Source organism: Streptomyces sp. NPDC059499 (assembly GCF_042749285.1).
Classification (GTDB): domain Bacteria; phylum Actinomycetota; class Actinomycetes; order Streptomycetales; family Streptomycetaceae; genus Streptomyces.
The window spans coordinates 54886-284179 of sequence record NZ_JBHYTT010000007.1 but is presented as its reverse complement, the minus strand read 5'-3'; the positions used below and the strand labels follow the sequence as shown (position 1 = coordinate 284179).

Annotated in this window: 199 protein-coding genes, 6 pseudogenes and 1 riboswitch (2 of these 206 running past the window's edge); of the genes and pseudogenes, 91 read left to right on the top strand and 114 right to left on the bottom strand. The window is 69.8% G+C overall.

All coding sequences use genetic code 11. The features are described 5' to 3' along the window. On the top strand, positions 1-1011 hold the end of the coding sequence (locus ACFW9O_RS19270; protein ID WP_384610756.1) for an AAA family ATPase. 2064 nt of this gene lie to the left of the window's left edge; the window shows 1011 of its 3075 coding nt (coding positions 2065-3075); its start codon lies beyond the left edge, outside the window; its stop codon occupies positions 1009-1011. On the opposite strand, the gene ACFW9O_RS19265 is transcribed toward ACFW9O_RS19270, so the two are convergent. Further along, entirely contained in the window at positions 1001-1447 is a 447-nt protein-coding gene (locus tag ACFW9O_RS19265) for an Lrp/AsnC family transcriptional regulator (RefSeq protein WP_351168390.1), read from the bottom strand. The genes ACFW9O_RS19270 and ACFW9O_RS19265 overlap by 11 nt on opposite strands. A 93-nt stretch (positions 1448-1540) precedes the next feature. On the opposite strand from ACFW9O_RS19265, the gene ACFW9O_RS19260 reads away from it, so the two are divergent. After that, positions 1541-2026, top strand: a complete 486-nt coding sequence (locus ACFW9O_RS19260; protein ID WP_384610754.1) for a rhodanese-like domain-containing protein — start codon at positions 1541-1543, stop codon at positions 2024-2026. A gap of 30 nt (positions 2027-2056) precedes the next feature. Here the strand turns inward: ACFW9O_RS19260 and ACFW9O_RS19255 are convergent, their stop codons facing one another. The 3 genes from ACFW9O_RS19255 to ACFW9O_RS19245 form a co-directional block, all read right to left on the bottom strand. Continuing rightward, positions 2057-2950, bottom strand: a complete 894-nt coding sequence (locus tag ACFW9O_RS19255) for an ATP-grasp domain-containing protein (protein ID WP_384610753.1) — start codon at positions 2948-2950, stop codon at positions 2057-2059. A 214-nt stretch (positions 2951-3164) separates the two neighbouring features. Next, a complete protein-coding gene (locus ACFW9O_RS19250) occupies positions 3165-4850 on the bottom strand; it encodes a DUF885 domain-containing protein (RefSeq protein WP_384610752.1) in 1686 nt (561 codons plus the stop codon). 68 nt (positions 4851-4918) lie between these two features. Next, positions 4919-5431, bottom strand: coding sequence for an Lrp/AsnC family transcriptional regulator (locus ACFW9O_RS19245; protein WP_351168382.1), 513 nt, complete (start codon positions 5429-5431; stop codon positions 4919-4921). Between the two features lie 59 nt (positions 5432-5490). Here ACFW9O_RS19245 and ACFW9O_RS19240 point away from each other — a divergent pair, with 59 nt between their 5' ends. Continuing rightward, complete coding sequence (locus ACFW9O_RS19240) at positions 5491-6723, top strand: PLP-dependent transferase (RefSeq protein ID WP_351168380.1); 1233 nt, start codon at positions 5491-5493, stop codon at positions 6721-6723. On the opposite strand, the gene ACFW9O_RS19235 is transcribed toward ACFW9O_RS19240, so the two are convergent. From ACFW9O_RS19235 to ACFW9O_RS19215, 5 genes are all read right to left on the bottom strand, one after another. After that, complete coding sequence (locus ACFW9O_RS19235) at positions 6641-8041, bottom strand: GNAT family N-acetyltransferase (protein WP_384610837.1); 1401 nt, start codon at positions 8039-8041, stop codon at positions 6641-6643. The genes ACFW9O_RS19240 and ACFW9O_RS19235 overlap by 83 nt on opposite strands. A 135-nt stretch (positions 8042-8176) precedes the next feature. Further along, positions 8177-10837, bottom strand: a complete 2661-nt coding sequence (locus tag ACFW9O_RS19230) for a DUF6493 family protein (protein WP_384610750.1) — start codon at positions 10835-10837, stop codon at positions 8177-8179. Continuing rightward, complete coding sequence (locus ACFW9O_RS19225; RefSeq protein ID WP_384610748.1) at positions 10834-12261, bottom strand: SWIM zinc finger family protein; 1428 nt, start codon at positions 12259-12261, stop codon at positions 10834-10836. Before ACFW9O_RS19225 ends, ACFW9O_RS19230 begins: the two co-directional genes overlap by 4 nt. 73 nt (positions 12262-12334) lie before the next feature. Then, positions 12335-13930, bottom strand: a complete 1596-nt coding sequence (locus ACFW9O_RS19220) for an alkaline phosphatase D family protein (RefSeq protein ID WP_384610747.1) — start codon at positions 13928-13930, stop codon at positions 12335-12337. A 136-nt stretch (positions 13931-14066) separates the two neighbouring features. After that, complete coding sequence (locus ACFW9O_RS19215; protein ID WP_384610746.1) at positions 14067-15524, bottom strand: PLP-dependent aminotransferase family protein; 1458 nt, start codon at positions 15522-15524, stop codon at positions 14067-14069. A 47-nt stretch (positions 15525-15571) separates the two neighbouring features. Between ACFW9O_RS19215 and ACFW9O_RS19210 the strand changes: the two are divergent. After that, positions 15572-16369: pseudogene (locus ACFW9O_RS19210) on the top strand (EamA family transporter); the annotation flags it as partial. Positions 16370-16537: 168 nt separating this feature from the next. On the opposite strand, the gene ACFW9O_RS19205 reads toward ACFW9O_RS19210, so the two are convergent. Continuing rightward, positions 16538-17368, bottom strand: coding sequence for an alpha/beta fold hydrolase (locus tag ACFW9O_RS19205; RefSeq protein ID WP_384610744.1), 831 nt, complete (start codon positions 17366-17368; stop codon positions 16538-16540). Positions 17369-17526: 158 nt separating this feature from the next. Between ACFW9O_RS19205 and ACFW9O_RS19200 the strand changes: the two genes are divergently transcribed. Then, positions 17527-18411, top strand: a complete 885-nt coding sequence (locus ACFW9O_RS19200) for an RNA polymerase sigma-70 factor (protein ID WP_384610742.1) — start codon at positions 17527-17529, stop codon at positions 18409-18411. 298 nt (positions 18412-18709) lie between these two features. After that, a complete protein-coding gene (locus ACFW9O_RS19195) occupies positions 18710-19477 on the top strand; it encodes a GntR family transcriptional regulator (protein ID WP_384610741.1) in 768 nt (255 codons plus the stop codon). Between the two features lie 78 nt (positions 19478-19555). Here ACFW9O_RS19195 and ACFW9O_RS19190 read toward each other — a convergent pair whose 3' ends face one another. The 3 genes from ACFW9O_RS19190 to ACFW9O_RS19180 all read right to left on the bottom strand — a co-directional run bounded on the left by ACFW9O_RS19190 (position 19556) and on the right by ACFW9O_RS19180 (position 22641). Next, positions 19556-20713 (bottom strand): ROK family protein, encoded by a 1158-nt coding sequence (locus tag ACFW9O_RS19190; protein WP_384610740.1) that lies wholly within the window; start codon positions 20711-20713, stop codon positions 19556-19558. Positions 20714-20813: 100 nt separating this feature from the next. Beyond that, positions 20814-21464: a response regulator gene (locus ACFW9O_RS19185; RefSeq protein ID WP_384610739.1), complete on the bottom strand. Its 651-nt coding sequence runs from the start codon at positions 21462-21464 to the stop codon at positions 20814-20816. A gap of 4 nt (positions 21465-21468) precedes the next feature. Then, a complete protein-coding gene (locus ACFW9O_RS19180) occupies positions 21469-22641 on the bottom strand; it encodes a sensor histidine kinase (RefSeq protein WP_384610737.1) in 1173 nt (390 codons plus the stop codon). Positions 22642-22748: 107 nt separating this feature from the next. On the opposite strand from ACFW9O_RS19180, the gene ACFW9O_RS19175 reads away from it, so the two are divergent. Beyond that, positions 22749-23684, top strand: a complete 936-nt coding sequence (locus tag ACFW9O_RS19175) for an ATP-binding cassette domain-containing protein (RefSeq protein ID WP_384610735.1) — start codon at positions 22749-22751, stop codon at positions 23682-23684. A gap of 5 nt (positions 23685-23689) precedes the next feature. Beyond that, positions 23690-24433, top strand: coding sequence for an ABC transporter permease (locus ACFW9O_RS19170; RefSeq protein ID WP_384610734.1), 744 nt, complete (start codon positions 23690-23692; stop codon positions 24431-24433). Between the two features lie 105 nt (positions 24434-24538). Here the strand turns inward: ACFW9O_RS19170 and mug are convergent, their stop codons facing one another. Then, positions 24539-25096: a G/U mismatch-specific DNA glycosylase gene (gene mug, locus ACFW9O_RS19165; protein ID WP_384610732.1), complete on the bottom strand. Its 558-nt coding sequence runs from the start codon at positions 25094-25096 to the stop codon at positions 24539-24541. A 19-nt stretch (positions 25097-25115) separates the two neighbouring features. Then, positions 25116-26558 carry an adenylosuccinate lyase gene (gene purB / locus ACFW9O_RS19160; RefSeq protein ID WP_384610730.1) on the bottom strand — a complete coding sequence of 481 codons (1443 nt, stop codon included), beginning with the start codon at positions 26556-26558 and terminating at the stop codon, positions 25116-25118. Between the two features lie 195 nt (positions 26559-26753). On the opposite strand from purB, the gene ACFW9O_RS19155 reads away from it, so the two are divergent. Genes ACFW9O_RS19155 through ACFW9O_RS19135 form a run of 5 tightly spaced genes read left to right on the top strand, consistent with a single transcriptional unit; the run spans position 26754 to position 28847 of the window. Continuing rightward, on the top strand, positions 26754-27023 hold the full coding sequence (locus ACFW9O_RS19155; RefSeq protein ID WP_384610729.1) for a hypothetical protein: 270 nt from the start codon (positions 26754-26756) through the stop codon (positions 27021-27023). Continuing rightward, positions 27020-27388: a DUF6907 domain-containing protein gene (locus ACFW9O_RS19150; protein WP_384610727.1), complete on the top strand. Its 369-nt coding sequence runs from the start codon at positions 27020-27022 to the stop codon at positions 27386-27388. The genes ACFW9O_RS19155 and ACFW9O_RS19150 overlap by 4 nt, the downstream gene beginning before the upstream one ends. Further along, positions 27385-28161, top strand: a complete 777-nt coding sequence (locus tag ACFW9O_RS19145; RefSeq protein ID WP_384610725.1) for a hypothetical protein — start codon at positions 27385-27387, stop codon at positions 28159-28161. The genes ACFW9O_RS19150 and ACFW9O_RS19145 overlap by 4 nt, the downstream gene beginning before the upstream one ends. Continuing rightward, positions 28161-28319 carry a hypothetical protein gene (locus ACFW9O_RS19140; RefSeq protein WP_384610723.1) on the top strand — a complete coding sequence of 53 codons (159 nt, stop codon included), beginning with the start codon at positions 28161-28163 and terminating at the stop codon, positions 28317-28319. The genes ACFW9O_RS19145 and ACFW9O_RS19140 overlap by 1 nt, the downstream gene beginning before the upstream one ends. Before the next feature lie 9 nt (positions 28320-28328). Further along, positions 28329-28847, top strand: a complete 519-nt coding sequence (locus tag ACFW9O_RS19135) for a hypothetical protein (protein WP_384610722.1) — start codon at positions 28329-28331, stop codon at positions 28845-28847. Positions 28848-29364: 517 nt separating this feature from the next. On the opposite strand, the gene ACFW9O_RS19130 is transcribed toward ACFW9O_RS19135, so the two are convergent. The 15 genes from ACFW9O_RS19130 to ACFW9O_RS19060 all read right to left on the bottom strand — a co-directional run bounded on the left by ACFW9O_RS19130 (position 29365) and on the right by ACFW9O_RS19060 (position 39559). Beyond that, positions 29365-29679, bottom strand: a complete 315-nt coding sequence (locus tag ACFW9O_RS19130; protein WP_384610720.1) for a hypothetical protein — start codon at positions 29677-29679, stop codon at positions 29365-29367. Between the two features lie 86 nt (positions 29680-29765). Continuing rightward, entirely contained in the window at positions 29766-30608 is an 843-nt protein-coding gene (locus ACFW9O_RS19125; protein WP_384610718.1) for a helix-turn-helix domain-containing protein, read from the bottom strand. Next, complete coding sequence (locus tag ACFW9O_RS19120) at positions 30605-31141, bottom strand: DUF6879 family protein (RefSeq protein WP_384610717.1); 537 nt, start codon at positions 31139-31141, stop codon at positions 30605-30607. Before ACFW9O_RS19120 ends, ACFW9O_RS19125 begins: the two co-directional genes overlap by 4 nt. A gap of 2 nt (positions 31142-31143) precedes the next feature. Beyond that, the gene (locus ACFW9O_RS19115; protein ID WP_384610716.1) at positions 31144-31347 is read right to left on the bottom strand and encodes a hypothetical protein; all 204 of its coding nucleotides are present in this window, start codon (positions 31345-31347) and stop codon (positions 31144-31146) included. Between the two features lie 161 nt (positions 31348-31508). Then, entirely contained in the window at positions 31509-31856 is a 348-nt protein-coding gene (locus tag ACFW9O_RS19110) for a hypothetical protein (protein WP_384610714.1), read from the bottom strand. Further along, positions 31853-34339: a hypothetical protein gene (locus tag ACFW9O_RS19105; protein ID WP_384610712.1), complete on the bottom strand. Its 2487-nt coding sequence runs from the start codon at positions 34337-34339 to the stop codon at positions 31853-31855. Before ACFW9O_RS19105 ends, ACFW9O_RS19110 begins: the two co-directional genes overlap by 4 nt. 91 nt (positions 34340-34430) lie before the next feature. Next, entirely contained in the window at positions 34431-35144 is a 714-nt protein-coding gene (locus tag ACFW9O_RS19100; protein WP_384610710.1) for a hypothetical protein, read from the bottom strand. Beyond that, positions 35144-35659 (bottom strand): hypothetical protein, encoded by a 516-nt coding sequence (locus ACFW9O_RS19095; RefSeq protein WP_384610709.1) that lies wholly within the window; start codon positions 35657-35659, stop codon positions 35144-35146. The genes ACFW9O_RS19100 and ACFW9O_RS19095 overlap by 1 nt, the downstream gene beginning before the upstream one ends. Continuing rightward, on the bottom strand, positions 35643-36035 hold the full coding sequence (locus ACFW9O_RS19090; RefSeq protein WP_384610708.1) for a hypothetical protein: 393 nt from the start codon (positions 36033-36035) through the stop codon (positions 35643-35645). The genes ACFW9O_RS19095 and ACFW9O_RS19090 overlap by 17 nt, the downstream gene beginning before the upstream one ends. A gap of 66 nt (positions 36036-36101) precedes the next feature. Next, positions 36102-36284 carry a hypothetical protein gene (locus ACFW9O_RS19085; RefSeq protein ID WP_384610706.1) on the bottom strand — a complete coding sequence of 61 codons (183 nt, stop codon included), beginning with the start codon at positions 36282-36284 and terminating at the stop codon, positions 36102-36104. Continuing rightward, on the bottom strand, positions 36281-36514 hold the full coding sequence (locus ACFW9O_RS19080) for a hypothetical protein (RefSeq protein ID WP_384610705.1): 234 nt from the start codon (positions 36512-36514) through the stop codon (positions 36281-36283). The genes ACFW9O_RS19085 and ACFW9O_RS19080 overlap by 4 nt, the downstream gene beginning before the upstream one ends. 180 nt (positions 36515-36694) lie before the next feature. Next, entirely contained in the window at positions 36695-37981 is a 1287-nt protein-coding gene (locus ACFW9O_RS19075; protein ID WP_384610703.1) for an AAA family ATPase, read from the bottom strand. Then, a complete protein-coding gene (locus tag ACFW9O_RS19070; RefSeq protein ID WP_384610701.1) occupies positions 37978-38487 on the bottom strand; it encodes a hypothetical protein in 510 nt (169 codons plus the stop codon). The genes ACFW9O_RS19075 and ACFW9O_RS19070 overlap by 4 nt, the downstream gene beginning before the upstream one ends. Next, positions 38484-39227 carry a hypothetical protein gene (locus ACFW9O_RS19065; protein WP_384610700.1) on the bottom strand — a complete coding sequence of 248 codons (744 nt, stop codon included), beginning with the start codon at positions 39225-39227 and terminating at the stop codon, positions 38484-38486. Before ACFW9O_RS19065 ends, ACFW9O_RS19070 begins: the two co-directional genes overlap by 4 nt. Before the next feature lie 134 nt (positions 39228-39361). Further along, entirely contained in the window at positions 39362-39559 is a 198-nt protein-coding gene (locus tag ACFW9O_RS19060; RefSeq protein ID WP_384610698.1) for a DNA-binding protein, read from the bottom strand. A gap of 165 nt (positions 39560-39724) precedes the next feature. Here ACFW9O_RS19060 and ACFW9O_RS19055 point away from each other — a divergent pair, with 165 nt between their 5' ends. Both ACFW9O_RS19055 and xerC read left to right on the top strand, forming a co-directional pair. Then, the gene (locus ACFW9O_RS19055) at positions 39725-40381 is read left to right on the top strand and encodes a helix-turn-helix domain-containing protein (RefSeq protein WP_384610697.1); all 657 of its coding nucleotides are present in this window, start codon (positions 39725-39727) and stop codon (positions 40379-40381) included. Between the two features lie 14 nt (positions 40382-40395). Then, complete coding sequence (xerC, locus tag ACFW9O_RS19050) at positions 40396-41580, top strand: tyrosine recombinase XerC (RefSeq protein ID WP_384610695.1); 1185 nt, start codon at positions 40396-40398, stop codon at positions 41578-41580. A 184-nt stretch (positions 41581-41764) separates the two neighbouring features. Here the strand turns inward: xerC and ACFW9O_RS19045 are convergent, their stop codons facing one another. The 9 genes from ACFW9O_RS19045 to ACFW9O_RS19005 all read right to left on the bottom strand — a co-directional run bounded on the left by ACFW9O_RS19045 (position 41765) and on the right by ACFW9O_RS19005 (position 53596). Beyond that, entirely contained in the window at positions 41765-42559 is a 795-nt protein-coding gene (locus ACFW9O_RS19045) for an SAM-dependent methyltransferase (protein WP_384610694.1), read from the bottom strand. Between the two features lie 220 nt (positions 42560-42779). After that, complete coding sequence (locus ACFW9O_RS19040; protein ID WP_351174976.1) at positions 42780-43616, bottom strand: SGNH/GDSL hydrolase family protein; 837 nt, start codon at positions 43614-43616, stop codon at positions 42780-42782. A 101-nt stretch (positions 43617-43717) separates the two neighbouring features. Then, positions 43718-44740, bottom strand: coding sequence for a hemolysin family protein (locus tag ACFW9O_RS19035; protein WP_351174978.1), 1023 nt, complete (start codon positions 44738-44740; stop codon positions 43718-43720). Further along, complete coding sequence (locus tag ACFW9O_RS19030; protein ID WP_384610692.1) at positions 44737-46074, bottom strand: hemolysin family protein; 1338 nt, start codon at positions 46072-46074, stop codon at positions 44737-44739. The genes ACFW9O_RS19035 and ACFW9O_RS19030 overlap by 4 nt, the downstream gene beginning before the upstream one ends. 338 nt (positions 46075-46412) lie before the next feature. Then, positions 46413-46853, bottom strand: coding sequence for a GNAT family N-acetyltransferase (locus ACFW9O_RS19025; RefSeq protein WP_384610690.1), 441 nt, complete (start codon positions 46851-46853; stop codon positions 46413-46415). A 65-nt stretch (positions 46854-46918) separates the two neighbouring features. Next, positions 46919-48598: an allophanate hydrolase gene (gene atzF / locus ACFW9O_RS19020; RefSeq protein ID WP_384610689.1), complete on the bottom strand. Its 1680-nt coding sequence runs from the start codon at positions 48596-48598 to the stop codon at positions 46919-46921. Then, complete coding sequence (locus ACFW9O_RS19015) at positions 48595-52155, bottom strand: 5-oxoprolinase/urea amidolyase family protein (RefSeq protein WP_384610687.1); 3561 nt, start codon at positions 52153-52155, stop codon at positions 48595-48597. Before ACFW9O_RS19015 ends, atzF begins: the two co-directional genes overlap by 4 nt. Then, on the bottom strand, positions 52152-52781 hold the full coding sequence (locus ACFW9O_RS19010; RefSeq protein WP_384610685.1) for an urea amidolyase associated protein UAAP2: 630 nt from the start codon (positions 52779-52781) through the stop codon (positions 52152-52154). The genes ACFW9O_RS19015 and ACFW9O_RS19010 overlap by 4 nt, the downstream gene beginning before the upstream one ends. Next, positions 52778-53596: an urea amidolyase associated protein UAAP1 gene (locus tag ACFW9O_RS19005; protein ID WP_384610684.1), complete on the bottom strand. Its 819-nt coding sequence runs from the start codon at positions 53594-53596 to the stop codon at positions 52778-52780. Before ACFW9O_RS19005 ends, ACFW9O_RS19010 begins: the two co-directional genes overlap by 4 nt. A 180-nt stretch (positions 53597-53776) precedes the next feature. Between ACFW9O_RS19005 and ACFW9O_RS19000 the strand changes: the two genes are divergently transcribed. After that, entirely contained in the window at positions 53777-54412 is a 636-nt protein-coding gene (locus tag ACFW9O_RS19000; RefSeq protein ID WP_384610682.1) for a TetR/AcrR family transcriptional regulator, read from the top strand. 53 nt (positions 54413-54465) lie between these two features. Here ACFW9O_RS19000 and ACFW9O_RS18995 read toward each other — a convergent pair whose 3' ends face one another. Then, the gene (locus tag ACFW9O_RS18995) at positions 54466-56001 is read right to left on the bottom strand and encodes an amino acid permease (protein ID WP_384610680.1); all 1536 of its coding nucleotides are present in this window, start codon (positions 55999-56001) and stop codon (positions 54466-54468) included. A gap of 354 nt (positions 56002-56355) precedes the next feature. Here ACFW9O_RS18995 and ACFW9O_RS18990 point away from each other — a divergent pair, with 354 nt between their 5' ends. Together ACFW9O_RS18990 and ACFW9O_RS18985 are read left to right on the top strand one after the other, a co-directional pair. Continuing rightward, on the top strand, positions 56356-56583 hold the full coding sequence (locus tag ACFW9O_RS18990) for an antitoxin (protein ID WP_356425776.1): 228 nt from the start codon (positions 56356-56358) through the stop codon (positions 56581-56583). Next, on the top strand, positions 56580-56951 hold the full coding sequence (locus ACFW9O_RS18985; protein ID WP_329213409.1) for a fic family toxin-antitoxin system, toxin component: 372 nt from the start codon (positions 56580-56582) through the stop codon (positions 56949-56951). The genes ACFW9O_RS18990 and ACFW9O_RS18985 overlap by 4 nt, the downstream gene beginning before the upstream one ends. Positions 56952-57090: 139 nt before the next feature. Here the strand turns inward: ACFW9O_RS18985 and ACFW9O_RS18980 are convergent, their stop codons facing one another. The 4 genes from ACFW9O_RS18980 to bioB all read right to left on the bottom strand — a co-directional run bounded on the left by ACFW9O_RS18980 (position 57091) and on the right by bioB (position 61001). Continuing rightward, positions 57091-57783, bottom strand: coding sequence for a class I SAM-dependent methyltransferase (locus ACFW9O_RS18980; protein ID WP_351174994.1), 693 nt, complete (start codon positions 57781-57783; stop codon positions 57091-57093). A gap of 66 nt (positions 57784-57849) precedes the next feature. Next, entirely contained in the window at positions 57850-58539 is a 690-nt protein-coding gene (gene bioD / locus ACFW9O_RS18975) for a dethiobiotin synthase (RefSeq protein ID WP_351174996.1), read from the bottom strand. Position 58540: 1 nt separating this feature from the next. Beyond that, a complete protein-coding gene (locus ACFW9O_RS18970; protein ID WP_384610679.1) occupies positions 58541-59845 on the bottom strand; it encodes an adenosylmethionine--8-amino-7-oxononanoate transaminase in 1305 nt (434 codons plus the stop codon). Next, positions 59838-61001 carry a biotin synthase BioB gene (gene bioB, locus ACFW9O_RS18965; protein WP_384610677.1) on the bottom strand — a complete coding sequence of 388 codons (1164 nt, stop codon included), beginning with the start codon at positions 60999-61001 and terminating at the stop codon, positions 59838-59840. The genes ACFW9O_RS18970 and bioB overlap by 8 nt, the downstream gene beginning before the upstream one ends. A gap of 143 nt (positions 61002-61144) precedes the next feature. Between bioB and ACFW9O_RS18960 the strand changes: the two genes are divergently transcribed. After that, on the top strand, positions 61145-62293 hold the full coding sequence (locus tag ACFW9O_RS18960; protein WP_351175002.1) for an 8-amino-7-oxononanoate synthase: 1149 nt from the start codon (positions 61145-61147) through the stop codon (positions 62291-62293). Here the strand turns inward: ACFW9O_RS18960 and ACFW9O_RS18955 are convergent. Both ACFW9O_RS18955 and ACFW9O_RS18950 read right to left on the bottom strand, forming a co-directional pair. Further along, positions 62286-62507 (bottom strand): DUF397 domain-containing protein, encoded by a 222-nt coding sequence (locus ACFW9O_RS18955; RefSeq protein ID WP_384610675.1) that lies wholly within the window; start codon positions 62505-62507, stop codon positions 62286-62288. The genes ACFW9O_RS18960 and ACFW9O_RS18955 overlap by 8 nt on opposite strands. Before the next feature lie 31 nt (positions 62508-62538). Beyond that, on the bottom strand, positions 62539-63396 hold the full coding sequence (locus ACFW9O_RS18950) for a helix-turn-helix domain-containing protein (protein WP_384610674.1): 858 nt from the start codon (positions 63394-63396) through the stop codon (positions 62539-62541). Between the two features lie 232 nt (positions 63397-63628). Between ACFW9O_RS18950 and ACFW9O_RS18945 the strand changes: the two genes are divergently transcribed. Next, positions 63629-64060 (top strand): ATP-binding protein, encoded by a 432-nt coding sequence (locus ACFW9O_RS18945; protein WP_384610673.1) that lies wholly within the window; start codon positions 63629-63631, stop codon positions 64058-64060. 2 nt (positions 64061-64062) lie between these two features. Here ACFW9O_RS18945 and ACFW9O_RS18940 read toward each other — a convergent pair whose 3' ends face one another. Next, complete coding sequence (locus ACFW9O_RS18940) at positions 64063-64980, bottom strand: LysR substrate-binding domain-containing protein (protein WP_384610671.1); 918 nt, start codon at positions 64978-64980, stop codon at positions 64063-64065. Between the two features lie 72 nt (positions 64981-65052). Between ACFW9O_RS18940 and ACFW9O_RS18935 the strand changes: the two genes are divergently transcribed. After that, a complete protein-coding gene (locus ACFW9O_RS18935; protein ID WP_384610670.1) occupies positions 65053-65691 on the top strand; it encodes a LysE family translocator in 639 nt (212 codons plus the stop codon). A gap of 98 nt (positions 65692-65789) precedes the next feature. On the opposite strand, the gene ACFW9O_RS18930 is transcribed toward ACFW9O_RS18935, so the two are convergent. From ACFW9O_RS18930 to ACFW9O_RS18915, 4 genes are all read right to left on the bottom strand, one after another. After that, positions 65790-66260 (bottom strand): C40 family peptidase, encoded by a 471-nt coding sequence (locus ACFW9O_RS18930; protein ID WP_351175012.1) that lies wholly within the window; start codon positions 66258-66260, stop codon positions 65790-65792. 2 nt (positions 66261-66262) lie between these two features. Continuing rightward, a riboswitch (cyclic di-AMP (ydaO/yuaA leader) is annotated at positions 66263-66436 on the bottom strand. A gap of 456 nt (positions 66437-66892) precedes the next feature. Then, complete coding sequence (locus ACFW9O_RS18925; RefSeq protein ID WP_384610835.1) at positions 66893-67801, bottom strand: haloalkane dehalogenase; 909 nt, start codon at positions 67799-67801, stop codon at positions 66893-66895. Continuing rightward, positions 67798-68202 (bottom strand): pyridoxamine 5'-phosphate oxidase family protein, encoded by a 405-nt coding sequence (locus ACFW9O_RS18920; RefSeq protein ID WP_384610668.1) that lies wholly within the window; start codon positions 68200-68202, stop codon positions 67798-67800. The genes ACFW9O_RS18925 and ACFW9O_RS18920 overlap by 4 nt, the downstream gene beginning before the upstream one ends. After that, entirely contained in the window at positions 68199-68891 is a 693-nt protein-coding gene (locus ACFW9O_RS18915) for an NAD(P)-dependent oxidoreductase (RefSeq protein ID WP_384610666.1), read from the bottom strand. Before ACFW9O_RS18915 ends, ACFW9O_RS18920 begins: the two co-directional genes overlap by 4 nt. A gap of 75 nt (positions 68892-68966) precedes the next feature. On the opposite strand from ACFW9O_RS18915, the gene ACFW9O_RS18910 reads away from it, so the two are divergent. Then, positions 68967-69653, top strand: coding sequence for a TetR/AcrR family transcriptional regulator (locus ACFW9O_RS18910; RefSeq protein ID WP_384610665.1), 687 nt, complete (start codon positions 68967-68969; stop codon positions 69651-69653). A 7-nt stretch (positions 69654-69660) separates the two neighbouring features. Here the strand turns inward: ACFW9O_RS18910 and ACFW9O_RS18905 are convergent, their stop codons facing one another. Beyond that, complete coding sequence (locus tag ACFW9O_RS18905; RefSeq protein WP_384610663.1) at positions 69661-69969, bottom strand: hypothetical protein; 309 nt, start codon at positions 69967-69969, stop codon at positions 69661-69663. 6 nt (positions 69970-69975) lie between these two features. Continuing rightward, entirely contained in the window at positions 69976-70611 is a 636-nt protein-coding gene (locus tag ACFW9O_RS18900; protein ID WP_384610662.1) for an ATP-dependent Clp protease proteolytic subunit, read from the bottom strand. 366 nt (positions 70612-70977) lie between these two features. Between ACFW9O_RS18900 and ACFW9O_RS18895 the strand changes: the two genes are divergently transcribed. The 3 genes from ACFW9O_RS18895 to ACFW9O_RS18885 all read left to right on the top strand — a co-directional run bounded on the left by ACFW9O_RS18895 (position 70978) and on the right by ACFW9O_RS18885 (position 72325). After that, positions 70978-71112 (top strand): hypothetical protein, encoded by a 135-nt coding sequence (locus ACFW9O_RS18895; protein WP_384610660.1) that lies wholly within the window; start codon positions 70978-70980, stop codon positions 71110-71112. Positions 71113-71409: 297 nt separating this feature from the next. Next, the gene (locus tag ACFW9O_RS18890) at positions 71410-71805 is read left to right on the top strand and encodes a PPOX class F420-dependent oxidoreductase (RefSeq protein WP_384610658.1); all 396 of its coding nucleotides are present in this window, start codon (positions 71410-71412) and stop codon (positions 71803-71805) included. A gap of 235 nt (positions 71806-72040) precedes the next feature. Then, on the top strand, positions 72041-72325 hold the full coding sequence (locus ACFW9O_RS18885) for a type II toxin-antitoxin system Phd/YefM family antitoxin (RefSeq protein ID WP_384610656.1): 285 nt from the start codon (positions 72041-72043) through the stop codon (positions 72323-72325). 77 nt (positions 72326-72402) lie between these two features. Here the strand turns inward: ACFW9O_RS18885 and ACFW9O_RS18880 are convergent, their stop codons facing one another. Continuing rightward, positions 72403-73395, bottom strand: a complete 993-nt coding sequence (locus ACFW9O_RS18880; protein WP_384610654.1) for an ABC transporter permease — start codon at positions 73393-73395, stop codon at positions 72403-72405. A 106-nt stretch (positions 73396-73501) separates the two neighbouring features. Between ACFW9O_RS18880 and ACFW9O_RS18875 the strand changes: the two genes are divergently transcribed. The 8 genes from ACFW9O_RS18875 (at position 73502) to ACFW9O_RS18840 (ending at position 80514) form a co-directional block, all read left to right on the top strand. Further along, a complete protein-coding gene (locus tag ACFW9O_RS18875) occupies positions 73502-74131 on the top strand; it encodes a TetR/AcrR family transcriptional regulator (protein ID WP_384610652.1) in 630 nt (209 codons plus the stop codon). A gap of 136 nt (positions 74132-74267) precedes the next feature. Further along, the gene (locus tag ACFW9O_RS18870) at positions 74268-74570 is read left to right on the top strand and encodes an urease subunit gamma (RefSeq protein ID WP_351178846.1); all 303 of its coding nucleotides are present in this window, start codon (positions 74268-74270) and stop codon (positions 74568-74570) included. A 15-nt stretch (positions 74571-74585) separates the two neighbouring features. Further along, positions 74586-74897, top strand: coding sequence for an urease subunit beta (locus ACFW9O_RS18865; RefSeq protein ID WP_384610650.1), 312 nt, complete (start codon positions 74586-74588; stop codon positions 74895-74897). Next, positions 74890-76611 carry an urease subunit alpha gene (locus ACFW9O_RS18860; RefSeq protein WP_384610648.1) on the top strand — a complete coding sequence of 574 codons (1722 nt, stop codon included), beginning with the start codon at positions 74890-74892 and terminating at the stop codon, positions 76609-76611. The genes ACFW9O_RS18865 and ACFW9O_RS18860 overlap by 8 nt, the downstream gene beginning before the upstream one ends. Positions 76612-76628: 17 nt before the next feature. Next, entirely contained in the window at positions 76629-77294 is a 666-nt protein-coding gene (locus ACFW9O_RS18855) for an urease accessory protein UreF (protein ID WP_384610646.1), read from the top strand. 32 nt (positions 77295-77326) lie between these two features. Continuing rightward, positions 77327-78004, top strand: a complete 678-nt coding sequence (ureG, locus tag ACFW9O_RS18850) for an urease accessory protein UreG (protein ID WP_351178858.1) — start codon at positions 77327-77329, stop codon at positions 78002-78004. Then, the gene (locus ACFW9O_RS18845; protein WP_384610644.1) at positions 78001-78786 is read left to right on the top strand and encodes an urease accessory protein UreD; all 786 of its coding nucleotides are present in this window, start codon (positions 78001-78003) and stop codon (positions 78784-78786) included. Before ureG ends, ACFW9O_RS18845 begins: the two co-directional genes overlap by 4 nt. A gap of 150 nt (positions 78787-78936) precedes the next feature. Then, the gene (locus ACFW9O_RS18840; RefSeq protein WP_384610642.1) at positions 78937-80514 is read left to right on the top strand and encodes an alpha/beta hydrolase; all 1578 of its coding nucleotides are present in this window, start codon (positions 78937-78939) and stop codon (positions 80512-80514) included. Positions 80515-80581: 67 nt separating this feature from the next. Here ACFW9O_RS18840 and ACFW9O_RS18835 read toward each other — a convergent pair whose 3' ends face one another. The 7 genes from ACFW9O_RS18835 to ACFW9O_RS18805 all read right to left on the bottom strand — a co-directional run bounded on the left by ACFW9O_RS18835 (position 80582) and on the right by ACFW9O_RS18805 (position 87080). Next, positions 80582-81631: an NAD-dependent epimerase/dehydratase family protein gene (locus tag ACFW9O_RS18835; RefSeq protein ID WP_384610641.1), complete on the bottom strand. Its 1050-nt coding sequence runs from the start codon at positions 81629-81631 to the stop codon at positions 80582-80584. Positions 81632-81696: 65 nt separating this feature from the next. Continuing rightward, the gene (locus tag ACFW9O_RS18830; RefSeq protein WP_329213463.1) at positions 81697-82407 is read right to left on the bottom strand and encodes a lysophospholipid acyltransferase family protein; all 711 of its coding nucleotides are present in this window, start codon (positions 82405-82407) and stop codon (positions 81697-81699) included. 155 nt (positions 82408-82562) lie between these two features. Beyond that, complete coding sequence (locus ACFW9O_RS18825; protein WP_351178871.1) at positions 82563-82721, bottom strand: hypothetical protein; 159 nt, start codon at positions 82719-82721, stop codon at positions 82563-82565. A 66-nt stretch (positions 82722-82787) separates the two neighbouring features. Beyond that, entirely contained in the window at positions 82788-83738 is a 951-nt protein-coding gene (locus ACFW9O_RS18820; RefSeq protein ID WP_384610639.1) for a cytochrome c oxidase assembly protein, read from the bottom strand. Positions 83739-83849: 111 nt separating this feature from the next. Next, positions 83850-84875: a 6-phosphofructokinase gene (locus ACFW9O_RS18815; RefSeq protein ID WP_351178877.1), complete on the bottom strand. Its 1026-nt coding sequence runs from the start codon at positions 84873-84875 to the stop codon at positions 83850-83852. Positions 84876-85078: 203 nt separating this feature from the next. Next, on the bottom strand, positions 85079-85807 hold the full coding sequence (locus ACFW9O_RS18810; RefSeq protein WP_351178879.1) for a glutamine amidotransferase: 729 nt from the start codon (positions 85805-85807) through the stop codon (positions 85079-85081). 34 nt (positions 85808-85841) lie between these two features. Further along, positions 85842-87080, bottom strand: coding sequence for a MurT ligase domain-containing protein (locus ACFW9O_RS18805; protein ID WP_329213472.1), 1239 nt, complete (start codon positions 87078-87080; stop codon positions 85842-85844). A gap of 114 nt (positions 87081-87194) precedes the next feature. Here ACFW9O_RS18805 and def point away from each other — a divergent pair, with 114 nt between their 5' ends. Next, on the top strand, positions 87195-87740 hold the full coding sequence (gene def / locus ACFW9O_RS18800) for a peptide deformylase (RefSeq protein ID WP_351178882.1): 546 nt from the start codon (positions 87195-87197) through the stop codon (positions 87738-87740). Between the two features lie 20 nt (positions 87741-87760). On the opposite strand, the gene ACFW9O_RS18795 is transcribed toward def, so the two are convergent. Then, the gene (locus tag ACFW9O_RS18795) at positions 87761-88411 is read right to left on the bottom strand and encodes a TetR family transcriptional regulator (protein WP_384610636.1); all 651 of its coding nucleotides are present in this window, start codon (positions 88409-88411) and stop codon (positions 87761-87763) included. A 182-nt stretch (positions 88412-88593) separates the two neighbouring features. Here ACFW9O_RS18795 and ACFW9O_RS18790 point away from each other — a divergent pair, with 182 nt between their 5' ends. Continuing rightward, positions 88594-89820, top strand: coding sequence for an acyl-CoA dehydrogenase family protein (locus ACFW9O_RS18790; protein ID WP_384610634.1), 1227 nt, complete (start codon positions 88594-88596; stop codon positions 89818-89820). Between the two features lie 58 nt (positions 89821-89878). On the opposite strand, the gene ACFW9O_RS18785 is transcribed toward ACFW9O_RS18790, so the two are convergent. From ACFW9O_RS18785 to ACFW9O_RS18775, 3 genes are read right to left on the bottom strand one after another with little or no spacing between them, the layout of a single operon-like run. After that, a complete protein-coding gene (locus tag ACFW9O_RS18785) occupies positions 89879-90370 on the bottom strand; it encodes a glutathione peroxidase (RefSeq protein WP_384610633.1) in 492 nt (163 codons plus the stop codon). A 32-nt stretch (positions 90371-90402) separates the two neighbouring features. Then, positions 90403-90945, bottom strand: a complete 543-nt coding sequence (locus tag ACFW9O_RS18780) for a GNAT family N-acetyltransferase (protein WP_384610631.1) — start codon at positions 90943-90945, stop codon at positions 90403-90405. Between the two features lie 19 nt (positions 90946-90964). Further along, a complete protein-coding gene (locus ACFW9O_RS18775) occupies positions 90965-91540 on the bottom strand; it encodes a helix-turn-helix domain-containing protein (protein ID WP_384610629.1) in 576 nt (191 codons plus the stop codon). A gap of 148 nt (positions 91541-91688) precedes the next feature. Between ACFW9O_RS18775 and ACFW9O_RS18770 the strand changes: the two genes are divergently transcribed. After that, entirely contained in the window at positions 91689-92117 is a 429-nt protein-coding gene (locus tag ACFW9O_RS18770; RefSeq protein ID WP_384610627.1) for a hypothetical protein, read from the top strand. Here ACFW9O_RS18770 and ACFW9O_RS18765 read toward each other — a convergent pair. The 3 genes from ACFW9O_RS18765 to ACFW9O_RS18755 all read right to left on the bottom strand — a co-directional run bounded on the left by ACFW9O_RS18765 (position 92071) and on the right by ACFW9O_RS18755 (position 96037). Then, positions 92071-93405, bottom strand: a complete 1335-nt coding sequence (locus ACFW9O_RS18765; protein ID WP_384610625.1) for a chloride channel protein — start codon at positions 93403-93405, stop codon at positions 92071-92073. The two genes, ACFW9O_RS18770 and ACFW9O_RS18765, sit on opposite strands and share 47 nt — an antisense overlap. 129 nt (positions 93406-93534) lie before the next feature. Then, entirely contained in the window at positions 93535-94968 is a 1434-nt protein-coding gene (locus ACFW9O_RS18760; protein WP_384610623.1) for a DUF2252 domain-containing protein, read from the bottom strand. A 115-nt stretch (positions 94969-95083) separates the two neighbouring features. Beyond that, entirely contained in the window at positions 95084-96037 is a 954-nt protein-coding gene (locus ACFW9O_RS18755) for a DUF389 domain-containing protein (RefSeq protein WP_384610621.1), read from the bottom strand. Between the two features lie 87 nt (positions 96038-96124). Between ACFW9O_RS18755 and ACFW9O_RS18750 the strand changes: the two genes are divergently transcribed. Both ACFW9O_RS18750 and ACFW9O_RS18745 read left to right on the top strand, forming a co-directional pair. Beyond that, a complete protein-coding gene (locus tag ACFW9O_RS18750; RefSeq protein ID WP_384610619.1) occupies positions 96125-97939 on the top strand; it encodes a glycoside hydrolase family 15 protein in 1815 nt (604 codons plus the stop codon). 54 nt (positions 97940-97993) lie between these two features. Further along, complete coding sequence (locus tag ACFW9O_RS18745) at positions 97994-98224, top strand: DUF6011 domain-containing protein (RefSeq protein ID WP_384610617.1); 231 nt, start codon at positions 97994-97996, stop codon at positions 98222-98224. Positions 98225-98237: 13 nt separating this feature from the next. On the opposite strand, the gene ACFW9O_RS18740 is transcribed toward ACFW9O_RS18745, so the two are convergent. Beyond that, positions 98238-99116 (bottom strand): acyl-CoA thioesterase II, encoded by an 879-nt coding sequence (locus ACFW9O_RS18740; protein ID WP_329213498.1) that lies wholly within the window; start codon positions 99114-99116, stop codon positions 98238-98240. Between the two features lie 34 nt (positions 99117-99150). Beyond that, positions 99151-101664 carry a DUF3516 domain-containing protein gene (locus tag ACFW9O_RS18735; RefSeq protein WP_351178020.1) on the bottom strand — a complete coding sequence of 838 codons (2514 nt, stop codon included), beginning with the start codon at positions 101662-101664 and terminating at the stop codon, positions 99151-99153. Positions 101665-101820: 156 nt separating this feature from the next. On the opposite strand from ACFW9O_RS18735, the gene ACFW9O_RS18730 reads away from it, so the two are divergent. Together ACFW9O_RS18730 and ACFW9O_RS18725 are read left to right on the top strand one after the other, a co-directional pair. Beyond that, positions 101821-102612: a metal-dependent hydrolase gene (locus tag ACFW9O_RS18730; protein WP_351178023.1), complete on the top strand. Its 792-nt coding sequence runs from the start codon at positions 101821-101823 to the stop codon at positions 102610-102612. A gap of 55 nt (positions 102613-102667) precedes the next feature. Next, the gene (locus ACFW9O_RS18725; protein WP_384610614.1) at positions 102668-104203 is read left to right on the top strand and encodes an ATP-dependent DNA ligase; all 1536 of its coding nucleotides are present in this window, start codon (positions 102668-102670) and stop codon (positions 104201-104203) included. Positions 104204-104266: 63 nt separating this feature from the next. Here ACFW9O_RS18725 and ACFW9O_RS18720 read toward each other — a convergent pair whose 3' ends face one another. From ACFW9O_RS18720 to ACFW9O_RS18695, 6 genes are all read right to left on the bottom strand, one after another. Further along, positions 104267-105628 carry an NAD(P)/FAD-dependent oxidoreductase gene (locus ACFW9O_RS18720; protein ID WP_384610612.1) on the bottom strand — a complete coding sequence of 454 codons (1362 nt, stop codon included), beginning with the start codon at positions 105626-105628 and terminating at the stop codon, positions 104267-104269. 145 nt (positions 105629-105773) lie between these two features. Continuing rightward, positions 105774-107555, bottom strand: coding sequence for an ABC transporter ATP-binding protein (locus tag ACFW9O_RS18715; RefSeq protein WP_384610610.1), 1782 nt, complete (start codon positions 107553-107555; stop codon positions 105774-105776). After that, positions 107552-109390 carry an ABC transporter transmembrane domain-containing protein gene (locus ACFW9O_RS18710; RefSeq protein ID WP_384610608.1) on the bottom strand — a complete coding sequence of 613 codons (1839 nt, stop codon included), beginning with the start codon at positions 109388-109390 and terminating at the stop codon, positions 107552-107554. Before ACFW9O_RS18710 ends, ACFW9O_RS18715 begins: the two co-directional genes overlap by 4 nt. Before the next feature lie 237 nt (positions 109391-109627). After that, on the bottom strand, positions 109628-111064 hold the full coding sequence (locus ACFW9O_RS18705; protein ID WP_384610607.1) for a Gfo/Idh/MocA family protein: 1437 nt from the start codon (positions 111062-111064) through the stop codon (positions 109628-109630). Between the two features lie 414 nt (positions 111065-111478). Next, positions 111479-114421 (bottom strand): FAD-binding and (Fe-S)-binding domain-containing protein, encoded by a 2943-nt coding sequence (locus ACFW9O_RS18700; protein WP_384610605.1) that lies wholly within the window; start codon positions 114419-114421, stop codon positions 111479-111481. A gap of 45 nt (positions 114422-114466) precedes the next feature. Further along, a complete protein-coding gene (locus ACFW9O_RS18695; RefSeq protein ID WP_383175683.1) occupies positions 114467-114913 on the bottom strand; it encodes a MarR family winged helix-turn-helix transcriptional regulator in 447 nt (148 codons plus the stop codon). Positions 114914-115050: 137 nt separating this feature from the next. On the opposite strand from ACFW9O_RS18695, the gene ACFW9O_RS18690 reads away from it, so the two are divergent. Beyond that, entirely contained in the window at positions 115051-116856 is a 1806-nt protein-coding gene (locus ACFW9O_RS18690) for an ABC transporter ATP-binding protein (protein ID WP_384610603.1), read from the top strand. Between the two features lie 51 nt (positions 116857-116907). After that, the gene (locus tag ACFW9O_RS18685; RefSeq protein WP_384610601.1) at positions 116908-117525 is read left to right on the top strand and encodes a hypothetical protein; all 618 of its coding nucleotides are present in this window, start codon (positions 116908-116910) and stop codon (positions 117523-117525) included. A 313-nt stretch (positions 117526-117838) separates the two neighbouring features. On the opposite strand, the gene ACFW9O_RS18680 is transcribed toward ACFW9O_RS18685, so the two are convergent. Continuing rightward, positions 117839-118948 carry an FAD-dependent oxidoreductase gene (locus ACFW9O_RS18680; RefSeq protein ID WP_384610833.1) on the bottom strand — a complete coding sequence of 370 codons (1110 nt, stop codon included), beginning with the start codon at positions 118946-118948 and terminating at the stop codon, positions 117839-117841. A gap of 99 nt (positions 118949-119047) precedes the next feature. Between ACFW9O_RS18680 and ACFW9O_RS18675 the strand changes: the two genes are divergently transcribed. After that, positions 119048-119470, top strand: a complete 423-nt coding sequence (locus ACFW9O_RS18675) for a YjbQ family protein (RefSeq protein WP_384610599.1) — start codon at positions 119048-119050, stop codon at positions 119468-119470. 730 nt (positions 119471-120200) lie between these two features. On the opposite strand, the gene ACFW9O_RS18670 is transcribed toward ACFW9O_RS18675, so the two are convergent. The 3 genes from ACFW9O_RS18670 to ACFW9O_RS18660 form a co-directional block, all read right to left on the bottom strand. After that, a complete protein-coding gene (locus tag ACFW9O_RS18670) occupies positions 120201-123203 on the bottom strand; it encodes a tetratricopeptide repeat protein (RefSeq protein ID WP_384610597.1) in 3003 nt (1000 codons plus the stop codon). Continuing rightward, positions 123203-125065 (bottom strand): HSP90 family protein, encoded by a 1863-nt coding sequence (locus ACFW9O_RS18665; protein ID WP_384610595.1) that lies wholly within the window; start codon positions 125063-125065, stop codon positions 123203-123205. The genes ACFW9O_RS18670 and ACFW9O_RS18665 overlap by 1 nt, the downstream gene beginning before the upstream one ends. A 114-nt stretch (positions 125066-125179) precedes the next feature. Continuing rightward, positions 125180-126157 (bottom strand): hypothetical protein, encoded by a 978-nt coding sequence (locus ACFW9O_RS18660; protein WP_384610593.1) that lies wholly within the window; start codon positions 126155-126157, stop codon positions 125180-125182. Positions 126158-126455: 298 nt separating this feature from the next. Between ACFW9O_RS18660 and ACFW9O_RS18655 the strand changes: the two genes are divergently transcribed. Next, positions 126456-127556 (top strand): hypothetical protein, encoded by a 1101-nt coding sequence (locus ACFW9O_RS18655; RefSeq protein WP_384610591.1) that lies wholly within the window; start codon positions 126456-126458, stop codon positions 127554-127556. On the opposite strand, the pseudogene ACFW9O_RS18650 reads toward ACFW9O_RS18655, so the two are convergent. The 5 genes and pseudogenes from ACFW9O_RS18650 to ACFW9O_RS18630 all read right to left on the bottom strand — a co-directional run. Next, positions 127553-127867, bottom strand: a pseudogene (locus ACFW9O_RS18650) (transposase); the annotation flags it as partial. The gene ACFW9O_RS18655 and the pseudogene ACFW9O_RS18650 sit on opposite strands and share 4 nt — an antisense overlap. 524 nt (positions 127868-128391) lie before the next feature. After that, positions 128392-129657: a DUF6357 family protein gene (locus ACFW9O_RS18645; protein ID WP_384610589.1), complete on the bottom strand. Its 1266-nt coding sequence runs from the start codon at positions 129655-129657 to the stop codon at positions 128392-128394. A 260-nt stretch (positions 129658-129917) separates the two neighbouring features. After that, entirely contained in the window at positions 129918-130571 is a 654-nt protein-coding gene (locus ACFW9O_RS18640) for a hypothetical protein (protein ID WP_384610587.1), read from the bottom strand. A 160-nt stretch (positions 130572-130731) separates the two neighbouring features. Further along, positions 130732-131172, bottom strand: a complete 441-nt coding sequence (locus tag ACFW9O_RS18635; RefSeq protein ID WP_384610586.1) for a hypothetical protein — start codon at positions 131170-131172, stop codon at positions 130732-130734. Between the two features lie 132 nt (positions 131173-131304). Then, positions 131305-132813 (bottom strand): DUF4246 domain-containing protein, encoded by a 1509-nt coding sequence (locus ACFW9O_RS18630; RefSeq protein WP_384610831.1) that lies wholly within the window; start codon positions 132811-132813, stop codon positions 131305-131307. 218 nt (positions 132814-133031) lie between these two features. Between ACFW9O_RS18630 and ACFW9O_RS18625 the strand changes: the two genes are divergently transcribed. After that, positions 133032-133757 (top strand): DUF4232 domain-containing protein, encoded by a 726-nt coding sequence (locus ACFW9O_RS18625; RefSeq protein ID WP_384610585.1) that lies wholly within the window; start codon positions 133032-133034, stop codon positions 133755-133757. A gap of 120 nt (positions 133758-133877) precedes the next feature. On the opposite strand, the gene ACFW9O_RS18620 is transcribed toward ACFW9O_RS18625, so the two are convergent. Next, entirely contained in the window at positions 133878-134066 is a 189-nt protein-coding gene (locus ACFW9O_RS18620) for a SpoIIE family protein phosphatase (RefSeq protein WP_384610584.1), read from the bottom strand. Between the two features lie 111 nt (positions 134067-134177). Between ACFW9O_RS18620 and ACFW9O_RS18615 the strand changes: the two genes are divergently transcribed. Continuing rightward, positions 134178-136418, top strand: a complete 2241-nt coding sequence (locus tag ACFW9O_RS18615) for a PQQ-binding-like beta-propeller repeat protein (RefSeq protein WP_384610582.1) — start codon at positions 134178-134180, stop codon at positions 136416-136418. A gap of 57 nt (positions 136419-136475) precedes the next feature. Here the strand turns inward: ACFW9O_RS18615 and ACFW9O_RS18610 are convergent, their stop codons facing one another. Next, positions 136476-136901: a VOC family protein gene (locus ACFW9O_RS18610; protein ID WP_384610581.1), complete on the bottom strand. Its 426-nt coding sequence runs from the start codon at positions 136899-136901 to the stop codon at positions 136476-136478. 193 nt (positions 136902-137094) lie between these two features. Between ACFW9O_RS18610 and ACFW9O_RS18605 the strand changes: the two genes are divergently transcribed. Beyond that, positions 137095-139056 (top strand): acyl-CoA dehydrogenase, encoded by a 1962-nt coding sequence (locus ACFW9O_RS18605; protein ID WP_384610579.1) that lies wholly within the window; start codon positions 137095-137097, stop codon positions 139054-139056. Positions 139057-139143: 87 nt separating this feature from the next. Here the strand turns inward: ACFW9O_RS18605 and ACFW9O_RS18600 are convergent, their stop codons facing one another. From ACFW9O_RS18600 to ACFW9O_RS18585, 4 genes are all read right to left on the bottom strand, one after another. Beyond that, complete coding sequence (locus ACFW9O_RS18600; protein WP_384610578.1) at positions 139144-140019, bottom strand: geranyl diphosphate 2-C-methyltransferase; 876 nt, start codon at positions 140017-140019, stop codon at positions 139144-139146. A gap of 16 nt (positions 140020-140035) precedes the next feature. Further along, positions 140036-141346, bottom strand: a complete 1311-nt coding sequence (locus ACFW9O_RS18595) for a family 2 encapsulin nanocompartment cargo protein terpene cyclase (RefSeq protein WP_384610576.1) — start codon at positions 141344-141346, stop codon at positions 140036-140038. A 108-nt stretch (positions 141347-141454) separates the two neighbouring features. After that, on the bottom strand, positions 141455-142867 hold the full coding sequence (locus ACFW9O_RS18590) for a family 2B encapsulin nanocompartment shell protein (protein ID WP_384610574.1): 1413 nt from the start codon (positions 142865-142867) through the stop codon (positions 141455-141457). Positions 142868-143683: 816 nt separating this feature from the next. Further along, positions 143684-144538 carry a SigB/SigF/SigG family RNA polymerase sigma factor gene (locus ACFW9O_RS18585; RefSeq protein ID WP_384610572.1) on the bottom strand — a complete coding sequence of 285 codons (855 nt, stop codon included), beginning with the start codon at positions 144536-144538 and terminating at the stop codon, positions 143684-143686. Positions 144539-144827: 289 nt separating this feature from the next. Between ACFW9O_RS18585 and ACFW9O_RS18580 the strand changes: the two genes are divergently transcribed. Beyond that, complete coding sequence (locus ACFW9O_RS18580; RefSeq protein ID WP_384610570.1) at positions 144828-146015, top strand: PP2C family protein-serine/threonine phosphatase; 1188 nt, start codon at positions 144828-144830, stop codon at positions 146013-146015. Positions 146016-146052: 37 nt separating this feature from the next. Here ACFW9O_RS18580 and ACFW9O_RS18575 read toward each other — a convergent pair whose 3' ends face one another. After that, positions 146053-146550: a MarR family transcriptional regulator gene (locus ACFW9O_RS18575; protein ID WP_351175290.1), complete on the bottom strand. Its 498-nt coding sequence runs from the start codon at positions 146548-146550 to the stop codon at positions 146053-146055. 313 nt (positions 146551-146863) lie between these two features. On the opposite strand from ACFW9O_RS18575, the gene ACFW9O_RS18570 reads away from it, so the two are divergent. Continuing rightward, positions 146864-147256 carry an STAS domain-containing protein gene (locus ACFW9O_RS18570; protein ID WP_351175282.1) on the top strand — a complete coding sequence of 131 codons (393 nt, stop codon included), beginning with the start codon at positions 146864-146866 and terminating at the stop codon, positions 147254-147256. Between the two features lie 181 nt (positions 147257-147437). Next, positions 147438-147803: a hypothetical protein gene (locus ACFW9O_RS18565; protein ID WP_384610568.1), complete on the top strand. Its 366-nt coding sequence runs from the start codon at positions 147438-147440 to the stop codon at positions 147801-147803. 133 nt (positions 147804-147936) lie between these two features. Here ACFW9O_RS18565 and ACFW9O_RS18560 read toward each other — a convergent pair whose 3' ends face one another. Both ACFW9O_RS18560 and ACFW9O_RS18555 read right to left on the bottom strand, forming a co-directional pair. Then, positions 147937-148797, bottom strand: coding sequence for a hypothetical protein (locus tag ACFW9O_RS18560; protein ID WP_384610841.1), 861 nt, complete (start codon positions 148795-148797; stop codon positions 147937-147939). 66 nt (positions 148798-148863) lie between these two features. Continuing rightward, positions 148864-149034 (bottom strand): annotated as a pseudogene (locus ACFW9O_RS18555) (helix-turn-helix domain-containing protein); the annotation flags it as partial. 557 nt (positions 149035-149591) lie between these two features. On the opposite strand from ACFW9O_RS18555, the gene ACFW9O_RS18550 reads away from it, so the two are divergent. Together ACFW9O_RS18550 and ACFW9O_RS18545 are read left to right on the top strand one after the other, a co-directional pair. Then, positions 149592-150608: a hypothetical protein gene (locus ACFW9O_RS18550; protein WP_384610566.1), complete on the top strand. Its 1017-nt coding sequence runs from the start codon at positions 149592-149594 to the stop codon at positions 150606-150608. A 289-nt stretch (positions 150609-150897) separates the two neighbouring features. Then, positions 150898-151778 (top strand): annotated as a pseudogene (locus ACFW9O_RS18545) (transposase); the annotation flags it as partial. Between the two features lie 18 nt (positions 151779-151796). Here ACFW9O_RS18545 and ACFW9O_RS18540 read toward each other — a convergent pair. Beyond that, on the bottom strand, positions 151797-152030 hold the full coding sequence (locus ACFW9O_RS18540; RefSeq protein WP_384610565.1) for a hypothetical protein: 234 nt from the start codon (positions 152028-152030) through the stop codon (positions 151797-151799). 591 nt (positions 152031-152621) lie between these two features. On the opposite strand from ACFW9O_RS18540, the gene ACFW9O_RS18535 reads away from it, so the two are divergent. Beyond that, entirely contained in the window at positions 152622-156017 is a 3396-nt protein-coding gene (locus ACFW9O_RS18535) for a CARDB domain-containing protein (RefSeq protein WP_384610563.1), read from the top strand. A 332-nt stretch (positions 156018-156349) separates the two neighbouring features. Here the strand turns inward: ACFW9O_RS18535 and ACFW9O_RS18530 are convergent, their stop codons facing one another. Next, positions 156350-158617 carry a HelD family protein gene (locus ACFW9O_RS18530; RefSeq protein ID WP_384610828.1) on the bottom strand — a complete coding sequence of 756 codons (2268 nt, stop codon included), beginning with the start codon at positions 158615-158617 and terminating at the stop codon, positions 156350-156352. Between the two features lie 171 nt (positions 158618-158788). Continuing rightward, positions 158789-159601, bottom strand: a complete 813-nt coding sequence (locus tag ACFW9O_RS18525) for a peptidoglycan DD-metalloendopeptidase family protein (RefSeq protein ID WP_384610561.1) — start codon at positions 159599-159601, stop codon at positions 158789-158791. Positions 159602-159785: 184 nt separating this feature from the next. On the opposite strand from ACFW9O_RS18525, the gene ACFW9O_RS18520 reads away from it, so the two are divergent. After that, positions 159786-160862, top strand: a complete 1077-nt coding sequence (locus ACFW9O_RS18520; RefSeq protein ID WP_384610559.1) for a GH25 family lysozyme — start codon at positions 159786-159788, stop codon at positions 160860-160862. A gap of 152 nt (positions 160863-161014) precedes the next feature. On the opposite strand, the gene ACFW9O_RS18515 is transcribed toward ACFW9O_RS18520, so the two are convergent. Continuing rightward, entirely contained in the window at positions 161015-161977 is a 963-nt protein-coding gene (locus ACFW9O_RS18515; RefSeq protein WP_384610557.1) for a hypothetical protein, read from the bottom strand. Positions 161978-162310: 333 nt separating this feature from the next. On the opposite strand from ACFW9O_RS18515, the gene ACFW9O_RS18510 reads away from it, so the two are divergent. The 3 genes from ACFW9O_RS18510 (at position 162311) to tkt (ending at position 167441) form a co-directional block, all read left to right on the top strand. Further along, entirely contained in the window at positions 162311-162433 is a 123-nt protein-coding gene (locus ACFW9O_RS18510) for a hypothetical protein (RefSeq protein WP_384610555.1), read from the top strand. 75 nt (positions 162434-162508) lie between these two features. Then, positions 162509-164776, top strand: coding sequence for a heavy metal translocating P-type ATPase (locus tag ACFW9O_RS18505; protein ID WP_384610553.1), 2268 nt, complete (start codon positions 162509-162511; stop codon positions 164774-164776). 475 nt (positions 164777-165251) lie between these two features. Continuing rightward, on the top strand, positions 165252-167441 hold the full coding sequence (gene tkt, locus ACFW9O_RS18500; protein ID WP_384610552.1) for a transketolase: 2190 nt from the start codon (positions 165252-165254) through the stop codon (positions 167439-167441). 36 nt (positions 167442-167477) lie between these two features. On the opposite strand, the gene ACFW9O_RS18495 is transcribed toward tkt, so the two are convergent. The 4 genes from ACFW9O_RS18495 to ACFW9O_RS18480 all read right to left on the bottom strand — a co-directional run bounded on the left by ACFW9O_RS18495 (position 167478) and on the right by ACFW9O_RS18480 (position 173727). Continuing rightward, positions 167478-170336 carry an NHLP bacteriocin export ABC transporter permease/ATPase subunit gene (locus tag ACFW9O_RS18495; protein WP_384610550.1) on the bottom strand — a complete coding sequence of 953 codons (2859 nt, stop codon included), beginning with the start codon at positions 170334-170336 and terminating at the stop codon, positions 167478-167480. Between the two features lies 1 nt (position 170337). Next, a complete protein-coding gene (locus tag ACFW9O_RS18490) occupies positions 170338-172617 on the bottom strand; it encodes an NHLP family bacteriocin export ABC transporter peptidase/permease/ATPase subunit (protein WP_384610549.1) in 2280 nt (759 codons plus the stop codon). After that, entirely contained in the window at positions 172614-173417 is an 804-nt protein-coding gene (locus tag ACFW9O_RS18485) for a hypothetical protein (protein WP_351177813.1), read from the bottom strand. Before ACFW9O_RS18485 ends, ACFW9O_RS18490 begins: the two co-directional genes overlap by 4 nt. 82 nt (positions 173418-173499) lie before the next feature. Continuing rightward, positions 173500-173727: a type A2 lantipeptide gene (locus ACFW9O_RS18480; protein WP_329213613.1), complete on the bottom strand. Its 228-nt coding sequence runs from the start codon at positions 173725-173727 to the stop codon at positions 173500-173502. Positions 173728-174495: 768 nt separating this feature from the next. Between ACFW9O_RS18480 and ACFW9O_RS18475 the strand changes: the two genes are divergently transcribed. Both ACFW9O_RS18475 and ACFW9O_RS18470 read left to right on the top strand, forming a co-directional pair. Further along, positions 174496-177204, top strand: a complete 2709-nt coding sequence (locus ACFW9O_RS18475; RefSeq protein ID WP_384610547.1) for a cellulose binding domain-containing protein — start codon at positions 174496-174498, stop codon at positions 177202-177204. Positions 177205-177352: 148 nt separating this feature from the next. Then, a complete protein-coding gene (locus ACFW9O_RS18470; RefSeq protein ID WP_384610545.1) occupies positions 177353-178975 on the top strand; it encodes an FAD-dependent monooxygenase in 1623 nt (540 codons plus the stop codon). Positions 178976-179049: 74 nt separating this feature from the next. Here ACFW9O_RS18470 and ACFW9O_RS18465 read toward each other — a convergent pair whose 3' ends face one another. After that, positions 179050-181233, bottom strand: coding sequence for a discoidin domain-containing protein (locus ACFW9O_RS18465; protein WP_384610543.1), 2184 nt, complete (start codon positions 181231-181233; stop codon positions 179050-179052). A gap of 683 nt (positions 181234-181916) precedes the next feature. On the opposite strand from ACFW9O_RS18465, the gene ACFW9O_RS18460 reads away from it, so the two are divergent. From ACFW9O_RS18460 to ACFW9O_RS18445, 4 genes are all read left to right on the top strand, one after another. Further along, positions 181917-182645: a hypothetical protein gene (locus ACFW9O_RS18460; RefSeq protein ID WP_384610542.1), complete on the top strand. Its 729-nt coding sequence runs from the start codon at positions 181917-181919 to the stop codon at positions 182643-182645. 133 nt (positions 182646-182778) lie between these two features. Continuing rightward, positions 182779-183486 (top strand): class F sortase, encoded by a 708-nt coding sequence (locus ACFW9O_RS18455; protein WP_384610827.1) that lies wholly within the window; start codon positions 182779-182781, stop codon positions 183484-183486. Between the two features lie 100 nt (positions 183487-183586). Beyond that, on the top strand, positions 183587-184621 hold the full coding sequence (locus ACFW9O_RS18450) for an MDR family NADP-dependent oxidoreductase (protein ID WP_384610540.1): 1035 nt from the start codon (positions 183587-183589) through the stop codon (positions 184619-184621). A gap of 29 nt (positions 184622-184650) precedes the next feature. Then, complete coding sequence (locus ACFW9O_RS18445) at positions 184651-185034, top strand: MerR family transcriptional regulator (RefSeq protein WP_384610826.1); 384 nt, start codon at positions 184651-184653, stop codon at positions 185032-185034. Between the two features lie 13 nt (positions 185035-185047). On the opposite strand, the gene ACFW9O_RS18440 is transcribed toward ACFW9O_RS18445, so the two are convergent. Together ACFW9O_RS18440 and ACFW9O_RS18435 are read right to left on the bottom strand one after the other, a co-directional pair. Then, positions 185048-185752 carry a DNA polymerase ligase N-terminal domain-containing protein gene (locus ACFW9O_RS18440; protein WP_384610825.1) on the bottom strand — a complete coding sequence of 235 codons (705 nt, stop codon included), beginning with the start codon at positions 185750-185752 and terminating at the stop codon, positions 185048-185050. A 12-nt stretch (positions 185753-185764) separates the two neighbouring features. Continuing rightward, positions 185765-186289, bottom strand: coding sequence for a DUF4232 domain-containing protein (locus ACFW9O_RS18435; protein ID WP_384610539.1), 525 nt, complete (start codon positions 186287-186289; stop codon positions 185765-185767). 190 nt (positions 186290-186479) lie between these two features. Here ACFW9O_RS18435 and ACFW9O_RS18430 point away from each other — a divergent pair, with 190 nt between their 5' ends. Then, on the top strand, positions 186480-187400 hold the full coding sequence (locus ACFW9O_RS18430; protein ID WP_384610537.1) for a family 16 glycosylhydrolase: 921 nt from the start codon (positions 186480-186482) through the stop codon (positions 187398-187400). A 65-nt stretch (positions 187401-187465) separates the two neighbouring features. Next, complete coding sequence (locus ACFW9O_RS18425; RefSeq protein ID WP_384610535.1) at positions 187466-188458, top strand: aldo/keto reductase; 993 nt, start codon at positions 187466-187468, stop codon at positions 188456-188458. Between the two features lie 37 nt (positions 188459-188495). On the opposite strand, the gene ACFW9O_RS18420 is transcribed toward ACFW9O_RS18425, so the two are convergent. From ACFW9O_RS18420 to ACFW9O_RS18410, 3 genes are all read right to left on the bottom strand, one after another. Continuing rightward, on the bottom strand, positions 188496-189698 hold the full coding sequence (locus tag ACFW9O_RS18420) for a serine/threonine-protein kinase (protein WP_384610824.1): 1203 nt from the start codon (positions 189696-189698) through the stop codon (positions 188496-188498). A 223-nt stretch (positions 189699-189921) separates the two neighbouring features. Next, entirely contained in the window at positions 189922-190614 is a 693-nt protein-coding gene (locus tag ACFW9O_RS18415) for an HAD family hydrolase (RefSeq protein WP_384610533.1), read from the bottom strand. A gap of 24 nt (positions 190615-190638) precedes the next feature. Then, positions 190639-191121: an Lrp/AsnC family transcriptional regulator gene (locus ACFW9O_RS18410; RefSeq protein ID WP_351178462.1), complete on the bottom strand. Its 483-nt coding sequence runs from the start codon at positions 191119-191121 to the stop codon at positions 190639-190641. 273 nt (positions 191122-191394) lie between these two features. Here ACFW9O_RS18410 and ACFW9O_RS18405 point away from each other — a divergent pair, with 273 nt between their 5' ends. Together ACFW9O_RS18405 and ACFW9O_RS18400 are read left to right on the top strand one after the other, a co-directional pair. Further along, positions 191395-192906, top strand: coding sequence for an FUSC family protein (locus tag ACFW9O_RS18405; RefSeq protein ID WP_384610531.1), 1512 nt, complete (start codon positions 191395-191397; stop codon positions 192904-192906). Positions 192907-193053: 147 nt separating this feature from the next. Then, positions 193054-194133 (top strand): lactonase family protein, encoded by a 1080-nt coding sequence (locus tag ACFW9O_RS18400; protein WP_384610530.1) that lies wholly within the window; start codon positions 193054-193056, stop codon positions 194131-194133. A gap of 123 nt (positions 194134-194256) precedes the next feature. Here the strand turns inward: ACFW9O_RS18400 and ACFW9O_RS18395 are convergent, their stop codons facing one another. The 4 genes from ACFW9O_RS18395 to ACFW9O_RS18380 form a co-directional block, all read right to left on the bottom strand. Continuing rightward, positions 194257-195180, bottom strand: a complete 924-nt coding sequence (locus tag ACFW9O_RS18395) for a sirohydrochlorin chelatase (RefSeq protein WP_384610529.1) — start codon at positions 195178-195180, stop codon at positions 194257-194259. 138 nt (positions 195181-195318) lie between these two features. After that, on the bottom strand, positions 195319-196317 hold the full coding sequence (locus tag ACFW9O_RS18390; RefSeq protein ID WP_384610527.1) for an N-acetylglucosamine kinase: 999 nt from the start codon (positions 196315-196317) through the stop codon (positions 195319-195321). Next, the gene (locus tag ACFW9O_RS18385; protein ID WP_384610526.1) at positions 196314-196991 is read right to left on the bottom strand and encodes a uracil-DNA glycosylase; all 678 of its coding nucleotides are present in this window, start codon (positions 196989-196991) and stop codon (positions 196314-196316) included. The genes ACFW9O_RS18390 and ACFW9O_RS18385 overlap by 4 nt, the downstream gene beginning before the upstream one ends. 57 nt (positions 196992-197048) lie before the next feature. Next, positions 197049-198134: a WD40/YVTN/BNR-like repeat-containing protein gene (locus ACFW9O_RS18380; RefSeq protein ID WP_384610525.1), complete on the bottom strand. Its 1086-nt coding sequence runs from the start codon at positions 198132-198134 to the stop codon at positions 197049-197051. Between the two features lie 264 nt (positions 198135-198398). Between ACFW9O_RS18380 and ACFW9O_RS18375 the strand changes: the two genes are divergently transcribed. Continuing rightward, positions 198399-199112: a cupin domain-containing protein gene (locus ACFW9O_RS18375; RefSeq protein ID WP_384610523.1), complete on the top strand. Its 714-nt coding sequence runs from the start codon at positions 198399-198401 to the stop codon at positions 199110-199112. 192 nt (positions 199113-199304) lie between these two features. Here the strand turns inward: ACFW9O_RS18375 and ACFW9O_RS18370 are convergent, their stop codons facing one another. Further along, positions 199305-200363 carry a LacI family DNA-binding transcriptional regulator gene (locus tag ACFW9O_RS18370; protein WP_351178486.1) on the bottom strand — a complete coding sequence of 353 codons (1059 nt, stop codon included), beginning with the start codon at positions 200361-200363 and terminating at the stop codon, positions 199305-199307. Positions 200364-200577: 214 nt separating this feature from the next. On the opposite strand from ACFW9O_RS18370, the gene ACFW9O_RS18365 reads away from it, so the two are divergent. The 15 genes and pseudogenes from ACFW9O_RS18365 (at position 200578) to ACFW9O_RS18295 (ending at position 218738) form a co-directional block, all read left to right on the top strand. Further along, positions 200578-201825, top strand: a complete 1248-nt coding sequence (locus ACFW9O_RS18365; RefSeq protein WP_384610823.1) for an extracellular solute-binding protein — start codon at positions 200578-200580, stop codon at positions 201823-201825. Between the two features lie 2 nt (positions 201826-201827). Next, complete coding sequence (locus tag ACFW9O_RS18360; protein ID WP_384610521.1) at positions 201828-202757, top strand: carbohydrate ABC transporter permease; 930 nt, start codon at positions 201828-201830, stop codon at positions 202755-202757. Positions 202758-202761: 4 nt separating this feature from the next. Further along, complete coding sequence (locus tag ACFW9O_RS18355; RefSeq protein WP_351178492.1) at positions 202762-203658, top strand: carbohydrate ABC transporter permease; 897 nt, start codon at positions 202762-202764, stop codon at positions 203656-203658. A gap of 54 nt (positions 203659-203712) precedes the next feature. Beyond that, positions 203713-206115: a glycoside hydrolase family 3 N-terminal domain-containing protein gene (locus ACFW9O_RS18350; protein ID WP_384610519.1), complete on the top strand. Its 2403-nt coding sequence runs from the start codon at positions 203713-203715 to the stop codon at positions 206113-206115. A gap of 145 nt (positions 206116-206260) precedes the next feature. Next, complete coding sequence (locus ACFW9O_RS18345; protein WP_384610517.1) at positions 206261-206686, top strand: endo-1,4-beta-xylanase; 426 nt, start codon at positions 206261-206263, stop codon at positions 206684-206686. A 22-nt stretch (positions 206687-206708) separates the two neighbouring features. Continuing rightward, a complete protein-coding gene (locus tag ACFW9O_RS18340) occupies positions 206709-207977 on the top strand; it encodes a glucarate dehydratase family protein (protein ID WP_384610516.1) in 1269 nt (422 codons plus the stop codon). 63 nt (positions 207978-208040) lie between these two features. Then, positions 208041-209579, top strand: a complete 1539-nt coding sequence (locus tag ACFW9O_RS18335) for a sodium:solute symporter family protein (RefSeq protein WP_384610515.1) — start codon at positions 208041-208043, stop codon at positions 209577-209579. Between the two features lie 86 nt (positions 209580-209665). Next, the gene (locus ACFW9O_RS18330; protein ID WP_384610513.1) at positions 209666-212869 is read left to right on the top strand and encodes a glycosyl hydrolase 115 family protein; all 3204 of its coding nucleotides are present in this window, start codon (positions 209666-209668) and stop codon (positions 212867-212869) included. A 29-nt stretch (positions 212870-212898) separates the two neighbouring features. Continuing rightward, positions 212899-213300, top strand: coding sequence for a hypothetical protein (locus tag ACFW9O_RS18325; RefSeq protein ID WP_384610511.1), 402 nt, complete (start codon positions 212899-212901; stop codon positions 213298-213300). Positions 213301-213475: 175 nt separating this feature from the next. Next, positions 213476-213799 (top strand): annotated as a pseudogene (locus ACFW9O_RS18320) (NADH:flavin oxidoreductase/NADH oxidase); the annotation flags it as partial. Positions 213800-213824: 25 nt separating this feature from the next. Continuing rightward, positions 213825-215447, top strand: a complete 1623-nt coding sequence (locus tag ACFW9O_RS18315) for a recombinase family protein (protein ID WP_384610509.1) — start codon at positions 213825-213827, stop codon at positions 215445-215447. A gap of 432 nt (positions 215448-215879) precedes the next feature. Next, positions 215880-216179, top strand: coding sequence for a hypothetical protein (locus ACFW9O_RS18310; RefSeq protein ID WP_384610508.1), 300 nt, complete (start codon positions 215880-215882; stop codon positions 216177-216179). 961 nt (positions 216180-217140) lie between these two features. Continuing rightward, on the top strand, positions 217141-217401 hold the full coding sequence (locus tag ACFW9O_RS18305) for a hypothetical protein (protein ID WP_384610506.1): 261 nt from the start codon (positions 217141-217143) through the stop codon (positions 217399-217401). Between the two features lie 75 nt (positions 217402-217476). Beyond that, positions 217477-218358: a hypothetical protein gene (locus ACFW9O_RS18300; protein ID WP_384610504.1), complete on the top strand. Its 882-nt coding sequence runs from the start codon at positions 217477-217479 to the stop codon at positions 218356-218358. 11 nt (positions 218359-218369) lie between these two features. After that, entirely contained in the window at positions 218370-218738 is a 369-nt protein-coding gene (locus tag ACFW9O_RS18295) for a hypothetical protein (protein ID WP_384610502.1), read from the top strand. A gap of 45 nt (positions 218739-218783) precedes the next feature. Here the strand turns inward: ACFW9O_RS18295 and ACFW9O_RS18290 are convergent, their stop codons facing one another. Continuing rightward, entirely contained in the window at positions 218784-218996 is a 213-nt protein-coding gene (locus tag ACFW9O_RS18290) for a hypothetical protein (RefSeq protein ID WP_384610500.1), read from the bottom strand. A gap of 507 nt (positions 218997-219503) precedes the next feature. Between ACFW9O_RS18290 and ACFW9O_RS18285 the strand changes: the two genes are divergently transcribed. The 8 genes and pseudogenes from ACFW9O_RS18285 to ACFW9O_RS18250 form a co-directional block, all read left to right on the top strand. After that, the gene (locus tag ACFW9O_RS18285; RefSeq protein WP_384610498.1) at positions 219504-219686 is read left to right on the top strand and encodes a hypothetical protein; all 183 of its coding nucleotides are present in this window, start codon (positions 219504-219506) and stop codon (positions 219684-219686) included. Positions 219687-220481: 795 nt separating this feature from the next. Continuing rightward, positions 220482-220877, top strand: coding sequence for a hypothetical protein (locus ACFW9O_RS18280; RefSeq protein WP_384610496.1), 396 nt, complete (start codon positions 220482-220484; stop codon positions 220875-220877). 443 nt (positions 220878-221320) lie between these two features. Further along, positions 221321-221596, top strand: a complete 276-nt coding sequence (locus ACFW9O_RS18275; protein WP_384610494.1) for a hypothetical protein — start codon at positions 221321-221323, stop codon at positions 221594-221596. Then, positions 221583-225947, top strand: a complete 4365-nt coding sequence (locus ACFW9O_RS18270; RefSeq protein WP_384610492.1) for a hypothetical protein — start codon at positions 221583-221585, stop codon at positions 225945-225947. The genes ACFW9O_RS18275 and ACFW9O_RS18270 overlap by 14 nt, the downstream gene beginning before the upstream one ends. A gap of 123 nt (positions 225948-226070) precedes the next feature. Then, complete coding sequence (locus tag ACFW9O_RS18265; protein WP_384610491.1) at positions 226071-226229, top strand: hypothetical protein; 159 nt, start codon at positions 226071-226073, stop codon at positions 226227-226229. A gap of 44 nt (positions 226230-226273) precedes the next feature. Beyond that, positions 226274-227479 carry a helix-turn-helix domain-containing protein gene (locus ACFW9O_RS18260; RefSeq protein WP_384610489.1) on the top strand — a complete coding sequence of 402 codons (1206 nt, stop codon included), beginning with the start codon at positions 226274-226276 and terminating at the stop codon, positions 227477-227479. Between the two features lie 709 nt (positions 227480-228188). After that, positions 228189-228980: pseudogene (locus tag ACFW9O_RS18255) on the top strand (tRNA-dihydrouridine synthase); the annotation flags it as partial. A gap of 55 nt (positions 228981-229035) precedes the next feature. Beyond that, positions 229036-229294 carry the 5' portion of a class I SAM-dependent methyltransferase gene (locus tag ACFW9O_RS18250; protein ID WP_384610487.1) on the top strand. The gene runs 479 nt beyond the window's last position, so 259 of the gene's 738 nt are visible here — the first part of the coding sequence; its start codon is at positions 229036-229038; its stop codon lies beyond the right edge, outside the window.

The window sequence follows — 229294 nt, the reverse complement described above, 5'->3', positions numbered from 1 at the left end:
CACGCGAACCTGCTGGAGCGCCGGGTCTCCCTGCTCTCCGATGCCGCTGATGCGCTGCGGGCCGAACAGAGCGCCGCGCAGCGCCGCAAGGAGGCCGACGGCACACTCGCCGACGCCGCGTTCCGGGCCGGGTTCGACACCCCGCAGGCCGCGGCTTCGGCGCTCGTCGACGGCACGGCCCAGCGGGAACTCCAGCACCGGATCGACGCCTGGCAGGCGGAGGCCGCAGCCGTCGCCGACCGGCTCGCCGAGGAGGACGCCCGGGCAGCCGCGGCGCAGCCGACCGCGACGCCGGACGCCGCGCAGTCGGCGTACGACGCGTCAGGACGGCAGCTGCGTGAAAGCGCCGCCGCCCTCGCCGCCGCCCAGGAGCGCTGCACGGAGCTCGGCCGGCTCTCCCGGAAGGCCGCGGAAGAGGTGCGCAGGATGGGACCGCTCCGGCAGGAGCACGAGCGGGTGGCACGCCTCGCCGGACTGACCGCCGGCACCTCGGCCGACAACGAGCGCAAGATGCGCCTCGAGGCGTATGTGCTCGCCGCACGGCTGGAACAGGTCGCCGCGGCCGCGACAGCCCGACTCCAGCGCATGTCGTCGGGCCGCTACACCCTGGTCCACTCCGACGCGCGGAGCGGGGGCCGCAGGGCAGGACTCGGGCTGCATGTCGTGGACTCCTGGACGGGCCGGGAGCGCGACACGGCGACCCTGTCCGGCGGCGAGACGTTCTTCGCGTCGCTCGCCCTCGCGCTCGGCCTCGCCGATGTCGTCACGGACGAGGCGGGCGGCGTACGGCTGGACACGCTCTTCATCGACGAGGGCTTCGGCAGCCTGGACGAGCAGACCCTGGACGAGGTCCTCGACGTACTGGACTCGCTGCGCGAACGCGACCGCAGCGTCGGCATCGTCAGTCATGTCGCCGACCTGCGGCGCCGTATCCCCGCACAGCTGGAAGTGGTCAAGGAACGGCACGGGTCGGCGGTGCGGCATCGCGCCGCGGGCACGCTCAGCGGCTGATCGCCCGGCGGGGGAGAGGCGAGGAGTACACGATGCTGGTGGTCACGGAGCCGAGGGTGCCGATCCTCCCCGTGACCTCCTCGAGGTGGCGCATCGAACGGGCGGTCACCTTCAGCACGAAGCAGTCGTCACCCGTCACGTGATGTGCCTCCACGATCTCCGGCGTCGTGTCCGTCAGATCGTGGAACGGCTTGTAGTTGCCGTTCGGATAGCGTAGCCGTACGAGGGCCATGATCGGCATTCCGAGCCGCTCCGGTTCCACCACCGCGGTGTAACCGCTGATCACACCCACCTCCTCGAGGCGGCGCACGCGTTCGGTGACGGCGCTCGGCGACATGGCGACGGCGCGGGCCAGCTCGGCGAAGGTCGCACGTCCGTCGCGTTGCAGGACGTCGAGGATGCGCCAGTCCGTGGCGTCCGGGGAATAGTCGGTCATGCTCGCCAGACAACAGGGAAATCCCCGGTAGATCAAGCGATGTGCCGGGGATCATCACTTCCGGCACATGGGTACCGACCGTAGATTTTTGGCATGACCTCACAGCTCACCACCACAGACAACCCCGTCCTGCGCGTCGCCCCGGCCTCCCCCGCGCAGGCTGCCGCGTACTTCGGTGCCTCGCTGGCCTTCCACGCCGACGTCTCCGACGTGGCGGCGGCACTGGCGGCGGGCGGCGACCCGGGCTTCGTCGTGCTGGACTCCCGGTCCACCGCGTCCTGGGACCAGGGACACATTCCCGGCGCGGTACACCTGCCCACCGCACTCGTGGCGGAGCAGGCACAAGAACTCCTCGACCCGGCGGTACCGGTGGTCACCTACTGCTGGGGGCCCGGCTGCAACGGTGCCGCCCGCGCCGCCCTGGCCCTCGCCGAACTCGGTTACCAGGTCAAGGAGATGCTCGGCGGATTCGAGTACTGGGCGCGCGAGGGCTTCGAGTTCGAGTCCTGGCAGGGCCTGGAACGGCGCACCGCCGACCCGCTCACCGCGCCGGCGGGTGCCGACGACTGCGGTTGCTGACCACCGCCCTCCCGAGTCCCTGCCGGCGGGTCAGCGCCCGTGAGAAGTGCCCGCGGCGTCGAGCAGGGCAGCGAACACTGCCTCCCCGTCGTGGCCGGCAGGCAGTCCGCTGACCTGACCGTCGCCGACCTCCACCACCCGCCACACCCCGTCGTCGCGCAGGGCCATGTCCGTCGTCACCCAACGGCAGCCGAGGCCACGTACCGCCTCACCGACGGCATCGAGCCCGGGTGAGGGCACCTGGGCGGGCGTGTCGGGGTGGGCGGTCACCAGCACCGCCTCACCGTCCACCCACCACACCCGGGCCTCGCCGCCCGGAACGAACGACTCGTAGGCACGCAGCACCACACCACCGGCCAGGAAGTCGCCCTGCAGCTCGACGAACCGGCCGACGACCGAGGCGAGCCGAGGGGCGTCCGCCAGCGCCGGTACGTAACAGGCCTCGTCCCACTCGTGCTTGCGGGACTTCACGAAGTCCTTGACGATGCCCGCCCCGGAGCCGAGCGGTCCGGCGAGACGTGCCCAGAACGCCGTTCCGGCACCGGCGGCGGCGTCGGAGGCCAGCGCGCACCAGACGCTGTGCGGTGTGAGGCCGGCGAACACCCCGTACCAGCCGGGCAGTTCATGCGCGGTGCGGTACGCGGCGGCGTCCGTGAGGAGCGAGCAGCCGCGCCCTGCCAGCGCCCCCTCCAGCTCCTCGTACCGCTCCGGCGGAATCATCCAGCCGCGGTACCAGTACGCCCCCGAGTCCCGCCGGACCCGGCCGACGGACGCTTCCGGGTCCCCGGCGAGCAGCGCGTCGTGATCGACCAGGGCGATCCGCGCACCCGCCCTGCGGGCAGCGGCAGCCTCCTGGGCGAACTGAGGGTCCGGGCGTCCGGGGCGCAGGGGGTCGGAGCAGAACAGGAAACCGGTCGGCGTCATGCGGAAACCGTTCTTGAGCTCTCGCTCGGGACTCGGGCGGATACGGAAGGGCGCGCCGGGGCACGCGCCGCGAACGGACAGGGCCGTGGTTCCACCGGCCCCGTCGGCCGCGCGGATCGGAACGCGGAACCGGTCGCTGATCCGACCGCGGAACCGGTCGCGGATCGGATCGCGGAACCGGTCGCGGATCGGATCCCCGACGTTCGGTCCGGCGTCAGATCCTGGACAGCTCGTCCACCAGATCGTCCAGGCCGAGCGAACCCTGCGAGAGAGCCGCCATGTGCCACGCCTTGAGGTCGAACGCGTCCCCGTGCGCCTTGCGTGCGTTCTCCCGGCCCAGCAGCCAGGCGCGCTCGCCCAGCTTGTAGCCGATGGCCTGCCCCGGCATCGACAGATAGCGGGTCAGCTCGCTCTCCACGAAGTCGGCAGGCCGGCCGCTGTGGCTGCCGAAGAACTCCTGGGCCAGCTCCGGCGTCCACCGCTCGCCCGGGTGGAACGGCGAGTCCGCGGGGATCTCCAGCTCCAGGTGCATGCCGATGTCCACGATCACCCGGCAGGCGCGCATCATCTGCGCGTCCAGGTAACCGAGCCGCCGCTCGGCGTCGGGCAGGAAACCCAGCTCGTCCATCAGCCGCTCCGCATACAGCGCCCAGCCCTCGGCGTTGGCACTGACATGGCCGATCGACGCCTGGTAGCGGGAAAGGCTGTCGGCGACGTGGGTCCACTGGGCGATCTGCAGATGGTGGCCCGGTACTCCCTCGTGGTACCAGGTGGACACCAGGTCGTACACGGGGAAACGTGTCTCGCCCATGGTGGGCAGCCACGTGCGGCCGGGCCGGGAGAAGTCCTCTGAAGGACCTGTGTAGTACGGAGCGGCGGCACCTCCCGCCGGAGCGATCCGCGACTCCACCTTCCGTACCCGCTCGGCGAGTTCGAAGTGGGTTCCGTCGAGCGCGTCGATGGCTTCGTCCATCAGCTCCTGCAGCCACACACGGACCTCGTCCACGCCCTCGATGTGCTTGCCGTGCACATCGAGATGGGCGAGAGCCTCCCAGGGGCCGGCGCCCGGAAGAATCTTGTCGGCCTCGGTCCTCATCTCGGCCAGCAGCCGGTGGTATTCGGACCAGCCGTACGCGTACGCCTCGTCGAGATCAAGGTCCGTGCCGTTGTACTGGCGTGCCCAACGTGCGTAGCGCTCACGGCCGACCGTGTCGGGGGCACCCTCGATCGCGGGCGCGTAGACCTCCCTCAGCCACCCGCGCAGCGCGAGGAGCCCCTCGGTCGCCCGGCGTGCGGCGTCGTCCAGCTCCGCGCGCAGCGACTCCGGTCCCGGGGCCACGAAGTCCTGGAAGAACCCGGTGCCGCCCTCTCCGGCCCAGGTACCCAGCTGCTCGATGAAGGTGGCCGTGGGGCGCGGGCCCGCGTACAGCTTGCGATCGAGACCGAGCGCGAGCGAGGCCCGGTACCCCTCCAACGCCGCCGGGACCGCGAGCAGTCGGTCCACGACCGCCGCCCAGTCCTCGTCCGTCGTGGTCGGCGTCGCCGTGAAGACGTCGCGCAGGCTGTGCGCCGGGGAGTGGATGTTGGAGACGGCCCGCAGGCCCTCCTCGGTCTCGTGGATGGCGAGTTCGGCCGTCAGCCGCTCGCGCAGCAGCCGCGCGCAGCGCTGCTCGGCGTCGGTGTCCGCGCCCGGCGCCCGCTCGGCGGTGTCGAGCTCCGCCAGGGTGCGGCGGATCAGCTCGGCAGCGGCTTCCTGGCCGGCCGGAGAGAAATCGGGCAGCCGGCGAGAGCTTTCCGCGACACCGAGGTAGGTACCGGTGATCGGGTCGAGTTCGATGAACGCGTCGACGTAGGCGTCGGCGACCTGGCGCGGCAGCGTGCTGCTCGATGTGTCTGGCATGTGGACATCCTCATACGGCGAAGGGCTCCGCGTCACCCGGATAGGACCTAGGTCCCGGTGGAGATCCTTTACGGCGTTGTGGAGTCGGAGTGCGTCTCGTTGGGGCCCGCGGTGGGCGGCAGCAGCGGACCGCACTCCCATTGCTGGAAGATCAGCCGCGTCTCCACCCGCGCCACCTCACGTTGCGAGGTGAACTCGTCCAGGACCAGGCGCTGCAGGTCCGCTGTGCCGGCGACGGCCACATGGACGAGATAGTCGTCGGGCCCGGTGAGGTGGAAGAGCGCGCGGGATTCGGGCAGTGCGCGGATCCGCTCGACGAACGGTCCGATGAGTTCCCTGCGGTGCGGCCGGACCTGCACCAGGAGCAGTGCCTCGAGGCCCCGCCCGAGCCGGGCCGGATCGAGCCGCAGCTGGTGCCCGAGAATGACACCGGAGCGGCGCAGCCGTGCCACCCTGTCCAGGCAGGTGGACGGCGCCACCCCGACTTCGGCGGCCAGCTCCCGGTACGTCATCCGTGCATCGTTCTGCAGCAGTCGCAGAATGTGCAGATCCACCGGGTCCAGAGCGACAGATTCAGCCATTGGGCGAACGTAACACGGGATTTTCGACTGATCGGCCGCTCAGTGTTCAGAGTACTGGCATGGACACCGAAGCCTCCTCGCTGACATCCCCGGCCCCCCTCCGGTCCAGGGCGCTCGCCACCGAAGCCGTGCACGCCGGACGCGACGATCTCGCCTCTCTCGGACTGCACGCCGCGCCCATCGATCTGTCCACCACCTACCCCTCGTACGACTCACGGGGTGAGGCCGAACGGATCGATGCCTTCGCCGCCACCGGAGCCAGGCCGGACGGGCCGCCCGTCTACGCCCGGCTCGACAATCCGACGACCGCCCGCTTCGAGACGGCACTGGCCCGTCTGGAGGGGACCGAGAGCGCGGTGGCCTTCGCCAGCGGAATGGCGGCGCTCACCGCCGTGCTGCTGGCCCGCGCGAGCATGGGGCTGCGCCATGTCGTCGCCGTCCGGCCGTTGTACGGATGCAGTGACCACCTCCTCGGCGCCGGGCTGCTCGGGACCGAGGTGACCTGGACCGATCCGGCGGGCATCGCCGAGGCGATCCGCCCGGACACCGGGCTGGTGATGGTCGAGACTCCGGCCAATCCCACGCTGGCCGAGATCGACATCCGGGCGGTGGCGCACTCCTGCGGTTCGGTGCCGCTGCTCGTCGACAACACCTTCGCGACCCCCGTACTGCAGCGTCCGGTCGAGCACGGTGCCCGGGTCGTGCTGCACAGCGCGACCAAGTACCTCGGCGGCCACGGCGACGTCATGGGCGGGGTCGTGGCGTGCGACGAGGAGTTCGCGGCGAAGCTCCGGCAGGTGAGGTTCGCCACCGGTGGTGTGCTGCATCCGCTGGCCGGTTATCTGCTGCTGCGCGGCCTGTCCACCCTGTCGGTGCGGGTCAGGGCCGCGTCGGCGAGCGCCGCCGAACTCACCCGCCGGCTCTCCGCCGACCCCCGCATCGCGCGGGTCCACTACCCGAAGCTGGGCGGGGCGATGGTCTCCTTCGAGGTGTACGGGGATCCGCACCGCGTGATCGCGGGAGTCGGGCTCATCACGCCCGCCGTGAGTCTCGGCAGCGTCGACACCCTGATCCAGCATCCGGCCTCCATCAGCCACCGCATCGTGGATGAGGGAGACCGGCAGGCCGCGGGCGTAGGCGACCGGCTGCTGCGGATGTCCGTCGGCCTGGAGGACGTCGAGGACCTCTGGGCCGATCTGTGTCAGGCGCTCAGCGACGGGCCTGCGGTGTCTGCTCGGACTGCCCGTGCGGGGCGGCCGGCAGGCCTGGAGTCGCATCCAGCCGGGCTGTGATGACGAGGGTTCCCTCTTCGATCTGGTAGTCGAGGGGCAGCGAGAGCGCACGCATGGCGGCGACCATGCCCGTGTTGTGCGCCTGGGTGACGGCGTACACGCTCTCGCAGCCCGCCTCCACGGCCAAGGCCACCAGCCGGCCCAGGAGTTCGGAACCGATGCCCCTGCGCTGCCAGTCGTCCTCGACCATCAGTGCGACCTCGGTCTCGTCGCCGTCCCAGAGCAGATGGCCGAGCGCGACCAGTCGCCCGGAAGCAGTCTGAACGGCGAGCGTGCGGCCGAAACGCGGGCTCAGCAGGTGGTCGAGATAGCGGTCGGCGTCACGCACCGGGCCGTGGTAACGCAGCCCGAGGGTGTGGTCGGAGCAGCGGTCGTGCATGGCGCGGGCGGCGGCGAGATCGCCGCGGTCCGCGCGCCGCACCGTGATCTCGTTGCCCTCGGGAAGGGTGAGGACGTCCTCGCTGCGCGGTACGCGAGGCCCGAGGCGGGCATCGAGCTCCACCAGGGCGCGGGCCCGGGCGAATTCGGTCGGGGTGAACGGAAGATAGGGCCGCTCGACGGTGATGACGCCGCCGGAGGGATCGCGGAGCCTCATCACGGTCTCCTCCAGCACTCCCTCCACGGGAGCACTCTCCCCGGTGGGCCGTCCGGTGATCGTCAGGGCCGGCAGCGAATGGATGGTGCAACGGCCGAGCAGCTGGCGCAGCGCGAGAGGGAGTTCCGCCGCGTCCAGAGCGGTGCGGGTCGCGAGGCCGAGAACCCTGGTGGGCGCATCCACCAGATCGTGGGCGTCAGCGCGCTCGATCCAGGTGGCGGAACCACCCGCGGCGGAGATCTCCCGGGTGAGCTGCTGAGCCGGCAGCGACGCGGGAGCCCGCAGCAGGAACTCGTCGACGGTGCCCTCGGCCAGCGGGTGCGTCTGCAGCGTGAGGATGTCGATCCGGTGCCGGGCGAGAGCGATGCAGAGGGCGGCGAGGGTGCCGGGGGTGTCCCGCACCGTCGTCCGCATCCGCCACAGCACAGTCTCCACGTCCGCCTCCATGCCGGAGGACGTGAGCGCGCTGTCCGCACCGCCCGTGTCCGTATCGCTGTCCGGCGGCGGCGGGGCGTGGCTGTGGCGTCGTGCCCACCATGTGTGGAACGCGGCCGTGGCCGCGAGAGCCACGGCCGAGGCGACCAGCAGGTACGGGCCGTCCGGGGTGTGCCCGATCAGATTGGCGATCGCGTCGGCCACCGCAACCGCCGTGAAGAGGGCGGCCAGCTCGATCAGGTCCCGCCGCCAGTGGTGGGGGCGGCGGGCACTCTTTGCGGATGTCACATCAGTCATGTCTTCACTGTGACCGAACGGTGTTGCCTGATCACGAACGCATTGTGACTGATGGGTTACGTGTGGATCTGGCTCCAATCAACACCTTTAGGCTGTCTCCGTCGACGGCACCCCCTCGTACGCGGGTCAGGACGCCGCCAGCAGCCGGGCGGCCTGCCGCACCAGCTGCGAGGAGCCCCGTCGGCCGGCCGTCGCGGCGAGGCCGGCGATCGGCTCCGGGGCCACCGGTCCGCAGCGTTCCGCGCACGCGGCAGCCACGGCCAGGACGTCGCCCAGCCCGTGGGGCGCCTTCTCGTAGGCCAGCAGACTCGGCAGCGCTGCCGTCAGCACCGAAAGGACCGTCCGGTACGCACCGGTGGCAGCTGCCGTACGGGACGAGTCCGCGAGCCGGTTCGGCTTCACGAGATCGTGGTCGACGAGAATGGCGAGCTCCCGCCCGAGCAGCCCCGCGTCCAGGCGCCCTTGGGAGGCGAGGACGAGGAGGGCGTCCACCGCAGACAGGCGGTCCTCCGGACGGCGAGCCCCCAGCCCGTACGCCAGGGCGAGATGAATGGCGTCGGCGGCAGGGCCACCCGCCTCGGCGAGTCCCGGCAGGACCCACGCCCCACCGTCCGGACCGTCGTCCGCACCGTGCATGAGGGTGGGTATCAGCCAGGCCGCGAGGGCCTCGCCGTCCTCGGGGAGGGCCGCGAGCCAGTGCTCCGAGCGGGCGGCGTCCCAGTGGTAACAGGGGCTCTGATCAGGGTGGTGCGGACGGCCCAGCCAGTGGAACGCGGGTGGGAACTCCTGCTGGATGTCCAGGCGTTCCTTCGTGGCGAGCAGCACCCGCCGGGTCCCGGTGGCGGAGCGCTGCCACCAGGTTCCGGAGGTCGGACGGTCGCTGTCGGACCCGTGCCGCAGTACGGGCGCGACCGGTGTGTCCGCCCGCAGCCACGAGGCGAGCCGGTCGCCCTCCGTCGTGCCGAGCAGGGCGGCGTCGGCCGCTGCCCGCAGGCTGCCGGTCCTTCGCACGCGAAGCAGCGCCTGCGCGAAGTCGACGGGCCCCGGCAGGACGCCGAGCCGGCGGTAGGCACGCAGCCGCTCCATGAGCTCGTCGGGGTCCAGCGAACCGGTGTGCCAGGTCGGCGTGGCCAGCAGGAACGGCACCCTCCCCGTCGTCGCGAGGTCGGCCGCCTCCCGGAGCCTCGCGTGCATCACCCCGTCCAGCACGGCATGCGGGCAGGTACCGGCTGCCCTCCAACGGTTGCGGCCGTCGTGGACGGACCGGAACGGGATCCGGCCGAGCAGCGCTGCCGCGACAAGATCGAGACCGCCTGGACCTCTTGTGAACCACCGGTCCACCTGCTCCTGCCGAAGGTCATCGAGCCACCATTGTCCGGCCATCGCCTCGCGCAGTGCCTCCGTCAGCGCCGTACGGTCGGTCCGGGCGTGACGGATCAGCCCGTCGAGGGCACGCTCGAACGAACTGACATCCCGCGAACCGGAGTTGACCAGGGCGGCGACCTCTTCGACGAGCTCGGCCACCGTCTCCGGGGACGGTTCGATGAGGCGCGCGGCGGGGGCCGGGGGCAGAGTCTCCTCGTAGGCCTCCTCGGCGGTCCCCTCGTCCAGCAGGTCCCCGAACACCTCGTGGGCGGCGGCCCGGTGCATCGGTCCCAGCTGGGCCGCGGCAACGGCGAGATCCTCACGCACGGCTTCACCCGCCGAACGGAGGTGACGTGTGGTCAGTTTCAGGGCCCGCTCCTGGATGTCCATGTCCTCGTGCCCGAACGCCTCGGCGACGACCGGAAGCAGTTCATCGGCGGTGGACGCGTCCCTGCGCAGCACCTTGCCGATCAGCGTCAACTGGTTCCGCACCAGCTTCTTCTCCGTGCGGAACAGCACCGAGCCCGAGACCTCGGCGAGCACACGCGTGGTCAGCTCCCCGCGGGCGTCCAGCCGGGACAGCACCTCCTGCGCATGGCCCGCGACGATCGCGATGCCGTCCCCGGCCATCCCCGACCAGTCCGGGAGACGCGCAGTCTCCTCCTCCTCGGTCAGGCCGAGCGCACGCACCACGGCGAGGTAGAACCTCAGACTCCCCGGCTTCCCCCCGCGCAGCAGCCGTTTCACGGCCCCGTCGACCAGCACGGCCCGGTCAAGCATCCCTTCGGCGGCCAGCGTCGCCAGGGCGTGCGGCCAGTGATCGCCGGAGTCGGGATCGTCGTACCAGTACAGAGCGGACGGCGGCTCGGCCCCCTCGAACAGCCTCGGCACCAACTCCGTGAGGTGCGGGTCGGCGCGCAGGACCTCGATCAGGGGGGTCCGTCTGTCGCCGTGCCACCTGCTGGAGCCGACGTACGACAGCCAGGCCTCCACGATGGTGTCGGTGACCGGCATCGGGCACTGCGCGATGCGCACCAGTTCGGCGACGAACCGGTAGTCGGCGTCCGTCGAGGCCATCGACGGACGTGCCGCCAGCCGATGGGCGAGGTCGGCGAGCCAGGCCGGATCACGGTCCGCGAGGACCTTCAGGACCAAGGGGTACGGAGTGCTCGACCAGTCGCGCAGATCCCTGCCGCCGATCCAGGCCGCGCAGGCGGCTGCGCCCGTGTGACACCCCGCGCCCGCGACCAGCAGGGTGTTCTGGACGGCTGCCCGCTGCTGCCAGTCCCAGCCTCGGGACTCCTTGCGCAGGGACTTCAACTCGGCCAGGGCCTCCCTGCGTCCCGCGCGGTCGAGTCCGGCCACCAGTGCGGGCACATCCTGCTTGCGGCCTTCCCGGACGGCGGCGAGGAGCTCCTTCATCGCACACCGCCGACGACCGAGGCGCCTCCGACGACCGAGGCGCCTCCGACGACCGAGGCGCCGTGGGCAACCGTGGCACCGCGGCGGACCATACGGACCGCCAGGGCGTGCTTGCAGGGGCCGCGGCGTCCTCGGTAGTCCGCCCACCACTGGCAGGTACAGCTCAGCACTCCGTCCCTCTCCCGCACCTGGTAGCGGCGTTCACCGGAGGAGACGGCCGCCAGCTCACCGTCGACGACGACCGCTCCCGAACCGGCCAGCTGCCGTGCGGCGACCAGACGTGGATTGTGCCGCTCGGCCCGGCGCGCGTCGTAGGGAAGCTCCCGGTGGAAGTATGAGGCGTTCGCGAGGTCGTACCCCACGCGCCCGGCCGTACCCAACCGGGTGAGGGCCGCCCGGATCCGTTCCACCGTCAGCCCCGACCGCTCGGCCAGATCGGCAGGGTCGATGCTGGGCTCCCAGGCCAGCAGTACGGACACCAGCTCGGCATCCGCCGCGGCATCGTCCGTCGCCAGCGCCTCCAGCACTCCTCCCTCACCGGAGAATCCACGTGACGCGTCGGGCGACAGGGTCAGTGTCAGCCGCATTCCCGGCAGCACCACCTCCCAGGCACTCGCCGTCGCCGCGCCGTCGGCCACCGGACCGTAGATCCGCAGAGCCGTCGCATGCCGCAACACACGCTGCAGCGCCACCAGTCGCTCCGGACCCGGCAGGCAGACCGCGCCCGCGACGGGGCGGGTCGTCGGCCGCAGGCTCTTCCCGGCGGGCACGACCCACTGGGCTCCCCGCGAGGCGTTTCCCGAGGAGCGCGGCAGCGAACGGAGGAACCGGACAGCCTCCGCCGCCGGAAGCTCGGCCCGCAGATCGAATCCGGCGGACACCACCTGGGCCTCGGCGAAACCGCGCAGCCAGCGGCCCGGCAGCGGCACCTTCTTCTCCACCACGGGGCCGTCCATGGTGGTGACCGCCATCTCGTCGGGCCCGACCCGCAGATGCAGCGGATCGTCCGCGGTTATCCGCGACAGCGCCTCACGCAAGGGGTGGTTGACGTCCACGTTCGTCGTCCCGTGCCCCGTCTCGGCCCCGTCGAGGCCCTCCTGCAGCACATCAAGACGCGCGTACACCCCGCAGCAGCCGGAGAACGACTCGAAGCGCAGCCGGTCGCCGTTGCCCGTGACCACCGGATCGAGGGACGACGGCAGCATCCGCTGGTAGTAGCGGGCGGACGCCACATCGGCCACGGCCAGGAGCCCCCGCGCGGCGATCCTCGGCGAAGTGAGGAACCCGGAGAAGAACCGGGGGTGGGCCTCGGCGCCGCGCGGCGTAATACCGCCGGCGGTCTCCAGTCCGAGCAACCGCCCGGCCTGCGAGGACTCCAGGACGGACGGGCGTGAGTAGGCCAAGGCCTGAACGGTTCGGGTCATGGGAAAACCGTAGGACCCACCACTGACAACGGCCCCGGACGCGAGCCCGGGACCGGTTCTCAACGACGCCCGCTCACTGCCCCGTACGTCCGGGCTGCAGCACCTTGGTGAACAGAACCGTGCCGCCCTGCGCTCGCAGCCGCACTGTCAGTTCCCCGCTGCCACCGTCGATATCGACCTCGCCGAAGTACTGCGGGGACTCCATGGGCGACACGTTCGCCCGGTCCGGTGCCCGGACGAAGACCCGCTCGGGACCGAACGTGCCGTCGAGTGCGTTGGCGGGGAAGCCGCCTGCGGCCAGCGGACCCGAGACGAACTCCCAGAAGGGCGCGAAGTCCTTGAACGCCGCACGCTCGGGTGAGTAGTGCTGGGCGCTGGTGTAGTGCACATCGGCGGTCAGCCAGAGAGTGCCCGTGATCCGCCGGTGCTTGATGTACCGCAGCAGTTCGGCGATCTGCAGCTCACGTCCCAGCGGTGCGCCGGGATCACCCTGGGCGACTGCCTCGAAGTCGGTGGCCCCGTCGGGGACGACCAGGCCCAGCGGCATGTCCGCGGCGATCACCTTCCACACCGCGCGCGACTGCGAGAGCTCGCGCTTGAGCCAGCTCAGCTGCTCGGCGCCGAGGATGCCGGTGGTGTCGTCGGGCTGCCGGCCGGGGGAGTTGGCGTTACGGAAGGACCGCATGTCCAGGACGAACACATCGAGCAGCGGACCGTGCCGTACGACGCGGTGCATGCGCCCCTCCCGGGACGCACCGTGCGCGGAGGAGCCGTGCAGGCCCGACGCCGGGAAGTATTCGCGGAACGCCCGCGTCGAGCGAGCCGCCAGGAGATCGACGTTCTTCTCGGTGTAGCGCACGTCGTCGAGGATCTGGCCGGGATACCAGTTGTTCCGGACCTCGTGGTCGTCCCACTGGATGACGGAGGGAACCTGTGCGTTGAACGCGCGCAGGTTGTCGTCCAGCAGGTTGTACCGGAAGTTGCCGCGGTACTCGTCGAGGGTCTCGGCGACCTTGGACTTCTCCTTGGTCGTGATGTTGCGCCAGGTCCGGCCGTCGGGCAGCGCCACGCTCGGTTCGAGCACGCCGTCCGCGTAGATGTTGTCGCCGCTGCACAGGAAGAAGTCCGGGTCGAGGCGCCGCATCTCGTCGTACACCACGTAGCCGCCGATGTCGGGGTTGATGCCCCAGCCCTGGCCCGCGATGTCGCCGGACCACAGGAAGCGCACCCCCTCACGGCGCCTGGCGGGGGCGGTGCGGAAGGTTCCGTACACCGGCTTGCCCGTGCGGCGCGGGTCGTGAGGGTCCGCGAGCGTCACCCGGTAGTGCACCTGCTCGCCGGCGGGCAGCCCGTACAGGGGGGTCGTGCCCGTGAAGTCCGTGCGCGCCCCGATCAGCGGGCCGTGCCATCTGCGTGCCCTGCGGAACGACTCGGTGGCCGACGTCTCGACCAGCATCCGGGCCGGACGGTCCGAACGCACCCATACCAGCGCCGACGACGCAGTCACATCGCCCACCTGCACACCCCATGCCGCGCTCGGCCTGCCGGAGAGCGCGAAGGCCGGAGCGGCGGCCAGGGTGGTGGGAACGGCGGCGGCGGCCGAGGCGAGCAGCGAGCCGCGCAGCACGGTGCGACGGCCCGGGGCCGGTATGCGAGGACGGTTCGACATCGGGATGCCTCCAGGGGCGACGGGGCGGACGGCCTGCCGGAACGGCGGCGCACGCATGGCTGGTTGCCGACTCATGCCTAGTGCCCGGCGGCAGCCGGAACGCCAACCCCAGATGAACAGGCGGCCTGTTCCTTCCCTAGGACGCCGTGAGCCCTTGGGCCAGCAGACGGATCCCGTGCGCGATGTCGGCCGGGGCCAGATGCGCGTAGCCGAGCACCAGACGGACCGCGGGGTCCTCGGCGTCAGCCGTTCCGTAGTCGCTCAACGGGCGCAGGGCGATCCCGGCTGCCGCCGCCCGGACCAGGACGTCCGTCCGGGGGCCGAAGCGTTCGGGCAGACGGGCGATGATGTGCAGCCCCGCGGCGATCCCGCTGACCTCCGTCCCGGGAAAGTGCTCCGCCAGCGCAGCGGTCATGGCGTCCCGGCGTTCCCGGTAGGCGCGCTGGCAGCGGCGCAGATGACGGTCGTAGCCGCCCCGGGTGACGAAGTCCGCGAGGACGGCCTGGTCGATGGCGGGATTGCCGAGGTCCATGGTGCGCTTGCGGTCGACGATCTCGTCGGTCATCGACGCGGGGGCGATCAGCCAGCCCAGCCGCAGTCCCGGCGCCAGCGACTTGCTCACCGAGCCCGTGTACACGACATGCTCCGGGTCCAGTCCCTGGAGAGCCCCGACAGGCGCCCTGTCGTAGCGGAAATCGCCGTCGTAGTCATCCTCCATGATCACGGCCGAGGAGCTGCGGGCCCAGTCGAGGAGCCTGCTGCGGCGCTCGGCCGAGTAGGCGATCCCGGTGGGGAACTGATGCGCCGGGGTCGTCACGAGAGCGCGCACGCCGGAGCGCAGAAGCGGGGCCACGGCCAGTCCCTCGCCGTCCAGCGGCAACGGGACCGTCCCGAGCCCGGCCGAGGCGAACAGCGTCGCGTGCTCCGGGCTTCCCGGGTCCTCGACGCCGACCGCGGCAGCGCCGCGCCCCCGCAGCACGAAGCCGAGCAGCGTCGTCGCCTGCGCCACGCCCGAACACACCACAAGCCGCTCGGGATCGGCCACCACCCCGCGACGCCGCGTCAGCAGGGCGGCCAAAGCCTCGCGCAGCTCCGGAAGACCGCGCGGGTCCGGGTAGCCGAGAGCGCTGTGCGGCAGCCGGCCGAGGACCGCGCGGTGGGCGGCGCCCCAGGCGCTCCGCGGGAAGAGGGAGAGATCGGGGGTGCCCGGGCGGAAGTCCACCCGTACGCCCGGCGCACGCGGCGCCAGGTCACGCGCCCCGTGGACAGCCGGCCGCACCCCACCGCTCACCCAGGTGCCCGCGCCTCGGCCGCTCCGCAGATAACTCTCCGCCGTCAGCTGCTCGTACGCCTCCGTCACCAGACCGCGTGACACCCCGAGGTCGGCGGCGAGTTCACGGCTGGCGGGAAGCCTGGTCCCCGCCGCGAGCCGACCCGAACGCACGGCCTCGCGCAATGCCGACTGCAGCGCACGCCCGCGCTGACGGGCGGGCGCGGAGACCGCGGGGATCAACAGCTCCCAGGCGGCAGAGGCGATGGGCCGCTCTTCCTGAACGCCCGGGCCGGGTCGCGGATTGGTCTCCGAAGACGTCATGGAAGTGGACCTTAAACCGGACCGTGCAGGAACCTAGCGTCGGTTCCATGAACGCTACCGAACTGCGCGGCGCCCTTCTCGCTGCTTTCGCCTGCACTCTGGTCGGCGCCTCCTTCACCGCGAACAGCCTCCTGGGCGACTACCCGTACGCGGGCGGGCAGGCACTGAGGTACGGCCTTGCCGCACTGTTACTGCTCCCGCTCCTGCGCAGCCGCGGCACGTCAGGGCTCGCCCCTCTGCGTACCCTCACCCGCCGACAGTGGGCCCGCCTCGCGGCCCTCGCGGCCATCGGCATGGTCGGCTTCAACCTGGCGGTGCTGGCCGCCGAACGCTCGGCGGAGCCGGCTGTTCCGGGCGTGTTCGTGGGCTGCGCGCCCATCGTCGTGGGCGTCATGGTCCCCGCGCTGGAAGGCCGCCGCCCCTCCCGGACCGTCCTGTACGCGGCCGGCTTCGTCGCGGCAGGAGCGTTCACCGTCCAGGGCTGGGGCCGGACCGACCTGGCGGGCATCCTCTGTTCGACGGGCGCGCTCGCCGGTGAGGTCGGCTTCGCCGTACTGGCCGTGCCGGTGCTGCGTCCGCTGGGCCCGAAGCTGCTGTCGGCGACCGTCTGTGGCGTCGCCGCCGTGGAATCGGCGCTGCTGGGCTTACTGCTGGACGGAACGGGGTTCGTACGGGCGCCCACTGTGGAGGAGGCACTGGCCCTGCTGTGGCAGGCGGCCGTCGTCACAGTGATCGGATTCGTCTGCTGGTACAGCGGCATGCGGCGCATCGGTGCCGAGCGCGCGACGCTCTTCTCCGGGCTGATCCCGGTCTCGGCCGCGCTCACCGCGCCTGTCGTCGGTGCGGGGGCGTACGGCATCGCGCAGGGTGCGGGCAGCCTCCTGGTGGGCGCGGGTGTGGCCCTCGGCTCCGGCGTCCTGAGGCGCCGTCTTCCTGCGGCCAGGAGGCCGGCCTCCGCCACGAGCGGTGCCGGCCGTAACGGGACCGGGGCCGCGGCACTGCGTCTCGGGCGTTCAGCGGCTCGTGTCGAGGATGACGCGCGCCACGGGGGCGGGGTCGTCGTTCATCGGAACATGACCGCAGTCGGGGAGCTGTACGAGCCGGGCACCGGGGATGAGGCCCTTGGCCCGGATTCCCTGCCGGCGCAGCAGCAGACGGTCCCGGCTGCCCCAGGCGATGGTGACCGGGAGATCAGGAACATCGTCGGTGAAGGCGAGGCCCCGGCCGGCGGCAAGAGTCTGGTGGAAGCCCGTCGCCCCGCGCAGAGCGACCGTCTCCGACACGACGGCATCGGGTGAACGGCGGCCGGGCCGTGCGTAGATGGTGCTGGTCAGCGCCGCACGGCCGGCCGAGCTCCGCGAGAGTCGCTCTATCACGGGCATCGGCATCGTCAGGGCGCCGCGTCGCATGGTGCGCAGCACCCCGAAGGCGTAGCGTCGCTCGCCCTCCGTCCAGAACCCGGCCGGGGACAGCGCCGTCACCGAGGAGACGAGCTTCTCGCGGCCCAGCTCCAGCGCCAGGAGCCCTCCGAGGGAGTTGCCCGCGACATGCGGACGCTTCACCCCGATTGCCTCGCAGAACGCGGCGAGCACCGGAACCACGGTCCCGAGGTCGTACGGGAGGCCGTCCGGCAGAGCCGGTGAGTCCCCGAACCCGGGCAGGTCCACCGCTATGACGTCCCGCTCGGCGGCCAGGATGCGCACGACCGGGTCCCAGGCCTGACGGTGGTGACCGATGCCGTGGAGCAGCAGCAACGGTTCGCCGGACCCGGTTCGTTCGTACGCCATGGACACGGTGTGCCGGCCGACGGCCGAATCGACTGCGAACGAGACCGTGGTGGCCATGCTGCTCCTCGGGTGATCCGGCCCCGGGCGGGCGGGGAATGAGGGGACGGACCCCTCGTCAGCAATGATTACCGCCCAGTAGCTTGTAGTTCAATAGGTGCGTCCGATTCCTGTCGTTCCTGCTGGACAGCGTCCGAGGTGTCCGCTGGGATGGGGCAGTGACTGCCGATACCGTGACCGATGTCTTCGAAGAGAGCCGGCCCGTCCTCACCGGGGTGGCCTACCGCATGCTCGGCCGCATCGCCGACGCCGAGGACGTGGTGCAGGAGGCGTGGCTCCGCTGGTCGTCCGCCGGACGCGAGGACGTGCGGGAGCCGAGGGCCTTCCTCGTACGCGTCACCACCCGGCTGGCCATCGACCGGCTGCGTCACCTGCAGTCCAGGCGCGAGGCGTACGTGGGGCCGTGGCTGCCGGAGCCTGTCGTCACCGAGTTCGGCCCTTCCGTCCCCGACACCGCGGAACAGGCGGTCCTCGCCGACTCCGTGTCCCTCGCCGTGCTGGTCGTCCTGGAGTCGCTCTCGCCACTGGAGCGCGCGGTGTTCGTCCTTCGTGAGGCCTTCGGGTTTCCCTACGCCGAGATCGCGATCACCCTTGACCGGACCGAGGCGGCGGTTCGCCAGCTCGCCGGACGTGCCAAGCGGCACGTGGAGGAGCGCAAGCCGCGCTACGACGTGGATCCGGCCGTACGCCGTGATCTCACCGAGCGGTTCCTCTCCGCCGCGTCGGGTGGCGACATCGAAGGGCTGCTCGCGCTGTTGGCGCCCGATGTACGGCTGGTCAGTGACAGCGGAGGCAAGTCGAAGGCGCCGCGACGGATCATCGAGACCGCGGACAAGGTCGGCCGCTTCCTCTTCGCTGTCGGGCGGGACATGGCCGTGGAAATGGAGGCGCGGGTCCTGGAGCTCAACGGTGGTCCGGCCGTGGGTTTGTTCGTCGACGGAAAAGTGGACACCGTTTTCCAGGTGGACGTCGAAGAGGGATTCATTCAATGCGTCTATATCGTTCGCAATCCAGACAAACTTTCTGGATTGTGCGTGAGTTAGGTGGCCGGTCGGCGGATGGTCGGCCGCTTTCTCTCCGCCGTTCCTGCTTCGGAACCCGCGAGCCCATGAACCCCACGAGCCCCACGAGCCTCCTCAGCCGTGGGGCTCAGTGCTGCGTGGGGCTCACGGCTCCGCGAACGTCCTGTGAACGCTCTGCGGCAGTGGACCGTTTCGCTCTGTTACGGGGTGAGGATTGGTCTTGACCAAGGTGGTACGCCGCCCTAAGGTCTCCATGTTAAGACAGGGACCTTTAATAAATAACGTCGCGGAAAGACGCCGGGCGAATGCGGAGGACAGGGTGGGGACCACGCAGCTGGAATCGGTACAGGAGCCGAAGTACTGGCACCTCAAGACCGTGCTCAGTGAGGCACTCGACTCGGACTTTGCGGTAGGAGAGATCCTGCCCAACGAGCGTGACCTCGCGGCGCGTTTCGGAGTCGCCAGAGCCACGCTCCGACAGGCTCTGGAGCAGCTCGAACTCGAAGGAAGACTGCAGCGACGCCGGGGCGTCGGCACGACCGTCGCTCCGCCTCGTGTCGGTGTGGCCGTCGCTACCGCGCAGCACGACTGGGCGGGCGGGGGCTCGGACGAGGCCTGGCAGCCCGTCGAATGCACCGTCGCGACTGCTCCTGCCGCGGTTGCCGCCGTACTGGGGTGCGACGCCGAGGAAGCTGTGCACGTGGTGCGCCGCATCCGTGTCACCCATGGGCAGTCGGTGGCGGCGGAGCTCCTGTACGTCCCCTCGTCGTCCGTACCCGAACTCTCCGCGATCGAAGCGCCGTCCGGACCCACCCGGGCGCGCAGCGTCCTGCGCGAGCTGCACCGACTCGGCCTCGACGGTCAGGACCGCTCGGTCGAGCTCGGATCGGCACGCGCGGACGACGCCAAGGAGCTCGACCGGCTTCCGGGCGCCCCGGTTCTCGTGGTCACGACACGCTACTTCGCCGCCTCCGGTACAGCGGCCGTATCTGTCGCCACCTACCGGGCGGACACCTGCCGCCTGACCTTCGGGGACTCAGGGGCGCTGGAGATCAGTCACGACGACCAGGAACGGCAGGCTTCCTGACCTGAGGGCGCCGAGGTTCCTGTCCCCGGCACCCGAGGCCACGCACTCGTGTCCTGCCCAACGTGCGGCCCGTCGCAGTCAGCGGCGGGCCGTCACCGTTGCCTCCACCGCGAAGAGCTGCTCCTCGACATGGTCCAGCGCGAGCCGCAGGGCGCCCGTGGCCACGGCCGCCTCGCCCAGCAGGGACAGGGCCACCCGGGGCGGCCGCAGACAGTAACGGGCCAGCTCGTCCCGGAGCGGGTCGAGGACACCGTCCAGTCCTGCGGCCCAGCCGCCGATGACCACGAGCTCCGGATCCAGCGCCAGTACCAGGGCCGCGACGTCATGAACCAGACGCTGGATGAACCGTTCGACAGCGGCCTGCGCCCCGGCATCCCCGTGCCTGGCCTTCGAGAAGACGGCGGCCACGGCGTGCTCGTCCAGCGGGTCCAGCGGAGTGTCCGTCGTCGAGAGGAGATGCTCAGGGGTGACATCCCGGCCCAGCAGGTGCAGCGCGCCGATCTCGCCGGCAGCCCCGCCGAATCCGCGGTGCAGCCGCCCTCCGATCAGCGAACCCGCCCCGGGGCTCAAGCCGGCGAGAACGAAGACGATGTCGTCGGACTCGGTTGCCGCACCCTTCCAGTGCTCGGCCACCGCCGCGGCATTGGCGTCGTTCTCCACCAGCACAGGACACCGGAAGGAACGCCGCAGCTTCTCGCCGAGCGCCAGGCCGGTCCAGTCCGGCAGGGCGGTGGCCAGCCGTACGGTCCCGTCGGCCTCGACAATGCCGGGGCTGCCCACCCCGACCGCGCGCAAGCTGCTCCGCGCGACCCCGGTACGGCGCAGCACATCGGCGATCACGGCCCTGACCTGATCGATCCTGTCATCCGCGCAAGCCGTTTCGGAGACCTCGCGCGAGCCCGCACCCACGATCCTTCCGTCCAGCCCGGACAGCAGGGCGGAGACCCGGTGGGCGCCGATCTCGACACCCAGCAAGTACCCGGCCTCCGCACGGAACCGGAACCGCCGGGCAGGCCGCCCCTGCCGCCGTGTCTCACTCTCGTCCGGCAGGGCCTCGACGACCAGACCTGCCTCGAAGAGGCCCTCGACGACTCCCTCGACGGTGGGGCGGGACAGCCCTGTGAGTCGTGTCAGGTCCGTGAGGGTGGGTGACTGGGCACCCCGCAAGGCGTGCAGCACCACCGCGGAATTGATCCGCCGGAGCAGAGACGGGTCCCCACCGGTCAGCCGGCCCACGGTGTGTCCTCCCAGGTCGCGCGCATGTCTGCCGGATCGTACTCGCTGACCCAGGCTGCGGCGACCGGCTCCGGAAGCCGGTACCGAGAGGTGACCTGAGTCAGCCCGGAGCCACGAAGCCGGACTCGTAGGCGGCGATCACCGCCTGGGTGCGGTCCCTGGCGCCCAACTTCGCCAGGACCGCGCTGACATGGCTCTTCACCGTCTCCACTCCGACCGTGAGCTTCGCTGCGATCTCCGAGTTGGACAGGCCCCGGGCCATCAACCGGAGCACTGCGGCCTCGCGGTCGGTGAGAGCCGCACGGTCCATCGCAGCCCGCGCCTTGCTCGTGCCGTACTCTGCCGCGAGCCGCCGGACCGCAGCGGGGAACAGCAGCGACTCCCCTTCCGCCACCAGCCGCACCGCGTGCACGATCTCCGCGGGCCGGGCGCGTTTGAGAAGGAACCCGTCCGCACCGGCACGCAGCGCCTCGTACACGTACTCGTCGTTCTCGAAGGTCGTCACCACGAGGATCTTCGGCGGATCGGGAACCGTGCGCAGCACCAGCCTGGTCGCCTCGATCCCGTCCATCAAGGGCATGCGGACGTCCATCGCCACGACATCGGGCCGCAGTTGACGCACGAGGGGGATCACCGCGGCGCCATCGGCGGCCTCACCCACCACGGTGATATCGGGCTGCGCCTCGAGGACCGCACGCAGCCCCGTGCGTACGAGGGGCTCGTCGTCGACCAGAAGTACGGTAACCGGCATCCGGTCAGCGTATGTGGTCCAGCGGGAGGCTTGCGTGCACCATCCACTCCCCTCCGAACGGGCCCGTCTTGGCCTTTCCACCCAGCAGGGCGGCTCGCTCCCGTATGCCCTGCAGGCCGCTGCCGGTGCCCCGCCCCTTCGGTGATCCACCGATCGGATTGACCACTTCGAGCTCGAGCCACCCGTCCACCACCGTGAGTCTCACCCGGACGGGGACGGGGCCGGCGTGACGCAGCACGTTGGTGAGTGACTCCTGAAGAATGCGGTAGCCCTCGCGGGACACGGGATCGGGGACCAGACTCAGCGGACCCGACACATTCGCACTGACCTTCGCTCCGGCGCCGCGAGCCGAGTCCAGCAGCCTGTCGGCCTCGAGCAAGGTGGGCCGCCGGCTGACGGGGGTGCCCGATTCCCGCAGCACTCGGAGGACGCGCTCCAGATCGTCCAGCGCGCTGCGGCCGGTCTCCTCGATGGCGGCGAGTGCCCGGTCGGTGAACTCGGGATCGCGCGCAGTCCGGGCGGCCCCCGCCTGCACCACTGCGACCGTCAGCGCGTGCCCGATCGAATCATGGAGCTCGCGCGCTATGCGGTTGCGCTCGAGCAGCTGCTCGGTGCGCTCTTCCAGGGCCGTCATCCGCTCAACCGGTGACGGACCGAGCAACCGCCGGGCGACAGCGGTGACCAGTTGGCCGAGAACGACGACCAGCCCGAGCAGCACCAGCATCGGCAGGGGGGCGAGCAGCACGAACCACCAGCTCGGCTCGACACCACGGACCAGCCAGTCACCGCTCAACCGGGTCCCGAACGAGGCGCTGACGAGGTCGACCGTCGTGGCAGGCAGCCAGACAGTCGCGAAGGTGGCAGCGGCCGCGAGCAGCAGCCGTACCTCCAGCCAGGCCACGGTGCGCCAGCGGTCCGCCCATGTCGCCGCAAGCCCAATGGAGATCGCGGCGTCCGGACGGCCGCGCTCCTGCGGTGTGAGGAGCAGCTGAGCCTGTACTCCTTCGGCGAGACGCATCGCGGGAACCAGCCCCACAGGAACCGCGAGGAGGAAGGGAACCCATGGATTGCCCGGGGAAATGAACATCCACACGCTGATGACCGCGGACGGGATGAGCAGGTGAAGCCATCGGCTGTAGGTGGCGGGGATTGCCAGCGGTCTGAGGAGGCGGCGCATGCTGCCATCGTGCCAGCGCCGAGAGGCCGGAGGCTCCCCCGTGAGAGGGAGACGGTCCACTCGGGCGGGGGAGGCCACGGGCAGGGGCCGGCGGCCAGTCTGGGGTCATGACCAGCATCGACGTTCACGAGCTCACGAAGGACTACGGACCGACCCGCGCCGTGGACCACCTCACGTTCAGCGTGCGGCCGGGCCGAGTGACGGGATTTCTCGGTCCGAACGGCGCCGGGAAGTCCACCACCATGCGCCTTGTCCTCGGCCTGGACCGGGCCACGGGCGGTTCCGCCACGATCGGCGGACAGCCCTACGCCTCGCTCGGCAACCCGCTGCGCCGGGTCGGCGCACTGCTCGACGCGCAGGCGGCGCACGGCTCGCGGACCGCGCGCAATCATCTGCTGGCACTCGCTGCGAGCAACGGCATAGCAGGCAGACGGGTCGAGGAGGTGCTCGAGGAAGCCGGTCTCGGCGCGGTCGGCGGGAAGCGGATCAAGACGTTCTCGCTCGGCATGCGCCAGCGTCTCGGCATTGCTGCGGCCCTGCTCGGAGATCCCGAGGTGGTGATGCTGGACGAACCGTCGAACGGGCTGGACCCGGAAGGCATCATTTGGATCCGTGAGCTGATGCGGCGGCTGGCACGCGAGGGCCGCACCGTGCTCGTTTCCAGTCACTTGATGAACGAGACCTCGTCCTTCGCCGACCACTTGGTGGTCCTCGGTCGGGGCCGGCTCCTCGTCGATCTGCCGATGCAGGCGTTCCTCGACTCCCGGAGTCGGCCGCGCGTACGGCTCCGGACAACCGAATCCACGCGTCTGAGGGATGCGCTGATCCGCAAGGGATACGAGCCGGAGCAGGGAGACGACGGCCGCTGGACGGTGGAGGGAGCCAAGGCGGAGGACATCGGTGCCGTAGCCGCCTTCGAAGGGATCCCCATCCTCGAACTCCTCAATGAGCAGGTCACCTTGGAACAGGCGTATCTCGACCTCACCGCGGCCGAAACGGAATTCGCCGCCTCCACATCACCCACCGCCCGCCAGGAGGTCTGACCGCCGTGACGATGTCGACAACTGCCGTTCTGTACTCCGAGTGGATCAAGATCAAGTCGGTGCGGTCCGTGTCCGGACCCCTGATAGCGGTCTTCGCCGCCACCCTCGCCATCACCGTGCTCACGTTCGCGACCGTCGGACAGGCCGAGGCGGACAACGCGGACGCCGAGCTGGTCTTCGGCGCCTTCTACGCACTGAACTTCGGCCAGATCGCCGCCATCAGTTTCGGTGCGACCGCCCTGTCCTCCGAGTTCCTGAACGGGGCCATGCGGATATCGCTCTCGGCCGTTCCGCGTCGAGGTCTCTTCTACGCAGCCAAGATGTCCGTGGTCGGCGGACTCGCTCTTATCGTGGGGATGATCACCAGCTTCACCACGTTCCTCGTGGGACAGATGTTCATGGGCGACTACGCGATCGGTCTGGGGGAGCCCGGTGCACTGCGTGCGGCGTTCGGCGGGGGCATCTACCTCACGCTGATGGCTCTGTTCGCGGCGGGGCTGACAGCGCTGCTGCGCAGCGCGGTTGCCGTACTCAGTCTGCTCATCCCCTTCATCCTGATCGTCTCCTTCGTGGTCGGAGACATCGCGGGCGGGGTCGCGCAGTATCTTCCGGACCGGGCAGGGCAGTTGGTTCTCCACCAGAATCCCGAAGGAAGCCTCGGGCCGTGGACGGGGCTCGCCGTCACCGCAGCGTGGGCCGGTGCCGCGTTGCTCGCCGGCTGGTGGGCAGTGCGGAAGAGGGACGCCTGACCGGTGCCTGTCCGACGACCTCAATGGCTCAGGGGCTCAATGGCTCTCCGGGGCCTCTCAACGCCTTGCGGGGGTGCGGCGGTCAGGGAGCCGTGGGTGCAGCGGTCAAGGGGCGGGAGGAGGTGTGTCCTGCACCACGGCCGTGCGCAGGCGGGCGAATTCCTCCGCCATCGTTCTCGCAGTCCAGTGGGCGTTGAGTCCACTCGGATTGGGCAGTGCCCAGACACGGGCGCCCCCGATGGTCCGCTCCTGCGGACCGATCTGCGCACGGCGTTCACCGAAAGCCGTGCGGTAGGCGGTGACGCCGACGACAGCGAGCCACGAAGGCCCGAGCTGTTCCACCTTCGCCGACAGAAGCTCGCCTCCTTCGCGGAATTCCGCGGTGCTCAGCTCGTCCGCACGTGCCGTGGCGCGGGCAACCACGTTGGTGATGCCGAGCCCATGGGTGAGCAGCTCGTTCTGTTCCGACGGTTTCAGTTGCCTCGGAGTGAAGCCCGACAGATGCAGAACCGGCCAGAACCGATTGCCCGGGTGAGCGAAATGGTGTCCGGTGGCCCCGGTCATGAGGCTCGGGTTGATTCCGCAGAACAGCACACGCAGACCGCCCGCGACCACATCGGGGACGATGCGGTCGCGGGCGGCCAGGAGCTCTTCGGGTGTCATGCGCCGGCGGTGCGGACCGTCAGAGGATGGAACCGGGCGTGTAGCCGGCCGCTTCCGGGTGCTGCTTGGTGATCTCTTCGATCCGGGCCACCAGAGCGGCAACCTGGTCGCCGGCCGCGCCGGTGAAGGACAGCTTGTCCGCCATCAGCGCGTCCAGCTGTCCGCGGTCGAGCGGAATGCGCTCGTCGGCGGCCAGCTTGTCCAGCAGCTCGTTGCGTTCGGCACCCTGCTCACGCATGGCCAGCGCCGAGGCGACAGCGTTCTCCTTGATCGCCTCGTGGGCGACCTCACGGCCGACTCCTGCCCGTACCGCGCCCATCAGCACCTTGGTCGTGGCGAGGAACGGCAGGTAGCGGTCCAGTTCACGGGCCACGACCGCAGGGAACGCGCCGAACTCGTCGAGGACCGTCAGGAAGGTCTCCAGCAGCCCGTCGAACGCGAAGAACGCGTCCGGCAGTGCGACCCGGCGGACCACGGAGCAGGACACGTCGCCCTCGTTCCACTGATCGCCCGCAAGCTCGCCCGTCATCGACGCGTAGCCGCGCAGGATGACCATCAGGCCGTTGACGCGCTCGCAGGAACGGGTGTTCATCTTGTGCGGCATGGCCGACGAGCCGACCTGACCCGGCTTGAAGCCTTCGGTCACCAGCTCGTGGCCCGCCATCAGCCGGATGGTCTTGGCGACCGACGAGGGCGCAGCGGCCAACTGGACCAGCGCGGTGACCACGTCGTAGTCGAGAGAGCGGGGGTAGACCTGGCCGACCGAGGTGAAGGCCTGCGTGAAGCCGAGGTGACCGGCGATGCGCTGCTCCAGGTCGGCCAGCTTGTCCGCGTCGCCGCCCAGCAGGTCCAGCATGTCCTGCGCCGTTCCGACCGGGCCCTTGATGCCACGCAGCGGGTAACGGTCGAGCAGGTCCTCAAGCCGTCCGTAGGCCACGAGCAGCTCGTCCGCGGCGGTCGCGAAACGCTTGCCGAGCGTCGTCGCCTGCGCGGCGACATTGTGCGAGCGGCCCGCGATGACCAGCTCACGGTACTCGGCCGACAGCTTGCCCAAGCGGGCCAGAACCGACACCGTACGGTCGCGCATGAGCTCCAGCGAGAGCCGGATCTGCAACTGTTCGACGTTCTCGGTGAGGTCCCGGGAGGTCATGCCCTTGTGCACCTGCTCATGGCCGGCGAGGGCGTTGAACTCCTCGATCCGGGCCTTGACGTCGTGCCGGGTCACCTTCTCGCGCTCGGCGATCGAGGCCAGGTCGACCTGGTCGATCACCCGCTCGTAGTCGGCGAGCGCGGCGTCGGGCACCTCGATCCCGAGGTCCTTCTGAGCGCGCAGCACCGCCAGCCACAGCTGACGCTCCAGCTTCACCTTCTGCTCGGGGGACCAGAGGACGGCCAGCTCCGTAGAGGCATAGCGGCCGGCCAGGACATTGGGGATGCGAGGCTTCGCAGACACAGCAGTCACGTGTCCAGAGCATACCGGCCGTCCGCGCTGGTCATTCCGCGTCCACACCGTCCACAGACACAGCGATCGCGCTCCTGCCGTGCACCCCCGGCAGCACCGTCTGTGAGACGCGTGTGAGATATGCGGCGCCCCCCGGTGGTTGCACACCGGAAGGCGCCTTGGCCCGAACCCCTTCGGTACAAGGAGTCCTGACCCATGCAGAACCCTAAGCCCGACGACGTACGTGCACTCCTGGATGTCGTCCTCGAAGCGATCGACATTCCGCACCCGGCCACTGTCGGCGACGAAGAGACGTACCGGGCGGTCCTCGAGCGCCGGGTGAGCTTCGCCGTGATCGTCGCCCGCGCCGCCTTGGCCGAGGACCCCGACGGCATCGGGTGGAACGTCGACTACCTCCGCACCAAGCTGGCTGAGCACCCCGCCACCGGCTACCTGACCTCCCAGAAGGTGGAGGCCGGCCGATGACCGGCGCGCGCACCGTGACGGTGCAGACCATCGACCAGGGCGCCGTCACGATCGCCGAGCCCACGTGGTGCTCCGGCCATGACGGGGACGCACCGCAGCTCCTCTGCGACACCGGGCACATCGGGGCCCGGCACACCATGACGTACGAAGGGCTTGAGCTGGCGACCGCCGCCCTGGTGCAGGATCCGTTCGTCGTGCACTCCGACCGAAGCGTCAGTGTCCTCGTCGAACTGGGTCACCTCGGCCACGGGCTCACCCCGGGCGAGCTGGACGGCCTGGCCGCGGTCCTCGTCGACTACGCAGGGACGCTTCGTGGCCTCGCTCGGCAGCTGTCCACGCTCCCTGCCCGGGGGGAGGGCCGATGAAGAAGGATCCGCTCCTCTGGGGTGCCCTCGGTGCGGTCCTGGTCGTGCTGGCGTCGGCCGAGTACGACCTGGCCCGTGCCTGCGGCTTCGGTACGTACGTCGCCGCTGGCGTGCCTGCCGCACTCGACATCTATGCGATCAAGGCGCTGCGGGCGAAGCGCGACGTCCTGGTCGTCGTTGCCGCGCTGATCGCGGTGAACGCTGCAGCGCACCTTGTTGCGGCCGGACGGCTGCCAGTGTCGTGGCAGCTCGTTGTCGCCGTGTCCGCGATCGCGCCGATGGTGTTGTGGCGGGTCCACCGGCTCAGCGAGGACGAGTCCACCGTGCCGGAACCGGCACCGGAACCAGCGGCGCCGATCGCGGTTCCAGTCACGGTTGAGCGGGACCAGGCGAACTCCGTCGCGAGCCCGAACCCCATGGTTCTAGGCCCGTGGACACCCGTACCGGAACTGACCGGAACCAAGACCGGAACCAGCCATGACCAGGCGTTTTCGCAGCACTGGGAAGACGTCCGGGCGGTGGCGGAACTGGCACCGGAACCGCCGGTGCTGCACTCGGTTCCGGTCGGTCCGCCTATCGGTTCCGCTGGTCCCGATCTGGAGTCCGAGGAGACCGGCAACAGCACCTTCGACGGCCACGTCAAGGACGCCCGGAACTGGCTCTGCGCGGATCCGGGACTGACCGGAACCGCGATCGGCGAACGGCTCGGCAAGTCGGACGGCTACGGCCGGCGCGTACGCCGCGCAGCGCTCAGCGTCCTGGCCAGCACCTGATGTTCACCGCGTTTTTCGCCGCTGCCGCGGTGGTCGGGTTCGTGGGGCTTCGCCTCGCGGGCCCGGCCCGGAACCGCGACCTGTATGTGCTGCCCGTACTGGGCACCTGCGCGTTCATCCTGACGCTTGCCGCGATCGCCGCGGCCATCCCGCACTGAGGACACCCCGTGATCTTCGGAATTCCCACGCACACCGCTGTCAGTCTCGGTGGCGTCATCGTCGGCCTGTCCATCGCCGCCTGGAACATCACCCGCTGGTGGGCGGGCAACAAGAAGCACAACCTGAAGTCGCTCCGCCAGCTCGCCCCGTTCCTGCTCTGCTCCCTCTACGGAATGCTCCTCATCCTGTCCGCCGGCGGGGTCCTCGGACTCGCCGCGGACTGGACCCTGTGGGGCACCTCGGCCATCGGGGACGCAGCCCTCGAATACGGGGTCGGCGGGGAGTCCTCCGATGTCACCCGCACCTCGCACCTCGTGCTCACACCCGGCGGGCACGGTGTCGTCATCATCCTCACGGTCATCCTGATCGCGGTCTGGACGATCCGGCGCGGGTTCCGTTGGGACCTGTTCTTCAGCGTCCTGTGCGGCATCAGCCTGGGCCTGTCCTCCGGCGCCGCCGGTGTCGCCGGGTACGTCCTCTCGCCGGTCGTATCGACCGCCGGGGACGCCGTGGTGGGACTGCTGTGACGCCGATCCGGGAGGTGGCACAGCGCCTGTCCAACGGCACCGGGCTGCTCCTCCACGGCCTCGGTGACGCCCTCGCCCCGGGCGGGTTCGGCCCGCTCATCGTGCGCTGCGGCGGATCCCTGGCCGTGCTCGCACTGGCCGGCCGACTCCTGGAGCGGGCCCCGCAGTTCGTGTACGCGGCGCCCGTCGCCTGGGCTCTGGCCGCGTGGCAGGTGTCCGATTCGCCCGCCCCTCCCCCACTGCCCCTCCCAGAGGGGGCTGGGGACGTTTACGCAGATGGGGACCCCGTACTCGATCGAGCGGAGTACGGCCCGGAAGGGGTTAGGTACACGCTGCACGTAGTTCGCAAGGAGGTGAACGGATCATGATCTGGACCCTTCTCCGGAACACGTACTGCGCCAAGTGCGGCTGGTGGACCACCAACTGTGGGCACTGACGTCTCCTGCAGAACAACCCCACTACATCTGTAGTTGGGATGCCCGTCCGCGACCATCGGCGTGGCCGCGGACGGGCCGTCTCAGAACCCCACTGCAGTCAGCGCAGCTCGGTACGCTTTCCACAGGAGCGTCCCGCTGTCGCACCGCCCCGGTCGGCCACACTCTGGGCAGACCGCGGTGTGATCCAGGTACGCCCGGTAGGCCACCTCGTCCGGATGCTCGGCCACGGGCACCAGATGATGCTGGCCCCGGCACGGTTCGCAGGCGTACAGGCCCGCCCCGGGGCCGGAGCCCTGCTCGATGATGCGGACCAGGACCGCCGTCTCCGACGGGCCCTTGTGCCAGTGGCAGTAGCCGTAGGAAACCGGAGCTGAAGTGCTTGTCTGGGTGGCCATGAGCAGGACCGTACGAACTCAGGCTCCGTGCTGGCCGGTCAATTGCGCGGGATTGCGTGGTGAGGCGTCAGGTTGGCGCGGGTTGCTCACATCGGCGCGATGAGGTGGCGCGCCCGGGCGATGAGGCGGTGCGCCTGAGGTCCGTACGCCGCAGCCGCGTTGAGCCCGTCCCACACGCGTCCGTACAGCGCGAGGTCGTCGGCGGAGTCGAATGACAACTCGGTGTTGACCGTCTCCACGATGACGCGCTCCTCGTCGAAGATCCAGAACCCATGCTTCGGAGATAGCTGCAGGGGTGCACCGAGGGGGACGATGCCGAGCTCGACCGTGCTCATGCCGATCAGCCCGACAAGCCGGTCGAGCTGGCCGGCCATCACCTCGCGGGGGCACACGAGCGCGTGGAGGGCGCCCTCCCACACCAGGACCCGGAAGAGCTTGCCCGCTTCGTACAGCACCTCCTGGCGGCGCATGCGGGCGGCCACGGCCGCCTCGGTGTCGCGGGGGGACTGCATCAGCTCGGAGTTCCCCACGAGCAGGTGACGGGCGTAATCCGGTGTCTGAAAGAGCCCGGGGATGACGGTGGCTTCGTAGCCACGCATCGTGGCCGTGGTCCGGTACTCGACAACGTAGCGGTCCTGCACTGCCCGGTGTCCCGCGGAAAGCTGCCGACGCCATGAGCGCTGCTGTGACTCCAGGCCGCGGCGGCGGCTCTCCAGGTCGGCAGCCTGGTCTTGCGCCCCGGTGGCGGCAGCCCACGCAACGAGATCTTCGGCAACGGCGGTCTGCTTCCCGTTCTCCAGCCGAGACACCTTCGAGGGCTGCCAGTCGAGGAGCGCGGCCAGATGCTTTCCAGAGAGGCCTGCCTCGGCGCGCAGCTCCCGAAGGCGCGCACCGAGGGCCACCCTCGCGCTCTGAAAATCCGTGGTCACACGGACGAACGTACCTGCGCCCACACCTCGGCAGAAGGGCGTGCAAGCGGCCAGGCGGCATCCCGTGCCCGGCACGCTGCGAGCACCTGCGCCGGGTCGTCGACGATCTCGACACCAAACGTGGTGTCCGTCTCGTCGATGTGCATGCGGACCAGGACGCGGGAGTCGAACAGCCACAGATCGAAGTCGGGCAGCGCGAGACGCTGGGCCTCGCTCCGGGGAAGGACGCGGATGTCCTCCCCGGCTTCGACGTTGCCGACCGCGGTCGCCATGAGGAACCTCTGACCGTCTGTGGGCGGCTCGTCAAGGATCCGTACGCGCGAGAATCGGGCGCCCTGCGCTGCCCGCTCCCGCACGTTGGTGTTCCACGGGTGGGCGGGCTCCACAGCGGGCTCGATGCCGCGCAGGAACGCCTGGTAGCGGGCGCCTTGGCGGTCCGTTGCGTATCCGCGGCGAGTCTCCAGCCGGAAGGCCGTGTGCTGGAACTCTGCGAAGTGGTGGGTGATCTCCTCGAAGGGGATCAGCGGGGGCACGGTCACTCCTTGGGTGCGAATCGGGTGAGCAGGGCGCGGGGGATGACGACGAACGTCTCGTGCTCGCCGACGTCGCGCAGCTGGGCGAGGTGCTCGAGGTCGATGAGCTTGTCGCCCTGGACGACGATGTCGCCGGTCTCTTCGACTTCGTACAGCGTCGGGCAGTTGCCGTGCTCGGACGTGGTGCCGATGAACCTGAGCGTCATGCTGGTGCTCCCTTCCCGAGGGTGAGAAGGACCAGCATGCAGGCGCACAGTCGCCGGTGAGGTGAAGTTGCGCGAGATTGCTGCCGCACCGGTCGGGGAACGTGGTTGCGCGCAAGGGCGCCCGTCTCCCCTCGGCAAGGAGACGGGCGCCCTCGAAGCGTTCAGATCTTCAGCCGCTCCATTGCGGGGCCGGCTGAGTCTGCGCGCTCGTTCTTGGTGAGCGGGCGGATCGGCGTCATGCCGACGAAGTAGCTGCCGTCGTCGTCTCCGAACTCGTTCCACGTCCAGGCTTTCGGGCCGCCTTCCACGACCGCGAAGCCGTACAGGGCCAGGGCGTCGTACCGGGCGAGCAGCTGGATGGGGATGGGGGACGGATCCCAGGTGATGATCGGATCCGACATCTCCCCGGTCTCGTCAACGATGTGGAGAGTCCACGCGCACGGGGCGCCGAACGTCCCGCTGCAGACCACGGCGGCCTGGTACGGGGTGCCGTCGTATCGAATGTTCATGAGCGCCCCTGTCCGAGTGCGACCTGAACATTGCCGCCGCCCTTGACCTGGACGGCGCCACGCAGCCGGTCGACGAGGAAGTCGTCCACAGCCGACCCGCTGGACCGGAGCTCCAGGACCACGCGCCCGCCGGCCGCCGCACCGCCACCGGCCCCGGCCATGGCCATGCTGGGGATGCCACCGGTGACGGTCCCGAGCTGGTTGCGCAACGCCGGAATCTGGCTGGCGATACCGCCCATAAGGCCGCCCATCAGGGACTGACCGGCCGGAACCAACAGCTTCTTGTCGACCTCCTCGGGGCCCTTCCAGTCGGGGATCATGTTGGTGAGGTCCGCCAAGGTTCCCTGCACGGACGGGAGCATCGACTTAATGCCGCTGATCAGGCCCTGGACGATGGCCCGTCCGATGCCCTGTAGCAGCGACCCCGGGGACGGGATCGCGCGGATGATCCGGCCGGGCAGCCCGCGCACGTATGCGACCGCGTCAGTGATGCCCTTGGCCACCGCCTTGACGAGGCGCCCGCCCGCGTCCTTCGCGTGCTGGCCGACCGTGCTCGCAAACTCGCGGAGGTAACCGCCAGCCTGCGGGATCAGGTTGCCCAGGACCCGGAGGGCGTCCTCCTTGAAGTTGCTGACCATGGTCTTGGCGTGCTCCATGGCGCCGGAGAAATCGCCCTTCAGCAAGGCACCAATGGCCTTGACGGAGGGGATGACGTAACGGGTGATGAAGTCAGCGAGGCTTCCCAGCACAGTGGTGAGAATGATGACCAGGCCGACGAGCACCGGGCCGATCACGGGCATCAAATCGCTCATGATCTTCCCGGCGAGGCTGATGACTGCAGCAACCAGCGGGGCCATTGCCACGGCCATTTCCACGAACTTCACTGCCGCGTCCGCGAGGTAGGGCGTCATCTCCGCCAGCATCTGCGTCAGCTGCGGGAAGAGGGTCTCGGCCAGCTCCACGAACGGCGGGAGGAGCTCCTCCAGGACGGGGCCAATCGCCTCCAGGACGGGCGTCAGCTGGGTGCTCAGGTTCGTGGCGATCTGGGCCACGAGCGGCGCCAAGGCGGCGAAGATCAGCGTGAGCGCGTCGAAGGCCGGCCCGAGTGCCGTGATGGTGGTCGCAGCAAGTTCCACGACGAGGTCGATCACGGGCGTGAGGATTGGCACCAGTTGCGCAAGCGCATCAAGGAGCTTGAGCATCACGGGCCCGGACGCCGCCCACATTTTCGTGAGGCCATCACCGAGGACCCGGACGAGTTCCTGCGTCGGCTTGGCAAGTTTCTGGAGCATCTGCGAGAGGATTTCGAAGCCCTGGTGCAGTAGCGGGACGATTGTCTCGGCCGCCATGCGCATGGTCTGAGACAGCACCCCGAGGGCCTGCTGGAAGCCCTTGGACGCGCTGATGTCCTGCAGCGCCTGCGTGACCGGTTCAAGGACGGAGAAGAGGCCCTGCCCGTTCGCGGTCAGGCCCTTGAAGATGTTGCCGACCGTGCCGAGGACGTTGCCGACAACCTTTCCGACGTCGCGGATGATGTCGATGGCGTGCTCGATGGCCCGCTCCATCTTTCCGGACTCGAATGCCTTCGTGAGTTTCGCGGACAGCTTGTCGAACGCTCCACCCGCTGCACCGGTCAGCCGAGCGAATGCCGGTGCGGCAGCCGCGGCGATCTGCCCTAGGCCGAGGACGATCTGACCCGGCACCCGGGACAGGTTCGTCAGACCGTTGGTGGCACCCTTCAGGGCGGTACCCAGCGCCCCCGAAGTGGAGAGGGTGTTTACCGAGTAGGCGACGTTCTTACCCATGCGGTTGAGGGCGCCCGCAGCGTCCTCCAGGCCGCGGCGCAGCCCCGGCAACGAAGTCTTCGCCAAGCCCTTCAGGACGCCGTCGAATCCCTTGAACAGCTTCTCCTGGACGGCCTGTTGCATTTCCTTGAACTCGGGGGCGAGCTTCTTCACCTCACGGGCGAACGCCCGCGCGGATGGCGACAGCTTCGCAATGGCCTTCTCGAACTCTTCGGCCTTTTCCGGGTCCAACGCGGCCTTGACCGCGTCGTCGACACCGGTCATACCAATCTTCAAAGCCTTCGTCGCCAGGACGACGGCGAGGAGACCGGTTACGGCGACGCCCGCGGCCGGCGCAATGTTCGCCAGGGACGCGACCAGACCGGCAGCTACCGGGGCTGCCGCTCCGAGCTTCGCGCCCATCGCACCGATGGACACGGCGACGCTTCCCAGGCTGCTCGCCATGCCCCCGAGACGGCCGAGAACCTTCCCGAAACGGTTGCCTTCCCGCTCGCCATCACCGAGGCCCTCGGCCATGCGGCGGGTGGACTCAGTGAACCGGCGGTGCAGGTCCCGCAGGTTCGATTCCATCTCGCGCCGGAAGCCGCGCATCTGCCGTTCTGCGGTCGCGAGGCCGCGGCGCATCCCACTGTCGTCCGCGCGGATCAGGCCGACCAGGTCACCGATCACGAGGGCCATGGCCATCAACTCCTTCGTCACGGTCGCCCAGGGCAACCAATGGGGGGAAGAACGCCCGGCGCACCCTGGAGGCGGCCGGGCTGTTCTGCGGTCAGACGAGGTTGTTGCGGAAGCGGGAATGCGCGGCGCCGTACGCCCTGGAGGTGGCAGAGGTCCGCATCCCCTCGGTCTCCGCGGCGTCCTTCAGCCGCAGCAGCCTTGGCAGCGCCCGGGCCTCCTCGGGCGCTGCCACGGGGGTGCACGCCTGTCGGGCGAACCTGTCGTTGACGTCGTTCGACACGCCGCCGAGCATGTTCCGCAGGCCCACCACTTCGTCGACGTAGCCGGCGGTCGTCAGATTCTGGTCAGCCCACGCCTTGATGGTGTGCCAGTCCGAGGAGTCGACGATCGAGGTGAGCGCGCCCCGGCGGGCAGCATCGTCGTCCCACCGCTCGGCCTCCTGCAGAAGCTTGACGCGGCCCTTCCGGTCGGCAGCCTCCGCCTTGTCGTGGGCGGCACGGAAGGCGGCCATGAGGACGGCCCGGTCGGCGGGGGTGGCGTCCGCGGGAATGCCGGGGCCGATGGGGACGAGGGTCTCCAGGTGTTCGAGCCTGGCCCTGCGGCGGACGGTGAGGCTGTCCCACGAAGTTTGGAGGGCGGTCAGGTATGTGGTGTACGCGGCGTCGATCACCTCGGCCTTCGCGAGGTCCGACAGGCGGTACTCACTGCGGGCGGCCTGCAGGGCGTTCAGATAGGCGGCCTGCGCGTCCAGGGCCGCGCTGATGTCGGGGTCCTGATCGTGCGTGGGCATCGGCTGGGGGGCCATCAGCGGTCCTTCCGTTGTCGGGTGAGGTGTTCGGCGTCGTCGTGGTGCCAGAGCCCCCGTGCGGCGGCTGTGACCCCGTGCTGTGCAGCAAGGCGACGTACGTGCCGGCCGGTCACACCGAGGCGGCCGGCAAGCTCCTCGGTGGTGACCAGGCCACGAGATGAGAGTGCGCCGATGTCCGCGGGTGTCCGCTCGGAAAGTCCGTTCGGGGACGAGGTGGTGAGGTAGTCCAGGCCCGCGGCACGCAACGCGTCCAGGGCCGCGACAACTTCGGGGCGGACCTGCCCGCCGTCCGTACGGTGCCGGGCGAGGTGGGCCCGCAGGGCCAGCCATAGGGGGTGGCAGACCTCTGCGGGGAGGAACACTCCGCCCGCTGCGATTACGGCGGCAGGGCGCTGAATCCTGCGGATTTGGTATCCGGAGGCTGGTTCATCGCTGCTGGTCAACGAGGGGGTGCTCACAAGGTGGTCACGGCCGAAGTTGGCCATCTCGGTGGTGTTACGCGGCGTCGTCACCGTGCGGACCGTTCTCCGGGCGCCCGAACCCGCGCTCCAGCACCCGCAGGACGGGCGGGCTGGGATCCTCCCCGCGGGACTGAGCGGCCCGTACAACGCCGCGCAGGGCCTTCGTGGTCTTGCCCTGCATCTTCGCCATCACAGCCTTGTGGCCCGCCGATTCCTCCAGGGCCCGGTTCGCCTTCGCGGTCACGGCGTTGATCGCGGCAGCAGCCTCACGTACGAGTGCCTCGGCCTTCGCGGAGGTCTGCGGATCCTTGTCCCGGAACACCCTGGCGACGGTGCGGCGGAAGGCGGCGTTCGCCACGTCGAGTTCAGGGCGCCCGGGGTAGTGCCGGCCGCCGGGTGCGGATCGGGTGGGAGTGGTCTCAGACACGGGGTTGTCCTCTCGTACATGTACGTGCAGCTATGCGCGGTGCGGGTGGAACCGGGTCTGCGCGGGTCAGTCCGGGTGCGGGGGTGTTTCGTCTGAAACTCGGGCTGCGAGGTGGCGGAGTTTCTGGGCGTGGCGGGCGGCGAGGCCGCGGGCCCGGGCTGCGGAGAGTTCTTCGCGCCGTCGTTTCGCGGCCTGGATTCGTACGCGGGCCGCTTCGATCTGCTCGGCCACGATGTCGTTGACGTTCACGACTGCCCCCGGATGGCTCGGAAGGTGTCGGGGATCGTTGGGAGAGTGCCGGCCAGGACGGGGCAGCTGTCTTCGTGCTGGACGAAGGCGTGCATGACGCCGGTCGTGTCGTCGGTGGTAAGGCGTTCGATCTGGCCGTTGCAGTGTCCGCACTGGTAGTTGGTGACCATCGCAGCAAGGGCATCAGCGGGTCCGGCGACGAGATCTGAGCGCTCGGGCAAGTAGTTCATGAGGGGGCCTCTTCCTTCTGGGGGCTCCCCTTCCGCATCTTCTGGGTGACCTGCAGTTTCCCTCCCTCCCCTTCACCCCCCTCTTCGCCTCACCTTCCCCACCTTCAAGAGCGGAGAAGATGAGGGTCACTAGAAGATGAGGGAGAAGGGGAGGGGAAGGGGGGGATCTATATATGCAGGTCAACGGGAAGATGGGGAAGGCGTGGACGGTGTATGAGAGGAGGGCTCGGGAGCGTCGTCGATCGGAACGAATCCGGGGAGCTGCCACAGCCACGCAGCGTTCTTCACGCCCTTGGGCTTGACGCTCCTGACGCCCAACTTCTTCTTGGCGTCGCGCAGGGCGTTCGGAGAGATCCCCTCGGCTCGGGCGGCGCCCTGGACTTCCTTGGGAAGGGCTTCCCCGCAGCGTTCTCCCTGCGTGAGGTAGTCCTCCAGCCATTCGACGGCCTCGGAGCGCTCTGCCCTGTCGATGCCGCCGGGGGTGGTCTCGTCGCGCATGACGTCGCGTACGGAGGTGTTCGTCTCGGGGCCGAGGACGAAGCGGGAGACGTACGAGGGCCCCTCGTCGGTGTCTACGGTGACGGGGGCGATGGCGTACTGGTGGGAGGGCAGTCCGAGGCGTCCGAGGTTGTTCTTCTCCAGGGACATCACGAACTTGTCGTCGCCGTCGTCGGTGTCTTCGCGGGCGAATGCGATCAGGCAGCGGATGAGCTGGCCGAAGGCACCGGATCCGGCGACGCGTGAGAGCGGGTCTGCGGATCCGGACTTCGTGAAGTGGGCCAGGCCGAGGATGGTGAAGTGGTGTCGGTCGGCAGCGGATACGAGTGGTTCCAGGGCCTGCCTGACCTCTGCGGCCCGGTAGTCGTTCACCCCCTTGTCGATGTACGAGAGCAGGGGGTCCATGACCAGGAGGGCGACGCTGTACTCCTCGGCCGCTTTCCCCAGGAGGGACGTGTCGATGGGCAGGGTGAGGCGGGCGTGCGCGTGCTCCTGGTCGCGTACGTCGATGTGGAAGACGAGGTTCATGTTCGCGCCGGCCGCGATGAGCCGGGGCGCGATGGTCATGGCCCAGGAGTCTTCTGCTGCGGCGTAGATGACCCCGCGAGGCTGGTCGTACAGCTCGCCGGGAAGGGTGCCCGTGGTGATGCGAGCAGTCATCCAGACGGCGAACTGAGACTTCCCGAGCCCCGGCCCGCCCGCGGCGATGGCGAGCGAGTACATCGGGATCCGACCGTGCGAGGTGGGCGGGGCACCGTCGGGGGTGGTGTCCCACAACCATCGGACAGGCTTAATCCGAATCTCCGAGGCCGGCCGGAGACGCAGTTCGCGTACCGGCGGTCCGTCGTCCGGGGGCAGCCCCTCGTTCATCCATTGCCCGTCGTCGGCGAACGGACCGAGGACGGGGCCGTGCAGGCCTGCCGCAAGCACTTCTGCAGACGGCAGGACTGCGTCGTCGTACGTGGTCACTCGCGGTTCTCCTGACCAAAGGTGAGGTATCTCCCCGGCTGGCCCGGGATTGCGATGGGCGGCCAGCCTGGAGTTGCCCTGAGCTCGTGAGGCGGCCGGTTCTGCTCGCGGGCCTGTGCCACGCGAACCTCTTCGGCCGTGCGCCGTGCGGCGATCGCGTGGCCCTGCCGGGCCGCGTACGCATTGGCATCGGCGGTGATCTCCCGCCACCATTCGGCGGGGTCGTTGTCCATGAGGTCGTCCAGACGCTGCTGCTCGGCTTCGGTGCGACGGTGCAGTTCGGCCGCTTCGAGGGTGGCCGCGTACGCACGCGGATCCGACGGGGCGAGCCGCAGCCACCCGGGGCTTCCGTATCGGGGCCAGCTGTCGACGCGCAGGGCCGCGATCTGGTTCTCGGCCCTGAGCGCGGTGACTTCGCCGGCGGTGGCGTTCTCCGGTACTGCCTGCAGGGGCCGCCCCCGCCCGGCCGAGGCCAGGCGAGGAGCGGCGTCAGTCCGGGAATTCACTTGATGCCCTTGGTGAGCATCTCCAGGGCGGTCCGAAGGGCCAGCACGGTGCCCTCGCGGTCCTCGGAGAACTCCAGGGCGTCTTCCATCGCCCGGGCCGCAGTGCTGAAGGCTTCCGCAGCCCGGGCCTCCCTGATGGAGTGGCCGCCGACCTTCGCGAGGTGCCGTGCGGATTCGTCATCGATCGCCCGGTGCAGCTGGTCCGCGGTGGTCCGCGGGTGGGTGTCGATGCCGTCCAGCTCCGCGCTGACGGCCTTCCGGATGAACTTGGTGGCGGTCTCCGCCGGGGTGGCCTTCGTGTCGTGGCGAACCCACCGGCCGGAGTCGAAGGCTTCCTGCAGCACCTTGTTGAGCGCGGGGACGAGGAAGCTGGCGGGCCACGCGAAGTCGATGCCCAGGACGATCCTGGTGCGGCTGTCGTACAGGGCGAGGGGTGCCTCGTTCATCAGGTCGGCGTCTTCGACGGTGACCTGCGGCGAGCCGGTGGAGACGGTGTTGCACTGCGGGGCGCAGGCGTTGAGCTGGCCCCCGTTGACGACGCTGTGAGGCTGCTCGCCGTCGGCGTACGCCAGGTCCCGGGTGCAGACGGCGCACTCCGCGCCGGCCAGCTGGGCTCCGGTGTACGGGGTGGTGATCGTCTCGGCCTTGGCTGAGGCTGCCCGGGGGGCCTGGGCCACCAAGTAAGGCAGGTGGCCGGAAGGCGCAGTAGCCATCGAGGGGATGTGGGTCGTAGAGTTCATCAGGAAGCTCCTTAAAACGGTGGCGCATACGGGTCGGTAGCCCGCGCCGCCGTTTTTCGTTGTTCAGGGATGGACTGCGGATGGCGCTTCAGGCCCCCGGCGACAGGTGTTGACGCACCTGCTGGGGGTCTTTTTCATGCGGCTTCGAGGAGCCGTACGAGGGAGGCGGTGACGACGCGCTTCGATCCGAAGTCGAGGACTCGGACGGGTGCTTCGTTCCGCTGGATGAGGGCGTAGAGCTTGCTGCGAGAGATTCCGAGGGCCGTGGCGGCCTGGTTTACGTCGACCGTTGCCGGCCAGGTGCGGAGCTCATCGAGCGTCGGTGGCGTCATCAGGCAGCCCTTTCGGTTGCGTGACCGTCTGGCGTGTTCGTTGTCTGGTTCAACACGCAAGCGACCTAGGAGCAGAGTGCACGAGGTGGAATGCTGAGTCAAGCCACGGACCAAAGTGGCTTCCGGTGCGTTGTGAATACGCATGCGATGTGCCAAGCTCGTGGCATGACAGAAGAGACCGAAGCGCCGCACCCCGTGGGGAAGGTCGTGGGGGAGAACCTGAAGGCCCTCCGGCAGAGCAAGCGCATCACGCAGGGGGCCCTGGCTTCTGAGCTCGTACGAACGGGCTTGAACTGGAAGCGCACCCAGATCTCAGACCTGGAGAGCGAACGGCGCGAGACTCTGGACCTAGGTGCCCTCGTCGTTCTCGGGCAGGCTCTCGGGGTGCAGCTCCGCGACTTCTTCGCCGGCGACGGCGACGTGATGCTCACCCCGCGGTCCGAGTATCCGAAGTCATGGGCGAAGGCGAGCCGCGCCGATCTGCGGGGGTGGCTCTCCGGCGAGGATGCGACTCTCACCGTGATGGGTAGCGACAACGTGCGTGCTGCCCTGGACCACTGGGACCGGCAGGGGCGCAGCATCCCCATCGAGGCGGACGCGGCCTTCGCCGAGCGGTACGGCGTCGACGTCCGCGACGTTGTACAGGCCGCCGAACAGATGTGGGACGGAAGCCTCACCGAAGAGCGTGACCGGCGAGTGGCCACGCTCGGAGACCTGCCCGTCGCCGAGCGGCAGGCCAAGCAAGGCCACATCACCCGCCAGCTGACCGCCGCCCTGCTGAAGTGGATGCAGGCGGACGGCACTGTCGGCGCAGATTCCTGAACTGAGGGGGAGCGGTGGCCGAGATCAAGAAGATCGTGTTGCAGAACGGCAAGGCCCGGTTCCGGACGGTCGTCGACGCCGGTCAGGACGAGAACGGGCGCCGCGTCCAGCTGACGATCACAAAGGACACGAAGACGGAGGTCAAGGCGGAGCGCGACCGCATCTTGCACCAGCGGTCGGCCGGCACCTTCATCGCCCCCAGCAAGATCACGCTAGGGGAGTGGCTCGATCAGTGGCTGGAGTACAAGCGGCGCGACGTCGAGGAGACGACGATCCGCACGTACCGCCTGGCCCTCGTGCACGTCGTCGACCGGCTCGGCCATGTCCGTCTGCAGGAGCTGAACGAGGACGACATCCAGGAGTTCGTCGACGAGGTGGTGGCCAGTGGCCGGCGCCGCGGCGGTGAGCGTGGTACCCGTCTCGCCGTCTCGACAGTCGAGGGCATCCTGACGCGGCTGCGCGAGGCCCTGGGGCGCGCGGTTGTACGAAAGCTGATTGCGACCAGCCCGGCGCGGTACGTACGGGTGGCACTCGTCGACAAGAAGACCGACAAGCGGGAGCGCGACACGGTCAAGCCCTGGACGGTCGCAGAAGTGCAGACGTTCGTCCGCGGGATGGAGAGCGACCGGCTGTTCGCGCCGCTGCTCCTGTCCCTGATGGGGCTCCGCCCGGCAGAGGTCTGCGGGCAGCGGTGGACCGATGTGGACCTGGATGTGGGAATCCTGGAGATCACCACCACCCGGACGATGATCGGCAACCACAGGGTGCTGGAGAAGGACACGAAGACAGCGTCCGGCGAACGCGCACTCCCGCTTCCGCAGGGCCCGTGGGAGGCGCTGCGACGGTTCCAGGTCCAGCAAGCCCTGGAGCGGGTGGCGGCAGGCGAGGCGTACACGGATTCGGGCTACATCGTCGTCAACGAGCTCGGGATCCCGCTCAACACGCGGCAGTTGCGGGAGTACGCGTACCGCCTGATGCGTGAACTGGGCCTGCGTCAGGTGCGGCTGTACGACGCACGGCACTCCGTGCTGAAGGCCTTGGCGGTGAGCGGCGTCCCGGACGTCATCCTCGCGGCGTGGGCCGGCCACACGAACGCAGCCTTCACGAAGCGTAAATACGTGTCGATCGAACCCGAGGACATGCGAGCGGCAGCCCTTGCCCTTGACGTCTTCCACGGGGCTCCCAAAGAGCTCACGTGAGAAATTGTGAGAGATCGCAGGTTCTCGACGCTCGATAGATACCCTGACCTGCACAAACCTGCTGAGAGGTAGAACAGTGTCCAGATTCTACTGGCGGTTTCTGCAGGCCGACGCCGCGGGCCGGTGTGTGCTTTCCTACGAACACGATCCCCGGCCTGATCCCGGGGCCTCATCATGAGAGGCGCTACCGCTTCGCGGCCACGAATCCCCACTGGTCGACCGGCTCACCGGTGACGGGCTCCTCCGGGCGCCACAGGCTGATCGAGCCGAAGCCGGGCTCGACCAGGTCCAGGCCGTCCGAGAAGGAGCGCATGATCTCCCTGGGCCGTGAGATGTAGGGCATCGCGCCACCGCTGGCGTAGTCGTCGGACGCCGCCCGGGTCTCCTCCGTCTCGATCGTGTCGCACAGCATCAGGAAGCTTCCGACGGGGAACGCGTCGAGATAGCTGCGCAGAAGGGCGGCGGCCTCGCCCCCGTCCGCGATATGCCCCAGGGTCGACAGCACCATCAGGGCAACCGGTTGCCGCAGGTCCAGTGTTCTGGCGGCCTCCCGCAGCACCGTCCCGAAGTCCCTCAGGTCCGCGTGCACGTAGTCCGTGGCGCCCTCGGGGCGGCTGGTCAGCAGAGCACGAGCGTGGGCCAGCACGATCGGATCGTGGTCCACGTACACGATACGAGCGGAAGGGGCCACCGTCTGGGCCACCTCGTGCGTCGCGTTCGCTGTCGGCAGGCCGGTGCCGAGGTCGAGGAACTGCCGTATCCCCGCTTCCTGGGCCAGATAGCGGACGGCCCGCGCCTGGAACAGGCGGGACGCACGGGCGATGTCGATGATCTGCGGGTACGACTCCTCCATGGCCGCGCCCAGCAGGCGGTCCGCCTCGTAGTTGTCCTTGCCGCCCAGCCAGTAGTTCCAGACGCGTGCCGAGTGCGGTGTGCCCGTGTCGATCCGGTCCGTCGGCGCCGAGGTGCTGTCACTCATCGTTCATCCCTGTCCTGGTGCCCAGGTGCCCCTGCGCGGTGGACGACCAGCCTGGCTCATCCGCCCCTTGCGTACCAGGTGCAACTGCGCCAACTCGGCTGCTGGGCAGTGAAGTCGGGAAGTCGGAAAGCCAGGGCGCGCACGGGTGGACGGCGCCATCGCGCGCACGCGCGAAAGGACGTCAGGGCACGCGCGGAGGGCATCAGGGCGTGCGGGTCGTTCAGCCGTCCAGCCGGCGCCACTCCGTCACAGGGCCGGGGTTCGCCGCATCCGCAGGCGTGACGTAGAAGGCGCGCCCGAGCCCGGCGTCGAACTGTGCGCCGGCCCGTCCGTCACCGGACGAGCGTCCGGTGAGACGCCGCCCGATCCAGGGCATCAGGTGCTGCCGGGCGAACCTGACGTCATCGACGCGCCGCTTGGCCCAGCGGGCGGGCTGGGAAGCCGGCACGGGGGTCCGCCAGTCGCTCTCCGCCGGCAGTCCGAGCGTCTGCCAGACCGCCTCGGCGACCCGTCGATGCCCCTCGGGTGTCAGATGCAGCCGGTCGACGTCCCACATCCGGGGATCCCCCAGAGAGGGCGCGCCGTACAGATCGGCCACCACCGCGCCGTGCCGTTCCGCAAGGTCGTCGACCAGCGAGAAGAGCTCCTCCATGCGCGGACGGAAGCGTTCCATCACAGGACCGTTGCGTCCCGGGCTGCGCATCAGCACCAGCTGCTTGCACGACGGCGCGAGACGCTCCACGGCCTCCTCCAGCCGACCCCGAACCATGCCCATGTCGCACTTCGGCCGCAGGGTGTCGTTGAGCCCGCCCACGAGCGTGATCACGTCGGGCTGCAGCGCCGCCGCGACGGCTACCTGCTCGTCGACGATCTGGCTGATGAGTTTTCCGCGTACGGCGAGATTCGCGTACCGGAATCCGGGGGTGCGGGCCGCGAGCCGGGCGGCGAGGACATCGGCCCAGCCGCGGTAGGAACCGTTGGGCAGCAGGTCCGACATGCCCTCGGTGAACGAGTCGCCGACCGCGACAAGACTGGTGTAGGAGGCATTCAATTCCATGGCGATGCGATCCTACCGTGGTGGGAAGCCGTGGCCGGATCCCGCCGGAAGAGGGGCGCGACCGCAGCCGCGCCCCTCGCCACTCCCGCAGGACACCGGGATCAGCGTGCCTGGGCCCTTCCCACCAGCTCACGCAGCACGTCCTCCATCGTGACCATGCCGACCAGCCGGTCGTCGTCCTCGTCCAGCACGGCTGCCAGGTGGGTACGGCTCCGCCGCAGCGCGGTCAGGACATCGTCGAGCGGCGTGTTGGCGCGTACCCGGGCGATCGGCCGCATCGCCGTCACCGGGAACGGAACGTCGCGGGGTGTGGCGTCCAGTGCGTCCTTCACATGGAGGTACCCGAGAATCCGCTGCTCGCTGTCCATGACGGGAAAGCGGGAGAAGCCGGATTCCGACGAGAGCCGCTCCAGCTCCTCGGGCGTCGTCCCGACCCGCGTGTACAGCACCCGGTCGACCGGGAGGAGGACGTCCCGGACCGGCCGTCGGCCGAGTTCCAGGGCATGCCGCAGCCGTTCCGCCGAGCGGTCGTCGACGAGGCCGGCGTCACCGGCGTCCTTGACGAGCCGGGCCAGTTCGTCGTCGGAGAAGGTCGCGGAGACCTCGTCCTTGGTCTCCACCCGCAACAGCTTCAGCAGCGTGTTGGCGAAGGCGTTGATGGTGAAGATCACCGGGCGGAGCGCCCTGGCCAGGGTCACGAGCGGCGGTCCCAGCAGCAGCGCGGTGCGGGCCGGTTCGGCCAGTGCGACGTTCTTCGGCACCATCTCGCCGAGCAGCATGTGCAGGTAGGTCGCCACGGTCAGGGCGATCACGAACGAGATCGGGTGAACCAGTCCGTGCGGCACCCCCACCGCGTCGAAGACGGGCTCCAGCAGGTGGGCGATGGCGGGCTCGGCGACGATGCCGAGCACCAGCGTGCAGAGCGTGATGCCCAGCTGCGCCGCCGCGAGGAGTGCCGAGACGTGCTCGAGGCCCCAGATGACGCTGCGCGCCCGCCGGTTCCCGGCCTCGGCCTCCGGCTCGATCTGGCTGCGGCGTACGGAGATCAGAGCGAACTCCGCGCCGACGAAGAAAGCGTTCACGACCAGGGTCAGCAGCCCGATGAACAGCTGCACGGCGATCATCGTTCGTTCTCCGTCGCATCGTCGGTACCGGGCAGAGGCGCGTGCAGCAGGGCGCGCGCGGCGCGGTGCCCCGAGGCGTCCACGACATCGATCCGCCAGCCGGTGAGCTCAACGGCGTCGCCGACCACAGGGATGCGGCCGACCTCGGTGGCGATGAGCCCGGCGAGTGTCTCGTAGGGTCCGTCCGGGACCCGCAGTCCGATGGTCCGGAGCTGGTCCGTGCGGGCGGCACCGTCGGCCGACCACAGGGTGCGTCCGTCGGCGTCCTCGCCGGCGGGTGCGAGGTCGGGCGTCTCGTGCGGGTCGTGCTCGTCACGTACCTCGCCGACGACCTCCTCGACGATGTCCTCCAGCGTCACGACGCCTGCCGTGCCGCCGTACTCGTCGATGACGACGGCCATGGCGAGTTTGCCCGACAGCCGGTCCAGCAACCGGTCCACCGTGAGCGTCTCGGGTACGAGGAGCGGCTCGCGCAGCATGTCCGAGACCGGCTTGCGGGGCCGCTGCGCTGCGGGAATGGCCAGCACGTCCTTGATGTGCGCGACCCCCACGACCGAGTCCAGGCTGCCCCGGTAGACCGGGAAGCGGGAGAGGCCGGTCGCCCGGGTGGCGTTCGCCACGTCCTCCGCGGTCGCCCGGACCTCGAGGGCGGTCACCTGGACGCGCGGCGTCATCACGTTCTCCGCGGTCAGCTCGGACAGGTTGAGGGTGCGTACGAACAGTTCCGCGGTGTCCGCCTCCAGAGCGCCCTCCTTCGCGGAGTGACGTGCCAGGGCCACCAGCTCCTGCGGGCTGCGCGCGGAGGCCAGCTCCTCGGTCGGTTCGAGGCCGAAGCGGCGCACCATCCGGTTGGCGGTGTTGTTGAGGTGGCTGATGAAGGGACGGAACACGGCGGTGAACACCCGCTGCGGAGTGGCGACCACCTTGGCGACGGCCAGCGGGGACGAGATCGCCCAGTTCTTCGGGACGAGCTCGCCGACCACCATCAGGACCACGGTGGACAGGGCGGTACCGATGACGAGTGCCAGCGTGGAAGCCACGCCGGGGGAGAACCCCATGGCCTCGACCGGTCCCCGGATCAGCTTGGCGACGGACGGCTCGGCGAGCATACCGACGACGAGGTTGGTGACGGTGATGCCGAGCTGAGCGCCGGAGAGCTGATAGGTGAGGCTGCGGACAGCCTTGAGCGCTCCCGCCGCGCCTCGTTCCCCCCGTTCGACGGCCCGTTCGAGCTCGCCGCGCTCCACGGTGGTCAGGGAGAACTCCGCCGCCACGAAAGCGCCGCAGGCGAGTGAGAGCAGCACCGCCACCAGGAGCAGAAGCACTTCGGTCATCGGTTCACCTCCGTCCCATGATCGGGCAGGGACAGGTGGTTCGCGCGATGTCGGCGGTTTCTACTACTGGGAGGCTCGCCCATGGGCGGACGCTCACACCTTTCGAGAAGTGGGACGGTTGAGAATCCATAGTAAAGGGTCGGCAAAATGCCGGGTGCGCCGGGCGTTCCCGGAGGTCACCCATGATCGCAGCCGATGAGGTGCTTCAGTCCTCTGCCCGCACCGGATTCCGGCATGCGCCGAAGGAAGTCCGAATCCGCCGGAGGGCCCGAATTCCAAAGGGACGGATGCAGAGGAAGAGCGAGGCAGAGGCAGAGGCGAGGCGTCCCCAGACGTGTCTACAGCGGTTTCACCCAGCGCCGCCAGTGATTCTCGCGGTGGTATCCGGCAGCCGCCCACGTGTGGTGCGCCGTCTCGTTGGCCTCCAGGACCATGGCGTCGACCCGGCGCCCGCCCAGGGAGATGAACCGTTGCTCCGCCGCGTCCATCAGGGCGGTGGCGACGCCCCGTCGGCGATGGTCCGGGTGTACGGCGAGCCGGTAGGCGGAGCATCGCCAGCCGTCGAAACCGGCGATGACGGTTCCCGCGAGGACACCGTCGCGCTCTGCGAGGAGCAGGGCTTCCGGGTCTCTCGAGATGAGCCCGGCCACCCCGTCGTAGTCGTCGCTGACGCTCGTTCCCTCAGCGGCCTCACCCCAGAACCGGAGCACGCCGCTGATGTCGGCCGGGGTCGCGCAACGGATCGCGAGGGACGCGGAACGTATAGGGAGTTCGCTCATGCGGCCAACCAAGCAGAGCACCGACCTGTTCTGCGAGCCATTTCCTCTCCCCGGGGACGGCGTGGTCACGGTGTGGCCGCGTGCCCGCCCCCGCCGGTTTCCGCGGCGCGGTACGCGCGCCAGCCACCGTGCGCCGTGATGTCCATGGCCCCGTGCAGCGCATACGGCTCACAGAGGAATCCAGGGGCCGTGGTGCCGTCGGCGAGGTCGATCCGGCCCAGCGTCATCGGGTGCGGGAGCTGTGCCGTCAGTGTCCCCAGCCCCTCCGGGGGCAGTTCCCAGATCTCCGTCTCCACGGCTGCGCCGTCCTCGGCGACCCGTTCCAGGCCCGGCTTTGCGGGAGTCGTGCGCAGCGCGTGCAGCCTGTAGGAGGGCGCTGTCCTCGTCGTACGGATCAGCCGGGCGCCCAGCGCGAGGAGCTGTGAGTTGAGCGGCTGGCCCGTCAGGTGGGCGCCGACCACGGCGAGCTGTACGGGCGGGGTCAGGAGCGCCGCGATCCGCGGCAGCCGTTCGTCGGTGTCGGCCGGGCCGATCAGCATGACGCCGAAGGGCAGTCCCGCGACGTCGCCCGCAGGCACGGCGAGCGCGCACATGTCGAACAGGTTGGTGGAGTTGGTGAATCGTCCCAGCCGGGTGTTCGCGCCGACGGGGTCGGCGGTCACTTCGGCGAGGGTGGGGTGCCCGGGCGTGGTGGGGAGCAGAAGGGCGTCGGAGTCGCCCAGTGCGCTCAGGGCCGCTGTACGGAGACGGGCCAGGCGGTCCCGGTCGGCGAAGAGACGGTGCGCGGGGATGTCGCGTGCCGCGGAAATGATCGCTGCCACCGTCGGGTCGAGATCCGTGGGCGCGGGAGTGCCGTCGATGAAGTCCCCCACGGCGGTATAGCGCTCGGCCACGAAAGCCCCCTGGTACAGAAGGGCGGCCGCCTCGGTGAACGGGGTGAGGTCCAGCGGTCTGATCTCGGCACCCGCCGCGCCGAGCCGCTCGACGGCGGCCTCGTACGCCTCTGCCCAGCCGGGGTCGAGCGCCCCCAGTTGCCGGACGGGAGGAACGGCGACGCGCCAGGGGCCCGGTGTCCGGGAAGGGACGGCGCGCGGTGCGGGCGTGCTCATCAGGCCCAGTGCCTGCTCCGTCTCGGGGAGCGTACGGGCGAACACCGTGACGCAGTCCAGGCTCGCGCAGGCCGGCACCACCCCCTCGGTCGGCACGAGACCTCGGGTCGGCTTCACACCGACGATGCCGTTGAACGCCGCGGGAACGCGCCCCGAGCCCGCGGTGTCCGTGCCGAGTGCCAGGTCGGCGATGCCCAGGGCCACCGCGACCGCCGACCCGGAGCTCGATCCGCCGCTGACGCGGGACGGGGCGACGGCGTTGCGCACCGCACCGTACGGGGAGCGGGTCCCGACCAGACCGGTGGCGAACTGGTCGAGGTTCGTCGTTCCGATCACCAGCGCACCGGCCGCGCGCAGACGGGCCACGGCGGGGGCGTCGGCGGCGGGCTCGTACGCGTACGAGGGGCAGCCGGCCGTGGTCGGCAGCCCGGCCACGTCGATATTGCCCTTCACCGCCAGGAGACGGCCCGACAGCGGAAGGCGTTCGCCCGCGGCGACGCGGGCGTCCAGAGCGCGCGCCTCCTCCTCCAGATCGGCGAGCGGACGCAGGTCGATCCAGATCTCGGGCCGGTCGACCGCCCGGACACGCGCGTGGGCTGCACGGACCCGCCGGAGAACGGGGCTGGGGTCGGTCATGGTGCCACCTCGGGTCGGCGGGACAGTACGAGCAGCGGTGTTCCTGACTCCACCTGGGCGCCGGGCTTGGTGAGGATCCGGACGACCGTGCCGTCCATCGGGGCATGAACGCGGGATTCCATCTTCATCGCCTCCAGCGCGAGCAGCGGCTGACCCGCCGTGACCGTGTCCCCCGCGGCCACGTTCAACTGCCAGACGGATGCGGCGAACTCGGCTTCCAGCAGTCGGCCGCCCGCAGGTACCTCGATCTCCGCGGGCACCTCGGCCGGGGCCGTTGCCGCCTCGGCCCTGGCGAACTCGCCGGCCTCCTCCCAGGCGTCACGCTCGGCGCCGAACGCGGTGCCCTGCCGGGTGCGGAACGCGGCTATCGACTCGGCGTTCGAATCGAGGAACGCCTGGTACCGCGCCAGCGAGAAGTCGCCTTCCTCGATGCGTGGTACGAAGCGCCCGGACGCGATGTCCGCGCGGAGCTCGAGGAGTTCGTCCGCCTCTACCGGATACCACTTGATGCGGTCGAAGAAGCGCAGCAGCCAGGGCGAACCCGGCTCGAACGCACCGCGCTGCTGCCAGCCCGACCACACCTGGGTCGTCCGGCCCACGAACTGGTAGCCGCCGGGGCCCTCCATCCCGTAGACGCACAGGTACGCGCCACCGATGCCGACCGAGTTCTCGGCCGTCCAGGTGCGGGCCGGGTTGTACTTCGTGGTGACCAGCCGGTGGCGCGGGTCCAGTGGAGTGGCGACGGGCGCGCCCAGGTAGACGTCACCGAGCCCCATCACCAGGTACTCGGCGTCGAAGACCGTGCGGTAGACCTCGTCCACGGAGTCCAGGCCGTTGACCCGGCGGATGAACTCGATGTTCCACGGGCACCAGGGGGCGTCGTCCCGTACCCCCGCCATGTAGCGCGCGATGGCTTCCCGGGTCGCCGGGTCGTCCCAGGACAACGGCAGATGCACGGTCCTGGACCGTACGACGAGGGCGTCGGTCGGCGGGAGGGCGGCCTCGGTGCGGTGGAGCAGCTCCAGGAGCCTTTCCTGCGGAAGGACCGAGGGGTCGGTCTGGATCTGGAGCGAGCGGATGCCGGGCGTGAGGCCGGTGATGCCGGGGACGGCCTGCGCCGTCAGCGCCTCCATCAGCGCGTGGACGCGCATCCGCAGCGCCAGGTCCAGCTGCATCGGCCCGTACTCGACCAGGACGTTGTCGTCGCCGCTGCGGCGATAGGTGAGGCTGCCGTCCTGGAACAGGATGCCGCCGTCGACGATCGCGGGGCGCGGCGCGCCGGTGATCGTCACCGGCCGGAAGCGGACGGTGTCGCCGGGGCGCAGCTGCCCCAGCTTCCAGCGTTCGCCCGTCACCACCGTCGCCGGGCAGACGAACCCGCCCAGCGAGGGCCCGTCGGGACCGAGGAGCACCGGCATGTCACCGGTGTAGTCGACGGCGCCCACGGAGTAGGGGGTGTCATGGATGTTGGACGGGTGCAGGCCTGCCTCGCCGCCGTCGGTGCGGGCCCAGCGCGGCTTGGGACCCACCAGGCGCACACCGGTCCTGGCCGAGTTGAAGTGGACCTTCCAGTCGGCGGCGTAGAAGTCGTGGATGTCCTCCTCGGTGAAGAACTCGGGCGCTGCGTGGGGGCCTTCGGCCGCCCCGATCCGCCACACGGAACCGAAGTGCGGACGTGCGCTTTCCGGGACGGCGACGCCCGCGGCCGCGCCGGTCCCGTCGGTCGCGCCCGTCGCTTCGGTCCCGCCGTGCAGGACGTCGCCGGTGCGCAGCGCCCGCCCACCGTGGCCGCCGAAGCCGCCGAGCGTGAACGTGGCGGCGCTGCCCAGGAAGTCGGGGACGTCCAGGCCGCCACCCGCGAACAGGATGTAGGTCCGCAGTCCGTGCGCGGCCGGGGTGCCGACGGCGAGGGTGGCGCCGGCCGGGACCGTCAGGGGCTCCCACTGCGCGACCGGCTCGCCGTCGACCGTCACGGGGGCGGGTGCGCCCGTGACACACACCGTCCTCGCGCGGGTGAAGCGCAGAGTCGGGCCCTGGAGCGTGCATTCGAGGCCGGGTGCGCCCGGGGCGTTGTCCAGAGCGGTGTTGCCGAGCCGGAAGGAGAGGTCGTCCATGGGGCCCGAAGGCGGTACGCCCACCTGCCAGTAGCCCGTGCGACCGGGCCAGTCCTGCACGGTGGTGAGGGTGCCGCCGGCCACCACCTCGATTCGGGGGGTCGGGTCCGTGACCGTGGCCAGGGTGGCGGTCGAGTGTGCGGCGCCCCGGAACCGGTCGTCGGCCAGGGCCGCCCGCACCAGGCCCAGATTGGTCTCGATGCCGTCCACCCGGGTCGCGGCCAGGGCCTCGTCCAGCCGGGTGAGCGCGTCGGCGCGGTCGGTGCCGTACGCGATGACCTTGGCCAGCATCGGGTCGTACGAGGTCGTCACCTCCGTACCCGTCTCGATCCAGGTGTCCACCCGGATGCCCTCGGCCTCGGGGAACGCGACGCGGGTCAGCAGGCCGGCGCCCGGGCGGTGGTCGCGGGTCGGGTCCTCCGCGTACACGCGTGCCTCGACCGCGTGGCCGCGTGGCGCCGACGGTTCCCGCACGACGTCGGTGTCGCCCTGTGCCAGGCGCAGCATCCAGGCGACGAGGTCGACACCGAAGATCTCCTCGGTGACGGGGTGTTCGACCTGGAGACGGGTGTTGACTTCCAGGAAGTACGCCTCCTCGCGGGCGGCGTCGTACACGAACTCCACCGTGCCCGCGGATCGGTAGCCGACCGAGGCGCACAACTCACGTGCCGACGCGGCCAGTCGGCTGCGGACGGCGTCCGGGAGGCCCGGGGCGGGGGCCTCCTCCAGGACCTTCTGGTTGCGGCGCTGGAGCGAGCAGTCGCGGTCGCCGAAGGTGACGACGCGGCCCCGGCCGTCGCCGAAGACCTGTACCTCCACATGCCGCGCGTGCTCGACGAGCCGCTCCAGGAAGACCCCCGCCGAGGAGAAGGACGCGGCGGCGACGCGCTGGACACGCTCCCATGCGTCGGTCAGCTCCTCGGCGGACCGGCAGGCCGACATGCCGATTCCGCCGCCTCCTCCGGTGGCCTTGAGCATCACCGGGTAGCCGATGCGCTCCGCCGCGGTGAGGGCCGCGGGCAGGTCAGGGAGCAGCCCGGTGCCGGGCGCCAGGGGGACCCCCGCCGCCTCGGCCGCCGCGCGGGCGGTGTGCTTGGCGCCGAACAGTTCCAGCTGATCGGCGGTCGGACCGACGAAGACGATGCCGGCGTCCTCGCAGCGCCGGGCGAACTCCGCGTCCTCGGACAGGAATCCGTAGCCCGGGTGGATGGCACCGGCGCCGGTGTCCTTGGCGGCCTTGAGGACCAGATCGGCGTCGAGGTACGACTCCTTGGCCGGTGCGGGGCCGAGGCGCACCGCCTCGTCGGCGAGCCGGACGTGGGGTGCGGAGCGATCGGCGTCGGAGAACACCGCGACGGTACGCAGGCCCAGTTCGCGGGCCGTCCTGATGATCCGGACGGCGATCTCGCCGCGGTTGGCGATCAGGAGGGTGTCGAAGGTCATCGCGCGGCCCCCGTCGCGGCGGGGGCGGTGATGGTGGCCTCGACGGCTGTCGGGTCGAAGCCGTTGCACGGGTTGTTGATCTGGGGGCAGTTGGAGACCAGGACCAGGACGTCCGTCTCGGCGCGGAGGGTGACCTTCAGGCCGGGCGCCGAGATGCCGTCCACGATGCCGAGGGTGCCGTCCTTCTCGACGGGCACGTTCATGTACCAGTTGATGTTGGAGACGAGATCCCGTTTGCCGAGCCCGTGCCGGGCGCCCTCCGCGAGGAAGTTGTCCACGCAGGCGTGCTGCGACCAGGTGTGGTGTCCGTAGCGCAGGGTGTTGGACTCCTTGGAGCACGCGCCGCCGACGGTGTCGTGCCGGCCGCAGGTGTCCTCGGTGACCGTCATGAGCGGGGAGTGCTCGTTCGACATCAGCACGCTGCCGGTGGTGAGGAAGATGCTGCCCTGCGCGTGGAGGGTGTCCGGCGCGCTGTAGCGGACGGCGGTGTCCCGGGCGTCGTACACGAGGAAGTCGACGGCCTGATTGCCGTGCAGGTCGGTGAGGGTGAGGTGTTCGCCCGCGCGGACCACGGCGGACCACGCGGCCCGTGCGGGGATCGTGGCGGTGGTGGTCGTGTCGGTCATGCTCGCCCCCTGGCGGTGAGGAAGTCGTACGTGTTCAGGAAGGCCCTGCGCCCCTCGGGCGATGCGTCCCAGAGCGGGTCGCCGGGCAGCGTCGGCCGGGCACGCCAGGCGACCACCTCCAGAGAGGTGCAGGTGTACGCCGGGCGGGGATCCAGCGGATGCGGGACGTTCGCGACGAGCACGGTCAGGTCCTGCTCGGCGCGCAGTGTCACGGCCGTGCCCGCTCCCGCCGAGCCGGTGAAGTCCAGGGCACCGTCCTCCCGTACCTCCACGCCCTGGAAGAAGGAGAGGGAGGGCGGCAGATCCCGGGGCTCGAGGCCGTTCTTGGCGGCGGCGAGCTTCAGTAGTTCACGCCCGGCGGGGGAGGCGGACTGCGGAGTGCCGTCCCCGTACCGCGCTGTGTTGCGCAGGAGGGCCGACGTACCGCACAACGCGTCGTGCCGGCCCGAGGAGTCGGCGATCACCGAGGCGAGGACACGCCCCTGGTCGGACAGGAGCAGCCGGTCCGCGCCGAGATAGGCGTTCCACTGCACCTTGACCGTGTCGGCGGTGTTCAGCCGCTCCCACGGGCGGCCGTCGGCGTACAGGAGCACATGGGCGCAGGCGTCACCGTCGAGGTCCGTGAGGCGAAGTTCCGTACCGCGGGCGAGGACGCGGTGTGTGTAGTTGCCTCCCGCGACGGTCTCGGCCCACACGGGCTCGCCGGGGAGGCCGGCCGGCCAGTCGGCCGCGGGGACCACCGGCATGTCACGGGTACGGGTGACGTGCTGGGAGCGGGCATGCTCCCGAGCTCCGTGTGTTGTCGCTGTCGCCATGGCTGGACCTCCGGTCGGCGGTGGCATCGGTGCGCGGCTCGCGGCGGGCCCCGCGCCAGTTTCTGTCGCTCGACAGAAATTAGGTCGCCCGGGATTCGGGTTCGTTGCCCGTCCATTGCGGGTGCGTTACCGACTGCTCACCAAGATCCGCGCACTCCGGGATGTGCGACGATCGGCCTCATGCCTCCCACCGGAAGAAAGGTCGGTCGCCCGCGCGCCCAGCAGCGGCCCGACAGCGGTCTGTCCGCGCGAGACGAACTGCTGGGCGCGGCCGCCGAGCTGTTCACCAGCCGCGGCTACTCGGCGACCACCACCCGGGCCGTCGCCGAACGGGCAGGCATGCGCCAGGCGACGATGTATCACTACGTCGCGGGCAAGGAGGACCTGCTCGCGGAGCTCCTCGAGTCCACGGTCACCCCGTCGCTGGCGGTGGCACGGCGACTGCTCGCCGATGACGCGACGAGTGCGGAGGACCGCCTGTGGGAGCTGTGCCGATCGGATGTGGCACTGCTGTGCGCCGGCCCGCACAATCTGGGCGCGCTGTACGTGCTGCCCGAGGTGCGGGCGGAACGGTTCGCCGGATTCCATCGCGTCCGGACCGAACTCAAGGACGCGTACGGGCAGTTGCTGGCCGGCACGGAGGCGTGTGCGGACCTGGACAAGGGTGAGCTGTCGCTGCGCACGGATCTGGTCTTCGGTCTGATCGAAGGTGTGATCCTGGTGCACCGCTCGGACCCGGAGCGGTCGGCCGACGTGTTCGCCGCCGCGACGGCGGACGCGGCGCTGCGGATCGCCGGGGCGAGGCGCGGCGGGTAGGGCACACGGCGGCCCCGGGCACCGGGGGTCCTGCCGGTGCCCGGGGCCGACGGTCAGCGTGCTGGAACTGCTCGCCTCCGGTACGTGCGGTACGCGGCGCCCAGCGCGACCGTGCTGGTCAGGAACAGGACCGTGAACCACTGGAAGTACCAGTGACCGCCCGCCGGGTCGTAGACCTCCGCCCGGGGCCAGGCCAGGTTGACCGTCATGAACAGGCCGTAGAGCAGGGCGAGAACATTGACCGGCAGGCCCCAGCGCCCCAGTGAGAACAGCGGCCTGCCCGCCTCGTCCACCGCATCGGTGCGGGAGCTGTACGTGCCGCGCAGCCGGCGGACCAGGAGCGGGCCGGTCACCATCGAGTACGCGAGGTACAGCATCACGATGCACGTGGTGCCGATGGCCAGGAACGCGTCCGGCGAGGAGAAGTTGAGGAGCAGTAGGACCGCGGCGAGCACCCCGACCACCAGCGCGGGCGCGGTCGGCATCCCGGTCCGCCGGTTGACCTTGGACAGCAGGCCGGAACAGGGCAGCTGACCGTCACGCGCCATCGAGAACAGCATCCGGCACGCCGCCGTCTGGACCGCCAGCGTCGCCACCACGACGGCGACCACCACATCGGCCAGAAGGACCCTGCCCAGGCCGTCACCCAGACTGCTGGTCAGTACGTAGCTCATGCCGTCGGCCGCGAGGTTCCCGTCCGTGAGACTGGGCGCGGCCAGCAGCCCGCCCAGGACCAGCAGGCCGCCGAGCAGGCCCGCCGCACCGAGCGCGGACAGGATCGTGCGCGGAGCGGTCCGCAGGGGATCGCGGGTCTCCTCGCTCATCTCCCCGGCGCTGTCGAAGCCGATCATCACGTACGCGGCCGTGAACGAACCCACCAGCAGGGCGCCGAACACACCTGTCTCCGCACCGCTTGTGTGGAAGGTGATGCCCGGACTGCGCTCGGAGTGCGTCAGCAGCAGTACCACGATCAGGACGGCACCGATGATCTCGGCCGTGACCCCGATCCGGTTGATCAACGACATCACGCGGTTGTCGATGACGTTCACCAGGGTCGTCAGGGCCAGCAGAATCGTCCCGAGGACCGCCGCGTTGGCCGCCCCGGTCCGCGACAGCGGTGCCGGGTCGCCGCCGAGGATCTGGAAACCGGACCAGATGGGGGGCATCACCATCTGGAGGGCCAGGGCCGCCGCTGCCACCACCACGACCTGACCGATGACCATGATCCAGCCCGCGAACCAGCCGAAGGTGAGATTGCTGAGCCGGGACGACCACTGGTAGATCGCGCCCGAAATCGGGTAGCGGGCGGCGAGTTCGGCGAAACACGCGGCGACCAGGAGCTGTCCGGCCAGCACGGCCGGCCAGGTCCAGAAGAAGACCGGACCGCCGAAGGCGTAGCCGACGGCGAAGAACTGGAAGACCGTCGTCAGGACGGAGATGAACGAGAATCCGGCGGCGAAGGAGGCGTACCGGCCGAGGCTGCGGTGCAGTTCCTGTCGGTAGCCGAACTCCTGGAGGGGGGAGCCGGCTTCCGGGGCCGGGGGTACGGCCGGGTCGGGACGTAGGTCGGCGGGGGCGGTGGCGGCCATGGCTGGACCTGCTCTCAGGGGAGGGCGGACGGTTCCGGGAGCGCGGGGCAGTCGGCCGAAGCCGTATTCCTGTCGGACGATAGAAATTAGGGAGAGGGTGTTTCCGCCGGATGACGCGGTCGTGTCCGCGCGGAGCCGAAGCGCTCACTCCGCACGGGGCGCGCCCGCAGCCCGCAGATGGCCGGCATGCGGGTGCGCGCGAGGTGACGGGGGAGGCGCGGCGGCGTATTCCCAGCTCACCGGTGTTCCGCCGGACGGTGTGCGGCCGTGCGTCCTGCGCGGGGTGTCACCGGTGCACGGGGCACGTGCCGGTTCCCCTTGCCGGTGCTAGCGCAGGCACGCTAGCGTGATGGTGTGCCCAAGACTCAGCTGAACGTTCGAGTGGACGAGGCCACCGCCGAAGCAGCGCGACAGCGTGCGCTGCAGCGGGGGATGAGCGTGAACCGCTACATAGAGGAGCTCGTCAGACAGGATGCGGGCGAGGTGGGACACACCTTCGTCGAGGCCGCGGCCGACTTCATGAAGCAGTACGAGTCGGTGTTCGCCGAAGAGTTCGGCACGGAGCGCAAAGGCAGCCGTTGAACCTCCAGATCGACCTTTCCTGGCTGCTCATGGTCGCCGAGCACAAGACGCCCGGTGATCCCCAGGTCGTCGACTGGGGTGCGCTCGTCGCGGCGGTCGGCCGGCACGAGGCGGAGATCTTCGGCAGCCCCGTCTACAGCGATCCGCACTCCCGGGCGGCAGCCCTGCTGCAGCTGCTCCTTCACGTACCGGCTCTGGAGCACTCCAACGCGATGTTCGCGTCCGCGGTCGCGTACGGCTACCTCGTCGCGTCGGGGCTGAAGGTGATCACGTCGCCCGAACAGGTCCGCGACCTGGCCCTGCTGGTGAAGGAGGGCAAGGCGGATGTCCGGGCCATCGCGGACGAACTGCGCCAGTGGACCCTGTGACCGGGCGGGCCGCGCCCGGCGCCGCGTACCTGAGCCGACGGCCGCGCGTCCGAGTGCGGGGCTGTGTGCCCGAGTTCCCGTGGCGGCGCGCCTGAGCGGACGGCCCCGTGCCTGGGTCCACGGCCGCTCGCCGGGTGCCTCAGTCCACGGCCACGGGGCGCCGGGCCACCCCGAGCACGCAGGGTGAGGACGGCAGCTGCACGCCCCGTTCCGGGATCCGCAGCCTGCGGTACGTCCCCAGCTCGAAGCCTGCCGCCTCGATCGCCGCGAGGGTGTCCCGTGCTGTGTGACAGCCCCCGAAGAGCAGCGGCCAGACGGTGCGGTCCACCGCGCGCTGAGCGGTCGACAGCGCCCGGCCGGACGCCAGTGTGTGCTCGAAGAAGCGCAGTTCACCGCCCGGCCGCAGCACGCGCTTGATCTCGCCGAGGGCCCGGGGCAGATCCCGGACGGTGCACAGGACGAGCGAGGCCACGGCCGCGTCGAAGGCCTCGCTCTTGACCGGGAGGGCCTCGGCCGTGCCCGGCACCACATCGACCGGGACCTCCGCGCGCAGACCGGCGCGGGCCGCCAGCTGACGCAGGCTGCGCTCGGGCTCGATCGCCACCACCTCGGAGACGGCCCCGGGGTAGTGCGCGAAGTTGAGTCCGTTGCCCGCGCCGATCTCGATAACCCGGCCCGAGAGCCCGGACAGGAGCTCCTCCCGGTGGGCGGCGACGCCGCCCTTCAGGTCGGCGGTCACACTCATCCGGGCGTAGAACCGGGCGAAGACCGGGTGGTGCACCGCATCCCGCGGAATCTTCGTGCTGCGCAGGTGCGTGACGGACCTCGGCATGACGGACCTCCTCGAGGGACAGGTACGGCTACCTCGATTCTCCCCCGTACGGGCCCGCTCAGCCGCTCAACGGCCGTACCCGTCCCCGCCGAGCTCCGGTGCCAGCCAACTCGCGGCCCGCGCACGGAAGTCGACCGGAGGCAGTGATCCCGCCCCGGCCGGGACCGCGCCGAGCAGCGGGGCGCCCGCCGCGACCGGAAGGTCGTCGAGATTGCAGCGGGCGGCGAGATCCGGTTCGGACGGCATGCTGCCCACCACCACACCGAGGCACTCGATGCCACGCGCCCGCAGTGCCTCGGCCGTGAGCGCCGTGGCGTTCAGGGTCCCCAGACCCGCGGGTGCCACGACCAGCACGGGCGCTCCCATCAGGCGTGCGGCATCCGCGAGGGTGGCACCCTCGTCGTCGAACCGGACCAGCAGTCCGCCCGCACCCTCGACGAGCACCAGATCGTGCTCCGTCGCCAGTTTCTGGGCGGCTTCGGCCACCTCGTACGGGCGCACGGGCGCCATTCCGGCTCGGCGCGCGGCCGTTGCCGGGGCCAGCGGCTCCGGGAAACGTGCCAGTTCGACAGCGGTCACATGGGCGCCCGCGAGCCGTGCCACCTCGGCGGCGTCCCCCGGCTCGCCGGGCGCCAGCCCGGTCTGGGCGGGCTTGAGAACCGCGACCCGGCGGCCCCGGAAGGCCGCGGCCACCGCGGCTGTCACGACCGTCTTGCCGATCTCCGTGCCCGTACCCGACACCACCAGAATCGTCATGTCACCCTTCCCGCGCTGCCGCGCACACGGCCCGGCAGATCCGTGCCACATCGTCGTCGCCCGTCACATAGGGCGGCATGGTGTACACGAGGTCGCGGAACGGCCGCAGCCAGACGCCCTCGCGGACCGCGGCGCGTGTCGCGGCCGTCATGTCGACCTCGTGATCGAGCTGTACCACTCCGATCGCGCCCAGCACCCGTACGTCCCGGACACCGGGCAGACCGGAGGCCTCCGCGAGCCCGTGCCGCAGCCCCGTGCCGATCCGCTTCACCTCCTGCTCCCAGTCCTGGCCGAGCAGCAGGTCGATGGAGGCGGAGGCCACCGTCGAGGCGAGCGGATTGCCCATGAACGTCGGCCCGTGCGCCAGCACCGGCACATCTCCGCTCGAGATGCCCTCCGCCACCCGTGAGGTGCACAGCGTGGCGGCCAGCGTCAGATAGCCACCGGTCAGAGCCTTGCCGACACACATGACATCGGGGGAGACCTCGGCGTGCCCGGCTGCGAACAGCTGCCCCGTGCGGCCGAATCCCGTCGCGATCTCGTCGAACACGAGCAGTACGTCGTTCTCGTCGCAGGCCTCGCGGAGCACCCGCAGGTACGCGGGCGAGTGGAACCGCATGCCGCCGGCACCCTGTACCACCGGTTCCACGATCACCGCGGCCAGTTCGTCGGCGTGGGCCGCGACGATCTCCCGCAGATGACGCACGTAGGCGTCGTCCGGCTCGGCGTCGAACCCGTCCGGCGGAGCGTCCGCGAAGATCTGGCGCGGGAGGGCTCCCGACCACAGTTCGTGCATCCCGCCCTCGGGATCGCACACCGACATCGGCTGCCAGGTGTCCCCGTGGTAGCCCCCGCGCCATGTCAGCAGCCGGTGTTTGGCGGGCCGCCCGGCCGAGCGCCAGTACTGCAGGCACATCTTCACCGCGACCTCGACCGAGACCGATCCGGAGTCGGCGAGGAAGACGTGCTGCAGCGGTTCAGGGGTGATCTCCACCAGCCGGGTGGCGAGCCGGACGGCGGGCTCGTGGGTGAGCCCGCCGAACATCACATGGCTCATCCGGTCCAGCTGGCCGCGCGCGGCCTCGTTGAGAACCGGATGGTTGTAGCCGTGCACCGCCGACCACCAGGAGGACATGCCGTCCACCAGCTCACGGTGCCCCTCGGCGGGTTCCGCGAGCCGGAGCCGCACACCGGACGCGGACTCCACGACCAGCGGCTCCTGACGGCCCGGCATCGGGCCGTAGGGGTGCCAGACGTGGGCCCGGTCCAGGGCGCGCAGCCGTCCGGGCGCGAGCGGTTCAGGCATTGGGCGCGAGGTCCGTCCCTGCACCGCGGCGTCGGACCGCCACCAGGTCCGTCCGCGCCGCCGGTACCTCGGCGTCCTCCGCTGCCGCCTCGGGAGCGTCACCGCAGGGTGCGCAGCCGCCGTCGTGCGAACCGCAGCCGCCGCCCGCCTGGGCGCGGTGCTCGGGAAGCGTCGTCGTGCCTGCACCCTCCACCTCGAAACCGGCGTCCGCGATCATGTCGAGGTCGGTCTGGCCCGACTGGCCCTCACTGGTCAGATAGTCGCCCAGGAAGATCGAGTTGACCAGGTTCAGGGCGAGCGGCTGCATCGAGCGCAGATGGACCTCGCGCCCGCCCGCGAGACGTACCTCGACGTCCGGGCAGACGAACCGGACCATCGCCAGGATGCGCAGGCACCGCTGAGGAGTGAGGTGCCAGTCCTTGGCGAGCGGGGTCCCCTCCATCGGAATCAGGAAGTTCACCGGCACCGAGTCCGGGTTCAGTTCGCGCAGCGAGAAGACGACGTCCACCAGGTCGGCGTCGGTCTCGCCCATGCCCGCGATCAGCCCGGAACACGCCGAAAGGCCCGCGGCCTGGGCCTGCTGCACGGTATCCACCCGGTCGGCGTACGTGTGGGTCGTCGTGATGTCCCCGTACGTCCCCTCCGAGGTGTTGAGGTTGTGGTTGTACGCATCGGCTCCTGCGGACCTGAGACGGTCCGCCTGCCCCTCGGACAGCAGACCGAGGCAGGCGCACACCTCGACGTCCTCGTGCTGCTCCTTGATCGCCTCGATGGTCTTCGACACCCGGTCGACGTCCCGGTCCGTCGGCCCGCGGCCGCTCGCCACCAGACACACGCGCTTCGCGCCACCGGCCACCCCGGCGGTCGCGGCCTTCGTCGCCTCGTCCGGCTTCAGCCAGGTGTACTTGAGGATCTCCGCCTTGGAGCCGAGCCGCTGCGAGCAGTACGAGCAGTCCTCGGGGCAGAGCCCGGACTTGAGGTTGACCAGATAGTTCAGTTTCACGCGCCGCCCGAACCACTGGCGGCGCACCTTTCCGGCCGCGGCCACCACGTCGAGCAGTTCGTCGTCGGAGGTCGCCAGTACGGCGAGCGCTTCTTCACGGGTCGGCAGTTCGCGCCGCAGCCCCTTGTCCACCAGCGTGTTCAGCAGGTCCATGGATCTGATCCTTACGTACGGCACGGCCTCCGGCCAAGGAGGAACCGGACAGGAGAGGCGGCCAAGGGTGTGTGTATTGCCACATCCTGACCTGCTGCGCACCGGGCTAGGGTCTGTGAGCTGCCTACAAAAGGGACCCTCCCATGCCCTTCGCCCCGTTCGACTGGATCGATGACGAGGCCCGTCGCCGTGCCGCCGCCGGACTCGTCCGGACCCTGCGCCCCCGGCCCGCCGAAGCGGAACTGCTGGACCTCGCGAGCAACGACTATCTCGGCCTCACCCGGCACCCCGAAGTCACCGCCGCGGCGGCGGACGCGGCCCTGCGCTGGGGGGCCGGCGCCACGGGCTCACGGCTGGTCACCGGGTCCACCGCGCTGCACGCCGAACTCGAACGCGAGCTCGCGGACTTCTGCGGGTTCGAAGCCGCCCTGGTGCTGTCGTCCGGCTATGCGGCCAACCTCGCCGCTCTCACCGCACTCACCGGACACGGCTCGCTGATCGTGTCCGACGCGGGCAACCACGCCTCGATCGTCGACGGGTGCAGGCTCTCGCGGGCCGCGACGGCGGTCGTGCCGCACGCGGACCCCGACGCCGTGCGCAAGGCGCTCCAGGCACACGACGGACGTGCGCTGGCCGTCTCGGACTCCGTCTTCTCGGTCGACGGTGATGCCGCGCCGCTGGTGGAGCTCGCCGATGTCTGCCGCGCCGAGGGCGCGGCACTCCTCGTGGACGACGCGCACGGCCTGGGTGTGCTGGGCGAGGGAGGACGCGGAGCGCTCGCCGCCGCCGGGCTGGCCGGCGGCGACGGCATCGTCGCCACGCTCACCCTCTCCAAATCCCTGGGCAGCCAGGGCGGAGCGGTCCTCGGCCCCGCCCGGGTCATCGACCATCTGGTGAACACGGCCCGTACGTTCATCTTCGACACCGGTCTCGCGCCGGCGGCGGCAGGCTCGGCCCTGGGCGCACTGCGGCTGCTCCGCCGAGAACCGGAACGGGCGGACAGGGCCCGGGCGGTCGCCGTCGACCTGTACGACCGGCTGACCGCGGCAGGTCTGACAGCGGTACGCCCCGACGCGGCGGTCGTCTCCGTCCGCGCGCCGTCCGCGGAGGATGCGGTGCGCTGGGCGGCGGACTGCCGCACGGCCGGTCTCGCGGTCGGGTGCTTCCGGCCCCCGTCGGTACCGGACGGGATCTCCAGGCTGCGGCTGACCGCACGGGCAGACCTCAGCCGCGAGCAGATCGCGACCGCGGTGGCCACGATCGTGGCATCGGCACCCTCCGGGGTCAGCTGACCCGGCGGTCACCCAGCCCGGCGACGAAGGAGGTCCAGGCCGTCGCCGAGAAGCGCAGCGGCGGCAGGTCCACGTCCTTGGAGTCGCGTACGGCGAGCTGCCCTGCGCCGAGCCGGGCAGCTTCCACGCAGTTGTTCATTCCGGTGCTGCGGCTGCTGCGGCGCCACCGCGGTGCGTGCGCTTCGAGACGGTGTCGTGCGAGACGGTCGGACATCGTGCCCCCCTCGGGCAGTCTGTAGGTCCGGTCAGTCGCCGCGGCTGACTGCGGCAATGAGGTCCAGCGATCGCTCGGGCGACAGCGCGTGAGCCTGCATCGTGCGGAAGGCCGAGCTGTACGCCTCGAGGTCTTCTCTCCGCTCCAGGTAGAGACTACTCGTCAGATGGTCAAGAACGACCACATCCAGATCAGAAATGTTCGGGAAGGAGAAGATAACGAAAGGCCCCGTGAGGCCGATATAGCTGCCGGCCTCGAACGGCAGTAACTGCATGTGCACGTGAGGCAGTTGAGCGGCATGTGCCAGATGGTCGAGTTGCTCTCTCATCACCTCAGGGCCGCCGACTTCGCGCCGCAGCACGGCTTCGTCGAGCACGACGCTCAACTGCAGCGGGCGCGGCGCGTACAGCACCCCCTGGCGGGCGAGCCGGACCTCCACCAGGGAGTCCAGCTGCCCGGGCGGCAGCCCGTCCAGCGAGGACCGGGTCACCGCCCGTGCGTAGCCCGCGGTCTGGAGCAGCCCCGGAACCACCGAGGTCTCCAGCGTGCGGGCGGCTCCGGCCTGGGACTCCAGGCTGATGAAGTCGCGGTACTGGGGTGGGATGAGGCCCCGGTAGGCGTGCCACCACCCGGTGCCCCCACCGCCCGCCGAGCCCGCGAGCGCCTCCAGGAGGGACCGGAGGTGAACGTCGTCCACGTCGTAGGCATCCAGTAACCGGGTCACATCGCTGGGAGTCACTCCGCTCGCACCCGTCTCGATCCGGCTCACCTTCGACTGGTGCCAGCCCAGCAGACGGGCTGCCTCCCGGCTCGTGAGTCCCGTGGTGTGGCGCAGACTCCGCAGCTCCTCCCCGAGCTTGCGTCGGCGTACCGCTGGGCCGTGCCGCATGCCGGCCTCCTTCCGCTCTGCGGGGAGCCGGCCCGTACCGGGTCCGGCTCGGAAGGGGGCCAGTGTTGCGCCCGTATACGGCTTCCGGGGCAGAGTTCACCGTATTGGGCGACAGATATATGCATATCTTGATGGATTGCCGTTACAGACGGCGGCATCAGTGGCAATCTGGCGCGAAGCACAATCCAGGCCGATCGCAGGTCGGTCAGGGCGGGAAAGGGACGGCGTCGCCATGGCAGACCATCAAGAAGCAACCGTCACTCTGCCGAGCGACCCGGTCTCGGTCTCCCGAGCCCGGAGGTACGTGGCCGGAGTTCTCGCCGACTGGGGCCTTCCCGACGGGACCGACGCAGCCGACACGATCCGGCTGATCGTCTCGGAGCTCGCCACCAACGCCGTCCAGCACACCTTCGGGCAGTCGCCCACCTTCACGGTGGACCTCCGCCTCGACCGGGACGTCGAGCTCTATCTGGGAGTGACGGACAGTCACCCCCGTTGGCCCCAACGGCTACCCGCCGCGGTCCAGCAGGACAACGGCCGCGGGATGGTGATCATCCGGGCCCTCGCCAAGGAATGCGGAGGCCGGCTGAGCGTCAGCCCCACCCCGGACGGCGGCAAGACCGTGTCGATCGCGCTCCCGTGGGTGGTGCCCGCTCAGGCCTGACGTCACCGCGCCCCCGCGGCGCGGCCGAAGCCGCTGCGCAGCAGAGCCCTGAGTGTCGCTGCCGCGGCCGTCGACCGGTCGCCGCGGTGCACCACGGAGATCGTCCGGCGGAAGGCGGAGGGGTCGAGGCGCCGCACGGCGACCGGTGTCGCGGACATCGACGCGACCATCTCGGGCACCACGGCCACGCCGACGCCCGCGCTGACCAGCGCGCACACCAGCGCGTAGCCGGGGGACTCGCACACCACGGCCGGTGTCGCCCCGGCGTCGGCCAGTGCGCGCTCCACCCCACGCCGGGGCGGATGCGCGGGTGCGCTGCTGATCAGCGGACGGCCTGCCAATTCGGTCACCGGGAGCCTGCCGCCGCCCTCGGACAGCGCCTGCCCCACGGCTGTGATCAGTACGAGCTCCTCGACCAGCAGCGGCTCGGACGACACCCCGGAGGGCAGCGGATCGGCGACAGCCGGTTCGTACGCATGGGTCAGCGCCAGATCCACCTCACCCGCGGCCACGGCTGCGACCCCGCCGGGCGGCTCGTACTCCGTCACGGTGAGTTCCACGTCCGGGTGGGCACGCCGGAACGCACTGAGCACCGGCGGCAGCAGATGAATACCGGCCGTGGTGAAGGTGCCGACCCGCAGCCGCCCTCCCGACAGTCCCGCGAGCCGGGCCAGCTCGTGCCGCGCCTGGTCCATCTCGTCCAGGACCCGTCGGGCACGCCCGGCCAGCAGCTCACCGGCGGCCGTCAGACGGGCCCCGCGATGGTGGCGCACCAGCAGCGCGGCTCCTGCCTCCCGCTCCAGTTTCGCGAGCTGCTGGGAGAGGGCGGGCGCGGTGTAACCGAGCCTCGCGGCCGCCTTCGTGATCGAACCGGCCTCGGCGACCGCCACCAGTGCGGCCAGCCGCGTCGGATCGTACATAAAGCATTCCTTTTGGCAGACCCAGAAGATTGCAAGTACACGCTAAAGGGCCGGCCGGGTCAGGGTGTACCCATGGACGCACAACTGCTCGCCTTCGTCCCGGTCGCCGCGGGAATGGTCGCCCTGCCCGGCGCGGACTTCACCGTGGTCGTACGCAACGCCCTCGCCTCGCGCCGGTCAGGGATGGCTGCGGCGCTGGGGGTCGCGGGGGGACTGCTCGTGCACACCGCGCTGGCCGTCGCCGGACTCGCGGCGGTGCTGGTGACGATGCCCGTCCTGTTCCGCACCGTGCAGCTGCTCGGTGGCGCCTACGTGCTCTACCTGGGGGTGAGCGCCCTGTACGCGGTCCGGCGGCGGGCGGTTGCGGGCGCCTCCGCACCGGATGAGGCGCCCGCAACCGAGCTGGGGCCGGTACGGGCACTGCGCCAGGGCTTCCTGACCAACGCCCTGAACCCGAAGGCGCCCGTGCTCTTCCTCAGCCTGCTGCCCCAGTTCGTCCCCGAGGGGCAGCCGCCGCTTCCAAGAACCCTGCTGCTGGCGGCAGTGGTCGTGGTGCTGGCGCTCCTCTGGTTCCCGGCCGTGGCCCTGCTGGTGGACCGCCTCGGCCGTTGGCTGCGCCGGCCGCGTACCGCCCGCGCGATCGAGGGCGGCAGCGGCGCGGCGCTCACCGCGCTGGGGCTCGTGCTGGTGACCGGGCCCCTGCTGCACTGACTCGGCAGCGCCGGCCCCCGGCAGGCCCTGCAGGAACCGCTGACGGCGGTGTCAGCCGGGGGTTCCGGCCGAAACCGGATGCGCCCGCGCGGCCGCCGTCAGCGGACCCGCCCGTACCAGATGCTCTTCGACCAGATCCGTTCCAGCCGGACCACCGCCCCGGTCTTCGGCGAGTGCCAGATCTTGCCGCCGCCGGCGTAGATGCCCACGTGGTAGACACTCCGGCCCGCGTGGAAGAAGACCAGGTCGCCGCGCCGCCGTTGCGACGAGGAGATGTGGCGGGTCTTGTTGTACTGCTGCTGGGCCGTGCGGGGGAGTTTCTTGCCCGCCTTCTTGAACGAGTAGAGCGTGAGGCCCGAACAGTCGAAGCGATGGGGGCCGCTGGCGCCGTACCTGTAGGGCGATCCCTTCTTCGAGGCGGCGATATTGAGCGCCCTCGTCGAGTGGGCAGCGGCCTCGGCCTCGTTGACGAGGCCGGGGGCGAGCATGGTGGTGCCTACAGCGAATGTGAGAACCGAGGCCGTACCGACCCGGGCGAAAAGAGACGGGACATGAACCTGCGCAGTCATGCGCAACCCTTCGTCAGCCGCCTGTGAAGGATGACCTGTCGGGTTCGGGCTGGCGAAGTTGCCCGGCCGCACTTGGCGGCTTCACCCCGAGGGTCGACGGGAAATCCCGTCGACCCGTTGTGCTCGGGTCCTCCACTCCTGCCGATCCACTTCTGTCGACCAGGCATCCGGACAGCGGCAGGACTCGGCGTCCGCCCGGACCGCCCCGTCGCGGTGGCGGGGGCTTGTCGTCCCAGGGATCTTTACTCACGGGCTGCCGGATTTCCGCGCTGAAGGTCGTTTTGTGAGAGTCATCACGGCTGATCCGTTCGGGTGGACGGGGTGGGACCGAAGCTGAGGCGACGCTGCGTGACCGGCCTCGTACCAGCAGCGGAACAGTGAATTCCGCTCAGGGTCCGCGCGTACTGCGCAAGTTGAGCTGTCCCCCGTGAGGGGGATGGTCTACGCCGAACGAGCGAGGAAAATTGATCTGCGCATCGGGCGTGTCCGGCATCGGGGGCCATCGGTGCAGCCGTTGACGGGACAACCGTTCGAAGTCTGAACGGCCTCGCGGCGACCTCCCGATCCGTAGTCCGGGTGTTCGACGGTGGGTGGTGAGCGAGGCGCGTGCACCTTCTGGTGGGAGAGGACGCCTACGGGCGTGCCAGCCCGTGGCGGTCGGCCCAGGTGCTGATCGCCGCGGCCAGGTCCGCGGGGTGGTCCTCCGGGGAGTGGTGGCCGGCCGGTCCGTGGCGGGAGACCTCCAGACCTGCGATGTTCTCCTCGCACCAGGCGACGGCCCTCTGGTCGGTCATCGCGCCCGGACCGGGGTCGAACGCGGCGAGCAGCTTGGGGACTTCGGGACTGGCGGCCAGCCAGGCGTCGTAACGCTCGACGCGGGCCACGACGTCGGAGGGTTCGTGGTCCAGCGGCATCATGCGCGTCCACGCCAGGATCGGGCGGCGGCTGTGCGGGGTGGGGAAGGGGCGGCGGTAGACCTCGAGATCGGCAGGGTCCAGTGGGGTGGCGAGCGATTCCGGGAGCCGGTCGATGAACAGCGACTTCTCCAGGATCATCTCCTCGCCCACGCCGGGTGTGCGCAGAAGAGTGAACAACTCCCTCGCCGCCGCCGGGAATTCGTCGCCGATCAGCGGTTTGATGATCGTCTCGGTGAAAGCGAGGCCGCGCACGCTGCCCGGGATGCGGGCTGCGCGGTCGAAGGCGAGCGAACCGCCCCAGTCGTGGCCGACGAGGACGGCCTCGGCGAGGCCGAGGGCGTCGAACCAGGCGTCGAGGTAGCGGGCGTGGTCGTCGAAGGAGTAGGCGAGGTCGGGCTTGCCGGACTCGCCCATGCCGATGAGGTCGGGGGCCAGGAGACGACGGCCGGGCGCGGCCACGCCGGGCAGGACGTTTCGCCACAGGTGCGAGGAGGTGGGGTTGCCGTGGAGGAAGACGAACGGCAGCCCGTCCGGGTCGCCGGACTCGCGGTAGTGAAGGACGGAATCGAGGACGGGAAGGGTGGGCATCGCGGTGTCACTTCGCTTTCTGTACGGGGGATTCAGAGATTGAGGCTCAGGACGCGGTCGACGGCCATCTCGACGACGACCAGGTCCGGCGGGTCGGGTGGGGCCGCGCGGTAACGGACGGTGTAGCGGCGAACGGCTTCGGCCAGGCGGGCGGGGTCGTCGGTGACGGCGGCCCGGCCTTCGAGAGTGAGCCAGCGGAATCCGTCCGCCTGGCAGAGCGCGACACGGGCCGCCGCATCGCCCGCCGCCACGTTCCGGGCCTTGCGGGCTCCCGCCCAGGTGGTCACCCGGACCAGACCGGCGGACGCGTCGAAGGTGAAGCGGACGGGCGTGACGTGCGGGGTCCCGTCCGGGCGGAGGGTGGTCAGCGTGGCCGTGCGGGGCAGGGCGAGGAACGCCGCTGCGGCGGCCGGCAGTCCGGCAGTCGGCCGGCTCACCTCTTCTTCACGCCCTCGTTCCAGATGAGTTTGGCGATGTTCGGTCTCACGGCAGTGGTGATGACACCCATGGCCGTACGGACGTACCGCCGCTCCTCCAGCTCGCGCAGCATGCTCGCGGCGAGGTCGCCGCGGGCGGTGAAGACGCCGTCGGCGCTGGTCTCGGCGGTGTGGTACCGGGTGACGGCGGGGTGCTCGAAGAGGCCCGAGGGGCGGACGAGCGTCCAGTCGAGGTCCGTACCGCGGATCACGGCCTCCATGCGGCGCATGTCCTCGTGGAGGGTGCGGCCGAGGCGCCGGTTGACCAGTGGGTCGAGCACATGGTTGAAGAAGTGCGCCCCGGTGGGCCGCCAGTCGGGGTCGGCGATGCTGGAACTGACGGTGAGCAGCCGCTTGACGCCGTGGCGGGCCATGGCCCGGGTGAGGGCGGTGGCGCTCGCCGAGTACGTGGTGATGCTCCCTTTGGAGAAGCGTGCGCCCAGCGCGGAGAGGACGGCGTCCGTCCCACCGATCGCGGCGTCGACGGCCTCCGGGTCGGTGGCGTCGGCGACCGCCACGGTGAGGCGGGGCCGTGCGGGGAGGGAACCCGGGCGGCGGGTCACGGCGACGACCTCGTGGCCGGCCGCGAGGGCCTGTTCGGTGAGGTGGCGCCCGGTCGGTCCGTTGGCGCCGAAGACTGCGATACGCATGGTGTGGGCCATCCCTTGGTGTGGCTTCCGGAACGCCCTTGACTGTGCCGACCGCGAAACGCAGGCTCAACGCTGATGAATAACGCCGCCCCCGCCTCCGCCCGCACCCGGGGCCGCCCACGCGGCAATCCGCCCACCCGCGAGTCGATCGTCTCGGCGGCTCGTGAACTGTTCCTCGAACGCGGCTACCGGCTCACCACCCTGCGCGCGGTCGCCGGGGCCGCCGGCGTCGACCCGGCGCTGATCGCCTACCACTTCGGCTCGAAGAAGGGCCTGTTCGCAGACGTGATGCAGTTTCAGTGCGCCAACGCGCTCGCGGTGGACGACGTCCTCGGCGGCGACCCGGCAACCCTCCCCGACCGCCTCGTCGACGCCGTGACGGACCTGTGGGAGGACGCCGACTTCCGGCAGCTCACCACCCGGGGCGAGGAGGCGGCCGAGGTGGTCCGCGAATACCTGGAACGCGAGCTGCTGGCCCGGCTTGTTGAATTTCTCGGCGGACGGGACGCGACCGCCCGCGCCACGGCCGTGGTGACGGTTCTGGGCGGCCTCATCTATACGCGCTACCTCAACCCCCTCCCCACCCCCGCCGCACTCACCCCGTCCGAGATCCGCCACGTCCTCACCCCGGCACTGCGCGCCGCGCTGGCCCCGAGGCCGCGCACCGCGGCGACCGGAATGGACCGTCGCGGCTCGGGGACCTCCGGGAGAGGCGGTGTGAAACGGCGTCAGGACGGCTTCACGGCAAGGGAGACGGCCTGAAAAGCGGTCAACCCGTCGATGCGGGCGGCACGGTGACCCGCCCCGCGCGCCGCTCCCCGTCCAGCACCCTCAACGCCCGTGCCAACGTGGCCGCATGGATCTGGGACTCGCCCCGCTCATGCATCAGCGCGAGCGCGTCGCGCAGGGCCGTCGCCCGTGAGGCCAGCGCCTGGGCGGCCCGGAGCGCTCCGTAGGTGTCGCTGCCCCGGGCGGGGTTGATCCGGCCGACCTGATCGAGCACCTCCAGGTAGCAGTCGATGAACTCTCCCTCGGCGCGGGTCAGCGCGGGGAGCGGCGGAAGCTGGGGAGAGAGCAACGGGGATCACCTCGCGGGGTGTGGCGGCCGATTCGGTGTGCGGTTCTCCGTGATGTGGTCGACCAGCCCGTACGCCTTGGCGGCCGGGGCGTCGAGGATGGTGTCCCGCTCGAGGTCGGTGCCGATGTCCTGTGCGGAACGCCTCGTGTGACGGGCCAGCATCGCGGTGAGCGACTCCCGCTCCCGCATCAGCTCGCGCGCCTTGATCTCGAGGTCGGAGGGCTGGCCCTGCGCCGGCTCGTCGAGAGCCGGCTGCTGAATGACTACCCGGGCGCCGGGCAGAGCATGTCGGCGGCCGGAGGCACCGGCGGCGAGCAGCGCGGTGGCGTAGGAGCCCGCCTGGCCGAGGCAGAAGGTGTCCACCTCGCAGGACAGGTACTGCATGGTGTCGTAGACCGCCGCCATGGCGTGGAACGAGCCGCCGGGCGAGTTGATGTAGAGGGAGACCGGCCGGTCGGGCTCGGCGTACTCCAGGTACATGAACTGCGCGATGAGGTCGGTTGCCGCGGTGTCGTCGATGGGCGTGCCGAGAAAGACGATCCGCTCGGCGAGCAGCTTCGAGTACGGATCCAGCGTCCGGGTGCCGGTCGCGGTGCGTTCGGTGAACTCGGGCAGTACATAGCGGGCGGCGGGACGGTACACGGCGTTGCCTCTTCTTTCGAGTCCGTAAAAAATGTACAGGACGTACAGAAGCCTCTGATGGGAACTATGGCTCAGAGGTCCAGGGGAAGCAACAGGGCCGATGCTGTTTCGCTCTCAGCGAGGGGCGAAAGCTGATAACCCATCACATCGCGGGCTGAGGAGGCTCGCGTTCGTGCGGCCCAGACGCCGGCCGGGGCCGGGTGGAGAGCTGCCGCTCCTCCGCCCGCTGCTTCTACGCGGCCCGTGGGAGGACGACCCCGTCACGGGGTCGTGGGCGACACGCTGAGCATTCCTGGAGAGCACGGCTGTCCGCGGTACGCCGGGTGAACTTAGGGGCGTAGGTACTCCACAAGAAAGGTCGGTTCCATGTCTGAGACTGACGCCACCACCGTCTGTACGAAGTGCGGCGGCACCATCGCCGTCTCTCCGGCCCGCCACGACCAGGCCGCACGTGTCCGCCACGTCGACGCCCCCGGCCAGCCCGAGAAGTGCCCTGACTAGAGGGCGCTCGACAGGCTCGCGGTCTGCGGGACCGGCGCCGACAGCACGGCCGGCGTCGACTGCCTCGGCCCGTCGGCAGAGCGAGGGGTACACGCTGACGTGTACCCCTCGCGTGAGGGTGTGCGGTGCCGTCACCGGCTCGGCTTCCAGCCGATGCCCAGGAGCGGCGGCGCCCTGACTCCAGGTTCCCCGGGAGGGTGCCGACTGTTCGATCCTCCATCGGGAAGAACTCGGCCCTCGCATCTGTTCTCATCCTCGCAGTGGACAACAGGGGATGCAGGACAGAAGGGTGAGGCAGTGTCAGTGGAGTTCAACGAGGAGACGCGCAAGCTTCTGGACGGGAGGAACTTCGCCACCGTCGCGACACTGAACCGGGACGGAGGGCCACAGACCTCGGTGGTGTGGATAGCGAGGGACGGAGACGCGGTGCTGTTCTCCACCACGGCCGGGCGGCAGAAGGCCCGAAACCTCACCCGGGACCCACGGGTCGGTCTCACCGTCTACGACATCGAGAACCCGTACCACTCGGTGGATATCCGCGGCACCGTCGAACTGATCGAGGACCGGGAAAAGTCGCTTCCGCGGAGGCTTTCGCAGAAGTACCTCGGAGAGGACCCGCCCGCCGAGTCGGACGATGTCCTGCGGCTGATCGTCCGGGTGACTCCGCAGAGGATCTCCGGCTTCTCTGTCTGAGGCCGACGACCCCCGGACCGGAAGAACGTCGCTCCGGACAAGGCCCTTGTCGTCGACTCCGTGCGGGTGGACGCCGGAAGGCCTCTGAGCGGTGGGAGGGCGGATCGCGAACGCCGAAGCGGGCGCTGCGTTACACACACTGCGCCCACGAAGAATCCCAGCCCCGTCCGGAGCTGGGCTTTCCGCTGCCGCACGGACCCCGTGACCGTGAGATTCGCGCCTTAAGCTGGGGACCATGGCCTACGAGATTCCGGTGACGCAAGCCCGAGCAGAGCTCGCCGAACTGATCAACCGCGTTGTCTACGGTGGTGAGCGAGTGGTCGTGACACGGCATGGCAAGCCGCTCGTGGCCCTGGTGTCGGCGGCTGACCTGCAGCGACTCGAGAGTGACGAGGCCGTGGCCGAGGAGCAGATCGTTCGTACGGTGTCCTCGATCGGCTCCATGACGGCCGCTCCCGGCGAACGCCGCCGTTTCGGTATCGCCGCGGAGCACCGCGGCCACGACGACCGGGACGACTGACTCCGGTCACCATGCCAAGAGCCGTGCACCCCCGTCCGCTACGGCGGGGGTGCACGGCGGTACCGGTGCGGAACCGCTCAGCCCGCGAGGGCGGGTGCGGGGTTCCGCTCGGAGGGTTCGACCCGGTCGGGGTTCCCCGGGCGTGTGCGGCCGCCGATCAGGACGGCGGTGAGGCCGAGCGCCGCCCAGACCGCCAGGGTCACCATGGCTCCGCCCGCCGCACTTCCGTCGAAGAACGCCACGGATCGCAGGAGTGATCCGCCCGCGCCCGGCGGCAGCCACTGGCCGATCATGCCGACGGGTTCGGGGAGCATCTCGGGGGCGCTGGTGACCCCGGAGAACGGATTGCCCAACAGCACCATCAGCAGTGCCCCCAGTCCGATGCCGGGCGTGCCGATCAGGGCGGCGAGCCCCGCCACGGCCGCGCCGATCGCCACCACGGTCAGTCCGATGGCGCCGGCCTCGGCCCACCAGTCGCCCGTGATCACGCCGAGCCAGCTGTGTGCCACGGCCGTGGCCGCGACACCCACCAGGACTGCCACGCCGGTCAGCGTCACGGCGGCACGGGCGCCGCGCAGTTTCATGAGGGTCACCACCGCCCCGGAAGCGACTCCGGCCAGGGCCAACGGCAGGATGCTCGCGCCGAGCACGCTGCCCCGGGGATCGGTGTCGGGCGCGGCGACGACGTCGGTGACCGGCACCTCGCTGCCCGGGGGAGCCGCGGCGGTGACCACTTCGCGCAGCAACTGGGAGACGGCCGGGCTCGCCGCCGACGCGGTGAGCAGGTGCGGGCCCTTCCCGGTGGCCACGACGGCGCCGTATACGACCCGGTCCTGGATGGCGGCGCGGGCGGCGGGTGCGTCGTCATAGCGGTGGATCTCGAACGCACCCTCGCGCCGCTCGAGCTGTTCCTGCAACCGGTCGGCCGCCGGTGCGTTGCCGGCGATGCCCACGGGCAGGTCCCGAGGTGCTGCCCGGGCGGCGGGCCACGAGAAGGCCCAGAGCGCGAGTGTCACCATCAGAGGGACGAGCAGGATGACCGCCACCGCGCGGCGGTTCTGTCCGGGCATGACGAGTGCCTCGATTCAAAGAGAAGGATCGTTCGTTTTACGTGTTCCCACTGTCCGCTCGGCTCGGTGGCTTGTCAAGAAGGAACGTTCGTTTTAGGTTGGGTCCATGGCCCGTGTATCCCAGGAACACCTCGACGCCCGCCGCCGGCAGATCCTCGACGGCGCCGCACGTGCCTTCGCCCGCGACGGCTTCCACGGCACCTCGATGCAGGACGTCCTGAAGGAGGTCGGGCTGTCGGCGGGGGCGGTCTACCGCTACTTCAGCGGCAAGGAGGACCTGATCGCGGCCATCGCGGGCGAGGCGGTCGGCGGAGTCCGCCAGGCCTTCGAGCGGGCCTCCCGGGACAGTCCGCCGCCCACTCCCGATGTCCTGATCGGCCGTGTGGTGCGCACTCTTTTCGGCGACGGGACGGACAGGGCGGGCGGGCTGGACCACAGGGCCTACGCCGGGCTGATCCTCCAGGTGTGGTCCGAGACCCTGCGCAGCGAACGGCTGGCGGGCACGCTGGGTGAGGCGTACGCGGGTCTGCGCGTGGCCTGGGCGGAACTGGTCGGCGTGTACCGCGCGGCCGGCGTGCTCACCGCCGAGGTGCCGGACGAGCACGTCGCCCGCACGTTGATCGCCGTGGCCCAGGGGTACATCGCCCAGCTGGCCATGTTCGGCGACGTCGGCCCGGAAGTCCTCGAAAGCGGCCTGCGCGGGCTGATGTCCATGGATCTGCAAAAGATCAGTTAACGCGCCGGAAAAACTTCCGCCCTAACGTGCAATACCTGGCCGCGCGATCCGCTTCATCGTTCAACAGAGTGTTGAACGGGGATAGGGTCCCGCTGCGCCCGGGCCGGTCCCGGGCGGAAGACGAAGAGGTGGAAGCGTGCAACTGACTCCGCACGAACAGGAACGCCTGCTCATCCATGTGGCGGCCGATGTCGCCGAGAAGCGCAGGGCGCGCGGGCTGCGGCTGAATCACCCCGAGGCGGTCGCCCTGATCACCTCCCACCTCCTGGAGGGCGCGCGCGACGGCCGGACCGTCGCCGAACTGATGGCCTCCGGAAGGAAGGTGCTCACCCGCGAGGACGTCATGGACGGCATCCCCGAGATGATCCACGACGTCCAGGTGGAAGCCACCTTCCCGGACGGCACCAAGCTCGTCACCGTCCACGATCCGATCGTCTGACGGGGGAGCGGCCGGATGATTCCCGGAGAGATCCTGTACGCGGAAGGCACGGTGCGGCTCAACGAGGGGCGCCCCGTCACCCGCATCACCGTCCTCAACGCTGCCGACCGGCCCGTCCAGGTCGGCTCGCACTACCACTTCGCCGAGGCCAACCCCGGTCTGGACTTCGACCGCCGGGCAGCGCACGGGCTGCGGCTGAACATTGCAGCGGGCACCGCCGTGCGCTTCGAGCCCGGTATCCCGGTCGACGTCGAACTCGTCCCGCTCGCAGGCCTGCGCACCGTTCCCGGGCTGCGCGGCGAAACCGGAGGTTCCCTCGATGCCTGAGCTCAGCCGCGCCGTGTACGCCGATCTGTTCGGGCCGACCACCGGTGACCGTATCCGGCTCGCCGACACCGATCTCGTCGTCGAGATCGAGGAGGACCGCTCGGGCGGTCCCGGGAAGGCCGGTGACGAGGCGGTGTTCGGCGGCGGCAAGGTGATCCGTGAATCGATGGGCCAGGCGCGCACCACCCGCGCCGAGGGAGCACCCGACACGGTCATCACGGGCGCCGTGATCATCGACCACTGGGGCATCGTCAAGGCCGACATCGGTATCCGCGACGGCCGGATCACCGGCATCGGCAAGGCCGGCAACCCCGACACGATGGACGGCATCCACCCTGATCTGGTCATCGGCCCCGAGACCGAAATCATCGCGGGCAACGGCAAGTTCATCACCGCGGGTGCCATCGACGCGCACGTCCACTTCATCTCCCCGACCCTCGTCGACCAGGCGCTCTCCTCCGGCATCACCACGCTCGTCGGCGGTGGCACGGGCCCGGCGGAAGGGACCAAGGCCACGACGATCACCCCGGGGCCCTGGCACCTCGCCCGGATGTTCGAGGCGCTCGAGGGCTATCCCGTCAACATCGGCCTGCTCGGCAAGGGCAACACGATGTCCCGCGAGGCCATGCACTCCCAGCTGCGCGCCGGAGCGCTGGGATTCAAGATCCATGAGGACTGGGGCGCCACCCCCGCCGTCATCGACGCCTGTCTGAGCGTCTGTGAGGAGACAGGCGCGCAACTGGCCATCCACACGGACACGCTCAACGAGGCCGGATTCGTCGCCGACACCCTCGCCGCCATCGCCGGGCGCTCCATTCACGCGTACCACACCGAAGGCGCGGGTGGCGGGCACGCCCCCGACATCATCAGCGTGGTCTCGGAGCCGTACGTCCTGCCCAGCTCCACCAATCCGACCCGGCCGCACACCGTCAACACGATCGAGGAACACCTCGACATGCTGATGGTCTGCCATCACCTCAACCCCGCCGTGCCGGAGGACCTGGCCTTCGCCGAGTCCCGGATCCGGCCCTCGACCATCGCGGCCGAGGACATCCTCCACGACCTCGGCGCCATCTCGATCATCTCCTCCGACTCCCAGGCGATGGGACGGATCGGCGAGGTGATCCTGCGAACCTGGCAGACCGCCCACGTGATGAAGCGGCGACGCGGTTCCCTGGCGGGCGACGGGGCCGCCGACAACCACCGGGCTCGTCGCTATGTCGCCAAATACACGATCAACCCGGCCGTCGCCCAGGGCCTGGACCGGGAGATCGGCTCGGTCGAGACGGGGAAGCTCGCCGACCTCGTGCTGTGGGACCCGGCATTCTTCGGCGTCAAGCCGCAGACCGTGATCAAGGGCGGTCAGATCGCGTACGCGCAGATGGGCGACGCCAACGCCTCGATCCCCACCCCGCAGCCCGTCATGCCCCGCCCGATGTTCGGCGCCGTGGGGCGTGCACCCGCCGCCAACTCCTTCAACTTCGTGTCCACGGCCGCCATCGAGGACGGGCTGCCGGACCGGCTGGGGCTGGGCAAGGCGTTCGTGCCGATCACCAGCACGCGCGGCGTCACCAAGGCGGACATGCGGGAGAACGACGCCATGCCACGGGTCCAGGTCAACCCCGACAGCTTCGCGGTCACCATCGACGGGGAGCACGTCGAACCGGCACCGGCAGCCGAACTCCCCATGGCCCAGCGCTACTTTCTCTTCTGAGGGTGGGTCAGCACTCCATGACGACACGCGCCGCACTGCTCGTCCTTGCCGACGGCCGGTTCCCCGCCGGCGGCCACGCCCACTCGGGTGGCGCCGAACCGGCCGTCAAGGCAGGACACATCCGCAACGCCCAGGACCTGGCGGGCTTCTGCCTGGGCCGGCTCCACACCACCGGACTGACCTCGGCCGCACTCGCCGCTGGGGCGGCCCACGGCCTCGACCCGCTGGCGCTCGACGACGCCGCCGACGCCCGGACGCCCTCGCCCGCGCTGCGGGCCGTCGCACGCAAGCTGGGCCGCCAGCTGATGCGGGCCGCGCGGGCAACCTGGCCGAGCACCGAACTGGCCGCGCTCGCAGCGGCCCGGCCCCGCGGCGCCCACCAGCCCGTCGTCCTCGGCCTCACCGCACGCGCGGCGGGCCTGGGGCCCGAGGACGCCGCACACTGCGCCGTGTACGAAGCAGTCAGCGGCCCGGCCACCGCGGTCGTCCGGCTGCTCTCCCTGGACCCCTTCGAGGCCAGCGCCGTCCTCGCCCGCCTCGCGCCCGAACTTGACTTGGTCGCCGAACAGGCCGCCGCAGCCGCACTGGAGGGCATCGACGCACTGCCCGCCGCCTCCGCGCCGCTGCTCGACATCACCGCCGAAGCCCACGCTGCCTGGCCGGTCCGGCTGTTCGCGTCCTGAGAACTCCACATCTGCCACCAGGAGTCACCCCCATGCACCTCGACCACACCCACAGCGGCCCCTCGGCCGTCAGCGCCGATGCCGCACGCCCCGACGGCACCCGGCGCGCTCTGCGCATCGGGCTCGGCGGACCGGTCGGTTCCGGTAAGACCGCGACGGTCGCAGCCCTGTGCCGCGCCCTTCGCGACCGGCTGTCGATCGCCGTCGTCACCAACGACATCTACACCCGCGAGGACGCGGCCTTCCTCCTGCGCAACGCCGTGCTGGCGCCCGAGCGCATCCAGGCCGTCGAGACCGGCGCCTGCCCGCACACCGCCATCCGCGACGACATCTCCGCCAACCTCGAAGCCGTCGAGGATCTGGAGGACTCCGTGGGTCCGCTCGATCTGATCCTCGTCGAGTCCGGCGGCGACAACCTCACCGCGACCTTCTCCAAGGGACTCGTCGACGCCCAGGTCTTCGTGATCGACGTGGCGGGGGGCGACGACATCCCGCGCAAGGGGGGCCCCGGAGTCACCACCGCCGACCTCCTCGTCATCAACAAGACGGATCTCGCTCCGTACGTCGGCTCAGACCTGGGCCGGATGGCCCGCGATGCCGCCGAGCAGCGCGGTGAACTCCCCGTCGTGTTCACCTCCCTGACCTCCGCGGAGGGTGTGGCGCCCGTCGCGGACTGGGTGCGGGCGCAGCTCGCGGCCTGGACCGCATGAGCATCGACGCCACCGCTCGTATCGGCGCGGTCCCCGACGGGCGTGGTTCCACCGCGCTCCCCGTGCTGGAGAGCGCGGGACCGCTGGCCCTGCGCCGCACCAGGTCACCGGAGCCCGGACGCGCCCGAGTCACCGTGGTCGGAGCGATGAGCGCGCCGCTGGGCGGCGACCGCCTCGCCATCGAGGCGAGGGTCGAGGACGGCGCACGGCTGGCCGTGGACTCCGCCGCGGCCACCGTGGCACTCCCCGGCGCCCGTCCGGACGCGGGCCGCGCCTCGTACCACCTGCGGCTGAGCGTGGGGGAGGGCGCGGAACTCCGCTGGCTTCCCGAACAGCTCATCTCCGCGCACGGCAGCGAGCTCGACCAGAGCACCCGGGTCGAACTCGCCGACTCCGCACGTCTGGTGCTGCGCGAGGAACAGATCCTGGGACGGCACGGCGAGGTCACCGGCAGCCTCACCACCCGTCTGACGGTCCGCCGGGCCGGCCGCCCGCTGCTCGACCAACAGCTGGGGTACGGGCCCGGGGCGCCCGGCGGATGGGACGGCGCCGCGGTCCTGGGGGGACACCGTGCGGTAGGACAACTACTGGTCGTCCACCCGGCATTCGAGGAGGACCTGCCTGAACCCCGGCTTCTGGGACCCACTGCCGCGCTCGCCCCGTTGGCCGGTCCCGCCGTCCTGGTGACAGCGCTCGCAGCAGACGCCCGGCTGCTGCGCGGCGTCCTGGACGAGGCGCTCGCCGGGCTGTTGGACGGACTCAAGGCCTGCCACGGGGCCTGAGTCCGCTCAGCGGGACGTGGTCACCGGTTATTGGTTCGGTAAAGAAACATGCGTACGCCCTGTTCTCAGCCACCCCACAGACGAAAGGATCCGCTGGACATACGAACATCTGCGCCACCAGCGGGTGCAACACACAGGGGGAGGTTCCACTTGAGACGCACAGCAGTGCTCGGCTCGGCCGGCACTCTGATCGCGGGCACGCTCATAGCGGGGGCGATAGCCGCACCGGCAGCCAGTGCCGACGGCCGTCACCACGGCGGTTCCGAGGCGCGCGGCGTCCAGGTCGCCGCGGCCCGAGCCGCGAAGGCCGGCATCGACTGGACGGACTGTCCGGCCGACTGGGCGATCGTCACACCCATCCAGTGCGGATGGGTGACCGTGCCGCTCGACTACGCCAAACCGAACGGCAAGCAGATCAAGCTCGCCGTCGACCGGCACGTCAGCACGGGCACGAAGGACGAGCGCCAGGGCGCGCTCCTCTACAACCCCGGTGGCCCCGGCGGGTCCGGTATGGCGTTCCCGAGGCGCATCGTCACCAAGAACCCGCTCTGGGTGAAGGCGGCGAAGGCCTACGACTTCGTCGGCTTCGACCCACGCGGTGTCGGCCACTCGGCGCCGATCTCCTGCATCGACCCGCAGGAGTTCGTGAAGGCCCCGAAGGCGGACCCCGTACCCGACAGCGAGGCCGACAAGCGCGCGCAGCGCAAGCTCGCGGCCGAGTACGCGGCGGGCTGCGCCGAACGCAGCGGCGACATGCTGCCGCACATGACCACGCCCAACACCGCACGCGACCTGGATGTCATCCGCGCCGCGCTCGGTGAGAAGAAGCTCAACTTCCTGGGCGTCTCCTACGGCACCTACCTGGGTGCGGTCTACGGCACGCTCTTCCCGGACCACGTGCGCCGCATGATCGTCGACAGCGTGGTCGATCCTTCGAAGGACAACATCTGGTACGAGGCCAACCTCGACCAGGACGTCGCCTTCCAGGTGCGCTGGCAGGACTGGAAGACGTGGGTCGCCAAGAACGACTCCGTCTACCACATCGGCGACACGCCCGAGAAGGTCGAGCAGGCGTGGCTGAAGCTGCGCGCCGCGGCCAAGAAGGACCCGATCGGCGGCGTCGTCGGCCCCGCCGAGCTCATCGGGTTCTTCCAGGGTGCGCCGTACTACGACTCCGCCTGGGCACCCACCGCCCAGATCTGGAGCGACTACCTGGGCGGCGACACCCAGGCACTGATCGACGCCGCTGCCCCCGACCTGTCGGACACCAAGGGCAATGCCTCCTCGGAGAACGGCAACGCCGTATACACGGCGGTCGAGTGCGCGGACGCCAAGTGGCCCACCAGCTGGTCGAAGTGGGACCGCGACAACACCAGGCTGCACAAGGACAACCCGTTCATGACCTGGGCGAACGCCTGGATGAACCTGCCCTGTGCGACCTGGTCGACGAAGCAGCAGACCCCGCTGGACGTCAGGACCGGCAAGGGCCTGCCGCCCGTGCTGATCGTGCAGTCCACGCGCGACGCCGCCACTCCGTACGGGGGCGCCGTCGAACTGCACAAGCGCTTCAAGGGCTCCCGCCTCATCACCGAGAAGGACGCCGGCTCGCACGGCGTCACCGGCCTGGTCAACCCCTGCGTCAACGAGCGGGTGGACACCTACCTGCTCACCGGGAAGACCGACCCGAGTGATGTGACGTGCACCCCGCACGCCACACCGAAGCCGTGAGCGTAGATCTGAAGTGAGCGGGCGGGCGGCCGGAGATCCAACCGGCCGCCCGCTGTGCCGACCGGGCTCATGCCCTGCGGTCGTACCGTTCCAGCCAGGCGTCCTCCGCCGCGTAGTCGAAGAGGGCCTCGCCGTAGTTCCGCGCCATTTTCGGGAAGGCCTCCGTCCACTCCCGTCCGTGCAGTTCGGACGCGAGCCACTCGACGGTCACCGGAAGTGAATCCGCATAGTCCGTCACGGGCACGTAGCCGAGCTCGCGCCGGGCGAGCGCCATGTCGTAGACGATGGGATGAGAGCTGGTCCACGGTGTCTCGCCGACGTGACCCTCGGGAGGGGCACCCGGCACCAGGACCGTTTCGGTCTTCCGGCCCAGCACGTCGTCGATGGCCGCACCGATCTCGGAGACGGTCGGCGCCTGCGGATCCCCTGCGTTGAGCACCCGCGAAGCCGGTCGCAGAGCGGCGAGACGTATCAGCTCGGCGAGGTTGGACACATGGACCGGATGGAAGCGGGACCTCCCGTCGTACGCGAGCACCCGCCGCCCGCGTCCGTCGAGCAGACGCTTGACGAAGTACAGCTCGCGCGGCGTGCGGCAGTACTTCCCGTGTATCGCGCCCGCCCGCAGCAGCGTCACCGGAAGCTCGCCGCCGGCCGCGAGCAGCTCCTGCTCCAGCTGGATCTTCCGCGTCGCGTACGTCGCGTCGCCCGGGGCCACCGTGCGCTGTGTCTCAGGGATCGGCAGCGGATAGTGAGGAGCGCCGTCGGGCTCGCCCTGCGTGTCGAAGCCGCGTCCCCTGCCGTCCTCGTAGACCGCACCGCTGGAGATGACGACGGCCGAGCCGACACGGCCGGTGAGCCCGGTCAACTGCCGGGCGTGGGCGCCGTCGAACGCCACCATGTCCACCAGGACGTCGCAACCGTCGCCGAGCGCGGCAGCCGGCGCCCCCTCGTCCTCACGGTCGAGCGACACACTGCGGACGTCCGGCCCCCATGTACCGTCCCTGCCGCCCCCGCGCGACCCCGCCGTCACGTCCCAGCCGTCCTCCGCCAGCGCCCGCACGGCGGCCCGGCCGACCTGCCCCGTGGCGCCCAGTACGAACGCTCGTCCTCTGCTCATACGGGAAACGCTACGGGGCACCACGACGCCGGACCAGGGAGATCTGCCAGGGGCAGACTCCACGCTCAGCGTTGCCGCCGCGGGAACTTTCTGGACTGCTCCGCCTGCGCGGCCTTCACCTTGACCGCGTACTCGTCGACGTACTCCTGGCCGGAGAGGCCGAGGATGGCGTACATGATCTCGTCGGTGACCGCGCGGATCGCCGCCTTCTGGTCCTCGAGCCCGGCGTAGCGGGAGAAGTCCAGGGGCTCGCCGAAGCGGATGGTGACCCGCTTGATCCGCGGCACGACCTTCCCGGGCGGCTGGATCTCGAACGTACCGACCATCGCGCACGGGACGACCGGGACGCCTGCCCTGATCGCCATCACGGCGACCCCGACCTTGCCCTTGTACAGGCGCCCGTCGTGCGAGCGGGTGCCCTCCGGGTAGATCCCCAGCAGTTCGCCCTTGCTCAGCACCCCCAGCCCCTCGCGGATCGCCGCCTGACCGGCCTCCTTGCCCGACCGGTCCACCGGAATCTGTCCGATGCTGTGGAAGAAGGCCGCGGTGAGCTTGCCCTTGATGCCCGGGCCGGTGAAGTACTCCGCCTTCGCGAGGAACGTGATGCGCCGTTTGATGATCGCGGGCATCAGGAAATGGTCGGAGAACGACAGGTGATTGCCCGCGACGATGGCCGCGCCCTCGGCAGGAATGTGCTCCAGTCCTTCGATACGGGGCCGGAACCCCAGCCGTAGCAGTGGTCCGAGCACGACATATTTCAGGACGTAATAGAACAAGATCTCTCCCACTCCGGATCGGGCTGGTGACCGTGTTCAGCCAGGTCACAGGACACAATTTCGCACATCGCCGATCAGCGTGTGTGATCGCCTGCGGCCTGGCCCACCGGTGATGCCCGGCACCCATCGGTTGCCCTGCGAGACACGGACGTAACTCAGGTGTCGCGGGTGGCCACCATGCCCAGGGTGGCCAGTCCCAGGACCACCCAGCCGAACCAGAGCCAGCCGTTGCTCCCCAGTGCCACCGTGTACGCCGTCACCGCGACCAGCGCCCCGACGGTAAGCACTCCCATGATCTTCGTGGATCCGGACATGAGCGCACGCTCCTCATCGGCCGCACGGCCGTTGAAGCCATGGTCACCCCACAGGCGTGCCCGCCGCTACTGTCCGCGGGCCTGCAATGAGGCGAGATAGGCGTTGTACGCGTTCAGCTCGCGGTCTCCGTCCCGGTCGGCCGCCCGGTCCGCACGCTTTGCCGTCCGCTGCTCGGAGCGGTACCACTGGAAGACCAGAGCGATCAGGACCAGCACCGACGGGATCTCGCTGAACGCCCAGGCGATGCCGCCCGCCCAGTTCTGATCGCTCAGCGGATCGATGCCGAGGGAGGCCGGGGGCGTCTTGTACGTCTCCACCATCGGCCCGCTCGCCATCATCAGGGCGATGCCGAAGAACGCGTGGAACGGCATGCCCGCGAAGAGCTCCAGCATCCGCATCACGTAGCCCGGCCGGTGCGGCCCGGGGTCCACGCCCATGATCGGCCAGAAGAACACCAGGCCGACGCCGAGGAAGTGCACCATCATCGCCAGATGGCCGGGCTTCGACCCCATCAGGAAGTCGAACAGCGGTGTGAAGTAGAGCGCGTACAGGCTGGCGATGAAGAGCGGGATCGTGAACACCGGATGCGTGACGATCTTCATGTAGCGGCTGTGCAGCAGCATGAGCAGCAGTTCGCGCGGCCCGGTACGGTCCCGCCCCGCGACCGGAAGCGCCCGCAGTGCGAGCGTCACCGGGGCGCCCAGCAGCAGGAGGATCGGCGACAGCATGCTGATCACCATGTGCTGCACCATGTGCACGCTAAACATGACCATGCCGTAGTCGTTGAGCTTGGTGCACATCACCAGGGCGATGGACAGCACGCCGACGACGAAGAAGGCGATCCGGTTGACCGGCCAGCCGTCGCCGCGTCTGCGCAGACGCAGCACCGCGTACCCGTAGAGAGCCAGCGCGGCTACGGAGCCGGCCAGGAAGAACGGGTCCGCGGAGAACTCGAGCCCGCGTCCCAGCGTGAACGGCGGCAGATCCATGTTCATGCCGTGCCCGCTGTGATCCATCTGTTCACTCCCGCCGGGGGCGTCCCCGATTCGTGCCGGTTGTCCGGTCCAGACTAGAACCGCCCCCGGCCGCGGTTGCGGGCGGGGGCGGATCGTGGACCTGTGTGTCGGTCAGAGCACGCACTGGGCCTCGGCGTAGCGCTCGGCGGGGACCGTCTTCAGGGTCTCCACGGCCGCCGCCAGCGGGACCATCGTGATGTCGGTGCCGCGCAGCGCCGTCATCATGCCGAACTCACCGCGGTGAGCCGCCTCCACCGCGTGCCAGCCGAAGCGGGTGGCCAGGACCCGGTCGTACGCGGTCGGGGTGCCGCCGCGCTGGACGTGGCCGAGGATCACCGGGCGGGCCTCCTTCTGCAGGCGCTGCTCCAGCTCGATGGAGAGCTGCGTCGCCACTCCGGCGAAGCGCTCGTGCCCGTAGACGTCCTTGGTGCCCTGGTTGAACTCCATGGAGCCCGCGCGAGGCTTCGCACCCTCGGCGACGACGACGATGGCGAACTTCTTGCCGGCCGAGAAACGCTGCCCGACGAGCGCGGTCAGCTCGTCGATGTCGAAGGGCCGCTCGGGGACCACGATGGCGTGCGCGCCGGCCGCCATGCCGGAGTGCAGGGCGATCCAGCCGGTGTGCCGTCCCATGACCTCGACGATGAGCACGCGCTGGTGCGACTCGGCCGTGGTCTTCAGCCGGTCGAGGGCCTCGGTCGCGACCCCGACAGCCGTGTCGAAACCGAAGGTCACATCGGTGGAGGCGATGTCGTTGTCGATGGTCTTCGGCACACCGACGATGGGCAGCCCCGCCTCGGAGAGCAGGTTGGCCGCCTTCAGCGTGCCTTCGCCGCCGATCGGGATGATCGCGTCGAGGCCGAGGTCGGCGACGTGGCCCTTGGCCCGTTCCACCCCGTCACGCAGGTGGGCCGGCTGGACCCTGGAGGAGCCGAGGATCGTGCCGCCGCGGGCGAGGATACCGCCGACCGCATCGAGGTCGAGCTTGCGGTAATCGCACTCGAGGAGGCCCTTCCAGCCGTCGTGGAAGCCGATGACCTCGTCGCCGTGATCTACCACCGCGCGGTGCACGACGGAACGGATGACGGCGTTCAGGCCGGGGCAGTCGCCGCCGGAGGTGAGCACACCAATTCGCATTGCCCGGGAAACCTTTGCAACGTGGGCCGACGACCGGACCACGTCGTCCGGTTGGATCCCCGCCACCCTACCGGCGCAAGGTGGCGGGACCGAAACCACCGTCCGCCTGCTGGACGTCCACCGGCCGTACACGGAACCCCGCTGCTACGCGCAGCCCGTCAACGGGGCGTGCTCGTAGGGGAGACCGTGACGGCCGGGAGGAGTCAGGCAGGCTGCGTCGCCGCGGCGATCCGCTCGGAGCGGAGCGCCTCGTACCAGCGGTCGTCGCACGGCGGCAGCGCGTTCACATCGAGGGCCAGCTTCAGCAGGTGGTCCGCGATCAGCGGATTGCGTGCCAGCACGGGGCCGTGCATGTACGTGCCGAAGACCGTGTCGTTGTACGCGCCCTCGGTGCCGTCGCCCGTGCCGTTGCCCCGACCGATCCGGGTGCGGGCGAACGGCCGGGCCGTCGGGCCGAGGTGGGTGATGCCCTGGTGGTTCTCGAATCCGGTCAGGGGCGGGAGCCCCAGGTTCGGATCGATGTCACCGAGCACGTCGCCGACGCACCGGGCGCCCTCGCCGCGCGTGGAGACCACATCGAGCAGCCCGAGCCCGGGCTCGCGCTCGCCGAGGTCGTTGATGAACTCGTGGCCGAGGATCTGGTAGCCCGCGCAGACCGAGAAGATGATCGCGCCGTTGGACGCGGCCCTGCTCAGCCCGCCGTCGCGGCGCAGCCGCTCCGCGGCAAGACGCTGCGGACGGTCCTCACCGCCACCGATCAGGTAGATGTCGCCCGAGGTGGGGATGGGCTGGTCGCTGCGCACGTCGACACGCGACACGTCGAGACCGCGCTGGCGTGCCCGGCGCTCCACCACGAGGGCGTTGCCCTGATCGCCGTAGGTGCTGAGGAGGTCGGGGTAGACCCACACCAGCCGCAGGCTGTTGTTGCTCATGCTTCGTCCTCTCCGGGGGTGGCCCGCGCCGGGGTCAGTTGCCGACACGACGGCGCAGATCCTGGAAGGCGGTGTAGTTGGCGATGACCTCGATGCGGCCGGGCGGAGCCATCTGGACGGCCTCGTCCAGGGTCTCGCAGACACGGAAGTCCAGTCCGGCGACTTCGAGCCGCACCGCGAGGTCCAGCTTGCGGTCACCGAGCACGAAGATCGGGTGGCCGTACAGCTGGGTGTAGTCGACGTCCCACAGCCAGGAGGTGTCCGTGCCGTCCGCGCCCCGGGCGTTCACCGAGAGGATCACCGGGGTGGGCGGGGGGTCGATCAGGGAGAACGTCTCGAGCCAGCCCGCCGGGTTCTTGGCCAGCAGGAGGCGCAGTTCGCGGCCGAGGAAGGTCACGACGTCGTAGCGTCCCGCGACGGCCTGCACCTGGTACATCCGCTCCAGGGCGACCTGCGGCGGCACACCGAAGACCGCGGCGACCGCGGCCGAACTGGTGGCGTTCGCCTTGTTGGCCCGGCCCGGCAGCTGGAGGTGGATCGGCCACGCGGAGCCGTGCGGGTCCAGGACGTAGTCGCCGTTGAGCGCCCAGCTGGGGGCGGGGCGGCGGAAGCCGCACTCGCCGCAGAACCAGTCGTCGCCGGGGCGCTGCATCACACCGCCGCAGGAGGGGCAGGACCAGGCGTCGTCCTTCCACGCCTGTCCTGCCGCGACCCACACCACGTTGGGGGAGGAGGACGCCGCCCAGACGATCAGCGGGTCGTCCGCGTTGGCGACGATCACGGCCTTCGAGCCGGAGAGGCCCTCACGCCACTTCTCGGCCAGCATCCGGGTCTCCGCGGCGCGGTCCAGCTGGTCGCGGGAGAGGTTGAGCAGCGCGATCACCTTCGGCGTCGTATCGCGTGCGACGCCGGCGAGATACTTCTCGTCGACCTCGATCACGCCGTACTTCGCGTCCGATCCGCCGGCCAGCGCGGAGGTGATTCCCGCGGGCATGTTGGCGCCGAGCGCGTTCGACACGACGGGCCCAGCGGCCCGGAGCGCCTCGGCGATCAGCCGGGTGGTGGTCGTCTTGCCGTTCGTCGCGGACACGAGGATCACGTCCAAGTGCTGCGCCAGCCGCCCCAGCAGGTCGGGGTCGAGCTTGAGCGCCACCCGGCCGCCGATCACCGATCCGCTGCCGCGCCCCGCAGCGCGCGACACCGCCGCCGCGGCCTTGCCCGCCGTCACGGCGAGCTTGGCCCGCGGCGACAACGGCTCCGTGTTGCCTGCCATCGTCCTAGATCCTCCTTGCATCAGTCCGCGCCCAGCCTATCGATGTCCGGCGCGTCGACCGCACCTCGGCACCACGGGGAACGTGGAGGTCACGTGGAACGTACGCTTCTCCCCATGCGAAACCGCCCGATCCCCGGCAGTTCCGGACTCGTTCGCGCCCTGAGTCTGCTCGGCGACCCGGTGCTCCACCGTCCGTGCGAGGAAGTCACCGACTTCGGGACCTCCCTCGCCCGGCTGGTCGAGGACATGTTCGCCACCATGTACGCGGCGCAGGGGGTCGGGCTCGCCGCGAACCAGATCGGCGTCCCGTTGAAGGTGTTCGTCTACGACTGCCCGGACGACGAAGAAGTCCGACATCTAGGACATCTCGTCAATCCGGTACTCGTCGAGGCGGACGGCATCACCGTACGCGGACCGGAGGGGTGCCTTTCACTTCCCGGTCTCGAAGCGGGCACCGAGCGCTTCGACCGTGCGGTGGTCGAGGGCAGGTCCATGACAGGCGAGCCGGTGCGGGTCACCGGGACCGGCTGGTTCGCCCGCTGCCTCCAGCACGAGTGCGACCACCTGGACGGCAGGGTCTACACCGACCGGCTGACCGGACTGCGCCGCGCCAGGGCGCTGCGCGCGGCCCGGCGGGCGCCGTGGGGGCGGACGGACTGACTCCTCGGGCGGAAGGCGGTTCAGAAGCCCTGGCCGCCCGGCAGGTCGCCGGCCTCGGCCAGCCTGCCCCAGAGCAGGTCGGCGAGGCTGTGGACGAGCTGTTCGCGCGAGCACGGGCGGTCGCTGAGCCACCAGTCGCCGGCCGCGTGCATCATGCCGACGATGCCGTGGCCCCAGATGCGGGCCGTCTGCTCGCTGTCCGGGCCGAGGTCGACCCGTTCGGCGATCACCTTGCCGAGTTCCTCGCCGAGGCGGCGCAGCAGCGGGGCGGAGTGCCGGCCCACGTCGAAGCCCTGCTCGGGGGAGGGTGCCGCGTCGTCGGAGGGGTGCATCAGGAAGCGGTAGACCTGGGGGCGGGCCTCGATCGCCGCGAGATAGGTGTCCAGGGTCGCCTCGACCCGCTCGCGCCGCTCGGAGGGGGCGTCGAGCGCGGCCCGCAGGGCGCTCAGCAGCGCGTCCGTGTGGCGCTTGCCGAGCGCGCGGTAGAGGCCGCCCTTGTCGCCGAAGTGGCGGTAGAGGATGGGCTTGGTGATCCCGGCCTCCGCCGCGATCGCGTTCATCGACGCCTTGGGCCCGTCCCTGAGCACCACTCGGTCCGCCGCTTCGAGCAGCTCCCGGCGGCGGCGCTCGGCCGCCGTCCGCTGTCGCTCGGCCCCTCGTGTGGTCTCCATGTCGTATCTCCCCGCCCCGGCCAGCTGCCATGCGATCTCTTGACGTCCGGGCAACGTAACACCATGACCTGCCGGGCGCGGATCCGCGTGTCCCCGGTTGACAGTGGCTACTTGCTGGTAACAGACTGTTGTTACCGCGAGTAACGCATGGTGTTCTTTTTACGGAAGCGCATGGAGGGAACATGGCCGAGTTCACGCTCGATCTCAACGACGACCAGAAGCAGGTCCGTGACTGGCTTCACGGCTTCGCCGCGGATGTGATCCGCCCGGCCGCTTCGGAGTGGGACGAGCGTGAGGAAACGCCCTGGCCCGTCATCCAGGAGGCGGCCAAGGTAGGCATCTACTCCCTCGACTTCTACGCCCAGCAGTTCTTCGACCCTACGGGTCTCGGCATCCCCGTGGCTATGGAGGAGCTCTTCTGGGGTGACGCGGGCATCGCCCTGTCGATCGTCGGTACGGGCCTGGCGGCCGTCGGCGTCCTCGCCAACGGCACCGAGGAGCAGATCGGCACCTGGATCCCGCAGATGTACGGCGACGCGAACGATGTGAAGGTCGCCGCCTTCTGCTCCTCCGAGCCGGACGCCGGCTCCGACGTCGGCTCCATGCGTACCCGCGCGGTGTACGACGAGGCCAAGGACGAGTGGATCCTCAACGGCACCAAGACCTGGGCGACCAACGGCGGTATCGCCAACGTCCACGTCGTCGTCGCGGTCGTCGACCCGGAGCTGGGCACGAAGGGCCACGCCTCGTTCATCGTCCCGCCCGCCACCCCGGGCCTCTCCCAGGGGCAGAAGTTCAAGAAGCACGGCATCCGCGCCTCGCACACCGCCGAGGTGGTACTCGAGGACGCACGCGTCCCCGGGCACTGCCTGCTCGGCGGCAAGGAGAAGCTCGACGAGCGCCTCGCCCGGGCCCGTGAGCGTGCCAAGTCCGGCGGGGAGCGCGTCAAGAACGCCGCGATGGCCACCTTCGAGGCGTCCCGCCCGGCTGTCGGCGCCATGGCGGTCGGCACCGCCCGTGCCGCCTACGAGGTCGCCCTCGACTACGCGAAGACCCGGACCCAGTTCGGCCGCCCCATCATCGACAACCAGGGCGTCGCCTTCCAGCTGGCCGACATGCGTACGCAGATCGACGCGGCCCGGCTGCTTGTCTGGCGTGCCTCCTGGATGGCGAGCGCCGGCAAGCCGTTCACCTCGGCCGAGGGATCGATGTCGAAGCTCTTCGCGAGCGAGACGGCGAAGTCGGTGACCGCCCAGGCCGTCCAGATCCTCGGCGGCAACGGCTACACCCGTGAGTACCCGGTGGAGCGCATGCACCGTGACGCCGCGATCTACACCATCTTCGAGGGCACGAGCGAGATCCAGCGCCTGGTGATCGCCCGCACCCTGTCGGGGATGCCGATCCGCTAGCGCCGCCCACGGACGTACCGCGGGGCCGGACCGGACACCGGTCCGGCCCCGCGCCGTTCTACTTCTGCGGCAGGTTCGCCTCGATCGCCGCGAGGACCTCGGGCGCGTCCGGCTCGGTGCGGGGGCGGATCCGGGCGACCGGCTCGCCGGCCGGGGAGATCAGGAACTTCTCGAAGTTCCACTGGACGTCACCGGCCGCGCCCTCGGCGTCCGCGAGCTTCGTGAGCTCGGTGTAGAGCGGGTGCCGGTCCTCGCCGTTGACATCGATCTTCGCCAGGAGAGGGAAGCTCACCCCGTACGTCGTCGAGCAGAACGTCTGGATCTCCTCCGCCGTGCCCGGCTCCTGGCCCGCGAACTGGTTGCAGGGCACGCCGAGGACGGTGAACCCGCGGTCGCCGTACTCCTTCTGGAGCCGTTCCAGTCCGGCGTACTGCGGGGTGAGCCCGCACTTGGAAGCGACGTTCACCAGCAGGACCGCGGAGCCCTCGTAGGCCCCCAGCGTGGTCGGCTCGCCGGTGAGGGTGCTCAGCGGGATGTCGTGCAGGGTCATGGGATATCTCCTCGATAGCGTGGCGTCGCTGTTCATTGTGACTCCAGGGGATTCGTGGGGCCGACCGCCTTGTAGTAGAAGGTGGTCGCCCGCAGGGCGCCGGCGGGGTCCTGCGCGTACCGGGGAATCGACCCGCACTCCGTCCAGCCCGCCGCGCGGTAGAGGTGTTCGGCGGGACTGCCGGTCTCGGTGTCCAGGATCAGCAGGGAGAGCCCCTCGGCGGCTGCCGACCGCTCGGCCGCCGCGAGCAGCGCGCGGCCGATCCCCCGGCCGCGGGAGGAGGGCCGCACCATCAGCTTGGCGACCTCGGCGCGGTGCCCAGCATTGGGCAGCGAGGGCCTGACCAGCCCGATCGTGCCGGCCACCCGTTCCCCGTCACGGGCGATCCACACCTCGTGGCAGCCCGTCTCGACGGAGGCCGCCCGTTCACGCCACCAGGTGGCGGCGGCCGCCCGGTCCAGCGGTGCCAGGAAGCCCACCGAGGATCCGCCGTCCACGGTCTCGACCAGAAGGGCAGCCAACTCGTCGGCGTACGTGACGAGCTCGGGGCCGGACACGGAGACGATCTCGGTCATGCGGCAGGTCCTTTCACATTCACGGCAGGACGATCATCAGGGCATAGCGGACCCGGTCGGGGCCGGGGCAGTGGAAGCGTGAGGGCCCGTGCAGCCGGAAGCGCAGGCAGTCTCCGGGGCCGACGGTGTGCGTCGCGGCATCGACGGTGATCTCGACCGTGCCCTCGAGCACCCAGATGTGCTGCTCCACGCCGGGCACGGGCGGATTCTCGTAGGTGACGACGGAGCCCGCGGCGAGCGTGCCCTCGATGACCTCGGCACGCAGGCCGGCGTGCGGCGGTGAGACGGAACGGCGTACGAATCCGGCCCCCTCGTCCCGCCACACCGGCTGCTGTGCGGCGGGCACGAGCCCCGGCGGCTCCGCCTCGACTTCCATCAGCAGGCGCGACATGGTCCGCTCGTACACCGTGCACAGCTGTCCGAGCACGGTGGTGGTGGGACTCAGCTCGCCGCGCTCCAGGCGCGACAGAGTCGAGCGGCTGACGCCGGCGCGGCGGGACAGTTCGTCCAGTGACCAGCCGCGTTCGGTACGGAGCAGGCCCAGCCGGGTCGCGAGCCGGGCGTCGACGGACTCCGACGCACCCTGTTCTCTCATATACGGGATTGTATCTCTGGACAGAGATATGTGTCAGGTGGCCTACGTGCCGATCGGGTGATGGTGTGTCAGTCTGATAAAAGCGACATAAGTCACATGTTCGGCGCGCCCCGCGCCGCGCATCGGCTGCAGAACCTAGGAGACCGACATGGCTGGAAGCACGAGTGGGGCGCGAACGGACCACGACGCCGCGGGCTCGCAAGGAGCGCACGGCTGGACCCTCTTCGCGGCGGTACTGATGGTGTTCGGCGGCGCCATGGCCATCTTCGAAGGCATCTCCGCCCTAGCCAAGGACGACCTGTTCGTCTCCACGCGCAACTACGCGTTCACGCTCAGCCTGACCGGCTGGGGATGGATCCATCTCATCCTGGGCATCGTCATCCTCCTCGCCGGGATCGCCCTGTTCAGCGGGGCGATGTGGGCGCGCATGGTCGGCATCCTGCTCGCGGGCCTGGGGGCGCTGGCCAACTTCCTGTGGCTGCCCTACTACCCGTTCTGGTCGATCGTGCTCATCGCGATCAACATCTTCATCATCTGGGCCCTGTGTGCGTGGCCGCAGCGGGAGGGTCGAGCCTGAGCACGAGGACGTAGGAGACCACGACGGAGACGATCACGAGCGGCATCACGGTGATGCCCTCGGATCCCAGAAGGAGCGTGGCGAGCAGTACCGATGTCATCGGCAGCTTGAGCATCGCCACGCACATCGCCCCGATCCCCATTGCGAAGCCCGAGGTGGCGTTCAGGCCGGGCAGGTGCGACAGTGCCAGCCCGCCTGCCGCCCCCAGGAACATCGACGGGAAGATCGGGCCACCTCGGAAGCTGCTCAACGACAGGGCGTACGCGAGCGCCTTGCAGGCGATCAGCACCAGGAGCGTTCCGACCGAATACTTGGCGTCCTCGGTGAGCAGCCCCCCGAGGGCGTTCTGGCCCGAGTACAACACCTCGGACGCGTCCCCTCCCGTGCTCTCGGCGTACAGGAGCGCGAGTACGCCGATGACCACGCCCATCGCCACGGTGGCGATCACCGTCCGTCGCTCGACCCAGTCCTGCAGGGCCAGGGAGAGCCTTCTGATGCCCGTTCCCAGGACGGCGGCCGCGACTCCGAGCGCGATGGCCCAGCCGAACTCGGCGACGGTGGGCGTGGGTGTGTGCGGCACGTGCGGGAGGGTGAGGGAGTACGTCCCCAGCCCGGTCCACGATCCCAGGCCGATGAAGATGAGCGACCCGATGCCCGAGGCGAGCAGCCCCGGCACGAGCACGAGGCCGAGCATCATCCCGGCGAGGCCGGACGCCTCCATCAGCAGGAACGCGCCGATGAGCGGGGATCCCAGAAGGGCGCTGATGGCGGCGAAGCTGCCTGCGGCCGCCACCAGGGCGCTCGCCCTCGGCTCGATGCCGGGTTTCAGCAGGCGCACCGCGCACACGGCCAGCCCCCCGCCGATGGCGATGAGCGGGGCCTCGGGGCCGAGGACCGCGCCGAGTGCGAGGGAGGCGATGGCGGCGAGCGCGACCCCCGGGAGCTCCGCGGCGGACGGCGCCCCCGTGTTCACCATCCCCTCGGCCGGCTTGTGTCCGGCCGTTCCGGGGAGGTAGCGGATGGTCAGGCCCGTCAGCAGGCCCGCGACGGCGAGCAGCGGGACCGGCCACCACGACGGTGTGCCGTCGAAGCCCAGTGCGCGGGGCAGGTCCTCGTAGGTCAGGTTCTGGAGCTCGTGGACGAGCGCGAGAAAGCCGAACGCCGCGGCAGAGATGGGGACTCCGAGGATCGCCACCATGACCAGAAGGACTGCGTAGCTCCGGGTGCGGACCACCGTGCGCGGATCCGGGGACTCCGTGCCGGGTGTTCCGACCGGTTCGGCCGACATGGTCATGGTCTCCTCGGTTCGGGGCCCCGGCCGGCTGGTCATGCCCCGCCGGGCTCCCCACGTGATACCACGATGTCCCGCTATGGCCGTGATGTACCCGCTGTTGAGGTGTGGTGAATCCAGGTCTCGCTACGTCGCGCCCGTCCCGGCCGCGGGAAGCCGGCCCACGGTCACCGCATCGACCAGCGCCCGGTGGTCGCGTTCGTTCTGGTCGGCGTACCGCTCGGCGAACGTCTGCAGCGCCCGGTCGAACGCCGTGCCGCGGCCCAGGTAGGCCGCGATGGCGATCCGGTCACCGGACCGCGCGTGCGCACGGGCCAGCGTCGTCCCGCACACCTCGCCGAAGGCCGCCATGCCACGGGGCACCATCAGCTCCGGTTCGGCGATGCCCTTCCAGTCACGCAACTGGCGTACGTAGAAGTCCCTGCGCTTCCCGTCGAACCCTTCCACCCGCTCCCAGCCCAGGAAGATGTCGCCGGCAGCCTGCATCAGGCGCTGGCCGGCCACCACCCGCTCGCCCTGATTCCGGTACGCACTCGCCCCGGCGTGCGGCGCGAGCACCGAGGAGTCGGCCTCCTTGGCCTGGAGCACGAGCGGATCCCCGCCGTCCCTGCCCAGCAGGAGGATGATCCAGCAGCGCGTTCCGACGCTTCCCACGCCCACGACCTTGCGGGCCATGTCCACGGGCCTGAAGTCGGCCAGCAGGGACCGCCGGTCCGAAGGGAGGCTGCGTCCGTAGCGCCGGAGAAGCGTCCGGAACTGCTTCTCCGTCGCGCTTCGTTCCGCGCCGTCGGGCAGCAGGTCCGCGACCGGCACGATCAGGGGCGGATCCGCGGCGATCCGGAGCCGCCCGCCGACCACCTCGGTGAGTTTGTCGAACGCCTGCACGCTGTCCCGGGTGCGGGCCTTCGCCGTCGCTCTGGCCACGCGCTTGCGGCCCCGGGCGGCCAGCCGGTCGGCTGCCACGGCCTTGAGGCTGCCCTCGTCGATCTGCGTGTACCAGACATCGAGATTGCGCATGCCCGCGAACCGGATCATCGACTCCCGGTACGACCGCACGGTGGCCCGCACGATCTGGGCCCGCTCCTTGTCCGAGAAGTTGTTGGCGCGCCCGGCGATGACGAGGCTGGCGGCCAGCCTCTTGACGTCCCACTCCCAGGGACCCGGCAAGGTCTCGTCGAAGTCGTTGATGTCGAACAGCAGGTGGCGCTCGGGGGAGGCCAGCAGTCTGAAGTTCAGCAGATGGGCGTCACCGCACAGTTGCGCCCTGATGCCCGAGGCCGGCGTTCCGGCCAGGTCGGAGGCCATGACGGCCGCGGCGCCCCGATAGAAACGGAAGGGCGACTCCGACATCCGCCCGTAGCGGATCGGGACGAGCTCCTGCACCCTGGCCGCCGACTGGGCCTCCAGGAGGGCCAGGGGATCGGGCCGGTCCGCCGGTGGCTCGTACACTTGATGGCTCGACCGGGGAGCCCGTTTGCGGGCTGCCTTGCCGAGTGCGGCCCGTTCCTTCGGTGTCGCGCCCGGTACGGCACGGAGCGGTGAGGTGCGTTCCTGGGGCATGGCGGCCCTCCTGACTGCGTGCGGGGCCGTGCGGGCGGCCCTGCCCTCCATCATCCCCGGCCGGACGGATTCCGCCCGCTCGGTGCGTTCCGGCGGTGGTGGCCGCCGTGCGGCCTCAGGAGTGTCCGCGCTTCCTGGCCCGGCGGCCCACCCGCCGCCAGATCGCACGCTGAAACCGGAGCGCACCCGCGCCCACCACGATGAGCACCACGATGTTCACCAGGAGCTGGATGAGGGAACCCCGCGCCTCGGACCAGCTGGCGAAGGCCGTGGACACACTGATGGCCGCGGCTGCCGGAATGGTCGTGACCGAGATGAACACCCCGAGGAGGGCGCTCGTGCGGGACTCCGTGAGCGACACGATGCCGACGACAGCGGCGAGGGCCGCGACGGCGAAGGAGAAGAAGTTGGGGGTGTTGATCAGGTCGGAGACCGGACGCAGCCCCAGGTCGAAGGCCTCGGACTGGAGACCGAAGCCGCGGATGAGGAGGCTGAAGAGGAAGGTGACCGCGATCGTCAGCAGGAAGCCTGTGAACAGGGCGCCGAGCCCTGCGCGGATCATGGTCCGGTCGCCCCGGTCGATGCCCAGCGCCACGGCGACGATCGCGCCGTACTCGGGGCCGACGACCATGGCCCCGACGATCAGGATCTGGGAGTTGGTGACGATGCCGACCGAGCCGATGAGACCCGCGATGACCAGATACAGGTAGAAGCTCGGCGCGTACCTTCCCTCGGACCTGATGCGCGCCTCCACCTGGGCCCAGACCGGGGCGCCGGCCAGGGCCCCGAGTCGGCGGGCCGCGTTCTCCGAGGCCCGCCCCGGGAACGCCATGTCCACCGGCTCGATGACGAGGGAACCGTCCACGTCGATCTCGAGTCCCCGCAGGCCCCCCAGCACCTCGTTCGCGGCCCCCGCCAACACGTCGCAGGCGAAGGCGTCACCGTCGGGGTGGCGCGCGACGCCACGCCGCACGATCAGGTTCAGGACGTAGGGGTGACCGGCGAGGAGCTCCACGACCTGGTCCGTGCGGTCCGGCGGGCTCACCGCACGGACATGGATCATGTCCATTCCGTGCCTCCGCGAGGCAGGGCGGGCGGCCGGATGCCGAGTGGCCGATAGTGGCATAGATAGTGACATGCCGGAGATTGGACGGTCATGGACCGATACCCTCCCATAGCCACCCACGGTCTGGTGGGCGACCTGCAGACCTGCGCACTGATCTCTTCGCAGGGCGTCGTCAACTGGCTGGCCGCCCCCCGGTTCGATTCCCCCAGCGTCTTCGCCGCGTTGCTCGACCACGACCGTGGCGGCTGCTTCCGGCTGTCGCCCGACGGCCCGGAGAACTCCTGCAAGCAGCTCTACTACCCGGACACCGCGGTGCTGGTCACTCGCTTCATGTCGCCCGACGGAGTCGGCGAGGTGCTCGACTGGATGGCGCCGATCGCCTCCGGTCGCGCCACCGACCGGCACACACTGGTGCGGAAGGTGCGCTCGGTGCGGGGGACCGTACGGTTCTCGATGGAGTGCAGGCCCCGTTTCGACTACGGGCGTGCTCCCCATGAGCTCGAACTCGGCCCGGACGGGGCCGTGTTCAGGTCTGCGGGGATCAGCGGGCATCTGCAGGCAGGCTTTCCCCTGGAGCGCGACGGCCATGATGTGCGCGGAACGGTGACGCTGGGCGTGGGCGAGTCGGCGGTCGCCGTCTTCACCGTCTGCGGGCCCGACGGACCCGCGCCGCCGCAGCCCACCGTCGAGGGGACCGACGAGCAGCTCTGGGAGGTCGTCGAGTTCTGGCAGAACTGGCTGCGCACCTCCCGCTACCGGGGTCGTTGGTCGGACATGGTCAACCGGTCCGCCATCACCCTGAAGCTCCTCACCTACGCCCCCACCGGCGCACCGGTGGCCGCCGCCACGATGGGCCTGCCCGAGCAGATCGGCGGTGAACGCAACTGGGACTACCGGTACACCTGGGTCAGGGACGCCTCACTGTCGGTGCGGGCCCTGCTGGACCTGGGATTCGTCGAGGAGGCGACCGCCTTCACCCGCTGGCTGGGCGCCCGCCTCGGGGACGGGGACATCGACGGCGAGGCACTGCAGACCATGTACCGCGTCGACGGTGAACCCCTGCCGGCCGAGGAGATCCTCACGCACCTCGAGGGCTACCGCGGTTCCCATCCGGTACGTCTGGGCAACGCCGCCTCCGACCAGTTGCAGCTCGACATCTACGGCGAGGCCCTCTACGCACTCTCCGAGGGGCACGAGGTCGGCATCCAGGCGGGCTACCGCGGCTGGAAGAAGGTCTCCCGCACCCTGGACTGGCTCGCCGACTCCTGGGACCGCCCCGACGAGGGCATCTGGGAAACGCGCGGCGGACGCAAGGACTTCACCTACAGCCGGGTGATGTGCTGGGCCGCGTTCGACCGCGGACTGAAGCTCGCGACCGCGTTCAGCAGACCGGCCGACACCGTCCGGTGGACCCGGGCCAGGGACTCCATCCTCGATCAGGTCATGGAACGGGGCTGGAGCGAGCAGGAAAAGGCGTTCGTCCAGCACTACGAGGGGGACGTGCTGGACGCCTCGCTGCTCCTGATGCCCAGGGTGGGTTTCCTCGCACCCAAGGACCCCAGCTGGCTGTCCACGCTGGACGCCATGAACGACACCCTCGTCTCCGACAGCCTGGTCTACCGCTACGACCCGGCCGCCTCCCCGGACGGACTGCGCGGCTCCGAGGGCACGTTCAGCCTCTGCACATTCCTCTACGTCGACGCGCTGGCCCGCGCCGGGCGACTGCGGATGGCCCGCTACACGTTCGAGAAGATGCTCACCTACGCCAACCACGTCGGCCTGTTCGCCGAGGAGATCGGCCCCACCGGCGAGCAGCTGGGCAACTTCCCCCAGGCGTTCACCCACCTCTCCCTCATCACGGCTGCCCGCACCCTCGACGAGGCACTCGACCGGCTGCGCGACTGACAGGTCGCACGGTCACCGGTCGTGCCCGCCGCCCGGGCTTGAGAGGATCCGTACGTGGAGTACCCCGAGCCCTTCCCCGAACTCTTCCCCGGACCGCAGCCCGAAGCCGGCCGGACCGAGGACCGCCGTACCGTGCGCTGCGGCCTGTGCGGGCGCCCCCTCACCGGCGCGGACTCACGCCGCACCGGACTCGGCCCCTCCTGCGACGCCAAACTGCATCCGGCGGGCCCGGACATCCGGACCCGCCGTCACGACGTCGAGCAGGACACGCTGCCCGGCATCTGACCCGCAGGGGGCGCTACGCGCCGTCGAGACGGCGGAACAGGCCCTCCTGCACCACCGACACCAGCAACTGCCCCTGGCGGTCGTAGATCCGGCCCCTGGCCAGTCCGCGGCCACCCGTGGCGATCGGCGACTCCTGGTCGTACAGGAACCACTCGTCCGCCCGGAACGGCCGGTGGAACCACATGGCGTGGTCCAGCGACGCCATGTCGAAGCCGCGCGGACCCCAGAGCGGCTCCACCGGGATCCGGACCGCGTCCAGCAGCGTCATGTCGCTCGCGTACGTCAGCGCACAGGTGTGCACGAGCGGGTCGTCGCCCAGCGGGCCCACCGCGCGCATCCACACCGCGCTGCGCGGGTCCGCGTCCTTGATCTCCTCGTGCGTCCAGCGGAGCCGGTCGACGTAGCGGATGTCGAAGGGCTGACGCCGCGCCATCCGCTCCAGCGCCTCAGGCAGCCCGCCCAGGTGCTCGCGCACCTCGTCGGCGACCGTGGGCAGGTCGTCGGGGTCCGGCACCGTACGGGCGGGCGGCAGCTGATGTTCGAAGCCCGCCTCCTCGGGACGGTGGAAGGACGCCGTCAGATTGAAGATCGTCCGGCCCTGCTGGACGGCCGTGACCCGGCGGGTGGTGAAGGACCGGCCGTCCCGCACCCGCTCGACGTCGTACACGATCGGCACACCGGGGCGGCCGGGCCGCAGGAAGTAGGCGTGCAGCGAGTGGACGGGACGGTCCCCGTCCGTGGTGCGGCCGGCCGCGACCAGTGCCTGTCCGGCGACCTGACCGCCGAAGACCCGTTGCAGGGACTCGTCGGGGCTGCGGCCACGGAAGATGTTGACCTCGATCCGCTCCAGGTCGAGAAGATCGACCAAGCGCTCGGCGGGGTTCGTCGTCATGCGGTTCCACTCCACTCTCGAAGCCGGTGCGCCGTCACAGCTGGCCCACGGCCGTGACCCGGACAACCGCACGGCCCTCCTCGTCGGAGGCCGCCAGATCGACCTCCGCACGGATACCCCAGTCATGGTCACCCGCCGGGTCGGCGAAGGCCTGCCACACCCGCCACAGACCGTGCTCGAGGTCCTCGTCGATCTTCAGCAGCTTCGGGCCGCGCGCGTCCGGACCCGTACCCAGGTCCTCGTGCGCCTCCCAGTAGCCGTCCATCGCCTCGCCCCAGGCGTCCTCGTCCCAGCCCGAGTCGGCATCGAGCTCGCCCAGGTCGCGGACCCGGTCCAGGGCCGCCAGCTCCACACGGCGGAACATCGCGTTGCGCACCAGGACCCGGAAGGCGCGGGCGTTGGCGGTGACCGGCTTGACCTCGTCGGCCCGCTCCTGCGCCTGCTCGGCGGTCTCCACCTCCGGGTTGGCCAACTGCTCCCACTCGTCCAGCAGGCTGGAGTCCACCTGACGCACCATCTCGCCGAGCCAGGCGATCAGATCCTCCAGGTCCTCGGACTTCAGGTCGTCCGGGATCGTGTGCTCGAGCGCCTTGTACGCACTCGCCAGATAGCGCAGCACGATGCCCTCGGTACGCGCCAGCTCGTAGTTCGACGTGAACTCCGTGAACGTCATGGCCCGTTCGTACATGTCCCGGATCACCGACTTCGGCGACACGGGATGGTCACCGACCCACGGGTGGCTCGTGCGGTACACGTCGTACGCGTGCCAGAGCAGCTCGCTCAGCGGCTTGGGGTACGTGACCTCCTGCAGCCGCTCCATCCGGTCCTCGTACTCGACGCCGTCCGCCTTCATCTGCCCGACGGCCTCACCCCGCGCCTTGTTCTGCTGGGCGGCGAGGATCTGGCGCGGGTCGTCGAGGGTCGACTCGACGACGGAGACCATGTCCAGGGCGTACGAAGGGGATTCGGCGTCCAGCAGGTCGAACGCGGCCAGCGCGAAGGTCGACAGGGGCTGGTTCAGGGCGAAGTCCTGCTGGAGATCGACGGTGAGGCGCACGATCCGGCCCTCGGCGTCCGGGGTGTCGAGCTGTTCCACCACACCGCCGTCGAGCAGCGAGCGGTAGATGGCGATGGCCCGCCGGATGTGCCGCAACTGAGCCCGTCGCGGCTCGTGGTTGTCCTCCAGGAGGTGCCGCATCGCGTCGAAGGCGTTGCCCGGGCGGGCGATCACCGAGAGCAGCATCGTGTGCGTGACCCGGAAGCGCGAGGTCAGGGGCTCGGGGTCGGAGGTGATGAGCTTGTCGAAGGTGGTCTCGGACCAGGCGACAAAGCCCTCGGGGGCCTTCTTGCGGACCACCTTGCGCTTCTTCTTGGGGTCGTCGCCCGCCTTCTTGACGGCCTTCTCGTTCTCGATGACGTGCTCGGGTGCCTGTGCGACCACGAAGCCGGCCGTGTCGAAGCCGGCCCGGCCGGCGCGGCCGGCGATCTGGTGGAACTCGCGGGCGCGCAGCGTGCGCACCCGGGTGCCGTCGTACTTGGTGAGGGCGGTGAACAGCACCGTACGGATCGGGACGTTGACACCGACACCGAGTGTGTCGGTACCGCAGATCACCTTCAGCAGGCCCGCCTGCGCGAGCTTCTCGACCAGGCGGCGGTACTTGGGGAGCATGCCCGCGTGGTGCACCCCGATGCCGTGCCGCACGTAACGGGAGAGGTTCTGGCCGAACTTGGTGGTGAAGCGGAAGTTGCCGATCAGATCGGCGATCTTCTCCTTCTCCTCCTTCGTGCACATGTTGATGCTCATCAGCGACTGCGCCCGCTCGACGGCCGCCGCCTGGGTGAAGTGCACGATGTAGACCGGCGACTGCCGGGTGTCCAGGAGCTCGGTGAGCGTCTCGGTGATCGGCGTCAGCCGGTACTCGTAACTGAGCGGGACCGGACGCGTCGCCGAGCGCACCACGGAGGTGGGGCGGCCGGTGCGGCGGGTCAGGTCCTCCTCGAACATCCTGACGTCACCGAGCGTGGCCGACATCAGGATGAACTGGGCCTGCGGCAGTTCCAGGATCGGGATCTGCCAGGCCCAGCCGCGGTCCTGTTCCGCGTAGAAGTGGAACTCGTCCATCACGACCTGGCCGACGTCCGCGTACTTCCCGTCACGCAGCGCGATGGAAGCCAGTACCTCGGCCGTGCAGCAGATCACCGGGGCGTCGGCGTTGACCGAGGCGTCGCCGGTCAGCATGCCCACGTTCTCCGTACCGAACATCTTGCACAGGTCGAAGAACTTCTCCGAAACCAGCGCCTTGATCGGCGCGGTGTAGAACGTGACCTTGTCCTGGGCCAGGGCGGTGAAGTGCGCACCCGCCGCGACCAGGCTCTTTCCTGAGCCGGTGGGGGTCGAGAGGATCACGTTCGCCCCGGAGACCACCTCGATCAGCGCCTCCTCCTGAGCCGGATAGAGGGTGATGCCCTGCGATTCGGTCCATGACGAGAAGGCCTCGAAGAGGGCGTCCGGGTCGGCGGTCGGGGGCAGCTGATCGATAAGGGTCACGCCCCCATCTTGCCTGCCTTGTGCCCGGATGCGGGAACCGGAGGGCCGCCCGAAGATCACGGACGATACGCTGCCCACTCAACTCGGCCGCAGCACACAGGCAATGGCGGCCCGGCCGTGTCGCACGGCCGAATCACGATGGGGGCGGAAACAGCCATGATGGGACCGGCACACTCTCTGTCAGGGGCAGCGGCCTGGCTGGGGGTGGGCGCCGCGGCCGCCGCCGCGGGCCACACGATGCCCTGGCCCGTCCTCGTCGTCGGGGCACTGATCTGCGCGGGCGCCGCGCTCGCCCCCGACCTCGACCACAAGTCCGCCACGATCTCGCGTGCCTTCGGCCCGATCTCCAAGGGCGTGTGCGAGATCGTCGACAAACTCTCCTACGCCGTCTACAAGGCGACCAAGGGAGCCGGCGACCCGCGAAGGACGGGCGGACACCGCACCCTCACCCATACCTGGCTGTGGGCGGTGCTGATCGGCGGAGGGGCCTCTCTCGCGGCGATCACCGGCGGCCGGTGGGCGGTCCTGGCGATTCTCTTCGTCCACCTCGTGCTCGCCGTCGAGGGTCTGCTGTGGCGGGCCGCCCGTATGTCCAGCGACGTCCTCGTCTGGCTGCTCGGCGCGACCAGCGCGTGGATCCTGGCGGGGGTGCTCGACAAGCCGGGCCAGGGTTCCGACTGGCTGTTCGCCGAGCCCGGCCAGGAATACCTGTGGCTGGGCCTGCCGATCGTGCTCGGGTCCCTCGTCCACTGCGTCGGCGACGCGCTCACCGTCTCGGGCTGCCCGATCCTGTGGCCGATCCCGCTCGGCCGCAAGCGGTGGTACCCGCTCGGACCCCCGAAGTTCATGCGCTTCCGGGCCGGCAGCTGGGTGGAGATCAAGGTGCTGATGCCCGCGTTCATGGTGCTCGGGGGAGTGGGCGCGGCCGCGGCGCTCAACTTCATCTGACCGCACCGCGCCCGTTCCGGGGGCGGTGCGCCCCGAGCCGTAGCACCATGACCCCATGCTGCTCGCCCGGCTCGCCCACGTGTCCCTCGAGGTCGCCGCGACGTCGGCACGGACCCGGAAGGTCGCCCTGCTCGCCGGACTGTTCCGGGAGGCCGGTCCCGACGGCGTACCCGTAGTCATCCCGTATCTCGCCGGCCGCCTCCCCCAGGGACGGCTCGGCATCGGGTGGAGCACCCTGGGCGATCCGGTGGCGCCCGCGGACACGGCGACGCTGACGGTGACGGACGTCGACGCGGAACTGACGGCGATCGGGGCCCTGACCGGTCCGGGCTCGCAGGCCGCGCGCAAGGAGCGCCTCCAGCGGCTGTTCGGCGCCGCCACCGCCGACGAGCAGCATCTTCTGCGCGGGCTGCTCACCGGCGAGGTGCGCCAGGGGGCACTCGACGCCGTCGCCATCGACGCCCTGGCCGGTGCCACCGGCGCTGAGCCCGCCGAGGTGCGCCGCGCCGTCATGCTCGCCGGATCACTGGAGGCGGTCGCCCGCGCGCTGCTCGCGGACGGCCCCGGGGCTCTCCCGGCCTTCAGGCTCACCGTCGGCAGGCCGGTCCTGCCGATGCTCGCTCACACCGCGCGCTCCGTCCCCGAAGCCATCGACAAGCTGGGGCCGTGCGCGGTCGAGGAGAAGCTCGACGGCATCCGCGTACAGGTGCACCGCGACGGGGCACGGGTGCGGGTCCACACCCGCACCCTCGACGACATCACCGACCGGCTTCCCGAGCTGGTCACGGTGGTGGCCGGCTTCGGAGGCGACCGGTTCGTCCTCGACGGCGAGGTGATCGCTCTCGGGCCCGACGGCAGACCGCGGCCCTTCCAGGAGACCGCCGGCCGGGTCGGATCCCGGCGGGACGTCGCCACAGCGGCTGCCGAGGTCCCGGTGGTCGCCGTCTTCTTCGACGTGCTCTCCGTCGACGGACGCGAACTGCTGGACCTCCCCCTCACCGAACGGCACACGGAACTGGCCGCCCTGGTCCCGGAGCCGATGCGGGTGCGGCGCTTCCTCGTGACGGACCCCGGGGACGAAGCGGCACGCGGTGGCGCGGTGGCGTTCTTCGAGACCACCCTGGCGCACGGCCACGAAGGAGTGGTGGTCAAGGGCCTGACCGCGCCCTACAGCGCGGGCCGACGGGGCGCCTCCTGGCTGAAGGTGAAGCCCGTGCACACCCTCGACCTCGTGGTCCTGGCAGCCGAGTGGGGCCACGGCAGACGCACCGGAAAACTGTCCAACCTCCATCTGGGAGCGAGGCGGCAGGACGGCACCTTCGCCATGCTCGGCAAGACCTTCAAAGGCCTCACGGACAAGATGCTCGCCTGGCAGACCGAACGCCTCCGGGAACTGTCCACCGGTGACGACGGACACGTCGTCACCGTGCGGCCGGAGCTCGTCGTCGAAATCGCCTACGACGGACTCCAGAGCTCCACCCGCTACCCGGCGGGCGTCACCCTGCGGTTCGCCCGGGTGCTGCGCTACCGCGAGGACAAGTCGCCGCAGGAGGCGGACACGGTCGACACCGTGCTCGGCCGACGGACCTGAACCCGGCGCCGGACACGAGCGCGGCCCCCACCGGTGCGGTGGAGGCCGGCGCCTGACCGCTGATCAGCCGCGGGTGCCCGTCGACGCCGTGTGCGCGCGGAGCTGCTCCGGCGTGAGATAGGCGTCGGTGTACTCGAAGTCGCGCAGGGTGGCCGGCTTGCGGGCCTGGAATCCGGTCCGCACGAAGTCGTCCCCCGCGATCGCGTTCAGCATCCAGTTCGTCAGGACCCGCGTCTTGGCGACATTGGTCCGCAGCCCCGACCAGTGGTAGCCGCGTGCCACCAGCTGGGCGGGCATTCCCTTCAGCTCGATACCCAGCGGCTTGGACACCGCGTCCCGGCCGCCGAGGTCCACGACGAGACCGAGGTCCCTGTGGACGTACGGCTGCAGCGGACGGCCGCGCAGCGAAGCGATGAGGTTGTCGGCCAGCACCCGCCCCTGCCGTATGGCGTGCTGCGCGGTGGGAGGGCAGACCGCCCCGTCACCGGTGGCCAGGTCGGGTACCGCCGCCGAGTCGCCCAGGGCGAACACCCCGTCCACGCCGGGCACCTGCATCTCCGGCGTCACCGCGAGCCTGCCGCGTACCGTCTCCGCGTCGAGGGTGGCGACGAGCGGGCTGGCCGCGACCCCGGCGGTCCAGATGAGCGTGCGGCAGGGCAGCACCCGGCCGTCGGTGAAGGTCACCTTGTCCGGAGCCGCCTCGGCCACCGAGACACCGAGCGACACCTCGATGCCGCGCTTGCGCAGGATCTCCAGCGCGGTGCGGCCCAGCTTGTCGCCGAGCTCCGGCATGAGCTTGGGCGCGATGTCGATCAGATGCCACTTGATCAGCTTCGGGTCCAGCCGGGGGTAGTGCCGGACGGCGTTGGCGGTCAGCCGCTGCAGGCAGGCGGCGGTCTCCGTGCCCGCGTATCCGCCGCCCACCACCACGAACTGCAGCCGGGACTCCCGCTCGGCCTCGTCCTGGCTGGCATCGGCCAGATCGAGCTGGGAGATGACGTGGTCCCGGATGTAGGCGGCCTCCGCCAGCGTCTTCATCCCCCGCGCGTTGTCGACCAGCCCGGGGATGTCGAACGTCCGGGTGACGCTCCCGGCGGCCAGCACGAGGTGGTCGTACGGCTCGTTCACGATCTCATCGGTGATCTTGCGGATGACGCAGACCTTCGCCTTCGTGTCCACGCCGATGGCGCCGCCCGGCACGATGCGGGTGCGGTGGCGCCGACTCCTGCGCAGGGAGACGGCGACCGACTGGGGGGTGAGCACCCCGGACGCCACCTGCGGGAGCAGCGGAAGATAGAGCTGGTACGAGAACGGCGTGACGAGGGCGATGTCCGCCTCACCGGGGATGAGGCTGCGTTCCAGCCGGCGTACGCACTCGACTCCGGCGAAGCCTGCACCGACAACGAGGATCCTGGGTCGTGCCACGGTGTGCGTCCCTTCTCGGGCTTACGCGGTCATCGCTCACCTGCCCCGTATCCGGGGCCAGTCACTCCTCATCCTCACCGGAGGGGCCGCAGTCCGCCTCTTGTGAGACGGCGGCCGGAGGGTCTCCCCGGCCGCCGCCCCGGGCTCATCCGTGCCAGGACCGCCACAACGCCGCGTACGCGCCGTCCGCCGCCACCAGCTCGTCATGGCTGCCCAGCTCGCTGATCCGGCCCTCCTCGACGACCGCGATCACATCCGCGTCGTGCGCCGTGTGCAGCCTGTGCGCGATCGCGATCACCGTCCGGCCGTCCAGCACCCGGGCCAGTGAACGCTCCAGGTGCCGTGCCGCCCGAGGATCGAGCAGCGACGTCGCCTCGTCCAGCACCAGGGTGTGCGGATCCGCCAGCACCAGCCGGGCCAGCGCGATCTGCTGCGCCTGCGCCGGGGTGAGGGCCAGACCGCCCGAGCCGACCTCCGCGTCCAGACCGTCCGCCAGGGCCTTGGCCCAGCCGTCCGCGTCGACTGCCGCGAGCGAGGCCCACAGCTCCGCGTCCTCGGCGCCCGAACGGGCCAGCAGCAGGTTGTCCCGGAGCGAGCCCACGAACACATGGTGCTCCTGGTTCACCAGAGCCACATGGGTCCGTACCCGCTCCGCCGGCATCCGGGACAGCTCGGCCCCGCCCAGCGTGACCTGACCGGTCCGGGGCGCGTAGATCCCGGCCAGCAGGCGCCCCAGTGTGGACTTGCCCGCACCGGACGGCCCGACCAGGGCGAGACGCGTACCAGGGGCCACGTCCAGCGACACCTCGTGCAGGACGTCGACACCGGCGCGGTAACCGAAGCGCACCTCGTCGGCCCGTACGTCCCGGCCGTCCGGCCCGACCGAGTCGTCGCCCGCGTCCGGCTCGATCTCCCGTACGCCGACCAGCCTCGCCAAGGACACCTGGGCGACCTGCAACTCGTCGTACCAGCGCAGGATCAGACCGATCGGGTCGACCATCATCTGTGCCAGCAGCGCGCCCGTCGTCAGCTGCCCGACGGTGAGCCAGCCCTCCAGCACGAACCAGCCGCCGAGCAGCAGCACCGCCCCGAGAATCGTTACGTACGTGGCGTTGATGACGGGGAACAGCACCGAGCGCAGGAACAGTGTGTACCGCTCCCACGAGACCCATTCCTTGACCCGCCGGTCGGAGAGCGCGACCCTGCCCGCTCCCAGCCGGTGGGACTCCACCGTCCGGCCGGCATCCACGGTCTCGGCGAGCATCGCCGCGACCGCCGCGTACCCGGCGGCCTCCGAGCGGTACGCGGAAGGCGCCCGCCGGAAGTACCACCGGCAGCCGGTGATCAGCACCGGCAGCGCGATGAGCACGGCCAGAGCGAGTGGCGGGGCGGTGACCGTCAGAGCGCCGAGCAGCAGCCCGGCCCACACGACGCCGATCGCCAGCTGCGGCACGGCCTCCCGCATCGCGTTCGCCAGCCGGTCGATGTCCGTCGTGATCCTGGAGAGCAGATCGCCGGTGCCGGCCCGCTCCAGGACGCCCGGCGGCAGCCCGACCGACCGCACGAGGAAGTCTTCGCGCAGATCGGCCAGCATCTCCTCACCGAGCACCGCTCCGCGCAGCCGCATCGTCCGTGTGAAGACCGTCTGCACGACCAGTGCGAGGGCGAACACCGCCGCGGTGCGCTCCAGATGGAGGTCGGTGACGCCGTTGGAGAGGTCCTCGACCAGCCCGCCCAGGAGGTATGGTCCGGTGATCGACGCGATCACCGCGATCGCGTTGACCGCGATGAGCACCACGAACGGCTTCCGGTGACGCCGGAGCAGGGAACGCACGTAGGACCGTACGGTCAGCGGTGTGCCTACCGGCAGGGTCGTCGCCGACTGCGGTGCGGCCGGGTCGTATGCGGGGGGTGCGACGCCGATCATGCCCTCTCCTCGAATTCCTCTTTCGTTTCGGCCGACTGCGACGCACCGATTCCGGCCAGCCCGTCCTGCACGGCCGGTACCGCGATCTCCGCGTCGGTCTCACGGGTGACGACCGCCCGGTACCGCGGTTCGTCCCGCAGCAGTTCGCGGTGCGCGCCGACCGCCACGACCGTGCCCGAGTGGACCAGGACCACGCGGTCCGCGAGGTCCAGGAGCAGCGGCGACGAGGCGAACGCCACGGTCGTACGGCCCTGGCGCAGCTGCTTGATCCCGGCGGCGACCCGGGCCTCCGTGTGTGAGTCGACGGCGGACGTCGGCTCGTCGAGCACGAGTGCCTCCGGGTCGGTGACCAGGGAGCGGGCCAGCGCGAGCCGCTGGCGCTGACCACCCGACAGGGACCGGCCGCGTTCGGTGATCCGGGTGCGCATCGGGTCTCCGTCCGTGTCCACGGACGCCTGGGCCAGCGCATCCAGCACGTCACCGCAGTGGGCGGCCGCGAGCGCGTCCTCGGCTGTGACCCTGCCCGACGACGGCACGTCGAGCAGCTCCCGCAGCGTCCCCGAGAGCAGCACCGGATCCTTGTCCTGCACCAGCACCGCGGCCCTCGCCGAGCCGAGCGGCAGCTCGTCCAGGGCCACACCGCCCAGGAGCACCGAGGGTTCCGGGTCCGAGGCGTCGTCCGTCTCCGCGTGCCCACCGAGCCGCTCGGCCAGCCGGCCCGCCTCGTCGGGATCACCGCAGACAACGGCCGTGAACAGGCCGCGCGGCGCCATCAGTCCGCTCACCGGGTCGTACAGATCGCCCTCGGGTGACATGGCGTCGATCGTCGAGGGCTGCGCACTGCGCCGCAGCGACAGGACCCGGACCGCACGCTGTGCCGACGGCCGCGAGAACGAGTACGCCATGGCGATCTCCTCGAAGTGCCGGAGAGGGAAGAGCATCAGCGTCGCCGCGCTGTACACGGTGACCAGCTGGCCCACGTCGATCCGGCCGTCCCGGGCCAGTGTCGCCCCGTACCAGACCAGCGAGATGAGCAGGATTCCGGGCAGAAGCACCTGAATCGCCGAGATCAGCGCCCACATGCGCGCACTGCGCACGGCGGCCTTGCGGACCTCCTGCGAGGCGCGCCGGTAGCGGGTCAGGAAGAGTTCCTCGCCGCCGATCCCACGCAGCACCCGCAGGCCCGCGACGGTGTCGGAGGCCAGTTCGGTCGCCTTGCCCGCCTTCTCACGCTGGAGATCGGCCCGCCGGGTGGCGCGGGGGAGCAGCGGCAGCACGGCGAGCGCCAGGACAGGCATGGCGATCGCGACCAGCACGCCCAGCGAGGGCAGGTAGATGATGAGCCCGATGCTGATGAGCACGAGGGCGGTGGCAGCGGCGGCGAAGCGCGACAGCGCCTCGACGAACCAGCCGATCTTCTCGACGTCTCCGGTGGAGACGGCGACGACCTCTCCGGCCGCGACCCGCCGGGTCAGTGCCGAGCCGAGCTCGGCGGTCTTACGGGCCAGCAACTGCTGGACCCTGGCCGCCGCGGTGATCCAGTTGGTGACCGCTGTGCGGTGGAGCATGGTGTCGCCCACGGCGATGAGGATGCCGAGGGCCACGATGAGGGCTCCGGCCAGCGCGAGGCCCCGGCCGGAACGTTCGACGACGGCCTGGACCGCGACTCCCACGGCAAGCGGCAGCCCGGCGATCGCGCACTGGTGGAGCAGCCCCCAGGAAAGGGATTTGAGCTGGCCGGTGAGCTGGTTGCGCCCGAGCCAGAACAGAAAACGTGGGCCTGAACGGACATCGGGGTCGCCGGGATCCGAGTACGGAAGATCGCGAATCTGCATGACGTTCCAAGGATCGGAAGGGGCAGAGATCCGTGACGGATCTCGTGGAACAGTAGGTGACCAAACCGTGCAAGGTTCGCGTCATGCCCCGGTCCGAAGCAAGCGATTATTGGTGGATACGGCGGCCGGCAGCCGAGGGCGACGGAGCGGGCCGGCAGGGCGCGAGGCCGGCCCGGTCCGCCGGGTACCCAGCACACGGCGGGCCTCCGCGCCGTCCGGCGCGGAGGCCCGTCCCGTCTACTCCGCGGGCTTGTCGGAGTCCATGCCCGCGCGCGCCTTCTTCCATTCACCGCGGGTGAAGTCCGGGATCTGCTGCGGAACTCCCTTGGCCTTGATGGAGAGGTGGCTCAGCGGAACCGGCGCCGTCCAGGTGGCCGCGTCGTAGACGTCGAAGTCGGGCGCGAGTCCGAGCCGCATGCACTGCATCAGGCGGAACACCAGCATGTAGTCCATCCCGCCGTGACCACCGGGAGGGTTGGCGTGCTCCTTCCACAGCCAGTGGTCCCAGTCGGCGTACGCGGAGAAGTCCTTCCACTGGTCATCGGTGTGGTCGGGCTCGAGATAGATGCGTGTCGGGTAGTCCTCGAAGACGCCCTTGGTGCCACCGAGGCTGTTGATGCGTGAGTACGGGTGGGGCGTCGACACGTCGTGCTCCAGGCGGATCACCCGGCCCTTCGCCGTCTGGACGAGACTGATCGTCCGGTCGCTCTCGATGTAGGTCTCCTTCCAGCTCGGGTCACCGGCGGGCATGTGCTGCTCGCGGTACTCGGCGAGACCGCGTGCGGGTGAGCCGACGCTGGTGATGCTCACCGCGCGGTCGCCGCGGTTGATGTCCATGTAGTTGGCGACCGGTCCGAATCCGTGGTTGGGGTACAGATCGCCACGCAACCGGGTGTGCCACAGGCGCCGCCACGGACCCTCGTAGTAGTCGGGGTCGAACATCAGCCCCCGAAGGTCGTGGTTGTACGCGCCCGCCCCGTGCAGCAGGTCGCCGAAGAGACCGGCGTGCGCCATCCGCAGCACCCGCATCTCGTTCCGGCCGTAGCAGCAGTTCTCCAGCTGCATGCAGTGTCGCCGGGTCCGTTCGGAGAGGTCGACCAACTGCCAGAGCTGGTCGAGCTGGAGAGCGATCGGACACTCGACGCCGACATGCTTGCCGTTGAGCATGGCGGTCTTCGCCATCTCGAAGTGGAAGTCCCAGGGAGTCGCCACGTAGACGAAATCGATGTCCCCGCGCTTGCAGAGGTTCTCGTAGTCGTCCTCGCCGTTGGTGTACACGGCGGGCGCGGGCTGACCCGCCGCCGTCACCTTCGCGGCCGCCCGTTCGGCCTTGGCCTTCACCGGGTCGCAGACGGCGACGACCTGTACTCCGGTGACGGCGAGGAAGAGATCGATCATGCTGCCGCCACGGTTGCCGAGGCCCACGATGCCGACCCGCACGGTGGAGCGCCGGTCGAAGGGCACCCCGGCCATGGTCCTGCCCTGGCGTGCGGGGACGGTCGCCGGACTCGCCGACTCCGCTGCTGCTGCCGTGCCGCTGCCGAGTGTTCCGAGTCCGAGCCCGGCGCCTGCCATTCCGGCCACTCCGGCTGTGGTGCGAAGCACGGAACGACGGCTCATCGAGCCGTCGTCCGTGTTCTGCGGGTCCTGGTCCTTTGGTGCGTCGTCGTTCATCGAGCCTCCAGGAAGGGGGATCTGACGGTGCGCGCATAAGTGCGGGAAGCCATGGGGGCATGACGGGTTCCCGAACCTCGGTAAGGACCCTGGACGGTGGGACTGCTGTTGCGCAAGGGATGCGTTTGGCCTCGCGCGTGGACTCTCGCGCCGAAACCATGGACTTTCCGGCGGTGTTGCCGGAGGACGGGCGTGCCGGACCCGGACGGCCGGCGGGCGCCCGGGACCGGGTACGCGCAGGGGGGTCCTGGAGACCGGTGGGGTCGCCGGGGACATGGTGGTCCGAGGGCCGCCGGGCGCCCGGGGACCGAGGTGCGCGCCAGGCTCAGGGACCGGCCGGGGCGTCGGAGGTGCGGTGCGCGCCGGGGTTCAGAGGACCGGCCGGGGCGTCGGAGGTGTCGTGCGCGCCGGGGTTCAGAGAACCGGCCGGGTCGCCCGCTCCAGCTCCATCAGTGCCGAGTAGTACGTGCGGCCGGTCGCCCGGTCCAAGCCGATCTCGCACATCCGGTTCGCCGACAGATACGCGTCGTACTCCCGGGTGTTCACCTCGGCCGCCTCCTTGGCGGTCGCCGAGTCGGTGAGCTCCTTGTGCAACATGCCGCGGTCGCCCGCGAACGCGCAGCAACCCGCGTCGTCGGGAATGACGACGTCCTCCGCGCAGGCTTCGGCGACCGCGCGCAACTGTTCCACGTCTCCCAGATGCTCCATCGAGCACGTGGGATGCAGGACGGCCGAGCCCACTGTGCGGAACACGGTCAGCGAAGGGAGCAGCTCCTCCGCTGCCCAGACGAGCGAGTCGACGACGGTCAGCTCACGGTGCAGATCCCGGTTGGCCTCCGTGAGGTACGGCACCACCTCGTGGGACATGCCGAGCGTGCAGGAGGACGCGTCGACGACCAGCGGCAGCCTGCCGCCCGCGGTCCAGCCCCAGGCCGCCTCCACGATGCGATTGGCCATCACGGCGTTGGCCACGTCGTACCCCTTGGAGTGCCAGATCGTCGCGCAGCAGGTCCCCTTGACGTCCTCGGGGATCCACACGGGCTTCGCGGCCCGGGCGGACAGGGAGACGACCGCCTCGGCGAGCGACGGCGATCCTTCGTCCTCGGGTCCGGCGAAGATGCGGTTCACACAGGCCGGGTAGTAGACGGCGTGCGCACCCGCCCGGGAGGTGGGAGGCATCCTCCGGCCGGCGGCGCCGGGGATCTGGGGCAGCCACTCCGGTACCAGATCGGGGCGAACGGCCTTGCGGGCCAGCCGGGTCACCGATTCGAGCAGACGGTCGCCGACCCGGTCGGAGACGGCGTCGGCCGCGGCGACCGCGAGACGTGCCGAGACCTCCACCGCCTTGAAGTGCTTCGCCGTGAGAGCCGCGATGCGCCCCTCGCGCGGCGAGTGCCGGTGATGACGGAAATCCTTCATCATCGCGCCGGTGTCGATGCCGACCGGGCAGGCCAGCTTGCACGTGGAGTCGCCCGCGCAGGTGTCCACGGCGTCGTACCCGTAGGCGTCGAGGAGACCGGCCTCCACCGGGGAGCGGTCCGGCTGGCGCATCATCTCCCTGCGCAGAACGATGCGTTGACGGGGGGTGGTGGTCAGGTCCTCGCTGGGGCAGGTCGGCTCGCAGAAGCCGCACTCGATGCACGGATCAGCGACCGGCTCGACCTTGGGGATCGTCTTGAGCCCGCGCAGATGCGCTTTCGGATCGCGGTCCAGGACGATCCGCGGCGCCAGCACCCCGTCGGGGTCGATGATCTGCTTCGTACGCCACATCAGTTCGGTGGCCTTCGGGCCCCACTCCAGCTCCAGGAACGGCGCGATGTTGCGCCCTGTGGCGTGCTCCGCCTTCAGCGATCCGTCGAAACGGTCGACGACGAGCGAGCAGAAGCTGTCCATGAAGGCGGCGTACCGGTCGACGTCCGCGGATTCCGCGGCGTCGAAGGCGAGCAGGAAGTGCAGGTTCCCGTGCGCAGCATGACCTGCCACGGCGGCGTCGAAGCCATGGACGGCCTGGAGTTCTAGCAGGGCCTCGCAGGCTTCGGTGAGCCGGGACGGCGGCACCGCGAAGTCCTCGGTGATGAGCGTGGTGCCCGAGGGGCGGGAGCCGCCGACGGCGGTGACGAACGCCTTGCGTGCCTTCCAGTAGCCCGCGACCGTGGCGGCGTCCCGGGTGAACGCGTTGGTCACGGACACGGCCGGCACGACGAGGTCGAGACCCGTGACGACCGAAGCCGCCGCCCGCTCGTGGGCCTCCAGAGCGGCCTCGTCCGGGGCGCGGAACTCCACCAGGAGCGCCGTCGTCCCCCCGGGCAGGGACGCCCAGTCCGAAGGGACGCCCTGGACGCGCACCGATGCCCGCAGGGTGTTGCCGTCCATCAGCTCCACGGCGATCGCACCCGCCTCGTTGAACTGCGGCACGGCCGCCGCGGCTGCGGTGAGGGAAGGGAAGAACAGCAGAGCGGAGGAGACCAGGCGGTCCAGCGGCAGCGTGTCGAAGACGACCTCCGAGATGAAGCCGAAGGTGCCCTCGGAGCCGACCATCAGCCCACGGAGGATCTCCACGGGGGTCGACCCGTCCAGGAACGCGTCGAGCCGGTAGCCGTTGGTGTTCTTGATCTCGTACTTGGCGCGGATCCGGGCGGTGAGCCGCTCGTCCGCCTCGATCTCCGCCTTGACGGCCAGCAGCCCTTCGCACAGGCGCGGCTCGGCGTGACGCAGCAGCTCGTCGGCGGCCGGTTCGGCCGTGTCGACCACTGTGCCGCTCGGCAGGACGAAGGTGAGGGAGGAGACCGTGCGGTACGAATTGCGGGTCGTGCCGGCGGTCATTCCCGAGGCGTTGTTCGCGACGACACCGCCGATGGTGCAGGCGATGGCGCTGGCGGGGTCGGGGCCCAGCAGTCTGCCGTGCCGGGCGAGCGTGGCGTTGGCGCGCATGACGGTGGTCCCCGGCCGGATCCGTGCCCGCGCCCCGTCGTCGAGGACTTCGATGCCTGTCCAGTGGTGGCGCACGTCGACGAGGATGTCCTCGCCCTGCGCCTGTCCGTTGAGGCTGGTGCCCGCGGCCCGGAAGACCACGTTGCGGCCCTTGCCGTGGGCGTACGAGAGGATCGCCGAGATGTCGTCGATGTCCTTGGGGACCAGGACGACCTGCGGCAGGAAACGGTAGGGACTGGCGTCCGAGGCGTACCGCACGAGGTCGGAGATCTTCCAGAGCACCTTCTCCGCGCCGAGCAGGGCGGTCAGGTCGGCACGCAGCGGTGCGGGTGTGCCCGCGGCCTTCCAGCCGGGCACCCGGTCGGGGGACGGCGCCCGTGCCGTACCAGGACGGAGGGCTTCCGGCTTCGGCTCCAGCAGCGGCATCTCAGGATCTCCTCGACGACACGGTGCGGTGCCCCGCACCGCGCCTCAGCAGCGGCGGCGCTCCGGCATTCCGTCCACCAGAGCGGTCAGCAGCCCGCCGAGCACCTCGCGCTGCTCGGCGGTCAATGGAGCCAGGATCTCCTCTGCGGCTGCCTTCCGCGCGTTGCGCAGCGAACGGAGTGTGGCCCTGCCCTCCTCGGTGATCTCGATGCGGACCACCCGGCGGTTGGTGGGGTCGGGCGCGCGGCGCACTCGGTCATTGGCCTCCAGGCCGTCCACCAGGGTGGTGACCGCACGCGGGACGACGTCGAGGCGCTGGGCGAGATCGGCCATCCGGGGCGGATCCTCGTAGTGCGCGACCGTGCGCAGCAGCCGGAACTGCGCCGGAGTGATGTCGATCGGCTCCAGCTGGCGGCTCTGGATGCGCTGGAGTCTGCGGGTGAGGCGCAGCAGCTGTTCGGCCAGAAGACCGTCGGGATCGGGGGAGTCCATGAGGGAACAATATCAGGACCTTGTTCATTGTGAATAGAGGTAACAATGAGCTAGGCTCCGTAAAGTCGAGATCCCGCACGCCCCTCCGCCGCGCGCCTCCCCCGAGGCCTGCTGGCTTCACGCCTTCGAAGGAGCACATGAAACCCGACGAACCCACGTGGACACCCCCTGCCGGTGATGCCCAGCAGCCGCCCGCCGAGCTGCGTCGCATCTTCCGCCTCTTCCGCCCCTACCGTGGCAGGCTCGCGATCGTGGGGCTGCTGGTCGGCGCCTCGTCACTGGTGTCGGTCGCCACCCCGTTCCTGCTCCGCGAGATCCTGGACACCGCGATCCCTCAGGGGCGTACGGGACTGCTCACGCTGCTCGCGCTCGGCATGATCCTCACCGCCGTGATGACCAGCGTCTTCGGCGTGCTGCAGACCCTGATCTCCACGACGGTCGGCCAGCGCGTCATGCACGACCTGCGCACCGCCGTCTACACCCAGCTGCAGCGGATGCCGCTCGCCTTCTTCACCAGGACCCGCACGGGCGAGGTCCAGTCGCGCATCGCCAACGACATCGGCGGGATGCAGGCGACGGTCACCTCCACCGCGACCTCGCTGGTCTCCAACCTCACCGCCGTCATCGCCACCGTGGTCGCCATGCTCGCGCTGGACTGGCGGCTCACGGTCGTCTCGCTGCTCCTGCTGCCCGTATTCGTCTGGATCAGCCGCAGGGTCGGCCGCGAGCGCAAGAGGATCACCACCCAGCGTCAGAAGCAGATGGCCGCGATGGCGGCCACGGTCACCGAGTCGCTCTCGGTCAGCGGCATCCTTCTCGGCCGCACCATGGGCCGCTTGGACTCCCTCACCAAGGGCTTCGCCGAGGAGTCGGAACGCCTGGTCGACCTCGAAGTGCGTTCCAACATGGCCGGGCGGTGGAGGATGTCGACGATCGGCATCGTCATGGCCGCGATGCCCGCCGTCATCTACTGGGCGGCCGGCCTCACCCTCCAGTCGGGTGCCACGGCCGTCTCCATCGGCACACTGGTCGCCTTCGTCTCGCTGCAGCAGGGCCTGTTCCGGCCGGCGGTGAGCCTGCTCTCCACCGGCGTGCAGATGCAGACATCCCTCGCCCTGTTCCAGCGGATCTTCGAGTACCTCGATCTCGACGTGGACATCACCGAACCCGAGAAGCCCGTCCGGCTGGAGAAGATCCGGGGTGAGGTCGCCTTCGAGAACGTCACCTTCAGCTACGACGAGAAGAGCGGCCCGACGCTGACCAGCATCGACGTGACCGTGCCCGCCGGCCGCAGTCTGGCCGTCGTCGGTCCCACCGGCTCGGGCAAGTCGACGCTCAGCTATCTGGTGCCGCGGCTGTACGACGTCACCGGCGGACGGGTCACCATCGACGGGGTCGATGTCCGTGACCTGGACTTCGACACCCTCGCCCGGGCCGTCGGCGTGGTCTCCCAGGAGACGTACCTCTTCCACGCCTCCGTGGCCGAGAACCTTCGCTTCGCCAAGCCGGACGCCACCGACGAGGAGATCGAAGCAGCGGCCCGCGCCGCGCAGATCCACGACCACATCGCCTCGCTGCCCGACGGCTACGACACGCTCGTCGGCGAGCGGGGGTACCGCTTCTCGGGCGGTGAGAAGCAGCGCCTGGCCATCGCCCGCACGATTCTCCGTGACCCGCCCGTACTGATCCTCGACGAGGCGACGAGCGCCCTCGACACCCGTACGGAACACGCCGTGCAGCAAGCCATCGACGCGCTGTCGAAGGGGCGCACCACCCTCACCATCGCGCACCGGCTCTCCACCGTCAGGGACGCGGACCAGATCGTCGTCCTGGACGGCGGGCAGGCGGCCGAGCGCGGTACGCACGCGGAGCTGCTGGAGAGGGACGGCCGGTACGCGGCGCTCATCCGCCGCGACGGCGACCTCGCCCCCGTGGCCACATGAGGCGTGACCGCGCCTGTGCGACGGCACGCCCGTACGGCATGATCGCCGTCCATGAGAGCTCTGCTCGGGGTGGAACTCCCCGGATACCGGCCCGTGGACGAAGACGCCTGGGCGAATGACGACGGCGATGTGCTGTCGCTGCACTACTTCGGGCTGCCGCCGGACCTTCCTGCCGCGCTGGAAGACGGCCCGACCCTGCGCAACACGCTGACGCACTGGACCGCGCAAGCGGGCGGCGGACTCATAGAGGCATCGGTGAAGACGCTGGGCGGGCTGCCCGCGCTGCGTCAGATACTGAAGGTGCCGCTGCCCCAACAGGCCCACGGACAGGTGTTCATCGGCAGTTTCACGGTGCCCCGGGCCGGATGCAGCACGGTGGTGAAGATCCAGGCGCCCGAGCGCGGAATGACAGGCATGCGGGAAGCCGTCGTCCTCGCGAAGCTCGGCCCCGACCAGTACTTCCGGCCGCACCCCTATGCCCCCGAGGTCCAGGGCGGCCTTCCCTTCCACGCGGCCGATCACGCCAGGTGGGACGCGGAATTCCCGGACCACCCGCTGACCCGGGTCCGGCGGACCCTCGACGCGCTGGTCGAAGCGGTCACCGTGGACCCCGGATTTGCCGCGCTGGCGCCCTTCGCGGGCCCGGTCGAACCTGCCCCCCGCGGCTGACGAGCCCCGTCACACACGGCGGCGCCGCCGCTCCCGTGGGACGGGGAGCGGCGGCGCCGGTCGAGCAATGGTCAGACGAGCCAACCCACGAAGTGGACGACGCCGGCAAGCAGGTTGGTGAGGAAGTTCATTCGGTGCTTCTCCTTGTGCATGGTGCATCGGTGGGACTGCGCAGTCGCGGTCTGCAGCCCGTTGCCTGCGCCCTGCAATCATCAGGCTGCGCACCGGAGTTGATCGATGAGATGTGAGACGATCACACGTTCTGGCGAACACCCGATCCCCTGTTCGTGTGTTCTGTTGCGCTCGGTGCGGGTCAGGCGGAGGCGCCCTGCGCGGCGGGCGTACCGCTGCCGGTCCGCTCCAGCAGACGGGTGATCGAACGGGCGGCGGCCCGTCCCGCCCGGTTGGCGCCGATCGTGCTGGCCGACGGACCGTACCCGACGAGATGAACGCGCTCGTCCCGTACCGCCCGGGTGTCCTCGACGCGTATGCCGCCGCCCGGCTCGCGCAGCTTCAGCGGGGCCAGATGATCGACTGCGGCCCGGAATCCGGTGGCCCACAGAATCACATCGACCTCGGCCGTCCGGCCATCGGCCCAGGTCACCCCGTCCGGAGTGATCCGCTCGAACATGGGGAGCCGGTCGAGGACCCCCTCCTCGCGTGCGCGTCGGACAGCGTCGGTCAGCGGCAGTCCGGTCACGCTCACCACGCTCTGCGGGGGGAGCCCGAGCCGTACACGCTCCTCCACCATCGCCACGGCGGCCCGCCCCTGCTCCTCGCCGAACGGCCCCTCCCGGAACGCCGGGGGCCGACGCGTCACCCAGTACGTCGCGGCCGCCACCTCGGCGATCTCCATCAGGTGCTGGGTCCCCGAGGCCCCACCACCGACCACGACCACCCGTTGTCCGGCGAACTCCGCCGGCCCTGGGTAGTCGGCAGTGTGCAACTGCCGCCCCCGGAAGGTCTCCTGGCCCGGATACCGCGGCCAGAACGGCCGGTCCCAGGTCCCCGTCGCGTTGACCAGGGCACGCGTGGCGTAGGTGTCCTCGGACGTCTCGACGAGCAGGCGGCCGACCTCTCCTTCGCTGCCTCCGCTGCCTTCGCGCACGGCCTTCACTTCGACCGGACGGTGTACCCGCAGGTCGAAGCGGTTCTCGTACGCGTCGAAGTACTCGGCGATCACCTCGGACGAAGGGCGGCCGTCGTCGGCGCCCGTCAGTTCCATGCCGGGCAGGGAGTGCATGCCATGGACCTTGCCGTAGGTGAGCGACGGCCAGCGGAACTGCCAGGCACCCCCGGGCCGCGGGGCGTGGTCGAGTACGACGAAGTCCCGGTCGGGTTCGAGCCCGGCGCGTCGCAGATGGTAGGCAGCGGACAGCCCCGCCTGCCCGGCGCCGATCACGACCACGTCCAGCTCGCGCATCCCGAAGTTGTTCACCCTTCTACCAACCGTGGGCGACTCCCGGATCTTCCCGGACCCACCGGGGGCGCGACCGCCCGCCGACAGCGCCAGAATGGGGCCATGCCCGACTCCTTCGCCACGCACCTGCTGAACATCGCCACTGGACGGACCGAGACGGTCACGGACCTGACGGCGGACTGCGCACAGTTCCTCGCCCGTGTCGCCCACGGAAGGGACGGCCTGCTCAACGTCTTCGTCCCTCACGCGACCGCCGGAATCGCGGTCCTGGAGACCGGAGCGGGCAGCGACGACGACCTCCTCGCGGCCCTGCAGACCCTGCTCCCCGCCGACGACCGCTGGCGCCACCGCCACGGAAGCCCCGGCCACGGCCGCGACCACGTGCTCCCCGCCCTCGTACCGCCGCACGCGACCCTGCCGGTGATCGGGGGAGGGCTGGAGCTCGGGACGTGGCAGTCGGTCTGCCTGGTCGATACCAACAGGGACAATGCCGACCGGCAGGTGCGGTTGAGCTTCTTTGGCTAGTCCGTCGCTCAGGTTGCTTGGGACTGTAGAAGGGATGTCCGGCCGCACCAAGTGAGGGGGGCGCGGTCGACAAAGGCTGTGGCGCCTGAGGGCGGACTCAACGCTTGCTCGTCGCGAAAGACCAGCGCCGTGCTGATCTGTTGAGATGCAGGCGAGCTAGGACCGGCAGTCTGATGTGCCTCGTTTTGGGTATCGGAGCCCACGTGGCCCAACTCGGCCGCCGGTAAGCCCGCATCGGGAGCGCCATTGCGCCGAGGAGCTCAGCGGCGTATCTCCGCGGCAGGGCAACCCGTCGCATCGGCGACAGTACTGCGTTTGGAAATGATTGCATTTGTTCCTCTGTGTGCCTAGGTAGCGACGGGCTGTTGGGCGGTTCTGTTTGTCCAGGTCATGTCTTGCAGCAGAGTGCTCAGTTGTTCCGGCAGCCGGTGAGACAGGGCGGGGCATCGGTGCAGTTGTGCGATCGCGGCTTCAAGGGGGCCACCGTCGTGAACGCTCCAGATGCCCGAAAGGACGCTTGGCGTGGCCGCATTCCTGCGGCTCAGCTTGAACCTGGCGCTTCTGAGGGGCCGGGGCACCCTGTCGCTGCCACGTAACGCCTCCGCCGGCTGCCTCGGCCTCAGTGATCATGGATAAGGCCCGCTGTCTGCAGGCTCTGACATCGGCCGCAACCGCCCCCGGGCCCGGCGTGCACTACGGCCGGGCCTGGGGCGGTTGGCGCGACGTCGGCTTAACGGCTCTCCGTCAGCCGCGACATGTAGTCCTGTCGCAGCGCGTCGAGGACCTGCGCTGCCTCCGGGAGTCCGGCCTTCCGACAGCGTGCCGCCGCCGCCGTCAGCCGGGCGATGGCCTCCTTGAACCGGCGCAGCGCGTTGCCCTCTATCAGGGCGGCGATCCGGACCGCCTCTGCACGCGCCGACTCGCCCTCCTTGCCGCCCTGTTCGTGGGCGATGACGGCGGCCTCCGTCTCGGCCAGGGCCTCCTCGAACCGCTCCGCCTCCGCCAGGACGCGGCCCCGGCGGTAGTGCACGGTGCCCCGCTCGAACCAGGGCACGAAGTCCTCCGTACCCTCCGGCACTGATGCCGCCAGCACGTCCGCCTCGACGAGGTGCTTCAGCGCCGTCTCCAGGCCCTCCAAGCCCTGCGCGTTCATGACCAGACGCGCGAATTCGCACATCATGTGCATGAGCAGGGACGGGTTCGGCGCCTGCGCATGCGCCGCCAAGGCACGCTCGTATGCCGTGCCCGCCGCGTCCCAGCGGTCCGCCAGAGCCAGCGCGATGGCCGTCTCAGCGGTCACCATCGTCTGGATGGGGGCGTCGTCCTCCCAGTCGGAGACGGCGTCCGCCAGCCGCAGGAACTCCTCGGCCGAAGGCAGGAACTCCTCCAGTTCCCGCAACCCGCGCGCCAGCATCAGCCGAGCCTGGGCTACCGTCCGCTCGTCGAGCGCGGCCGCCGCCTCCTCTGCGACCAGCGACTCCAGGACCGCGACCGCGTCGGCCTGCTGGCCCGTCTGCATCAGGACGTCGATCAGCTGCAGCCGCACCTCCGCCGCCTCCTGGGAAGCTCCGGACTGATCGAACCGCGCGGCCGCCTCCGACAGGTGGCGCACCGCGCTCGCGTGGTCGCCCAGGTGCGAGACCGCGTGGCCGAGCATCGCGTACGTCGGCGCCATCGGGAAGTCCGCGTCGTCGTACTGCACCGCGTCCGCGATCGTCCGGTGCAGCAACTCCACCGCCTCCTGCGGTCGCTCCTGTGCCATCAGGATCTGGGCGAGCAGGGCTCGCGGGCGCGAACGGCGCCACGGCCGGTCGGCGGCCTCCAAGTCCTTCAGCGCGGTGCGCAGCCCTTCCTCGGCGCGCACGAGGTCGCCGTGGCGGCCAGCCACGTCCGCGGCGAACTGCCGTGCGTTGGCAACCTGGTGAGGGACGGACAGCCGCTCCGCCTCGGTGTGCAGGGCCTGGACGCACGCCTCGAAGTGCTCGACGGCACCTGGGGAGACTTTCGGACCGCCGCGCCCCAGCTCCCGGTAGGCCGCGTACGTGCGCGCGTAGTACACCGTGAGGTACGCCGTCTTGCGCTCCTGCTCCAGGTCGTCGCAGGCCGCCGCCTCCGCCGCTCCGAGGGCCTCGCCCGTGAACGGGACCTCGGTGAACAGCCGTTCGGCCTTGTTGAGGAGTTCGCCGAAGGCGTCCCGGATCCCGTTGGAGTCAAGCCGCTCGGCGTCCCCGGCCGGCTCGGCGTCCCTTTCGGCCGACGGGTCCGTCCAGGCGAGGGCGAGGGCCCGCGTGGACAGCGCCTGCCACGGCATGCCGAGCCGCTCGTACAGCTCCCCGGCCTGGCGCATCTCCACGGTGGCCTCGTCGTCGCGGTCCGCCGTCGCCAGCTCGCCCGCCCGCTGCTCGGCGAGTTCGGCCCGCAGCAACTCCAGCGGGCCGAGCACGTCGTCGTGCACCGTGCTGCCGTCGGCCAGGCGCTCGGCGATCCGCGTCCACAGCCGGGTGTCCCCGGGGTGACCCACGCTCGCCATCCGCCGGGCCTCGCGCACCAGGGTCACGAAGTCCTCGGGGATCGCGACGGCGGCGGTAGCTGTCGGCGGCACAGCCGCGGCCGTCGCCGGTCGGGCGACAGACGTCCTCAGGCCCAGCGGCAGCGGCGCGTCGAGCAGCGGACGCTGCGACAGTCGCTCCCGGCGACGGTCCCCGACCGCCGTTGTACCGTTGCGGGCGTCGAACGCCGCCGTCAGCGGGTCCGCCTGCGCGCGGACGTGCGCGAGCAGCTCGTCCGCCGTCCAACTCCGTCCCGGCGGACCCGCGACGCCCGTGTCGGCATGCCCGTCCTCGACGATCCGGGCGAGCAGCAGCTCAACGCCTGTCAGGAAGTCCAGGTGGGCCAGCGGAGCGCCGGTCGCCTCGAACAGCGGCCGGTTCTCGGCGAGGATCTCCAGGCCGCGGCCCTCGTTGCGGGACAGCACGCAGAACTCCAGGTGCCGGCCGACCCAGGCCTGCATGCCGGTGTTGCCGCGAACCCGGCGGTAGCCGGTCAGGTGGTGCGAGCGGGCCTCGTCGAGCCGGCCGGAGCGAAGTAGTGCCCCGAGCGCCAGCGCCTGGCTCATCTGCGGCTCCTCGGCGCAGCCGATCGCCTCGTCGAGGACAGGCCGCAGCGTGTCGAGCGCCCCTGGGTCGTCGCACCCGTCCATCTGGTGCGCGGCAAGGTGCCGGGTCTCGCACGCCTCGCAGTCGCTCAGCTCGGTGCGCGGCCGGGTGACCCACAGGTCGTAGGCGTCGGCGACCCCCGCGCCCGTGTGGGCCGCGACCTGGTAGCGCATCGCCGCCACGGGCTGCATGCCGTGCCCGGCCTTCTCGTACCGGCGCTGTGTCTCGTCGATCCAGCCGCGGACCGAGGCCAGCGATACCTCGGGCACGTCGAGCAGCGAGGTCGCCACCCACTTGAAGCGCCAGTAGACCTGGTGGGCCTCCCACTCGCTGAATTCCTCGGGAGACTCGTCCCACAGCGTCAGCAGTCGGCCGAAGACGACCGGCGACTTGCGGTACTCGCCTGTGTACTCGTACGCCGACATGAGCTCCAGCAGAGCGGTGACCAGGACGTCCGGCTTCTCGAACTGACCGGCCGCTTCGACGAGTTCTTCGGCGGTAACGGTGCGCTGAGGACCGTGCGGGCGGTCGTGGTTCTCACGCAGTGCCTCGATCACGGCCTCGGGGGTGTTCAGCATCAGATGTCCTTCCGGGGCCCGGAGCCGTCCGCGTCCGTGCCGGGGTTGTGCATGGCGTGGGTGAGCAGGCCGATGAAGGCCCGGTTCAGCAGGGCGCTCTCGCTCGCCTTCAGCGGGCGGCGGCTGAGCAGCAGGGCCTGTCCGTACAGAGCCTCGGCGGTGGTGACGGCCAGACCGCGCTCGGAGATCGTGATGGCCTGGCGCACCAGCGGGTTGAGGTGGTTCAGGACCAGCTGAGCGCGCGGCGTCCCGTGCCGCAGAGAGCCCAGGATGTCGGCCCACAGGCCGTCGCTCTCGGCGGCAAGACTCGACCGGGTCCGCTCGTGGCGCGCCTCACGGTTGTCGAGCAGCAATGCCGGGGCGGTCACCGGCTGGAAGTCGCGCAGCACGACGTCGCAGTCGTGCACGCCGATCGTCTCCCTGGCGACGAGCAGGAATGCCGCCGCTCGCAGTTCGGCCGTCGGGTCCACAGCGTCCAGATGGGCGGTGACCGTGGCCGGGTCGAGGTCGCTCACGGAGGTGCCGGGACGGATCTCCGGCAACCGGTGCACGAGATCGCGGTCGTAGGTGTAGCCGCCGTTGACCACGCCCAGGCCGGCCGCCGCGGCGATCGGGGCGACCTGCCGGAACTCCTCCACACTGCGGGTGACCAGCAGTGTGGGGTGAGTGCGTGCGAACTCCTCCAGCGTGACGTTGCCGTCGGTGGTCTCGAACGGCAGCCACGGCAGCACCACCCGCAGCAACTCGTCGTCGTAGCGCGCCAGCGCCTTCACCGCGAGGTGGTGGGTGTCGATGAACCGGTGCAGCAGCGCCGGGTCGCTGGCCGCGAGCCCGGTGAGCCAGTCCCGGATCCGGTCGCCCAGGGCGTCCCGTACGGCAGACAGCGTGCCGTCCTCGTACAGCGACTCGCGCGAGGCCGTCGGTCGCAGGCTCGTGGTGTCGATCACGCAGCGCACGAAGAACGCCCAGTCCGGCAGCAGCTCGGGCGCCTGGTCGGTGAGCAGCATGCCCTTCAGGTGCACCCGGTGACCGGCGCGCTGCGCCGGGCTCACGGCCGTCGGCAGCACGTACGCGACACCGCGCAGCCCGGCCGCCGGAAGGTCCAGCTCGATGGTGTCGAGCGGGGTGAAGTCGAACCGGTCGCGGCAGTATGCGGTCAGCGCCTCGCGGCGGGCGAGCGGGGAGCGGTGCGTCTGCTCCCAAGGCGGCGTGTCGTTGATCCGCTCCTTTGCGCCGTGCGGGTCCACGACAGTGACCTCGTGCCGCAGCAGGCTGCCGTAGTGCCGGGCCAGGTCGACGACTCGCTGCGGGCTCATCCACTCGGCGTTGTCGGCCCGGGGAACGAGCCGCACGGTCGTGCCCGGTTCCGGCACGGCGGAGGACGGCAGCGTGCGGATCGTGTAACGGCCGTCGGAGTGGCCGCGCCACTCGACCGCGGGCGCCGAGGGGTCGGCCGCGGACCGGCTGAGCACGGTGATCTCATCGGCGACGACGAAGCACGCCAGCAGACCGATGCCGAACTGGCCGATGAACTCGCCGCGGGCGGACTCGAGTCCGGCGCCGTCCAGGGCGCCTTCGGCGTTCCGCTTGGAGCTGCGCCCGATGGTGGCGAGGAAACGGTGGACGTCGGCCTCGGTCAGTCCGATGCCGGTGTCCGTGACGGTGAGCGTGTCACCGGTGCGAACGGTGATCGTGCCGGGCGCACCCGGGGCGACGGCCTGACGGGCGGTGATGGCGTCCACGGCGTTCTGCAGCAGCTCGCGCAGATAGACGCGGGGACTCGAGTAGAGGTGGTGGGAGAGCAGGTCAACCAGGCCGCGCAGATCGACCTGGAAGGTATGGGCGGTCTCGGAAGGGGACACCGGACAGAATCCTTCACTGGCGCGCCCGGGCCGGCGAACGGCACGGACGGGAAGACGGGCGAACGGGGGGTAGGGGCGGGCGCGGCGCTCAACTCGGCGTACACGCCCTGCGGGTCAGCGCCCGGCGGCCGAGCAGTGCTTCCGGTAAGCCGCGACGGGGTCGGAGCCGTTCAGGTAGTCCCACGGGGACTCCGTGACCCGCCCCTGCGTGGCCTGGAAGCACTCCCGCGCGGAGGCCCGGTCCCCGGCCAGCGAGAACGCCATCGCGAAGCTGTTCAGCAGCCCCAGCCATGGGCCCTCAGGCACGAAGTCCGGGTGCCGGTACGAATGGTCCGCCGCCTGCCTCAGCGACTCCGTCACCTCGGGCCGGCGCATGTACGCGGCGTCAGGGCCCGAGTCGAGCGACAGCCACTCCTCGATGTGCGCGTCCGGCACCAGCCGGCCCAGGGGCGTGCCACCGGGAGCCTTGAGAACGGACTCGCGGGCGAACGCGTGCATCTCCTCGTGCGACCCGCCCCACTTCTTGCAGATCTGCTGCAACAGCTGCGTGTGCGCCCCCAGGTGGTACGGGTCCCGGCGCACGGTCGCCTCGAATCGGCGGCGCGCCGTGACCTGTCCGACCTGCAGACCGCGGCCGGTGACTTGGAGGACGTACCAGGGCGAGGTCCAGCGCGGCTCGAGCTCGGCAGCCTTGTACAGCCACTCCTCGGCCTCGCGCAGCCGGGAGTGGAAGACTTCGAACTGCTCGCGCGAGACGTTTTTCGCGCGCGCCGAAGTCCGGGCCTCCCAGCCCCAGCTGACGTAGCGGATGCCCGCGACGGTCAGCGCCAGCGCCGAGTCGGGTTCCGACTTCAGCACGTCGCCGATCCACCGCTCGACGCCGGCCGTGTCGCCGACGGCCCACAGGAGCCCCGTACGGTCCTGGCTCTCCGGTCGCGCCTCCAACAGGCTCCGCACGGAGCCCCAGTCCGCTGCGGCGGCCGCCTCGTGCACCCGCGCCACGTCCGGATCGCCGGAGTCCTTCTCGAGCCGCGCCGTGGGCCGGCCGGTCCATCGGCCCAGCGTGAGCCCCCAATCACGGAGCAATGCCATCGTCCCCACCCCTTGGTGTCTCTCACAGGGAGGCAATTGATCACCCCCTGGTGGAGGTAGTGACTATCACGCGCGACTGACATTCGCACATCTGTTTAGTGACGCCCGGCCGCGCGGCCGATCCAGAAGAGGTGGCCGGCGCCGAGGAAACCCAACCCGACGCTTGTACTGCCGGTCGGGCCTGACGGCCACCGGTCCACGAGCCCGAGCAGGGCGTGGCTCCGTGTCCGCTCCGACCTCGCCTTATCGTTGGCCTTAGCATTGCGGAGGGTGATTGGTTCGGTGATGATCCCCCGGTGTGACCATCCTTCTCGCCGTCCTGCTCGGCGTGTTCCTCGTCGTGCTCTACCGGCACTTCATCACCCCTCGCCGTATCGGAGAGCGCTTCGTGGCGTCCGACTACGGTCTTCCGCCCCGTGAGCAGCTCGACTCGCGACGCCCCGGCCCACCCCCGCCGGCGCACCGCACGGAGGAGCGGCAGGCCGTCGCCGACGCTGCGTGGGGAGGGGATTGGCAGTCCGCCGAGCGGTACGTCCGGGCAGCGGGCGACGACTGGGACGAGCGCTGGAACCGGCTGGAGCTGCTGCAACAGGTCGCCCGGGAGGACGACGCCTGGCTCGACGCCTGGCGCGTCGCCGAGCCCCGGAACTGCGACGCAGCCACCCTCCACGCGAGCATCTTGGTGCACCGCGCCTGGGAGATCCGGGGCAGCGGGTATGCCCACGAGGTCAGGACCTCGGACATGAAGCGCTTCCGCGCCATGCTCCCGGCCGCGATCGAGGAGGCGCGGCAGGCCGCGCTGCTCGACCCCGCTAACCCGGGCCCCTGGGTCGTGATGGTCACGGCGGCGCGCGGAGCGAAGTACCGGCGCGCACAGTTCAAGCTGCTGTGGGAAGGGCTCGTCGCCCGCGCCCCCCACCACTACGAGGGGCACTGGCAGGCCCTCCAGTACTGGTGCGCAAAGTGGTTCGGCAGCGACCGGCGGATGATGCGGTTTGCCCGCCAGGCGGTCCGCAAGGCCCCGCCCGGCAGCCCGCTGGCCGGGATCTATCTCCACGCGCTGAACGAGCTCACCGAGCGGCACGCCATCGGCGCGCTGGCCGTCATGCCGATGGCGCGGAGCGTGCTGAAGCAGATTGCCGCCTCGTTCGACCGGGTCGCGCCTGATGACGAGAGCCTGCCCGTCCTGCGCCACTTCCTGGCCCATTACATGCTCCGGTCGATGATGTACGCGCCCGCCCTGGAACAGTTCCGCCTGATCGGACCGTGGTGGGGCGCCCAGCCCTGGCGGGAGAACGGGAACCCGGTCAGGGCCTTCGAAACGGCCCGCGGCACGGCCGCGAAGCTGTCCCGGACGCGTCCCGACCCGCAGCCTCCGGTCTACAAGAGGGGTCGCTAGCCTCGGCGGGGAAGTGCGGCCAGGCGATGAAATGCGGCCGCGAGTTCATGTCGCCAGGGCCAAGTCGCCGCGATCCGGAGGTGGAGGCGGCGGCCGCCTCGGGTGATCCGGGCGGCGACGTGCAGGATCCGGTAGCGGAGTTCCTTGGGTTCGGCAGCCGCGAGATTGCCGTCCAGGAGGAGGGCGCGGGTCCAGTCGAGGGGGTCGATCGCCGCGAGGCTGAGTTCGAGCCAGGCGGCGTTGACCGGGGATCGGCGGCAGAGGAAGCGGCCGAAACCCGTGGTCTTGCCGCACCGTATGTGGTCCTCGACATATAGCGCCTCGGCTGGTCAGATCGCCTGGCCGTGGAGCCTGCCCGACCGCGTACGACGGTTGATCGCAGAGGACAGTGAGGAACGATCGGCGCGGGCACATCGGTCCTGCATGGCCTGAGGACGGATGGCGACGCGCGTTACGACTCCTAGCGGGCTCTCCGGCCAGGATGACGAGCTGATAGCGCGAGGGATGTGTCATGGTCGGCCAATGCGCGCCGTACCCGCTTCAGTCGCCGTGTGCCCCGAAAGGTGACGACGACAACACGGGTTCGGTCTGCGTCGCAATGCGGTTGGTCTGGGTTGTCTTAACGGAACTCGGTGGACACGAATGTCGACGATACGGACCGTCAGGTGCGGTTGAGCTTCATGGGCTGACCGAGATCGTCCTGGGGGTGGCCGCCGGTTCCCTGTACTCCGCGTGCTCGATCGCCACCGGGCTGCTGGTCCCGTCCAGTCCTGGCGTGTGGACCTGCCCCGGTTCCCAGCGGCGGGTAGCGCCGGTGAGTGCAAGCATCGGCGGACTACTTGGCGTCGCGCTTCCGGCGTGCGCGCTCGAACTCAGCGTTGTCCGACATCCAAGGGCCGTGCTGGTCGAGTGAGGCACAGCCGCCGCGGACGAAGGCACTCACCAGGTTCCGGTACCCGCTGATCCCGTCGACCAGGCCGTACTCGACCCGGTACTCCGGATCCGCCCCGCCACGTTCACCCTTGTGCACCGTCGTGACCCGGGCGGCGGAATCCGCGTAGAAGTGGAGCTGGATCCCTTCACCCATCTCCTCGTCCTCGATGGTGAACACTTCGTTGTCCGCGGTAGAGCGATCGCCGACAAAATCCCAGAACTCCGCGGTGGCACTGCGGGGACCACCAAGGAGCCACTTTTTCTCGACGCCCTTGTCGTCGGTGAACGACAGGATCGTCTTCCTCGCACTTCCGCCGAGGCCGTCGCTGTCGCCGGCAGGCTCCTCGTCGTCCTCCACGGGGGTGTTCCTGGAGTGGTCCGCGGCCTCCGAGCACATCAGGAAGCTCACGGTACGCACCGCGTCATCGACGAGCTCAGGGTGTGCACGGCGCACGGCCGCGTCGACCGTCGCCGCCATCCGTTCCCAGTCGCGCTTGTCCGTGGCGCGCTTGCCCCGTCGCGGATCGCGGCTGATCCGCATGCCGGTACATGCCTGCTCCGCGGTGGCGATCACACGCATGACCTCCGGCAGCAGCGCGGGGTCGACGGCGTCGGGCATCCGCTTCGGAACCGTCGCGCCGTGCAGGTACTGGCCCGTGTACCTCAGCATCGCGGCGTCGAGTGGACCGAGCACTGTTCCGCGCTCGGCGCGACGGCGGTTCGCGTGGTACTCCTGAGCCCTTTTCCCGTTGGACGTCTCTGTCGCCGCGCCCATTGCCGCGCAGACCTGACCGCGCTCGAGGAGCTTGATGTCGGCTCCATGGGCGATGAGCTGGCCCCTGGCCCATTGGATGCGCTGGAAAAGCGCGTCGACATCCGCGGGCGCGGAGAGAAGGATCGGGTCCAGGAGCGCGACGGCAGCGTTCTCGTCGAGCCGCCCCCGGGTTCCGGCGGCGTCGCACAGCGGAAGGACCGCGCTCCACAGCAGGAGGTGTCTGGCCAGGTCCTCCCGGATCACCGCAAGATGGGCTTCCTCGATCGGGAACGTGAACGTGCGAGGCTCATGGTTGGCGTCTGCCCCGGCACCGAGCATCAGCTTCAGCTCACCGGCCTCGCGGATCACGTTCGGGATCCAGCCGCTCCTGCGGGTGAAAACGATGTCACTCATGGACTCAGTCTTCCTTATCGGCCGAGACGAGCGAGTCCCGCCTGCACCGATCTGACCGGCCGCTTCGGTTCGGCAGCGGTCTCGACAGGAAGCGACCAGAGGGGAACCGCCGACCGACCCACCATCACAGGAATGCGGCAAAGCTTCACTGGTCGACCCGTGAGCGAGTCACTTCCAGAACGGCACCGGGTGGACACGGTTGGCCGCGGGCACACGGGGAGCATCACGGCGAAGCCGCAGCCCCATCCCGAACCATCTGTTCATGACCACCGTTCAAATTCGGCGTCGAGGCGCATGTCGGTGCGCACCCAGACTTCGCCACCGGCAGCCTCGGCCGGAGCGTCGACTCGTTCGAGACCCAGGAATTCGATCAAGCTGAGCAGTTCGGCTCGTTCCGCTCGGTCATCGCCGACATCATGCGAATCGAAGAAGACGTAGTACTGGTCGCTCGGGTCCACGATGCCCGAATTCGCCCAGATCCGAGCGACTTCTTCGATTGCCGCGGCTTCGGTCGTGATCGTGGCGGCGCGGGTAGCACCGCGAGTCTCCGGTGACGCGTCGAGGTCGGCGAGGTCAGAGAACCACTGGCCGAAGTGGTCGAGGCCGGCATAGCCGTTCTCGAAGAACAGCATCGCACTCGGCATATAGCGATTGGCTCTGTCGGCCTTCAGGTATTCGACCCGGCGTCGGTCCGCCACTTCGATCCGGGCGATCACACCTTGACCGGGCATGAGCACCAATCTTTGGCCCGCCGGCACGTCTTCGATGGTGTAGGTGTCAGAATCTCGCTCCCGGAAGAACGCGGAGAAGGCTACGTACGCTTCCTGAGGGTCGCCCACGGAGACCTGCTGGTCGTTGCCGTCACCGACAACGAAGACGAACTCTTTCGGTCCGGGGGTGTAAGGGCGAGCCATACGTGTCCTTCGTTCAATTCTGACAACCGCACCAGCGTAGTCGTATCAGGGCAGACGGATCTGCCTTTCATCGCCGCCGAATTGCCACGCCCACATGCGAATACATTCCGGGCACGGCGAAGCCACCGACGTTCCCGCCTCTCCCGAGCACTATGGGAGGTCAGCGGCGGCCGGTGGCCAGGATGACGAGGAACTGGCCGCCGCCCGGCTCGACGACGGCGGTCACCGGCAGCCCCGGTACGAGTCGTGAGAACCGGTCCACCAGCCAATCCGCCGCGTCTTGGGCGTCCCGCTTCGTCGGACAACGGCCAACCATCTCGCGGCCCCCCTTGCGCTCCAGCCTCTCGGCAACGGTGATCAGCGGCGCGGGTTCGACGACGTACAGGCTGTCCGGCCAGGCGATGACCACCTTGACCGCGCCCTTGCGGGTGTTGCATCCGCGGTGCGCGAGCCGCTCGGCGACCTTGGCCTTCCGATCGGCGGTCCGGCTGTCGACGCTGGGCCCCCGCGGGTCGTTCACCGACTCGTCGGGGTCGACCGCCTCGTCACACACCCAGCACCGCCAGCCGTCGCGCTCGGCCACATCATCAAGGAGACTCATCCGAGCAAACTAGCCTGCCCGGCCGCCACCCGGTGCATCAGGGCCCCGGCAAGGTCTCGACACCGACCGACGTCCACCGGCACCGAGACCCCTCGCGGCCCACCCGTACCCGTTGTGAGCGGAGCCCCACGTTCAGTGCTCGCAGAGGGAGAATTCTCGCTCGTAAAGCTGCTCGTTGTGCTCGTCGACGAAGAACTTGCGTTCCCGCATGAGTTGTTCGCGAAACTCATTGGCCTGTTCAAGCGTCATGGTCGAAGTTTCGGACCATGGTTGCTGCGGTGGCACATCGGATGTCGAGACGATCTTCTCCGACGGGTCGACCAGGAAGAACGCGAGAATCTTGCGATGTCCCGGGCGGGCGGGGTCCGTGAGGCGGAAGGAGCCGACGCGGTGTTGCAGGATGTTCGGGAACGCCAGGCAGCGGCCCGCCGGGGTCGACGCCGATCCCAGCGTCTGGTTGAGCGCGTCTTCGTCCTCCAGGCCGTAGACCTCACGCAGCCCGTTGTCGTCGTTCTGCTCGTAGTTCGGGTCGTCGAGTGCCGCACGGAAGCTCAGCCGGCTCTCGGTGATGTTCTCGCTGTCCCAGTAGTAGATGCCGGTCGAGACGATCCGCTCGTTCAGCATCCCCTCCACATGCCAGGAACCGCCGGAGTACTCGGGCTTGTCCGGGGTGAGGTGGATCGTGGCGAGCTTGACGATGACCTGGAGACGGCGGCCGCGCAGGTCGACCCGGGCGGATTCACCGGGCAGCTCGGGCGGGGTGAAGGCCGGGGCGTCCGGGATGACCGGGCGGCGGTTCTCCCACCAGTCGTCCTCGGCCTCCTCCCAAGCGCGGAGGGCTTCCGCGTAGGCCCCGTCATCGCTGTAAGCCGATTTATCCGGATGCTCAGGCTCTGAGTCGTACCACCCGTAAGGATCGGCCTCGATCCGCAGGGGCCGAGGATGGCGCAGATCGGTGAGCACGTTCTCCAGCAGAGGGCGCATGCGTGCGAGCAAGTCCGGTAGGACGGAGTCCAGTTCGTGATGAGTCTCGGGGTGCACGTTGTTGACGTACGAACGGAAGGCGATATCGCCGTCATCGCTCACGTCGACGTCCGTGGGCAACCACTGGAACTTCTCCGAGAGTTCGTATTTCGAGTAGCGGTCCGTCTCGTTCTGCCAAGCCCGCTCGGGCGCCTCGCTCACCCCCTTCACCAGGCAGAACAGTGAGGGATGAACCAGATCCAGAACCTGGCCGTCGGAGCCGGGATGCCAGTCCTGCTCCGCTTCGGGGACCTGTTCCAGAACCCGGACCGCTTCGCGCAGCCGGGATCCGAGCTTGTCGTCGACCAATGTGTCCGACTGCCACACCCCGTCGACGGCGGACACCTCGATGCCGGTTCGTCCGTCCCGCAGCGCGGCGTAATGCACGAGTTCGTCGAGCACGTAACGAACCTGTGCTTCGGTGAGCCCTTGGGCGACCGCTTCCTGCGTCCACCTGGCGACGATGTCGGCGTCGTTCATCTTGTCGAACCACCCCGGCTTCGCCCGGATGTGTGAGCTGCACTGCATCATCTGAAGTTCCCGCAGCGTTCGGGGTGTCGCGAACGATATGGAACGGGAAGCACGAAAGGGCAGCGGGAAGGCAGACAGGCCGGTCAATTCTCTTGGTCCTCCGACTCGGTGTGCGGTGGCGGGAAGGATACTTGAGCGGACTGACACCGCAGCGCCTTCGTCACGCCGAGGCATCAGTTCGTGCGAGGGATGTAACAGACCCGGATCCTGGGTGGCCGGCCGATGGGCAGCAACCAGAATGGCTGTGGAGAGCTTGAGCATCGACCGGCCCTGGGGGGTCGGTCTCGGGGGAATGGGAACACGGCATGCACGCGAAGACATCGAGAGTCGTATCGCTACGTCAGGGCCTGCGCGGCGCCCTCCTGGGGGCAGTTACGGTCGCGGCGATGCTGGGGGCGACCGCCTGCCAGGCCTCCGGGGGCGAGGACAACGCCGCCCCGTCGGCCTCCGCGTCGGCCGGGGAAAGCACGTCGAAGGGTCCCGAGACATCGGGTGACTCCGGCACCGCCACCGAAACCGGCGGTGGCGACGCGACCGGGGACAGCGGCGAGACCGGCGGAGGCAACGGCACCGACCACCAGGACTGCAGGACCACCGACCTCACCACCGCGGTCGAGCTGCAGGACCCGTCCGGGGAGACGCCCCGCCACTTCCTGCTGACCGTCACCAACGGCAACAAGAAGCCCTGCGTCCTGAACGAGGCACCGCTGGTGCGACTCGGGGCAGGCAACGAGGCCCCAGTCGTCGAGACCCTCGGAGAGCCGGACACCGAGCCCGTCGTCGTCGAAGGAGACGGAACGGCCTACGCGGGCCTGTACGTCTTCGGCAACGACGAGGGCGGCGAGGCGGAGTACGACCAGGCCGACCGGTTCACCGCCACCCTGGTCGCCGGTGAGGGCACCGAACTCAACGGCACGCTCGTCTTCGACCTGCCCGACGGCCTCTCCTCCGTCTCTTACGACGACGCGGCGCGGCTGAACGGCTGGGCCGGCACCGAGGGCCTGGCGATGCGCCCGATCAACCAACTCTGACCTCGGGCGGGCTGCCCGTGCCCCACTGCCGGGGCACGGCACCCTCGACCGCGGCTCACCGCGTTCAGTTTGTCGTTCTGGCGTTTCCGAAGGGAGTGGATCAGCTGCCGGAGGGAGGGCCTAGGCAGTTTCTCCGACGGCCGTGGCGCGGATGATGGAGGCAGTGAATCCTTCCAGGCCGAATTGCGGTCCACTTGCTAAACGAGCCTCGGTCACCCCGTCCGTATAGAGGAGGACCCGGTCCCCGGGCTCCAGAGCAATCTCGTGCACCACACGCGAGGAGGGCACAAGGCTTCCGGGTGTGCCCATGGGAGGTCACCCGCATTGCTCTGCCGTACCGCCCTGCGACTAGTTTGGGTGCAGGACAGGTACGCGGGCCCGTGGTGGCACAGGTGCACGGGGGACGGGAGGTCGGGAAGGGTGTCGCTGCGCGAAGGAGATCCAGCCGAGATCGGCGGTTATCCACTTGAGGCGCGGCTCGGCTCGGGTGGCATGGGCACGGTCTTCCTGGCCCGTACGAGTTCGGGGCGACCCGTAGCGATCAAGCTCATCCACCAGCAGTACGCGGGGGACGACGAGTTCCGCATCCGTTTCCGGCAGGAGGTGGCTGCCGCGAGGCGGGTGAGTGGAGCGTTCACCGCCGCCGTGGTCGACGCCGCGCCCGAGGCCGAGCAGCCGTGGATGGCGACGACCTACATCGAGGGGCACACACTCGCCCAGCGCATCGCCGCGGAGGGTCCGCTGAACGGAGCGGAGCTGAGGAGGCTCGCCATCGGGCTGGCGGAGGCACTGCGCGACATCCACCGGGTGGGGGTCGTCCACCGTGACCTGAAGCCCTCGAACGTCGTGCTCTCGCCCGAGGGCCCGCGCGTCATCGACTTCGGCATCTCGCGCGCCGTGGACCAGCAGACATTGACGATGACCGGGCGGGTCATCGGTACGCCACCCTTCATGTCGCCGGAGCAGTTGCAGGCGCCGCGTGGTGTGGGGCCGCGGTCCGACGTCTTCTCGCTGGGGACGCTGCTGGTGTACGCGGCGACGGGACACGGGCCCTTCGACGCGGACAGTCCGTATTTGACGGCATATCAGGTGGTGCACGAGCAGCCGTCGCTGGGTGCGGTGCCGGCGGCTCTGCGTGCGGTCATCGAGCCGTGCCTGGACAAGGAGCCCGAGGGGCGCCCCTCGGCGGACGAACTCCTCGTGCTGTTGCGGGATCTGCCGTCCGACCTCGGCGGGACCGAAGCGACCGGGCTCGGCGCGGGCCGCACCCGCGACATGATCACCCAGCATCACGCGACGCGGGCCACCCCGGCGCCGAATACCCCGCCCACCGCCGAGGCCGGTCCCGGTCCAGGGAGCACCGGCACTCCCATCGGCCGGCGTCTGCGCCGCCGGTGGCGTCCTGTGCTCGCGGCCGCGGTCGCCGTGGCAGCGATCGGCGGGGGAGTCGCGGCGCTGAAGGCGGGCGGCTCCGGAGGGAACAGCGGCGGCGACAAGGGCAACAGCGTCGCGGTGCCGGGTGCCACGCTGCCGGACGGCTTCGAGCCGTGGCACGGGACCGTGCAGGGTGGCAGCGAAGACATCCCCGACGAGTTGCGTTGCGTCGCGCGCGGTGACGCACTGTTCTGCGGGGGCGGCGGCGTCGTCGCCACCCGTATCAGCGCCAAGGACGGCTCGCGGGTGTGGACGGCGAAGAGCCCGGGCGTCCCCGTCCAGGGCATGCACCTGGTGGGCGCCACCGACGACACGGTGCTCGGCTACCGCTTCGCCGCCCAGGACGCCCCGCAGGGCCCTCCCAGCGAGGTGGTGGCCATCGACGCCGGCAACGGCCGGGAGCTGTGGTCCGTACCGTCCGGCGCCCAGTCGACAGCCGTCACCGGCCGGACCCAGGACGCCGTCGTGGTCGGCTCGGCCGTCGTCACGGTCGACGCTTCCAACTCCCGCTTCGAGGCCCGGGACGCGCACAGCGGTGAGGTCACCTGGACGACGTCGTTCCCCGCAGGGACCCAGTGCGCTCCCGTCCCGGTGGGCCCACAGCTATGGGCGATGTGCGCGACGGATGCGGAGGTGGACGCCTTGGAGGTGCGCCACCCGACCCTGTCCACGGTCGACCTCGCCTCGGGGACCCTGGGCAGGCCCATCGCGGTCGACGGTCCCGCCGTGCCGTTGGGCGGCGCCGACGGGAGGCTCGTACTCCTTCAGGAGCATCTGGAGGGACCGGCACTGACCGGCTACGACGGGGTTGCGCGGGTCGACCCGGCCTCGCGGAAAGTCACGTACTCCCGACTGGCCGAGACATACGCGGGGACGCCCGGCATGGCGGACGGCACCGTGTACGTGAGCGGGCACACCGGTCTCGTCACGGCGGTCGACCCCGCGACCGGCCGGAAGAAGTGGTCGCGGCAGACGGGCGTGGAGGGCGCGTCAGGTCCCGCGGCAGGAGCCGACGCGCTGTACTTCAGCTCGGCCACCGGCCGGGTCGTCGCACTGGCCCCGCACGACGGCAGGGTGCTGTGGACAACGGATCCGCAGGCCGACGGTCTGACGGGTGAGCAGGGCGCAAGCCCGCGTGTGACCGTTGCGGGACGTGCGGTGATCGTGGCCGCGGCCAGGAACACTCTCTTCGCCTTCGACGCACAGAAGCCGCCGAAGCCGAGCTGACCGCGGCGGCACCGGACGCCTTCTCGGCGGGCCCAGGACCACGACGGTGTGCGCTGTTCAGGCGACCGGCTCGCCGATGCCCAGCAGGTTTCCCTCGCTGTCACGGAACCAGGCGGCGCGTTCTCCCCGTGCGCCCTTGCTCGGGTAGTTCCCGTCGATATCGGCGATCCCGTCCTTCGTCCGGAGACCGGGTACGTCGACGTCTTCGAACATCACGCCGCGTTGCCTGAGTTCCGCCACGACCGTCTCCACGTCGTCGACCTGCCAACCCATCTGGGTGAACGTGCCGGGTGCGGTTCCCGTCGACTCGAACAGGGCGAACTCCGTTTCTCCGCACCGGTACAGCAGTCCACCGGGCCTTTCGTCGACGGGCTCCAGACCGAGCTGCTCGGCGTAGAAGCGCCGAGCCCGGTCCAGGTCCTGGGCCGGCAGCCGGGTCGCCACGCGCCCCCGGGCCAGAATGTTCCTGTTGTCCGCGGTCATGCCTCCACTGTGCCCGGAGCCGCGGTCGGCTGCCGGGCGTGAGCCCCGGCGTGTCGAGCACCCGCGCCGGCCCCCGGTACCCGGCCCGGGTCGTGGCACGCACCTGCTCGGTCACCTCGCCGCGCTTCCCCCGTCCGGCCCTGCGAGCGCCCCTCGACCGCTTGATCGTCCCCGGGCGGGGTAGCGAGATGGCATGGCCACTGAGAACACATCCACTGCTGCGAGCGGATACGTGCAGCCCGAGGTCGACGTCCGGGCCCTGGCCGAGGTGCTCGACGGCGAGTACGCCGAGATCCGCGACCTGGTCAGGAGCAACCTGGTGAGGCATGCCTCCGTTCTCGAGGAGGCCGACGAACTCGGCATCGACGCGTTTCGCGAGCGGGTTCGTGAGCTCGTGGTCGAGATGGCCGCGACGGGACAGACCGGTATGGGTTTCCCGGGCAAGTACGGTGGGGGTGGCGACATCGGAGCCTCGATCGCCGCTTTCGAGACCCTCGCCTTCGGCGACCTGTCGGTGCTGGTGAAGGTCGGCGTGCAGTTCGGACTCTTCGGTGGCGCGATCCTGCACCTGGGCACCGAACGCCACCACGACGCCCATCTGCCGGACCTGATCACCGGGCGTCTGATGGGGTGCTTCGCGATGACCGAGACCGGGCACGGATCCAATGTCCAGGCGCTTGGCACCCTCGCGAGGTACGACGCCGCACGCCAGGAGTTCGTCATCACCACGGACGGCGACCAGGCGCGCAAGGACTACATCGGCAACGCGGCCCGCCACGCGGAGCTGGCGGTCGTCTTCGCCCAGCTGGAGGTGGGCGGGAAGCCCGAGGGGGTGCACGCGTTCGTCGTGCCGGTCCGGGTCGGCGGCGAGGTGGCGCCCGGCGTCCGGATCGAGGACGACGGCCGGAAGATGGGCCTCAACGGTGTGGACAACGGCCGCATCTGGTTCGACGGCGTGCGGGTGCCGCGCGAGGCGCTGCTCAACCGGTTCGCCGACGTCACCGCCGAGGGCGTCTACGAGAGCTCGATCGAGAACCCCGACCGGCGCTTCTTCACCATGCTCGGCACACTGGTGCAGGGCCGGGTCAGCGTCGGCGGCGCCGGGGTCAACGCGGCCAAGGTCGCCCTCGCGATCGCCACCAAGTACGCCGTACGGCGCCGGCAGTTCGAGGCGTCCCCTGACGCGGAGGAGCAACTGCTCCTCGACTACGGTCTGCACCAGCGTCGTCTGCTGCCGCTCATCGCGCGTACGTACGCGTTGCACTTCGCGCAGGACGTCGTGCGCACGCAGCTGCACGACGTGTTCTCCGGCATCGAGGACGACGCGCACGCGCGGCGTCGGCTGGAGTCACGGGCCGCAGGCACCAAGGCGCTCGGTACCTGGCACGCCACCCGGGTCATCCAGGAGTGCCGCGAAGCGTGCGGCGGCGCGGGCTACCTCACCGTGAACCGGTTCGCCGCACTCAAGGCCGACAGCGACATCTTCACCACCTTCGAGGGCGACAACCACGTCCTGCTGCAGCTTGTGGCCAAGGGCCTGCTCACCCATTACGCGAGCGAGTTCGAGGACCTCGACCAGCTCGGCATGGTCCGTTACGTCACGAGCCTCGCCGTCGAGACGGTCATCGAGAAGACTTCGGCCCACAAGCTGCTCGAGCGGGTACGCGATCTGCTGCCCGGCGGCGACGAGTGGGACCAGGAAGCCGGCCTGCTCGACTCGGAATACCAGCTCGCCATGCTCCGCTACCGCGAGGAGCACATGCTCGCCGGCGTCGCCCGCCGGCTCAAGCGCGGGATCGACCAGAAGCGCAACCCCGGAGTCGTCTTCTCGCAGGTCCAGGACCACGTCATCGCGGTCGCCCACGCGCACGTGGAGCGGCTGGTGCTGGAAGCGTTCGTCGACAGGGTGCGTGCGCTGCCGAAGAGCGGCAACAAGGTCGCGCTGGGCCTGCTGTGTGACCTGTTCGCCCTGTCGACGATCGAGGCGGACCGGGCCTGGTTCATGGAGCACGGCCGGCTGACCGTCCAGCGTTCCAAGGCGATCAGCCGTGAGGTGAACGACCTCTGCCGCAAGGTCCGGCCCCTCGCGGTCGACTTCGTCGACGCCTGGGGCATCCCGTCGGAAATGCTGCGCGCGCCGGATCTGGTGGGCTGATCCGGCGCCGTGCCGAGCCGCATCGGGCACGTGGCGGTGGCACGGAGAGGGCCCGTTCCGGGGCGGGCCCTTCCGGTCAGCAGGCGGTCAGATGCGGTCGGCCGCGATGAGGAGGTACTGGAAGGAACCGTCCCTGTACGAGTTGATGAACGCGTCCTCGATTCCCGTGACCAGCGAAGACGTGGCCCGCAGCTCCCAGTAGGGCAGGGTGTCGGGAGTGAGATCGATGACGGCCTGTGGCACGAGGCGATTGTCGGCCATGGCGCGCAGGTACTCCCGGCGCGAGTGGATGTTGCACTCGAAGTGCGCGTTGATCTGCGAGACCCACTTCGACGGCTGCCCGTACCGCGGGTTCCAGCAGCCGGTGATGGTCACGTAGCGGCCGCCGACCTCGAGGATGCGGGAGTGTTCGGCGAAGAGGTCGTCGAGGTCGACGTACATGCTCGACTCGTTGTTCCACGAGGCCGCGGCCGACCCGGTCTCGAAGGGAGTGGCGAGCATGTTGCAGACGCGGGCGCGGACGTGGTCCTGGACGCGGAGTTCGCCGGCGCGACGGTTGGCGAAGTCGGCTTGCTTGGCCGACAGCGTGACACCCTCGACCTTGCATCCGAAGCGCTGGTGCGCCATCACCATCGATCCGCCGCGCCCGCAGCCGGCGTCCACCAGGGTGTCGTCACTGCCGATGTCACCGAGATGCCCGAGGAGGAACTCCGCCTGGGCGGACTCCAGTCGGTGGAGTTCGGCGATGAGCCTCTTCTCGCTCTCGCTGTCCGCGGAGTCACCGAGTGCGGTGTGGTCCACGTCGCCGATGCCGTAGTGGTGGTGGTAGATGCCGTCGACATCGCCGAGACGCAGGTTCACGGGCCTGGCCTCCCCGTCCCAGTAACGGGCGATGTCCCCCTGGTAGGGCGTTGACGGGCGGGGGATGTGGAGGGATGTGGTGGCGAGTTCGGTGTGGGTCACGGATGAATCCATTCTCTTACCAGAAATCGGGCAGGCTGTAGCGGTAGGTGTTGGACCGGTGCCAGTGGTGGTTACCGTCGACCCAGGCGGCCACGCCCCGGAGGAAGCGCTGCACGTCGGGGGCGGGGCAGGCCTCGGCCAGGGCGGAGGCTTCTCGTTCGAAGTCGTGCATGAGGTCGTTGTGGACCTCGACCGACTTCAGATAGGCGTCCCGTTCGGAGAGGCCCTCACGTTCGGCGATCACGACGGGCAGGTTCAGGTGATGGCCCGGAGCGTCGAGTTCCTTGGTGTACGAGTACAGGTCGTTCACGATGGTCGTCGCGTTCCCCGCGAGGGCGATGACCTTCTGCATCGCGGCCTGGGCGTGCAGGTCCGCCGGCAGTTCGTAGCCGCCAACGGTGTCGGTGATGGTCGGGCAGGGACGGAAGTTGTTGAACTGGCGCATCGCCAGGTACTCCCACACCTCCGGTACGTGGTCCAACTGCGCCCAGGCCGCTTCGGCGAGGTACCCCAGGTGCAGCCGGGCCATGTCGTGCCGTAACCGGTCCGCCTGGGAGGGGCTGGCCGCGCGGACGAAGTACTCCATGGCGGACCGGTAGGCGCGCCGGGGTGCGTCCGCGTGGAGCGATTTCGCCCACTGCGGCTGGTACTCCTCGGTCGTGTGCAGGGGGTCGAGGGCGGTGTGCGCCAGCAGAAGGCGTTCGCCCAGGCCGACGGGCGAGCCCCCGTGGTCCTCGCAGTAGCAGTCGTCCACGGCGTTCTCGGCCACCATCAAGCGTGTGGCGACCATCAGGTGGTCGACGGTGGGCGCGTCCGGATGGCAGCCGACCATGTAGCGGCCCACGGAAAAGCCGTCGAACTGCTCCTCCCAGTCCTCGGGATACAGGCTGACCTCGTCCAACGCCCAGGCCTTGATCCTTCGGCCGACTTCCTCGACCCGCACCGGGTCGGGCTCGGGCACCGGGTGGTAGTAGAGGCCCGGGACCGGTGTGCCCTCCGCGGTGTCCGCCGGCGGGGCCGAAGGCGATGGCGGCCTCTCCCGCAGGGTCAGGCGCAGGCCCGCAGTGCCCAGACCGCTGGGGCCACGCAGGATGCGTTCCAGGTCGGCGCCCGGTGCGTGCACCGCGGCCGCCGGGGTGGCTGGGGGAGTCGGGGCGGGCGAGGACGGTGCAGGCGGGGTGAGCGAGGCCGGAGCGCCGGGTGGCCCGCCGGTTGCGGTACTGATGTCGAGGGCGCGGGCCGCGGCCGAAGCGAGTACGTGCGCCCCGAAGCGGGAAGCGGCCTGTTGCAGGTGGGACTGTGGTGGTGGCAGCTCAGGTTCGGACATCCATGGCTCCTTCGTGGGGTGGGCGGCTGTCCCGAGGCCCTCCGGGGCATGCGCGACCGCCCCGAGAGGGGTTGGGGTGTCGCACCAGGCCTGGTCGGGCCGGGCCCGCTACCTGGGCCAGTGCGCGATCTGTACGTTCTCCAGTACGCCGACCGCGTCCGGCACGAGGATGGCGGCGGAGTAGTAGGTGCTGACGAGGTAGGACGTGATCGCCTTCTCGTCGAGACCCATGAAGCGCACCGACAGACCCGGTTCGTACTCGTCCGGGAGCCCGGTCTGGTGCAGCCCGATGACGCCCTGGTTCTCCTCGCCGGTACGCATGGCGAGGATCGAGCTGGTCTTCTCCCTGGTGACGGGGATCTTGTTGCAGGGGAGGATCGGGACCCCGCGCCAGGCCGGGACCTGCTGGCCCCCGAGGTCGACATGGTCCGGATAGACCCCACGCGCGTTGAATCCGCGCCCGATCGCCGCGATCGTCCGAGGGTGCGCGAGGAAGAACTTGGTGCCGCGGCGACGGCACAGCAGTTCGTCCATGTCGTCCGGGGTCGGGGGGCCGGAGTGCGTCTGGATGCGCTGCTTGAAGTCCGCGTTGTGGAGCAGGCCGAACTCCCGGTTGTTGATCAGCTCGTGCTCCTGGCGCTCACGCAACGCCTCGATGGTCAGCCTGAGTTGCTCCTTCGTCTGGTTCATCGGCCCGTTGTAGAGGTCGGCGACCCTCGTGTGGATCCGCAGAATGGTCTGGGCGACCGAGAGTTCGTACTCGCGCGGTTTCAGTTCGTAGTCGACGAACGCGCCGGGCAGCTCGGATTCGCCGATGTGGCCGGCCGACATCGCGATCTCTGCCTCGCCGCGGTGGTTCTGCCGTTGGCGGGACAGCGATGAGAACTCATCGAGGTGGGCTCGGAGGCTCGGCGCCGTGGACAGCACGGCCGTGAAGTCGGCGCGTGACAGGGTGAGCAGCGTGCCCGAGGTCTCGGCGGTGGCGGTGTGCTCCCACCGGGCGTCCTCGTCCAGCAGGGTGTGCTCCCCGAACCGGTCGCCATCGGCGAGTACGTCCAGGGCGGCCTCGTCGCCGTACTTGCCGGCCGAGGTCCGGCTGATGCGGCCGTGGGCGATCAAGTGGAGCTGGTCCGCGGGCGTCCCGCGCTCGACCAGCGTCTCGCCGCTGCGGAAGTCGCGTTGAACGCACCTGTCCGCGACGGCTGTCAGTACCTCCACGTCGTCGAAGCCGCGCAGCAGGGCCAGTTCACCGAGCTCACGGGGAATCACCCGGACGTCCGCGCCGTCCTGGACGAACTCCACGCTGCCGTCGCCGACGGTGTACGTCAGCCGGCGGTTCACCCGGTAGGCCCCGCCCTGGGTCTCCACCCAGGGGAGCATGCGCAGCAGCCAGCGGGAGGTGATCTCCTGCATCTGCGGGGCGGACTTGGTGGTGGTGGCGAGGTTGCGGGCAGCCGCCGTGCTCAGGCTGGACTGCCGGGGCAACTCCACCTGGGCTTCCGTGGTCGAGTCAGTGGTCATCGGGCAAGGTCTCCTTGGTCAGGGCGGTGGAGCGCGTAAGCGGACACCACCGGGCAACAGGAGGGAAAAGCGGTATATGAACGGGAACCCGTCCAGACCCAGAGGAACCCTAAAGGCCGCTGCGCCCCCTGGACCAAGGGAAGTTGCCGACATTCGCTCGATACGATGATCGCGCCCGCACGATGTTTGTCCGGGTACCGGATGTATTCAGCCGACGCTTACGGCGCGTTCCAGCGATCAGCCGGCTCGGATCCAGCGGTGTGGGACCGACGGGCCGACGGGTGGCAGAAGTGCCTTGCGCCAAGAGGGGGCGGGCTGTCGGGGCGACCGCTCGCCGGCGCAACCGTTCCGCATGAGCGACCACCGGCCCTACTGAGGCGAGGCCAGAAACGCCACAGGGCCCGGTTTCGGGCCGGGGAACAGTGGGGGGAACGCACCGACGAGGTGTTTCCGCGGACTTGAGGCGAAAGGGGCGACCGGTGCGGTTCGTGATCGCCGGGGAGGCACGCCGCAGTGTGCTCACGCACCGCGCGAACCGAGGCGGCGACGGTCATCGGTCCTGTCGTGTACGGCGCGGGGGCGGGCTGCGCGCCGTACACGGCGACCGGCAGGAGGATGGGCCTTGGGCCCGGCGTGGGACCCTGCCGGCTCCGCGAGGGAGCGGGACCTGCCGGGCAGGGACGTGGGGTCACCGATGCGGTCCCGGTCGGCGTGTGGCGGGCCGGTCGCACGCCGACCGGTGCCGGGACGGGAAGGCGACCTCATCGCGCGGACGACGGCCCGCCGGTATCCCGGAGGCTCCGGGTGCGGGCGTATTCAGGCCAGCATGCCGGCGCGGAGCTTGGTGAGGGTGCGGGTGAGGAGGCGGGAGACGTGCATCTGGGAGACGTCGAGTTCGGCGCCTATCTGTGACTGCGTCATCTCCTGGCCGAAGCGCATCTCGATGATGCGGCGCTCGCGGTCGTCGAGCTCCTCCAGGAGCGGTGCCAGGGCGTGCAGGTTCTCCACCGTCTCCATGGCCGAGTCCGGCTCGCCCAGGACGTCGGCGAACGTGCGGGAGGCCGAGCCCGGCGTTTCCCCGGAGTCGGTCGGCAGGTCCAGGGAGCCCGCGGTGTAGCCGTTCGACGCGATGATGCCTTCGATGACCTCGTCCTCGGTGAGGTCCATGTGGGTGGCCAGTTCCTTCGCCGTCGGGTCACGGTCCAGGAGGGTGGCGAGTTCGTCCTTCGCCTTGGCAAGATCCACGCGGAGTTCCTGCAGCCGTCGGGGCACGTGGACGGCCCAGGTGGTGTCACGGAAGAAGCGCTTGATCTCGCCGATGATGTAAGGGACGGCGAAGGTGGTGAACTCGACCTCACGGGAGAGTTCGAACCGGTCGATGGCCTTGATGAGTCCGATGGTTCCGACCTGGGTGATGTCCTCCATCTCACCACTGCCCCGGTTGCGGAAGCGGCGCGCGGCGAACCTGACCAGGGAGATGTTCATCTCGATGAGCGTGTTGCGCGCGTATTGGTACTCACGCGTGCCTTCCTCGAGCACCTGCAGCTGCTCGAAGAACAGCGTCGACAGGGCGCGCGCGTCCTTCGGGGCCACCTTGCCCGCGTCCTCGATCCAGGGCAGCTCGCCGACACGCTCCGGTGCCTTCGAAGCCGACGCTCCGTCAGTCGGCATGACCCCGAAAGTCTGTTCAGCAATCACTTTTTGTCACCCTCCCTGGTACGAGCCGCTTCCTGACGAGCCCTTGCCCCGCCTCGGGAGGCCCATGCGTCATGACGCGAATTATCTTGCTGTGCGGAAACAGTTGTCTCTGGGCATCGTAAGATGAGCAGGCCCGACCACCGGTGCGACCCCTTGGGCGCGCCGCGCTGGATCGGGCACAGGCCCCGTACGCTGGAGGCCGACGGCCGGGGCCCACGGACGGTCCGGGGTTTCGGCGCAGCACGACGAGAAACAGGATCACGTGGACAGATTCGCTGCCGTCGAGCGAGAGCTGCGCAAGGCCGCGCCTCACCAGCTCCTCGACGTCGTCACGACAGCTCTGCGGGAGCAGTACGACGTACAGAGCGTGGAGTTGCGGCTCGCCGACTACGGCGTGACCACGCTCCAAGTGGTGTCCGAGGCGCCTCCCGCCGAGCCGGTGCACATACATGACAGCCCGCAAGGGCGGGCTTTCGGCGCCCAGGAGGCGTACGTGGAGCCCCGGACCACGCCGGGACCTGCGACCGCGCACCTGCCGGTGACCGTCCGAGGCGACCGGCTCGGTGTCCTCAGCGTCACGGCTCGGGAGGGCGGCTGGTCCCGCGAGGGCCTCGCGGAGATGCAGCAGATCTGCGAGGCGCTCGGCCACGAGATCCTCGTCGCCGAACGGGACACCGACCTCTATCTCCTTGCCCGCCGTGCCACACGGCTGACACTGGCGGCGGAGATGCAGTGGCAGCTGCTGCCCGGCCGCTCCGTGTCCCGCCCCGAATTCTCGCTGGGCGCCCACCTGGAGCCCGCGTACGCGATCTTCGGCGACAACTTCGACTGGTCGGTGTCGGCCCATCACCTCACGCTCACCGTCACCAACGGCATGGGCAAGGGGATGGAGGCGGCCCTGCTGTCCAATCTCGTCGTCAACGCGCTGCGCAACGCCCGGCGCGCCGGCCTCGACCTCTCCGGCCAGGCCAGCCTCGCCGACCAGGCCGTCTACGCCCAGCACCGTGGTGCCCTGTACGCGTCGGTCCTGCTGCTCCGCTTCGACCTGGCCACGGGCGAGGTGGAGGCCGTGGACGCCGGCTCCCCCCGCATGTGGCGGCTGAGGGGACGCGGGGTCGAATCCTTCGCCTTCGACGCGCAGCTCCCGCTGGGCATGTTCGAAGAGACGGAGTACGTCGCGGAGCGCTTTCACGTGGAACCGGGCGACCGGCTGCTGATCGGTAGTGACGGTGTCTACGACAGCGCGTCGGCGGCGGGGGAGCACTACGGGCAGCGTGCCCTCGCACGGTCACTGTCCGCGCACCGCTTCCTGCCTTCCGAGCAGGTGCCTCTCGCGGTACTCCGCGATCTGCGGGACTACCGGGGTGCGACACCGCTGGAGGACGATGCCCTGGTGGTCTGCCTGGACTGGTTCGGACGGCAGTCCTCCACCGATGGCACGTTCGTGTGACCGTGGCCGATCAGGCGGCCGTGCGGCCGGCCGGCTTCTACCCGGTCGACCGCAAGGGTCTCGCCCCGTCGCTGTCCTGCCCCGAGGACGCAGCCGCGCTGCGGAAGGCCCTGAGCCCTTCGAGGAGCGAACGCCGTGCCTTGGCCGGCATCGCGTCGATCGTGGACATCAGCACCTCCTCCCTGCGCATGCGCAGGTCGACGAGATACGCCTTGCCGAGGCTGGTCAGCCGGAGCTCCAGCTCCCGGCGGCTCACCGGGCTGGGGGCACGCTCCACGAACCCCGTGGCCTGCAAGCGGTCGCACAGCCTGCTCACCGAGGGGGAGGCCGATCCCAGGGCATCGGCGAGCATCCGCAGATTGATGCCCTCCTCCCGGTCCAGCGTGTACAGCACGCGGAGCTGGGAAGGGGAGACCGGGCCTGTCGGTACGGCTTCGCGTCCGTGCTCCCAGAGGACTTCGAGGAGTTCGACGAACTCGGAACCCTCACGGGCCACATCCCGCGACCGATGGTCGGGTTCGGGGCTCAGGCCCATATTGATGACACTCCGATCCGGCATCGCCTCACTCGTCCGTCTGGCCACCGGACCGAGCAATCGAGCCGGGCATCCGCTGCGCGCGTACGGAAAGCCAGGACTGGGGTCCGGGACACACATGCACGGCCCCGAATATCCTACCCCCGTCAGCCACAGGTTCCCGGGGTCGTGACGGAGGCTCGATGGGTTTCCGTACGACAACAGTTGTCATGGGGTACGGTTCGGCAGTCGATATCTGACCCGTGATCTTCCAGCGGGCCACGCCGCTCCCGCCGTGACGGCGACCCGCTCCCGGCCTGGAGTACTGACACCCATGACGCACAGCCAGACCCTCATCCTCACTGTCAGGTATCCGGCGGACTCGACCGCCGTCCTCACGGTTGCCGGAGAGATCGATGTGGACAGTGCGCCGGCCCTGCGGACCCGGGCCATGGAGCTGATCAGGCAGGGCAGGCCGCATCTGGTCCTGGACCTGGCGCCCCTGAAGTTCTGCGATTCCTCCGGCCTCAATGCGATGATCGCCGTCCTCCGGTACGCGAAGGACCGGCACGGGTCCCTGTCGTTGGCCGCCGCACCGCCCCACCTCACGAGGCTGCTGGGCGTCACGGGTGTCGGCGACCTGATACCCGCACTCCCCACCACGGCCGAGGCGCTGACGCACATCACCATGCCCGGGGGTACGCCGGAACGGCAGGAGCCCTTCTAGCCCGACCCGGATCCGCCCCTGGGCCGTGCCTTCGAGTACCTGGGCGAGGGTCCCCGCTCCTGGGCCGCCACTGTCGCAGCGGGCTCGGCCGCCGTACCCAAGAAGCGAGAGGCGCTGCCGGCCTGGCTGGCCACATCGGCGCAGGAGCTGGTGAACGCCCTGCGGGAGGGCGGCCCGGACCGTGGTTGCTGGACATGGTGGGGAACGTCGCAGTCGTGTCGCCGAATTCCTGTCCACCTGCGGCGCGACTCCGAGCGCCTGGCCGCACAAGCCCCCCGCCTTCGACTTCCACACCACCGAGGGCCACTCCTGGTGCCTCACGGTCGAGGCGACGGCGCACGCTCCACGCCATATCGCCACCTCCGTAACGCCGCCCGCCACCGCTGCCGACGAGGGCCCGGAAGCGGCTGGCGTCTCCGCACGCGGCACGACCGGTGAGCTGGTCCTGTTCATGTACGACCGCATCCCGGCGGACTCCCTGCGGATCGACGGGGATGCAGGCCTGATCGACCTACTCCGCGCCTGGGAGCCGGAGGGTAGGACGTGACGATGCGCTACCGTCGCCGAGTCGAAGGAAAGCCTCCGGTGAATGACGTCGCGTTGGGTGATCATCGGTTCGTGCCGCGCTTCCGAGTGAGCGGCGACACGTGTCGATGTCGGATCCTCCTCGGGTGGGGCGTTCACTCAGGTCGCTCGACGAGGGCAACCTCTCGGGCCAGGTTGCGGACGACGGAGACCTGCCTTACCTCGGGCAGCATGGAGAGAGCGGCGTCGGCCCGCGCCAGCCCGGAAGGCCGGTCGCCTCCCACCGACTCAGCCAGCGCTATACAGATCTCGCGCTGCGCGACCCACTCGGCCATGTCCGGCGGCACATCGGAGAGCGCCGACCACATCGACCGTGTGTCGCCCAGTAAGGCGAAGACCCGGCTCTCGGCCAGACCCAGACGCCACGTCGGCATCTGGTACATCGTCGGCTGGGAGGTGATTGGCAAGCGATCAAGAGCCCGATGGGCGGATGCAACGGCTTCCGTCGCGGCGCTGCGGTCCCCCAGGCGGGCAAACGCCCACCCTCGGGCTGCGTGTGCCTCGACCGCTTCGACATCCTCCGCCATCCGAAGTACAGCCAAGGGATCGGCTCCCTCGTGGGCTGCCCGGAAGGCTTCGCGGCCCAGGAGCCAGGAGTTCACTTCTACGTCTCCGGACCGCGATCCGGCGAGCCGTGCTGTGCGCCACCATCGATCGCCCGCTGTCTTGTCTCCCATTGACGTCAACGCCATGGCTTCCAGTGCCGAGAGGCGACACGCGACGGACCACAACTGGGGGTTCTCTGGGAGAGCGGCCTTGAGTGCCGCCAAGTCCCCGATCAGCCGGCCCTGGAGCGCGGGGGCGCTTACTGTCATGTAATCGCGGCCGTGGGTCTCGGAGATCTCGTACCAGTCGTCGACGGTGGCTCCCAGGGAAGCCATCAGGGTCTGACGTATGTGCTCGGTAAGCGAGTTCGCCCCCGACCGTGCTGTCTCCGTCCCCAGTACGAGTCCCATTCCCGTGAGCATTGTGCGGCGTCTCACCGGATCAGTTCCTGCCGCCAGAGCCACCAGGAAGCCTCCGGCTCCCAGAGCGTTGTCCAGAGCCCGCGCGACGGCCGGGGTCGGTTGCCGAGTGCCTGATTCGAGGTTGCCGATATGCGATTTGGAGACGTCCGAGCGGGACGCGAGGGCTGCCAAGGACAGGCCTGCTTGCCCCCGCAGTTGTCGCACCAGCTGACCGAAGGAGTCCATGCCGCCACCTTTGTGTGAAGGCGCCGATGTGCCGCCCTGACTGGTCGCACCGTGTCCTGCATCGTAGCCGCGGGTGCTCCCCTCGTCGTGGAGTGTCCCGCCTGTCTGCATGGTGGAGCCGGGAGTGGGAGGTTGCCCGCCCGCGACGCCGGCTCCCGTGCTGGTGGTCCGGTTCACGCCGCGAACGCCCCCTGCCCAGGGCGACACCGGCCACGAGCAGATCGCCGAGTATCTGGCCGAGAACGTTGCCCGGCAGCCCGGAATACCCTTCGGCCCGGGCGCCCCACCACGACAGTGTCAATCCTGTTGCGCAGCCGATCGCGGCAGTCGTCCTGCACCAGCCCAGTTGCCTGAGCCACTTCACAATCTTCGTCTTCGCCATGACTCACAGTGTCGGGGCACAGTGAGGAGCTCATGAATAGGTGAGCGTCTTCAAACGTCTTCAGGTGCGGGAGCGATCTGGAGGTTGAGCCGGCCCTCTGCCAGTCTTCAAATGCCGGGTCGACAAAAGGAGTGACGGAATGATTCGTTCAAACGCTCGGGAATCATGGGGAAAGGTGGGCATCGACGGGTCGGGAGTATCTTCCTCCGTCGTCGCCGCGATGAAAGCGTTCACTTACCCTGCGGAGAAGCTTCCGTTGTGCAGTGAGCGCCAGCCATTCGCGCAATTCACCGACGAACTGTGTCGGCGGATTGCCCAGGAAGCGCTCACCACACCCGAGAGGCGTGGGAGGCTCACTGATGTGACCCGTCAGATCGTCGGGCAGCGTACGTCCGACCCTGCGCAGTACACGACGTTCGAATCGCACGTCGGGCTGAACGCAGTGGACTCGGAACTCGTATCAGGGCTCGTCGCTCTCGGGTTCGAGCCGCACAACTTCGCTGGCGTCCAGCCGACTGGCTACCACCACAACTTCACCCAGCAATTCGTGGTGGACCGGGCCCACACAGGCAAAGGTCACCTGGTGGCTGTACTTCGAGAGAAGACAGAACAAGCGCGCAAGCTCGTCGACAATCACCCCGAGGTGCTCGGATTTGTCGAATCCGAGGTGTATCGCAGCGAATACTCGAGGAGCCTGCCGGTGCGGGCCATGTGGCCTGACGCGCTGGACCACGTGCCCTATCGAGACCTCACCTACCGGGAGTTGGTGGTGCCGACCACCGCTCGGGAGGCTGAACTGAGCGGCGTACCACTTGAGTGCGGTCGGGCTGCTGACGTCCACATCAAGATCGCGGGGCGCGTCGGTCCGTATTCGTCCGAGCCGCTGGAACAGCGAATCGCCCAGCACAAGTGCTCCCGCAACCCGATCGAACTCAAGCTGGGCGAGCGTCTTCGCGAGCTGGGCTACTACGAGCAGATCTCGCAGTCGGGCAACTTTCTCTACACGGCACACTTCGGTGAGCTCGGAGATGCGAATCGGGCTTTTACCGCTCTGGCCGATTTCGCGTCCCAGTACGGCGGGATCATTGACGTCGCGCGAGAAGCATGCACCGCGTTCTGGAGGAAGAGCGTGGTCGGAGAGTCCGGCGAAGTGCGATTCGCTCCGGTGCCGCCCCTTCTGACCGGGCGGTAGAGCGACCTCTCGGCTGATCCTTTTGTGCGCCTCGGATCTCGGGGGGAGCCGACACACGTCTGTGGCGCGCCGGACGGCTCCGAGGAGAGCGTCGTGTGTCCCGCCTCACGGCCGGGCGCACGACGGGTCCGGTGGGCCGTCCGGTCTCCTGGTTTCTCGGGCCAAATGGGTCTCCCCAGGATGCCGCCGAGCTGTTAGGGGGCGAAGGCGGCCCTGAGTTCGCCGAGTTCGTGACGGGCAGCCAGTTCGGCGACCTCGGGCGGCAACGGTGACAGTGCTGATGCGGATCAGCAACGCCCGCGACGCGTTCACCATCGCCGACGCCTCCCGCGTCATGCCCCACACGCTCCGCTTGGTCGACCTCGAAGACGAGACCTCGCAGAACTGGAGATGATCGTCGGCTTCGACGACGACCTGGCCGGCGAGGCGACGAGGGTCTCCGACCGGCTCCGCGGCCTGCTGACACAGATTCACCCACACCTGGAGTGAGTCCTCGGCCCAAGAATCCAGCATGCGGCCGTCCTGATGCTCCCGGAACAGTTCGGATCCCCGGCCCAGATCCGCAAGGCCGGACGCCGCCGGCCGATCACGCTGATACGGCCGAAGGCGTCGCGGATGGCCGAGCGACTGGTCGAGGACATCTTCACCGCGTTTGACGAACAGACCGTCGTCGTCCCGGGCACCGACGCGGCCGCACTGATCGTCCCCAGCCTGGCCGTGTCGCTGACCGCCGTCCTCGACCAGCGCAAACTCCTCGCCACCGGGATCGAGGAACAGCTGGCCAACCACCCTCTTTCCACGGTCCTGACGTCCATGCCGGGCATCGGCGTCAGGACCGGAGCCCGCATCCTCATCGATGTCGGCGACAGCAGTTCGTTCCCCTCCGCCGCCTACACCGGCCTTGCTCCGGCAACCCGCAGCTCGGGCTCCTCGATCCGCGGCGAACAACCATCCTGCCGTGGAAACGAGCAGCTCAAACGGGCCTTCTTCCTCTCCGCGTTCGCTGCCCTTGGCGACCCGGCCTCCCGCACCTATTAAGACAAGAAGATCGCTCAGGGCAAGCACCACACCCAAGCCCTTCTCTGCCTCGTGAGACGACGAGCCGACGCCCTCTTCGCGATGCTCCGCAACGGCACCTTCTACGAACCCCAACCAGCCGCAGGAAGGTGAGGAGTTCACACCGCTCGATCAGTCCTCCGGCCGAAGCCTCTGACGAGCCGCTTCAAGGCGCTCGTCATAGTCGGATGCGAACAGCTCAGGAAGCGACTTGTCGAGGGTTCCAGCGATCCTATGGATCGGTGCCCAGACCGCCGGATCGTCGACAACCCGGCTGAGGTCCGTCATCTGGAGCTTCTCCAGCCAGTGCGACAGCACCAGGGCCTCGTCACTCGTGAGCTTGATCGTGACTTGGCTATCACTCATGCGCACCCCTACGACTCCGCCCGCCCTCGACCACACGAACCTACTGGCCTTCGACCTTGACCAAACACATAGGGGCCCCGCACCGGACCGTACACATCGCGCTGCCCGCGGCCCCGATGCCGACGGCGTGGAGGCTGCGGGACCTGCTCCACGTAGCTGGCGACCGGACTGTACTGACCGGCGATTAGCGGTTGCGCCGCTACCGAACGGCGAGGGCCGCGGTGCGCCGTAGGCGGCTTCGCTCATCACTCCTGCTCCTTTGCGATCCGGTTGGTGGCGCTGAGCTGCGCAGTTGGTGGGCGTGAGGGTGGTGCCGGTGTGAGAACCGTTGACAAAAGTGTGACCTGCTAGAAACCTGTCACCTCGGAACCGCAAAATATTGACCGGATCACTCAAAATCCTTTGCAATGCACGCGAGTTTCCGGCGGGTGGCCTGCCTTCCTCCCCGTCGGCGTCCCCGATCGTCCCCCCATCGGTGTACCGGCAGCCCGCACCCGGCCGTCGCCGACCGCGTGACGCAGAACGCGCCGTGCGGTCGGTGACGCGCCGCTGTGCCCTCCCGGTCCCGCAGCCCACGGAACTGAGGACAGCATGAGATGGAAGCAACTCGGACGGCGGTTCGCCGTCGGAGCGGTCGCAGCCGCGCTGATGACCGTCGGGCTCCTGCCCGTCGCCGCATCGGCGGCCGTCCTGAGCCCCGACCTGGCTCTCGGTAAGCAGGCGACGACCAGCGGGTCGCACGGCGGCTACGCGGCGTCGAACGTCACCGACGGCAGCCAGCAGACGTACTGGGAGAGCCCGGGCACCTTCCCGCAGTGGGTCCAGATCGACCTCGGCAACCGGTTCGACGTCGACGAGGTGGTGCTGAAACTGCCCACGACGTGGGAGGCGCGGACCCAGACGCTCGCCGTCCAGGGCAGCACGGACGGGAGCAGCTTCAGTACCCTGTCCGCGTCGGCCGCCCGGGTGTTCAGCCCTTCGGCGGGCAACACCGTCACCATCGGCTTCCCCGAGAAGCAGGCGCGGTACATCCGGGTGCAGGTGACCGCCAACACCGGCTGGAACGCCGCGCAGCTCTCCCAGGTGGAGGTCTCCGGGGACGGCGGGGAGGATCCCGGCCCGCAGCCCTCGGACGGCTCCAACCTGGCGCTGAACAAGCCGATCGAGGCTTCGTCGGTCACGCAGACCTATGTGGCGGCGAACGCCAATGACGACAAACTCTCCACGTACTGGGAGTCGAACGGACACCCCTCGACGCTGACGGTGAAGCTCGGCGCCGACGCCGACATCGAGGCCGTCGTCGTCAAGCTCTCCCCGGACCAGGCATGGGCGACCCGTACGCAGAGCGTCCAGGTGCTCGGCCGCGCCCAGAACGCTGCAGGATTCACCTCGTTGAAGGACCGCGCCGACTACACCTTCAACCCCTCCGGCAACCAGAACACGGTGACCGTCCCGGTCAGCGGCCGGTACGCGGACGTACAGCTCAAGTTCTTCTCCAACACCGGTGCGCCCGGTGCGCAGGTAGCAGAGATCCAGGTCGTCGGGACCGCCGCGCCCAACCCCGACCTGACCGTCTCCGAGCTGACGTGGTCGCCCGCCACCCCGTCCGAGAAGGACGACGTCACCGTGAACGCCACCGTGCGCAACACGGGTACGGCGGCGGCCGCGGCGACGACGGTCGACGTCAGCCTCGAAGGCCTGGTCGCCGGAAGCGCGCCCGTGGGCGGTCTCGCCGCCGGAGCGTCGGCCACCGTGCCGGTCGCCGTCGGCAAGCGCCCGATGGGCACCTACAGCGTCTCGGCGGCGGTCGACCCGACCGACACGATCGTCGAGCAGGACAACAGCAACAACAGTCGCACCGCCGCGTCGAAGCTCGTGGTCTCCCAGAGCCCCGGCCCCGACCTCGAGGTGCTCGGCATCACCTCCAGCCCGTCGAATCCCGCCGTGGGCGCAGCCGTCACCTTCACGGTCTCCGTACACAACCGCGGTACCACGGCCGTGAGTTCCTCGACGGTCACCCGTCTCCTGGCGGAGACCACCACCCTGAACGGCACGACCGGGGCCGTTCCCGCCGGAGGCACGGTCACCGTTCCCATCAGCGGGAGCTGGACCGCGAAGAGCGGTGGGGCCAACCTCACCGCCACCGCGGACGCGACCGGAGTCCTCACCGAGACCAACGAGAACAACAACGTCTTCTCGCGCGCCATCGTGGTCGGCCGCGGGGCTGCGGTCCCGTACACCGAGTACGAGGCCGAACAGGCCGACTACGAGGGCACGTTGCTGAAGGCCGACCAGGAGCGCACCTTCGGGCACACCAACTTCGCCACCGAGTCCTCGGGCCGTGAATCCGTGCGGCTCAACTCCACCGGCCAGTACGTCGAGGTGACCTCGACCGTGCCGTCCAACTCCCTCGTGGTCCGCAACTCGATCCCCGACGCCCCCGGTGGCGGCGGGACGCAAGCCACGATCAGCCTGTACGTCAACGACACCTTCGCCCGCAAGCTGACACTCTCCTCCAAGCACAGCTGGCTCTACGGTGACACGGACAGTCCGGAAGGACTGACCAACCAGCCGCAGGCCGACGCCCGCAGGCTGTTCGACGAGTCCAACGCCCTGCTCGGCCAGACCTACCCCGCCGGTACGAAGTTCCGTCTCCAGCGCGACGCGGGCGACTCGGCCTCCTTCTACATCATCGACCTCGTCGATCTGGAGCAGGTGGCGCCGCCCGCCGCCCAGCCGGCCGGATGCACGTCGATCACCACCTACGGTGCCGTCCCGAACGACGGAATCGACGACACGGACGCCATCCAGCGGGCGGTGACGGCCGACCAGAACGGTGACATCGGCTGTGTGTGGATCCCGCAGGGCCAGTGGCGTCAGGAGCAGAAGATACTGACCGACGACCCGCTGAACCGGGGCCAGTTCAACCAGGTCGGCATCAAGGACGTCACGATCCGTGGCGCGGGCATGTGGCACTCCCAGCTGTACACCCTCACCCAGCCTCAGAACGCGGGCGGCATCAACCACCCGCACGAGGGGAACTTCGGCTTCGACATCGACGACAACACCAAGATCTCGGACCTGGCGATCTTCGGTTCCGGCACCATCCGGGGCGGAGACGGCAACGCCGAGGGCGGAGTGGGTCTGAACGGACGCTTCGGCGACGACACCAAGATCACCAATGTGTGGCTGGAGCACGCGAACGTGGGCGTGTGGGTCGGCCGTGACTACGACAACATCCCGGACCTCTGGGGACCGGGCGACGGCGTCGAGTTCACCGGCATGCGGATTCGCAACACGTACGCGGACGGCATCAACTTCGCGAACGGCACGCGCAATTCGACCGTGTTCAACTCCTCGTTCAGGAACACCGGCGACGACGCACTGGCCGTGTGGTCGAGCAAGTACGTGAAGAATCCGTCGGTGGACATCGGCCACGACAACCACTTCCGCAACAACACCATCCAGTTGCCCTGGAGGGCCAACGGAATCGCGGTCTACGGCGGTTACGGCAACACGATCGAGAACAACATCATCTCCGACACCATGAACTACCCCGGCATCATGCTGGCGACGGACCACGATCCGCTGCCCTTCTCCGGGCAGACACTCATCGCCAACAACGCGCTCCACCGCACGGGTGGGGCGTTCTGGGGAGAGGCCCAGGAGTTCGGTGCCATCACCCTGTTCGCGGCCGGTCAGGACATCCCCGGCGTCACGATCCGGGACACCGACATCCATGACTCGACCTACGACGGCATCCAGTTCAAGTCGGGCGGCGGGTCCGTGCCCGGAGCGCAGATCTCGAACGTCCGCATCGACAATTCCGTCAACGGGTCCGGAATCCTCGCCCATGGAGGTGCGCGGGGCAGTGCGACCCTGACCGATGTGACCATCACCGGCTCGGCCGACGGCGACGTCGTGGTCGAACCCGGATCGCAGTTCGTCATCAACGGCAGCGCCGGGCGGGCGTCCACCCGGAGGTAGATCCGGTCCTCGGGCCATGACCCGGCCCCCGGTCGGTGCGCTGTCCGAGCGCTCCGGCCGGGGGAGCGGCGACTCACCCTCCGGTGGGTGGCCGTACTCTCCGTGAGCCCCCTCGCCGGTCGGCCCGCGCCAGTCCCCGAACAGGGAGGGCGGTACGGCCGCGAGGGCGGCGCGTCAGCGCGACCGCCGCGCGGCCGTCCGCGGCCTCGGACAAGGTCCGGGACAAACCGATGCCGGGTTCGCCCGTCAGCCCCAGGACCGAGGAGCCGGCTCGTCGCGGGAGCGCGGTGAGCGGCGTCGACTCGGACTCCCTGCTCATGAAGCGGGGCAGGTCACCGTGGGGACCCGTCCGTACCCGCGGCCGTCGGCGCACTGCCCGACGGCGGCGTCGTCAGCGAAGCCGGCAGCTCTTCGCGGTGGACGATGCCCAGGCGCTGGGTGGCGCGGGTCAGTGCCACGTACAGGTCGCTCGTCCCGTACCTGGCGGGCTCCACCACCAGTACATGGTCGAATTCGAGGCCCTTGGCCTGGCGCGGGTCGAGCAGCACCACCGTGCGGGTGAGATCGGGCTCCTCACCGGCCGTGACACCGTCCAGACGGGCAGCGACCTCCTCGTGCAGTGCGGCAGGCGCGATCACCGCGAGCCGTCCCTCCTCGGGCGTCAGCTCAGCGACCGCGAGCGCCACCGCGCCCGCCAGATCCTCGCCGGAGTCGCGCGTCCAGGGCGCCTCACCGGTGGACCGCACGGAGCCGGGCGGCTCGAAGGACGGGTCCGCGGCCCGCACGACACGGGCGGCGAGTTCCATGATCTCGGCAGGCGTACGGTAGTTCACGCCCAGCCTGACGTGCTCGAAGCGGTCACCGACGTACGGCTGGAGGATCTTGTCCCAGGAGCCGACCCCGGCCTCCTCGGAGGTCTGCGCCGGGTCGCCGACAAGGGTCAGTGAGCGGGTCGGCGAGCGGCGCATCAGCAGCCGCCACGCCATCGGCGACAGCTCCTGCGCCTCGTCGACGATGATGTGCCCGAACGCCCAGGTCCGGTCGGCGGCGGCGCGTTCGGCCGCGCTGCGGTGGTCGGCCTCCTCCTGCCGCTCCGCCATGCGTTCGGCGTCGATGATGTCGTGGGCGGCGAGGATCTCGGACTCCTCCTCGTCCTCGAACTCGTACGTCTCCGAGCCCCGCGACATCTCCAGGACGGCCTGCGCGTACGCGATCCGCTCCTGGCGTCCTGCCTCGGCGGCGGCCCGCTCGGCGCTGTCGTCCGCCCCGAGCAGTTCGGCGGCCTCGTCGAGCAGCGGGACGTCGGCGGGGGTCCACTCCCCGTGGCCCGGTGCTCGCCGGATGGCGTCGGCGTCCTCCTCCGGTACGTACACGGGCTCGGCCAGATAGTCCGTCAGGAACTCCTCCGGGGTGAGCTCGGGCCACAGCACGTCGATGGCGGCGTGCACCTCCTCGCTGACGGCGACGCCCTTGCCCAACTGGGCGAGGTCGTCGGGGCCGAGGAAGTTGGGGCCGCCGTACGGGTCCGCACCGAGGCGCTCGCCGAGCTGTGCCGTGAGGGCGTCGATGATCCGGAAGGCGAAGTGCGGGCGGGCGAGGTTGTGCGGGAGGAGGGTGTCGCGGGCCGCCTGCCGGGCCTCGTAGGCGATCTCCCAGTCGAGGACGAGGTCTCCGTCGTCGTTCCGGATGATCAGTGGGGCGCCGGGCTCGGGCAGCTGCTGCCGGGCGCGTACGGCCAGGGCGAGCGCCTCGGCCATCGGCTCGCCGCCCTTGACGGCGGCGGCGCGCGGAGTGTCGGTACCGCGTGCGTGGACGCCCGGGAAGAGCTCGGCCTGCGTGGAGAGCAGGACACCCGTCTCGCCGAGCGCGGGCAGCACCTCGCCGATGTAGCGCAGGAAGGCGGGGTTGGGGCCCACGATCAGGACGGCGCGCTTGGCGAGCAGCTCGCGGTGCTCGTACAGGAGGAAGGCCGCTCGGTGCAGCGCGACCGCCGTCTTGCCCGTGCCCGGGCCGCCCTCGACGACGAGTACACCGCGGTGCGGGGCGCGGATGATGCGGTCCTGTTCCGCCTGGATGGTCCGCACGATGTCGCCCATGCGGCCGGTGCGGGCGGAGCCCACGGCGGCGAGCAGCACGGCATCGCCGCTCGGGTCCTCGAAGCCGGTGCGCTCCCGGTCCCCGAGGTCGAGGATCTCGTCGTGCAGCTCGGTGACGACGCGGCCCTCGGTAGTGAGGTGCCGACGCCGGCGCAGCCCCATCGGTGTGTGACCGGTGGCGAGATAGAAGGGGCGGGCGACCGGCGCACGCCAGTCGATCAGCAGGGGTGTGTGTTCGGTGTCGTCCTTGCGGATCCCGATCCGGCCGATATGGTGCGTGTCGCCGTTCGCGAGATCGATGCGCCCGAAACACAGCGAACCGTCCACCGCGTCGAGGGCAGCCACCAGACCCGAGCGTTCCGCGACGCGGACATCGCGTTCGAGGCGCGCCTGCAGCCCGGTCCCGACCGGCGTCAGCGCCTCCTCGACGGCGTCCGAGGCGGCTCCGCGCAGCACGTCGACACGGCGATGGAGCCGGTCGACGTATTCCTGCTCCTTCTCCAATTCGACGCTTTCCCGATTTGACAAAATAGCTCCCTGCCGGATACTGTATTTCTTGTAGGCCCCCTGTGTGGGGCCTTTTCTGTGGGCACACAGAAGAATTCAATATACGTGAGAAAATCCCCGGTCCGCAATTGCGGACCGGGGATTTTCTTGTGCGCCGACCGGGGTGGGTCAGTCCCAGCGGTCCTGGTTGATGAAGTGGCTGAAGCCCCGCCAGGAGTTGGGTCCCATGACTCCGTCGATGGGTCCGGTGTAGCCGTTGGCGGCGGCCAGTCGTTGGACCGCGGCCCAGGAGTTGGGCCCCATCACGCCGTCGATGGGTCCCGTGTAGCCCCAGTTACGCATGTTCCTCTGGAGCGCGGCGTACGTATTGGCGCCGGGAACACCGTCGATCGGCCCGGTGTAACCGGACTCGATCCGCAACCAGTTCTGTGTCCGCTTCCACATGACCGGACCCGGAACGCCGTCCTGCTCCGTCGACGACTTCGGCAGTCCGCCGCCCCCGCCCAGGTAGTTGAGCGGGTTGACCCGGGTGCCGCCCGGGGTGATCAGATGCCAGTGGACGTGCGGTCCGGTGGAGCTTCCGGATCCGGGGGCGCCGACGGCACCCCCGGACCGTCCGACGACGGTGCCTTTGCCGACCGAGGTGCCGTTGGCCAGCAGGAACTGCGACAGGTGCATGTACTGCGTCCGGTACCCGTCGCTGTGGGTGATGGTCACCGTGTGTCCACCCGTACCGTTGTCGGGGATGTTGGTGACGACACCGGCGCCGGCGGCGGGCAGCGCGGTACCGACGCCCATCCCGTAGTCGAGCCCGCCCAGGGAGCCACTGTTGAGGTGATCCTGCCAGGTGCCCGTCATCTGGTAGCCGCTGAACGGGTTGTAGATGTCCAGGGCTTGGGCGGCGGTTCCCGAGAACAGAACGCCGCCGGCAGCCAGGCCGAGCGTGGTGACCGAGCCGCGCAGCAGGGTGCGGCGGCTCATCTCGAGCCGTGGTCGATCCTGTCGGCCGTCGTCGGGCCGATGGTTCTCACACACAGCAACTCCCTTGTTATTTAGGTGACTTGAGCTGGCGGAGGAACGCGGAACCACGGTAGCCTACGCGCATAGATATTGATAAGAACATGTCATGTTTGCTGCTGTGGGCCCCGTCATCACCGGAGGAAGCATGCGCAGGAGAACCTTGATCCGGGGCACTGTCGCCACGGCCCTGGCCCCGGTGGGCATCGTCACGGCCGCCCGTTCCGCGGCCGGTGCCGGCCGTGCCGCCGCCGATGCGCAGGGCGTGGACGTCTCGAACTACCAGCTCGGCATCGACTACGCCCGCGCCGCCGGGGAAGGCCGGAGTTTCGTCATCGCCAAGGCCGGAGGGTGCCAGCTCGCCGAGGGCCCCTACGTCACGTCGTCCTATGCCGGCCATGTGGACGGAGCCCGCGCCGCGGGTCTGCGCGTCGGGCACTACTGGCTGTCGGGGGACTTTCTCACCCCCACCGCCGCTGCCGACTACTTCGTGGACCACCTCCACGACTACCGCGTCGGTGACGTGCTCGCACTGGATGTCGAGGTGCTCGACGACTCCACCCGGCTGTGGAACGACACGGACGTGGCCACCTGGTTCAACCGCGTACGGGAAGGGGTCGGCGCCTACGTGCCCTGGTTCTACATCAGCGCCGGTGCGCTGCGGGCCGGCACATGGAGCCGCACCGTCGCCGCCGGCGCTCACCTGTGGGCGGCCTCCTGGGGGCCCAACAACGGCACCTATCCCGGCGCACCCGACCTCGGAGGCCGCTACCCCGACTGGGCCGCCCACCAGTACACGTCCGTCGGATCCGCGGGCGGAGTCTCTCCCGTCGACCTCAACCTCGCCCGCTCCTGGGCCTTCGACCTCACGGAGCCCACCGACCCGCCGCCCGGAGGGGGCGGGCTGCCGAAGTCGTCGACCGAGCAGGACGGCGTTCCGGGTCCGGTCATGTGGAAGCGGACGCAGAACTGGCTGCGGATCGAGTCCGGTTACACCGGCCCGATCGACGGAGTCCCCGGCGCCAATACGTACGCCGCGCTCCAGAGGAACATGCGTAACTGGGGCTACACAGGACCCATCGACGGCGTGATGGGACCCAACTCCTGGGCCGCGGTCCAACGACTGGCCGCCGCCAACGGCTACACCGGACCCATCGACGGAGTGATGGGACCCAACTCCTGGCGGGGCTTCAGCCACTTCATCAACCAGGACCGCTGGGACTGAACCAACCCGGTCGGCATCGGGCAGGAGGGGCACCCGGAGGCGCGCGGGCGTCAGCACGACGCCGGATGCCGGGAAGGTCGGCGCCGCGTACACCACGGCCGCTGATCCCGACCTGCCGCGTGCGCCTGCGGGATCACCGGTGAAACCCTGGTTCAGTGCGTGTGGCCGCCGTCCTCGTGCTCCGTCGTGGGCTCGGCGGGCTGGGGGGTGACCGGCGCCGCTCCGGCCCGGACGGTGAAGGCCGCGGTGCGGACCGTGCCGTTGTGCTTGAAGTCCAGGAAGAGGCGGTAGGTCCCGGAGCTGGGAGCCGTCGCGGTGAACGAGACCTCCGGACCCGGCTCGGTGCTGCCGTCGCCGGGCTCCCCGTTCGGGTGGACGTGCAGGTAGGCGAGGTCGCCGGCGCGCAGGGCGACGAGGTGTCCGTAGGCGGCGAGGTAGGGCTGTAGGTCGGTGACGGGGCGGCCGCCCCTGCTGACGTCGAGCCTGAGGTCTTCCGCGGCTCCGGGCCGAAGCGTCCCGTTCAGGGTCACGGTGTAGCCGTCGACCGTGGCGGTGCGGGACGGCTTGGGGAGCTCGGCGGGCTTGTAGGCGCCGGACACGGCGAGGTCGGCGCCGAGAGTGAGGTCGGGGGCGTTCTTCGCGCCGGGGGTGAAGTCCGCGAAGACCCGGTAGTCACCGGCGGCAGGGAGGGTGACGGGAGTACTCCAGGTGCCGTCGGCTGCCCGGGTGGGGTGCAGGTGCCGATAGGTGGCGAGGTCGCGCGAGGCGAGGATGAGGTGGAGTTCCTTGTCGTGCTCGCGCTGGTACGCGGTGACCGGCCGGCCGGACCGGTCGCGTACGGCGAAGCGCAGTTCGCCCTCCTGTGCCGCCTTCAGGCGCGGGGTGAAGAGGTCGAGTGTGTAGCCGCCTTCGGAGATCTGGAGCCCTCCGGGCGGTGATGGCGCAGGGTCGCTGCCGTCGCCACCCCCCTCCGATGCCGTGCTGTTCATGTGGTCGGCCCGCGGGGCCGGTTCGGTGCCGCCCAGAGGGCCGACGGTGTTGCCGAGGCCGTAGGCGGCGCCGAAGGACACAGCGAGTGCTGCGGTGAAGGACGTGATCCTTCCGGCGGTGTTCATGGCTGCTCCTTCTCGTCCGGGCGGGCTCCGGGGTGGGGCCCACTTTCATCAATCTATACCCCCTCGGGGTATGCGCAAGAGCTTCGGCGCGACTTGCGCAGGATACGGGAGGGGGGTATACATGGAGATCTCGAATGGTACCCCATGGGGGTATCAAGGTCTCAAGGGGGAGCCCATGTCCTGGTTCGCTTCCGACGGCAGCCGCGCGGTCGCTCGTGGCACCACCACGACCGGCACCGCAGGCACCACAGCCACCGTCCACCGCGCGTCCGGCCTGACCTGTGGGCACGGCGGGACCGCCGTCACGAGTCGGTCGGAGCGCTGGACGAGGACGTGTCCACGGACGTCGACGTGGCCGAAGGCCTGGTCACCGTCTCCGCCGGCGGACAGCCGGACGACACGGCGATCGCCGCGGCGGTCGACGACGCCGACCACGAGCTGACCCGCCGGGCCTGAGCGGAGCGAACCGCACCCGGCCTCCATCGGACCCGTACTTCCGGCCCGGGTCCCCGCCGAACGAGGAGCAGCCACATGACCACCAGGACTCCGGGTGCCGCCCGGGCCGTGCTCGCCATCAGCGGGATGACCTGCGCCTCGTGCGCGGCCCGCATAGAGAAGAAGCTGAACCGCATGGACGGGGTCGAGGCCACCGTCAACTACGCCACCGAGAAGGCGAAGGTCACCTATGGCGACGGCATCTCGGTCGAGGACCTGATCGCCACCGTCGAGGCGACCGGCTACTCCGCCCAGGTACCCAACCCGCCCCGGACCGGCAACGACGAGGACGCCGCGAGCGGCCCGAGCGATGACGGGCGTGATGACGACGAGCTGAGGCTGCTGCGCGGGCGACTGGTCACCGCAGTCGTCCTCGCCGTACCCGTCATCGCGATGGCGATGATCCCCGCCCTGCAGATCGAGTACTGGCAGTGGCTCTCGCTCACCCTTGCCGCTCCCGTCGTCACGTACGCGGCCTGGCCCTTCCACCGTGCCGCCCTCACCAACGCCCGGCACGGAGCGGCCACCATGGACACCCTGATCTCGGTCGGTACCGGGGCCGCGTTCCTGTGGTCACTGTGGGCGCTCTTCCTCGGAACGGCCGGCACACCGGGCATGACGCACCCCTTCGAGTTCACGATCGCCCGCAGCGACGGCTCCGGGAACATCTATCTGGAGGCCGCGGCGGGCGTCACGGCCTTCATCCTGGCCGGCCGGTACTTCGAGGCCCGCTCCAAGCGCAAGGCGGGTGCCGCCCTCAAGGCACTCCTGGAGCTCGGCGCCAAGGAGGTCACCCTCCTGCGCGGCGGACTCGAAGTCACCGTTCCCACAGCGGATCTGCGGGTGGGCGACCGCTTCCTGGTCCGCCCCGGAGAGAAGATCGCCACCGACGGCACCGTCGTCGAGGGGACCTCCGCCGTGGACGCGTCGATGCTCACCGGCGAGTCCGTACCCGTAGAGGTGTCCGTCGGCGACACCGTCACCGGGGCGACGCTGAACGCAGGGGGCCGGCTCGTCGTCGAGGCCACCCGGATCGGTGCCGACACCCAGCTCGCCCGCATGGCCGCGCTCGTCGAGGACGCGCAGAACGGCAAGGCCGCCGCCCAGCGCCTCGCCGACAGGATCTCGGCGGTGTTCGTGCCGGTCGTCATCGGGCTCGCGCTCGCCACGCTCGGTTTCTGGCTCGGCAACGGCACCGGCCTCACAGCCGCGTTCACCGCCGCCGTCGCCGTACTGATCATCGCCTGCCCCTGCGCACTCGGCCTGGCCACCCCGACCGCCCTCATGGTCGGTACCGGCCGTGGCGCGCAACTCGGCATCCTCATCAAGGGCCCGGAGGTACTGGAGACCACCCGCAGGGTGGACACCATCGTCCTGGACAAGACCGGCACCGTCACCACCGGCCTGATGACCCTGGTCGGCGTGCGCACCGTCGGGGACACGAACGAGAAGGAGGTCCTGCGTCTGGCGGGCGCCCTGGAGCACGCCTCCGAGCACCCGATCGCCCGAGCGATCGCCACCGGGGCAGTCGCGAAGGCCGGTGCCCTGCCCACCCCCGAGGACTTCGCCAACGTTCCCGGCCTCGGCGTGCAGGGCGTCGTCGAGGGCCACGCCGTTCTCACCGGCCGGGAGAAGCTGCTCACCGAGTGGGCCATCGACCTGCCCGAGCAGCTCAGGAGCGCCAAGGACGACGCCGAGAAGGTCGGGAGGACCGCCGTCCTCGTCGCCTGGGACGGCGAGGCGCGTGCGGTCCTGGAGGTGGCCGACGTAGTCAAGGAGACCAGTCCCGAGGCGATCCGGCGGCTGCGCGGACTGGGCCTGACCCCGGTACTGCTGACCGGCGACAACAAGGCCGTCGCCGAATCCGTGGCAGCCGAGGTCGGCATCGGCGACGTCATCGCCGAGGTCATGCCCGAGGACAAGGTGGCCGTCGTCAAGAGGCTCCAGGCTGAGGGCCGCAGCGTGGCGATGGTCGGTGACGGGGTCAACGACGCTGCCGCACTCGCCCAGGCCGATCTCGGGATCGCGATGGGTACCGGCACCGACGCCGCCATCGAGGCCGGCGATCTGACCCTTGTACGGGGGGACCTGCGGGCCGCAGCCGACGCGATCCGGCTCTCCCGCAGGACGCTGGGCACCATTCGCTCGAACCTGTTCTGGGCCTTCGCCTACAACGTGGCCGCCCTGCCGCTCGCCGCGGCCGGCCTGCTCAACCCGATGATCGCCGGAGCGGCCATGGCCTTCTCCTCCGTGTTCGTCGTCGGCAACAGCCTGCGCCTGCGCGGCTTCCGCGCCGCGGACTGAGCCGGACACGGCGTACGTGGCCCGTGGGTCAGGCGTGGAAGCCGTTGGTAGACGTCGAAGGGCTTGCTCGTGAGGCCGATGCCCTTGCCGTCGGACGTGGTGGCGCGCCCGACGCCCCGGAACCTCCGGTCGACTCACCGTCAGGCCCGGTGACCCGGTACGCGCCCATGCGCGAGGGATCCTGGGGCCGCAGATCAGTGCCACACCGGTGTACCCGGACCCGGCGTCCGGGAATCGGTACGGCCCCGCGCGGACCGCGCCGGGAACGCCGGAAGTGACAGGGGCCGAGCGTGCCTCGGGCGAGAACGGGTACGCGTCGTCCCGGCCGGCTTTCCCGAAGCACCGTCCGATCCGCTCCACCGCTCCCGCCCCGGGATGCGAAGGGCGCCCAGGGACCCGAGGATGCCAAGAGGGGCCGAGCCGCAGGGCCGGGCCCGTACGGGCCGGTAAGCGACATCCCGAGGGAGACATCACCATGGCGCCCGAGCGATCCTCTTCCGGCAGCACCCCACCGCGAGACCCCGGCCTCGCGCTGCCGGTGGCGGACCGGGCCGGCTGGGGGCCGGTCGACGTACGGGCGGTGGACACCGTCCGGGTGCTGGCCGCCGACGCCGTACAGAAGACCGGCAACGGCCACCCGGGCACGGCGATGAGCCTGGCGCCCCTCGCCTATCTGCTGTTCCAGCAGGTCATGCGGCACGATCCGGCCGATGACCAATGGCTGGGCAGGGACCGCTTCGTCCTCTCCTGCGGTCACACCAGCCTCACTCTCTACATCCAGCTCTATCTCGCGGGCTACGGCCTGGAGATGGAGGATCTGGAGGCGCTGCGGACCTGGGATTCGGCGACCCCCGGGCATCCGGAGTACGGGCACACCCGCGGTGTCGAAGTCACCACCGGCCCGCTGGGCCAGGGCATGGGCGCGGCGGTCGGCATGGCGATGGCGGCCCGCCGGGAGCGGGGGCTGCTCGACCCGGACGCCGGGCCCGGCACCAGCCCCTTCGACCACCAGGTGTACGTGGTGGCTTCCGACGGCGACATGATGGAGGGCGTGGCCTCCGAGGCCGCGTCGCTCGCCGGCCACCAGCGGCTCGGCAGCCTGGTGGTGTTCTACGACTCGAACCACATCTCCATCGAGGACGACACCGACATCTCCTTCAGCGAGGACGTCCCCGCCCGCTTCGCCGCCTACGGCTGGCACGTACAGACGGTGGACTGGACCCGCACGGGCGACTACGTCGAGGACGTCGACGCGCTGCTCGCCGCGATCGAAGCGGCCAAGGAGGACCGGACCCGCCCGTCGTTGATCATGCTGCGCACCATCATCGGATGGCCCGCCCCGACGAAGAGGAACAGCGGCAAGGCGCACGGGTCCGCCCTGGGCGACGAGGAGGTCGCCGGCACGAAGAAGCTCCTGGGCTTCGACCCCGAGGTGTCCTTCGCCATCGAGGACGAGGTCCTCGTCCACACCCGCGCGGTCGGGGAGCGGGGCCGGGCGGCGCGGGCGCAGTGGCAGCCGGGGTACGAGGACTGGCGCGCCGCGAACCCGGAGCGGGCCGCGCTGCTGGACCGCCTCCGGGAGCAGCGGCTCCCGGACGGCTGGGCCGATGCCCTGCCCGTCTTTCCCGCCGACGCGAAGGGCATGGCCACCCGCAAGGCGTCCGGCAAGGTGCTCGGTGCCCTCGCCCCGGTGCTGCCCGAACTGTGGGGCGGCTCCGCGGACCTGGCCGGGAGCAACAACACCACGATGGAGGACGAGCCCTCCTTCGTTCCGGCGGACCGGCAGACCGCGGAGTTCAAGGGCGGTCCCTACGGGCGGACCCTGCACTTCGGCATCCGTGAACACGCCATGGGAGCCGTGCTCAACGGCATCGCCCTGCAGAGCCTGACCCGCCCCTACGGCGGTACGTTCCTGACGTTCAGCGACTACATGCGCCCCGCCGTCCGCCTGGCCGCGTTGATGAAGCTGCCCGTCACCTATGTGTGGACGCACGACTCGATCGGTCTGGGCGAGGACGGTCCGACGCACCAGCCCGTCGAACACCTCGCCGCACTGCGGGCGATCCCCGGGCTCGACGTCGTACGCCCGGGCGACGCGAACGAGACGGTGGTCTGCTGGCGGACGGTCCTGGAGCACACCGACCGGCCCGCCGGTCTCGTCCTGACCCGGCAGAACCTCCCCGTGCTCGAGCGCGGGAACCTGGCGAACGCCTCGGCCGAGGGGGCGGCGCGCGGTGCCTATGTCCTCGCCGACGCCTCCGGGGTGGTTCCCGACGTCATCCTCGTGGCGACGGGATCCGAGGTCCACATCGCTCTTGAGGCGCGTGCCCTCCTGACGGGCGGGGGCCTGGCCGTACGTGTGGTCTCGATGCCCTGCCGCGAATGGTTCGCCGAGCAGTCCCCGGAGTACCAGGACGAGGTCCTGCCGCCCACCGTGCGCGCCCGGGTCAGCGTCGAGGCCGCCGTAGGCCAGGGCTGGCGCGAGGTGGTCGGCGACGCCGGGCGGATCGTGAGCCTCGAGCACTACGGCGCGTCCGCCGACTACGCGCGGCTGTACCGGGAATTCGGGATCACCGCCGAAGCGGTCGCAGCGGCGGCACACGAGAGCATCCGCGACGCCGCGGCCACTCCGAGGCCCGGCGGCCGGCGCGGCCCGTCCGACTGAGCGGCGGGCGCGTCGGAAGGGGCGCCCGCCGGTCGCCTACTGCATCTGGCGCCGCACCAGTTCGTGGAGCCGCCCGCCCGTGTCCGCGAGCAGCTCGGCGGGCGGCCCCTGCTGAACGATCCGGCCGTCCGACATGACGATCACACGATCGGCGTCCAGGACCGTGGAGAGCCGGTGCGCGATCACCACACGGGTGGCTTTCAGGGACCGGGTGCTCTCGATCACCGTGCGCTGGGTCTCGTTGTCGAGCGCGCTGGTGGCCTCGTCGAAGAACAGGATGCGGGGCCGCCGGACGAGCGCCTGGGCGATCATCAGCCGCTGACGCTGACCACCGGAGATGGCGCCGCCACCGGAGATCATGGTGTGCAGGCCCATCGGCATGCGCTTGATGTCCTCGGCCAGACCCGCCATCGCGGCGGCCTCCCACGCCTCTTCCTGGGTGAAGACCTCGGCGCCGCAGATGCAGTCCAGGATCGAGCCGGACAGCGGCTGGGCGTTCTGCAGGACGACCCCGCACTGGCGGCGCACGGCCGCCTGGTCGAGTGCCGCCAGATCCTGGCCGTCGTACAGGACGCTGCCGGAAGCCGGCTTGTCGAAGCCGATGAGCAGCCGCAGAAGCGTCGACTTGCCGCAGCCGCTCGGTCCCACGATCGCGACGAACTCGCCGGGCCGCACCGTCAGGGACAGGTCGTCGAGCACGGCGGGACCGTCATCGGTGTAGCGGAAGGACAGGCCCCGGGCCTCGATCTCCCCGGACAGCTCGCCGGGCTGCGTGCTGGCCCCCCGTACCTCGGGCGCCTCGTCGAGCACCGGCCTGATCTGCTCGAACATCGGCAGCACGGCGGCAGCGGACACGAACGCCCCGGTGAGCTGCGTGACCGCGGTCAGCAGCATGGTCACCGAGGTGTTGAAGGTCAGGAACTCACTGGCGGACAACGAGCCGCGGGCAGGGCCCGCCAGCAGGATGAACATGACCAGCGAACACAACGGCAGATAGACCGCGTTGAGCACCGTCGTCAGGTTCTTGATCCGGCCCGCGCGCTTCTGCAGCTCACGGCTGCGGGCGAACTCCGCCGCCCACGCCCCGTACGCGAAGCTCTCCGCCGAGGCGACCCGCAGCTTCGGCAGCCCGCGCAGCGTCTGGAACGCCTGGTTGTTGAGCTTGTTGCCGAGCTCCACCAGCCGCCGCTGCCACCGCAGTTCCCACATGCCCATGGTGAGGAACACACCCGCGATGACGACCAGCATCGCGATGGCGGTCAGCGCCAGCGGGACGCTGAACCAGAACAGCAGGCCGAGATTCATCGCACCGAGAGTGCCGGCCTGCACCGCCACGGGCCCGATCCCGGACAGCACGCGACGGATCGCACTGACACCCATCGCCGCGCTCGCCAGCTCGCCCGTCGAACGCTCGGTGAAGAACTTCGTCGGCAGACGCAGCAAGCGGTCCCACACAGCAGGCTGGAGCCTGCTCTCGATGCGCCCCTCCATGCGCAGGATGGTGAGGTTCTGCAGGAGCATGAAGGCGGCCGACACGACACCGGTGATGATCACGGCCAGGGAGACCTGGACGATGAGGCCGCTCTCGGCATTCGGCACGTACACGCCGAGCACCTGGCCCGTCGCGAGCGGCACCAGCGAACCGAGCGCCACCGTCACGAGTCCGGTCAGCAGCAGTCTGCGCAGATCGGCCCGCGTGCCGAACAGGCTGAAGCGCAGCAGCTGCCACTTGCCCAGAGGCCGCTCGGGCAACGGCCGGTAGAACATGACGGCACGCTGCTCGAAGTCCTGTGCGGCGGTGCTGTCGACGCGGGAGCGCCGACCGGTCAGCGGGTTCACCGCCTCGTACCTGCCGCGGCGCCACAACAGCGCGACCGGTGCCCCCGAAGCGGCCCGGTGGCCCACCAGAGGCCCGGAGTTCTCCCGCCACCAGCGCCCGTCGAGCCGCACGGGACGCGTCCTGATCCGGGAGGCGACCGCGACACGCTCGACCGGATCGATCCGGTCGCTCACCGCACCGCTCGCCGGAGCCTCCGACAGAATGATCCCCGAATCACGCGCCACCAGCCGACAGGCCGCGTACACCGCGTCATCGGTGGCGCCCGTCCTGCGCGAAGAGCTCCTGCCGGAACGGCCCATCGAGGTCAGCAGCGCCTCGTCGGCCTCCTTGCGGACGGCTTCGCCCGCTTTCATGCCGGCCGCCGTACGGTCCTCGTGGGCGCGCTCCAGCTGCTCGATCCAGCGGTCGAGCGCGGACAGCAACCGGTACTGCTGGTTGACCATCCCCTGCCACAGCTCGCCGTCGACGAGCAGGTCACCGGCCGCTTCGGCGCTGAAAGCGGCACCGTACTGCACGCTGCCCGGCGACACCGGCAGCCAGAGGATGTTGTCGTCGCCCACCGTCTCCTCGAGAGCGGTCCGGCTGTCCAGCGGGGCCTCGAACAGGACACGCTGGCTGCGCCCGACACCGAGCGAGAAGGCGTGTTCCAGCAGACTCAGAGCGGCATCGCCCGTGTCGTAGTGGCTGCGGTACTGCCCCTCGAAAACGCCCTGGGCCGCGTACTCGGGCCGGTAGAGCTCCCGCAGCGGGATCCGGCGCAGCACGCACTCCTGCAGAGGCCGGCCGACCAGCGTGTGCTGAGGCCCCTCGACGGGCCCCAGCACCAGTGTTCCCGGCTCGAGCCGGCCGAGGAAGTGCCAGTGGCCCTGCTCCAGCGCGTCGACCGCGAACAGGTCGAGGGCACCACCCACGACGAGCCACAGCACCTGGGGACCTTCGAGCGAGAGGCTGCGCAGCCCGGTGCAGTCGATGGGAGCGCCGAGCCCTCCCAGCGCTCCGATGACCGGGTCCTGCCCGAGGGCCTCCCCGCCCGCGGGGTGGTGTACGGACGTCACGTCAGTGCTCCCTGACCAGTTCGGCGTACGGACCCCCGGCAGCCACCAGGTCCTCGTGCCGGCCGCGTTCCACGACGGATCCGTGGTCCAGGACCACGATCTCGTCGCTGTCGCGGACCGTGCTCAGCCGGTGTGCGATCACGACGCAGGCACAGCCGCGCCGCCGCAGATTGTCGATGATGACCCGCTCGGTCTCCGCGTCCAGTGCGCTGGTGACCTCGTCCAGCACCAGGATGCTGGGACGTCGCACGAGAGCGCGCGCGATCTCCAGACGCTGGCGCTGGCCGCCGGAGAAGTTGCGGCCGTCCTGCTCCACCCTGCTGTGGATACCCCTCGGGCGACGGGCGACGACCTCGTACAGCGCGGCGTCCTGGAGCGCGGCGACCACGGCTTCGTCCGGTACCGAGGGGTCCCACAGCGCCACGTTGTCCCGCACCGTGCCCTCGAACAGGAAGACGTCCTGGTCGACGAACGAGACCGACGCGGCCAGCGCGCCCCTCGGAATGTCCTCGAGACGCTGCCCGTCGATCCGGATCGTGCCCTCCCACGGGCTGTAGAGCCCCGAGATCAGCCGGGAGACCGTCGACTTGCCGCTGCCGGACCCGCCGACGAGCGCCACCTGCTGACCGGGGCCCACGGACAGTGAGAAACCGGTGAGCAGCGGCTTGTCGAGCGGGCTGTAGCCGAACGTGATGTCGTCGAGCGTCACATGGCCCTTGAGCCGACGGGTACTCGCCGCGGGCTCGCGGCGGGAGTAGAGGGGGTCCACCGGAAAGTTCTCGACATCCTTCAGGCGGGCCACATCGGCCGCGAAGTCCTGGACCCGTCCGGCCACCCCGTTGAGCCGGGTGACGGGTGCGGTGAAGCGGGTCACCAGCGCCTGGAAGGCGACGAGCAGTCCGATCGAGATGTGCCCCTCGACAGCCCTCAGCCCGCCGATCCAGAGGATCAGCGCGCTGTTGAGCGTCGCCAGCGCGGGGGCGACGACACCGAGCCAGGCGCTCGGCACCCCGAGACGCTGCTGCTCGTCCAGTGTCGTCGCGTGCTGGCCCGCCCAGCGCCGGAAGTAGCCGTTCTCCCCGCCGGTCGCCTTCATGGTCTCGATCAACTGCAGCCCGGTGTACGAGGTGTTCGTCAGCCGGGCGCTGTCGGCCCGCAGCTTCTGGGTACCGGTGGCCCGCAGCCGGACGACGATGCGCATCGCGACCACGTTGAGCAGGGCTATTCCCACCCCTATGACGGTCAGCTGCGGATCGTAGGTCCACAGCAGGAACGCGTAGAGGATGACGACGATTCCGTCCACACCGGCCGCGGTGAGGTCCCGGGCGAGTGTCTCGGCCACGGCGTCGTTCGACTGCAGGCGCTGGACGAGGTCGGCGGGGCTGCGCTGGGCGAAGAAGGTCACCGGCAGCCGCAGCAGATGACGGAAGAAGCGGGCGCTGCCGAGCGTGGAGGAGATGATGCGGCCGCGCAGCAGATTCGCCTGCTGCAGCCAGGTCAGTACGAGAGTGAGCGCGACCATCGTGCCCATCGCGCCGAACAGCACGCCCAGCAGCGAGGTCTGATTGCCGATCAGGAACATGTCGATGTACGTACGGCTCAGGGCGGGCAGCGTTGCCCCGACGGCCACGAGCAGCAGGCTGGCGAGCAGTGCCACCAGCATCGTGCCCGTGGTTCCGCGCAGCCGCGCGGGCAGGGCGCCCATGACGCCGGGCTTCCGGCCGCCGCGCCGGAAATCGTCGCCCGGCTCCAGGACGAGCACCACTCCGGTGAAACTGGTGTCGAAATCCTCGGACGGTACGAAACGTCGGCCCTTGTCGGGGTCGTTGATGTGCACGCCCCGGCGACCGAGCCGCCGGCCCATGCCGTCGTACACGACGTAGTGGTTGAACTCCCAGAACAGAATGGCCGGCGCCTGGACCTCCGCGAGTGCGGCGGGCTCCATCTGCATGCCCTTGGCCTTCAAGCCGTAACTGCGAGCCGCTTTAAGCACGTTGCTGGCCCGCGACCCGTCGCGCGACACTCCGCAGGCGATGCGCAGCTCCTCCAGGGGCACATGCCGGCCGTAGTGCGCGAGCACCATGGCCAAGGAGGCCGCTCCGCACTCCAGCGCCTCCATCTGGAGCACGGTGGGCGTGCGGACGGTCCTGGTCCGTCCGGTCTTCGGCGCAGGGCGCGGCCGCGACCGCCGCCTGCCTCCGGAGGTGCTCTCGGGGCGGTGTCTGCCGCGACCGGGGGGCGGCAGCTGCTGCGCTGCGGGGGAGGGGTGCGGTGCGGTCACGGGAGGAGCCAATCGATCGGACGCCGGTCGGCCAGATGGACGGAGCCGGTGGCCAGGGTCATGGAGTCGATCGCGTACGGGGGCCCCTGGGCCGAGGACCACCGGTAGCCGGACTCGGTCGCGGCCGAGCGGTCGAGCTTCACCAGGACCGCCACCGGCCTGCCTTGGCGCGAGAACTGCTCTCCCAGCTGGCCGTCACCGAGGAAGCGCGTGATCTGCTGCTGGGTCCGGGGCCTGCCGACCGCTGCCACCCGGCCGCGCAGCACGCCGTACTGCTGGGAGGGCACGGACTGGACGGTGAGGTCGACGGAGGCGCCCACCGGGACGGCCGCCCCCTTGCTGCCCGGTACGTAGAGCATCACGACGAGCGAATCGTCTGTGCCGTCGCCGCGTTCGACGCTCGCCACATCGGCGCCGGTGGTGACCACTGCGCCGATCGTTGCCGTCACCGTGGTCAGCCTGCCGGCGTCGATGGTGCGGACGACGTGATCGCCCTTCTCCGTGCGGACCTTGAGCAACGGTGCGTCGGCAGGCAGGCTTTCGCCCTCTTCCGCGAGCACTTCGGTGATCTGTCCGGCGACGGGGCTCTGCAGGATGTAGCTGCCCTTGGCGTGCGTGAGGATCCCGGGGGCGCTGAGTGTGGTGGCGACGGTGCCGGTGACCGCCCAGAAGCAGGCAGCCGCCATCACGGCCACGGTGATGCTCAGGACGAGCAGTCCCTGCGGGCGTGCGAAACGCACCGGCAGGTCGAGCTGTTCGGGCGACTGCAGCTTGGAAAGGGCCTGTTGGCGGAACTGCACGGAACTCTTCCCTCACCTGTCGGCGGTCGGCACCGAGCCCCGGAACCGATCGGTTCCGGGGCTCGGTGGGTGCTGCCGTCTCTCAGAGACCGGCGGTGAGGCCGGTGGCCAGACCGGTGACCGCGCCGGTGTTCACGCCGGTGGTCGACTCGACCAGACCGGTGACGGAGCCCACGATGCCGGTGACCGGGGCGATCGAGTCGGCGGTGGCGGTGACGTTGCCGAGAACGCCACCGATGAGGCCGCCGGACACGTTGTCCAGGTCGTTGTCGGAGATCTCGAGGGTCTCAACCTGGGGGGTGAGGTTCATGATGAGCGCTGCCCTTCGTCTGGAAATTCCTTAAACCGGAAACCCGTGGTGCGGCTCCCGTATGGGCCAGGATCAAAGCACGCCGACGGCTTGCGCAGCCAATCGAACAAGGCTGGTGCGGTCGATATCGGCGCCCTCGAATCGCCTCGCGTGCAGACCTGTTCATTTTCTGACGGCAAATCCTTCACGAGCTTCACGGGATGAATTCCTCGTGGTCGTGACTCTCTTTGCCCCAAGTGGGGCACTCCCGTACCAAACGGCCCCGGACCTGGTACGTACCTGGTCCGGACCTGGTGTTCCTCGGTGGTCCGCGTGCTCGGTCTGCGTATGCGGTGTGCAGGTTTTTGCGGAACCGGCGAAATGCGTGCCCGCGTGAAGAAACGCGTGCGTATCCCCGCCCGCCCGCACAGCAGGGGAGGCGAAGGCCGGGAATGGCGGCGGTCAGGGAATAGGTGGAGCTATTTCTCTCGCCGCGTGTTCATCCGTCACACAGCCTCCGGGAATGTGGCGGAGATGTGTCCCTTTCCTTGATTCTGCGGGGAACTGGGTGCGGGGTGAGGGCGTCCGGGGCCGGCGGGTGGTGGCGTCGGATGGGTATGGGGTGGTTTGTGCGGTGGTCTTGGCACATTCATCCGATGAACCGTGCGCATCACCCTTCTCCCCGGCGGCGCGCGGCGCTACCATCGGGTTGCTTCATGGGAGCGCTCCCATCTCTGTGCCCACCCATAGCCGTCGTCATCGGCGGCCCAGCTCGGAGAGGACGTTTCCGTGCGCCTGAGCGCCAGACCATTCGCCGCATTACTGGCGGCACTCACCCTGACCGCCGGGTTGGCCGTCACCGGATCCCCGGCGGCAGCACGCTCCGACGAAGTGCCCCGCGCGGCCGAAGCATCCGATGTGTCGATCGCCGCGGACACCTACACATGGAAGAACGCGCGGATCGACGGCGGCGGTTTCGTGCCGGGCATCGTCTTCAACCGGTCCGAGAAGAACCTCGCCTACGCACGTACCGACATCGGCGGTGCCTACCGCTGGGACCAGTCGGGCAAACAGTGGACCCCGCTGCTCGACTGGGTGGACTGGGACCGATGGGGCTGGTCCGGCGTCGTCAGTCTCGCCTCCGACACGGCCGAGCCCGACAATGTGTACGCGGCAGTCGGCACCTACACCAACAGCTGGGACCCGACGAACGGCGCCGTCCTCAGGTCCTCGGACCGCGGAGCGTCCTGGAAGGCGACCACGCTTCCCTTCAAGCTCGGCGGCAACATGCCGGGGCGCGGGATGGGCGAGCGCCTCGCGGTCGACCCGAACAAGAACTCCGTCCTCTACCTGGGTGCCCCCAGCGGCAACGGGCTGTGGAGGTCCACCGATTCAGGGGTCACCTGGTCGGAGGTGACGGCCTTTCCGAATCCCGGCAACTACGCTCAGGACCCGTCCGACACCAGCGGGTACGCGAGCGACAACCAGGGCATCGTCTGGGTGACGTTCGACGAGCGCTCCGGCAGCGCGGGCAGCACCACCAAGGACATCTACGTGGGGGTCGCCGACAAGGCGAACACCGTCTACCGCTCGACGGACGGCGGCAGCACCTGGTCCCGCATCGCCGGACAGCCGACCGGGTACCTCGCGCACAAGGGCGTACTCGACTCCTCGACGGGCCACCTGTATCTGACCCTGAGCGACACGGGCGGCCCGTACGACGGCGGCAAGGGGCGCATCTGGCGGTACGCCACCGGGACCGGCGAGTGGACGGACGTCAGCCCGGTCGCGGAGGCCGACACCTACTACGGCTTCAGCGGACTCTCCGTGGACCGGCAGCGGCCCGGCACCCTGATGGCCACCGCCTACAGCTCCTGGTGGCCCGACACCCAGCTCTTCCGTTCCACCGACAGCGGCGCGACCTGGACGAAGGCCTGGGACTACACCAGTTACCCGAACCGTTCCAACCGCTACACCCTCGACGTCTCCACCGTCCCCTGGCTCAGCTGGGGCGCCAACCCGTCACCGCCCGAGACCTCGCCCAAACTGGGCTGGATGACGGAAGCACTGGAGATCGACCCGTTCGACTCGGACCGGATGATGTACGGCACGGGCGCGACGGTCTACGGCACCGAGAACCTCACCGCCTGGGACTCGGGCAGCCAGTTCAAGATCACCCCGATGGTCAAGGGGCTGGAGGAGACGGCCGTCAACGACCTGGCGAGCCCGCCCTCCGGAGCTCCGCTGCTGAGTGCGCTCGGCGACATCGGAGGCTTCCGCCACACGAATCTTGACGCGGTGCCCAGCCTGATGTTCACCTCGCCGAACCTTGACTCGACCACCAGTCTGGACTTCGCCGAGGCGTCACCGGGCACGGTCGTACGGGTGGGCAACGCTGACGCGGCACCCCACATCGGCTTCTCCACCGACAACGGGGCCAACTGGTTCCAGGGCTCCGAGCCCGCCGGAGTGACCGGCGGCGGGACGGTCGCCGCAGCGGCGGACGCCAGCGGATTCGTCTGGAGCCCGGACGGCGCGGCCGTCCACCGCACGACGGGCTACGGCAACTCCTGGACCGCGTCCACCGGCATCCCGGCCGGGGCGACGGTCGAGTCCGACCGCAAGAACCCGAAGAAGTTCTACGGCTTCAAGGCCGGCACCTTCTACGTGTCGACCGACGGCGGCGCCACGTTCACCGCCAAGGCGAGCGGCCTGCCCGCCGAAGGGAACGTCCGCTTCAAGGCGTTGCCCGGTACCGAGGGCGACATCTGGCTCGCCGGCGGTACGTCGACAGGCGCGTACGGGCTGTGGCGCTCCACCGACTCCGGTGCGAGCTTCACCAAGTTCTCCGGTGTGGAGCAGGCGGACAGCGTGGGGTTCGGCAAAGCGGCCCCCGGCGCCTCGTACCAGACCGTCTTCGTGAGCGCGAAGATCGGTGGGGTGCGCGGGATCTTCCGGTCCACGGACGCGGGTGCGCACTGGACCCGCATCAACGACGACACACGCCAGTGGGGTTGGACAGGAGCCGCGATCACCGGTGACCCGCGGGTCTACGGACGGGTGTACGTCTCCACCAACGGCCGGGGGATCCAGGTGGGCGAGTCCTCGGACGCCGGCAGCACGGACCCCGACCCGGATCCGGACCCCGACCCCGACCCGGAGGAGCCTCCGGCGGACGCCGACTGCTCGGTGACGTACACGATCACCAATCAGTGGTCCGGTGGTTTCCAGGCGGATGTGACGGTCACCAATACCGGAAGCGCGGCCCTGGACGGCTGGCAGCTGGCCTGGTCCTTCCCCGGCGGGCAGAAGGTCACCCAGATGTGGAACGCCACCCCGCAGCAGGACGGCGCGAAGGTGACCGCGGCCAACGTCGGCTGGAACGGCAAGGTGGCGTCCGGCTCCTCCGTGGGCTTCGGCTTCTCGGGCAGCTGGTCGGGCAGCAACGCCGAGCCCACAGCCTTCACCCTGGGCGGTGAGGCCTGCACCGTCGCCTGACGCCCACGGGCAGACTTCACGGGCGGACGAACTCGGGCCGACGGGGGAGGGAACGACTCCTCCCGCGTCGGCCCACCCGATGCGCGAAATAGACATAACGCACCCGGTGTGCTGCATTTGAGGGACGCACTTCCTCCCGGGAGGCACCGTGATCGACGTCGACGTGCTGGTCGTAGGGGCGGGCCCGGTCGGTCTCACGGCCGGGTCGGAACTGCAGCGGCGGGGCATCGGGTGCCGGGTCGTCGACCGGCTCCGCGCCCGTCAGCCCTTCGCCAAGGCGGTGGGTGTCCAGCCCAGGACCCTGGAGATCTGGGACCGGATGGGGATGGTCCGTGAGGCGCTGGAGACCGCAATCCCGTTGAAGGGGCAACTGCTCTACGTCAACGGCGAGGAACAGGGCCGGGTCGATCTGACCCTGCCCGCGGACGTTCCCTACGCCTTCGCCGCCCTCCCGCAGTACGAGACGGAAAGGCTCCTCGAAGAGCTCCTGGTCCGCCTGGGAGGAAGGGTCGAGCGCGGTACGGAGCTCGTCTCCTTCGAGCAGGACGACGGCGAGGTCAGGGCACGTCTCGCGCTTGCCTCCGGCGGTACGGAGGAGGTCCGGGCCCGCTACCTGGTGGGCTGCGACGGCGCCCACAGCGTCGTGCGCAAGGGACTCGGGCTCGCCTTCGAGGGTGCGGCCCTCCCCGAGGAGTACATGCTGGGCGATGTCGAGGTCGACTGGGACCTGCCCTTCGGGTACACGGTCCGGTCCTCGCACGTCGTCGACAGGCGCACCGACGACCTGCTCGTGTGCATCCCCCTGCCCGGGCTCCGCCGCTACCGTATGTCGATGCTGACCCCGCCCGAGCTGTCGCAGGCCCGGCAGACCGGGAAGGACGAGGTGGTGCACGGTCTGAGCGGCGACCGCGGCCCGCAGCCCGGGCTGGAGCACATCCAGGCGGTGCTCGACCGGCTCTCGCCCGTGCCCACGACCGCTTCGTCGCTGCGCTGGTCCTCCGTCTTCCGCATCAGCCACCGGCTGGTCGACCGTTACGGACAGGGGCGGGTGTTCGTCGCCGGGGACGCCGCCCACATCCACCCGCCCACGGGAGCCCAGGGTATGAACACCGGCGTCCAGGACGCCTACAACCTGGCGTGGAAACTGGCCGCCGCCGTGCGCGGCCGCGCGGGCGCGGGCCTGCTGGCGAGCTACGACTCCGAGCGCCGACCGGTCGGGGAGGAAGTGGTGCGGCGGACGGTCCGTCATGCGCGGAGCGGCATCCAGTCCGATCCGGACGACCCGGCGACGATGATGCGCCGGGAGGCACAGCTCCTGGTCGGCTACCGGGGCAGCCCCGTCGTGGGACCGGACGGCACCGCGCACGACGGCCCCGCCCCGGGCGACCGCGCTCCCGACTGCGGCGGCCTCGAGTACGGCCTGGCGTCCTTCCCCGTACGGCTGTTCACCCTGCTGCGGGGACGCGACCACACCCTGCTGCTCTACGCCGACGACGAGGAGCAGCCGGCACGGTTCGACGAGGTGGCGGCCGCCGCCGGGCGGGCGGCGCCCGGCCTGCTGAACGCCTGCGCGGTCCTCGCCCCGAAGGCGCGGGCTCCCTGGCTGCGACTGCCCGCCGTGCACGACGGCCTCGACGAGTTCCGGTCGATGTACGGCGCTCGTGGCGGCGAGGCGATCCTCGTACGGCCTGACGGCTACCTGGGGCTGCGGATCACCCCCGCGACGGGTCCGCAGCTGCGTTCCTACCTGGAGATGCTCGTCGGGACATGACGCGGGGCCCGGCAGCGACTGCTGCTGGGCCCCGCGCCCTCAGGTGAGTGGAGCTTCGCTCACCTCACCCCGTCTCAGGGAAAGGACACCACCTGTGACGGGATGGTCGAGGTGCCGGATGTGGGGGATCCGGTGCTGTTGATGACGTGTTCGTACTGACCCTGGCCGCCCAGGGACACCACGAGCAGGTCGTGGAACTTCACTCCGGGCTTCACCGGCGCCTGGAAACCGTGTTCCTGACGGATCGTCGGGTCGACGTTGTAGTAGCAGTAACTGCCCATGCCCCAGCCCTCATGGGTGGTCACCGAGTCGGCCACCTTGTAGGCGGCGTACCCCTTGGTGGCGCCGTTCTGGATGGCGGCCTGGTTGGGGGCGTCGTACGCCTTCTCGTTCTGGAAGAAGATCGTCCTGCCGTTCTCGCCGTACCACTGCACGTCGTACTTGTTGAAGTGCTCGACGAACAGGCCGGTGGCCAGCACGTCGTCGCCGTTCACCCGCAGACCGTAGTCGGAACGGTTGGTCTCCCAGCCGACCCCGTCGCCGTGGTCGGCGCGCCAGAGCCAGGTGTGGTCGATGATCGTGTCGTCGCTGTTGACGACCATGCCGGTGGTCGCCTTGCCGGCGCCCGCTCCGCCGACCCGGACGAACACGTCCTGGAGCGAGGTCGGATTGGCCGAGTGGTCGGCCGACGCGCCGTCGGGGCCCACCTGGACGAGCACCGAGGAGTTCTGCGTACCGGCGTCGACCAGGAGGCCGGCCAGCTTGACGCCGTCGACGTCACCGACCTTGATCGCGGTCACCCCGTTGTCCGGGATGATCGTGGCGAGGCCGAGGCCCAGCGCGACGGTGTTCGCGCGGTTGATCTCGATGGGCTCGTTGACGTGGTAGATGCCCGGGGTGAACAGCAGGTGCAGCCCCTGGCGGACGGCGGCGTTGATCGTCTGCGCGGTCGCGCCGGGCTTGACCACGTAGAACTGGCTCAGCGGGATGGACTCGCCCTGTGGGGTGCCGTTCCAGGAGACGCCGCGTGCGTTGGTGCGCTTGGCGGGGACGAAGACCTTGTAGTTGTTGCCGTCGAGGTACAGGAACGGCTTCTCGCGGGAGACCGGGGTGTTGTTCAGGGTCGTGTACGGGGGTTCGGGGAAGCTCTGCGCGGGTGCGCCCTCGACTCCGGAGAACGTCATGTTCCAGACGCCGTTGCCCCAGCTGCCGATGGAGCTGTCGCGGGTGTACCACTGCTGCTGCGAGTAGGGGCCGACCTGGCCGTCGATCTTGCTGTCGGCGATGAAGCCGCCGCTGGCCCAGCCGTATCCGTCGGGCGCGAGGTTGAGTCCGCCCTTGACGTGCATGCGGCGGAAGGGGGCGGCCTGGGAGACGGCCCAGCGGTTGGTGCCGCTGACCGGGTTGAGAGCGAGGTTCTCCGCCGAACGCCAGAAGTTCTGGGTGGCGTTGCCGTTGAACCAGCCCGCGTCCACGGTGACATCACCGTTGAACGTGGTGTCGTCCGGCTTCAGGCCGAGACCCGCGATCTGGGTGTAGAAGCCGATCTGGGCGTTGATGTTGCTGTACGTGCCCGGCTTGAACATCAGCGCGTACCTGCCGGTCCCGAACTGGGCCGACTCCTGCTGCCTGAAGATCTCGTCGACCTTGCCCTGGATGTTCGGGGTCGAGGGATCGAAGACCAGGACGTTGGGGCCGAGGTCACCGCCGCCGGGGATCTGCGGGTCGCCCCCGCCGCCAGTCGTCCCGAACACCTGGAACTCCCAGAGGGAGTAGCCGTACCCGGTGGCCCGGGTGGTACCGGTCAGCCGGACGTAGCGGGCGGTACCGGAGACGTTGAGCGTCTCCGTGCCGCCGGGGCCCGTCGTGGTCGAGTAGGCGGTGCTCCAGTTGCTGTCGTCCGTGGAGAACTCGATGCGGTAGGCGGTGCCGTAGGCGGCCTCCCATCGCAGCACGATCTGGCTCACCGAGGCGGAGGCGCCCAGGTCGACCTTGATCCACTGGGGGTCGGCGAAGGCGCTCGCCCAGCGGGTGCCGTTGTCGCCGTCCACCGCGGACGCGGCGGGAGTGCCGCCGTTCTCCTGGCTGGAAGCGGTGACCGTCTTGCCCTGCGACAGGAGCGCGGGTGCCGCGCTCGCCGGGGTCGAGGGGACGAACGCCAGGAGCGAGAGGACGAGTCCGGCGACGACGGCCAGCACACCGCCGCGTCTTCTGCCCAGCGGGGCAACGGGTCTGTGGAACAGGGGGGGTGCGTACATACGAGTGTCTCCTGAGTCGTGGGGCGGGTACACGACGCGCACAGTCAGAGAGCGCTCTCTCTGGCTGCGGCAGATACTCCACCCTTGTTACGAACGCGTCAAGAGATGTGCAACAACAGATGTATCAGGGCCTGTTGGCGACAAGAACTGATGGCGCCCCTGCAGTGATTGCCCCTTTGACTCGCCCTGTTCAGTGACGGAGTGCGGGATCTGAAGCCTCGTCTGTTCAGGAAGTGGTGGATCGGCTCATCAATCCCCATGGGGCCGCTCGTATTCGAAGTCGGCGAGCGTGCCCGACCGGTTGAGGGAGATGAGGCCGGTCTTCAGCTCGCCCCGCACAGGGAGGGCGTCGGTCGACCTGTGGAGGCCGTCGCGGCTGGTGAAGGGCCGCCACGCTCGACAGGAAAGCCGGCAGGAAGATCACGAACACCTCGGGCAGCGCACGTCCGGGACCGGAGCACCGACGGGCCGCCGCCGCCCAAACATCGCCTCGGCGTGGCGTGCCGTCCAACGGGTGACATCTGGCCGGCTGTCACACGAAGAGCCCAGGGAGTCCCTCGAATGCGGCCCTCCCCAGTGGTGGGACACGGAATTTCAGCTGACGGTGGATCACGTCGCACCTGCGATCCGATGAGCCGACAACGTGCCGGCCTTCGCGGGGGTGGCGAAAGGATTGTGTATCCATGCGCTCTGCTCGCACCCTGTTCGCATCGGCCGCCGTCACGGCGGTCCTCGCGGTCTCTGCCCCAGCCGCGTACGCCGTGACCTCGGCCGATGGCTGGGACAAGGACAGCGGCTCCTCATCGAGCAGCAACAACGACGACCGTGAGAAGCCCGACTCGTGGAAGCACGAGAAGCCGGAGGGCGGCGTGCACGCCGGTGGCGGTGCGCTGGCCGGCATCACGGCGGACGACTGGCAGAAGGACAAGGAGGAGTCCGCGGGCGGTAACAACGCGGACCGTGAGAAGCCGGACTCCTGGAAGCACGAGAAGCCGGAGGGCGGCGTGCACGCCGGTGGCGGTGCGCTGGCCGGCATCACGGCGGACGACTGGCAGAAGGACAAGGAGGAGTCCGCGGGCGGTAACAACGCGGACCGTGAGAAGCCGGACTCCTGGAAGCACGAGAAGCCGGAGGGCGGCGTGCACACCGGTGGCGGTGCGCTGGCCGGCATCACGGCCGACGACTGGCAGAAGGACAAGGAGGAGAGCTCCGAGTCCGGCAGCTCCACGGGCAGCGAGAAGTCGGAGACCTGGAAGCACGAGAAGCCGGAAGGCGGCGTCCACACCGGCGGCGGAGCGATGGCTCTGTCCGGCGGCGGCCTGGTAGCCGGCTCCGTGCTGATGCTCGGCGGAATCGGGGCGGCCGCATACCGGCTGCGCCGCCGCAACGCCTCGGGTGTCGCGGCAGCCTGACAGCCATCCGCCGGACCGAAGGTATTCCTGTCGTGGCCGCCGCCCTCCCCGGGCGGTGGCCGCGCCGATTTTCCCCGGCGCTCCCCGGTCCGTTCCGCCCCCGCCCTCCTCGTACACGAAAGGCAGCATGCGCATGGCCGCCCAGCAGCCGTCCGACACAGAGTCCGCTTCCCCTGCCCTCGGCCGTTCCCTGCTGTGGCCCGCCGTGGCGGTGGGCCTGGGCTTCCTCCTCGTCTACAACTCGCTCGACGCCTCGGCAGGAGTCCCGCCGCCCGTCGCGGCCGTGGCGCCGACACAGGCGCCCGCGTCCTCCCGCGCCGCCGCCTCGCCCGCGCCCGTTCCGGCGCAGTCCGCGTCCGCGGAGTCCTACGGGCTGGGCCGGTCCGAACCCGCGCGGATCAGGATCAAGAAGATCGCCGTCGACGCCCCGTTCACACCGCTGGCCATCGGCCCGTCGGGGCGGCTGGACGCGCCGCCCCCGAACGACATGAATCTGGCCGGCTGGTTCAAGGACGGGGCGACTCCCGGCGAGCGCGGTACCTCGGTCGTCGCCGGTCACGTCGACACCATGACGGGCCCGGCCGTGTTCCTGCTGCTCGGGACGCTCAAGCCCGGCAACAAGGTGAGCATCACCCGCGAGGACGGCATCGTCACCGTGTTCAAGGTGGATTCGGTCGAGACGTTCAGCAAGGCGAACTTCCCCGACGAGCGGGTGTACGCCGACAAAGGCACCGCCCAGCTCCGGCTGATCACGTGCGGCGGGGAGTACGACAAGAAGGCGAAGGACTACAAGGACAACGTGGTGGTGTTCGCCCACCTGGCAGCCGTGAGGCCGGCGTGAGCACAGCCCGGGGCTTGCCTCTGACGTACAGGTGAGGGTTTAGCGTCTGCGGGCCTCCGGCCGATCGGCCGGAGGCACGGCACGCAGACGAGGAGCCCGCATGACCGTTCGGCCGCCCCTGCCCCGCACCTCCCGGGAAGTACGACTTGCCGCCGTTCCCGAAGGGCTGCCCCGCCCGGAGCACTTCCGTGTCGTGGAGACACCGCTGCCGCAGCCCGGGAAGGGTGAGGTCCTGGTGCGCAACGACTGCTTCCAGGTCTTTCCCGCCCTGCGTACGGTCATCGGCGGGGGAGTCGAGGGCGCCCCCTTCCCGGGTGTGGGCCCCGGGGACACCCTGTTCGGTGCGGCCGTCGGAGAGGTCGTGGCGAACCCGGGCCCCGGCGGACCGGCCGTGGGCGACCTGGTCTCGCACTACCTCGGCTGGCGGGAGTACGCCGTGGTCCCCGCCGCCGGATGCACGCCGCTCGGCGACGTCCTCCCCGACCCGGTGGCCCATCTGTCCCAGGGGTCCCTGGCGTACGCGGCACTCACCCGGGTCGCGGAACTGCGGTCCGGGGAGACGGTGTTCGTGTCCGGCGGGGCCGGAGCGGTCGGATCCATGACGGGACAGACCGCCAGGCTGCTCGGAGCCGGCCGCGTGATCGGCAGCACCGGCTCACCGGAGAAGGCCGCCGTGATGCGGGAGAGCCTGGGGTACGACGCGGTCGTACTGAGGGGGCAGGAGGGTTCACTGTCCGCGCAGCTGGCCGAAGCGGCGCCCGAGGGCATCGATGTGTTTGTCGACATGGTCGGGGGAGAGCAACTGCGGGCGGCCCTCGGGGCGGCGCGCCCGGGCGCCCGGTTCGTACTGGTCGGGGCGCTGTCGGGTCAGCTGTCCGAGCAGGGGAGCGGCACCACGGCCCCCGTCGAGATCGACTCGTTCCAGCTCGTCGTCAAGCGCGTCACGATGACCGGCATCAGCGGGCTCGACCACCCGGAGGCGCACGGTGAGTGGAACCGGAGGTTCGGGCAGTGGCTGCGCTCCGGGGAGATCACCTTCCCGCATGTGCGGTTCGCGGGCATGGACAACGCCGCACGGGCGTTGCACGAGATGATCGGCGGTCGCCATCTCGGCACTGTCGTCGTCACGTTGTGAGAACGATGCGGGAATCCTGGGGGTGGCGGATGCGGATCGGTGACGCTGCGGCGGCAGCGGGGACCACGCCGAGAGCGTTGCGGTTCTACGAGGAGCGGGAACTGCTGCCCCCGCCCAGGCGCAGCACGACGGGCCAGCGCGAGTACGGGACACGTGATGTCGCCAGGGTCCGCGTGATCCGTGAGCTCCTGTCGCTGGGGCTGACGGTCGAGGATGTGCGGCACTGCTCGGACCGCCTGGACCTCCTGGTCGACGGACCGCCCCGGTCCTGTTCCGGATCCGGGGAAGGGGGCGCGGAGAGCGAGGGAGTGGCGGCGCGGAGGCTTGCCGTACTCGACGCGGAGATCGCCCGGCTGAGCCGGCTGCGGGAGCAGCTCGCGGCGCGGGTCGAGGGGCGGGCGACCGCGTCCTGACCCGGACGACGGGTCAGCCGGCGCTCTCCCGTTCCGCGGCGGCGACCTGGTGCAGGGTCCGGCCGGTGCGTGCCGAGCGGGCGTGGTACGGGTCGGGTGTGCCGGGCCTGTCGCGTACGGCCTGCCGGTCGTTGGCCTTGATGAGCAGCCAGGCCTCGGGGCCGTCGGTGTCGCTCTCGTCGCCGATGTGGAAGCGGGTGAGCGTGAATTCGCCGCGCAGTTTGCTTCCGTCGAGCCAGAACGTGGCGTGCCCGCGGGCCAGGGACTCGCCGAACGGTACGGGAGCGCCCTCGGCGTCGTGGCTGAGGGGACGGTAGGTGCCCTGGTCCCAGACGATGACGGTGCCGCTGCCCTGTTCGTCCTCTGGAATGACTCCTTCGAACTCGCGGTACTCCAGCGGGTGGTCCTCCGTCGGCACGGCAAGCCGCTTGTCGCGCGGGTTGTCCGACGGGCCGCGGGGCACGGCCCACGACTTCAGGACGCCGTCCAGTTCCAGGCGGAAGTCGAAGTGCATCCGCCGGGCGTCATGGATCTGCACCACGAAACGTCGTGCGTCGTCGCTGTTCACGGCTGGATCCTTCCGCCCGGGATTGCCGTCGGACGAGGCATTGCGGCTTCGCCCGGCCCGGGCCGCGCAGGCACCGCGCGGCCCGTACCTCCACTGTGCCGCCGTCGGCCGCGCGGCGCACGACGGCGGCCGTACGGCGGGCCGTGGGATCTGCCCGGCCGGTCAGTCCGTGTGCCGCTCGAGCACCGCGTCGGCGGCGGCCTGCGATGGGTGCCACGACGTCGTGACCGGTTCCCACACCCGGATACCGTCGGGGGCTCCCAGGGCGGCGGCGTCGAAGGTGCGTCCCCGGTGGGACGGGTCCCCGGCGACCGTCAGCCGGTCCGCCACCCTCAGCTCCGTCGACGTGGGGTCCAGCGTGCGCACAGCCGCGTACGCCGAGCGGCCGGCCGCCAGGCGGTACGGGGCGCTCCCGCTCGGGGGCACCGGCTGTGCCGAGCCGTCCAGGCCGCCGAAGACCACGGTGGGGATGCGGTCGACGACACAGGCCGTGCCACCGCGGTTGGTGATGCTGATCCGTACCGCGTCGGGCTGGTCCGAGGCGGTGGCGGCGATTGCCAGGCGGCTGTCACGGCAGGTGGGCGGCGCCTGGGCCGCGACGGCGGAGGAGGCCGCCAGGGCACCGGCGGGAGCCAGCAGGGCCAGGGCGATTGCGGCGGGGGCGGCGAGTACGGGTCGAATACGCATGAGATGTCCGTTCCCCATGGCGATCACTTCTACCCGCCCGGTCCGGACCAGGACCTTGACGGCTCTTCGGTACCTGTCTTAAATCAAGAGTTGAAATATATGCCAGGGATGAGCGCCCCAACCGTTCATCCCTCGGCATTCACCTGTCATGCACATGCCCCCCCACCATCCTCCACCTCGAAGTGACGTGATGACTGTGCACCCCTCGGAACACACCATGAGGCGTCCGGCGAAACGGCGTCGCACGATGATGTGCGCCCTCTCGCTGCTCTGCTGTTCGGCCGCCCTGACCGCCCTTCCCGCGGGCGCCTCGGCTGCGCCGTCTCCCCACACGACCGCGACCTCCGCGGAATCGAAGGCCGCGGCCCCGGCCGCCGTGGTGTTCGCCGACGAGTTCGACGGAGCCGCGGGTTCGGCCGTCGACGGCGGCAAGTGGCAGATCGAGACCGGCGACAACGTCAACAACCACGAACGGCAGTACTACACGGCAGGCAACAACAACGCGGCCCTCGACGGCCAGGGCAACCTGGTCATCACCGCGCGCAAGGAGAACCCCGGCAACTACCAGTGCTGGTACGGAACCTGCGAGTACACCTCGTCCCGTCTCAACACCTCAGGCAAGTTCACCCAGACGTACGGTCATGTCGAGGCCAGGATGAAAGTCCCGCGCGGGCAGGGAATGTGGCCCGCGTTCTGGATGCTCGGCGCCGACATCGGCAACGTCGGCTGGCCGAACAGCGGTGAGATCGACATCATGGAGAACGTCGGCTTCGAGCCCGGCACCGTCCACGGCACCCTCCACGGCCCCGGCTACTCCGGATCCGGAGGAATCGGTGCCGGATACAGCCTCCCGGGCGGGGCGGCCTTCGCGGACGACTTCCACACCTTCGCTGTCGACTGGGCCCCGGACTCCGTCACCTGGTCCGTCGACGGCACCGTCTACCAGAGGCGCACTCCCGCCGACCTCAACGGCAATCCCTGGGTCTTCGACAAGCCCTTCTTCCTCATACTCAACCTCGCCGTCGGCGGCTACTGGCCGGGCGATCCGGACGGCAGCACCACGTTCCCCCAGCAGCTCGTCGTCGACTACGTACGCGTGACCAGCGGCTGACGAGGGCCGAGTCCACCCCGGGGCCGGCGGTCCGCCACGCCGCCGGCCCCGGGCAGAGACGTAGCATGCTCCCCATGGAGCAGCGGACACTGGGCAGGACCGGACGTGACGTATCGGTCGTAGGGCTGGGCACATGGCAGCTGGGCGGGGACTGGGGTGAGGTGCGGGAGGCCGACGCCTTCGACGTCCTGGACGCGGCCGTCGAGTCGGGAGTCACCTTCTTCGACACCGCCGACGTCTACGGGGACGGCCGCAGCGAGCAGCTCATCGGCCGCTACCTGAAGGACCGTCCGGACGCGGACGTCTTCGTCGCCACCAAGATGGGCCGGCGCGCCGACCAGGTCCCCGAGAACTACGTACTGGACAACTTCCGTACCTGGAACGACCGTTCGCGCGCCAACCTCGGCGTCGACACGCTCGACCTCGTACAACTGCACTGCCCGCCGACGAGCGTGTACTCCTCGGACGCGGTCTACGACGCCCTGGACACGCTCGTCGCGGAGAAGCGGATCAGCGCCTACGCGGTCAGCGTCGAAACGTGCGCGGAGGCACTCGCGGCGATCGCCAGGCCGGGTGTCGCGAGCGTGCAGATCATCCTCAACCCGTTCCGTCTCAAGCCGCTGGACGAGGTGCTCCCGGCGGCTGCCGCGGCGGGGGTCGGGATCATCGCGCGGGTTCCGCTCGCCTCCGGACTGCTGTCCGGCAAGTACACCAAGGACACGGTCTTCGCTCCCGAGGACCACCGCACGTACAACCGCCACGGCGAGGCCTTCGACCAGGGCGAGACGTTCTCCGGCGTCGACTTCGCGACCGGTGTGGCGGCTGCCGCCGAGTTCGCCGAACTCGCTCCCGAAGGCGCCACTTCGGCGCAGACCGCGCTGCGCTGGATCATCCAGCAGCCCGGTGTCACGAGCGTCATCCCCGGTGCGCGTTCCGTGGCCCAGGCCCGGGCCAACGCCGCCGCGGCCGATCTCGCCCCGCTGCCGCAGGGCACGCTGGACGCGGTGCGGGAGCTGTACGAGCGCCGGATCCGTGCGGAGATCCACGCGCGCTGGTGACGCGAACGCGGGCGGAGGCCGAGCGCCGCGGCGGCGCTCAGTCGTCCGACTCCTCGCCGTCCTCGCCGTCCTGCTGACCGTCCTGCCGGGGCCCGTCCCCGGCAGGGCCGGCCGGTTCGTCCGGTGCGGGCGACTGCAGCGTGGCCGTCGGCGCAGGACCGGGATCCTGGGTGTCCGCCGCACCGGAGTCCGGCGAGAACAGGACCGTTCCCAGATACACCGCCGCCACGAAAGCGACGGCTCCGGCGACGGCACTGGCCACACGGGGCCGTCGCCGGATGGCCTCACCCGCGCTGAGGCGGCGCGTGGCCGCTGATCTGGCAGCCCGGGGCGCGGGCGTCGCCCGTCTGCGCCCGGTGGGCTGCGGCAGCCGGTACGTCGACATGCCCCCGGTGTCCGGAGTGGCGGCACCCGGCGCCTGAGCGGCAGGGGCGACGGGCCGCGGGGCGGCGGCATGCTGCTGCGGCAGCGGCTCGGGGCGCCCGCGCCAGGCGCCGCTGCGGAACCATTCGGAGGCCTGCTGTGCGCTCGGCCGGTCCTCGGGCTGCTTCGCCAGCAGGCCCAGCAGATACGAATCGAAGGCGGGGGAGATGCCGACCCCCCGCTGTCTCACCGGCACCGGAGGCGTGTCCACGTGCTGGTAGAGCGTCGCGGTCGCGGTGTCCGAGCGGAACGGCGGCTGGCCGACCAGGAGTTGGTAGATGACACAGCCGAGGGAGTACATGTCCGACGCGGAGTCGGCAGTGCGGCCCAGCGCCCGCTCCGGAGCCAGGTACAGGCTCGTGCCCACGATGTGGCCGGCGGTGGTCAGAGCCGTCGAGGGATCGTCGACGAACTGGGCGATGCCGAAGTCGCCGATCTTCACCGTGCCGTCGGCGTCCAGCATCAGGTTGCCCGGTTTGATGTCGCGGTGCACGATGCCCTGCCGGTGCGCGGCCGCCAGACCCGCAGCCGCCTGGCCCGCGATGTCGGCCACCTGCTCGGGGTGAACCGACTCCTGAGCCTCCAGCAGGTCCCCGAGGCTCCGGCCCTCGACCAGCTCCATCACCAGATAGAAGCGGTCCTCCCACGAGCCGAAGTCGAACACGGCCACCAGATGAGGATGGCTCAGACGCGCCGCGGTCTGCGCCTCCAGGCGGAACCGGGCGGTCGACGAGGCGTCGGCGTGGTCCCCGAGCAGCAGCTTCACCGCCACGGCCCGGCCCAGGACTTCGTCCGTGGCGCGCCACACCTCACCCATGCCGCCACGACCGATGGGGGATATCAACCGGTACCGACCAGCTACCAGCACCTGTGCACACCTATCTCGAACTGTGGCCCGCTCCGACTGCCGCAGCGGCGACCTCATCGGGCTCAACGGCTCGGTACGGTACGTGGGGTGTGCGGCATGATCAGGATATCCGTCCGCCGGACCTCCGGTTGCCGGGACCGCCATCACCCCGCCGAATCCGGCCTGATCCGAATCAAAGTCCCTGGCGGAGACGGTCGAGCACGGCCTGTGCGGTGAACTCGTCCTGCCCGCCGGGGAAGAGCAGATCCGCAGTCGCGAACGCGGGCTCACCGGCGATCCCTTCGGCAAAGGGAACCGCGACGCAGCGCATTCCCGCCGCGTGCGCAGCCGCGACGCCCGGCACGGCGTCCTCCAGCACCAGGCAGTCGGCCGGTTCGGCGCCGAGCCGCCGGGCGGCCTCCAGGAACACATCGGGCTCGGGCTTTCCGTGTGGCACCTCCTCGGCGGACACGTACAGCCGGATGTACGCGTCCAGCCCCGTGACGGCGAGGGTGGCTCCGATCGCCGCCCGGGACGAACCCGAGGCCACCGCCATCGCGACCCCGTCCTCGTGCAGCCGCTCGACCAGGAGCCGCATCTGCGGGAAGACCTTCGTCGAAGCACCGGCGAGCTCCAGATACAGGGCGTTCTTCCCCGCCAGCAGCTCCTCGACCGGCGCCTCGATCCCGTACTCCGCGCGCAGGACGGTCAGGGTCTCCCGGGTGCCGATCCCGATGAACCGTGCGTGCTTGTCCCAGTCGTAGTCCTGTACGCCGTACCGGGAGAGGAGGCGGCGCCCCGCCTCGTAGTAGTTCGGCTCGCTGTCGACGAGCGTGCCGTCGAGATCGAAGATGACAGAAGGGGCCGGGGTGCGCCTGGGACTCATGGCTTCCAGCATGCCGGACGGTGATCAGTCCGGACTGCCCGCCGCCCGCCCCACCGCCTCGACCAGCGGCAGGACCCGGTGCGCCACCCTCTCGCGCAGGGCCACCTCCGTGCGCGTCCTGACCACACCGGGGAGCTGGATCAGCTGCTGGATCACGTCCTCGAGGTGACCGTTGTCGCGGGCCACGACGCGGGTCAGGAGGTCCCCGCCGCCGGTCGTCGAGAACACCTCGATGATCTCCGGGACCGCCGCGAGAGCGTCCCCCACCTCGTCCAGGTGCCCCTGGGTGACCTCCAGGTGGACGAAGGCGAGCACCGGGTGACCGAGTGCGGCGGGGGAGAGCGACGGTCCCGTGCCGGTGATCACGCCGTCCCGCTCCAGACGGTCCAGCCGGGCCTGGAGGGTGCCGCGCGCCACTCCCAGGATGCGTGCGTACTCACGGACGCTGGTGCGCGGCTGCTCGATGAGCAGCCGCAGGATTCGGGTGTCGAGGGCGTCCACCGCCATGATCGGCCGTTCTCCTCCTGGCTCGGTGATCCTTCGCCCGACTGTAACCGGGGCCCGGCCCGCGGTCGGTGCCTTCAGCGGGCGACCGGGTCCGTTGGCCTACTCGTGGCACGCCGTACGGGTCCGAACATGTACCAATGGCCCAGTGGATTCGCCTCGATTTGAGCCATGAGGTGCCGGGATGCTCTGATGTATCTGTCGATGGCGCTGCGGATCCCCGTGGCGCCTTTTTCATGCCGGTGCACGGGCCGGGTTCACAGGGGAGAGCCTTCGTTGCTGAAGAGGATGTTCGTTGCCGCGGATCCGGGACGGCTGCGGCTGCGCAGCGGGGTCCGGGCCGTCCTCGGCATCGGGCTGGCGGTCGTGGTGTGCGGGCTGGCCGGCCACTCGCTCGTCGGGGCGATCACCGGCGGTCTCGCCGCACTGCTGGCCCTGTTCACGGTGACCGACCCCACCGTGCGCGGGCAGGCCCTCACGACGGCTCTGCTGCCCGCCGCGGGGCTCCCCGTGCTGGCCCTGGCAGCCCTGCTGCACGACCAGCCCGTGGCGCGCGACGTGGCCTTCCTCGCGGTGATGGGCGCCGGCGTGTACGCCCGGCGGTGGGGGCCGCGGGGACACGCCCTCGGTGTGTTCGCCTTCATGTCCTTCTTCGTCACGCAGTTCCTGCACACACTGCCCGCGCAGCTGCCCGAGCTGTACTCCGCGGTCGTCCTCTCCCTGCTGGCCTCGTCCGCCGTCCGCTTCGGCTTCTGGTGCTACGAGCGGCGGCTGCCCGCCCCCTCGGTACTCATCCCGGTGGCCGGCCGGGGGCTGGCCCGCGCGACCACACGCCAGGCGATCCAGGCGACCGCGGGCGGCGCCTTCGCGCTCCTGGTGGGGCAGCTCCTCTCCCAGGAGCGCTGGTACTGGGCCGTCGGAGCCACCTGGTGGGTCTTCGTGAACACCGCGTCCCGTGGCGAGACCCTGGTGCGGGGATTCCGCCGGGTCCTGGGCACGCTGATCGGTATCCCCGTCGGTCTGGTCGTCGTCGTTCCGCTGCACGGTGCCGCCGTGCCCACCGCCGTCGTCGTGGCGGCCGGTGTCTTCGGGATCTTCTACTCGGCGGCGGTCTCGTACACCTGGATGATGTTCTCGGTGACCGTCATGGCAGGTGCGCTCTACGGGGCTCTCGGCGTGCTGGACCCCTCACTGCTCGCACTGCGGCTCGTGGAGACGGGTGTGGGGGCGCTCGGCGCGATGGCCGCGGTGCTCCTCCTGCTGCCGGTCACCACGCACGCCACGACCGATGCCTGGATCCAGCGGGCCCTGCGCTGTGTGCACGCCTGTACCGCGGAGGCCGCCGCGCGGCTCGCGGGCTCGGCGACGGCGGACCCGGCTCCCCGCGTCGCCGAACTGGAAGCGCTCCTCGGGCGCGTACGGCTCTCGCTCGGCCCGCTGGTCCATCCCCTGAGCCCGCTGCGCGCCCGTAAGGCGCGGGCCGGGCAGGTGCTCGTACTGCTCGACGCGTGCGCACGCGAGGTACGCGGTCTCGCGTCCGTCGCGGCGGACCCGGAGGCCTCGCACGACGCCCGTCTCGCAGCCGCCTGCTGGCGTGTCGAAGCCTCCGTGGAAGCGCTGACGGCCCCGGGCCGCAGGCGCCACGAGACGGCTTCCGCCGCCGGCCACCTGCCGGCCGCCGGTGTCGCCGAACCCGCGCTCGCCCACCTGCACAGCCTGGAGCGGGCGCTCGCCGAACTGGCCGCGCCCCTGCACAGCTCCCCCCGGGCCCCGCTGATCGGCGCCTGAGGTCCCCTCGGCCTGCCCCGGGTCCACGGGCGTGCGGTACGGGTCCGCAGGGCTTTCCGGATTGGTCTGGACCACAAAGGGCTGCCTGCTACCGTCGCCGGGAAAGATCGCGACAGACGGAACAGACGGCAAAGGCGGGGTAGCGCGATGGGCAGCAGTAGCGCCGGGCGGGCATTCATAGGGTCGTTCACCTCGGCCGGCGGACGAGGTGTCACCGCGGTCGCCGTCGACCCGGACACCGGGGCGCTGACCGTGCTCGCGGCCACGGACGCCGTTCCCGACCCCTCCTTCCTCGCGGTCGGCCCCGCCTCCGAAACGGGTGTCAGGCGTCTGTACGCGGTCAGCGAGACCTCCGACGGCGCCGCCGCCGCATGGGAGATCGGCGATGACGGCCTGCGGCCTGCCGGCCCGGTGCGGTCCGTCGACGGGAGCAGCCCCACCCACCTGGCACTCGCCGCCGGTCATCTGGTCACCGCCAACTACGGCTCCGGGAGCGTGACCGCGCTGCCGGTACGGGCCGATGGCTCCCTCGGCCCGGCGGCCTCCGTGCTCCGGCACGAGGGCAGCGGGCCCGACACCGGCCGGCAGGCGGGCCCGCACGCCCACCAGGTGCTCGCCGACCCCTCGGGGAACTGGGTGCTGAGCGTGGACCTGGGTACGGACTCCGTGCGCGTCTGCGCCCTCGACCCGCGCACCGGGTCGCTGCGGCTGCACGGAGAGACGGCGATGCGGCCCGGTACCGGGCCGCGACACATGGCCTTCCATCCGTCGGGGGGACACGCCTACGTGCTGAACGAACTGGAGCCGACGGTCACCGTATGCCGCTGGGACGCGGCCACGGGCCGGCTCGAGCCGCTCGGGGAGACGCCTGTGCTGCCCCACGACGTGGATTCCGAAGGCGTCACGGCCGGGGACGCGCGTACGTACCCGTCCGAGGTCGTGGTCTCGCACGACGGGCGGTTCCTGTGGACCGCGAACCGCGGCCACGACAGCATCTCCGTCCTCACGCTCGACGAGACGGCCGAGAAGCCGCTCCTGGCCGCGGCCGTGGGCTGCGGCGGGCAATGGCCCCGCGACCTGACCCTCGATCCCGGCGGGCAGTGGCTGTACGTGGCGAACGAGCACTCCGGCAACGTCAGCTGGTTCGCCGTCGACGCGGAAACAGGCATTCCGGCCCACGCGGGCTCCATCGACGCTCCCGCCGCCTCCTGCGTCGTCTTCGCCTGAGGTGTCCCGGCGCCCGGGGAGACTCCCCGTGAGGTGCGGGGAAGCGCCCGGGAAACGACAGGCGGCACGGACCGGGGTCAATCCGGTCCGTGCCGCCTGATCAGTCGGAGACGCAAGCGTCGATCAGTGCGCCTGGGCGCCCTGCGGCGTCGCAGGCGTGATGCCGAGCGTCGCCGCGTACGTCGAGAGCACGAGCTTGCCGATGGCCGGGTACGCGCCGAGCGGCTCGGCGGTCGCGCAGCCGGCCTCCCTCGCGGCGGCCTCCAGCAGGCCGGTGTCGACCTCCGGGCCCACCAGGTACGGCGCGAGCGCGAGCTGGGCCGAACCGGAGTTCTGGAGCTGTGCGGCGATCGAGGCGACCGACCCCTCCACATCCAGTGCGGCGGCCATCACCGGAACCGCGAGGCGCGCGGCCAGCAGCATGCCGGTGATCCCGGCGGCCTGCACAGCCTCGTCGCCGCCCACAGTGGCCAGCACGATGCCGTCGGCCGCGGTCGCCACGGTGAACAGCCTGGCACGGTCGGCGCGTGCCAGTCCGGCCTCCGAAAGGCGCACGTGGAGTGCCTCGGCGAGGAGCGGGTGCGGGCCCAGCACATCGGTCAGCTCGGTCTGGGTGCCGCTCTCCATGACCGCCTGCCGTATCCGCCGGATCAGGGCGCTGTCCGGCCCCGCGAGCAGCGGCACCACGACGGCGGACGGACCCTGCGGCTCGGAGACCTCACGACCCGCGGCAACGGCCTGCTCGTAGCGCGCGGTGCGCTCGGTGGCGGTATGCGCGAGCACGGAGACGAGCGTGGGGTACTCGGCGTCGTCACCGTCGAGATAACCGATCTGTGCGTTCAGACCGGGAAGCTCGGAACGGGCGATGCTGATCACTTCTTCGGCGAGGCTGCGCGTGGCCGAGGAAGGGGTACCGGGAACAGCGAGAACGAGCGCGGCAGCGCCCTCAGGTGCGACCACGGGCTCCGGGCGGCGGTGCCGTCCGGACTGGCGAGGTCGCGGCATTCGTACAGGCAGGCCGGAAGCGGGCCCAGTGGGGGTGCTCATGGCGCCGCATGCTACTGGTTTTGGGTGCCCCTCTGTTCGGGGAGGGGGTGGTCGGGCGTTATCTGTCCGGTTATGTCTGTTGAGTGGCATACCGGTCAACTGCCCTGCTCTGTCCGGGCGGTCAGATGCTCGGTATGCTCACGTTACCTCCGGTACGAACAGCAGTTCCGGGTGGATGGGCAGCCGCAGTTCCGCCCGGGCGAGAGCCCGCGCGACGGCCAGCGAACCATGGAGCGGATCACCTGCGGCGGGCACCACGCGGGCCTGCGGGACCTGTCGCGCGAGCTCCTCGCGCAACGGCCCGGTGAGCGGATCGCCCATCTTGAACAGGCCGCCGGTGAGGGCGACTTCGCAACCGCCGTCCTCGGCGTCCGCGGCCGGGGGGCAGACCGCCGCCGCGGCTTCGGCGATGTGAACGGCCGCCTCCCGCAGGATGCCTGCGGCGACCTCGTCCTCGGCGGCGCAGGCCGCGACTTCGGGGGCGAAGGAAGCGAGCAGCGCCGGACGGTCGCCTCGCGGATACAGGAGCCCGGGAAGACCGGGAGCGGGACCGAAAATCTTCCGGAGCCGCGCGAGCAGGTCGGGGGAACCACCGGCCCGCCCGTCGTGGGCGCGCATCGCCGCGTCGAGTCCGGCGCGGCCGATCCAGGCACCGCCGCCGGAGTCACCCAGCAGATGGCCCCAGCCGTCGGCCCTTCGCCACGTCGTCAGATCGGTGCCGAGCGCGATCATGCCCGTGCCGCCCGCGACGACAGCGCCCGGTCGCTGCCCGAGCGCACCCGCGTACGCGGTCACCGCGTCGGCGGCCAGCGCCACCCGCCGCACGCCCAGCGCCTGCGCCAGCGCTGCCGGCAGCTCGGCACGCAACTGCCCGCCGAGCGTCGCCATCCCGGCGGCCCCGATGGCCACAGTGGCGATCTCCGCCCCCGGCCCGGCTTCCTCCAGCAGCCCCCGGACCGTCGGTAGAAGCTGCTCCAGCATGTGCCCGGCATCGATGCCGGCCGTTCCCGTCCGCACCGGCTCGGCGCAGACCGTGGTGGACAAGGGATGCTCGGTGCCGACGGTCCCGAGCGCCACACGCAGCCCGGACCCGCCGGAGTCCACACCGATGACGAACGGGTCCGGCGCTGCCGTCACGGCAGCCGCCAGTCGACCGGCTGCGCCCCCTGGCGCTGCAGCAGTTCATTGGTCCGGCTGAACGGACGTGAACCGAAGAAGCCGCGGTCGGCCGACATGGGGGAGGGGTGCGAGGACTCGATCGCCGGGAAGTCGCCCAGCAGCGGCCGCAGATTCCGGGCGTCACGGCCCCACAGCACCGACACGAGCGGTGTGCCGCGGGCGACCAGCGCGCGGATGGCCTGCTCGGTGACCTCTTCCCAGCCCTTGCCCCGGTGCGCCGCAGGCCGCCTGGGAGCCGTCGTCAGCGCCCTGTTGAGCAGGAGCACCCCCTGCTGCGCCCAGGGCGTCAGATCGCCGTTGGAGGGCCGTGGAAGGCCAAGATCCGAGTGCAGCTCCCGGAAGATGTTCTCCAGACTCCCGGGTACCGGAGTCACCTCGGGCGCCACCGCGAAACTCAGCCCGATCGCATGCCCCGGTGTCGGGTACGGATCCTGGCCGACGACCAGGACGCGCACCTCGTCGAAGGGTTGCTGGAACGCCCGCAGCACATTCGGTCCCGCGGGTAGGTAGGTGCGCCCCGCGGCGATCTCCGCGCGGAGGAAGTCGCCCATAGCGGCGATGCGTTCGGCCACGGGCTCGAGGGCCTGCGCCCACCCCGGCTCAACGATTTCTTTCAACGGTCGTGCTGCCACGGGCCGCACTCTAACTGGTGCTCCACCGGTGCTACGACCACACCGGTCGGCTGCGGGTCAGTCGAGCACCACCGCCCGCACGCACAGCACGTCGGGCAGATGCGAGGCGAGCTGCTGCCAGCTGTCCCCGTCGTCCTCGCTCGCGTACACCTCGCCGTTACGGTTGCCGAAGTAGACGCCCGCCGGGTCGGCGTCGTCCGTGCAGAGCGCATCGCGGAGCACCGTGCCGTAGTGGGCGCCGTCCGGCAGGCCCTGCGTCAGGGGCTCCCAGGTCGCTCCGGCGTCACGCGTACGGAACACCCGGCAGCGGCGACCGGCGGGGACGCGGTCGGCGTCCGCGGTGATCGGGAAGACGTAGACCGTGTCCGCGCGGTGCGGATGCGCGACGGCGGCGAAGCCGAAGTCCGAAGGCAGGCCCCCGCCGATGTCCGTCCAGTTGTCCCCGGAGTCGTCGCTGCGGAAGACCCCCCAGTGGTTCTGCAGGTAGAGCCGGTCGGGGTCGGCCGCGTCACGGGTGACCTTGTGCACGCACTGGCCGAACTCGGGATCGGGGTCCGGCAGGAAGACCGCGGAGACCCCCTTGTTGGACGGAGCCCACTGCTCGCCGCCGTCCTTCGTCCGGAACACGCCCGCGGTGGAGACCGCGACCGTCACCGCACGGGCGTCCCTCGGGTCGGTCAGGATGGTGTGGAGACCCTCGCCGCCCCCGCCGGGCACCCACTTCGACCTCGTCGGGTGCTCCCACAGCGGGCGGACCAGCTCGAAGGACTCGCCGCCGTCCTCGGACCGGAACAGGGCCGCCGGCTCCGTCCCCGCGTACACCACGCCGGGTGCCTCGGGACCGGCCGGATGCAGCTGCCAGACCCGCTCCAGCGACGCCTCGGTGAACTGGGGGAACTTCACCGCCGGCTGCTTCGGCTCGACCCATGTGGCGCCCAGGTCGTCGGAGTGGAAGACGGAGGGGCCCCAGTGCGCGCTGTCGCCGCCGACCAGCAGACGGGGTGCCGGCCCGCGGGTGTCGATCGCGATCGAGTAGACGGCCTGCGCGTTGAAGTGCGGATCACCGAACTCCCATGCGCCGCCGCGCCTGCGGCCGATGAAGAGTCCTTTGCGGGTGCCTACGGTGAGCAGTACGTCGGTCATGACAGAGACCTCCCGAAACGCCGTTGTGCCGGATACGGGACAGTCTGCACCGGGCCACTGACAGTCGCCCGCACATACGGCCGCCGCCCCGGCCGGCCCGGTTGCGGCAGGCGCTCTTGACCCCCGGTCGTGCGCCGGGTTGTCTGGTGCGAAAGCGCTTGCTCCCCAGGCGCGGCAGACGAGGTGCGGCCGCTGGAACGGGCGTGGGGACGCACGGAGCGGCGTGCCCGGCAGGCGACGGCGACACCCGACCGAGGAGCACCTGTGACGACCTTCGAAGGACTGCCGGGCGCTGTCGCCGTGTCCCACCTCAGGGTCTACGACTGGCCCACGGAGGACGGCCTGCGCGGTGGGACCCCGCATCTGCACCTGACGTGTTCCGAGGGCTACGTGGTCGTCGGAGGCAGCGGGTCGGTGCAGACCCTCACGGCCTCAGGCTTCCAGGAGACCCCCCTGGCTCCCGGGGCACTCGTGTGGTTCACCCCGGGCACCATCCACCGGCTGGTCAACGAGAACGGGCTGCGCATCGTCGTCCTCATGCAGAACGGCGGGCTGCCGGAAGCGGGTGACGCCGTGCTCACGTTTCCGCCCCGGATCCTCGCGGATGCCGGGCTCTACCGCGCGGCAGCCACCCTTCCCGGCGGCACCGAGCAGGCGCAGGCGTTCGCCGCACGCACCCGCCGCGATCTCGCCGTCCAGGGTTTCCTCGCACTGCGCGGCGCCACGGTGGCGGGCGATCCCGGGCCGCTGGCCGCGTTCCACCGGGCCGCCGCGGAGCTCGTGCGCCCCCGGACCGAGGACTGGCGCGCACGCTGGCAGCAGGGCGCGGAGGCCGCGTCCCGGGCGACCGGCCGGCACCTCGACGCCCTGGCACGCGGCGAGGACGCGCACCTCCGCGATGCCCGGGTGCACGCGGAACAGCCCTCCGCACTCGGGAGGTTCGGTATGTGCGGCCGCCTCGACGTCTACCCGGGATGACCGACTCCGGCAGCGGGGAGCCCGCGTGTGCGGGTCAGCGGCCGGGGGGCGCTGCCGTCGTCGTCCGTGTGCCCCACCCTCCTGCCGTCCGGTGGACCGCCCACACGTCGCACGGACCGTCCGTACACGTCGGCGAAGCTCTCCCCGGACATGGCCCGGTGCCCGGCCCGCCGACAGCGTCCCGCCCGCCCGTCAGCCGGCCGGCGGGGCCGTGCTGCTGCGGACCACCAGGCTCGTCGCCAGGTCGACCCGGGTGGTTGCGGGCTGCCGGCCCCGGCCGAGGTCGAGCACCAGCCGGGCGGCGGTCTCGGCCATCTCTATCAGCGGCTGCCGCACGGTGGTGAGAGGCGGCCCGATCCACCGGGTGAGCGGCAGGTCGTCGAATCCGACCACGCTGAGGTCCTCCGGAATCCGCAGTCCCAGCTCACGCGCCGCCTCGTACACGCCGAGCGCCTGCAGGTCGTTGCCGGCGAAGATCGCGGTGGGAGGGTTCGGAAGGCGCAGCAGCTCCAGGGCCGCCGTGTAGCCGTCCTCGTGGTGGAACTCGCCCTCGCGCACGAGCTCGGGGTCCATCGGAATGCCCGAGGTCTCCAGCGCGGCGCGGTAGCCGTCGATGCGGGCACGGCTGCACATCATGCGGGTCGGCCCGCCGATCACGCCGATCCGGCGGTGTCCCAGACCCGTCAGATGGCGTGTGGCGGCGAGACCGCCCTGCCAGTTGGCCGCGCCGACCGAAGGGATGTCGTCGCCGGGATCGCCCGCCGGGTCCACCACGACGAACGGGATGCTGCGGCTGTTGAGCTGGGCGCGCTGAGCGGCGTCGAGGTCCGAGAGCACCAGGATGACGCCGGCCGGGCGGCGTGCCAGGACGCCGTCCACCCAGGTCTGTCCCGGGGTCAGCCGGCCGGCGCTCTCCGAGAGCACCAGGCTCAGGCCCTCCTCACGGGCGACGTTCTCGACTCCCCGGACGACTTCCATCGCCCAAGCGCTGTCCAGTTCGTGGAAGACCAGGTCGATGAGCTGGGACTGTTGCGAGGCGCCGCGCCTCCGGCGGTAGCCGTGACGCAGCAGCAGTTCCTCCACCCTGGTGCGGGTGCTGGGGGCAACATCGGCTCGCCCGTTCAGCACTTTCGAAACTGTCGGAGCCGAAACTCCGGCCGCTCGGGCGATTTCTGCCAGCGTGGCGGTGCTCTCCGACGACTCGTCGACGGACACCTTCTCCTGTTGGGGCTGGACCTTTGCAGGGCTCATGCACGAATCGTAGCTCCCCGAAGCCCCGAACAGGTGGCCGGGCGGTGTTGGTAAATCCTTAGCCCTACCCTCTTGACGAGCCCGAAACACGACCGTACGGTTCCGGCAACATTCGAAAGGCAAGCCGAAACATTCGACAGAGGGTGCGGTCATGCGGTCGGGTATTTTCACTCAGGGCACACGTACGACGAGATGGGTCGCAGTCGGTGCGGCGATGGCGATGGCCGGTCTCCTGGCCGGTTGCGGTTCGGGAGACAGCGGCAGCGACGGCGGCGGCACCATCACCGCGTACGTCTACGGCGATGACGCGGTCAAGGTACAGCAGGCTGCGGTCGACACGTTCAACAAGACCTCCAAGGTCAAGGTCAAGCTGGTGTCGGTCCCCGGCACCGACTACGTGAACAAGCTCCGCAGCGCCATGGGCTCGCCCAGCGCCCCGGACGTCTTCTTCAACTGGGGCGGCGGTTCCATCAAGCCGTACGTCGACTCCAAGAACCTGGTCGACCTCACCTCGACCGTCAAGAACGACGCCACGCTCAAGGACGGCTTCCTCCCGTCGATCATGACCGCGGGCAGCCTCGACGGGAAGATATACGGGGTGCCGATGCGCGGCATGCAGCCCGTGATGGTCTTCTACAACAAGAGCCTCTTCGCCGAGCACAAGCTCGAGGTCCCCAAGACGTGGGAGGACCTCCAGAAGGCCATCACCACCTTCAAGGCCGCGGGCATCACCCCCTTCGCCCTGGGCGGCTCCGACAAGTGGCCCGAGCTGATGTGGATGGAGTACCTGCTGGACCGGATCGGCGGACCCGAGGTCTTCCAGAAGATCCAGAACGGCGACACCGACGGCTGGGGCGACCCGGCGGTGCTCAAGACGGCACAGACCGTCAAGGAGCTGATCGACGACGGTGCGTTCGGCAAGAACTTCAACTCGGTCGACTACGGCAACGGCGGAGCCCCGACCCTGCTCAACAAGGGCAAGGCCGCCATGCACCTCATGGGCTCGTGGGAGTACTCGACCCAGCTGGGCAAGGCACCCGAATTCGCCAAGAAGGACCTCGGCTGGGCCGCGTTCCCGACCGTGGCGGGCGGTGTGGGTGACCCGGCGAACGTGGTGGGCAACCCGACCAACTACTGGTCCGTCAACGCCCGTACCAAGCACAAGGACGCCGCCATCGCGTTCCTGAAGACGATGGCGTCGAAGAGCTACGCCCAGGCCCTCGTCGACAACGGTGACATCCCCACCACCTCCAACGCGGCCTCGATGCTGAGCACCTCGCCCAACCCCGAGTTCGCCAACGACCAGTACCAGTTGGTCCAGAAGGCTCCGAGCTTCACCCTCTCGTGGGACCAGGCGCTGGAGGCCCAGTACGCCACCCCGCTGCTCACCGAAATCAGCAAGCTGTTCGCCGGCAAGACCACTCCGGAGCAGTTCGTCGAAGCAATGAAGGCCGCACACTGACGATGTCCCACCACACTCCGCATGCGAAGAGGCGCGGAGACAGGAAGGCGGCCGTCGGCAACGTCGGCCGCCCCCCGGTCGCCTGGGCCCTGCCCGGCATCCTCTTCTTCGCCGTCTTCGCGATCATCCCCCTGGCGATCGCCGTCTATCTCTCCTTCTGCGAATGGGACGGGCTCAACTCCCCGACCCTGACGGGCCTGGACAACTGGACCCGGTTGTTCAAGGACTCCGAGTTCGGCCAGGCAGCCTGGCTGAGCCTCCTGCTCACCACGATCAGCTGGGCCTTCCAGACCCCTGTGGCACTGCTGCTGGGCGTCTGGGCGGCGGGACGCCAGCGCAGCCGGGCCGTGCTGTCCGCGATCTTCTTCATTCCGCTGCTGCTCTCCACCACCGCGATCGCCATGCTCTTCCACGCCCTGCTGGACCCCAACTTCGGCGTGATCAAGGAGATCGGCCCCTGGATCGGAATCGATCCCAACATCATGGGGTCGTCCACGGGCGCGCTGCTCACGGTGGCGTTCGTCGGCGGCTGGCAGTTCATGCCCTTCCACACGCTGATCTACCAGGGCGGTGCCCGGCAGATCCCGGAGGTCCTCTACCAGGCGGCCGCCATCGACGGCGCCGGCATGGTGCGGCAGTTCTTCCACATCACCCTGCCGCAGCTGCGCCACACCATGACGACCTCGTCGGTCCTGATGATCGTCGGCTCGCTGACGTACTTCGACACCGTGCTCATCATGACCAAGGGCGGTCCCGGCACGGACACGACGATCCTGCCGTACCTGATGTACCGGACCGGCTTCCAGACGTACGACCTGGGATACGCCGCAGCCATCGCCACCGCACTGGTCGTCGTGGCCACCAGTCTCTCGCTCGTCCTGGTCCGCTTCAGCGGCTTCGGATCGATGCGGTCCACCCGGGAAGGTATGTGACGCGATGTCGATCGACACCCGCCCCGTTGCCCCGCAGCGGATCTCGCCGTCCCTGAAGCGCCATCAGGCATCGGCCCGCCGTCGGAAGCTGCTGGGCAACCCGCTGGCCGGCCTTGGTTCGCTGGTCTGGCTCGTCATCGTCCTGGTGCCGCTCTACACGCTGGTCTCCGCGTCGCTCATGCGGCAGGACGAGGCGCTGAACGGCGACCCGCTGGCGTTCCCGACGGATCCGACGTTCGACAACTACAACACCGTGCTGAACAGCGGGTTCCTCACGCTGCTCGGCAACACCGCGATCGTCGCGGTGTCCACGGTCGCCATCGTGCTGGTGCTGTCCATTCCGGTGGCGTACGTGGCGGTGCGCACCCGCAGCCGTCTCTCCTCGCTGGCGTTCCGCACGTTCCTGCTCGGTGTGGCGATACCGGCGCAGGCGGTGATCGTGCCCCTGTACCTGCTGATCGGCAAGATGGGTCTCTACGACACCCTCTACGCGATCATCCTGCCGACTGCCGCCTTCTCCATGCCGGTTGCCGTCCTGGTGCTCAGCGGCACCATGCGGGACGTCTCGGAGGAGATGTACGAGGCGATGTCCCTCGACGGCGCCTCGCCCGTGCGGATGCTGTGGCAGCTGGCGATCCCGCTCTCCAAGGCCGGCATCAGCACCGTGGCGATCTTCTCCGCGCTGCAGGCGTGGAACGGCTTCCTGTTCCCCCTGATCCTGACGCAGTCGGAGGAGAACCGGGTGCTGACGCTCGGGCTGTTCAACTTCATGACCCAGTTCGGCGTGAACATCCCGGCCGTGCTGGCGGCGATCGTGCTCTCCGTCGTGCCCATTTTCGCCGTGTACCTCGTGGCCCGGCGTGCGCTGGTCAACGGACTGATGGGGGTGGGCGGCAAGTAGCGACACCTCTGCCGCCCCCGCACCACCGCACTCTTGAGAGGAACCCCTGCCGCCATGGCAATCCACCCCCACCCCCAAGCCCGTAAGGCCGACCCGGTACCCGAGGCCGACGGCCCCTGGCGCGACCCGTCGCTCACCCCAGAGGTGCGGGTGGCCGATCTCATCACCCGGATGACCCTCGAGGAGAAGGCCGCACAGCTCTACGGAATCTGGGTGGGCGCCGACGCCGAGGGCGACGGGGTCGCACCCCACCAGAACGACATGGTCGACCCGGTCGACTTCGAGGAGCTCACCACCCGCGGACTCGGCCAGCTCACCCGGCCGTTCGGCACCGCCCCGGTGGACCCGGGTGTCGGCGCCGTCGCGCTGGCGCGGGCGCAGGCACGGATCACCGAGGCCGGCAGGTTCGGCATACCGGCGCTCGCCCACGAGGAGTGCCTCGCCGGCTTCACCGCGTGGGGCGCCACCGCCTATCCCGTGCCGCTGGCCTGGGGTGCGGCCTGGGACCCCGAGCTCGTCGAGGAGATGGCCCGCCTGATCGGCGCCGACATGCGGTCGGTCGGCGTCCACCAGGGGCTCGCTCCCGTCCTGGACGTCGTGCGGGACCTTCGCTGGGGCCGCGTGGAGGAGACCATCGGCGAGGACCCGTACCTGGTCGCGACGATCGGTTCGGCCTACGTCCGGGGCCTCGAGTCCGCCGGGATCGTCGCCACGCTGAAGCACTTCGCGGGCTACTCCGCGTCCGCCGGGGCGCGGAACCTCGCGCCGGTCCGTGCGGGCGGCCGGGAGATGGCCGACGTGATCCTTCCGCCCTTCGAGATGGCGCTCCGCGAGGGCGGAGCCCGCTCGGTGATGCACTCGTACGCCGAGATCGACGGGGTGCCCACCGCCGCGGACCCGACACTGCTCACCGAGCTGCTCAGGGACACCTGGGGGTTCGGCGGGACCGTCGTCGCCGACTACTTCGGCATCGGCTTCCTGGAGACCCTGCACAGGGTCGCCACCGGTCGCGCCGATGCCGCCCGCCTCGCACTCACCGCGGGCGTCGATGTGGAACTGCCCACCGTGCGCAGTTACGGCGACGAGCTCATCGCCGCCGTGCGTGAGGGAGCGGTGGCCGAGGAACTGGTGGACCGGGCTCTGCGCCGTGTCCTGCTGCAGAAGTGCGAGCTCGGGCTGCTCGACCCGCAACGGCCGGTCCTGCCCGCCGCGCTCGACGGGGTGGACCCGGACCGGGCGCGCGGCACCGTGGACCTCGACCCGCCGCGGAACCGGGCCCTGGCCCGGATCCTGGCCGAGCGGTCCTGTGTCCTGCTCGCCAACCCCGGCGATGTGCTGCCGCTCGGCGGCACCGGACGGATCGCGGTCGTGGGGCCGCGCGCCGACGACCCGCTGGCCATGCTCGGCTGCTACTCCTTCCCCAGCCATGTGGGCGTCCTGCATCCCGAGATGCCGATGGGCATCGCCGTTCCGACGGTGCTCGAGTCCCTGCGCGAGGAATTCCCGGATGCCGGGATCGACTTCGCGGAGGGCTGCGACGTCGACGGGGCGGACACCGCCGGAATCGCGCAGGCCGTGGAACTGGCCGCCGGTGCCGATGTCTGCGTGGCCGTGCTCGGCGACCGGGCCGGCCTGTTCGGCCGCGGCACCTCGGGCGAGGGCTGCGACGCGGCCGATCTGTCCCTGCCTGGTATCCAGGCCGAGCTGCTCGACGCGCTGCTGGACACGGGAACCCCGGTGGTCCTCGTGCTGCTGACGGGCCGTACGTACGCGCTCGGCGGCCGGGCCGACCGGCTGGCCGGGTGCGTGCAGGCCTTCTTCCCGGGCGAGGAGGGCGGACCGGCACTGGCGGGCGTGCTGTCGGGGCGGGTCAACCCCTCCGGACGGCTACCCATCGGTGTCCCCAACGGTCCCGGTGGCCAGCCGTGGACCTACCTGCAGCCGCCGCTCGGCCGGGTCAACGGGGTCAGCAACCTGGACCCGACCCCGCTCCACGCGTTCGGTCACGGACTCTCGTACACCTCCTTCGCATGGGAGGCCGGCGCTCCCGTCCCGGCCGAGCTGCCCACCGACGGCGCCACCGACCTCGAGCTCACCGTCCGTAACAGCGGCGAACGCGACGGCGCCGAAGTCGTCCAGCTCTACGTCCACGACCCGGTCGCCCAGACCACCCGCCCCGAGTCGCGGCTGATCGGTTACGCCCGCGTGCCGCTCGCCGCGGGGGAGACCCGGCGGGTCCGCTTCCGCTTCCACGCGGACCTGGTGTCCTTCACCGGGACGGGCGGGCGCCGCATCGTCGAGCCCGGCGACATCGAACTCCGTTTCGCCGCATCCAGTGACCACGCCGACGTCCGGCACACGGTACGCCTGCGCCTCACCGGGCCCGAGCGGACCGTCGATCACCGGCGCCGGCTCGTCTGCACCACGTCGCACGAGCCGGTGGTCCCGGAGAACTGACGGGCAGGGGCAGCGGTTTCCTGCCTGCCCGCTCCGCACGCCCGGGATGTGCGGAGGTGATGTCGAAACTTTCGAAGGCCGCCCCGGGGCCCTCGGCTCACGCCGAGGGCTCCGGACGGGGCGCAACTGCGGAAAGGCGTCTGTCATGCTCAAGGCAACCCGCTCGGTGGCCGCCGCTGTCGCGATCCTCGTCTCCGCCTTCACCCTGCCCAAGGCGTCCGCCGCAACCGACAATGCCGCCTCACGTCATGGGCGGGGGCCCCACGCGGATCCGCAGACGCTCGCCGTCCCCGAGGCCGACGTACGGATGCCGCTGCCCGCCGACAGCACGAGGCTCGAGGCGCGGGCCGAGGGCCACGCCGTCCTCCTGCGCGGCTGCCTGCCCACCCCGCGCTGCAACACCTTCACCGTGTGGGGCTTCAGCGACACGTACTCCTGGGTTCCGCGCACGTTCCCCGGTGACGGGGCGGCCAACATCCTCGACGAGAAGAACACCGCCAAGCCCGCCTACGGCACGCTGCGTCAGACCCTGACGCTCGCCGCCGGCCGGCACTGGACGCACACATGCTGATGGGTACGGAAGAGGCGACGGAATGACCGAAGACCTCCGGATCACCGGAGTGAGAATCACCCCTGTTGCCTTTCGGGACCCGGCTCTGCTGAACGCGGTCGGTGTGCACGAACCCTTCGCGCTGCGGGCGATCGTCGAGGTCGACACGGCCGACGGCCTGGTCGGCCTCGGCGAGACCTACGCGGACGAGGGGCATCTGCACCGGCTGCGGGCAGCCGGGGAGGCCGTCACCGGCATGGACGTGTACGCGCTCGGTGCCATGCACCGCAGAGTGGCCGACGTGCTGGCCGGCGACAGCGGAACCGGCGGATCCGGACTCACCGGAATGATCACCACGAGCAGCGCCGTGGACCGGGTGTTCTCCCCGTTCGAGGTGGCCTGCCTGGACATCCAGGGCAAGGCGGCGGGCCGACCGGTGAGTGACCTTCTCGGCGGTGCGGTACGGGACTCCGTTCCGTTCAGCGCCTATCTCTTCTACAAGTGGGCCGCGCATCCGGGGGCCGATCCGGACAGCTGGGGCGAGGCCCTGGACCCGGACGCGATCGTCGCCCAGGCCCGACGCATGATCACCGAGTACGGCTTCTCGGCGGTCAAGCTGAAGGGCGGGGTGCGGCCGCCCGAGGAGGAGGTCCAGGCGATCCTGGCCCTGCGCGAGGCATTTCCCGCGCTGCCGCTACGGCTCGACCCCAACGCGGCCTGGAGCGTCGCCACTTCGATCGAGGTGGCGCGCCGCCTCGAGGGAGTCCTGGAGTACCTGGAGGACCCGACACCCGACCTCGACGGTATGGCGCGGGTGGCACGGGAGACATCGATCCCCCTCGCCACCAACATGTGCGTCGTCGCCTTCGAGCACCTGGCGCCCGCCGTCGGACAGGGATCGGTCCAGGTGGTGCTCTCCGACCACCACTACTGGGGCGGCCTCCACCGATCCCGTCTGCTGTCGGGGATCTGCGACACCTTCGGCCTGGGCCTGTCGATGCACTCCAACTCGCATCTCGGAATCAGCCTGGCGGCGATGACCCATCTGGCGGCCGCCACACCGAACCTCACCTACGCCTGTGACACCCACTGGCCGTGGAAGACCGAGGAGGTCGTGGTCCCCGGCGCGCTGGCCTTCGCCGACGGGGCCGTGAAGGTCCCCCGGGGGCCGGGACTCGGCATCGAACTCGACCGTGACGCCCTCGCCCGTCTGCACGAGCAGTACATCGCGTGCGGACTGCGCAACCGGGACGACACCGGCTACATGCAGCGGATCGACCCGTACTACGAGAAGAAAACGCCCCGTTGGTGATCCGTCGCGGCCGCCGGCTCCCGGTCGGCCGCGGTGCGATCCGATGCAGATCAAGGAGTTTTCATGGCCCCGCTCGACTGGGCCGCCCTGGGCGGCTATTTCCTGGTGATGCTGCTCATAGGCCTGTGGTCGCACCGCCGCGTAGGCAACGTGAGTGACTACTTCACCGGGGGCGGCCGGATGCCCTGGTGGCTCTCCGGTATCTCCCATCACATGTCCGGCTACAGCGCGGCCGTGTTCGTCGCCTACGCCGCCATCGCGTACAGCTACGGCATCACCGTCTACGTCTGGGCCTTCCTGCCGCTCGCTCTCGGAACCGCCGTGGGCGCCTGGCTGTTCGCACCGCGCTGGCAGCGGCTGAGGCAGCGTTACGCGGTCGCGTCCCCGCTGGAGTACCTGGCCAAGCGGTACAACGTGCCCACGCAGCAGGCGCTCGCCTGGAGCGGCGCCCTGCTCAAGGTGTTCGACGTGGCCGCCAAGTGGGCATCGGTGGCGGTGCTGCTCAACGTGTTCACCGGCATGTCGATGACGGTGGGCATCCTGATCACCGGCATCGTCACCCTGCTCTACTGCACCGTGGGCGGCCTGTGGGCCGACGCGCTCACCGACTTCGGGCAGTTCATCATCCAGGGCGCTGCCGCGCTCGCCATGCTCTGGGTCGTTCTGGACCGGCTGGGCGACGGCGTGGCCGGCCTCGGAACGATCTGGAACAGGCTGCCCGACGGGCACGGGCAGCCGCTCGTCGGCCCGTACACGGCGACCTTCCTCGGCGCCTACGTCGTCGTGAAGCTCTTCGAGTACAACGGCGGCATGTGGAACCTGGCCCAGCGGTACATGGCCACGGACTCCCCGAAGGCCGCACGCCGTTCCGCCGGGCTCTCGGCGCTCCTGTACGTGGTGTGGCCGGCCGTGCTGCTGTTCCCGCCCGTCGCCGCGGCCGTGCTGCTGCCGGGCATCGCCGACCCGGAGAAGGTCTACGCGCTGATGGCGGAGTCGTACCTGCCCGCCGGGCTCGTCGGTCTGACCCTGGCGGGGATGTTCTCCCACACGATGGCGATGGCCTCGTCGGACGCCAACGCGGTCTCCGCGGTCGTCACCCGCGACATCATCCCCGCGGTGGTCCGCCGCGCCAGGGACCTGTCCCCGGCCACCGGACTCCTCGTCGCCCGGGTGTGCACCGTCGTATTCATCACCATCAGCATGATCGTCGCCATCGAGGCGGACCACTTCGGCGGTGTGCTGGGCATCATCGTCGGACTCGTCGCGGCCGTGATGGGCCCCATCTCCATCCCGATGCTGCTGGGGCTGCTGCCGGCGTTCCGCAGGTTCGGGCCCCGCGCGGCCCTGTCCTCCTGGGCGTTGGGGCTGCTGGGCTACGCCCTCGTGAAGTTCGTGCTCGAGAGCACGGACCAGACCCTGGTGATCGTCACCCCGCTGGTCACCTCGCTGGTGGTGTACATCGCCGTCGGTCTGATCAGCCCGGAGCCCGACGACACCGCCGACGCGATCGTGGCGGCCCTGTCACCCGCCTCCGACGGCGACGGCGCAGCGGTGACAGCCACCGCTGCCCAGCCAGCCGCGGCGTCCGGCGCCATCGACTGACGCGCTCCACCCCTTCCACCGAACACATGCCAAGGACTCACACCCGTCCAATTTGTCAAGAGTGTGAACAAAACTGGGAGAGCAGTATGGACCAGCACGTCCCGCACCACAGCAGTCGCCGATCGATCCTGGGGGCCGGCCTGGGGCTGACGGCCCTCGCGGCCACACCTCTCGGGTCCCTGATGGGGATCACGGGCGAGGCGGCAGCGACGACACCGATGTCCGGCGGCCCCGCCCCTCTCCGGCCCACGGACCCCGGTGCCTACATCTCCTTCACCCCGCGCTCCGGCGCCTTCCCGCTGGTGAGGGCCGGCAGGGCGGCCCCGATCGTGGTCAGCGACAGCGACCACGCGGGCGTCGTGCGGGTGGCCGGTGACCTCCGGGCAGACATCGAGCGCGTCACGGGGGTCCGCCCCGTGCTCGCGCACGACACGGCCCCCAGGGGCAGCCGCGAGATCGTCCTCGTGGGAACCCTCGGCCGCAGCCCGCTGATCGACGCTCTGGTCGCCGCGCGCAAGCTGAAGGTCTCCGGGATCGCGGGAAAATGGGAGACCAGCCTTCAGGCCGTGGTGGAGAAGCCGCTGCCGGGCGTGGACCGTGCCTTCGTGATCGCGGGCAGCGACCAGCGCGGCACGATCTTCGGCGCGTACGACGTCTCCCGGGGCATCGGCGTCTCGCCCTGGTACTGGTGGGACGACGTCGCACCCGTACACCGTGACGCGCTGTATGTCCTGCCTGGTCTGCACAGTCAGGGCACCCCGGCCGTGAAGTACCGCGGATTCTTCATCAACGACGAGAACCCGGCGCTCGGGACCTGGGCCCCGGCCTTCTTCGGCCCCGGCAAGGCGCCCGGATTCGAGGGCGGATTCAACGCCGACTTCTACGCCAAGATCTTCGAGGTGATGCTGCGGCTCAAGGCCAACTACCTGTGGCCCGCCGTCTGGGGCCGCGCGTTCGCCGAGGACGACCCGCAGAACCACGCCACCGCGAAGGCGTACGGAGTCGTCATGGGCACCTCGCACGAGGCGCCCATGATGCGGGGGATCGAGGAGTGGAACCGGCACGCCGTCGCGGCCGTGCGCGACAGCGCCGGAAACATCACCAAGCCCGGCCACGACCCCTTCGGCGGCACCGGCGAATGGTCCTTCCGCCGCAACGCCGAGGCCATCAAGGCTTACTGGAGGCAGGGCATCCGCCGCATGGCGGACGAGGACTTCGAGGGCGTGGTCACCCTCGGTATGCGTGGCAACGGCGACGTCAGCCTGCCGGACGGTGACGGCATCGAGCTGATGACGGAGATCATCGCCACCCAGCGCCAGATCCTCGCCGAGGAACTCGGCTCCGACGCCGACGTGCCGCAGGTATGGACGCTCTACAAGGAGGTCCAGCGCTACTGGGACCGCGGGCTGCGGGTCCCCGACGACGTCACCGTCGTCCTCACCGACGACAACTGGTCCAACGTCCGCAAGCTGCCCGACCTGGAGAACGACGACCGCAGCGGTGGGTACGGCCTCTACTACCACTTCGACTACGTCGGGGTGGGACGCAACTACAAGTGGGTCGACACCGCCTCGCTCCCCAACATGTGGGACCAGCTGCACCAGAGCGCGGCCTACGGCAACCACGGCCTGTGGATCACCAACGTCGGAGACCTCAAGGGCAACGAACTGCCCACGCAGTTCTTCCTGGAGTACGCCTGGGACCCCGACCGCTGGACCCTGGACCGGATCCCGGAGTGGGAGGAGCAGTACGCCCGGCAGAACTTCGGCGAGAAGCAGGCCGAGGATGTGGCCTCCGTCCTGCGTACCTACGCCCAGCTGCAGTCCCGCCGCAAGCCCGAGCTGCTCAACCGGAGGATCACCCTCGACCCCGCCAAGGACCCGGCGAAGGACTCGTCCGCCATCGTCTACGACGACCGGGCGACACCCTTCAGCCTGACCGACTACCGCGAGCTGGAGCGGGTCACCGAGGACTGGCAGCGTCTGGACACCGCGGCGGCGCGCATCGGGCGCAAGCTCCCCGCCTCGGCCCAGGACGCCTGGTACCAGCTGGTCGGCTACGAGGTCAGGGCGACCGCCAACCTGTACGCGCTGCGTGAGGCCGAGTTCACCAACCTCCACTACGCGCCCCAGGGCAGGGCCCTCACCAACCAGCTCGCGGCCACCGCCGAGGCCAGGCTCGCCGACGACTTCGCGCTGGCGCGCCGCTTCAACACCGAGGTGGCCGACGGGAAGTGGGAGGGCTTCCAGTCCCAGCCGCACATCGGTTACGGCGATGTGGACCGCTACGGCCCCAACGCTCCCTGGCAGCAGCCCGAGCTCAACAACGTGGCGATCGCCGACGAGATCTTCCCCGCCGTGCGCCGCATCGAACTCCCGCGCACGGCCGATATGGGGGTGGCCATCGACGGCTCGGCCGCCTGGTGGCCGGCCGCGGGGCAGGACGGTGCCGAGCCCGTGCTGCCGGTCTTCAGCCCGTACCAGAGCCAGCCGGCCCAGTACGTGGAGGTGTTCAACCGTGGCTCCGAACCCTTCGACTACCGCATCCGCACGGGCGCGTCGTGGCTGGTCGCCGACCGGACGCGGGGTCGCGTGGACGCCCAGACCCGGGTCACCTTCAGGGTCGACTGGTCACGGGCACCCGAGGGCGTCACCCGGGTTCCGGTCACCGTGTCCGGCCCCGGTGACAGCGAGGTGGTCGTCCAGGCCGTGATCGACCGCCCCCGGGCGCGGCGCGCACAGCTCTCCGGCTTCGTCGAGGCCAACGGTTACGTCTCCATCGAGGCGGACCACTTCCACCGGGCGCTGGGCCGCGACGGCATCTCCTGGCAGCGCATCCCCGGCATCGGCCGCACCGGTTCGGGCATGGAGCCCTTCCCGGTCACGGCCGCACGCCAGACGCCGGGCGGGAAGGGGCCGAGGCTGGAGTACCAGGTCAGCCTGTTCACCACCGGGCCGGTCACGGTCTGGGCGTACCTGTCGCCCCGGAACAACGCACGGGCGGCCGACGGGCTCACGTACGCCGTCTCCTTCGACGACGACGCCCCGCAGTCCGTCAACGTCACCGCGGTCACCGGCGCCGACGACGGCACCATGAACCCGCAGTGGGCCCGTAACACCTCGGACAACGTCAACCGCACCAGCACCGCACACCACATCGGCCGGGCCGGCGTCCATGTGCTGAAATTCTGGATGGTCGACCCGACGGTGGTGCTGCAGAACCTGGTGGTGGACACCGGCGGCCTCAAGCCCAGCTATCTGGGCCCGCCGGAGAGTCTCCGGCTGAGCTGACCGGAGCGGGACGAGGAGGCGCGACAGGCATGAGCATCGAGATCGAGGACACCGAGGGACGCGGTGCGGCGCTGGAGGTGACCCCCGGCCCGGCCGAGGGCGCCCCCAGGGTCGGAATCCTGATCGAGGGCCCGTCCGCCGGCGCCTCCTGGTCCTGCTCCCCGGCCGCGGCCAGGGAACTGGCCGCGGCGCTCGTCGGGGCGGCCGAGGAAGCGGAGAACGCGCGTCTGTCGGATCCGGTCACCGTCAAGGCCCGCGAGCTGCTCCGCGGCGACGTACGCGACGGCGACCGGGCCATGACGGTGGAGGGCGTCAGGGTGGACGGGGCGAACGTCCAGGTGACCTGGACGTCGGGCGGCGGACGCAGCTGGAGCCAGATGTACGCGGCCGAGGCCGACATCAGGCTCAGGCGGCGGCGGCCGGGGAGGTGAAGGGCGGACGGGGCCGGTTGTACGAGAGGCTTCGTAATTCGACGATTCACGTAGTACGGTAAATCTCGTAGTACGGTGAATCTCGTACAAGGCGTGTTCGGCATGTCCATCCGCCTAGGTCCACCCGCCTGTCCTGCCCGTCGCATCGTCGCATCCAGAGGAAGCGGAGTCTCCCGTGAGCGCACTCTTCGAGCCCTACACCCTGCGGTCGCTGTCCATTCCCAACCGCATCTGGATGGCCCCGATGTGCCAGTACAGCGCGGAGACGTCCGGGCCGGACACGGGCGCGGCGAACGACTGGCACTTCGCCCACTACGCCTCCCGCGCGACGGGCGGCACGGGGCTGATCCTGGTGGAGGCCACGGCTGTCAGCCCGGAGGGCCGGATCAGCCCCGCCGACCTCGGCATCTGGAACGACCGGCAGGCGGACGCGCTCCGCCGCATCACCGACTTCCTCACGCGGCACGGAACCGTGCCCGGCATCCAGCTCGCCCATGCCAACTGACGTGACTACCATGTGACCCATGACTCCGCCAGCGCCACGGCGCCACGCGACAACTGACGCCGCACTACGCGTCGTTGGAGCCCTCCGCATCAGCCGCTACACCGACGCGTCGACGTCCCCGGAGGTGCAAAGGGAGACAGTCGAAGCCACCGGCACCCGGATGGGCGGGACCTTCGTCGGATGGGCCAGTGACCTGGACGTGTCCGCGCTCAAGACAACACCGTGGGAGCGCGAGGAGCTTCGATATTGGCTGGATCGCCCTGACGAGTGGGACGTCATGATCTGGCAGCGCATGGACCGCGCAGTGCGTTCCATGGCTGACATGGCGGACCTAGGGCGCTACGCGAAGCAGCACGGAAAGCGCCTCGTGTTCGCCAGCGGACCCGGCGGGGACAAGTTGGAGCTGGACTTCAGCTCACCCATGTCAGAGCTCATCATGCTCATTCTGGCCTTCGCCGCACAGCTCGAAGGCCAGACCATCATGGAGCGGAATCAGGGGGCCGCCGCTCACCTTCAGTCGCTCGGCCGCTGGCCCGGGGGAGTCGTCCCGTACGGCTACAAGCCGGGCCGGCGCGTGTTCGCCGACGACAACGAGGGATGGTGGCTCTTCGCGCACGAGGACAAGAAGGACCCCACCAAGTCCACCGCGGATATCCGTCGATCCATGGTTGCTCGCGCCATTGCTGGCCGGAGCTACAGTGAGATCCTTCGGTGGCTAGAGACCATGGACGCCGTAACGCCGAAGAATCACCGGGGAATGCTCGCTACTCCGCCGCGGGATCCGGACTCGGAAAGCACCTGGCAGCTGACAGTGGTCCGGGACATGCTCCTTTCGCCCGTCATGCGCGGCCACCTCGTCAAGAAAGACGGCACAGTCGTCCGAACTTCCGACGGTTCTCCGGTGCTCCAGGGCGAACCCCTTATCGACGACGACACCTGGCATAAGCTCCAGGACGCGCTAAAGGTGCTCGCAACGGGCAGCACAGGGCCTCGTCGAAAGGACGGGCACCCCTTGCTCGGTGTCCTTATGTGCGGCACCTGTGAGCAAAACATGTTCGTCAACTGGTACCGCGAGAAGAAGGGCCACGAGGCGGGCGTGAAGAAGGAGGTGTTCCGGTGCTTCGGAAAGCTCCACAAGGCGGGCGAAGTGAAGTTGAGTATCCAGTCACCGGGCGTCCTGGAGTACGCAGAGACGCAATTTCTGGCGCACATGGGTCCCTTCCGTCGAACGCAGGCGGTCCGCGTCCCGGGCGTCGACCACCGGGCGGAGATTGCAGACCTGACGGCCGACGTAGAAGAGCTGTCGACGAGGCTGGGGCAACTCCGCGGGCCGGCAGCTGACGCCGTCATGGCGCAGCTTCAGGCCCGCTCCGACCGCTTGGAGGAACTGCGGGCCGTCCCTGTCGTCCCCGCGCGGGAGGAGGTCGTGGAGCTTGACACCACGTGGGCTGACGACTGGCACGCGACGAGTGACCCACTCATGCACCGCAGGATGCTTTTGGAGGCCGGAGTGCGGATCACTGTGCGCGCACCTGAGCGATGGAGAGCGCCGGTTGAGGAGCGACTGACGTTCGAAATCGGGACGCACGTCGATCCAGAGCAAGACGCGCTTGATGACGTGGCGTATCAGGAGAGCCTTTAGGGTCGCGCGACGCCCGATAGACCCCGGACAGCCGAGAGCCCCCGTCAGCAACTGGCGGGGGCTCTCGTCGTGCTCGGCCTACTCAGCCGGCGGAGGCGTGGACCACGGACCGGCTGGAGGTCGCTCAGGAAGCTTCGCGTCGGGCCTTCGGCAGTAGTAGGCGACGAAGCGTCGGAGGACGTCAGAGCGGTCAGTGCCGTCGGGTGTCGCCTCCCCGAAGGCGCCCCACAGTTCGGCGTCGATGCGGAAGCGGCTTGCTGGCGTCTTCGGTTGGTTCGGCATGTGACGACACTAGCAGAGGTGTGGACACACCTCACGGCTTGTGCGTAAGGTGTGGACACACCCCGGGGAACCTTCCCGGAAACAGCGCAACCCCGCGTCGACTTGGCAGAAGGAGCGGGGTTGCGGACTCCCCTGAAGGAGCACGCCACGATGTTCTCACGAAACCTCACCCCCGCGCAGCGTGACGGCCTGGCATGCGTCACCTGCCACGGCGACGACGCCCCGATGATCCCCGTTGGCACTTTCGACGGATGCCAGGTGTTCGCCTGTGCCGCTACGTGCACCGCTCAGGGGGCGGAGGAGCCGCCCACCGTCGACTGCTCGCACTGCGGTGAGCCGTCCCTCTTCGACGAGTTGGCGCTCGTGGAGAGCGCGGGAGACTGGTACGCGGCTCACTGGGGCTGCGTCAACGAGGCTCGCGCCCACGGCTACGTCGTTGTGGCTGTCTGACGATCACTGCGCGTGACGACTGCCCCGCCCTGGATCTCTGGGAGCGGGGCATCGTCGCGTTCCGGGGCCGGCGCCTCGTCGACGCCCTCCACACCCTTTGCGAGGCGGCTGGACAAACCTTTGACACTACCGGCGGGTAATGATGCGGCGTTACCCCCGCGCGAAAAGCGGTCCCAATTTGACCTGTGCCCGCTCTGCCCCCTTTTGCGCCCCGATTTCGTCGCCAGATTGGCCAATTGGACAGACTGGACCCTATTTCTACTTCTCTCTAACGCGCGTTAAGGAGAAAGGAAAGTAGGGGTCTAGTTTGCATTTTTGGCCAAACTGGCCGCGGAGGTGCCGGAGGCCCTCTTTCGGCGTCGAAGGGCGAGCGCGGAGGGCGTGGGGGCGGCATCGACGTCTAGAGCGCGCCTGTGCGCCTCCGTGAGCGCCTGGGTGCCGCTCTCCGGCACTCGGAGGCCCTGGAGGCGCCAAAGGCCCTCAGGTGGGCGCGCAGGGCCTTCATGTGGTCGCGTCGTCGGCTGAGCGGCGGAGGCGGGCGACGGCTACGCAGAGTGTGCATTCCTCGTTGCCGGCACCACGTATCTCGCTATGTGGGACATTTGGCAAAGCGTAGGTAAAGGATTCGGGGCCTAACGTCACATCTGGGCATTCCCGCCCCATAACGAAGCCGTAGAGGGGTTTACTCGCGCGCGTGCGCGACCCCGTAGACCGCGGGACCGGCCACGACCTATAGCGGCGTGCCGTCTCGCGAGCAACTGCGCTCCCCGCACCTCTCCGGGCGAGCGCATGGCTCCGGCGTTGAGCCGTCGACGTTGACCGCGGACTCTCCTCCTGCGCGTTCCGTCGACGTGCTCCGCCGGAGCCTCAGACTTCAGCCGTCCTTCGGGACGGCTTTTCATTTGGCGTCATTGGCAGAACGAAGGGTCGCCAGACCGACAGAACCCCAAGGAGATAGACCGTGCACCGATTCAGCGACGTCCCGGACCGACCTACCCGGCAGTGCCCCGCGTGCTTCCGCACTCTCGTCGTCGACGAAGCCAACTTCCACAAGGACAGCCTGTGTGCCGACGGCTTCACCAGGAAGTGCGCCGACTGCCGGAACGAGGCGGCAAGGGTCGCCTACCGGCTGGAGGCGCCGGAGCGCGCCAGGCGCATCCGTGAGCGACGCGCAGAGCGGCGCACGTACTTCGAGTCGACGGGCCGCTACGAGGCCGCCTGACGACCACACAGAGCTTTCATCCCACGGGCCTTTGCCGACACGGCGGGGCCCGTTCGTCGAACCTGAGAGGAAAACATGAACGCACAGCTTGAAGCCGCCCACGCGGCTGTCCCGGAGATCGCGGAGTTCCACGAGCGCAAGGCGCGCGTTGAAGAACTCTTCCGTTCACTCCCTGCCGTCGACGCCCCGGAGGTCGAAGCCCAGCGCGTTGCCGACGAGGCGGTAGCGGAGTTCCTGGACACCGGCGCCTGGCCGTCCGACGTCGAAGAGCGCGCACAGGCTGCGTATACGGCCGCTGTTGGCGCTCACGCCGTACGGAGCCGGCTTGCCGCCGTGCACCGCGAGTACACCGGAGCAGCCACTCTCACGATGCTTCGTGAGCTGAATCGGACGGAGATCCTTGCCGCACTCGGAGTACAGCTTGCCGACCTCCTGACGGACGCCAGGAAGCACACGCCGGCGCTCGGCTCGGTCCGCACGGCCGACGAGGCGCTGACCGCAGGCGGGGACGTGGCGGAGGCGTACACCGCGCTGCGTGCCCTCCTGCCGGTCCTGAAGAACATCAGGGCCGCGCAATGGGAAGCGCTGCGTCAGGGAGAGCTGTCCGGCCCGTCAAGTCTGTTCCAGCGGGCAAAGGACAGTGGCTTCGGTGACGTCCAGGGCATCAGCGACGAGACCCCCCGGGGTCAGTTCACCGCGATGCAGAACCGGCGGTACACCCTCGATCACCTCGTCTGGCTCGCGCAGATGAACGGCGTTGCGTACGTCCCGGAGAGCGTTGAAGACGTGCTCGCCGCACAGGACGCCTACCTGACGCGCCACAGCGTTTCCGCCGCCCTGCCGGTCAAGGACTTCTCCCCGACAGTCGTCGTTACCCCACCTGCCCCACAGCCGAAGCCCCGACCGGTCCACGGGCTTAAGCCCGCGCCGGCGGACATCGCGCTCAACATCAACTGAGAGGTACCAACATGCCCGAAGAGAACACCCCGGAGCCCCTGACGGGCCCCGTGCTCGAACTTGCAAAGCTCCGTGCCGGCCTGGCCGCCGGCCTGACGGTGGAGCAGTCGCAGAGACTCCAGGGGGCGGACGAGACCGCACTCACCGCGGATGCGACGTCGTTTGCCGCGGAACTGAATCCGACACCGCAGGGCCCCCGCTCGGGCGGTGACCGTGGCCCCGACGCCGGAAGCGGCACGGGCCGGGGCACTGTCGGCGCCGGCGTTGCGGCGTACCGCGCGAAGCACGGCCTGGACGAGAACGGCAACCGTCCGGCGCCCAAGCCCCTGCCAACCGGCGGACGGAACCCGTTCGTCGAACCTTCCTACACCCGGAGCTGACCCATGAGCACCCCCGCGACGACGAGCCGCGGGGGTGCTCATGGGTCACTTCCTACGCCAGAACACGAATGCCTTCAGAGCGTCGCCAACCTCAGCAATAACGGCCGGCCTATCGGAGCCCTTGACGCCCTGGACGCTGATGCGGAGCGCTCGAAGGAACGTCAGGCAGAGGACGAGGACGACGAGGAAGACGACTACAAGAACCGCGCCGAACGCGTACGGGGACACAGCAAGAAAATCAACAAGAGAGACGGACATCGAGACGGACCCTTCGCCTTCACGACGGAGGCCCTGGAAAAGGGCGCACTCCGTTGCGGTCGAATGACTGCAAGCTTCGCGGCGATCCCCATGAGGGGTGCGCGTCCACGTGGGGTCCGCCCGTGGTGGCGTGTCCGGTTTCCCGGTGCGGCGAGCACCATCTCACAAACCTGATGCGGCGTCAAGACGTGCGCCGCATCGACTGACCCGACAACGAAAGGAGGGGCCGCGATGGTTGCCCCCGGACCACGACGAGACCTCTCCAGCCCCAATAGCAGGGAGTACCGCGGGAAGGGAGCACGCAGAGCGACAGGCCCTGTTGTGCTGCCTCTTGCCGGCTGTGATCTGCCTGCCCCGGACATGCCGTCAGGGCGTGACTGGACGCAGCCTGAACAGGACATGTGGGCAGAGCTATGGGCGTCAGGCCAGGCGACGATGTGGGATGACTCATTCGTGCCCATGGTCGCCATGTTCGTACGCATCACATGCGACGCCTTCACTGGCCGTGTGACTGCGGGCCTGGCAGCAGAGGCGCGCTACCTGGCAGACCACCTTGGTCTGTCTCCTGCTGGGCTGAAGACGCTGGGCTGGGAGCTGGAGCGTGAGGGTACGGGCATGGGTGAGCTGCACACTGTGCCCACCTCACACAGCCTGGACATCACGGAGCGACGCTCACGCATGAGCGCATGAGCGCACGTAAGGCAGCACAGCTAGCTCGCAGGGCACAGGCAACGGCAGGGCAGGCGACAGGCAGTGCCTCGTCCGCAGTGCCTGCGGTGCTCATGCAGTGCTACGTAGACGAGTGGCTGACGTCCGCGGACGAGGCGCTGACCGACGGACAACGTGACGTCGTTGCGTGGAACCGCTGGCGACGAGCGCGACAGGCGTTCGCCGACGATCGCGGACTCACGCTCATGCAGGCGTTCGGCTGCGTGGCGCGTGGCGTCGCTGGTGAGAGTCGGCCGACGCTCGCTTGATGATCGCAACGTTCTGACCTGCGACGATTCCATGATCACCCCAGGGGGGTGATCCCCTTTTGATCTTTATGAAGACCGTAAGAGTGCTGGTAGGCGCTGTCTGGCAACCGGTTGGAGGTCGACCTACAGGCCCTCTCAGAGGCCATTCGGGGCCCCTGGAGGCCCTCTGACGCCCCTCCGGCCGGCTCGACACGGTGGATCGCGGGCGACGAACGATCAAGCCGGAGGCTGCGACGACCCACTAAGCGTTACGCCAAGACGAGGTAAAGTCGCAGGTGAGAGCGCTGAAAGTGGGACGCCGTCGCGTAGACTGGTCCCCATGGATCGAACCTGCGGACACTGTGACCGGCCAATGCCGGTCATGGCGCGCAGTCACGCGAAGGCTTGCTCTCCGCGATGCCGCAAAGCGATCTACCGAGCATCCAAGAAGGCACTGCCCACGGAGCTGACGACTCGCGACAGGTGGGTTCGTCGGTCCGCGACGAAAGTCCCGCTCACGGTTGCCGGCATGGCAGCCTCGTCGACGGACCCGCGGACATGGAGCAGCTACACGGACGCGTCGAAGTCGACGGCCGGTACGGGGCTTGGCTTCGTACTGAACGGTGACGGCATCGTCTGCCTGGACCTAGACCACGTCGTTGGACCTGACGGCGCCGTTGCCACGTGGGCGGAAGACATCGTCCGCAGGGCTGGCCGTACTTACATCGAAGTATCGCCGTCCGGACAGGGTCTCCACATCTTTGGCCTGGCCGACGTCCGACAGGGACGCCGGATCCGGAAGAGCGGCGGATACGCCGTGGAGGTCTACGGCACCGGACGGTTCCTGACCGTTACGGGGGACCGCTTCCGCGGCGCCCCGTCGGCACTGACCGACATCTCAGCGCTCGTCGACGAACTGACGTAGCGCACCAACAACCCTTGCCAGCCCCCTCGTCGTCGACGTGGGGGTGTTTGGCGTGCTCTGGAGGAGCCATGACCGCCGAGTCCACCCCTGACACCGCCTGCCGTCGCCCTGGCTGCACCTGGCCACGTGCCTACCGGAAGGGACGAGGTCCGGGCAGGCACATCCGCCTCAGTGCAACGTGCTCCTTCGCGTGCGGTGCGTGGATCGCACGCGCTCAGCTAGCCGTTGAGACCGGGGACGAGGCGGAGGCGAAGCGGCTGATGCACTTTGCGCGGCTGCTGGACCAGCGCAAGAGCACGCAGCGCCCCGTCCCCGGCATTTTCGACGTCCCCAGGAAGGCCGCCTAACGGTCGCGGAGGATCCGAACCACCACAACCACACAGACCAACTGTCAGGCCCGTAGCGGACGCGCTGCGGGCCTCTTGCATGCCCTGGAGGAACCCTTGAACACTCCCAACTCAGCCGTCTGCGCGCGCGACGGCTGCGGCTTCTATGTGGAGCTCGTCCTCGTCGACGACATGCCACTCCCGACCACTCATTGCAGCGACGCTTGCGCCGACTTCGAGTTCCTGCGTCGCAGCCTGGAGGCGATGGAGCCGGCACCCGACGTCATCGCGCTCTACGGCAATCTCCGCGGCGTCGCTGACGTCCTGGACGCCCGCACCGACCCGACTGACGTCGGCCCTCTGCTGGGGGTGATCGACGGTGCCGGATCTTGACATCGTTGGTGGCGCTGCGGTCGACGTCGTCCCGATCATCCCGCAGTTCCACAACAAGCTGAAGGCGCTCGTCCTCCCCATCGCCGACAAGGTAGGGGAGGACGCCGGCCGACGCATGGGCGACGCGATCAGCCGGAACATCGTGATCGCGATCCCGGACGCGATCACCCGCGGAGGCCAGGCCGCTCGCGGCGCTGCGTCCCGTCAGGGTGACAACGCCGGAGGTGCGTTTTCCCGCAGCCTGAAGCGAAAGCTAGAAGTTGCCTTCAAGGCAATGCCGAAGCTCCAAGTGGGCTTGTCTGACACGGGAGTTGACGCCGAACTGGCTCGCCTCCGCTCGAAGCTGGAACAGCTGAGCGGGAAGCGGATCGGGATTGACGTCGATGCCGGAGCGGCCCGCGCTGAAGTCCTCCGCATCGAAAAGGAGCTTCAGAGGCTCGGTGCGACGCACCCGAACGTAGCCGTTCGCGCCGACACGGCAACCGCCCGCGCGGCCCTGGCTGCTCTGCGCGAAGAGATCGACGCCGTGGACCGCAAGGACATCAGGATTCCCGTCCGCGTCGACACGACGCAGGCGACGTCAGCTCTGCTCTCCCTGACGCTGCAAATCGCTGCCGCAGCCGCTATCCCGCTTGGCCCGACCATCGCCGCGGGTCTCGGTGCCGTGGTCTCCATGGCCGCAGCAGCTGGCGCAGGTATCGGAGCCCTGGCCCTGGCCGCCATTCCCGCGATCAAGGGCGTTACCGACGTCATCCGACTGAAGTCGGCCGCGGAGGACGAGGCGAAGAACGCCACCGACCGAAGCGCAGCTTCAGCACAACAGGCGACGAGTAAAGCGCTCCAACTCGCAGGCGCACAGGCGCAGTTGGCGTCAGCTCACCGCAACGCCGCACGGACGATGGAGAGCGCGGAACGGGCAGTCGCCGACGCCTCGCAGCGCGCGGCTGAGATGCGTCAGGCCGCCGCTGACGGCGTACGTCGCGCAGAGCAGAGTCTCACCGACGCGAACCGCTCCGCACGTCAGGCAGAGCAAGACCTCACGCAGGCACGAGCTGATGCCGCCCAGCAGCTGAAGGAGCTGAACGATCGGCTCACTGACGGCGCCCTGGACCAGCGGGAGGCAACTCTCCGCGTCCGCCAGGCGCAAGAGGACTTGAACGCGACGCTCGCCGACCCCCGGGCAACGCAGCTCCAGCATGAGGCCGCTCAGCTTGCCCTTGACCGCGCGAAGCAGAGCCAGAAGGAACAGGCGCAGAACTACGCGGAGCTGAAAAAGTCCGCGGACGCGCAGAAGAAGGCGGGCGTCGAAGGTTCTGACGCTGTCCGTGCTGCGGCGGAGCGAGTCGGTAGCGCTCAGCGGACCGTTGCCGAGCAGACGGACGCATTGGCTAAGGCTCACGAGGCAGCCGCTAAGGCGGCACGCGACGGAGCCCGCAGCGTGGCTGACGCCGTGCGGGCCTCCGCCGACGCGCAGGTGTCTGCGGCTGAGTCCGTGGCCAGTGCTCAGCGTGGCGTCGACTCTGCGCGCCTGTCGTCGATGAAGGTGACCGACGGAGCTATCTCCAAGGAGGAGGAGTACCGCAAGGCGCTGGCGAACATGACGCCGGCCGCGCGTGGCCTCTTCGACGCAATCGCGGGACCGTCCGGGATCTCCAAGGCGTTCAAGGCATGGTCCCTGGAGCTACAGCCCGACGTCCTTCCGCTCTTCACGCGAGGCGTTGACTCCGCCAAGAACTCACTGCCTGGCTTGACGCCCCTCGTTCTCGGAGCAGCCGCGGGAATTGAGACGCTTCAGAACAAGGCATCGGCGGAACTGAAGACGCCATTCTGGCAGAGCTTCAAAGCTGACCTAGCCGATAGTGTTCAGCCGGCCGTTGAGGGATTCGGTGTCGCGTTCGGCAACGTGATCAAGGGTGTTGCCGGAATCATCGACGCGTTCTTGCCGCATATGGACGGCATTGCGACGAAGTCAGACAGCATCACGGGACGTTTCGCGAAGTGGGGTTCCAGCCTGAAGGGCTCCCCGAAGTTTGAGAAGTTCCTCGCGTACGTCAAGGACACTTCACCCGGCGTGGCATCGTTCATCGGCGACGTTCTGACGGCAGCCCTTGACGTGAGTAAAGCCGTCTCCCCGATGGCGATGACGGTTATGGCCGTTGTCGGCCCCGTTTTCGAAGCGGTCAGTTGGCTCGCGACGAATTCGCCGGAACTCGTGGCGGCGTTGTGGGGGATCTTCTTCGCTCAGAAGGCGATTGCCCTCGGTATGGTCGCGTTCTCCGCAGCTATGGCCGTGTATCAATCCGTTGTATTGCTTTCGACGATCGCAACGGCTGGATTCGGTACGGTCCTCACTGCGACGGGAATTGGACCGATCATCCGGGCAATTGTCATCGTCGTCGGCCTGTTGATCGCAGGCTTCATGCTCGCCTATTCCAACTCCGAGACATTCCGCAAGGTCGTCGACAAATCCTGGTCCGGTATCAAGGAAACCGTCAGCTTCGTCTGGAACAGCGTTTTGAAGCCCGCCTTCTCCGGAATCTGGACTGCGATGAAGGCCGTCGGCGACGTAGCAATGTGGCTCTGGAACAACGCCATCGGCCCTGTCTTCGGATTCCTGTACGAAGGCGCGAAGCTGCTGATCACGGGCCTGATCGTTCTGTTCCTCCTGCCCACCTGGCTTGCCATCAAGGCTCTCGGCAAGGTCGCAATGTGGCTCTGGGAAGAGGCGATTGGACCTGCCTTCGGCTGGATCGGCGAAAAGGCGCAATGGCTCTGGGAAAAGGTCCTGAAGCCTGTGTTCGGGTGGATAGGCGAAAAGGCAACGTGGCTGTACGAGAAGGCCATCAAGCCCGCCATGAAGCAAGCGAAGAAGGACTTCGAGACTCTCGGAGACGCTGGAAAGTGGCTCTGGGATAAAGTCCTGAAGCCCATCTTCGGGTGGATCGGCGACAAGGCAACTTGGCTGTATGACGAGGCCATCAAGCCGGCCTTCGACGGGATCAAGAAAGCGGTCAAGGCCGTCTCTCAGTCCTTCGAAGACAGCAAGAAGTCGATCAAGAAGTCCTGGGATCAGATCAAGGATATTGCCCGGGAACCTGTCCGATTCCTGATCGAGCACGTGTACAACGGCGGAATTGTTCCACTGTGGAACAAGGTAGCCGGAATCACTGGGGCGAAGGAAATCAAGCCGCTCGACCTTAAGGGATTCCATACGGGAGGAATTCTTCCCGGATATTCCCCGGGCGTTGACGATCGCGTAATTGCGGTCGGGGGCGGCGAGGCGATTCTCCGACCGGAGGTCACGCGCGCGATGGGTTCCGGACCTATCAACGCGTGGAATGCCGCCGCGCGTTCCGGTGGCGTTGGGGCCGTTCAGAAGGTGATCGCCAACGGAACACCCGCGTTCGCCAACGGCGGTATCGTCGGTGACATCTGGGGAAGCATCAAGTCCGCGGGTGGGGCCGTCGTAAACGGCGTCAAGGACACGGCCGACTTCCTGACGAACCCCGACAAGGTATTCAGCGCCGCTACCGGCTGGGCCAAGTCACAGATGAAGCAGTTCGCTTCGTCGAAGTGGGGCCAGATGGTCACGCAGATTCCTATCGGGCTGCTGAAGAGCCTGAAGGACTCCATCTTCGGCGGCGACGGAAGCGGCACAGCCGCAACCGGCAGCGTGGGTCAAGCCCTGACGTGGGCCCGCTCAAAGAACGGCATGCCGTACCAGTGGGGCGGAGCGGGTAACCCCTCCTTCGACTGCTCCGGCTTCATGTCGTCGATTCAGAAGCTCATCCTGGGGCAGGTCCCGAAGGGGCGCCTTTGGTCGACGTTCTCCTTCCAGGGTGACAACGCTCCGGCGGGGTGGGTGCGTAACCTGCGTTCGCCGTTCCAGATCGGCATCACGAACAACGGCGTCGGTCACACGGCCGGAACCCTGGCCGGCGTGAACGTCGAATCCAGGGGCGGTGACGGCGTCGTCGTCGGCAAGGCCGCACGCGGCTGGAACGACTCGCTGTTCACGCGTCGCTACGGCTTCAAGCCGGCACTGGGCAACACCAAGGGCTACGCAGACGGCGGATTCCCGCAGCTGGGACAGACTGCGTGGGTGGGCGAGAACGGACCCGAGCTGCTCCGCTTCCTCACTCCGACGCAGGTCTACAACAACCGCGACTCCATGGCGATGGCGCGCCAGGCACAGAGCGTTCCCGCTGCCGGATCCGGCCAGGCGCCGAACATTCGCGTGGAGAACCACGTATGGGTCGGTGACCGGGAAATCACGGACATCGTCGACGCCCGCATTGACGTCTACGACGCGGACACGGGCCGTGCGATCGAAACCGGCCGGTTCATCTAAGAACCACACAGAGGCCGTCTCCGCCGACATGGAGGAGACGGCCGATGCATTCCCCAACTGCCCCTGGAGCAGCCCGACATGGGCGCTCCAGGGGCTCCCCATGACTTGAGAGAGGTAACACCCATGAGCTTTACCGACCCCGCCAAGAGCCAGCCCGTTTCGTGCCCGCAGTGCGGCACCGACGTGGAGCAGACCCCCGGACGCGGAAAGGTCAAGCGTTTCTGCAACCCCAGCCACGGACGCTCGTGGCGCACCCGGATGCGCTCGGCCGGCTGGCTCTGACATCTCCGGGTCCGCTCACCCCTCGTCGGCGTACCGTCTGAGGGGTGAGCGAGCATCTCGGAGACAAGCTCTCCCGCCTCCGCCGGCTGTCCAACCTGACACAGGAGGAGCTGGCGGAGAAGTCAGGCGTGTCCGTCGACGTCGTGCGCAAGCTTGAACAGAAGCGCAAGGGGTCCGCACGCCTGCCGACGCTGCACGCGCTGGCCAGTGGACTTGGTGTCGAACTGACGACGCTCCTCGGTGATCCTCCCGGAGTCCCGTCGACAGGGGAGGCCGATCCGCCCCAGTTGGTAGCTGTGCGGCGCGCCATTCACCCTCCGATGTTCGCCCCACCGCAGGAGTCCGACGGGGCGGAGGTGCTCACGCCGGCACTGCTGCGGGCAGAGATCGCGGATGCGTGGTCCATGTACCACTCGGCAGAGTTCCCACAGCTACTGAACTTGCTCCCGGGGATCCTCGCTGACGCTCGTCTCACGGCGTCGGAGGGATCTGACGGAGGGCAAGCCGCACTCGGTAAGGCGTTCCAGCTGGCGGGACACCTGAGCATCCGGCTGGGGAAGCTTGACCTTGCCCTTGCGGCCCTGGAGCGGGCCATAGCTGCCGCTGAAGTGTCCGGGGATCCACTCCTCGTCCCCATGATCTGCAACAGCCTGGCGTGGGCGTACCAGAGATCCAACCGGCTGGACGACGCCAAGAGCATTGCTCTTTACGCGGCCGACGGCATGGAGCGGAACGGGCTCACCGACGACGCGTCAGGGCTCCGCGTGTGGGGCGGCTTGACCATGAGCGCTGCAACCTCACACGCCCGGCTGGACGAGTACGACGACGCGGACAGGATGATGCGCGCCGCGGAAGAGGCCGCTGGCCGCCTGTCGAAGATGCCACCCACGGAGGGGGACGGACGCCTCCTGTCCGTCTTCAGTAAGTCGTCCGTCCGCATCGAGCGCGTGCGCCTGGCGGTGCAGCACGAGCGGCCGGAGGAAGCCCTACGCCTGGCTAAGGGCATGCGCTTGTCGAAGGACACGCCCGAATCCTGGCGCACGTGGCTGCTTCTGGACGTCGCCCGCGCACACACCGATCTAGGGGATGCGGAAGGCGCGGTAAAGGCGCTGGAGAGCCTGCGGCGCGTAGCTCCCACTTGGATGCGTCATCACACATTGGCCGTCGCCATCGTGTCCGACTTGATGGCTCTCCAGAACCGCCCGCCAGGGCTCCGCACCATTGCCGAGTTCCTTGGAGTGACGAATTAGCGTCGCCGAAGTAGGACGCTGCATCCCTGTAGCGGAGCCTTGTGGAGCGAAACCCTGACGTCGTCGACAAGACGACGGAGGTACGGGGATGGAACGCACCACGACGATGCAGGGGCCTGTGTATTTGACGCCCTTACCGGCTGACCCGAAGCCGGCCCCGGGATGCGCGGTATGTGCTGCGCTCCACAAGCAATGGCGTCAGGCGACGGAGTTGGGCGGTCCTGCTTTCGACCGCTCGCACGCCTCCGACTTGGCGGTTGAAATGGGGCGGCACCCTCACCCCGGGAGGCGACGATGACCGGCCGCATGCTGCTCCGCAGCCTCGTCCACCGGATTGTCTCGCACCCCGATATCGCTCCGACGTTCGCCGCACGGTGTACCTCCTGCGGCTGGACCGCGGAACCGTCGAAGGACGGCGAAGAGGTAGACATCTCCTGCATGACCCACGCCGGACGAAGTGGCCACCGGCAGTACACCCGGACTGTGGTGGGTCACGCGTTCGTTGTCCGTGAAGGGGAGGACGGCAAGCCGCCTCCTGTTTCCTAGACCCGCGCTGCTAGCCGACTAGCGGCGCGGGGACGGCGGGTGCAGAGGTCGACATGCCCGCATCCGCCGTTCCACCTGGAGCCCCGTACTTCCGTCCCCCACGGAGGTGCGGGGCTTCCTTGTGCCCGAACGCGGAAGAGTGACATGTATGTCAGTGAGGTTCGAGCATGCCGGCCGCAAGGCATCGACGGACCGCCCCTGGCGCGGCGGCGGTCCGGTCGAGGCGGATGCCCCGGACGGCAAGGGCTGGCAGCCCGTCGCCCCGAGCCCGGTCGCGTACGACGAGGGCCACCCGGTGCCCGCCGAGCTGACCACCGAGGGCATCCAGCAGGTCGTCGCCCAGTTCGCGGATGCCGCCCGCCGGGCGCTCGCGGCCGGCTTCCGTGTCGCCGAGGTCCACGGCGCCCACGGATATCTGATCGGTGAGTTCCTCTCCCCGCACACCAACCACCGGACCGACGCCTACGGCGGCTCCTTCGAGAACCGCATCCGCTTCGCCCTGGAGGTCGTGGACGCGGTCCGGGCCGTGTGGCCCGAAGAGCTCCCGGTGTTCTTCCGGATCTCCGCCACCGACTGGCTGACCGAGAACGCGGACGACGAGCGGGAGGGCTGGACGGCGGACGCCACCGTCCGCTTCGCACGCGAGCTGCGGGCGCACGGCGTCGACCTGCTGGACGTCTCCACCGGCGGGCTCGCGCCGCGCGCGCAGATCCCCGTGGGGCCCGGCTACCAGGTGCCGTTCGCCGAGCGGGTCCGCACCGAGGCGGGCCTTCCGGTGGCCGCCGTCGGTCTGATCACCGACCCCGTACAGGCCGAGAAGATCCTCTCGGAGGAGCGCGCCGACGCCGTTCTCCTCGGACGGGAACTGCTGCGTGACCCCTACTTCGCCCGCAACGCCTCGCGCGCACTCGGTGGCGATGTTCCGACACCCGAGCAGTACCAGCGAGCTGTCTGACACGAGGATGCGCCCGGGTCGGGGGCCCGGGCTTTTCTCGGTACGCTGATCCGCGATGTTCACTCCACAGGGCCCGACCCTCCGCGAACTGGCCGTCCAGGCGCTCTCGTCGACGATGCGCGGATACGACCTGCTCGCCCCCAAGTTCGACCGGACGCCCTACCGGACCCCGGACCGGGTGCTCGACGCCGTCACCCGGGCGGTGCGCCCCCTCGGGCCCTTCGACCGAGGGCTCGACGTCTGCTGCGGCACCGGAGCGGGTGTGGGCGTACTGGGCGGGCTGTGCCGGGAGCGGGTCACCGGAGTCGACTTCA

What these genes read in the sequence shown, in the direction of transcription:
- ACFW9O_RS19265 (WP_351168390.1), bottom strand. Translation starts at nt 1,447, where the DNA reads ATGACCGACTATTCCCCGGACGCCACGGACTGGCGCATCCTCGACGTC.
- ACFW9O_RS19260 (WP_384610754.1), top strand. Translation starts at nt 1,541, where the DNA reads ATGACCTCACAGCTCACCACCACAGACAACCCCGTCCTGCGCGTCGCC.
- ACFW9O_RS19255 (WP_384610753.1), bottom strand. Translation starts at nt 2,950, where the DNA reads ATGACGCCGACCGGTTTCCTGTTCTGCTCCGACCCCCTGCGCCCCGGA.
- ACFW9O_RS19250 (WP_384610752.1), bottom strand. Translation starts at nt 4,850, where the DNA reads ATGCCAGACACATCGAGCAGCACGCTGCCGCGCCAGGTCGCCGACGCC.
- ACFW9O_RS19245 (WP_351168382.1), bottom strand. Translation starts at nt 5,431, where the DNA reads ATGGCTGAATCTGTCGCTCTGGACCCGGTGGATCTGCACATTCTGCGA.
- ACFW9O_RS19240 (WP_351168380.1), top strand. Translation starts at nt 5,491, where the DNA reads ATGGACACCGAAGCCTCCTCGCTGACATCCCCGGCCCCCCTCCGGTCC.
- ACFW9O_RS19230 (WP_384610750.1), bottom strand. Translation starts at nt 10,837, where the DNA reads ATGAAGGAGCTCCTCGCCGCCGTCCGGGAAGGCCGCAAGCAGGATGTG.
- ACFW9O_RS19225 (WP_384610748.1), bottom strand. Translation starts at nt 12,261, where the DNA reads ATGACCCGAACCGTTCAGGCCTTGGCCTACTCACGCCCGTCCGTCCTG.
- ACFW9O_RS19220 (WP_384610747.1), bottom strand. Translation starts at nt 13,930, where the DNA reads ATGTCGAACCGTCCTCGCATACCGGCCCCGGGCCGTCGCACCGTGCTG.
- ACFW9O_RS19215 (WP_384610746.1), bottom strand. Translation starts at nt 15,524, where the DNA reads ATGACGTCTTCGGAGACCAATCCGCGACCCGGCCCGGGCGTTCAGGAA.
- ACFW9O_RS19205 (WP_384610744.1), bottom strand. Translation starts at nt 17,368, where the DNA reads ATGGCCACCACGGTCTCGTTCGCAGTCGATTCGGCCGTCGGCCGGCAC.
- ACFW9O_RS19185 (WP_384610739.1), bottom strand. Translation starts at nt 21,464, where the DNA reads ATGCCGGTTACCGTACTTCTGGTCGACGACGAGCCCCTCGTACGCACG.
- ACFW9O_RS19180 (WP_384610737.1), bottom strand. Translation starts at nt 22,641, where the DNA reads ATGCGCCGCCTCCTCAGACCGCTGGCAATCCCCGCCACCTACAGCCGA.
- ACFW9O_RS19175 (WP_384610735.1), top strand. Translation starts at nt 22,749, where the DNA reads ATGACCAGCATCGACGTTCACGAGCTCACGAAGGACTACGGACCGACC.
- mug (WP_384610732.1), bottom strand. Translation starts at nt 25,096, where the DNA reads ATGACACCCGAAGAGCTCCTGGCCGCCCGCGACCGCATCGTCCCCGAT.
- ACFW9O_RS19155 (WP_384610729.1), top strand. Translation starts at nt 26,754, where the DNA reads ATGCAGAACCCTAAGCCCGACGACGTACGTGCACTCCTGGATGTCGTC.
- ACFW9O_RS19150 (WP_384610727.1), top strand. Translation starts at nt 27,020, where the DNA reads ATGACCGGCGCGCGCACCGTGACGGTGCAGACCATCGACCAGGGCGCC.
- ACFW9O_RS19145 (WP_384610725.1), top strand. Translation starts at nt 27,385, where the DNA reads ATGAAGAAGGATCCGCTCCTCTGGGGTGCCCTCGGTGCGGTCCTGGTC.
- ACFW9O_RS19140 (WP_384610723.1), top strand. Translation starts at nt 28,161, where the DNA reads ATGTTCACCGCGTTTTTCGCCGCTGCCGCGGTGGTCGGGTTCGTGGGG.
- ACFW9O_RS19130 (WP_384610720.1), bottom strand. Translation starts at nt 29,679, where the DNA reads ATGGCCACCCAGACAAGCACTTCAGCTCCGGTTTCCTACGGCTACTGC.
- ACFW9O_RS19115 (WP_384610716.1), bottom strand. Translation starts at nt 31,347, where the DNA reads ATGACGCTCAGGTTCATCGGCACCACGTCCGAGCACGGCAACTGCCCG.
- ACFW9O_RS19110 (WP_384610714.1), bottom strand. Translation starts at nt 31,856, where the DNA reads ATGAACATTCGATACGACGGCACCCCGTACCAGGCCGCCGTGGTCTGC.
- ACFW9O_RS19105 (WP_384610712.1), bottom strand. Translation starts at nt 34,339, where the DNA reads ATGGCCCTCGTGATCGGTGACCTGGTCGGCCTGATCCGCGCGGACGAC.
- ACFW9O_RS19100 (WP_384610710.1), bottom strand. Translation starts at nt 35,144, where the DNA reads ATGGCCCCCCAGCCGATGCCCACGCACGATCAGGACCCCGACATCAGC.
- ACFW9O_RS19080 (WP_384610705.1), bottom strand. Translation starts at nt 36,514, where the DNA reads ATGAACTACTTGCCCGAGCGCTCAGATCTCGTCGCCGGACCCGCTGAT.
- ACFW9O_RS19065 (WP_384610700.1), bottom strand. Translation starts at nt 39,227, where the DNA reads ATGAACTCTACGACCCACATCCCCTCGATGGCTACTGCGCCTTCCGGC.
- ACFW9O_RS19060 (WP_384610698.1), bottom strand. Translation starts at nt 39,559, where the DNA reads ATGACGCCACCGACGCTCGATGAGCTCCGCACCTGGCCGGCAACGGTC.
- ACFW9O_RS19055 (WP_384610697.1), top strand. Translation starts at nt 39,725, where the DNA reads ATGACAGAAGAGACCGAAGCGCCGCACCCCGTGGGGAAGGTCGTGGGG.
- ACFW9O_RS19045 (WP_384610694.1), bottom strand. Translation starts at nt 42,559, where the DNA reads ATGAGTGACAGCACCTCGGCGCCGACGGACCGGATCGACACGGGCACA.
- ACFW9O_RS19040 (WP_351174976.1), bottom strand. Translation starts at nt 43,616, where the DNA reads ATGGAATTGAATGCCTCCTACACCAGTCTTGTCGCGGTCGGCGACTCG.
- ACFW9O_RS19035 (WP_351174978.1), bottom strand. Translation starts at nt 44,740, where the DNA reads ATGATCGCCGTGCAGCTGTTCATCGGGCTGCTGACCCTGGTCGTGAAC.
- ACFW9O_RS19030 (WP_384610692.1), bottom strand. Translation starts at nt 46,074, where the DNA reads ATGACCGAAGTGCTTCTGCTCCTGGTGGCGGTGCTGCTCTCACTCGCC.
- ACFW9O_RS19025 (WP_384610690.1), bottom strand. Translation starts at nt 46,853, where the DNA reads ATGAGCGAACTCCCTATACGTTCCGCGTCCCTCGCGATCCGTTGCGCG.
- atzF (WP_384610689.1), bottom strand. Translation starts at nt 48,598, where the DNA reads ATGACCGACCCCAGCCCCGTTCTCCGGCGGGTCCGTGCAGCCCACGCG.
- ACFW9O_RS19015 (WP_384610687.1), bottom strand. Translation starts at nt 52,155, where the DNA reads ATGACCTTCGACACCCTCCTGATCGCCAACCGCGGCGAGATCGCCGTC.
- ACFW9O_RS19010 (WP_384610685.1), bottom strand. Translation starts at nt 52,781, where the DNA reads ATGACCGACACGACCACCACCGCCACGATCCCCGCACGGGCCGCGTGG.
- ACFW9O_RS19005 (WP_384610684.1), bottom strand. Translation starts at nt 53,596, where the DNA reads ATGGCGACAGCGACAACACACGGAGCTCGGGAGCATGCCCGCTCCCAG.
- ACFW9O_RS19000 (WP_384610682.1), top strand. Translation starts at nt 53,777, where the DNA reads ATGCCTCCCACCGGAAGAAAGGTCGGTCGCCCGCGCGCCCAGCAGCGG.
- ACFW9O_RS18995 (WP_384610680.1), bottom strand. Translation starts at nt 56,001, where the DNA reads ATGGCCGCCACCGCCCCCGCCGACCTACGTCCCGACCCGGCCGTACCC.
- ACFW9O_RS18980 (WP_351174994.1), bottom strand. Translation starts at nt 57,783, where the DNA reads ATGCCGAGGTCCGTCACGCACCTGCGCAGCACGAAGATTCCGCGGGAT.
- bioD (WP_351174996.1), bottom strand. Translation starts at nt 58,539, where the DNA reads ATGACGATTCTGGTGGTGTCGGGTACGGGCACGGAGATCGGCAAGACG.
- ACFW9O_RS18970 (WP_384610679.1), bottom strand. Translation starts at nt 59,845, where the DNA reads ATGCCTGAACCGCTCGCGCCCGGACGGCTGCGCGCCCTGGACCGGGCC.
- bioB (WP_384610677.1), bottom strand. Translation starts at nt 61,001, where the DNA reads ATGGACCTGCTGAACACGCTGGTGGACAAGGGGCTGCGGCGCGAACTG.
- ACFW9O_RS18960 (WP_351175002.1), top strand. Translation starts at nt 61,145, where the DNA reads ATGCCCTTCGCCCCGTTCGACTGGATCGATGACGAGGCCCGTCGCCGT.
- ACFW9O_RS18955 (WP_384610675.1), bottom strand. Translation starts at nt 62,507, where the DNA reads ATGTCCGACCGTCTCGCACGACACCGTCTCGAAGCGCACGCACCGCGG.
- ACFW9O_RS18950 (WP_384610674.1), bottom strand. Translation starts at nt 63,396, where the DNA reads ATGCGGCACGGCCCAGCGGTACGCCGACGCAAGCTCGGGGAGGAGCTG.
- ACFW9O_RS18945 (WP_384610673.1), top strand. Translation starts at nt 63,629, where the DNA reads ATGGCAGACCATCAAGAAGCAACCGTCACTCTGCCGAGCGACCCGGTC.
- ACFW9O_RS18940 (WP_384610671.1), bottom strand. Translation starts at nt 64,980, where the DNA reads ATGTACGATCCGACGCGGCTGGCCGCACTGGTGGCGGTCGCCGAGGCC.
- ACFW9O_RS18935 (WP_384610670.1), top strand. Translation starts at nt 65,053, where the DNA reads ATGGACGCACAACTGCTCGCCTTCGTCCCGGTCGCCGCGGGAATGGTC.
- ACFW9O_RS18930 (WP_351175012.1), bottom strand. Translation starts at nt 66,260, where the DNA reads ATGACTGCGCAGGTTCATGTCCCGTCTCTTTTCGCCCGGGTCGGTACG.
- ACFW9O_RS18915 (WP_384610666.1), bottom strand. Translation starts at nt 68,891, where the DNA reads ATGCGTATCGCAGTCTTCGGCGCCAACGGACCGACCGGGCGCCACCTC.
- ACFW9O_RS18910 (WP_384610665.1), top strand. Translation starts at nt 68,967, where the DNA reads ATGAATAACGCCGCCCCCGCCTCCGCCCGCACCCGGGGCCGCCCACGC.
- ACFW9O_RS18895 (WP_384610660.1), top strand. Translation starts at nt 70,978, where the DNA reads ATGTCTGAGACTGACGCCACCACCGTCTGTACGAAGTGCGGCGGCACC.
- ACFW9O_RS18885 (WP_384610656.1), top strand. Translation starts at nt 72,041, where the DNA reads ATGGCCTACGAGATTCCGGTGACGCAAGCCCGAGCAGAGCTCGCCGAA.
- ACFW9O_RS18880 (WP_384610654.1), bottom strand. Translation starts at nt 73,395, where the DNA reads ATGCCCGGACAGAACCGCCGCGCGGTGGCGGTCATCCTGCTCGTCCCT.
- ACFW9O_RS18875 (WP_384610652.1), top strand. Translation starts at nt 73,502, where the DNA reads ATGGCCCGTGTATCCCAGGAACACCTCGACGCCCGCCGCCGGCAGATC.
- ACFW9O_RS18865 (WP_384610650.1), top strand. Translation starts at nt 74,586, where the DNA reads ATGATTCCCGGAGAGATCCTGTACGCGGAAGGCACGGTGCGGCTCAAC.
- ACFW9O_RS18860 (WP_384610648.1), top strand. Translation starts at nt 74,890, where the DNA reads ATGCCTGAGCTCAGCCGCGCCGTGTACGCCGATCTGTTCGGGCCGACC.
- ACFW9O_RS18855 (WP_384610646.1), top strand. Translation starts at nt 76,629, where the DNA reads ATGACGACACGCGCCGCACTGCTCGTCCTTGCCGACGGCCGGTTCCCC.
- ureG (WP_351178858.1), top strand. Translation starts at nt 77,327, where the DNA reads ATGCACCTCGACCACACCCACAGCGGCCCCTCGGCCGTCAGCGCCGAT.
- ACFW9O_RS18845 (WP_384610644.1), top strand. Translation starts at nt 78,001, where the DNA reads ATGAGCATCGACGCCACCGCTCGTATCGGCGCGGTCCCCGACGGGCGT.
- ACFW9O_RS18835 (WP_384610641.1), bottom strand. Translation starts at nt 81,631, where the DNA reads ATGAGCAGAGGACGAGCGTTCGTACTGGGCGCCACGGGGCAGGTCGGC.
- ACFW9O_RS18825 (WP_351178871.1), bottom strand. Translation starts at nt 82,721, where the DNA reads ATGTCCGGATCCACGAAGATCATGGGAGTGCTTACCGTCGGGGCGCTG.
- ACFW9O_RS18820 (WP_384610639.1), bottom strand. Translation starts at nt 83,738, where the DNA reads ATGGATCACAGCGGGCACGGCATGAACATGGATCTGCCGCCGTTCACG.
- ACFW9O_RS18815 (WP_351178877.1), bottom strand. Translation starts at nt 84,875, where the DNA reads ATGCGAATTGGTGTGCTCACCTCCGGCGGCGACTGCCCCGGCCTGAAC.
- ACFW9O_RS18810 (WP_351178879.1), bottom strand. Translation starts at nt 85,807, where the DNA reads ATGAGCAACAACAGCCTGCGGCTGGTGTGGGTCTACCCCGACCTCCTC.
- ACFW9O_RS18805 (WP_329213472.1), bottom strand. Translation starts at nt 87,080, where the DNA reads ATGGCAGGCAACACGGAGCCGTTGTCGCCGCGGGCCAAGCTCGCCGTG.
- def (WP_351178882.1), top strand. Translation starts at nt 87,195, where the DNA reads ATGCGAAACCGCCCGATCCCCGGCAGTTCCGGACTCGTTCGCGCCCTG.
- ACFW9O_RS18795 (WP_384610636.1), bottom strand. Translation starts at nt 88,411, where the DNA reads ATGGAGACCACACGAGGGGCCGAGCGACAGCGGACGGCGGCCGAGCGC.
- ACFW9O_RS18790 (WP_384610634.1), top strand. Translation starts at nt 88,594, where the DNA reads ATGGCCGAGTTCACGCTCGATCTCAACGACGACCAGAAGCAGGTCCGT.
- ACFW9O_RS18785 (WP_384610633.1), bottom strand. Translation starts at nt 90,370, where the DNA reads ATGACCCTGCACGACATCCCGCTGAGCACCCTCACCGGCGAGCCGACC.
- ACFW9O_RS18780 (WP_384610631.1), bottom strand. Translation starts at nt 90,945, where the DNA reads ATGACCGAGATCGTCTCCGTGTCCGGCCCCGAGCTCGTCACGTACGCC.
- ACFW9O_RS18775 (WP_384610629.1), bottom strand. Translation starts at nt 91,540, where the DNA reads ATGAGAGAACAGGGTGCGTCGGAGTCCGTCGACGCCCGGCTCGCGACC.
- ACFW9O_RS18770 (WP_384610627.1), top strand. Translation starts at nt 91,689, where the DNA reads ATGGCTGGAAGCACGAGTGGGGCGCGAACGGACCACGACGCCGCGGGC.
- ACFW9O_RS18765 (WP_384610625.1), bottom strand. Translation starts at nt 93,405, where the DNA reads ATGTCGGCCGAACCGGTCGGAACACCCGGCACGGAGTCCCCGGATCCG.
- ACFW9O_RS18760 (WP_384610623.1), bottom strand. Translation starts at nt 94,968, where the DNA reads ATGCCCCAGGAACGCACCTCACCGCTCCGTGCCGTACCGGGCGCGACA.
- ACFW9O_RS18755 (WP_384610621.1), bottom strand. Translation starts at nt 96,037, where the DNA reads ATGGACATGATCCATGTCCGTGCGGTGAGCCCGCCGGACCGCACGGAC.
- ACFW9O_RS18750 (WP_384610619.1), top strand. Translation starts at nt 96,125, where the DNA reads ATGGACCGATACCCTCCCATAGCCACCCACGGTCTGGTGGGCGACCTG.
- ACFW9O_RS18740 (WP_329213498.1), bottom strand. Translation starts at nt 99,116, where the DNA reads ATGACGACGAACCCCGCCGAGCGCTTGGTCGATCTTCTCGACCTGGAG.
- ACFW9O_RS18730 (WP_351178023.1), top strand. Translation starts at nt 101,821, where the DNA reads ATGATGGGACCGGCACACTCTCTGTCAGGGGCAGCGGCCTGGCTGGGG.
- ACFW9O_RS18725 (WP_384610614.1), top strand. Translation starts at nt 102,668, where the DNA reads ATGCTGCTCGCCCGGCTCGCCCACGTGTCCCTCGAGGTCGCCGCGACG.
- ACFW9O_RS18715 (WP_384610610.1), bottom strand. Translation starts at nt 107,555, where the DNA reads ATGATCGGCGTCGCACCCCCCGCATACGACCCGGCCGCACCGCAGTCG.
- ACFW9O_RS18710 (WP_384610608.1), bottom strand. Translation starts at nt 109,390, where the DNA reads ATGCAGATTCGCGATCTTCCGTACTCGGATCCCGGCGACCCCGATGTC.
- ACFW9O_RS18705 (WP_384610607.1), bottom strand. Translation starts at nt 111,064, where the DNA reads ATGAACGACGACGCACCAAAGGACCAGGACCCGCAGAACACGGACGAC.
- ACFW9O_RS18700 (WP_384610605.1), bottom strand. Translation starts at nt 114,421, where the DNA reads ATGCCGCTGCTGGAGCCGAAGCCGGAAGCCCTCCGTCCTGGTACGGCA.
- ACFW9O_RS18695 (WP_383175683.1), bottom strand. Translation starts at nt 114,913, where the DNA reads ATGGACTCCCCCGATCCCGACGGTCTTCTGGCCGAACAGCTGCTGCGC.
- ACFW9O_RS18690 (WP_384610603.1), top strand. Translation starts at nt 115,051, where the DNA reads ATGAAACCCGACGAACCCACGTGGACACCCCCTGCCGGTGATGCCCAG.
- ACFW9O_RS18685 (WP_384610601.1), top strand. Translation starts at nt 116,908, where the DNA reads ATGAGAGCTCTGCTCGGGGTGGAACTCCCCGGATACCGGCCCGTGGAC.
- ACFW9O_RS18680 (WP_384610833.1), bottom strand. Translation starts at nt 118,948, where the DNA reads ATGCGCGAGCTGGACGTGGTCGTGATCGGCGCCGGGCAGGCGGGGCTG.
- ACFW9O_RS18675 (WP_384610599.1), top strand. Translation starts at nt 119,048, where the DNA reads ATGCCCGACTCCTTCGCCACGCACCTGCTGAACATCGCCACTGGACGG.
- ACFW9O_RS18670 (WP_384610597.1), bottom strand. Translation starts at nt 123,203, where the DNA reads ATGCTGAACACCCCCGAGGCCGTGATCGAGGCACTGCGTGAGAACCAC.
- ACFW9O_RS18660 (WP_384610593.1), bottom strand. Translation starts at nt 126,157, where the DNA reads ATGGCATTGCTCCGTGATTGGGGGCTCACGCTGGGCCGATGGACCGGC.
- ACFW9O_RS18645 (WP_384610589.1), bottom strand. Translation starts at nt 129,657, where the DNA reads ATGAGTGACATCGTTTTCACCCGCAGGAGCGGCTGGATCCCGAACGTG.
- ACFW9O_RS18640 (WP_384610587.1), bottom strand. Translation starts at nt 130,571, where the DNA reads ATGGCTCGCCCTTACACCCCCGGACCGAAAGAGTTCGTCTTCGTTGTC.
- ACFW9O_RS18635 (WP_384610586.1), bottom strand. Translation starts at nt 131,172, where the DNA reads ATGAGTCTCCTTGATGATGTGGCCGAGCGCGACGGCTGGCGGTGCTGG.
- ACFW9O_RS18625 (WP_384610585.1), top strand. Translation starts at nt 133,032, where the DNA reads ATGCACGCGAAGACATCGAGAGTCGTATCGCTACGTCAGGGCCTGCGC.
- ACFW9O_RS18620 (WP_384610584.1), bottom strand. Translation starts at nt 134,066, where the DNA reads ATGGGCACACCCGGAAGCCTTGTGCCCTCCTCGCGTGTGGTGCACGAG.
- ACFW9O_RS18610 (WP_384610581.1), bottom strand. Translation starts at nt 136,901, where the DNA reads ATGACCGCGGACAACAGGAACATTCTGGCCCGGGGGCGCGTGGCGACC.
- ACFW9O_RS18605 (WP_384610579.1), top strand. Translation starts at nt 137,095, where the DNA reads ATGGCCACTGAGAACACATCCACTGCTGCGAGCGGATACGTGCAGCCC.
- ACFW9O_RS18595 (WP_384610576.1), bottom strand. Translation starts at nt 141,346, where the DNA reads ATGTCCGAACCTGAGCTGCCACCACCACAGTCCCACCTGCAACAGGCC.
- ACFW9O_RS18590 (WP_384610574.1), bottom strand. Translation starts at nt 142,867, where the DNA reads ATGACCACTGACTCGACCACGGAAGCCCAGGTGGAGTTGCCCCGGCAG.
- ACFW9O_RS18585 (WP_384610572.1), bottom strand. Translation starts at nt 144,538, where the DNA reads ATGCCGACTGACGGAGCGTCGGCTTCGAAGGCACCGGAGCGTGTCGGC.
- ACFW9O_RS18575 (WP_351175290.1), bottom strand. Translation starts at nt 146,550, where the DNA reads ATGGGCCTGAGCCCCGAACCCGACCATCGGTCGCGGGATGTGGCCCGT.
- ACFW9O_RS18570 (WP_351175282.1), top strand. Translation starts at nt 146,864, where the DNA reads ATGACGCACAGCCAGACCCTCATCCTCACTGTCAGGTATCCGGCGGAC.
- ACFW9O_RS18560 (WP_384610841.1), bottom strand. Translation starts at nt 148,797, where the DNA reads ATGGGACTCGTACTGGGGACGGAGACAGCACGGTCGGGGGCGAACTCG.
- ACFW9O_RS18540 (WP_384610565.1), bottom strand. Translation starts at nt 152,030, where the DNA reads ATGAGTGATAGCCAAGTCACGATCAAGCTCACGAGTGACGAGGCCCTG.
- ACFW9O_RS18535 (WP_384610563.1), top strand. Translation starts at nt 152,622, where the DNA reads ATGAGATGGAAGCAACTCGGACGGCGGTTCGCCGTCGGAGCGGTCGCA.
- ACFW9O_RS18525 (WP_384610561.1), bottom strand. Translation starts at nt 159,601, where the DNA reads ATGAGCCGCCGCACCCTGCTGCGCGGCTCGGTCACCACGCTCGGCCTG.
- ACFW9O_RS18520 (WP_384610559.1), top strand. Translation starts at nt 159,786, where the DNA reads ATGCGCAGGAGAACCTTGATCCGGGGCACTGTCGCCACGGCCCTGGCC.
- ACFW9O_RS18515 (WP_384610557.1), bottom strand. Translation starts at nt 161,977, where the DNA reads ATGAACACCGCCGGAAGGATCACGTCCTTCACCGCAGCACTCGCTGTG.
- ACFW9O_RS18505 (WP_384610553.1), top strand. Translation starts at nt 162,509, where the DNA reads ATGACCACCAGGACTCCGGGTGCCGCCCGGGCCGTGCTCGCCATCAGC.
- tkt (WP_384610552.1), top strand. Translation starts at nt 165,252, where the DNA reads ATGGCGCCCGAGCGATCCTCTTCCGGCAGCACCCCACCGCGAGACCCC.
- ACFW9O_RS18480 (WP_329213613.1), bottom strand. Translation starts at nt 173,727, where the DNA reads ATGAACCTCACCCCCCAGGTTGAGACCCTCGAGATCTCCGACAACGAC.
- ACFW9O_RS18465 (WP_384610543.1), bottom strand. Translation starts at nt 181,233, where the DNA reads ATGTACGCACCCCCCCTGTTCCACAGACCCGTTGCCCCGCTGGGCAGA.
- ACFW9O_RS18460 (WP_384610542.1), top strand. Translation starts at nt 181,917, where the DNA reads ATGCGCTCTGCTCGCACCCTGTTCGCATCGGCCGCCGTCACGGCGGTC.
- ACFW9O_RS18455 (WP_384610827.1), top strand. Translation starts at nt 182,779, where the DNA reads ATGGCCGCCCAGCAGCCGTCCGACACAGAGTCCGCTTCCCCTGCCCTC.
- ACFW9O_RS18450 (WP_384610540.1), top strand. Translation starts at nt 183,587, where the DNA reads ATGACCGTTCGGCCGCCCCTGCCCCGCACCTCCCGGGAAGTACGACTT.
- ACFW9O_RS18445 (WP_384610826.1), top strand. Translation starts at nt 184,651, where the DNA reads ATGCGGATCGGTGACGCTGCGGCGGCAGCGGGGACCACGCCGAGAGCG.
- ACFW9O_RS18435 (WP_384610539.1), bottom strand. Translation starts at nt 186,289, where the DNA reads ATGCGTATTCGACCCGTACTCGCCGCCCCCGCCGCAATCGCCCTGGCC.
- ACFW9O_RS18430 (WP_384610537.1), top strand. Translation starts at nt 186,480, where the DNA reads ATGACTGTGCACCCCTCGGAACACACCATGAGGCGTCCGGCGAAACGG.
- ACFW9O_RS18425 (WP_384610535.1), top strand. Translation starts at nt 187,466, where the DNA reads ATGCTCCCCATGGAGCAGCGGACACTGGGCAGGACCGGACGTGACGTA.
- ACFW9O_RS18420 (WP_384610824.1), bottom strand. Translation starts at nt 189,698, where the DNA reads ATGGGTGAGGTGTGGCGCGCCACGGACGAAGTCCTGGGCCGGGCCGTG.
- ACFW9O_RS18415 (WP_384610533.1), bottom strand. Translation starts at nt 190,614, where the DNA reads ATGAGTCCCAGGCGCACCCCGGCCCCTTCTGTCATCTTCGATCTCGAC.
- ACFW9O_RS18410 (WP_351178462.1), bottom strand. Translation starts at nt 191,121, where the DNA reads ATGGCGGTGGACGCCCTCGACACCCGAATCCTGCGGCTGCTCATCGAG.
- ACFW9O_RS18400 (WP_384610530.1), top strand. Translation starts at nt 193,054, where the DNA reads ATGGGCAGCAGTAGCGCCGGGCGGGCATTCATAGGGTCGTTCACCTCG.
- ACFW9O_RS18395 (WP_384610529.1), bottom strand. Translation starts at nt 195,180, where the DNA reads ATGAGCACCCCCACTGGGCCCGCTTCCGGCCTGCCTGTACGAATGCCG.
- ACFW9O_RS18380 (WP_384610525.1), bottom strand. Translation starts at nt 198,134, where the DNA reads ATGACCGACGTACTGCTCACCGTAGGCACCCGCAAAGGACTCTTCATC.
- ACFW9O_RS18370 (WP_351178486.1), bottom strand. Translation starts at nt 200,363, where the DNA reads ATGAGCCCTGCAAAGGTCCAGCCCCAACAGGAGAAGGTGTCCGTCGAC.
- ACFW9O_RS18365 (WP_384610823.1), top strand. Translation starts at nt 200,578, where the DNA reads ATGGCGATGGCCGGTCTCCTGGCCGGTTGCGGTTCGGGAGACAGCGGC.
- ACFW9O_RS18360 (WP_384610521.1), top strand. Translation starts at nt 201,828, where the DNA reads ATGTCCCACCACACTCCGCATGCGAAGAGGCGCGGAGACAGGAAGGCG.
- ACFW9O_RS18355 (WP_351178492.1), top strand. Translation starts at nt 202,762, where the DNA reads ATGTCGATCGACACCCGCCCCGTTGCCCCGCAGCGGATCTCGCCGTCC.
- ACFW9O_RS18350 (WP_384610519.1), top strand. Translation starts at nt 203,713, where the DNA reads ATGGCAATCCACCCCCACCCCCAAGCCCGTAAGGCCGACCCGGTACCC.
- ACFW9O_RS18345 (WP_384610517.1), top strand. Translation starts at nt 206,261, where the DNA reads ATGCTCAAGGCAACCCGCTCGGTGGCCGCCGCTGTCGCGATCCTCGTC.
- ACFW9O_RS18340 (WP_384610516.1), top strand. Translation starts at nt 206,709, where the DNA reads ATGACCGAAGACCTCCGGATCACCGGAGTGAGAATCACCCCTGTTGCC.
- ACFW9O_RS18335 (WP_384610515.1), top strand. Translation starts at nt 208,041, where the DNA reads ATGGCCCCGCTCGACTGGGCCGCCCTGGGCGGCTATTTCCTGGTGATG.
- ACFW9O_RS18330 (WP_384610513.1), top strand. Translation starts at nt 209,666, where the DNA reads ATGGACCAGCACGTCCCGCACCACAGCAGTCGCCGATCGATCCTGGGG.
- ACFW9O_RS18325 (WP_384610511.1), top strand. Translation starts at nt 212,899, where the DNA reads ATGAGCATCGAGATCGAGGACACCGAGGGACGCGGTGCGGCGCTGGAG.
- ACFW9O_RS18315 (WP_384610509.1), top strand. Translation starts at nt 213,825, where the DNA reads ATGACTCCGCCAGCGCCACGGCGCCACGCGACAACTGACGCCGCACTA.
- ACFW9O_RS18310 (WP_384610508.1), top strand. Translation starts at nt 215,880, where the DNA reads ATGTTCTCACGAAACCTCACCCCCGCGCAGCGTGACGGCCTGGCATGC.
- ACFW9O_RS18300 (WP_384610504.1), top strand. Translation starts at nt 217,477, where the DNA reads ATGAACGCACAGCTTGAAGCCGCCCACGCGGCTGTCCCGGAGATCGCG.
- ACFW9O_RS18295 (WP_384610502.1), top strand. Translation starts at nt 218,370, where the DNA reads ATGCCCGAAGAGAACACCCCGGAGCCCCTGACGGGCCCCGTGCTCGAA.
- ACFW9O_RS18290 (WP_384610500.1), bottom strand. Translation starts at nt 218,996, where the DNA reads ATGTCCGTCTCTCTTGTTGATTTTCTTGCTGTGTCCCCGTACGCGTTC.
- ACFW9O_RS18280 (WP_384610496.1), top strand. Translation starts at nt 220,482, where the DNA reads ATGGCAGCCTCGTCGACGGACCCGCGGACATGGAGCAGCTACACGGAC.
- ACFW9O_RS18265 (WP_384610491.1), top strand. Translation starts at nt 226,071, where the DNA reads ATGAGCTTTACCGACCCCGCCAAGAGCCAGCCCGTTTCGTGCCCGCAG.